We start from the raw sequence: 225,681 nt of genomic DNA, 5'->3' as shown, positions 1-225,681 counted from the left end.
CCGACGTATCCCAGGGCGAGATACAACCCTTCGCCGAAGTCCCATTAACAATTAGTTCGATGAGCCGTTCTGCGCCTTGCGATCATTTGTTAAAAATAAACTTGCCCCTCCGGTCGCTGTAGCCTCGACCGTGAGCGCGGGCGCGGCCTGAACCCCGCGTCCTCTCTCCGGGCCGGGCGACACCGCTCCCACGCTGCTGACGAGGATCGGGCGCGCACCACCGGGCCGCCCGGTCCGTCGGGACATCCGTCCGACGACGGATGTTCACGCGCCGAAGGTTCACGAACCCCGCTGCGGGCAGAGAGGCCGGCATCGCCGGCCCCGAGGATCGCCAGATGTCGAAGATCCCTGCGCCGGACGCTCAGGCCGCCGAGGCCACCGCCGGCGAGATCATCTTCCGGGCCTTCTTGTCCTCGGTCGTGCCGAGGAAGGCCTGGGCCTCCTCCTTGCGCTCGAAGACGTGGGGGGCGACGCCGCGCTTGGTCAGGGCCTCCTCCATCTTCAGGCGCAGGAAGGCGCTGGTCGCGTAGCGCGTCGTCGTCGCGTAGTAGTTCGCCTGGAGATATTGGATCATCCCGGCATAATCGTCGTAGAGATTCTCGTTGAGCCGGAATCCGTCGTGGTTGATCACGGCGTTGACCCGCTGGCCGGCCTTGCGGCAGGCCTCGACGATGGTCATGCGCAGTTCGTCCATGTCGCTCTTCACCCGGCAGTACCAGCCCTCCAGGTTGATGAAGAGGATGTTGCGCTCGGTATCCAGGCTGACCCGCGACTTCAGATCGAGGTTGAGCAGGTCCGAGATCAGGTCCATCGGCTCGTCGCGGAAGATGCGCGCGTCCATCGGCACCGGATTGCGCACGATCGGCGCGAAATCCATGTGGGCGAGGATGTCGCGCTCGATGTCGATGCCGGGCGCCACCTCGATCAGTTCGAGCCCGTCCTTGGTGAGCTGGAACACGCAGCGCTCGGTCACGTAGATGACGGGCTGCGAGCGCTCGACCGCGTAGGGGCCGGAGAAGGTGTTCTGCTGGACTTCCGTGACGAACTTCCGGGCCCTGCCCTCCTGGACGATCTTCACCTGACCGTCCTGCACGGCGATTTCCAGGCCGCCCGCGGTGAAGGTGCCGGCGAAGACCACCGAGCGGGCGTTCTGCGAGATGTTGATGAAGCCGCCGCAGCCGTTGAGCTTGCCCCCGAACTTCGAGGTGTTGACGTTGCCGGCCCCGTCGCACTCGGCCATGCCGAGGCAGGTCATGTCGAGGCCGCCGCCGTCGTAGAAGTCGAACATCTGGTTCTGGTCGATGATGCAGTCGGCATTCGTCGCCGCGCCGAAGCTCGACCCCGAGGCCAGCACCCCGCCGACCGCGCCGGCTTCCGTGGTGAGCGTGATGTAGGGTGTGATCTTCTCCTCGTTCGCCACGGAGGAGATCCCCTCGGGGGCGCCGACGCCGAGATTGACCACGCCGTTGGGCGGCAGTTCGAAGGCGGCGCGCCGGGCGATGATCTTGCGCTCGTTGAGCGCCATCCGCTTGATGCCGGTGACCGGAACGCGGATCTCGCCGGCCAGAGCGGCGTCGTACATCACGCCGTAATTCATGCGGTGCATTTCGGGCTCGGCCACGACGACGCCGTCGACGAGGATGCCGGGTACGCGCACGTCCTTGGGCAGCAGGTAGCCGTCATCGACGATGCGCTCGACCTGGGCGATGACGATGCCGCCGTTGTTGCGCGCGGCCATGGCCTGCGCGAGGCAATCGAGGGTCAGCGCCTCCTTCTCGAAGGAGAGGTTGCCCGACGGGTCGGCGGAGGTGGCGCGGATGAAGGCCACGTCGATCTTGGTGGCGGTGTAGAACAGCCACTCCTCGCCATCGACCTCGACGAGTTTGACGATGTCCTCGGTGGTCAGTTCGTTGACCTTGGCGCCGCCGTGGCGCGGATCGACATAGGTCTTGAGCCCGACCTTCGAGAACAGCCCCGGCTGGCCGGCGGCGCAGGCGCGGTAGAGCTGCGAGATCACGCCCTGGGGCAGGTTGTAGCCGCGGATGAGGTTGGCCTGCGCGGCCTGCGCCACCTTCGGCATGCGTCCGAAATTGGCGGCGATGACCCGCGAGAGCAGCCCGTCATGGTGCAGACGGCCGGTACCGAGCCCCTTCGAGTCGCCCGCGCCCGCGGTCATGATCAGGGTGAGGCCGCGCGGGCTCCCGGTCTCGACGAAGCGCTTCTCCAGCGCCGCGTGCAGCGCCTCCGGGATGCAGCTCTGGACGAAACCCGTCGTGGTCAGGACATCGTTCTCGCGGATGAGGGCGATCGCCTCCTCGGCCGTGATGACCTTGTTCTTCTTCATGGAGCCTGCCGTCCTCCGCTTGCCTGGCCCGGCCGGGCGGTACCGTCCGCCTCTTGCCGCTTCCGCCCGGAATAGTGTCGCCCGGCCCCGCAGGATCGGATAGTTTCCGTCCGCATCGAGCCGCGTGAATTCTGCATGCATTTATCATTGCAGTGCATCGATATGCTGTCGCACTGCAATAAACTGCACATCTTGCTTGCGACAATACCCGAAAACCTTGTCAGCTTACGCCTGAAAAACTCTTCGTTCCAGCTTGAGAAAAATTGCAGACGTCCGTTGACGGACCGCGCTCCCGGCGAGGGCGGCTCGGGCCGCCTCGGCCGGACGGCAGCCTCCCACCGGCCGCGCTTGCTCGTGCCGCGGCGCATGATTACGAGAGCCCGCGATGCCCGGAACATCCTTCGGGCCGCTTTGAACACTCGAAGATCTTTCGGAGAATTCCCATGGGCTTTCTCGCCGACGCCCTCTCGCGGGTGAAGCCGTCCGCGACCATTGCGATGACCCAGAAGGCCCGTGAGCTGAAAGCCTCCGGCGTCGACGTCATCAGCCTCTCGGTGGGCGAGCCGGATTTCGACACGCCCGACCACATCAAGGAGGCGGCGATCGACGCGATCCGCCGCGGCGAGACCAAGTATCCGCCGGTCTCGGGCATCAACCCGCTGCGCGAGGCGATCGTCAAGAAGTTCAAGCGCGAGAACGGGCTCGACTACAAGGTCTCGCAGACCATCGTCGGCACCGGCGGCAAGCATGTCATCTACAATGCGCTGCTGGCCACGCTGAACCCCGGCGACGAGGTGGTGATCCCGCGCCCCTACTGGGTCTCCTACCCGGAGATGGTGATCCTGTGCGGCGGCACGCCGGTCTTCGCCGACACCGACATGGCGCACGACTTCAAGCTCCAGCCGGAGGATCTCGAGCGCGTCATCACGGCGAAGACCAAGTGGATTATCCTCAACTCGCCGTCGAACCCCTCGGGCGCCGCCTATACCCGCGACGAGATGAAGAAGATCACCGACGTGCTGATGCGCCATCCGCAGGTCTGGGTGCTCACCGACGACATGTACGAGCACCTGACCTACGGTGACTTCGAATTCGTCACCCCGGCCCAGGTCGAGCCCGGCCTCTACGACCGCACGCTCACCATGAACGGCGTCTCGAAGGCCTATGCCATGACCGGCTGGCGCATCGGCTACGCCGCGGGCCCTGAACAGCTCATCAAGGCGATGGACTTCGTCCAGGGCCAGCAGACGTCGGGGGCCTCCTCGATCTCGCAATGGGCGGCGGTGGCGGCGCTCGACGGCACGCAGGAGCACCTCGCCCGCTTCAAGGCGGCGTTCCAGGAGCGGCGCGACCTCGTGGTCTCGATGCTGAACCAGTCGAAGGGCCTGAAGTGCCCGGTGCCCGAGGGTGCGTTCTACGTCTACCCGTCCTGCGCCGAGCTGATCGGCCGGACCACCGAGACCGGCAAGACCATTGCCACGGACGAGGATTTCGTCACCGAGCTGCTTCAGGCGGAGGGCGTCGCGGCGGTCCACGGCTCAGCCTTCGGCCTCGGCCCGAACCTGCGCATCTCCTACGCCACTTCCAACAAGACCCTGGAAGAGGCCTGCCGCCGCATCCAGCGCTTCTGCGGCTCGCTGCGGTAAGCGGCGCCTGGAGCATCATCCCGAAGCCGGCCCTCGACTTTCGGGATGATGCAAAAACAAGAGGCCGGAGCATTGTCTCGGATACGATATCCGGGAAGTGCCCCGGGCTGCCGCGGAAGCCCCACTCGACAGACTTCCGAGACATCATCCGGCGATGGTGGCGCCAGTCCAGGGATTAACCGGGGCAGCGCCGGTCTTCCGATCATCTTCGATGTCGCCGGTCGCGAGCATCAGCCCATGCTCGAGCGCCGTCGCGGCGATGATGAGGTCGGGCTGCGAGAAGGTGTGGCGGATCTTCCGTTCCTCTTCGACGATCATCCGCCAGCGCAGCATGACATCTTCGGTGACCGAAAGGATGCGGTCGCGAAACATCGGGCGGACCTCCGAGGCCAGCCACGCCTCAGGGCCGCCCGCTTCGCCTCATCATCCCGTCGCTCGATGCCGAACCGGATCTCGGCCAAGCTCACCGTGCTGACGTGCAAACTGGCCAGCGGTTGAGCACTCAAAGGCGACGACGTTCGGATCCGGTCGAGCCCTGCGCAACTCCGAGAGAACGTTCGTACCGAGCAGCCAACCTGTCACAGCACTGGGTCGCGGACGGGCATGGGGAGACCTTCCGGCTCGATCTCGACATCTCGGCAGGGCGAAGCCGGAGAGGCTGCGACCAGAGCCGCCCCCGTCGCCTCCCCCTTGAGGCGGCGGAGCTCCTCGGCGGAGATGACGACGACCTCCTCCTGCCCAGGGACTGTTACGTGCTGCGGTCCCTCGTTCCGGACGCACCGGACAAGTTCACCGAAGCGGGCGCCCGCATCGGCCGGCGGCCACGAAGGGGCCGGCGTGCCTCCCGGGTCGGTCGGATCAGCCCTGTCGGTCATGCCATCCAGACTAGCAGGTTCGATCCCGGCTTTAACGCCGCGGGGCACGGCCGGCCGATCCCGCGATGCGCAGAGCGCATCGCGGCGTCACGGCGCGGTTGCCCGCGGCGGCGCGGGCCTCTACATCGGCCCTCCCCGCGGCCGATGCGCCTGACGGTTTCGCGAGCCCTCTCGGGCCTGCGTGGCGGCGGGGCCGGCAGTGACGGGGCGGTGCGGACCAGTTCTCTGCGCCGTTCCTGTGACGCTCAGTGGGCCGAGCGGCTGCCGGTGCGTCGGGAGCGCGGGGAACAGGAACCGCGATCCCGGCGCAAGGCCCACCTCTCTGCCTCCCCATCACAGGCCGAACAGCACCGGTCCTCGCACGCCGAACCGGAGCGCCGTTAACGGTCTTTCTCAAGGGAAAACAAACCGCTCGCAGGCAATCTTTCGCACGTTGTCCGAGAAAGGTCGCTCCATGTCTCATGCCGGCAGAGCCCGCGTTTCCGCCCGCCAATACCTGCCGGAATCGAAACTCGAAGACCTCGCCAGCAGCCTGCGGCGGCTCGCCAACCACCGCGGCCTGGTGCGCAGCGAAATCGCCAGCCCGATGCTGCTGCGTCTGTTGCCGCCCCCGCGGCGCGCCGAGCAGAAGAGCTACGAGGCCGAGCTGCGCCAGCGCCTGACCGACGCCAATCTCGACGGGTCCCGCATCGCCTACCTGATGGCCGATGCCGAGCGGGAAATCGCGATCGCGCATACCCGCCTGTCGGGCTGACTGCCGGACTGAGCCGGCCGCGCCGGTCGAGGGCTCACCCCGACATTAGCAAAGGATTGAAAGACGCTTCGCGCGCGCCGTCCTGTCGGGCCGCATGTCGGCGCCTACTTGCTCCGCCGATGCGTTTGCCTTGGCCGCCCCGTGACGAAGCACGGATGCCGCCGATCAAGCTTCGCCGAAAGTCGGGGAGCGACGGGACGGGCCATGTCGGATTCCAGATCGAAGACGCGACCGGTGCCGCAGGGCGGTCTCCGGATTCGCGGCGAGAGGCCTGATCCGTGACGGCACACTGGATCGGGCGCCTCGAAGAGGGCCTCGCGGCGGCGGTCGCGGACGACGATCTCCCCCGCCTCGTGCGAACAGGGCGGATGACGGCCGACACGCCGCTCTGGCGCAGCGGCGGCTGCGAGGAGGGCACGGCCGGATCGGCGGTGCCGCAGCTTTTCGCGCAACCGCCGCCCTATCCCGACGCTCTGTCCGCAGGAGAGTACTGGTCCGAGACGCCGCCGCGGCCGTGGCGCCGCTTCTTCGCCCGGCTGGTGGACGTCTCGGTCGTCGGTGACGGTCTGTGCGCGGCTCTGATCCTGGGCCTGCCGGAGCTGGTTCCGGAAACGAAGGACGTGCTCGAACGCTACGTGGTGGCGTGGCAGCCCTTGCCGGAGGCCGTCCTGGCGACGCTCTTCGTCGTGCCCCTCGACGCCATCGCCATGGCCCTCTTCGGCACGACCCTCGGCAAGTACCTGTTCGGCCTCAGGGTCGCTGCGCCCGGTGCCCCGGAAGCGCGCCTTCCGCTGCGCACGGCGCTGCGGCGCGAGGGGCAGATCTGGTGGAAGGGACAGGCGGTGGGCCTGCTGGTCCTCGCGCTGATCGCCAACGTCATCGCCTACCGCCGGCTGAAGGCGACCGGGACGACGGCCTGGGACAGCGCGCTCGACCTGCGCGTCTACAGCCGGCGCCCGCCGCGCGGCGTCATCGCCGGCCTGGTTCTGTTGCTTCTTCTGTTCGGCCTTCTTGCCTTGCTGGGCGCAGCGATATGACGGACTCTCGCGCAACAGCGCCCGACGAGCCCGGCACGGCGAGGCCGGTCGGGAGGCCGGACGCGTCGCCCTGGTGGCGGCTCGACCGCTTCGGGCGGGTGCGAGGCCCCTTCGGCGAAGCGGAGATGCGGGCCGATCTCGCGAAGGGCCGCGTGCGCCTCTCCGATCCCATCTGGTCTCCGGGCGTCCCCGGCTGGGGTTCCTTCGACGATCGCTTCCCCGACGGGCCCGCAGGCGGGCCGCGCCCCCCGCTCGGGGCCTTCCTCTTCACGCTGGTGGCCTTCGTCGCAGCGGCAGCAGCGGTGATCCTGCCCGTCTGCGGCGTGCTTCTGTGGGACGTGGCGGATCTGCCCTCGCTGCCGGTGCTGCGCGCCGCCTATGCCGGGCTCGCCGTGGCCATGGGCGCGCTCACCATCGCCGCCGCTTGGAGTGCTCGACGCTGCGCGATGCGTCTGAGGCGGCGGCCCGGCCGGCGGCGCGCCCTGCGCATGGCATCGGTCGGCCTCGTCGGGATCGGCTGTCTGCTCACGGTGCTGCAGGGCATTTTCACCGCCGTCGTCCCGGACGATCTCGTCGATGTCGCCGGTTGGTCGTTCACGGTCACACGCGCGACCGCGCCCGACCGCATCGTCATCGACGGCGATGTCGGGTTCGGCTTCGAAAAGGCCGTGCTCGGGGCTCTCGCGTCGTTTCCTGATCCCGTTCGAATTGAGATCAACAGCGGTGGCGGCCTAGTCACCGAGGCGCTCGGCGTCGCGGCGGTGCTCGAGAAGCGGCCCGGTGCCACCGTGATCGCGCGCCAGACCTGCGAGAGTGCCTGCACCCTCGTGCTGATGGCGGGAACCCACCGCCTCGCCGACCGGGACATGCGTATCGGCTTCCACGCCCTCTCGATCGTCGATGCGGAGGAGAAGCGCGGAAGCCTGTTCGGCTTCAATCTCGCTCTCGCGGTCGCGGACAGGCTCGGCGACGACTTCCTCAAGCGCCGCGGCGTGCCGCCGGAGATCATCGCGGAAGCCAACCGGCGCGGCCACGAAGGGATGTACGAGGTCGACAGCGAGACCTTGCTCGAACGCGGGGCGCTGACCGGCCTCGTCGATCCACTCCCCCAAAGCCCCGCCGAAGATCCCGTCGAAGACACCCCCGGAGGCATCCGCGAGGATGACGGGCCGAAAGCCGGGAAACCGGATTGAGGCGGTTCCCCGGCTCGAAGGTCAGACGACCTCGACCCGTCCGTCGAGGCCGACCACGCGGCCCAGTCCGCGCACGCGGCTCAGCAGACGCTCGCCGTTGAGGTCGGCCCATTCTGCGGGCAGGCGCAGCACCACCTTCCCATCCTCCACCGTGACCGGCATCCGCTTGAGCGGCCCGGCCATGCCGGCCGAGATCGGGAAGGCGACGCGCATCAGCGCGCCGACGAGGCGGGCACGGTCGAACAGACGCGGGCCGGCGAGCGCGCGCAGGGTCGGACTCGCCTTTTCCGGCGCGACGCCCTCGTGGCGGAAATAGCCCGACAGCGCGAGGTAGGCGCGGCCGGGATGGTCGATGCCGGCGAAGGCGGCGTTGGCGAGCACGTTGAGGCTCTGCTCGCCGCGGTAATCGGGATGCGCCCGCCAGCCGATGTCGGAGAGCAGGCAGGCCGCGTGGCGCAAGCGGCGCTCGCCCGCGGTCTCGGGGCCGTCGAGGGTGGTGACGAAATGGTCGGTCCAGTCGCGCAGCTCCGCGCCGTGATCGGGCGAGCGGGCGCGCTGCAGGTTCAGCTCCTGGGCCGAGACGATCAGCGGGTCGGTGAGGCGGGTCTCGCGGTCGAGTTGCTCGAACAGCAGCCCCTCGCGCACGCCGAAGGCGGAAATCGCGATCTCGCGGGGGCGGCCCAGCCGGATGATCTCTTCGAGCACCACCGCACCGAAGGCCAGAAGCGGCCGGCGCGCCTCGGAGATGCTCTCGACCTCCTGCAGGGTCGCGGCATCGGTCTGCTCGACCATTTCGAGGAAGCTCAGTTCGTCGGAGGGCTCGACCGTGTAGCCGTGCATGACGTGGAGCGGGTATTGCCGGGCGGCCTGATGCAGGCGGGCGAGCGCCCGCCACGTGCCGCCGACGGCGTAGAAGCTGCGCCCGCGCAGGGTGTCGAGCTGCGGCTCGGCCTTCTTCAGATGCTCCCGGGCGACCTTGCGCGCCTTCTTGAGGGAGCCTTCGGAGAGATCCTGGAGCGCCAGCCCGCCGAGGGGCATGGTCACGCCCTGCCCGACCGTGGTGCCCTTGACGTCGACGAGTTCGAGCGAGCCGCCGCCGAGGTCGCCCACCACGCCGTCCGGGGCGTAGAAGCCGGAGACGACGCCGAGCGCCGACAGCTCCGCCTCGCGCCGGCCGGAGAGGAGCTGGATCTCCTGGCCCAGCGCCGCGCCCGCCGCCTCCAGGAAGGCCGGGCCGTTGGCGGCATCCCGCGCGGCGGCGGTGGCCAGGACGAAGATGCGCGAGATCCGCATCGTGTCGCACAGGACGCGGAAGCGGCGGAGCGCGGTCAGCGCCCGCTGCACCGAATCCTCGTTGAGGCGGCCGGTGGAGAAGACGCTGCGGCCGAGACCGCACAGAACCTTCTCGTTGTAGAGCGGCGTCGGGGCGCGCTGAAGCCCGTCATAGGCGACGAGCCGCACGGAATTCGAGCCGATATCGATGATCGCGACGGGTTCGAACGTCATGCCAGTGATCATCGGAGCCGGGCGTTCGGCGGAGTGGGCGAGCGTCAGGTGAGGACGTGTCGGACCCATGCAGCCCCCGTGTCAGGGAGGCGCCCCGCGGACGGGGCGCTCACGATGAAGCGGGGCCGAAACACCGGCCCCGCGATCAGGACCGCTGGGCGCGGCGGCTGAGCGCCCGCGGGCTCGACTTCTTCGACGACTTGCCGCGCCCGGACAGGCTCGGATTCGTCATGAAATACTTGTGCGCATTGAACGGCTCCTCCCCTTCCGCGGGGGTGATCCGCTCGCTGGCACCCGATGCCAGTACACGCCAGCTCTGCCGGTTGTCGAGGAGATTGGCCAGCATGATCTGGTCGAGCACCTGCTGATGCACAGTCGGGTTCGTGATCGGCAGGAGCGCCTCGACGCGCCGGTCGAGGTTGCGCTGCATCAGGTCGGCCGAGGAGATGTAGACGGTGGCCTTGGGATGCGGCAGCCCGGCGCCGTTGCCGAAGGCGTAGACGCGCTCGTGCTCGAGGAAGCGCCCGACGATCGACTTGACCCGGATCGTATCGGACAGGCCCGGAATGCCCGGCCGCAGGCAGCAGATGCCGCGCACGATGCAGTCGATCTGCACGCCCTCCTGGCTCGCGTCGTAGAGCGCGTCGATGATCTGCGGGTCGACCAGCGAGTTGCACTTGATCCAGATCGCCGCCGGGCGTCCGGCCTTGGCGTGAGCGATCTCCTCCTCGATGTGCTGGAGCAGGCGCGGCTTCAGGGTCAGAGGCGAGACCGCCATGCGCTCCAGCTCCGCCGGCTCGGCGTAGCCGGTCACGAAGTTGAAGATGCGCGAGACGTCCCGGGCGATGGCCGGGTCGGCGGTGAAGAAGGAGAGGTCGGTGTAGATCCGCGCGGTGATCGGGTGATAGTTGCCGGTGCCGAGATGGCAGTAGGTCACGAGGCGGTCGCCCTCCCGGCGGACCACCATCGACAGCTTGGCGTGGGTCTTCAGCTCGACGAAGCCGAACACCACCTGCGCGCCCGCCTTCTCGAGGTTGCGCGCCCAACGGATATTGGCCTCCTCGTCGAAGCGGGCCTTCAACTCGACCAGCGCGGTGACCGACTTGCCGGCCTCGGCGGCTTCCGCCAGGGCGGCGACGATCGGCGAGTTCGAGGAGGTGCGGTAGAGCGTCTGCTTGATTGCCACCACGTTCGGGTCGCGGGCAGCCTGGCCTAAGAACTGCACCACCGAATCGAACGACTCGTAGGGGTGGTGGACGATGAAGTCCTTCTGTCGGATCGCAGCGAAGACGTCGCCGCCCGACTCGCGGATCCGCTCGGGGAAGCGCGGATTGTAGGGCTTGAACTTGAGGTCCGGCCGGTCGATCCCGACGATCTGCGACAGCTCGTTGAGCGCGAGCATCCCTTCGACCACGAAGACCGAATCGGGGGCAATCTCCAGCTCGTCGGCGACGAAGGCGCGCAGCTCCTCCGTCATGCCCGCCTCGATCTCGAGGCGGATGACGACGCCGCGGCGGCGGCGCTTGATCGCCGATTCGAAGTGCAGGACGAGGTCCTCCGCCTCCTCCTCGATCTCCAGATCGGAATCGCGCACCACGCGGAAGGCGCCCTGCCCCTTCAGCGAGTAGCCGGGGAAGAGCCGGCTCGCGTATTTCGCGATCACCTGCTCGATGGCGATGAAACGGGCGGTGCCGTCGCCGGCCACGTCGGGCAGGCGGACGAAGCGGTCGAGCAGGGACGGCAGGCGGATCAGGGCACGCAGGGTGCGCCCGTCGCGCGGCCGAACCATCATCAGCGCGACGGTGAAGCCGAGATTGGGGATGAACGGGAAAGGGTGCGCCGGGTCGATGGCGAGCGGCGTCAGCACCGGGAAGATGTAGGACAGGAAGTAGTCGTCGAGCCAGGCGAGGTGCTCGTCCGACAGCTCGGACGGATCGGCCAGATGGATGCCACTGGCGTTCAGCTCCTCCCGCAGCGCCCGCCAGCGCTCCTGCTGGTCAAGGGCCAGCCGCGAGACCTCGTTGCCGATGCGCGCGAGCTGCTCGGAGGGAGTCAAGCCGTCCTGCGAGGGAACGACGAGGCCGGCGCGGACCTGATCGTGCAGGCCGGCGACGCGGACCATGAAGAACTCGTCGAGATTGTTCGCCGAGATCGAGAGGAAGCGGAGCTGCTCAAGCAGCGGGTGGTTCGGGTTGGCGGATTCCTCCAGAACCCGGCGGTTGAACTGGAGCCAGGACAGCTCGCGGTTCACGAAGCGCTCGGGGGAGTGACGCAGGGAGCGCCCGGCCTCCAGCACCGGCTCGCGAGCGGCCTCGGCCGCGGCGCCCTCGGTCCGGACATCGGGCTCGGCCGGCTTCTCGGCGGCCTTCTCCGCGGCGAGGATGCGGGCGGCGCGGGCGGTGCGGGCGCGGGCCGACTCGCTGCGCACGCCCCGCTCGGTGGCGAGACTCGTCTCCTCGGCCTCGACGGTCTCCGCGTCCCGGGCGACGGCATCCGACTCCACTTCCGACAACGCCCTGACTCCCTTCCGCCTCGCAGGCCTTCCCGATCACAATGCGGTCGGGAACGGCTCCGATCCATGCAGTGTGGCGCGCCCGCCCGACGAAGCGACACCCGCCTCGGCCCGGGAACGCGTCGTTCCGGCGCGGCTCCCTAACATAGGGTCATCGAACCTGTTTGACGGTTTCGTGACAATCGCCCGGGCCTCACACGGCGCCTCCGTCCAACGGGTCCGCGCCTCGGTCTTCCCCATCCGGGCCCTCCTCGTCCCGGTCGTCCTCACCGGTCCCCGCCCGTCCGTCATCCGCCTCCATCCGTTCGAGGACGGCGAGCGCCAGCGGCCGGGTGATGCGGCGGCGGCGGCCGAGCGCGTCGCGATCGAGTTCGGCCACGACCTCGCGGACGCGGGCGAGCGAGCGGTCGATCCGCAGGGCCAGAGCGTCGACCACCGAGGTGTCGATCCCGAGCTGCCGGTCGGCGAACAGCTTGACGATGACCGCCTTCAGCAGCGCATCGTCGGGCGGGCCGATCTCGGCACCGGGGGCGAGCCGCAGCCGCGAGCGCAGGTCGGCGACCCGCAGGCCGAAGCCGTCCACCGGCCCGCAGGCCGTGAGCAGCACAGGAAAGCGCCGTTCGCGCGCGAGATTGAGCAGGTGGAACAGGGCCGCCTCGTCGCGGGCCGCCTCACGGTCGACGTCCTCGACCACGAGGGCACCGTTGGAGATCAGGTGGGAGACCTGCTCCATCGAGACGTCCGCGGCCGGGACCGTCCAGGCTTGCGCCCGCGTCGCCCAGATCGAGGCGAGATGGCTCTTGCCGCTGCCGGGCGGGCCGCGCAGCAGGAACACGGTGTCCGGCCAGTCGGGCCAAGCCTCGATCAGGGCATAGGCCTCCTCGTTGGAGGGGCTGACCAGGAAATCCTCGGCGCCGTAGCGGGGATCGAGCGGCAGGTCGAAGGCGAGCTGCTTGGGGGGAGCGGTGTCGCGCATGGGGCTCAGCATACACGGGGAGGCACGGCCGCGTCCTTGCGGATCGACGGGAAGCGGCGCCTCAGCCGCGCGGGGGCGGGAGAGCGATGACGGCTGCCCCCGAATCCCGGATCGCCCGGGCGACGATCTCGTCCGCGCCGGCCGATTCGCCTGCCCGAGAGAAGATGAGCGCGGAGATGTCGGGATTGCCGCTGCTGCGGGCGACGCAAGCGAGCCAGTATTCCAGCTCGAACTCCCCGCCCTCCGCGGCCATGATCCGCTCGACCAGTTCCACCATCTCGTCCCGGTCGAGATCGCCGTGGACGCGGTCGGGCGAGAGCAGGTGCCGCTTGGCGAAGGTGTCCGGATCGACCGATCCGAAGGCCCCGTCGAGATCGGCGGCGCCGACCGTCACGCCCACGAGCCGGGAAAAGGCCTCCAGCGCCTCGCGGGTCGGCTGCCCCGCCTCGTGCCGGGTGTAGAGCTCCCTCGCGGCACGGATCGCGCGCCTCAGGCGCAGCGCATCGGGAAAGGGGTCTGCCAATTCGGGACGCATCGTTCGCTCTCGCCTTGGGAACGGTTCGGCTCGGCTCGGAGCGGAGGCGGCCTCACTTGTCCCGGTCCATGATCAGCACGGGCTCCTCGCCCCGATAGAGCCGGCTCTCGAGATAGCGCTCGATGCCGAAGCGCACGACGACGCCGATGGAGGCGGCGACCGGCACGGCGAGCAGCAGCCCGAGGAAGCCGAACAGCGAGCCGAAGGCCAGCAGCGCGAACATCAGCCAGACCGGATGGAGGCCGACCGAGTCGCCCACGAGCTTGGGCGAGATCACGTTGCCCTCCAGGAACTGCCCGACGAGAAAGACGCCGACGGTGAGCCCGATATGCAGCCAGTCGCCGGACGGCCACCACTGCACCAGGGCGACGCCAACCGAGAGCATGAAGCCGGTGAGCGTGCCGACGTAGGGGATGAAGGTGAGAAAGCCCGAAATCATCCCGATCAGGACGCCGAAGTTCAGACCGACGAGGAACAGGCCGACCGCGTAGAACGAGCCGAGGATCAGGCAGACGAGGCTCTGTCCGCGAACGAAGCCGGTCACCGCCCCGTCGATCTCACCCGCGAGCCGCCGCGCCGTCGGGCGGTGGCGCGGGGGCACCCAGCCGTCGAGGGCCGCGATCATACGGTCCCAGTCGTGCAGCAGGTAGAAGGCGACGACCGGCGTGACCACGAGGAGCGAGGCGATCGAGACCAGCGCCTGGCTCCCCGTCCAGAGCGACTTGAGGAAGGCCAGGAACCACGTGCCGCCCTGCCCGACCAGCGTGCCGACGGAGGATTGCAACTCGTTGACGACCTCCGAGCCGCCGATCCGCTGCAGAAGCGGCCCCGCCCGCTCGACGAGGATCGCCTGCAGGCGCGAGACCATGGTCGGCAGCGCGTTGACGAGGGAAGCGATCTGCCCGGCCACCAGCGGCACCACGATGATGAGCAGCACCACGAAGCCGACCACGAAGCCCGCCAGGATGATGAGCGTGGCGGCGAGCCGCCCGAGGCCGAGCCGCTCCAGCCGGTCGGCGAGCGGATCGAGCAGGTAGGCGAGCGCCAGCCCCGCCACGAAGGGCAGCATCACCTCCCGCAACTCGTAGAGCAGGAAGACGACGACCGCGAGGATCGAGAGCCCGATGATTGCCCGCCCACGCATCGCGCGTCCGTCCTTTGTGAATCCGTCCGGCGCGGAGAGTGGGAAGCGTGGCATCTCCGGTCAAGGCGAGCCGTGCCGTGAGCGGCACGAAGGCATTCGAGCGCACCGACGAACCGAGGCGGAGACGCGACGCCATCGAAGCCGAGGAGGCCGACCGGATCGAGGCCGCGGCTCCGACCCTCCGAATGCTTTTCGCCCTCCGCGATAGAACGATGCTGTGCCCGAACGCGCGGCCCCACGCCGGTGACAGTGGTCAATCGCGCCGCGATGTGGCAGCGGGTTTGCGCATGATCAGCGAATACCGGACGACGGGGCGGCGATGACGGCGCAGGACGGGAACGGGCTCACCTACGCGCAGGCCGGCGTCGACATCGACGCGGGCAACGCGCTCGTCGAGACGATCAAGCCGCTGGTGCGGTCCACGCGCCGGCCGGGGGCGGATGCCGAGATCGGCGGCTTCGGCGGGTTGTTCGACCTCAAGGCCGCGGGCTTCAAGGACGCGATCCTGGTCGCCGCCAATGACGGCGTCGGCACCAAGGTGAAGATCGCGATCGAGACCGGACGTCACGACACGATCGGCATCGACCTCGTGGCGATGTGCGTCAACGACATCATCGTGCAGGGCGCCGAGCCCCTGTTCTTCCTCGACTACTACGCGACCGGCAAGCTCGTGCCGGGCGTCGGTGCCGACATCGTCCGCGGCATCGCCGAGGGCTGCCGACAGGCGGGCTGCGCGCTGATCGGCGGCGAGACCGCCGAGATGCCGGGCCTCTACGACGGCTCCGACTACGATCTCGCCGGCTTCTCGGTCGGCGCGGCCGAGCGCGGCACGCTGCTGCCGCGCCCCGGCATCCTGCCCGGCGACATCGTGCTCGGCCTGCCCTCCTCGGGGGTCCACTCGAACGGCTTCTCGCTGGTGCGACGCATCGTGGCCAAGACCGGCCTGCCGTGGGACGCCGACGCGCCCTTCGCGCCGGGCCGCAGCCTCGGCGAGGCACTGCTGGAGCCGACCCGGATCTACGTGAAGCCGCTGCTCGCCGCCCTGAAGCGGGCCGGCGGCGTCAAGGCGCTCGCCCACATCACCGGCGGCGGCTTCCCCGACAACCTCCCGCGCGTTCTTCCCGACGGTGTCGGCATCGACATCGACCTTTCCGCGTTCGCCGTGCCGCCGGTCTTCGGCTGGCTGGCGCGCGAGGGCGGGGTCGCGGAATCCGAGATGCTGCGCACCTTCAATTGCGGCATCGGCATGGTGGTGGTCGCCGCCGCCGATGCGGCCGATGCCGTGGCGGACGCGCTGACCGAGGCCGGCGAGGCGCCGGTCCGGCTCGGGCAGATCACCGAGCGGGGGGCGGAGCCGGTGACGTTCACGGGGCAGCTCGCCCTGTGAGCGCCCCGGCTCGAAAAAAACGCGTCGCGATCCTGATTTCGGGTCGCGGCTCGAACATGGTCTCGCTGATCGAGGCGGCGCGCGCGCCGGACTATCCGGCCGAGATCGTGCTCGTGCTCTCGAACCGCCCGGACGCCGCCGGCCTCGACCGCGCGCAGGCGGCCGGCATCCCGGCCCGCGCCATCGACCACAAGGCGTTTCCCGACCGAACCCGCTTCGACGCCGCGCTTCAGGCGGAACTGGAGGGTGCGGGCATCGAGCTGATCGTGCTCGCCGGCTTCATGCGCATCCTCACCGACGCCTTCGTCGAGGCGTGGGCGGGCCGGATGATCAACATCCACCCCTCGCTGCTGCCGCTGTTCAAGGGCACGCACACCCACGAGCGGGCACTGGAAGCCGGGGTGCGCCTGCACGGCTGCACCGTGCATTACGTCGTGCCGGAACTCGATGCCGGGCCGATCGTGGCCCAGGCCGCGGTACCGGTGCTGCCGGGCGACGACGCCGACACCCTGGCCGCCCGAGTGATTGTGCAGGAGCACCGGCTCTACCCGGCGGCGCTCGCCGTGATCGCGGGCGGCGGTGCCGTGCTGGAGGGAAGTCGCGTGCGCTTCACCGAACGGGAGCGCGACGCGGGGGCTGCGATCCTCTCGCTCTGACCGGTTTCAGCTAACCGTTCTCAATTTCAAATCTATCTTCGTCATCGCGAGCGTCAGCGAAGCGATCCAGCGGCGCGATCTTTCCGGACGAGGCAGCGCACTGGATTGCTTCGGCTTCGCCTCGCAAAGACGGGAGCGGGCACGTCGCCTTCGGCCCAGAACAGCAAAAAGGATCAGAAAAAGATCGGCCGCGCGCTGGCGGTGTGCTCGACCAGTACCGCGCCGGTCGCCGGATCGACCTCCTTGAGCACCGCGTCGTAGCCCCACAGGTCGGCAAGGTGCTGGAGCACGCGCCGGGCATCCTCCCGCTGCAGGGTGATGCGGTTGAGCGCCTTGTGGTGGAGGATCAGCCGGCGGTCGCCCTCCAGATCGACGTCCACCACCTCGATATCGGGATCGAGCCACGCCACGTCGTACTGGCGCGCGAAGGAGCGGCGCATCTTGCGATAGCCGCGCTCGTCGTGGATCGCCTCGACCCGCATCTCCGGCTCGTCGGGATCGTCGACGACGTGGAACAGGCGCATGTCGCGCATCAGCTTCGGCGATAGGAACTGGGCGATGAAACTCTCGTCGCGGTAGTTTTCCCAGCAATCGCGCAGCACGCTCATGGCGTCGCCGGTGCCGGCGATGTCGGGGAACCACTCCCGATCCTCTTGGCTCGGCTGCTCGACGATGCGGGCGATGTCCTGCATCATGGCAAAGCCGAGCGCGTAGGGGTTGTGCCCCCCGAAGGAACGGTCGTCGAAGTTCGGCTGGCGGATGACGTTGGTGTGCGAGGTCAGGAACTCGAGATAGGCCGCCTCGCTGAGTTGCCCCTTCTGCGAGAGCGCGTTCATGATCCGGTAGTGGCAGTAGGTGGCGCAGCCCTCGTTCATCACCTTGGTCTGACGCTGCGGGTAGAAGTACTGCGCCACCAGCCGGACGATCCGCAGGATCTCGCGCTGCCAGGGCCGCAGCCGCGGGGCCACCTTCTCCAGGAAGTAGAGGATGTTCTCCTGCGGCAGTTCGAGCAGCGCCCGGCGCCGCTCCAGTGCCGGATCGCCCTTCTGCCCACCGGCCTTGGCCGGCAGGGTGCGCCAGAGATCGTTGTAGATCTGCTCGCCGTGCTCCTCGCGCTCGCGTTCGCGCCGCTGCTCGCTCGCCAGATCCGGCCGCTTCTTGCGGGGATAGCGGTGGACGCCCTGGCTCATCAGGGCATGGGCGGCGTCGAGGACGTGCTCCACCGCCTGATGTCCGTAGCGCTCCTCGCAGCGGGCGATGTAGCTCTTGGCGAAGTCGAGATAGTCGAGGATGCCCTCGGCATCGGTCCACTGGCGGAACAGATAGTTGTTCTTGAAGAAGTGGTTATGGCCGAAGGCGGCGTGGGCGATCACCAGCGTCTGCATCGTCGCCGTGTTCTCCTCCATGACGTAGGAGATGCACGGATCGGAGTTGATGACGATCTCGTAGGCGAGCCCCATCAGGCCGCGGCGATAGCTCGCCTCCTGCTGGGCGAAGTGCTTGCCGAAGGACCAGTGCTTGTAGAACAGCGGCATGCCGATCGAGGCATAGGCGTCGAGCATCTGCTCGGCGGTGATGATCTCGATCTGGTTCGGGTACCACGACAGGCCAAGCTCCGGCCCGGCCACCGCCTCGCAGGCGTCGTGGATGCGCCGAATCGTCTCGAAATCCCAGTCGTTGCCGGAAAACAGCAACTCGCCCGGCTTCGGAGCGGTGGACTTCGTGCGGCTCAGGCTCGCGACCATGTCGGCCCTTCTCTTCGACGCTGTCTGCCCTCCCCTCGCGGAGAGGTCTGTCGCTACGCCTCCGCCCGCGCGTCCTTGCGGCCGAACAGCTCGCGGAACACGGGGTAGATGTCGCGGCGGTGGTTCACCTTGCGCATGGCGAGCGGCTCGCCGGCCTTGGCCAGGGCCTCGTAGGTCCGCCACAGGGTGGTGCGGTGCTCGACGAAGCCGGCGCGCGGACCGTTCTCGTCGCCGACCTCCAGATAGGCGAAGTGCTGGCAGGCGGGCAGGATGTGCGCGCGCAGCAATTCCGTCGAGGTCGGTCCGTCGGAGGAGACGTTGTCGCCGTCCGACGCCTGCGCCGCGTAGATGTTCCAGTCGTCGGGCGAGTAGCGCTCGGTGACGATGCGCTTCATCTCGACCAGCGCCGACGACACCAGCGTGCCGCCGGTCTCGCGGGAGCCGAAGAAGGTCTCCTCGTCCACCTCCGTCGCCTTGTCGGTGTGGCGGATGAAGACGATCTCGACGTGCTTGTAGCGGCGCGTCAGGAAGATGTGCAGCAGGATGTAGAAGCGCTTGGCCAGATCCTTCATGTGCTCGGTCATCGAGCCCGACACGTCCATCAGGCAGAACATCACGGCCTGGGCGATCGGCTTCGGATAGGGCTCGAAGCGGCGGAAGCGCAGGTCGATCGGATCGACGTAGGGGATGCGCTTGGAGCGCTCGCGCAGGCCCAGCAGCTTGAGCTGCAGGTCGGGCAGGCGCGGATCGTTCGCGGCCTCGGCCGCGGCGATCTCCGCCTCCAGCGCCGCCACCTCCTCCAGCTTCGGCCGTTTGAGGGCGATGCGCCGGGACATGGAATTGCGCAGGGTGCGCGACAGGGCGAGGTTGGCCGGCGAGCCCGAGACGGTGTAGCCGGCCCGGCGCAGCCCTTCCGTCTCCACCACCGCGAGGCGGCGCTTGGCGAGATCGGGCAGTTCGAGGTCTTCGAGGAAGAGGTCGAGGAACTCCTCGCGGGTCAGGACGAAGTGGAAGGCGTCCTCGCTGTTCTCGCCGCCCTCGCCGCCTTCCCCGGAGCCGCCACCGCCCCCGCCGCCCGGCGGGCGCTCGATGCGGTCGCCCTCCACGTAGGTCTTGTTGCCGGGCAGGATATAGTCCTGATGGCCCGTGCCCGGCTGGCGGGAGAAGCGCGGCTCGCGCACCCCGTCACCGGGCACGGAGATGCGCCCGTCCTTGCCGAGGTTCTTGATGTCCTTCTCGCGGGCGGATTCCCGAACCGCGCGCTGCGCGACGTCCTTGACCCGGCGCAGGAAGCGCTGGCGGTTCGGGAGGCTCTTCCCACCTGGATTGAGCCGTCGGTCGACGATGTGCATCCGGGGTCGCTCAACGCCTAGTCTCACGTCCCTGGTCGAGGGACAAAGGTGCGGGAGTTGCGGCGGATGCCGGAGGGCCGAAAGCCCGCCTCACCCCGCCTGCTTCACACGCATGTACCATTCCACGAGCCGCCGGACCTGCCGCTCGGTGTAGCCCCGGTCGGTCATCCGGTCGACGAACTCGCCGTGCTTCTTCTCGGTCTCGCTGTCCTTCTTTGAGCCAAACGAGATCACGGGCAGCAGTTCCTCGACCTGGGAGAACATCCGCCGTTCGATCACCTCGCGCAACTTCTCGTAGGATGTCCAGGAGGGGTTGCGCCCGCCGTGCTGCGCCCGCGAGCGCAGGGCGAACTTGACGACCTCGTTGCGGAAATCCTTCGGATTGGCGATGCCGGCCGGCTTCTCGATCTTGGTGAGCTCCTGGTTCAGCAACTCGCGGTTGAGGAGCTGGCCGGTCTCGGCGTCCTTGAAGTCCTGATCCTCGATCCAGGCATCGGCGTAATCGATGTAGCGATCGAACAGGTTCTGCCCGTAATCGTGGTAGGATTCGAGATAGGCCTTCTGGATCTCGTGGCCGATGAACTCGGCGTAGCGGGGGGCGAGCTCGGTCTTGATGAACTCGATGTAGCGCTTCTCCGTCTCAGGCGGCAGCTGCTCGCGACGGATCGCCTGCTCCAGAACGTACATCAGGTGGACCGGATCGGCCGAGACCTCGGTGGTGTCGTGGTTGAAGGTTGCGGCCAGCACCTTGAAGGCGAAGCGGGTCGAGATCCCGTCCATGCCCTCGTCGACGCCCGCCGTGTCCTTATATTCCTGCATCGAGCGGGCGCGGGGATCGACCTCGCGGAGGCTCTCGCCGTCATAGACCCGCATCTTCGAGAACAGGTTCGAGTTGGCGTGCTCGCGAAGCCGCGAGAGCACCGAGAAGCGGGCCAGCATCTCCAGCGTGCCGGGGGCGCAGGCGGCCTGCGACAGTTCGGAGCCCGAGATCAGCTTGTCGTAGATGCGCTGCTCCTCCGTCACCCGGAGGCAGTAGGGCACCTTGATGACGTAGATCCGGTCGATGAAGGCTTCGTTGTTCTTGTTGGTCTTGAACGACTGCCACTCGGCCTCGTTCGAGTGGGCCAGAATCACGCCGGTGAAGGGGATCGCGCCGATATTCTCGGTGCCGACATAATTGCCCTCCTGCGTCGCCGTGAGCAGGGGGTGCAGCATCTTGATCGGCGCCTTGAACATCTCGACGAATTCGAGAACGCCCTGGTTCGCCCGGTTGAGGCCGCCCGAGTAGGAGTAGGCGTCGGGATCGGCCTGGGACAGCGTCTCGAGGCGACGGATATCGACCTTGCCGACGAGCGAGGAGATGTCCTGGTTGTTCTCGTCGCCGGGCTCGGTCTTGGCGATGGCGATCTGGCGCAGGCGCGAGGGCCGCACCTTGATCACCTTGAAGCGGGAGATGTCGCCGTCGAACTCGTCGAGGCGCTTCAGCGCCCAGGGGCTCATCAGGCCGGTGAGGCGGCGGCGCGGGATACCGAAGCGCTCCTCGATCTCCCGGCCCATCGCCTCGGGATCGAACAGGCCGAGCGGGCTCTCGAAGACCGGGGAGACCTCGTCGCCGGCCTTGAGCACGTAGACGGGATGGACCTCCATCAGCGCCTTGAGGCGCTCGGCGAGCGACGACTTGCCGCCGCCGACGGGGCCGAGCAGGTAGAGGATCTGCTTGCGCTCCTCCAACCCCTGCGCGGCGTGGCGGAAGAACGAGACGATCCGCTCGATCGTCTCCTCCATGCCGTAGAACTCGGCGAAGGCCGGGTAGACCCGGATCGTCCGGTTCATGAACACGCGGCCGAGGCGGGAATCGCGGGCGGTGTCCACCATCTCCGGCTGGCCGATCGCATCGAGGATGCGCTCGGCGGCGGAGGCGTACATCAGCGGATTGTCGCGGCACGCCTCAAGATACTCGGAGAGGGTCATCTCCGTGTCGCGGCGCGCTTCATAGCCGCGAGCGAAGCTCTGGAACAGGTCGTTCGTCGAGTGCAGCGGCATTCGAACACCCCCTTCAGGCTGATGACAGCTTCATCCTGTCTCGGGCGGAACGCAACTGACATTGCGGGTTTTGTCGCACCGCCCACAGGAGGGCCATCCTGCGTGTGAAACGGGACACACTCAAAGCTGGCCGGGCTTTAGCGCGAGCTTAACCGGCTTCGGATAAGGAGCTTCCGCCTCCGGCCAGGGGCCGGAAGCGTCGGGAACCGCCCGAGATTGCTGCGGCGCAATATGCCCGCGCCGCCACGATCTCCCGGATCAGAGATCGGTGCCGCTCTTCTTCTCGTCCTTGGCCTTGTCGCCCTTGTCGACGGTGATGCGGATGTCGCGCTTCTCAACCTCGCCGTCGGCATTCTTGATCTCGACCACGACGCCGTCGGAGCCGGTATAGCCGCTGTTGGGCTGATAGAAGATCGCCTGGACCTCGGCGTCCTTGTTCGGGCAACGGTACTTGGCCGGGGTCTTCAGCTTTCCGGCCTTGGTGATGAGCGAGCCGGATGTCGGCGGCGTCACCACCTTGATTTCGGGCATCGGGCCGAGCGAGCAATCCTTCTTCAGGTTCGGCACGATGACGAGGCGGGCCTGTTTGCCGGCCGGCACCGTTTCGCTGCGGGTGACGGTGGTCTGCGCGAGGGCCGGTCCGGCGAGGCAGAGCCAGGAAACCGCGACGGCGGTGGCGAGGGCGGCGGGCAGCGTCGCGGTCGGCTTCGCGGCAGAGGTCGGCAGGTCCATCGGCGTTTCCTTGAGCGTCGTCTCGCGACCCGCCGGCGCGGCCGGACGATCCGGCCTCCGCGCCGCAGGGCGCAAGCGGGGATGTGGGGACGTCGCGGGTCCGCGTCGAGGCTTGCCTTTTCGAAACTTGCCGAACCCGAGCCCAGTGGGGCCGCGTCGACGCTGCGTCAGTGCTGCAGCGCAGCGGCCACCGTGCCGGCCACGCGGGCGATCTGCGCCTCGTCGAGCTGGCCCGCCAGCGCCTGGGTCAGCGCCTCCTCGACACGCTCACGCTCGCCGAGATCGGCGAACGGCGCGGAGGGAATATCCCCGTCGGCAAGGTCGCAGACCCGGCGGATGGTGTCGGCGGCCTTGAGCAGGGTCTCGCGATCGGCGGGCCCCATATCCCAGAGCGGTGCCCGGAGCCGACTGATGACCCGGCGCGCGTCGCGGTATTCCCGGTCTACCGTGGTCGAGGCCTCGATCTGGCTGACGAGGAACATCAACTCCAGAACCTCGTTGGCGGCTTCCGGGCAAGCGCGCACGATCCGCATGACGCGGGCGATGAGTTCCTGGGTCGGAGACATCCGGGAGCGTGGGGAAGCCATGGCGCCTCAACGCCGATCGGTCGGTAAAGTTCAGCTCCTACACGCGCGGCGGGCTGAAATCCGCGAGGCCGGTCAATGCGTTGCGCGCAAGAGAGTTGCGATCGGCCTCAGGCGGCCTCGTGATCCGTCTCGTCGAGGTTTGCAAGCAGGGCCCGGCAGGCGCGCAGTTCGGCGAGCGCCCCTTCCAGGGAGCGGCGATCGGCGGCGGCGGCCTCGACGCTCTCCTCGTCCCGGTCGGCGCCGGTCGGTGCACCAACCTCGGCTTCACCCCGGCCGAGCGCCTGGACGAAGCGCACGCCGCTCTCCTTGAGGACGCGCTGGGCCCCGCGGATCGTGTAGCCCTTTCCGCGCAACAGGCAGCTCACGCCCTTGACGAGGTCGACATCCTCCGGGCGGTAGTAGCGCCGGCCGCCGGCCCGCTTCGTCGGCTTGATCTGGCTGAACCGGCTCTCCCAGAAGCGCAGGACGTGCTGGGGCACGCCGAGATCCTCGGAGACCTCGGTGATGGTGCGGAAGGCGCCGGGGCTCTTCTCGCCGCGCTCCTCGTCGGCGGATGATTCGAGAGCGGGGGATTCCATCGGCAGTCCCATGATCGGCAGTCCTATGGCAGCGCCTCAAACCGATATGCGCGGGAGCGGGCCGGGATGGCCCGGCCGGATCACTCGTCCTCGTCCGTGTCGAGCCCGTTGACGTGGCCGCCGTTGATGCGCGCCTTGAGCACGTTCGACGGCTTGAACACCATGACCTGCCGCGGCTCGATCTCGACCTCGACGCCGGTCTTCGGGTTGCGGCCGATGCGCTTGCCCTTGGAGCGGACGACGAAGGAGCCGAACGAGGACAGCTTCACCGTCTCGCCCGAGGACAGGCAGTTGCAGATCTCGCCGAGCACCGTCTCGACCAGGGCGGCCGATTCGGCCCGCGACAGGCCGACCTGCTGGTAAACGGCCTCGCTCAAATCGGCGCGTGTGACCGTCTTGCCCGCCATGCGCTCCCCCTTCCGGCCGAGTTTTTTGCCTCCGGGCCGTCCTTTTCGGGACGCTCGGACGCTCTCTCCGCTCAAATGCCGCGCGAGGCCCCCGGAAACAGGATCTCGCCGTGTATCTCTATGATCGAACACGCTAATCGGCAGAGGGACGACGGTCAACAGAACCTTGCGGTTGACATAAAACCCAGTCCCGATCCGGCGCGCGTCGCCTACCAGCGGATGAGGGCGGCGCCCCAGGTGAAGCCGCCGCCGATCGCCTCGATCATCACGAGGTCGCCCTCGCGGATGCGCCCGTCGCGGCGGGCGGCATCGAGCGCGAGCGGGATCGAGGCCGCCGAGGTGTTGCCGTGGCGATCGACGGTCAGCACCACCTTCTCGCGGGCGATGCCGAGCTTGTCGGCCGAGGCCTCGATGATCCGCCGGTTGGCCTGATGCGGCACGAACCACGCCAGATCCTCGGCGGTGGTGCCGGAGGCGTGGAAGGCCTCCGCGATCACGTCGGTCACCGAGCCGACGGCGAAACGGAACACCTCGCGGCCCTCCATCCGCAGCTTGCCGGTGGTGCCGGTCGAGCCGGGGCCGCCATCGACGTAGAGCTTCGCCCGGTGACGCCCGTCGGAGCGCAGGCAGCTCGACAGGACGCCGCGGTCATCCTTCGTGCCCTCGCCGTCGCGGGCCTCCAGCACAATGGCCCCCGCGCCGTCGCCGAACAGGACGCAGGTGGTGCGGTCCTCCCAGTCGAGCAGTCGCGAAAAGGTCTCGGCGCCGATCACCAGGGCGCGCTTGGCGCTGCCCGTGGTCAGGAAGCGGTCGGCGGTGGCCACCGCGTAGACGAAGCCGGCGCAGACCGCCTGGAGGTCGAAGGCAAAGCCGCCCTCGATCCCGAGCGCCGCCTGGATCTGGGTCGCCGTCGAGGGGAAGGTGTGGTCGGGCGTCGAGGTCGCGCAGATCACGAGGTCGATGTCGGCGGGCGAGAGCCCGGCCTCGTCGAGCGCCGCGCGCGCCGCGCGGGTGCCGAGCACCGACGTCGTCTCGTCGGGCCGCGCGATGTGGCGCTGGCGGATGCCGGTGCGCTGGATGATCCACTCGTCGGAGGTGTCGATCCCGCGCTCGGCGAGGTCTGTGTTCGTGACGACGGTCTCGGGCAGGTACGCCCCGCAGCCGACCACGACGGAGCGCCGATGCGCCATCAGATCCGTCCCTTTCTCAACTTCTCTGCCGGGCTCACTTGCGGGGTCATTTCTGGGCCAAGCTGGCATCGAGCCCGGCGCCCATACCGGCGGCGACCGACGGCGTCTGTTCCAGCATGTCGCGAATCGTGCGCATCAGGTCGTGGCGGGCCATGTCGTGGGCAAGATCGACGGCGGCCGCGAAGCCCTGCGCGTTCTCCGAGCCGTGGCTCTTGATGACGATGCCCTCGAGCCCGAGAAACACGCCGCCATTGGCGCGGCTCGGGTTCATCTTCTCGCGCAGCGCCGCGAAGGCTTGACGCGCGAACAGGTAGCCGATCTTGGCCGACAGCGTCCGCCCCATCGCCGCCTTCAGGTAGGAGGCGATCTGCTTGGCGGTGCCTTCCGCCGTCTTGAGGGCGATGTTGCCGGTGAAGCCCTCGGTCACCACCACGTCGGTGGTGCCGCGGCCGAGATCGGTGCCCTCGACGAAGCCGTGATAGGTGAAGTTCGCCGGCTCCGACTCGCGCAGGAGGCGGGCGGCCTCCTTCACGGCCTCGTTGCCCTTCATCTCCTCGGTGCCGACATTGAGCAGGCCGACCGTCGGCCGCTCGACGTCGAGGACGATGCGGGCCATGGCCGAGCCCATCACCGCCATCTCGACCAGATGTTCGGCATCCGTGCCGATGGTGGCGCCGACATCGAGCACCACGCTCTCGCCGCGCACCGTCGGCCAGAGGCAGGCGATGGCCGGGCGCTCGATGCCGGCCATGGTCTTCAGGCAGATTTTCGACATCGCCATCAGCGCGCCGGTATTGCCGGCCGAGACCGCGGCCTGCGCCTCGCCGTCGCGCACCGCCTGGATCGCCCGCCACATCGAGGACTTGCCCCGGCCCTGGCGCACCGCCTGGCTCGGCTTGTCGTCCATGGCCACCGCGACGGTGGTGTGGCGGATCTCGACGGCGCCGTTGAGGCGCGGCTCGGCCTCGACGAGGGGGCGCACCACCGCCTCGTCGCCGAACAGGATGAAATGAAGCTCAGGGTGCCGCTCGCGGGCGATGGCCGCGCCGGGCACGACGGTCGTGGGGCCGTGATCGCCGCCCATGGCGTCGAGCGAGATGCAAACGCGGTTCGACATGGTTCCTTCGGGACGCCGCGGGGAAAGCCGGCGGGCAGCGAGCGTGAAGGGGCGTCGGAGGCCCCGGAATCGGCGGCGCAAAATAGCGGCAGCGCCCCGCCGGGCAAACGAAAACTCAACTTTTTGTCGCGCGGATGTCGGCCAGAGGGCCGGCTGGCCCGCTGTTTACCCCTTATCGGTCACGTTTTGTCGGTCACGTCTTGTCTTGACCGAGCTTGGCCCGCAGCGCGGCGAGGTCGGAGAAGGGCAGCGGCTCCTCGCCGATTGTCACCGGCTCGAAAGCGACGCCGGGCTTGCGCGGATAGGGGTCGATGCCCAGCGCCAGGAACTCGGCGGTCAGAACGCCGAAATCAACGCGCCCGTTCACGATCGGGTCGGGCAGGTCGACATCCTCGGCCTCGGTGCCCTCCAGGATGTCGGCATTGGTGAACTCGACCTCGACCGGCTCGGACACCTTCGCCTCGAACGGCTCCAGGGTCACGGTGCAGACCTGCGTCACGGTCGCCTCGACCCGGCCTTCCGCCCGCAGCCGCGTCAGCGAGCCGCTCAAGGAGAAGCGGCCGACGAGGTCGCGGATCGCCGGGATCTTGAAGTCGCGGGCCAGCGCCTCGCACTCCGCCGGGGTTGCCTCGACGACGATCTCGGCACGGTCTTTCGGCAGGCGCTCGACATTGACGGAGCGCGAGAGCGGCCCCTCGGGCTTCGGCGTCATCGATGGTCTCCTGACATATCGGCCGCGGGCTCGGGCGCAGGCTCGGGGAAGCGCGGCCCCTGCTCCAGCAGGCCATCGAGATCCTGCGCCGCCAGCGCCGCGGCGGCGGCCTCCACATAGGAGGCGAGCGGAGCCGCGGCCTCGGGCGTGGCGCCGTCGAGCGCATTGCGGGCGAGCGCATCGGCCAGGGCCGCCCGGTCGCCGGCGTCGAGCGCGGCGCCGTAGGCTCCGGCCCGCGCGTAGAAGGAGGCGCCGAGCTTCTTGATGCGCTTCGGCACCCCCATATCGCCGATGCCGAGCTCGCGCAGCGAGGCGTCGAGCTGCATGAAGACGGAATCGACCAGATCCTGCGCCACGTCCGCGGCCGGCGGCGGCAATTGGCCGAGGCGGCGCAGCACGAGGATGACGTGCAGGCTCAAGCCCTCGAACCGGCCCTCCACGGTGTCGGGCACGCCGAGCGCCGTGTAGAGGCCGGGCCGGCGCGCGGCCTCGCCGATCCTCTGGTGCAGCGTCCGGATGGTGCGGCGGCGCCGTTCGGCGCGGCGGAACAGCCCCGCTAACATGCGATCCACCGGATGGGCCGGCGCTGTGGCCGAGCTTGCCTTGTCAAAGCCATATCCCCGCGGTACGGCAACCGCGGACCAGGGTGCAAGTCCGAAGACGCGCGAGTTCAAACGCGCCGCGGATGCAGGCCCTATTGGCAGGAAATCAGGGGGGCCGATGTCGCGCCGTCTCGTCTCGTCGCTTGCCCGCGCGGCCGTTCTCGGCTCCGTCGCGATCGGCGTATCAGGCTGCATCGGCGAGGAGATCCGCCACGGCTATCAGATTGATCAGGCGGCCCTTGCCACGGTGAAGCCGGGCATGGGCGCCGAGCAGGTGCTGCAGATCCTCGGCACGCCGTCCACCGTTTCCACGGTCGGCAACAAGTCCTGGTACTACATCACCCAGAACACCCGCCGCACGGTGATGTTCCTCGGCGAGCAGCTCGAAGACCAGAAGGTCACGGCGATCTACTTCAACCAAGGCATGAAGGTGGAGCGCGTGGCGCTCTACGGTCTGCAGGACGGGCGCGTGTTCGACTTCATCGAGCGCAAGACCCCCGCCAGCGGCGCCGACCGTGCCTTCATCAGCCAGCTCTTCCGCGGCCTGACCCGCTACGAGCCGTTCGGCAGCGGTGCCGGCGCCTCGGTCGTCCCCGGCGCCCGCGCGGGGCAGTAAGAGCGTCCGGCCGGGCCCGCGAGGGCCCGGGCGACCTCGCCCGGTTCGGCGAACAGGTGGGCCGGCCTCACATCGGCCAGAGCCTCGGGACTGTTGTAGCCCCAGGCCACCGCGGCGAAGGCGCAGCCAGCCCGCGCCGCCGCCTCGGCATCCCGGATCTCGTCGCCGACCGCCAGCATCGCAGCGGGGTCGATGCCTTCCGCCCGCGCCACCGCGCGGAGATGTCGCGCCTTGCCGAAGAGCGCGGCGCCGCAATCGAAGCGGCGGATCAGCCCGGCCGATGCGCCGAGCGCCCGGCGGACATTCGCCTCGCTGTTCGAGCTGACGACGGCCAGCGAAAATCCCGCCGCATCGAGATCCGTCAGCATCTCCGGCACGCCGGGAAACAGCCGCACCTGCGCGGCCGCGCGGGTCGCGAGCGCGCGCATGTGACGGGCGATCAGGGGCACCTTCCAGGCCGGAATGCCGAGATCCTTGAGGATCGCTCGCGCGCTCAAGGCCCGCAGCCGCTCGGTCTCGCCGGCCTCGACCCGGCGGAAGCCGTAGCGCGCGGCCACGTCGTTGAGATGGGCGCAGAACCAGGGGAAGGTGTCGGCGAGCGTCCCGTCGAAGTCGAAGGCGACGAGACGATAGGGAACGGCCTCCGGCGTCGTGCCACTCACGGGCTCGGGTCTCCGCAGAAACGAAGGCGGCCCCGCTCCCGCGAGACCGCCTCCTCAGTTCGACGATGCGGGCCGGCCCGCAGGCCGGCTCCCGCGCCTCACGCCGCCTTCTGCGACGCGGTCGGGTAATCGACGTAGCCTTCCGGCCCCTGGCTGTACCAGGTCTTCATGTCGTCCTTGGCGAACGGCAGGCCCTGGGCGATGCGCTCGACCAGATCGGGATTGGCGATGTAGGGCCGGCCGAAGGCGATGGCGTCGGCCTCGCCGGAGGCGACCGCCTGCTTGGCGCGCTCGGCGTCGTAGTCGCAGTTGAGGATGACCGGACCGCCGAAGCGCTCCTTGATCACCGGCGCCACCGGCGGCACCGTCGCCTTGCCGAAGGTGCCGTCCGGGCCGGGCTCGCGCATCTCGATGAAGGCGAGGCCGACGCGCTCCATCATCTCGGCGGCCAGACCGAAGACCTCGTGCGGGTTGGAATCGTCCACGCCCTGGATCGGGCCGTTGGGCGAGAAGCGGATGCCGGTGCGGTCCGCGCCGACGACGCCGGCCACCGCCTGCGCCACCTTGGTCACCAGCCGCACCCGGTTCTCGGGCGAGCCGCCGTAGCGGTCGCTGCGCTTGTTGCTGCCGTCGCGGATGAACTCGTCGAGCAGGTAGCCGTTCGCCGCGTGGATCTGCACGCCGTCGAAGCCCGCCGCCACGGCGTTCCGCGCGGCCCGCTCGTAATCGGCGATGAGGCGCGGGATCTCGTCCTCGCGCAGCGCGCGGGCCTGGCTGTAGGGCTTCTTGCCGTCATAGGTATGCGCCTCGTCCGGCGCCGTGGCGACCGAAGGGGCGACCGGCGGCTCGCCGCCGAGAAAGTCGGAATGGACGAGGTAGCCCATGTGCCAGAGCTGGCAGACGATGCGCCCGCCCGCGTCGTGGACCGCCTTCACCACCGGCTTCCAGGCCTCGGTCTGCTCGTCGGACCAGATGCCCGGTGCATAGGGCCAGCCGAGCCCTTCCTGGCTGATGCCGGTGGCCTCGGAGATGATGAGGCCGGCACCGGCGCGCTGGGCGTAATACTCGGCCATCACCGGCGTCGGGACGTGGGTCCGGGTGCCGCGGGCACGGGTCAGCGGGGCCATGAGGATGCGGTTCGGCAGCTTCAGCGCGCCGAGCGTGATCGGGTCGAACAGAGTAGGCATTCAACACTCTATGATAGGGGAAGGCAGGTCTCCGGGCGCTCGGTCGCAGCCGCGCGAGCCGCCCTCGGGTGAGCCAAACCTTGTATCCGCCCTACCGGTTCGCCAGTGCGCTGGCGCACCTGCGCTGCGGCGCACAAGGGGACATGACACTGGCATGTCGGCTCTCAATCAGCCCTCGGTCAGCGCTTTCTCGTAGCACCACGCCTCCATTCCGTCCTCGTAGTAGTCCGGCTTGGTTCCGGTGCGCGCATAGCCGCCCCGCTCGTAGAGCCGGATGCCGCTGCCGTTATCGGCCCGCACCTCCAGGCGCAGCCGCGCGCAGCCGTGGCTGCGGGCATCGGCCTCCGCCGCCTCCAGCAGCCGGCGCCCGAGCCCGAGCCCGGCGCGGGCGGGTGCGACCGCAAGCGAGGAGAGCCGGGCGACGCGGCTGGTGCGACGCCGCTCGATGGTGGCGGCGCCGACGAGGATATCGGCCTCGCCCGCTTCCGCCGGCTCCCGCACGACCGCGACGAGGAGGGTCATGCTGGCCGAGCGGATCGCGTGGCGGATCGCCCGCCGCTCGGCCCGGTCGGTGGCGAAGGCGGCGTGTTCGAGGGCCACCAGCGCGTCGAGGTCGGCGAATCCGGCCGGCCGGATCGCCACGGGCAGGCGGGCGGCGACGCGCTCGCTGCGGGTGCTCACGCCGCGCTCCAGGGAAACGACCACGTCTCGGTCAGCGCCTGGTCGCCCTTGCGCAGATAGGCCCTCAGCTCGGTCGCGCCCGGCCCGTCGAGCCGGACGTCGAGAGCCGCGCGAAAACCGCCGACATGCGGGTTGGCGACGATCGAGGTCGCGACGATCCGGCCCGCACTCGCGCTGGCGACGATCTCGGGCGGCGACGGGTCGTCGAGCAGCGTCTTCAGCGCGCCGCCGCCGAAATCGATCAGGAAGCGCCGGCTGCGCAGGGCGGTGGCGTCGGCGGTCCGCCGCGCGGCGCCGCTCGCGGCGGGCTCGGCGATGAAGGTGTTCACCACCTTGCCGTTCGGATGGAGTTCCTCGCCCGTATGCGCGCGGATGCGGTAGGCGAGCCGCACCGGCGCGCCCACGCGATAGGGCTGCCGCGGGCGCCAGAAGGCGACGATGTTGTCGGCCGTCTCGTTGTCGGTCGGCAGTTCCATCAGAACGACGCTGCCCTCGCCCCAGGCGCCCTCGGGCTCGACGAAGTAGCCCGGGCGGCGCTCGTAGCCGGCTTCGAGATCCTGGTAGCTGGCAAAGTCGCGGTCGCGCTGCATCAGCCCGAACCCTTTCGGGTCGCGGTCGAGGAAGGTCGAGATCCGCCGGTTCTGCGGGTTGTCGAGCGGCCGCCACAGCCACTCGCCGGAGCCGGTGGCGATCTGGAGCCCGTCGGAATCATGCAGTTCCGGCCGGTAATCGTCGCTGTGGCCGCGGTCGGTCTCGCCGATGAAGTACATCGAGGTCAGCGGCGCGAGGCCGACGGTCGACAGGTCCTGCCGCGGATAGAGCGACGCACTCACCCGCACCGTCGTGTTTCGGCCCGGCTCGATGATGAAGCGGTAGGCGCCCGCGACCGAGGGGCTGTCGAGCAGGGCGTGGATCGTCAGTGCCTTCGCCTCCGCGGGCGGAACCTCGATGAAGAAGGCGCGGAAGAACGGGAACTCCTCCTTCTCGGCATCCGTGCCGATCGCGAGCGCGCGGGCGGAGAGACCGTAGAGCTGATCCTGCCCGAGGAAGCGGAAGTAGCTGGCGCCGACGAAGACGACGAGTTCGTCGAGCCGGTCGGGCCGGTTGAGAGGCGCGTGGATGCGGATGCCGGCGAAGTTCAGGTCGCTCGGCAGCGCGCCCTCGATCCGCGTCCGGCCGAAATCGAACAGGGCCGGATCGTACGGGATCGGCGTGCTGATCCCGTCGCGCACGAGGCTCACCGCCACGGGGCGCTCATAGAGAAAGCCGCGGTGGAACAGTTGAAGTCGGAACGGCCCGCCGGCCTCGGCGAGGAACGCCCGGTCCTTCCGGAAGCGGATGTCGCGGTAGGCGTCGTAATCGAGGCTCGCGAGCGGCGGCGGCAGGGGCGGAAAGCGCCCGTCGAAGGGCTGCGCGGCGAGCGCCTGCGCCTGCCGTTCGAGGACGGAGGGATCGAAGGGAACGCCCCCGGCCTCGCCTTGCGCGAGGGCGGCGGTCGGAATCGCCGCGGCGAAGCCGGTGGCCGCCAGGCCTGCCATCACGGCCCGGCGCGAGGGCGCATCGGGCGGTGCCGTCTCGGGCGCCGACTCATCGGCACGGCCTTCGGTATCGTTCTGGCCCCTGGCGCGGATCATGACCCTATCCCGAAATGCCACGGTTCAATGGCCGCTTCGGTCGGGCTTGGGAAGGGGTGAGCCGGGGCGGGGCGCCGCGCGGGTGCGTCTTTCGCGCCACAATTCCGCTTGTCCCCCGATCCGGTCCGAAATCCGGTGCCGGAAACGCCTTTTTCCCTTGTGGTCGGGGACACTCGGCCGTATATCGCGCCTGCCCAATTTCGCACGTGCCTGTGGCCGCGTGTCGGTTGGTGGGCATCCGGTCAACTGCCGGACAGCCGCCAGGGGTCTTAAAGGATCGATGGTCGCAAGGGTGGATCCCTACGGCCGGCATCCGGGTGGCGACACCAGACCCTAACAACAACCGGCAGCCGGAGGCGAAACCGGCGAACCCCGCTCTCCACGGGGGACGCAGCTTAAAGCAACGACGAACGGGCTTTTTTGGTCTCGCCGGCTCCTCCAAAGGCCGGCACCGAAGAGGCTTGTTTATCCTTGCCCGGCGTGCGGTTGGGGTTCCCCCATCCAATCCACGGCAGCTTCCGGGGTGCTACCTGCGCCCGCTGACCGTTTCGCGTCTCCAAAGCGCGAAGCGGAAGCGACGCATCGCCCCCAGACGCCGACGGCTCGCTTCCGGGCCGTCTCGATTCGATCTCGCGCCCGAGAGACGGCGCCTCGAACCTGTGGTGGGGACGACCAATGACCGATCGCATCCGCGATTACCTGCGCGCGCGCCGTGACCTCGGCCGGGACGAAGGTCCGGTGATGGTGCTCGACCTCGATGTCGTGCGCGACAACTACACGGCGTTCGCCCGTGCGCTCCCCGATACCCGCGTGTTCTACGCCGTGAAGGCGAACCCGGCGCCGGAAGTGCTGCGCCTGCTCGCCGAGATGGGCTCCTGCTTCGACACCGCCTCGGTCGCCGAGATCGAGATGGCGCTCGCCGCCGGCGCCACGGCGGAGCGCGTCTCCTTCGGCAACACCATCAAGAAGGAGCGCGACGTCGTCCGCGCGCTCAAGCTCGGCATCCGCCTCTTCGCCGTCGATTGCCAGGCCGAGGTCGAGAAGATCTTCCGCGCCGTCGGCGAGGCGGGCGTGGAGACCGGTGACGTGCAGGTGTTCTGCCGCATCCTTTGCGACGGCGCCGGCGCCGACTGGCCGCTCTCGCGCAAGTTCGGCTGCGAGCCGGAGATGGCGGTGAACGTGCTCGAGCACGCCCACCGGCACGGCCTCAATGCCTACGGCGTCTCCTTCCATGTCGGCTCGCAGCAGGCGAACACGGAAGCCTGGGACGGGGCGCTCGCCTCGGCCTCCGAGATCTTCCGGGAATGCGCGCTTCGCGGCATCGGCCTGTCGATGGTGAACCTCGGCGGCGGTTTCCCGACCAAGTACCTCAAGCAGGTCCCGGGCGTGGAGAGCTACGGCGACGCGATCTTCCGCGCGCTCACCAAGCACTTCGGCAACCGCATCCCCGAGACGATCATCGAGCCGGGCCGCGGCATGGTCGGCAATGCCGGCATGATCGAGGCCGAGGTCGTGCTCGTCTCCAAGAAGTCGGAGGCCGAGGACGAGGTGCGCTGGGTCTATCTCGACATCGGCAAGTTCGGCGGGCTGGCCGAGACCATGGACGAGTCGATCCGCTACGCGATCAAGACCGCCCATGACGAGGACCGCATGGCCCCCTGCGTCGTCGCCGGCCCGACCTGCGACTCGGTCGACGTGCTCTACGAGAAGAACCACTACCCGCTGCCAGTCTCCCTCTCGATCGGCGACAAGGTGTGGATCGAGGGCGCGGGCGCCTACACCACGACCTACGCGGCGGTCGCCTTCAACGGCTTCCCGCCCCTCGAGCAGATCGTGATCTGATCGGCCGACCGTGATCGGCGGTCCCGCCGCTTCCGCGGGGCCGCCTCGGTCAGGCTTTGTTCACGCCCATCGCGCCAGAAGAGCCCGCGCGTCTCACGAGACGTGCCTGTCGACGTGTCCCGGACGGCCCGCTTCCGCGCGGGTGCGAGGGCTGTTTCTTCCCGCTTGTCAGCGACCTGGGAGGGTACGGCCGTGATCCAGATCCGCGATGAAATCGCCGCCGACGTCGCAGCCCGCGAGCACCTGCTCGACGCCTGCTTCGGTCCGAGCCGTTTCCTGAAGACCTCGCAGCGCCTGCGCGAGGGCCGCCTGCCCGCGCGCGGCCTTGCCCTCTCGGCCGTGCGGGCCGAAAAGCTCGTCGGCACCGTGCGGCTGTGGGATGTCGAGACCGGCTGCGGCCGTCCGGCCCTGCTGCTCGGGCCGCTTGCCGTCGATCCGGCGCTCCAGGGCGCCGGGCTCGGCGGGACGCTGATGCGCACGGCCCTCGCCGCGGCCACGGAGCGCGGCCACGGTGCGGTGCTGCTGGTGGGCGATGCCCCCTACTACGCCCGGTTCGGCTTCGAGCGGGCGAAGGCGGATGGCCTCTACATGCCCGGCCCGTTCGAGCGCGAGCGCTTCCTCGGCCTGGAACTCAGGGCCGGGGCGCTGGCGGACGCGGAGGGTGTGTTGCGGGCGACCGGCGCGCTCGAAGCGCTGCCGGAGGTCGCGGTCGAGGTCGCCGCCGTGGCTGCGCGACGACACGCCGCCTGAGCCGGCAGTGGGGCTGAACGCCCCTGTCACATCATTAAAAGAGGGACGAACCGGGATGCCTGCCGGCGCACGCGCTCAGGCCCCCGGTTCGGTTCGCTGCATTGCGTCGGTACGGCAGCCGGACGGCGCCACGACGGACCCGCCTCAGCGATGACCGGGCCACGCGGTCGCGGAGAAGGACAGGCGGCTGACGCCCTCATGGAAGGTGCGGGCCTGATGGGCCGCCGAACGGCCGGCGCGAACGAGCGCGGAAAGGAGTGTGATGATGCCCGGATCGCGGTCGATCGCTTCGACTTCCGGATGGATGGACGGTGCGGTGAGGACGGTCAGCATGGCTCAGATCCCTTGTGCGTGCTCTCTGCCCCTGGGCGCCTCTCCCTTGTTGCACCGCAATATAAGCGTCTCCGCTGCCGCTGGCCTCCGACGCATCTTGGCCCCGGCTCTGCACCAATTGCATGGCTGAAGCCCGAGACCTTCACGATTTCGCAACATTCCCTTGATCGGGCCGGTTGACCCCAGGGCGCCGAACCGTCATCCGCTCGTCATTTCCAAGCATCAAAGCACGCCGCTCGCGTTTCGAGCGCAGCCCTGAGAAGGAGTGTCCGCGCCATGTCCGATGGTCCGCAGAAGGATTGGCCCGTCCACGGTCGCATCACCGGCCCGATCGTGATGATCGGCTTCGGTTCGATCGGCCGGGGCACCCTGCCCCTGATCGAGCGGCATTTCGAGTACGACAAGAGCCGCTTCACGGTCATCGATCCCGTCGACACCCATAAGGATCTGGCCGACAAGCACGGCCTGCGCTTCGAGAAGGTCGCGCTGACCAAGGAGAACTACCGCGACGTCCTCACCCCGCTCCTCACCGAGGGCGGCGGCCAGGGCTTCTGCGTGAATTTGTCGGTCGACACCTCCTCGCGCGACATTCTCGAACTCTGCCGCGAACTCGGTGCGCTCTACATCGACACGGTCGCCGAGCCCTGGACCGGCTTCTACTTCGACAAGGACCTGAGCCAGGCCGACCGCACCAACTACGCGCTGCGCGAGAACATCCTCGCCGCCCGCCGCGCCGCGCCCGGCGGCACGACCGCCGTCTCCTGCTGCGGTGCAAACCCTGGCATGGTCTCGTGGTTCGTCAAGCAGGCGCTGCTCAACGTCGCCAAGGACACCGGCTCCTCGACCCCTGAGCCGAAGACCCGCGAGGAATGGGCCGCGCTGATGCGCGAACTCGGCGTCAAGGGCATTCACATCGCCGAGCGCGACACCCAGCGCGCCAAGACCCCCAAGCCCCAGGGCGTGTTCGTCAACACCTGGTCGGTCGAGGGCTTCGTCTCCGAGGGCAACCAGCCGGCCGAGCTCGGATGGGGCACGCACGAGACCTGGAAGCCGGCCAATGCCGAGGAGCAGACCAAGGGCTCGCGCTGCGCGATCTTCCTGCTTCAGCCCGGCGCCGACACCCGCGTGCGCTCCTGGACGCCGACCGCGCAGGCGCAGTTCGGCTTCCTCGTGACCCACAACGAGGCGATCTCGATCGCGGACTACTACACGGTGCGCGAGAACGGCGAAGCGGTCTATCGCCCGACCTGCCACTACGCCTACCACCCCGCCAACGACGCCGTGCTGTCGCTGCACGAGATGTGGGGCAATGCCGGCAAGGTGCAGGAGCACCAGCACATCCTCGACGAGAACGAGATCGTCGACGGCATCGACGAACTCGGCGTCCTCCTCTACGGCCACAAGAAGAACGCCTACTGGTACGGCTCGCAGCTCTCCATCGAGGAGACCCGGCGGATCGCCCCCTACCAGAACGCGACCGGCCTTCAGGTGACGAGCGCCGTGCTCGCCGGCATGGTCTGGGCCTTGGAGAACCCGGAGGCCGGCATCGTCGAGGCCGACGAGATCGACTTCCGCCGCTGCCTGGAAGTGCAGACGCCGTATCTCGGCCCGGTCGTAGGCGTGTACACTGACTGGACCCCGCTCACCGACCGTCCCGGCCTGTTCCCGGAGGACATCGACCCGAGCGACCCCTGGCAGTTCCGCAACGTGCTCGTGCACGGCTAAGAGTGCCTCACAAAACTCCCGATCACCCGTCGCCCCCTCTTCTGGGCACGGCGGCGCAGCGGGAGTTTTGTGAGAGACACTCAGGCCGTTTCGACGCGAAGCTCTTCGAGGGCCGCCCTGTCCGGGGCGGCCCTTTTTCGTTATGGTTCAGGCCTTCGCACAGGAGGCTGAGCGATGGCTGTCGCCGCGCGTCGCGACACCCGCATGCGGGTCGCCGAGTATCAGGAATGGGTTGCAACCCGGCCGGACGACGAGCGCTGGGAACTGCTCGGCGGTGTGCCGGTGATGATGTCGCCTGCCAAAGGCCGACATCAGCGCATCGTCATGAACATCGCGAAACGTCTCGACGATCTCGCCGAGCGCCGGGGCTGCGGCGCCTATCCAGGCCTCGCGATCCTGAGCGAGGCCATGGACGACTACGCGCCGATTCCCGACGTGGTGGTGCAAGGCGGTGAACCGCCGGAAGACGGCTATACCAGCGATCCTCTGCTGGTCGTGGAGGTTCTCTCGCCGTCGACCCTCGTGCTCGACCGTGGTCGCAAGACAGAGTTCTATCAGAGCGTCCTATCTCTCGCGGTGCTTCTGCTCGTGCATCAGGACGAGGCGCGGGTGGAGGTCTGGCGCCGCGCGCCAGATTGGACGGTTCAGTTCGCTGGGCCTAGCGCGGTCATCGACCTGCCGGAACTCGGCGGCACGCTGAGTGTCGCGGACATCTATGCGCGCCTCACGCTCTGATCCTGCACCGCGTGCCGCTTGCTTGCCACTTGGGCGATGCTAGCATCACCTCCGTTTTCGGAGGCCCCTTGATGGCGCTCGCCCTTCGGCGCGACCCCGGCACGCGGGTGGCGGAATATCAGGTCTGGGCCGCCGACCGCCCCGACGAGGAGCGCTGGGAGCTGATCGACGGCGAACCGGCGCCGACGCCCCTCCCGAGCGAGCGGCACCAGCAGATCGTCGCGAACCTGGCAGTGAGCCTCTCCGACATCGCCCACGACCGCGGTTGCCGCGCCATTCCCGGCATCGCCGTACTGAGCCATGCCATGGACACCTTCGCGCCGATCCCCGACATGGTGGTGCGTTGCGGCCCGATGCTGCGGGACGGCTATGCCCGCCATCCCATCCTCGTCGCGGAAGTCCTCTCTCCCTCGACCATGCGCCGGGACCGCGGCCGCAAGACCGAATTCTACCGCAGCATCGCCTCGCTCAAACTCTTCCTGATCGTCTATCAGGACGAGCCGCGGGTCGAGGTGTGGCGGCGTGGTGCCGATGGCTGGACCTTCGAGGCCCACGGCCTCGACGGCGCGATCGGCCGGCCCGAACTCGGCGGCGACTTGGCCGTTGCCGAGATCTACGACGACATCGCCTTCTGACGACGAACCCGCGCGGAACCGGCCTTGCCCCATTTCGAAGACTACTACGCCAACAAGCTGCGCGGCTCGCTCGGAGTCACCGACGCGGAATCGGTGCTCGACCTGCGCGGGGCCAACCGCCCGACCGCGGAAGCCTCGCTGACCGACATGCTGGAGCGCAGCCGCTTCGCCAAGGGCAAGACCGTGGCGATCCGCCTCGACCCGCCGCCGGAGGGCGGGGGCGAGACCCTGTTCCAGCCGATCGGGCGCCAGCTCCTCGACGCCAAGCGCCGCGGCTGGATCGAGCGGCTCCAGACCCTGCCCGCCGGCGACGGGCTCGGCTTCTACGTGGCTTTGGCCGGCAAGCCCGACCGCGAGCGCGACTGACCCGGGATGGCTTGGAGCCGGGACGACAACGCCCTCGAACACCTCGCCCGCTTCGGCTACGGCGCCCGCGGCTTCGTCTACTGCGTCGTCGGGGCGCTGGCCGTGCTCGCCGCCTTGGGGCAGGGCGGCTCGGCCGGCGACAGCAAGTCGGCGATCCGCGCGGTGCTCGGCGGCCCCTTCGGCGCGGTCATCGTCGGGCTGATCGCCCTCGGCCTCGCGGGCTTCGCCCTGTGGCGCCTCGTCGAGGGGGCGACCGATGCCGACCGGCGCGGGCGCTCGGCGAAGGCGCTCGCCGTGCGCGGCGCCCACCTGATCAGCGCCGTGATCTATGCCGGCCTCAGCCTCACCGCGGCCCGCCTCGCCTTCGGCATCGGCCGTGCCTCCGCCGGCGGGGACGGGGTGCGGGACTGGACCAAGTGGCTGCTCGACCAGCCTCTCGGCCCCTGGCTCGTCGGGATCGTCGGGCTCGGCATCGTCGCCGCCGGCATCGGCTACGCCGCCAAGGCCTGGAAGGGCAATGTCAGCGAACGGCTCTCCCTGCCCGCCGGCTCCGAGACCTGGATCGAGCGGCTCGGCCGGTTCGGCTACGCCGCGCGCGGCCTCGTCTTCCTGATGATCGGCGGCTTCGTGCTCACCGCGGCCTGGACGCAGGCCTCCTCGGAGGCCACGGGCCTTTCGGGGGCCTTCTCGGCGCTGAGGGCGCAGCCCTACGGCTGGCTGCTTCTCGCCATCGTCGCCGCCGGCCATTTCGCGTTCGGCGCGTTCGGCCTGATCCAGGCGCGCTACCGCCACATCGATGCCCCGGATCTCGGCGATGCCAACGGGGCGGTCGCCAAAGCGGTCCGCGCCGCGCGTTGACATCCCTCTGGCCGGCGCCGATACCGCGCTCCGCCTGGAGCATCGGCCTTTGACTGGTAACCGGTATCCATCGTTCCGGCCGATGCTCTGACACAAAGCACCATGCAGAAGCGCACCTTCAAGACGGCGGTGATGGTCGTCCACGACCTCGCCGCGACCGCGGCGGCCGTGGTGCTGACCTTCGTCTTCCGCTTTCAGGACGGCGCCTTGGCCGAGCGCCTGCACGCGCTGCCGATCCTGCTGCCGCCGTTCCTGGCCTATGCCGGGCTGGTCTACGCGTGGTTCCGGCTCTACCGCACCAAGTGGCGGTTCGCCTCGCTGCCCGATCTCGCCGGCATCGTGCGCGCGGCCAGCGTCACCGCGCTGACGCTGCTCGTGCTCGACTACGTTCTGGTCTCCTCGAACCTCTACGGGTTCTACTTCTTCGGCAAGGTCGCCATCGCGCTCTACTGGGTGCTGCAGATCTTCCTGCTCGGGGGGCCGCGGCTGGCCTTCCGCTACATGAAATACGCCCGCTCCCGGCAGAGCCAAGCCCGGAGCGCCACCACGCCGACGCTGCTGCTCGGACGCGGCGCCGATATCGAGATCGTGCTGCGGGCGATCGAATCCGGCTCGGTCAAGCGCCTGTCGCCGAAGGGCATCCTCTCGCCCCGGGCGGACGAGGCGGGCCAAATGATGCGCGGCGTGCCCGTCCTCGGCGGGTTTCGCGACCTCGAACAGGTGGTGGCGGATCTTGCCAATCGCGGCCTGCCGGTGCGTCGGCTCGTGGCGACGCCGAGCGCGCTGGCGCCCGAATCCGAGCCCGACGACCTGATCGCCCGCGCCCGGCGGCTCGGCCTTCCGCTCGCCCGCGTCACCAGCCTCGGCGAGGGGATGCGCGACGCCGAACTCGCGCCGCTGGAGATCGAGGATCTGCTCTTGCGCCCCACGGTCGCCATCGACCGGCCGCGGCTCGAACGCTTCCTGACCGGCGCCCGCGTGGTGGTGACCGGCGGCGGCGGCTCGATCGGCTCGGAGATCTGCGCCCGCGCCGTCGCCTTCGGCGCCGCGGCGCTGCTCGTCATCGAGAATTCGGAGCCGGCGCTCCACGCTGTCCTCAACGGTCCGGCCCTGCTCCATGCCGAGGCCGAGGTGCAGGGCGCGCTCGCCGACATCCGCGACCGCGAGCGGCTGCACGCGATCATCCGCGACTTCCGGCCCACCTACGTCTTCCATGCCGCGGCGCTGAAGCAGGTACCCTATCTCGAGCGCGACTGGGCGGAAGGCATCAAGACCAACGTGTTCGGCTCGATCAACGTCGCCGAGGCCACCGTCGCCGCGGGCGCCCGCGCCCTGGTGATGATCTCCACCGACAAGGCGATCGAGCCGGTCTCGCAGCTCGGCGTCACCAAGCGCTTCGCGGAGATGGTGGCCCAATCGCTCGACGCGGAGCGCTCCGGCCCGCAGGCGACCCGGCTCATCGCCGTGCGCTTCGGCAACGTGCTGGGCTCGGCGGGCTCGGTGGTGCCGGTGTTCAAGGCGCAGATCGCCCGCGGCGGACCGGTCACGGTCACCCATGCCGAGATGGTGCGCTACTTCATGACCGTGCGCGAGGCCTCCGATCTCGTGCTCACCGCCGCCTCCCACGCCGACGCGGAGGGGCGCGGCGACACCGGCGACCAGCGCGCGGCGGTCTACGTGCTGAAAATGGGCCAGCCCGTGCGCATCCGCGACCTGGCCGAGCGGATGATCCGGCTGGCGGGCTTCGAGCCCGGTGCGGAGATCGAGATCCAGGTCACCGGCGCGCGGCCGGGCGAGCGGCTCAACGAGATCCTGTTCGCGAAGGAGGAACCGCGTGTCACGCTCGCCGGCATCGAGGGCGTGATGGCGGCCAAGCCCGTCTTCGCCGACCGCGCGGTGCTGGAGGGTTGGATTTTTCGCCTGCGCGAGGCGGTGGCGGCCGGCGACCGTGCGGCGGCCGACGCCGTGTTTGAGGAAGCGATCCCCGACTTCCGCAACCGGGCCGCGGCCATTCCGAACACGAAACCCGAGAGCATCGCGCCGCCGGCCGCAGCCACCGAGGCGGCGCCCGCCTGACGCTTGGCTCCGAGCCTCACGCCTCCTCGCCGTCGCGGCGGTCGAAGCGGGCGCGGGCCTCCTGAATCTCCGGCAGATGGGCGAAGGCCCAGGCGCCGAGCGCCTGAATCGGCTCCCGCAGCGAGCGCCCGAGATCGGTCAGCTCGTAATCGACCCGCGGCGGGATCGTCGGGAAGATCGTGCGCGTCACGAGGCCGTCGCGCTCCAGCCCGCGCAGGGTGAAGGTGAGCATCCGCTGCGAGATGCCGCCGATCATCCGCTTCAGCTCGTTGAAGCGCCGCGGCCCATCCCCCAGCATCATCACGACGAGCACGCTCCACTTGTCGCCGATCCGCGCGAGCACCGTGCCGACGAGGCGGCAATCCTGCCCGGAATGGTCGGGCGGCGGCGTACCGGTTCCCTCGATGTGCCCGGGTTCCAAGAATGTGCCTCCTTGCGCGCGGCTGATGGTGGTTATCTATAGCGCCTCGGTTCATTTCTGATACCGAGGATCAAACATGAAGCTCCTTCACGTCGACGGCAGCATCCTGGGGCCGCATTCCGTCAGCCGGACCGTCTCCGCCGCCATCGTGGACCGCCTGCGGGCACAGCATCCCGGTCTCGACGTCACCTACCGCGATCTCGCCGGGACGCCGCTGCCGCACCTCTCGGGCGCGGTTCTCGCCGGGGCGCAGCCCAACGCCACGAACACGCCGGACGTGCAGCACGACGTCGATCTCGGCCGGCAGGTGCTGGAGGAGTTTCTGGCAGCCGACATCGTGGTGATCGGTGCGCCGCTCTACAACTTCACCCTGTCGAGCCAGCTCAAGGCCTGGATCGACCGCATCCTCGTGGCGGGCGTGACCTTCCGCTACGGGCCGTCCGGGGCCGAGGGTCTGGCGGGCGGCAAGCGGGTCATCGCCGTCGTCTCGCGCGGCGGACTGTACGGGCCGGGCACCCCCGCCGCCGCGGCCGAGCACGCGGAGACCTATCTGCGCACGGTGCTCGCCTTCATCGGCATCACGGCGCCGGAAATCATCGTCGCCGAGGGCATCGCCCTCGGGGCCGAGGCCCGCGAGCGGGCGCTGGCCGGCGCCCTCGACGCCGCGGCAGCTCTCGAGGCCGCCTGAGGCCTCAACCGCCTGACCGCGCCAAAGCCGCGAGCCCGTCCCGCGACGCCTGCGCCGGCCGCCAGCCCAGGGCCTCCAAACCCTCGGCGCGGGCGACGAGCGAGCCCGACAGCCGGTCGAAGGCCGCCTCGCGACCGGCGGCGCGGCAGGCCAGCCCAATCAAGGGGACGGGACAGGGCAGCAGACCGGGTCCGCGGCCGAGGCCGGCGCGGAGTGCGGCCAGCATCTCGGGCAGCGTCAGCGGATCGGGATCGGCCGCGACTAGCGGGCGCTTCAGCGGGCCGGGGGCCTCCAGCACGGTAGCGACCGCGCCCGCGAGGCTCTCGACCGAGACCAGGGAGCGGCGCCCGGTCAGGCTCGCCAGCGGCAGCGGATAGGGCGTGCGGGCGAGCTTGAGCAAGGCCGCCATGTTGCCCTTCACCCCCGCGCCGTAGACGAGGACCGGGCGCAGAGCGACCCAGTCGAGCCCGGTCCCAGCCAGCGCCTCCTCGGCGGCGAGCTTCGAGCGCCCGTAGGCATCGGTCGGAGCCGCGGCATCCGCCTCCGACAAGGGCGCCGGGGCGCTCGAACCGGCCTGCGCCCGGATCGAGGAGAGGAACACGAAGCGGCCCACCCTCGCCCGCTGCGCGGCCTCCGCGAGCGTGCGGGTCGCCTCTGTATTGGAGTTACGAAAGTCGTCCTCCGGCGCGCCGGACATGGCGTGGGCGAGCCCAGCGGAATGCACCACCGCATCGACCCCGGCGAGGGCTGCGGCCATGTTCATCGGCCGCGCCAGATCGCCCACCACCGCGCCGCTCGCGCCTTCCGGAACCTCGACCGGCCGGCGCAGCAGCACCCGCACCCGGTAGCCCCGCGCCGAGAGCGACCGCAGCAGGTGGCGTCCGATGAAGCCGGTGGCTCCCGTCAGCGCGATCAGCTTTCCGCTCACCGGTCTTCCCCTTACGCCCTGCCGGTTACGCCCGATCGGCCCGCGGCGCCGCGAACCGGCGCAGCCGCCACCCGACGAGCCCCGCCGCGAGGACGAGGCAAACGAGCGTGACGGGCGGAGAGGTCCAAAGCAAGGTCACGCCCGCCAGCCCGGCCAGCGCCACCTGTACGGCGAAGACCGAACCGACCACCTCCGGCACGGAGAGGCCGTTGACCGTGGCGACCTGGTAGTAGTGGCTGCGATGGGCCTGCCACACCCGCTCGCCGCGCCGCAGGCGCCACAAGAGGGTGAGCGTCGCGTCGGCCAGCGGATAGAGCGGCAGGATCAGCGCGGCGGCCAAGCCGCCTTCTCCCGCGAGGCGGAACAGCAGCCACGCCACGATCAGCCCCACCGGCAGCGAGCCGACATCGCCCATGAACAGCCGCGCCACCGGCCGGTTGAACGGCGCGAAGCCGAGGAGCCCGCCGAGCAGGGCGCCTGCGACCAGGGTCGGCTCCGGCGCGTAGCGGCCGGTGAGGCCGAGGGCGAACAGGAAGGCTAACGGCGGCACGAATTCGGCCACCGTCATCCAGTCGAGCCCGTCCATGAAGTTGACGAGGTTCACGAACCAGAGGCCGGCGAGGATCGCGAAAACCCGCTCCAGCCAGAGCGGCGCATCGGGCAGAAGACGGCCCTCGGCGGTGAGCACCACGGCGGCGACCGCGCCGGCCTGGATCACGAGCCGGAGCGAGGCCGGCAGCGGCCGGATGTCGTCGACGGCACCGACCGCCGCGAGCACCAGCACGGCGAGCGCCAGCACCGGCAGTTCGGCCCCGCTGATTGCGATCCCGGCCGGCACGGCCAGGAGGGCGGCCGTGACCAGCGCGGCGGCGATGATCGCGATGCCGCCCCCTTGCGGGGTCGGCACCCGGTGGCTGGAGCGGGCGTTCGGCCGCGCCAGGGCGTAGCGCTGCAGCAGCGGCTTCAGCAGCACGATCAGGCCGGCGGAGAGAAGTGCCGCCAGGGGAACGATGAGGAGCGGAACGAGGGTCATCGGGATGCAAGACGGGGCGCAGCAGCCCTCCCCCCTCTGCGGGGGAGGGTGCCTGCGGAGCAGGCGGGAGAGGGGCAGCGCGACGCTGCCACTCTCGGTTGGCATCGCTCCAGCGGAGGCGGCCCTCCCCTCACCCGGCCCCCTTCGGGGGCCACCCTCCCCCGCAGTGGGGGGAGGGCTTTCACGCGGCGTCTTCCGATCCTTCGCATGGTCCCCGCTCTACTCGTCTCCATCCGCCCAAGCGAGACGGTTGCAGCCGATCCCAACTTGTTTTGGCCGCAAAGCCACGCGATCCGCGTGGCGCGGTCCTCCGAAAGAGCGGTGGGCGGGCCGCGCGTCCCCCGCCGGCTCGCCTTGCGGGGGCGGGGAGCCGCCGATACGACTTGGCCGCTCGCCTCCACCGCTCAAGCCGGCTGTCAAGAATCGCCCGTTGCGCACGCTTTCCCTGGCCCTCGCCCTGGCCCTCGCGATCCTGACGGCCGTGGCGGGCACCCTCGCCGGCCTCCTCGGGACCACCAGCCCCGCTCTCGCGGTTGAAGCCGTGCGCGTCACCCTCGACGCGCCCGCGATCGACCTGACGCCGATGATCGAGCGCTACCGCTCGGACGGTGACCTGATCCAGATCTCGACCGCGCCGGGCAAGGACGGCATCGTGCGGCGCATCGCGGTGAAGGCCCGTGAGGCCGGCGCGCGACCCGACTGGATGGTGTTCGCCCTCACCAACGACACCGACGAGCAGATCGACCGGCTGCTGGTCGCCCCGCATTTCCGCCTCGTCGGCTCCGGCGTGATCTGGCCCGATCTCGGCGGCTCGCGCATCGCCGCCATCACCGCGAGCGAGGGCATCCGCCCCGAGCGCGACGAGAGCCTCGACGCCGACCAGTTCCTGATCACCGTCGATCCCGGCACCACGGTCACCTACGTCGCCGAGCTCAAAGGTCCGAACATCCCGCAGGTCTACCTCTGGGACCAGGACGCCTACCGCAAGAAGACCTCGGGGCTGACCCTCTACAAGGGCATCATCATCGGCATCGCCGGGCTCTTGGCGCTGTTCCTCACCATCATCTTCGTGGTGAAGGGCGCGATCATCTTTCCCGCCGCCGCCGCGCTGTCCTGGGCGGTGCTCGCCTATGCCTGCATCGATTTCGGCTTCCTGCAGCGGGTGTTTCCCGTCACCGAACTCGCCGAGCGGATCTACCGCGCCTCGGCCGAGGCCGTGCTCGGCGCCACCCTGCTCGTGTTCCTGTTCGCCTATCTCAACCTGTCGCGCTGGCACGTGCGCTACAGCCACGTCGCCTTCTTCTGGCTGACCTTCCTCGCCGGCCTCGTGGCGCTCGCGGTGTTCGATCCGCCGGTGGCGGCGGGCGTGGCGCGCATCTCGATCGCGGCGGTGGCCGGCGTCGGCCTCCTGCTGATCCTGTATCTCGCCGTTCATAACGGCTACGACCGCGCCATCCTGCTGGTGCCGACCTGGCTGCTGCTGCTGGTCTGGGTGGTGGCGGCGGGCTTCGCCATCACGGGTCAGATCGGCTCCGACCTCGTGCAGCCGGCCCTCATCGGCGGCCTCGTGCTCATCGTCATGCTGATCGGCTTCACCGTGATGCAGCACGCCTTCGCCGGCGGCGGCCTGAGCCACAGCCTCGTCTCGGACACCGAGCGCCGGGCGCTGGCGCTGACGGGCGCGGGCGACATCGTGTTCGACTGGGACGTGCCCGGCGACCGCGTCTTCGCCGGCCCGGAGATCGAGGCGCAGCTCGGGCTCAAGCGCGGCACCCTCGAAGGGCCGGCGGCGAACTGGCTCGGCCTGCTCCATCCCTTCGACGTGGAGCGCTACTCGGCGGCCCTCGACACGGTGATCGAGGAGCGGCGCGGGCGCATCGTCCACGATTTCCGCCTGCGCTCGGCCGACGGCCCCTACGCGTGGTACCGGCTGAAGGCGCGCCCGGTGATCGGCACCGACGGCGAGGTGATCCGCATCGTCGGCACCATCAGCGACGTGACCGAGGCCAAGACCGCCGAGGAGCGGTTGCTGCACGACGCCGTGCACGACAGCCTCACCGGCCTGCCGAACCGCGAGCTGTTCCAGGACCGGCTGGAGGCCGCGCTGGCGCTGGCGAGCCAGGACCCGCGCCTCAAGCCGGCGGTGATCGCGCTGGACATCGACCGGTTCAAGGCGATCAACGACGCCATCGGCCTCTCGGCGGGCGACTCGATCCTGCTCACCCTCTCGCGCCGGCTCGGGCGGCTGCTGCGGCCGCAGGACACCCTGGCCCGTGTCGCGGGCGACGAGTTCGCGGTGATCCTGCTCTCCGAACGCGAGCCCGACCGCATCCTCTCGTTCGCCGAGATGATCCGGCGCGCCATCGCCACCCCGATCACCTACGCCGACCGCGAGGTCTTCCTCACCGTCTCCATCGGCATCGCCCTGCACGAGGCGGCGCAGGGCGCCAGCGGCCAGAGCACGGGACAGACGCGGCGCGAAGAAGTGTTCAAGAACGCCGAGATGGCGATGATCCAGGCCAAGCGCGGCGGCGGCGACCGGATCGAGGTGTTCCGCGCCAATATGCGGCTGGAGCGCTCCGACCGGCTGATGCTGGAGGCCGACCTGCGCAAGGCGCTGGAGCGCAACGAGATCAAGGTGCTGTTCCAGCCGATCGTCCGGCTCGAGGACCGCACTGTCGCCGGCTTCGAGACGCTGCTGCGCTGGGACCACCCGAAGCTCGGCCGCATTCCGCCCTCGACCTTCATGCCGGTGGCCGAGGAAACCGGCGTCATCGTCGGGCTCGGCAATTTCGCCATCGAGCGCACGGCACTGGAACTCGCCGCCTGGCAGCGCTCGCTCGACGTCGAGCCGCCGATCTTCGCCTCGGTCAACGTCTCCTCGCGCCAGCTGCTGCGCCACGACCTCCTCCACGACGTGAAGACGGTGATCGCCCGCACCGGCGTGCTCCCCGGCTCGCTCAAGCTGGAGATGGCCGAGGGGCTGGTGATGGAGAACCCGGAATACGCCGCCCAGATGCTCACCCGCATCCACGATCTCGGCGCCGGCCTCGTCCTCGACGATTTCGGCACCGGCTACTCGGCGCTCTCCTACCTCCAGCGCTTCCCCTTCGACACGATCAAGATCGACCAGAGCTTCGTGCGCCAGTTGGGCCAGGGGCGCACCGCCATGCTGCGCTCCGTCCTGCGGATGGGTCAGGAACTGGGGCTCGCCACCATCGCCGAGGGCGCCGAGTCGGAGGAGGATGCCCAGGGGCTGCAGGAACTCGGCTGCGACTACGCGCAAGGGGCGGCCTTCGGCGAGCCGATGACCGTGCTCCAGGCCCGCCAGCTCGTCGGCGCCGCGCCCGAGGCGGCGTGATCCCGCCGCCCGGCCAGGCCCAGATCTCACGATGAGGCGGACTCTCTAGCATCCGTTTAAAACTCCCTTAACCATGTTGAAGGAAGGTCCATCGGAAGTATTCGGGACGCCTCGTCGGCGCTCCCGCCGGCCTGAGGATGGACGATGATCGAGGCGACGAGACGCAGGAGCCCGGCCCTCTCCGGCAGCGCGATGCGGCGTCTCATGACACGCCCGATCCACGCGCACCTGGCCGGGACCGTGCCGCCGCGGGCGCTCGTCGCGGAGGTGCCCTCGGATATCGCGACGGACGCCCACGCGGACGCGCCGATGGCGGCTCCTGCCCTTCCGAATTCCGAGACAGGATCCGCGGACGCGGATCTCGCCCGTCTGCGCCTCGAAGTGGCGGTGATGAAGGCGGCGCTCGCCGCCGAGCGCCGGGAGAGCGAGGCCCTCCGCAGCAGCCTCGGCCTCGTGGACGCGGAGACGCTGGGCGAGGAGGCGCGGGCCGTGCGCGCGCGCTGGGCCGCCCTGGTCGAGCGCCTGATCCACGACGCGCCCTGATCCCCTTCTGACACTCTCATCCGATCGGAGCGGGTTGCCGCCATGCGTGCTCCCTCGAGCGCCCGTTGCTCGCTTGTCGTCAACGGCCAGCCCCTGCGGGTCTCCCCCGGCGACACCTCCCTGGAAACCGCCCTCGCCGACGGGGTGATCGCCCCGATGACCGGTTTGGTCGGCCAGGGCGCCGGGCCCGCCTCGCGGCGGCTGCCCGTCCGCGCCCGGCGGGCCGAAGCGGTGACGCTGTCCGTCCCCGATCCGGACGCGACGATCCGGCCCGTCAAGACGCCCGCCCGGAGCGCCGCCCGGACGCTCGCGCGCCGCACCGGCAGCATCGACGCGATCACGGCCCTGGCGCCGCGGGTCGTGCAGGTGGTCGCGACCCTGGAGCGGCGGCTTCCCTTCGAACCGGGTGATCAGGTCGTCGTCACGCTCGAGGGCGGACAGCCGGTCACGCTGACGCCGACGCTCGGCGTCGAGGGCGGGGCGGAGCTGAACGAACTCGTCTTCCACCTGCGCGGCGAGTGCGCGGAGGATCTCACCGCCCTGTTCGGCTGCGCGGTCGAGCCCGGCCGCGCGGTGAAGGTGAAGGGACCCGTCGGCAACGGCACCTATCGCCCCGGCGGCGGCCGCCTCGTGCTGGTCGCGGCGGAGACGGGCTTTGCCGGCATCTGGGCCATCGCCCGCGCCGCGCGCTACGTCGAGCCGGCCCGCGAGATCTGCCTGGTGATCGGCGCCCGCGATCCCCTCGACCTCTACATGCGCCCGTCGCTCGAATGGCTGCGCGCCACCGGCGTCTCCCGCATCACGCTGGCCGCCGACCGCCATCGCCAGCGGGCGCCCGACGTGCGCCCCGGCCCGCTCACCGCCCATATCCCCACCTTACGGGCGACCGACGTGGTGCACGCCTCCGGCTGCCCCTCGACGCTGGGCGCGGTGGAGGTTCTGGCCGCTGCGGCGGGTGCGCGGTACTATCCGATCCCGCTCGAACCGGGGGCTTGAGGGTCACACCCTCGCCGCGTGGTCCCTCTCTCGTCATCGGGATGGCTGATCGCGCGCCGTTTGGTGGGCAAGGCTCATGGATACGGACAGTTCGAGGGCGGACCATAGCTGTCCCTGCTGCCGCTGCCTCACACTCGACGAACGGGGTAGGTTCGAAATCGGCCCCGTCTGCTTCTGGGAAGACGACGGCCAGGACGACCGCGATGCCGACATCGTCCGCGGCGGGCCCAATCGAGGGCTGTCGTTGACCGAGGCTCGCCGGAACTACGCGACCTGTGGGGCCGCCGATCCCATCGACCTTCCTCACGTCCGCCCTCCGACCGCGTCGGAAAGGTAGCCTGCCGCAGCTGACGCGACTTGAAGACCGGCGGCGATGCGAGAGCGCGGTTCGGCCCCTGATCCGAGAACGAAAAAGGGAGCGGCCGATCCGGCCGCTCCCTTCTTTCATGACACGATCCTGCCGGCCCTCAGGCCACCTTCACCCGCCAGATCTCCTCGGCGTATTCCCGCATCGAGCGGTCGGAGGAGAACCACGCCATCCGCGCGGTGTTGAGGATCGCCGCGCGCCACCACGTCTCCGGACGCTTCCAGGCCGCATCGATCTCGCGCTGGACCCGCCAGTAATCCTCGAAATCGACGGTGGTCAGGTAGCGGTCGCCGTGGCGCAGCTCGTCCACGAGCGGCGCGAAGCGGCCCGGATCGTCCGGCGAGAAGGTGCCGTTGCCGATGGCGTCGAGCGCCGCGGCCAGCCGGGCCGAGGCCGCGATCGCCTTGGCGGCGTAGTCCGGCTCACCCACGCGGGCGAGCACGCCCTCGGCGTCGAGGCCGAAGATGAAGATGTTCTCCGCGCCGACATGGTCCTTGATCTCGATGTTGGCGCCATCGAGCGTGCCGACGGTGAGCGCACCGTTCAGCGCCAGCTTCATGTTGCCCGTGCCGGACGCTTCCATGCCGGCGGTCGAGATCTGCTCGGAGAGGTCGGCCGCCGGGATGATCACCTCGGCCAGGCTCACCGAGTAGTTCGGCAGGAACACCACCTTCAGCCGGTCGCCGATCTCGGGATCGTTGTTGACGACGTTGGCGATATCGCCCGCCAGCTTGATGATGAGCTTGGCCTGGACGTAGCTCGGCGCCGCCTTGCCGGCGAAGATCTTGACCCGCGGGGTCCAGTCCTTGTGCGGGGCCTGCTTGATCGCCTGGTAGAGCGCCACCGTCTCGATGAGGTTGAGGAGCTGGCGCTTGTACTCGTGGATGCGCTTGATCTGCACGTCGAACAGGGCCGACGGATCGACGGTGACGCCGGTGCGCTCGGCGATGACCTGGGCGAGGCGCTGCTTGCGGGTTTTCCGCATCGCCGCGTAGCGCTTGCGGAAGTCCGGATCCTCGGCGAACGGCACCAGCCGCTCGAGCAGGGTCGGATCGTCGAGCACACCCTCGCCCGCCGCCTGGACGGCGAGCGCCGTCAGCTCAGGATTGGCGTTGTGCAGCCAGCGGCGGAAGGTGATGCCGTTGGTCTTGTTGATGATCTTCTCCGGCTCGATCGCGTGGAGATCCTTGAACACGGTCGATTTAAGGAGCTCGCTGTGGAGCGCCGAGACGCCGTTGACCCGGCGCGAGCCGTGGAAGGCGAGCGGTCCCATGCGCACGCGCCGGCCGTGCGACTCGTCGATCAGCGAGACGGTGGACACGTCGAACGCCCCGCCTCTCGCATTCTTGCTCTGCTCCTCAAGGTGCAGCCAGTTGATCAGGTAGATGATCTGCATGTGGCGCGGCAGCAGCCGCTCCATCAGCTCAACCGGCCAGGTCTCCAGCGCCTCGGGCAGCAGGGTGTGGTTGGTGTAGTGCAGCGTGTTCGAGGTGATCTGCCACGCATCCTCCCAGGAGAGGTCGTGATCCTCCATCAGGATGCGCATGAGCTCCGGCACGGCGATGGCCGGATGGGTATCGTTGAGCTGGATCGCGGCGTGGTCGGGCAGCGAGCGCAGGGAGCCGCGCTCGGCCACGTGCCGGCGCACGAGGTCCTGAAGCGAGGCGGAGGTGAAGAAGAACTCCTGGCGCAGGCGCAGTTCCTGGCCCTCGGCGGACGAGTCGCTCGGGTAGAGCACCCGCGAGATCGCCTCGGCCCGGGCCCGCCCCGCCACCGCGCCGACATGGTCGCCGGCATTGAAGCGGGCGAGTTCGACCGGCGCGTCGGCCTCCGCCTTCCACAGGCGCAGGACGTTGACGTGTTTACCGCGCCAGCCGACGATCGGCACGTCGTAGGCCACGGCGTTCACGGTCTCGGCCGGGTGCCAGTGGCGGCGGATGTGGTGATCGCCCTGGCTCGTCATGGTGACGTGGCCGCCGAAGCCGATCGTGTAGGTCGCCTCCGGCCGGGCGAACTCCCAGGGGTTGCCCTCCGCGAGCCAGGTCTCCGGCGCCTCGCGCTGCCAGCCGTCTTCGAGCGACTGACGGAAGATGCCGTGGTCGTAGCGGATGCCGTAGCCGATCGCCGGGATCGACAGGCTCGCCATGCTCTCCATGAAGCAGGCGGCGAGCCGCCCGAGGCCGCCATTGCCGAGCGCCGCGTCGGGCTCGGCGCCCTCGACATCGGCGAGATCGACACCGAGGTCGCGAAGCGCCGCCCTGGTCGCCTCGACGAGGCCGAGATTGTTCATCGCATCCGACAGGAGCCGGCCGATCAGAAATTCGAGCGAGAGGTAATAGACCCGCTTGTCCGGCACGGTGCCGGCCTGCGCTCGGCCGCAGGCGTCGACGATCCGGTCGCGCAGGGCCAGCGCGGTGGCGGCGAACCAGTCGCGCTCGCGGGCGGCCTCCGGCGTCTTGCCGAGCGCGTAGACGAGCTTGGCGCGGATGTCCTCGCGCAGGGCCACGACGACGTTGCCGTCCACGTCTTGGCGCGGCTTAACATAGGTGGCGGCGGCCTTGACCGTCTTCGCCGATGAAGCGGATGTGTCCGAATCGCCATTTCTGACGAGAGCGGACGGAGCTTCGTTCAGCACCTCAGATTCCCCCTTCGTTGCAGCCGAAGCAGCTGATGCATGTCGGTTCAACGCAGATCCTGCCCTCTTCTTGCGGCGGCACGATGATCTGCGACGTGGCCTGTCGCCCTGCCACACCATGGTGTTGCCGGTGATCGGCCTTGTCGAGACACATCGCGACACATGCGTGCGAACATGTCGTTCGCAAGTCGTATGCCCACATGCCTGTGTCACCTTGGACACAACGCTCGCGCTTCGGCGCCGACCGGCAGGAGAAATGGCACCGAGCGCTTGAAGGCTTGCTGAACGGCCCTACGCCACCCTGATACGGCGCGTAGCCGCCGTCATCATCGCGGGAGGTCCGATGGGCGGTCCGGATTCTGGGACGAGCGGCTCCGATGCGACTTGGTGGCAGAGCGGGACAGTCTATCAGGTCTATCCGCGCTCGTTCCAGGACACGGACGGCGACGGCGTCGGCGATCTTCGGGGGATCGCGGCGCGGCTGGACTACCTCGCGTGGCTCGGGGTCGACGCGGTCTGGATCTCTCCGTTCTACCGCTCGCCGATGGCCGATTTCGGCTACGACGTGTCCGACTACTGCGCCATCGATCCGCTATTCGGCACGCTGGAGGATTTCGACGCTCTGATCGGCGAGGCGCATCGGCGCCGGTTGAAGGTGATCCTCGACTTCGTGCCCAACCACAGCTCGATCGAGCATCCCTGGTTCACCGAGAGCCGGGCGAGCCGCGCGGCACGCAAGCGCGACTGGTATATCTGGCGCGATCCGGCCCCCGACGGCGGCCCGCCCAACAACTGGCTCTCGAATTTCGGCGGCCCGGCCTGGACCCGCGATCCGGCCACCGGCCAGTACTACTATCATGCCTTCCTGCCCGAGCAGCCGGACCTGAACTGGCGCAATCCCGAAGTGCGGGCGGCGATGCACGACGCCCTGCGCTTCTGGCTGGAGCGCGGCGTGGACGGCTTCCGCGTCGACGTGATCTGGCACCTGATCAAGGACGAGGGATTTCGCGACAACCCGCACAATCCCGACTTCCAATCGCATCAGGCCGGGATCAACCGCTTCCATCAGGTCCATTCCTGCGACCAGCCCGAGGTGCTCGACGTCATCGCCGGGATGCGCGCGGTGCTGCGCGCCTACGGCGAGCGGGTGCTGATCGGCGAGATCTATCTGCCGATCGAGCGGCTGGTGACCTATTACGGGCCCGGGCTGACGGGGGCGGACCTCCCCTTCAACTTCCAGCTCATTCAGACGCCGTGGCGCGCCGACGCGGTGTCGGCCCTGGTGGCGGAATACGAGGCCGCCCTGCCCGAGGGCGGCTGGCCGAACTGGGTGCTCGGCAACCACGATCAGCCGCGCATCGCCGCCCGCGTCGGCGAGGCGCAGGCGCGCATCGCGGCAATGCTGCTGCTGACGCTGCGGGGCACGCCGACGCTCTATTACGGCGACGAGATCGGCCTCGGCCACGTCCCGGTGCCGCCCGAACGGGCACAGGACCCCTGGGGCCGCAACGAGCCCGGCCACGGCCGCGACCCGGAGCGCACGCCGATGCAGTGGGAGGACGCGCCGAATGCGGGCTTCACCACCGGCACGCCCTGGCTCCCGCTCAGCGGGGATGCGAACCGACGCAACGTCGACGAGATGCGCGACGATTCCCGCTCGATCCTGACGCTCTACCGCCGGCTCCTGTCCCTGCGCCGGGACCACGCCGCCCTGTCGATCGGGGATTGGCGCGGCCTCGCGCCGGCGTCCGATCTCGCCGTCGAGGTTTTCGGCTTCGAACGCTTCGCCGGTGATGAAACCCTGCGCATCCTGCTGAATTTCGGCAGCCGGGAATGGGCGGTGCCGCTGGCCGAGAGCGATGCCTGGACGATCCTGCTCTCGACCCGCTCCGGCCGGGCGGGCGACAGGGCGGAGGGCAGCCTCCGCCTCGGCCCGGACGAGGGGGTCATCCTGCGGGCGGCCGGGCGATGAGGTCCATCCGCCGCGGCGTCGTCGCGACTTCGCTGCGCTGCATCCGTCGCAACCGGCCGCAGCGGGCAAAAGTCCGGCTGCGCCGAGACATTCGCGCGACGCAGACAACCCATGATGGCAGCGCAGGCGGTCGCTCAAAAATATTGGTCTGAACGTGGCCTGAATTGTGCGATGCAACGGAACGGATTGCCTTCCGGAGCATTTCAATGCCGAGCGCAGCAGCGGCGGTACCCGCTTTTCACCAGCGGCGCGGGTGGTGTGGGGGCGAGTCGATGGCTTACGTGGATCTCGGTGCGCGTCCGGTCGCCGAGCCGCCATCCTCGATAGCCACCTTCGACCCCGATCCGAAGCTCGGCAACGCACTCCTTCCCCGGATTCTCTACGCCACCCCCGAGATGGCGGATTTCGTGAAGACCGGCGGCCTCGGCGAGGTGGCGGGCGCCCTGCCCCGGGCCCTGCGCCGTCACTACGATGTTCGCGTCCTCATCCCCGGCTACGCCCGGGTGCTCGCCGGCCTCGAGACCCTGACGACGATCGCCCGGCTCGGCGCCTTCGCCGGCGTGCCGGCCTGCGAACTCGGCTTCGGCACCACGCCGGACGGCCTCGGCGTCTACGTCCTCATCGCGCCCGACCTGTACGAGCGCGACGGCACGCCGTACGGCGACGCGGGCGGGGATTTCGGTGACAACGACCTGCGGTTCGCCCGCCTCAGCCGGGCGGCGGCCGAGCTCGCCGCCGGGATCGACCCGTTCTGGTCGGCCGACCTGCTTCACCTCAACGATTGGCAGACGGCGCTGGCGCCGGCCTACATGTCCTGGCTCGGCATCCGCCGGCCGAGCGTGCTGACGATCCACAATCTCGCCTATCAGGGCCTGTTCCACCGCGACAATCTCGGGCGGATCGGCGTGCCGGATTACGCCTTCCAGATGGACGGCGTGGAGTTCTATGGGCAGCTCTCCTTCCTCAAGGCCGGCATCTACCACGCCTCGCACGTCACCACGGTGAGCGAGACCTATGCCCGCGAGATCACCACGCCCGAGGGCGGCTGCGGCCTCGACGGCCTGCTGCGCACCCGCGCCGCGCAGGGGCGCCTGACCGGCATCCTCAACGGCATCGACGAGAGCTGGGATCCGCGCACCGACCCGCACCTCGCCACCCGGTTCGAGCCCGACGACTGGAAGGGAAAGCGGGCGAATGCCGACGAGGTGCGCAAACAGTTCGGCATGGCGGTCTCCCGCGGGCCGCTTTTCGCCATCGTCTCGCGCCTCGTGCATCAGAAGGGCATCGATCTCAGCATCAGTGCCGCGGAATCGATCGTCGCCGAGGGTGGGCAGCTCGTGGTGATCGGCCAGGGCGAGGGCCGGTTCGAGGAAGCCCTGCGCGACCTCGCCGGGCGCCATCCCGAGAATGTCGGCGTCCATGTCGGTTTCCGCGAGACGGAAGCGCGCCGCATCTTCGCCGGCAGCGACTTCCTGCTCATGCCCTCGCGCTTCGAGCCCTGCGGGCTGGCGCAGATGTACGCGCAGCGCTTCGGCTCCCTGCCGATCGTGCGCCGCACCGGCGGCCTCAACGATACGGTCGAGGACGGTGTGACGGGCTTCACCTTCGGCGAGGCCTCTCCCAGGGGTCTGGCCTCGGCGATCCGTCGTGCCTTCGAGACCTTCGGACAGAAGAAGCGCCTCAACACCATGCGGCGCAGCGCGATGTCCCGCTCCTTCGACTGGGACGGGGCGGCCCTGAACTACTGCAACCTCTACGCCCGCGCCTTCGGCAACCACACGGCCCGGCGGTGGAAGGCGGCCTGAGCGCCGGAGAAAGCCGGGTCTCGTGGGAACACCGCCTCACCGGAGGCGGTTGCCCGCAAAAGGTTGTCGCGTTTCCATGGCACGGAACCGAGCGTTCCGCGTTGAGCGTCCATGGACGCGACGGTGGCGCTCTCGCGCAGCAATCCTCTGATCCTCCGGCTCCGCCACGGCCCGGACCTCGACGCCGGGGATCGGGCCCTGCTCGCCGACCTCTCCAGGTGCCATCGCAGCCTTGAGCCGCAGCAGGACATCGTGCGCGCCGGCGACGTGGCCGCCGGCGTCCACCTCATCCTCGAAGGCTTTGCCTTCCGCTACAAGCTCATCGATGACGGGCAGCGCCAGATCATCGGCCTGCTTCTGCCGGGCGATTTCTGCGATCTGCAATCGGTTGTGCTCGGCCCGTCCGACCACTACATCGCCGCCCTGACCGCCTGCACCATCGCCGACCTCCCGCAGGAACGGGTCGATTCCCTGGTGTTCCGCGATTCCCGCCTCGCCCGGGCGCTGTGGTGGGCCACCCTCGTCGATGAGAGCATCCTGCGAGAGTGGCTCGCCAGCATGGGCCAGCGCTCCGCCGACAAGCGCATCGCCCACTTGTTCTGCGAACTCCTGCTGCGCCAGCAACTGGTCGGCGCCGCCGGGGAACGGGACTGTCCGCTGCCCATGACCCAGCCGATGCTCGCCGATATCCTCGGCATCACGACGATCCATGTGAGCCGCATCCTGCGCGACCTGCGCGTGGCCGGGCTGATCCGGCTCAAGGACCGCCGGCTGCATATCCCGGACGTCGCCCGCCTGCGGACATTCTGCGATTTCGATCCGACCTATCTGCACCTCGTCCGAGAGCCCGAGCTCGGAGTGGGCGGGGACGGGATAAGGCACGGGTCGTAACGCGACCCCCGGCTCGGACGTTAAGGCGGGCCCTGACGCGCGCGCAGGCCTGCCCCTCGGAAGAGCGCCTGTACGACAGGCAAGATCATGCTGATTCTCCGTGCCCCGCCCCCGGCTCGTCGCTCGGGCAGCGCATGAGAACAAAGACGCCATGACAGCCCCCGATCCCGTCCCGCTGATCGCCCTCAATGACGGACGGTCCATCCCTCAGCTCGGCTTCGGCGTCTGGCGTCTGCAGGAGGCGCAGACACCCGCCCTCGTCGGCACCGCGCTCGGCAGCGGCTACCGCTCGATCGACACCGCCGCGGCCTACGGCAACGAGGCCGGGGTCGGGCGCGGCCTGCGGGAGACCGTGGTGCCCCGGCCCGATGTGTTCGTGACGACGAAGCTGTGGAACGACAGCCAGGGTTACGACGCGACCCTGCGCGCCTTCGACGAAAGCCTCGCCCGGCTCGGCCTGGAGCAGGTCGACCTCTACCTGATTCACTGGCCCTGCCCCGACCGCGGCCTCTATCTCGACAGCTGGCGCGCCCTGATCCGCCTGCGCGAGGAGGGGCGCGCGGCCTCGATCGGCGTCTCGAACTTCACCGAGGATCAGCTCGACCGGCTCGTGAGCGAGACCGGCATCACCCCGGCCCTCAACCAGATCGAGCTGCATCCGCGTTTCCAGCAGCACGCCCTGCGGGCGGTCCATGCCCGGCTCGGCATCGTCACGGAAGCCTGGAGCCCGCTGGGACAGGCCCAGGTGCTGGACGAGCCCGCCGTCACCCGGATCGCCGATCGCCTCGGGCGCAGCCCGGCTCAGGTGGTGCTGCGCTGGCACATCGAGAACGGCGTGGTGACGATCCCCAAATCCGCGACGCCCGCGCGGATGCACGAGAATATCGACGTGTTCGGTTTCACCCTCACGGAGGACGACCATGCGGCCCTCGCCCGGCTCGACCGGGCCGATGGGCGGATCGGGCCCGACCCGATGACGTTCCAGTAGCGACCGCTCCGGCCGGAGCCCGCGACGGGCGGCGGCGTCGCCCTCACCCCGCGAGCGGCAAGGGCTTCGTGGCGGCCAGCTGCGTGCCCCCCTTCCGCTCGAGCAGGCCCGGCGGCGGCACCGGCGCCTCGATCGTACAGACCACGCCGTCGGGCTCGTAGAGCAGTTCGACCTTGCCGGCGAGTTCGCGGGCGAGGCTGCGCTCGATCAGGCGCGAGCCGAAGCCGCGCCGTGTCGGCGGCGTGACCGGCGGGCCGCCGCTCTCGCTCCAGCGCAGGGAGAGGGAGAGTTCCGGCCGGCGCTGTACGGTCCAGGTGATCGTGACACGCCCGCCCTCCCTGGACAGCGCTCCGTACTTCACGGCATTGGTGCCGAGTTCGTGCAGGGCCATGGCGATGGACAGGGCCAGCCGCGGCGCGAGCCGCAGGCGCGGGCCCGAGACCGCGAAGCGCGAAGCCTCGCCGTCGCCGACATCCAGCGGACGGATCGCGTCGGCCACCACGGTCTTCAGCTCGGCGCCCTCCCAACTCTCGCGGGTCAGCACGTCGTGGGCACGGGCAAGCGCCAGCAGCCGCGCCTCGAATGCGGCTTTGGCCACCTGCGCCTCCTCCCCGTCGAGCCCCCGCAGGGACTGCATGGCGATCGACTGGACGGTGGCCAGGGTGTTCTTCACCCGATGGTTCAACTCGTTGATGAGCAGACGCAGATGTTCCTCGGCGCGCTTGGCATCGGTGACATCGACGTTGCACCCGGTAAAGCCGAGGAAGGTGCCGTGATCGTCGAGCCGCGGCACGCCCTCGCAGCGCAGCCATCGGATCTCGCCGTTGCGGTCGATCACCCGCATCTCCGCCCGGAACGGGTGGCGGTGTTCGAACGCCTCCTGGAACGTCGCGCGGAAGGCCGGCAGGTCCGGCGGATGCACGATCGATTCCCAGCCGCCGCCGGCCATGTCCGTGGCGGGGCGGCCGAACAGGTGATCGAAATGCATGTTGGCGAAGACCACGTCCCCGGTCTCGTCGGTCATCCAGATCAGCGCCGGCGCCGAATCGGCCATGTGGCGGAAGCGCGCCTCGCTCTCGCGCAGGGCCGCGAGGCCGCGCTGGGTCTCGGCGAGCGCCCGGTCGCGCTCCTCGGAGCGGGTGCGCAGCCGCAGGGAGGCTTCCGAGAGCACGTCGGCGAGGCGGCGGATCTCGTGGATCGGCGAGGCGACCCGCGGGATCGCCTGTCCGCGGGCGAGCGCCGGCCCCGAAGCCGCGAGTTGGCGCAACGGCTTCGAGACCCGCGACCAGAGATGCACGGCGAGCACCGAGGAGGTGGCGAGCACGAGAAGCCCGAAGCCGCCGAAGGCCCAGATCCAGCGCTGCAGCCGCGCGTCGACCAGTTCGCGCGGGATGCTCGCCCCCACGGTCCAGCCGTTGAGCCGCGAGCGCGCCTCGACCACGGTGACGGGCTTGAAATTGCGGTCGCGTCCCTCCCAGACGCCGGGCGTGCCCGTCGTCGTCTGGCGCAGCGTGGCGAGCCGGGGCTGACCCACCACGCCCGGCATCTCGGGCAGGCGCGCGAGCACGATAGCGTCGCGGTCCGAGACGCCCGTGACCCAGCCCCGGACCTGCTCGCGGGCGAGGATGCCCGCGATGCGATTCAAGGGCACGGCGAAGCTGAGGATGAACGCGATGCCGTCGTCGATCCGCACCGGCACGGCGACGGCGTAATGCGCCTGATCCGGCGTCGCCCCCGCGAGGTAGCCCGTGATCATCGAGCGTTGCCCGCTGTCGATGAGTTCGCGGTCGATCGGCAGGGTGCTCACCGGCAGGGGCGCCCCCGGCTTCAGGGCCGTGTTGACGATCTGCTGCCCGTCCGGCCGGCGCAGCACGAGATCGAGGCCGATCGCTTCGCGCACCAGCCGTGCCTGATTCTCGAAATTGGCGAATTCGCCGTCCTTGAGCCGCGGCGAGGTGGCGAGCGTCTGCAGCACCGAGACGAGCCCAGCGGTGTCGCGGTCGATCGACAGGGCGATGCCGCGCACGTTCTCCCGGGCATCCTGCTCGAAGCGGGCGCGCTCGGTGGCGGCGTAGCGGGTCAGCAGGATCGCGGTGAAGATCAGGCCCGGGCCGATCAGCGCGATCACGAGCATGATCAGGTAGAACTGCGTGGAGAAGCCACGCTGGCCAAGCCGGGAGAGCATGCGTCGGATCAAGGCGTCCCGCGGCTTCGCACGAAGGGATTTTCAGAGTGGCGCCCGCCCATCATGCCCCAGCGCGGGCCCGCGTGCCAACTGCCCCGCCTCAGCCCTCCCGTCCGGCCCGATCGACGTGGCCGAGATCCCGCCCCGGGTCGAGCCGGTCCCGCACCCGCTGCTTGAGCACCTTCACATCGGGAAAGCCGCCGTCGCGCACGCGCTCCCAGATGACCTCGGACTCGACCTCGATCACGAACACTCCGCCCGTCCCGGGGCGGAGGGCGACCTCGCCGAGATCGTCGCGGAAGGTCGAGAGGAGCTCCTGCGCCATCCACGCCGCACGCAGGAGCCACTGGCACTGCGTGCAGTAGGTGATGGTGATGCGGGGGCGAGCGGGAGCAGGAGCGGGCGCATCGTTCATGACGGGTACGCCGCCGCAATCGGAGGCGGATTGTCAAGCGAGGGACGGAAGAGGAGCGCTCACGCCGAATCCGACCCTTCCCGCCGCGGTCCGCGCCCCCTATCTCCCGCAGCAGCCCCTGCCGCCAAGCTCGCTCCGGAGATCGCCCGCCATGTCCCTCGCCTTCAGCCCCGCGGCGCCCGCCCGCACCAGCGTGCTTGGACGGATCATGTCCGCGCTCGCCGCGCTCTGGCTGGCGACCTGTCTCTCGGGCTGCGGCGCGATCAACCGGGTGCCGAGCCTGGAGGAGCAGGCGAAATCGGCCTGGAGCGAGGTGCAGAACCAGTACCAGCGCCGGGCCGACCTGATCCCGAACCTCGTCGAGACCGTGAAGGGCTACGCCAAGCAGGAGCAGGAGACCCTGACCCGGGTAACCGAAGCCCGGGCCAAGGCGACCAGCGTGCAGGTCGATGCCTCGACGGTCAGTGACCCGGAGAAGTTCAAGCAGTTCCAGGACGCCCAGAATCAACTCTCGGGGGCGCTCGGGCGGCTCCTCGCCTCGGTCGAGGCCTATCCGGATCTCAAGTCCAACCAAAACTTCCTGGCGCTACAGTCGCAGCTCGAGGGCACGGAGAACCGGATCGCCGTGGCGCGGCGCGACTACATCCAGGCGGTCCAGGCCTACAACACCGAGATCCGCACCATTCCCGGCCGCTGGATCGCCTCGTGGTTCTATCCCGAAGCCAAGCCGATGGAGACCTTCACCTCGACGCCGGGCGCAGAGCGCGCACCGAACGTGAAGTTCTAGCACGCGGCGCGAGCCTCCCTGGTGATGATACATCCCGGCCCGCGCGCTCGGCCTCCCGCAACCGGCTTGCTGGCCACTCTGTCGTTCGCTTGGCTGATCTGGGCCGCTCTCGCCGGGTTTGCCGCCGCGGCCGAGCCCGATTTCCCCAAGCTCACGGGGCGGGTGGTGGACGCGGCCGGCATCCTCGCGCCGGAGGCGCGGACGCGGATCGACGGCAAGATCAAGGCGCACGAGGACAGGACCGGCGACCAGCTCGTCGTGGCCACCGTGCCGAGCCTTCACGATCTCACGATCGAGGATTACGCCAACCGCCTCGCCCGGGCCTGGGGCATCGGCCAGAAGAAGACCAACAACGGCGTGCTTCTGCTGGTGGCGCCGAAGGAGCGCAAGGTCCGGATCGAGGTCGGCTACGGCCTCGAAGGGGCGCTCACCGACGCGCTGTCGAAGACCATCATCACCAGCGCGATCACGCCCCGCTTCCGCCAAGGGGACTTTTCCGGCGGGATCGAGGCCGGGGTGGATGCGATCCTGCCGATCCTCGCGGGCGATGCCGACGAGTGGCAGCGCCGGGCGCCGGTGCGGGCGGACGCGGTCGATCCCGTCACGGTGATCTTCTGGATCATCGTCATCATCGCCCTCGTCGTCGTGCTGACGCGAATGAGCGGGGGCGGACGCGGAGGCCGCGGCGGCGGCTTCGTGGTCATACCGGGACCGTCGGGCGGATGGAGCGGCGGCTTCTCGGACGGCGGCGGCGGCTTTTCCGGCGGCGGCGGTTCGTTCGGCGGCGGGGGGGCCTCCGGTGACTGGTAGCGCGCGAATCCTCGATATGGCCGAGCGGGAGCGGATCGCCGCGGCGATCGGCCGGGCGGAGGCCGGCACCGCGGGCGAGATCATCGTGCTCGTGGCCGCCCGCGCCGGGCTCTACCGCTCCCCCGGCCTCGCCCTCGCGCTGGTGGTCGCTCTCGCCCTGCCCTGGCCGTTAATCCTGCTCACCGATCTCGACGCCGGGCAGATCGCGCTGGCCCAGGCGGCCAGCGTGCTCGCGACCCTGCTGCTGACCCTGAACGAGAGCCTGCGCATCGCGCTGACGCCACGGCGCTGGCGCCGCGAGCGGGCGCATGCCGCCGCCCGCCGGGAATTCTTCGCTCACGGTCTCACCGGAACGCGGGGGCGCACCGGCGTGCTGGTCTACGTCGCGCTGGCCGAGCGCTACGCCGAAGTCGTGGCCGACAAGGGGGTGCGGTCCCGCGTCGAGGAGGCGCAGTGGCACGCCATCGTCTCCGATCTGCTCAGCGCCGCTGGGCGCGACGCGCTCGGCGAAGGCCTCGTCGCAGCGGTAGAACGGGTCGGGGCGGTGCTGAAGGCCGAGCTGCCCGGCTCCCATAGCGACAACCAGCTGCCCAACCGGGTGATCGTCCTCGATTGAGGCGCCAAGCCTACCCGTGACCCGCAAAGGAGCGCAGAGCCCAGGCGGCGCTCCGAACGACCGGCTCCGTTCGCCAGTCGATCACCCACTTGAGACGCTCGCCAGCGCCGCTGCCAAGGCACCAATCTCATCCAACGGGAGGGGTGACGCATCATCATAGATGTTACTGCGGACGCCGATGGAACGCGGGCCTGTGTGTTCCCCGCAACTGGCATCGCAGGAAAAATTGCGCCAAACAGAACCGCGTAAGGCCGCCTGCATCAAGAATGCGGCCAATGACGGAGTGAGGCGTCGCATGGGCGCGATACAGAAACACGGGCCTTGGGCCCTCGTCGGGGCATTGGGTGCCGCGGCACTGGCGGTGGTCGCCACACAGCGGGGTGAATCGATCAACGCCCTGTGGGTCGTCGTAGCCGCGGTCTGCGTCTACCTCATCGCCTACCGCTACTACTCTCTCTACATCGCCAACAACGTCATGCGCCTGGACCCCAAGCGCGAGACGCCGGCCCATCGCCACAACGACGGCCTCGACTACGTTCCCACCAACAAGTCGGTCCTGTTCGGCCACCACTTCGCGGCCATCGCCGGAGCCGGCCCCCTCGTCGGTCCGGTGCTCGCGGCCCAGATGGGCTACCTGCCCGGCATGATGTGGATCCTCGCGGGCGTCGTGCTCGCGGGCGCGGTGCAGGATTTCATGATCCTGTTCATCTCGATGCGCCGCGACGGACGCTCGCTCGGCGAGCTGATCCGGGCCGAGCTCGGGGTGATACCCGGCGTGATCGCCCTGTTCGGCACCTTCATGATCATGGTCATCCTGCTCGCCGTGCTGGCGATGGTGGTGGTCAAGGCGCTGGCCGAGAGCCCCTGGGGCACCTTCACCGTCGGCGCCACGATCCCGATCGCCCTGCTGATGGGCCTCTACGCCCGCTACATCCGGCCGGGTAAGGTCGGCGAGGTCTCGATCATCGGCTTCGTCCTGCTCATGGCCGCGATTGTCTACGGCGGCCAGATCGCCGCCGACCCGTACTGGGGCCCGGCCTTCACCTTCACCGGCGTGCAGCTCACCTGGATGCTGATCGGCTACGGCTTCGTCGCCGCCATCCTCCCGGTCTGGCTGCTGCTCGCCCCGCGCGACTACCTCTCGACCTTCCTCAAGATTGGCACCATCGTCGGCCTCGCCATCGGCATCGTGTTCGTGGCGCCGCACATGCAGATGCCGGCGATGACGAAGTTCGTCGACGGCACCGGTCCGGTCTGGGCCGGCTCCCTGTTCCCGTTCCTGTTCATCACCATCGCCTGCGGCGCGGTCTCGGGCTTCCACGCCCTGATCTCCTCGGGCACGACGCCGAAGCTCGTCGACAACGAGCTCGACACCCGCTTCATCGGCTACGGCGGCATGCTGATGGAGAGCTTCGTGGCGATCATGGCGCTGGTCGCCGCCTGTGTCATCGAGCCGGGCATCTACTTCACCATGAACTCGCCGGGCGGCCTCGTCGGCACCACCCCCGAGAGCGCGGCGGCGGCGGTGACGGCGCTCGGCTTCCCCGTCGGCGCCGATGTGATCGCCCAGACCGCCAAGGACGTCGGCGAGCACTCGATCATCTCCCGCACCGGCGGTGCCCCGACGCTGGCGGTCGGCATGGCCCACATCATCTCCTCCGCCATCGGCGGCAAGACGATGATGGCCTTCTGGTACCACTTCGCGATCCTGTTCGAGGCACTGTTCATCCTGACCGCGGTGGATGCCGGCACCCGCGCCGGGCGCTTCATGCTGCAGGATCTGCTCGGCCTGATCTCGCCGACCTTCAAGGACACCGCGTCCTGGGGGCCGAGCGTGGTCGCGACCGCCCTCTGCGTCGGCGCCTGGGGCTTCTTCCTCCACCAGGGCGTCACCGATCCCCTCGGCGGCATCTACACCCTGTGGCCCCTGTTCGGCATCTCGAACCAGATGCTGGCGGCGGTGGCGCTGACGCTCGCAACCGTGGTGATCTTCAAGATGAAGCGCGAGCGCTACGCCTTCGTCACGATCATCCCGACCGTGTGGCTGTGCATCTGCACCCTCACCGCCGGCTGGCAGAAGATCTTCTCGCCCGACCCGAAGATCGGCTTCCTCAGCCATGCGGACCGGTTCGCGAAGGCGATCGCCGAGGGCAAGGTGCTGGCACCGGCCAAGAGCATGGACGACATGCACAAGATCGTCTTCAACGACCGGATCGACGCGGCGCTCGCCGTGATGTTCGTCGGCCTCGTCGTGGCGATCGTCGTCTTCGGGGTGATGGCCTGCGTCAAGGCCTACCGCGCCGACCGCTGGACGGCGCTGGAAGCCGACCCGAAGCTCGCGCCCGCGGAGTGAGGCCGACATGACCGGCACCGTCGCACCGTCGCAGAGCTTTCGCGATCGCCTCCGGGCCTTCAACAAGTGCGTCTGTGACGGCGCGCGGTTGATGGTGGGTCAGGGCGATTACGGGACCTATGTCGCGCATATCAGCAAGACCCACCCCGACCAGACGCCGATGACGGAGCGTGAGTTCTTCCGCAACCGTGAGAGCGCCCGCTTCGGCGTCGGCAACACGTCGGGCTTCCGCTGCTGCTGAGGCTCGGTAACCACCCTCACGAGCGGCGGCCCTCGCCTCTCGTGAGATGATGAATCGGAACGCCGGGTCTCACGATGAGGCCCGGCGTTCTCGTTTCGGGCCAGGCGCCGCGCCTTCGGCCGCTCACGGAGGTGGTGGGCCGTGCGGCGAGGGGCGCGGGGCGGCGAAGCCGGGAACGGCGCCGATCCGCGCGACGAGAAACTCGATGAAGAGCCGGACTCGGCCGATCGCCGCCCGCTCGGGAACCAGAAGCAGGCTCAGCGGCACGGACGGCAGCGCGTAGTCCGTCAGGATGGCTTCGAGCCGCCCGTCAGCCAGACAATCGTCGATCAGCCAATGGTGGGCCGCGCCGATCCCACGCCCCGCGATCAGGGCTTCGCGCGCCGCGAGCCCGTGGTCGAGGCGCAGGCGGCCTCCGACCCGCACCGTGTGGCGCTGGCCATCCGGTCCTTCGAGAGGCAGGCTGTCGCTGCCGGCCACGTTCGACATCCGGACCGCCGCGTGCGTTGCCAGATGCTCCGGCACGAGCGGCCGGCCATGGGCGGCAAGATAGGCCGGCGCCGCCACGAGAAGCCGTCGGCTCCACCCCAGCGTCCGGACCTTCAGCGTACTGTCCGTCAGAGGGCCGAGGCGGAGGGCGAGATCGATGCCCTCGCGCACGAGATCGACGCGCTCATCCGTTAGGCCGAGATCGATCTCGATCCCCGGATAGGCATCCAGGAACGCGAAGACGATGCCGCTGACGGCCCGAACACCGAGGGCGGCCGTGCAGGAGATCCGGATCGTACCGGACGGGGCCGCCCCGGTGCCGCGGGCCTCCTCCCGCGCCTGCTCGACCCGCCGCAGGATTTCGAGGCTGTGCCGGTAGTAGCGTCGGCCCTCCTCCGTCACCGTCACGCGCCGGGTCGTTCGGCTGAGCAGCGCGACTCCGACCGCGCCCTCAAGGTCCCGTAGGTGCCGAGTCACCGTCGATTGCCCGAGGCCGAGCTCCCGGGCGGCAGCGGAGAAGCTTCCGCGTTCGGCGACGCGCACGAAGCTGCGCATCCATTCAAGCGTAACGGGCGATTGATCCACGGGGCGGCACAATCCTATCCGCGACCGCCACGTAGTGGGTAGAGGGCAGCTCGGCTAGCTCTGGAGCAGTCTTCGCACCGGATCGACGCCATGAACGTGCTGCTCGTCTTTGCCCATCCCGAAGCGCGCTCGCTCAACGGAAGCCTGCGCGACGTCGCCGTGCAGGAACTCGGGGCGCGGGGCCATGCCGTACGAATGACGGACCTCTATGCCGAGGGATGGAAACCCGTCGTCGATCACGACGATTTTCCCGCCCAGGATCGGTCGAAACGCCTGAAGATCGCTGCGGCCTCGGGCGAAACCTTCGCGGCGTCGGCGCTGACCGTGGATGTGAAAGCCGAGCAGGACAAGCTGCTCTGGACCGATGTCCTGATCCTTCAGTTTCCCCTGTGGTGGTTCACCATGCCGGCGATCCTCAAGGGTTGGATCGACCGCGTCTATTCCCACGGCTTCGCCTACGGTGTCGGCGAGCACAGCGATCGCCGCTGGGGCGACCGGTATGGCGAGGGAACGCTCGCTGGAAAGAGAGCCATGCTGGTCGTGACCGCCGGCGGCTGGGAGGAGCATTATGGACCGCGCGGCATCAACGGGCCGATCGAGGACCTTCTCTTCCCGATCCAGCACGGCGTGCTGTTCTATCCCGGCTTCGACGTTCTGCCGCCCTTCGTCGTCTACCGCGCAGACCGCCTGGACGACGTCGGGTTCAGCGCGGTCGCGGAACAACTCCGCGACCGGATTCGGTCGCTTGCCACGACCTCGCCGATTCCGTTCCGACGCCAGAACGGCGGCGATTACCTCATCCCGACGATGCAGCTTCGTGCGGATCTCGGCGCCCCGGGAAAGGACGGCTTCGCGCTGCATCGGCGGGAGGACGACGAGCCGATTTCGGAGAAGCCGTACCTGTGAACCACGATCGCAGTCGTTCCGGAACGGTCGATCGTGGCGTGATTTTCACGTGAAATTAACGCTGAGTCTACCGACGTCACGGTCACCGCATCTCAAGCGTTGTGTTGATCGCAGCTTCATAACGCGAAGATTGTGCCTGCCATCCTGTTGCAATGCACTCGAACGGGACTCTAGTCTCACCCCGGACTAGGGGGGACTGCACCGATGAACCAAGTTGAGGGCGTGCCGAGCCCGGCTCCGGCGCGGACAGGCGAGATCGCATTCGATCGGCGGACAACGGGCCTCACCGGCATCGTCGTCAAGGGCTTCCTGCTCTCGCTCATCACCTTCTCGATCTACCGGTTCTGGTACATCACCAACCTGCGGCGCTTCTTCTGGAGCCGCACGGTCGTGGCCGGTAGCCCGGCCGAGTATCTCGGCACCGGCAAGGAGCTGTTCCTCGGCTTCCTCGTGGCGCTCGCCGTCCTCGTGCCGATCTACATTCTCCTGTTCGTCATCGGCCTGCTGAGTCCGGTGCTGGCCGCGCTCGCCGCACCGCTCTCCTTCATCGCCCTGTTCGTCCTGGGGCAATATGCGCTGTTCCGCGGCCGGCGTTACCGCGCGTCGCGGACGCGCTGGCGCGGCATCCGCCTCGGCCAGGACGGGTCGGGATTCGCCTATGCCGGTCTCGCCAGCCTCTGGTGGCTCGGGACCATCGTCAGCCTCGGCCTCGCCTTCCCCTTCATGCGCGCGGCACTGGAGCGCTACCGCATCGACCATACCCTGGTCGGCCAGAGCCGGATGCGCTCGACAGCGACCGGCCGCTCGATCCTGCTGCCGTGGATGATGTTCTACATCGTCGCTTTGCTGCCGATCCTGGTGAGCGTCCTGGCGCTGCTGGCGGCGAGCGGCTTCGACCTCCCGAGCGATCTGCTGATCCGGGATCCGGCGAGCGAGAAGAGCAAGCTCATCTTCAACCCGGCCTATGAGAACAGCCCGCTCGCCTCCTACGGAGCCGCCGTCGTGATCGCCGCCTCCGTCTCGATCCCGCTGGCGCTGCTGCTGATCCCCTACTACCGCGCCCGCGAGACCCACGCCTTCCTCAACGCGGCGCATCTCGGCGCGGCGCGGCTGGCCTCGTCACTCAAGGCGCGCCAGTTCTACTTCCCCTATCTCGTCTACCTGCTGGCGTTGATCGGCTTCGTCCTCGTGCTGGGCATCATCCTGGCCCTGCTCGTCCCGCTGATCGCCACGGGCGGGGACAATGCGGGCATCCACGCCTTCGTCATCGTCTCGACCTTGCTGCTCTATCTCGGCGCAATTCTCGGCACGAACGTGCTCTACGTTCGCATCGTCAGCGTGCGCCTGTGGCACGCCGTGGCGACCACCACGCAGATCGAGAATCTGCCGGCCCTGGAAGCGGTGCTCGCCTCGACCCGCGCGCCGGCAAGCGGCCTGAACGAGGGATTGGCCGACGCGCTCGATGTCGGCGGTGCCCTGGAAATCGGGTTCTAGCGCGTCGATGGAGGCGATCACCACGACGGGTACGTTCTTCGACGGCATCAGCGCCCGGCCCCGGCCGGTGACGTTGCGGCTGACGTTCCGGCTCGAGATCATCGGCGAGGACGTCGCCCGCGACTGGAGCCTGCTCGATCTGCGCGCGTCCGACGCCGCCCCGCCCCTGATGCGGATCAACCACGCTCAGGGGCCGGAAAGCGTGGAGTTCGCCGACGCGCCGTTCGCGGAAGCCTTGACGGCGCGCTGCCCCGACCTGAACCGGACCGAGAGCGGGGGCGGCATCGCCCGCCTCGTGCTCTGGTCGATCGCGGCGGGCGTGTCCGTGCTGCTCACGGCGATCTACGGTGTGCCGGCGGCATCGGGCCTGCTCGCGCCGCTGGTGCCGCAGGCGATCGAGGCGCAGCTCGGGCGCAGCGTCGACGGGCAGATCGCCACCCTGCTCGACGACCCGCCGCTCTGCAACGAGGCGGCGGCGCGAGCGGTGCTCGATCGGATGACGGCGCGCCTCTCCGAAGGCATGGCGTTGCCGATGACGCCTCAGGTGAGCGTGCGCCGCCATAAGGTCGCCAACGCGCTCGCCCTGCCGGGCGGCCGCGTCATCCTGCTCTCCGACATCATCGACAAGGCCAGGAACGGTGACGAACTGGCCGGCATCCTGGCCCACGAATTCGGCCACGTCGCCGCGCGCGACCCGATGCGCTCGGTGATCACCGCCGGCGGCACCTCGTTCCTCCTGAGCCTCGTACTCGGCGACCTCACCGGCTCGACGGTCCTGGTGACGGTGGGTCAAGCGGCGATCTCGGCCGGCTACTCGCGGGACGCGGAACGGGCGGCGGATGCCTACGCGGTGGCGGCCGTGAAGCGGGCCGGCGGCGACGGTGCCGCGCTGGCCGCGATCCTGGAACGCATCACCAAGGCGGACGACGAGAAGCCGGACGCGACCTCGTTCCTGCGTTCCCACCCCTTCACGGCGGAGCGGGCGGGGCGGATCCGAGCACTGGCGGGGGAGAAGCCCGCCGGGCCGGGCCTGCTATCGGAGGCCGAGTGGAGGACCCTTCAAGGCATCTGTCCGAAGCCGGTCAAGATCGACGGCGGCAAGGCCAAGCCGGGCGGCGGGAAGGACAAGACGGCGCCCACCGAGGAGCTGTAGGTCCGAATCTCGGACGATCGAGACGTTGCTGGCAGCGCGGGGTTGAAGACGCCGGCCGACACCCTGGGAGCGCCTCATCGGGACGGCGCGAGGCGCCGCCCCTCTCACGGGCTTCAGACGACCGGGCGCGGCAGCTTGCAGCTGTCGAGGGCGTTCAGCGCCTTCGCGCGGGCCGTGTCGTTGAAGTAGCCGGTGGTGCGGTAGGAGGCGATCTCGTCCTTGTCGAGGGCGGACAGGGTGCGATCGGCATAGCAGCCGCAGGGGGCGGCGAGCGCGGCTTCCTCGACCTTCTGGAGCTTGGCCTGAGTGACGGTGCAGGCGTGGCGAACGCGGCCGGTGAGATTGCTCTTCGTGGCCGTCTTCAGCGCCGGATCGGGCACATAGCCTTCGAGCGAGGTGTACTGCGTCGAGCGGCCGGCCGAGTTGCAGGCGGCGAGCAGGGACACGAGGCCGGCCGCGACGAGCAGGCGGCCGGTGCGCGAAAACGTGGAGCGCATGGAGCGGAAATCCGAACAGAGACGGGAAATCGTCGATCGTTTCCGTTCTTCGGTCCGCCCGCCCCGCGCCGCTAGGGCAGGAGAGTCACACTCGGCCGGATTGCGCCCTCCGCGTTCCCGCGGGGTCAGCCTCGCGCAAGCTTGAGCGTGTCTCTCGCCGGCCCCGTGGTCCGAGGCCGGCGAGGTCGCGTCTTAGGCGGCGATGTCGGCGTCGGTGAAGAACTGCGCGATCTCGATCTTGGCGTTCTCGGCGCTGTCGGAGCCGTGGACGGTGTTTTCGCCGACCGACTCGGCGAACTGCTTGCGGATGGTGCCGTCGGCGGCCTGGGCCGGGTTGGTGGCGCCCATGACTTCACGGTACTTGGCGACGGCATTCTCGCCCTCGAGCACCTGCACGACCACCGGGCCGGAGGTCATGAACTCGACGAGCTCACCGAAGAACGGGCGCTCCTTGTGCACCTCGTAGAACTTCTCCGCCTGCTCGCGGGTCATGCGGATGCGGCGTTGGCCGACGATGCGCAGGCCGGCGGCCTCGATCACGGCGTTGACCGCGCCGGTGATGTTGCGGCGGGTCGCGTCGGGCTTGAGGATGGAGAAGGTGCGCTCGTTGGCCATGGTCCGGTCCGGTTCGTTGGAGAAAGGGGTCGCGCGACGCGCTGGATGAGGGCGGGCTCGGGAGCCGCCCGAGAGGCTGCCGGCGCGCCGGGCTTATAGCGGCGGAGTGGTGGCGCCTCAACCAATCGGCGAGCGGGCATCGCCACGACGGACCGGTCGGCGGCAAGCGCGGCCTTTTTCGGCCCTGCCATGGCTTCAGCGCAACACTGCCGAAAAATCGCCGGATTGCGGGGGCTGAGTCGGCCGACGGTTCGCCTGCCCCGGCTCGCCGCCGGGGCGATCCCTTCTCCGCAAGACTCAAGGCCCGTGTCCGGGTCCAGCCTCAGGAGCCACTCCATGCGCATCGCCCTCGGTCTCGCCGCTCTCCTGGCCTCCAGCGCGGCCTTCGCCGCTCCCAAGGATCTCTCCGGCACGTGGCTGACGGGGGATGGGCGCGCCAAGATCCGCATCGATCGCTGCGGCCCGAGCGGCGGCAATGCCTGCGGCAAGGTCGTCTGGCTGAAGTCTCCGACCGATGAGGCCGGCGCGGCGCGCACCGACATCAAGAACCCCGATCCGAAGAAGCGCGTGCGTCCGATCATCGGCCTCACGCTCCTCGACAACCTCAAGCCCGAGGATGCGGGATTCGCGGGCGAGATCTACAACGCCGACGAGGGCAAGATCTATCAGGTCAGCCTGGAGCGCGAGAGCGATGCCGAGCTGAACGTGCAGGGCTGCATGCTCAAGGTGCTGTGCGGCTCGCAGACCTGGACCCGGGTGCCGGACGTGAACCAGCAGGCCGCCGCGGCTCCGGTCGATGTGCCGGCCAAGCCCGCGAAGGCCGCCAAGCCGGCTCAAGCCAAGGTCCCCGCCGCACCGGCGGAGTGAGGCGCGTCGCACGCGCCGACCGCGACACGGAAAAAGGGCGCGGCCTTGCGGACGCGCCCTGAAGTTTGCCTAAACCTGATGGGGGTCACGGCCCCTCCGAGCTAGGGCCAAGCTTCAGCGCGGCAAGGGCATGGGTGACCGAAATTACGGCGCCCGCCCCTGCTGCGCTCTCATCCCCCGTTCTTCGACCCCGCCGATGCGTCCGTCATCATCCTGTCGGATGTTTCGGTTTCTCCCTGCCAACGTGGCGCCGGGGCCACCATTCCGAAGCCTCTGCTTCGGCGTGTCTCGGGCAGATTGCGGCGGCAGTCACATCTGCTAGGCCGCGTGAGGGGTACGGCGGGGGCTGGCGCAGGTGTTCAAGGTGCGCGCGGGGAAGATCCGGACACGTGCGGCGACTTCGCTCGGCCTCGTGGCTGTCTTCGGCCTCCATTCCGGCGCCGCCTCGGCCGCCGACCTCGCGGAGCGCGCCGGTCCCCGCTTCCTCGACTGGTCCGGCTTCTATGCCGGGCTGCAGGGCAGCGCCGGCGCCTCTTTCGGGACTTACGATTTCGGCCCGACCACGATCGGCCCGCGCCGGGTTCGATCGTTCGCGACGGGGGATGCCACCGGCAGCCGCGATCTCGGCAGCGACGCCACCACGGTCGCGGCCGGCGCCTTCGCCGGCTGGACCTGGCAGGACGGCCCCTTCGTCTACGGCATCGAGGCCGATCTCGCCGGCACCAACCTCAAGCGCGGCGCGCGTTCCGACGCACCCGGCTTCGGTTACGAGGCGATCGATCCGCTCTTCCCGCTGATTCGCGAGAAGACGGACGTGTTCGGGGCTGCCCGCGCCCGATTCGGCTACGCCTTCGGCAACAACCTGGTCTACGCGACTGCAGGGCTCACGGGTGCCAATGGGCGGGTGCTCGCCACCTATCCCGATCTCGCCGGGGGCCCGACGGCGACGGCCAGCCGCGACCTTTCCTATCTCGGCTTCACCCTCGGCGCGGGTGTGCAGTTCGCGATCGATCCGCATCTCTCGCTCGGGATCGACTACCGCTACAGCGACCTCGGCGAGAGCCGCCGCTTCGGCCTCGGCACGCTGCCGGGCCTCGATGGCGGGCCAGTCACGACCCGCACCGGTTTTGTGTCCAACAAGATGATGGCCCGGCTGATCTGGCACCCGCAGGCGTTGAGCCTGGTACCGGAGGAAGAGGAGGAGGCCCCGAAGGACGCCCGCTTCTCGCTGCACGGCCAGACCACCTTCGTGAACCAGGCCGTGACGGGCTTTCGCGCGCCCTATCGCGGGCCGCAGAGCCTCGTGCCGGACCAGGCACAGGCCACGACGACCGCGACGCTGTTCCTCGGCCTCAAGCTCTTCGAGGGCACCGAACTCTACTACAATCCGGAATTCAGCCAGGGCTTCGGCCTGTCGCGGACGCTCGGCATCGCGGGCTTCGTCAACGGCGAGGCACAGAAGGCGGGCGCGCCCTTCCCCAAGCTGCGCTCGAACCGCTACTTCGTCCGCCAGACCTTCGGCCTCGGCGGCGAGACCGAGGCGGTGCCCGACGGGCCGAACTCCATCGCCGGAGCGCGCGACGTCGAGCGCATCACGGTGATCGCCGGCAAGTTCGCGCTGGGCGACTACTTCGACGGCAACATCTACGCCCACGACCCGCGGGTCGACTTCATGAACTGGGGTCTGTGGGCCTCCGCCGCCTGGGATTTTCCGGCCAACCTCCCCGGCTTCACGCAGGGCGTGATGGTCGAGTACAACCGGGCCGAATTCGCGATCCGCGCCGCCTACACGCAGGTGCCGAAGGAGCCCTCCTCCGATGTGCTCGATCCGCGGGTGTTCGAGCGGGCCGGTGCCGTCGTCGAGGTCGAGGAGCGTCATGTCCTGCCGGGGCTCGACCAGCCGGGCCGCCTACGCCTCGGCCTGTTCTCGAATGTCGGCAACACCGCGAACTTCCGGCAGGTCGTGGCGCTGACCCAGGCCGGCGCGTTCCCCGATATCGCCACGGCGGTCCAGGCGACCCGGGAGCCCCGGCGCAAGAGCGGCGCCTACATCAACCTCGAACAGGCCCTCACCCCCGATCTCGGCCTGTTCGCGCGCGCCAGCGTCAATGACGGGCGCAACGAGAACCTGTCCTTCACCGACATCGACGGCTCGGTCTCGGGCGGCCTGTCGCTCAAGGGTACGGCCTGGGGCCGACCGCAGGACACGATCGGCTTCGGCGCCGCGGCGAACCGGATCTCGCCGTCGCACCGCGCCTATTTCGCCAACGGCGGACTCGGCCTCCTGATCGGCGACGGGCGCCTCGACCGCTACGCGCCGGAACGGGCGGTCGAGGTCTACTACGCGCTGAACCTGACGAAGGCGGTGACGATGTCCTTCGACTACCAGCATGTCGAGAGCCCGGCCTATAACCGCGACCGCGGCCCTGCCGACTTCTTCGGGACGCGCCTGCACACGGATTTCTGAGAGCCGTCCCGTCACCCCCGACGCCCGAGCGGACATCGCCGGCTCGCGGCCTGCGACCGCCTTCGGGACTTGCGGAAGGATACCGAGCCTGGAGCGTCCCGCGCCGCTCTCGCACCACCCTCGCGCCGCGGCACGCTGCTCCCCATATGAGGGCCTGTCGAGGACGTGCCCCTGCCCTTGCGCTTCCGCCGGTTTGGCGTGATGCCGCCGGACCGGCCGTTCTCCCGCCCCTTTCTCCCAGCCCGACACGGAGAGCCCATGAGCTCCGGACACGCCTCTTCCTCCATGCCGCCCATGCCCTCGCTCGAGGGCGGCGACGACGCCGTGCTGCCCTTCGCCGTCGAGGCGCTGGATCTGCGCGGTCGCGCGGTGCGGCTCGGGCCCTCGATCGACACGGTCCTGCGCCGCCACGGCTATCCCGACGCCGTCGCCCGGTTGATCGGCGAGGCGGCGGCGCTCACCGTGCTGCTCGGCGCCTCGCTCAAGCTCGAAGGCCGCTTCCAGCTCCAGACCAAGACGGACGGGCCGGTGAACATGCTGGTGGTCGATTTCGAGGCGCCCGACCGCGTGCGCGCCACCGCCCGCTTCGACGCGGAGCCGGTGGCGGCCCTCGGTCCGAAGGCGCGCGCCGCCGACCTGATGGGCCGGGGCCACCTTGCCATGACCATCGACCAGGGCCCGACCCAGAGCCGCTATCAGGGCGTCGTCGCGCTCGAAGGCCAGAGCCTGGAGGAGGCGGCGCACCAGTATTTCCGCCAGTCCGAGCAGATCCCGACGCTGGTGCGCCTCGCCGTGGCCGAGCAGATGGAGGGAGGAGAGAGCCGCTGGCGGGCCGGCGGCCTGCTGGTGCAGTTCCTGCCGACATCGCCCGACCGGATGCGCCAGGCCGACCTTCCCCCCGGCGACGCACCGGAGGGTCATGAGATCCTCACCGGCGCGCCCGCCGAGGACGATGCCTGGACCGAGGCGCGCAGCCTCGTCGGAACGGTGGAGGATCACGAACTGATTGATCCGGCGGTCTCGAGCGAACGGCTGCTCTACCGGCTGTTCCACGAGCGCGGCGTGCGGGTCTTCGACGCGCAGACGGTAGTCGAGCGCTGCCGCTGCTCGCAGGAGCGGGTGATGGGCATGATCCGCTCGTTCTCGGCCGAGGAGCGTCGGGACATGGTGGCGGATGACGGCACCATCGCCATCACCTGCGAGTTCTGCTCACGCCGCTACGTGCTCGATCCGGCCGAGGTGGAGCGGGAGATCGCCGCCGCGCCGGGGGCGTGAGAGGACCGACACGGACGCCCTCGGCGGAGCGGGACGCGATCGTATTCGATCGGACGAGCGCACGGCCGCGTCCACAACACCCTTGGAAACGACGAGAGCGAAAACGAGCCTCCGGCAATCCGGTCGCGTTGTGCGTCCTCTCCGATCGAGCGATTCAGCCCTGCGGCGGAGCGGTCCGCCGCGGCGATGCGCCGCTGCAGCCGGAGGGTGATGCGCACGCGGCATTCGGATCGCTCCGCGCCGCGGGCGGCCGCTGAAAATGGCCCCTGTCGACGTCGGGGGCCGGACAATGAAAACGTTCTCACAAGCGTGATGCTGTTTGGACTCTCTCCATGTTAAGGGGAGCGCGGGCCCCGATCTTGCGGGCCTGCCGTGCCGTCGAAATCCGAACGAGGCGAACGAGCCATGCCGGAGCTTCACCCCGAGGTCGCCGCGGTCACCGAACGCGTCATCGCGCGCTCCCGCGACAGTCGCCGCGCCTATCTCGACCTGATCGAGCGCGAGAGGGAGGCGGGCGTGCACCGCCCGACGCTCGCCTGCGGCAACCTCGCCCACGGCTTCGCGGCCTCCGGCGAGGACAAGCCGGCGATCATCGCGGGCCGCGCCATGAACATCGGCATCGTCACCGCCTACAACGACATGCTCTCGGCGCATCAGCCCTACGGGCGCTATCCGGAGCAGATCAAGATTTTCGCCCGCGAGGTCGGCGCCACCGCGCAGGTGGCCGGCGGCACGCCTGCCATGTGCGACGGCGTCACCCAAGGCCAGCGCGGCATGGAGTTGTCGCTGTTCTCACGCGACACCATCGCCCTCTCCACCGCGGTGGGCCTGAGCCACGGCATGTTCGAGGGCGCGGCCCTGCTCGGCATCTGCGACAAGATCGTGCCGGGCCTGATCATCGGGGCGCTGCGCTTCGGCCACCTGCCGGTGATCCTGATCCCGGCCGGGCCGATGCCTTCGGGGCTCGCCAACAAGGAGAAGCAGCGCATCCGCCAGCTCTACGCCGAGGGCAAGGTCGGCCGTAAAGAGCTGCTGGAGAGCGAATCGGCCTCCTATCACGGGGCCGGCACCTGCACCTTCTACGGCACGGCCAATTCCAATCAGATGATGATGGACGTGATGGGCCTGCACATGCCCGGCGCCTCCTTCATCAATCCGGGCACGCGGCTGCGGCAGGCGGTCACGCGCGCGGCGATCCACCGGCTGACCGAGATCGGCTGGAACGGCAACGACTACCGCCCGCTCGGGCGCTGCATCGACGAGCGGGCGATCGTCAACGCCATCGTGGGGCTTCTCGCCACCGGCGGCTCGACCAACCACGCGATTCACCTCCCGGCCATGGCGCGGGCCGCCGGCATCGTCATCGACTGGGAGGATTTCGACCGGCTCTCCGGCGTGGTGCCGCTGATCGCGCGGGTCTATCCCAACGGCGCGGGCGACGTAAACCACTTCCACGCGGCCGGCGGCATGTCCTACGTCATCGCCTCGCTGATCGATGCAGGTCTCCTGCACGACGACATCCTCACGGTCGCGGGCCGCAGCCTGCGCGACCACGCCCGCGACCCGAAATTCATCGGCGACGGAGACGAACTGACGTTCGAGGACGCGCCGGCCGCGCCGCTGGACGAGACGATGCTGCGCCCGCCCTCCAACCCGTTCCAGCCCGATGGCGGGATGCGGCTGGTCAAGGGCAATCTCGGCCGGGCCACCTTCAAGACCAGCGCGGTCGATCCCGAGCGCCGCACCATCGAGGCCCCGGCCCGCGTCTTCTCCGATCAGGACGAGGTCATCGCCGCCTTCAAGGCGGGCGAACTGGAGCGCGACGTCGTCGTGGTGGTCCGCTTCCAGGGCCCGCGCGCCAACGGGATGCCGGAGCTGCACAAGCTCACGCCGCCGCTGGGCGTTCTGCAGGACCGCGGCCACAAGGTCGCGCTCGTCACCGACGGGCGGATGTCGGGCGCCTCCGGCAAGGTTCCGGCGGCGATCCATCTCAGCCCCGAGGCCGTCGGCGGCGGCCCGATCGGCCGCATCCGCGACGGCGACATCATCCGCCTCTCGGCGGAGCAGGGACTGTTGGAAGTGCTCGTCGATCCGGCCGAGTGGGACCGGCGCGAGGATGCGGTGCGGCCGCCGGACGGTCTCGGCACCGGCCGCGAATTGTTCGCCTTCATGCGCCACGGCGCCGACGACGCCGAGCGCGGCGGCTCGGCGATGCTGGCGGCGGCAGGACTCTGAGGCGTCCGCGACAAGCCGAACCGATACCGGAGGAGATCCCATGAGCACCATCGACGCGCTGATGCGCTCCGTTCCCGTCATCCCCGTGCTGGTGGTGGAGGATGCCGCCGACGCGGTGCCCATCGCCGAGGCCCTGGTCGGCGGCGGGCTCACCGCCCTCGAAGTCACCCTCCGCACCCCCGCGGCGCTCGACGTGATCCGGGCGATGTCGAGCGTCGAGGGCGCGGTGGTCGGCGCCGGCACGGTGCTGAATGCGCGCGATCTCGAGGCGGCCATCGGTGCGGGTGCCCGGTTCATCGTCAGCCCCGGCCTGACGGCGCCGCTGACGGAGGCCGCGATCGCGTCCGGCGTGCCCTACCTGCCGGGGGTCGCGACCTCCGCCGACATCATGCGCGGCCTCGATCATGGGCTCGACCGCTTCAAGTTCTTTCCGGCCGAGGCTGCGGGCGGCCTCAAGGCGCTGAAGGCGCTGGCCGCCCCCTTCGGCCAGGTGCGCTTCTGCCCCACGGGCGGCATCACCGAAGCGACAGCGGGCGAGTGGCTTGCCCATCCCGCCGTGCTCTGCGTCGGCGGAAGTTGGGTCGTCCCTCCGGGCAAGCCCGATCCGTCGGCGATCCGGCGGCTCGCCGAGGCGGCCGCGACGCTGCGCGCCGGCCGGTAGGGAAGTCAGCCGCGAAGGCGCGCGACGGCTCGGGCCCGGCAGGCTGCGTCCGAGCCCGTGCATCCGAGAGCCCCTCTCGGCCCCCGGCTCAACCTCGCATCGCGTCGACCCGCACCACCGCCCCGGAACACATTCGTGATGATTGGCTTCGCGCGCTTCCAACCGCGAAAACATTCCGCCGTGATCAGGGCGAATCACACCGCCTCGGACGGGGCTTTCGCCGCCGCGGCCCTCTTCGATGCGCGCGTGAGCGAGCAATTTACAACAATTCTGATCAACACCGTTGCGATTCAGCAACAAAGTTTCTGCGTTGCACAGATTGAAGCAGTTCTATTCTAGGAAAGTTGCGCGACTACGCAGTACCTTGGCACGAATTCACGAATTATTCCAAACAAAAACATTGCTTTTGTTGTCTATCATCGCATCCGGCCCGCTTGATCCCCGTCGAGTGATGCAGCCATGAGCGCCAAGGTCATAGGACGACATCATCAAATGTCGCCAAGAAGACGGGGAACTGATCTTGAGACGTCGCGCAGCGAACGAAGTCGCGTTTGCACTTCTGGCAGGTACGGCTGCCGCAATCACCAGCCCTGTCCAGGCTCAGCCCGTCCTCCAGGCCGCGGTGCCGACGGCGGTCGCGCTGGATGAGCTGGCCGTCGAAGGCCTCGGACGCGGCGTCCCCCGCCTCGAACCGCAGGGCGGCGTCACGGTTGGCTATCTCGGCAAGGCGACGCGCTCCGCGACCAAGACGCCGACGCCCCTGCTCGATACGCCGCAATCCGTCTCGGTCATCACGCGGGAGCAGATCCTCGACCAGGGCTTCCAGTCGATCGGCGAGGCGACGCGCTACGTGCCGGGCGTGATCCAGGCCCAGGGCGAGGGCAACCGCGACGAGCTGATCATCCGTGGCCAGCGCTCGAATGCCGATTTCTTCGTCAACGGCATCCGCGACGACGTGCAGTACTATCGCGACCTGTACAACATCCAGCGCATCGAGGTCCTGAAGGGGCCCAACGCGATGATCTTCGGCCGCGGCGGCGGCGGCGGCGTCATCAACCGGGTGCTCAAGGAAGCCGACGGCGTGCCGGTCCGCGAAATCGTGGCCCAGGGCGGCCAGTTCGCGAACAAGCGCGTGGCGCTCGATGTCGGCGACCGCCTCTCGGACAACGTGTTCTTCCGTATGAACGGCGTGTTCGAGGACACCGCGACCTACCGCGACTTCGTCGACATCCGCCGTTACGGGGTGAACCCGACGATGACGTTCCTCATCGGGCCGCAGACGACGCTCAAGCTGTCCTACGAGTATTTCCACGACGACCGCACCACCGATCGCGGGATTCCCTCGCAGTTCGGCCGGCCCTACCGCTACCGCGACAATACTTCGACCTTCTTCGGCAATCCGTTCCTGTCGCAGACCTACGTCAACGCGCATATCGCGACGGCGCAGCTCGACCACGTGTTCGAGAACGGCGTCGTGATGCGCAGCCAGTCGCGCTTCGCCGACTACAACAAGTTCTACCAGAACGTCTTTCCGGGCGGCGCCGTGAACGCGGCCGGCACGGCCGTCTCGCTCTCGGCCTATAACAGCCAGACCGACCGGACGAACTATTTCAACCAGACCGACTTCACCTATCAGTTCCTCACCGGCCCGGTTAAGCACACCCTGCTCGGCGGGTTCGAGCTCGGCTACCAAGAGGGCCTGAGCCTGCGCGAGACCGGCTTCTTCGCGACGCCCGGTGCACCGCAGAGCCTCGTGGTCAACCCGCTCGCGCCGGTCTCGCGCGTCGGCGTCACCTTCCGCAACATCGCCAGCGATGCCAACAGCCGGTACGACCTCGGCCTCGCCGCGGCCTATGTGCAGGACCAGATCGAGCTGAACGAGTACGTCCAGCTCATCGGCGGCCTGCGCTTCGACCATTTCGACTTCGCCGCAACGGACCGGCGCACCAACGTCACCAATGCCCGCATCGACGATCTGGTCTCGCCGCGGGCCGGCATCGTCGTGAAGCCGCTGCCGAACCTCGCGCTCTACACGAGCTACAGCGTCTCCTACCTGCCCTCCTCGGGCGACCAGTTCAGCGCGCTGACACCGGGTCTCGTCATCGCCGAGCCGGAGAAGTTCGAGAACACGGAAGTGGGCGTGAAGTACGACGTCTCACCCGTGCTTCAGATCACCGGCGCGCTGTTCAACCTCGACCGCAGCAACCAGCGCCTCGCCGACCCGAACCGGCCCGGCTTCTTCCTGACCTCGGGACAGACCAACACGCAAGGCGCGGAGATCGGCGCCAACGGCTACGTGACGGATTGGTGGTCGATCGCGGGCGGCTACGCCTTTACCGACGCACGCATCACCAACCGGCTTTCCGATACGATCCTTCCCGGCAACTATGTCGGTCTCGTCCCTCTCAATTCCTTTACGTTGTGGAACAAGTTCGACATCGACCCGCGCTTCTCGGTCGGCGTCGGCTTCATCAATCAGTCGCACTCCTTCGCGACCTCGGACAACACCGTGCGGCTTCCGAGCTACTCGCGCTTCGATCTCGGGCTGTTCTACAACATCAGCGAGAACGCGCGCGCGCAGGTCAACATCGAGAACCTGTTCGATCGCCGCTACATCGTCTCGGCGCACAACAACAACAACATCCTTCCCGGCGCCCCCCGCACGGTCAGGGCCCAGATCGTCGTGCGCTGGTAACCGCCCGGCGGTGATGTCATCGATCCCGTCGCCGGGCCCGCCCGGAGGCGGGATCACACCGCCCGCAACGGCCCCTCCAGCACCCCGATGACGCGGGCGAGGTCGTTGCCGCGCTTCATCACGAGCCCGCTCGCCGCAATCACCGCGTAGGCGCCCTGGCGGCGGGCGAGCTTGGGATCCTTCTCGATCCGGTAGAGCGGCATCTCGGAGGTCCGGCGATAGATCGAGAACACCGCCTTGTCCCGGCGGAAATCGAGGGCGTAGTCGCGCCACTCGCCCTCGGCGACGCGCCGCCCGTAGAGATTGAAGATGGTTCGCAGCTCGTCGCGCTGGAAGGCGACTTGCGGGCTCGTCGAGGACGGAAACGGGATGACCTGACTGTCTCGGTCGTTCGAGCGGTGATCGACGCTCTGCCCCTCACTCATCGTCGCTCCCGTAGCGGTGCCGGCCTGTCTGCGGCGAGGGGAGATGATGGGACTCGTCGGAGGCGCCCGCAAGGTGCTTCGCCGGCCATCGTTCACCGCGAACGCCCGTCGGGCGATTTCGCACCGAGGCGCGAGACTCATGTGCGTCGCCGCACGGTGAGGTGGCAAACATCACGGTCTTGCCGCGATCCCGCCTTGCCATCGCCACCGCGAAACGCTTTCACTGTGACCTGAAACCTCGTCGGTCTGTCCACCGCGGCGGCGCCTGAACCCGAGCTCCCCAGCCCTCGGGCAATGCCGCGGATCCCGGCCAGCCGACACCCGGAGGTTTCGAGACCCAAGGACTTCAGGCGGCCTCCTCGGAGCGCCGCCCTTTTTTCGTGCCGATGCCGGGCATCGCGAACCCGCAACCACGAAGATCGAGAAGACCATCTTGGCAGCCGCGCCCGCCGGCGCGAGAAAGCGGCGGCGATGTCTCAGCTTCCCCCCTCCCTGTCGATCGGTCCGCCCGTCTTCGACGCGGCCTTCCGGGCACGCCTCGCGGATCTCTTCGCGTGGCGGCGGGACGTCCGGCGCTTTCGCGGCGACCCGGTCGACGAGGCCGTGCTGCGGACCTGCCTGGATCTCGCGACGCTGGCGCCCTCCGTCGGAAACAGCCAGCCCTGGCGGTTCGTGCGGGTCGCCGATGCCGGCCGGCGCGCGGCGGTCGCCGCGAGCTTCGAGCGCTGCAACGCCGCCGCCCGCGCGACCTACGCCGACGAGCGGAGCGCGCTCTATGCCCGCCTGAAGCTCGCGGGCCTGCGCGAGGCGCCGGTCCACCTCGCGGTGTTCTGCGATGGCGCGACGGAGGCCGGCCACGGCCTCGGCCGGGCGACCATGCCGGAGATGCTGCGCTACTCGGTGGCGGCCAGCATCCACGCCTTCTGGCTCGCCGCCCGCGCCCACGGACTCGGCGTCGGCTGGGTGTCGATCCTCGAGCCCGCCGCCGTGACGAAAGCCCTTGCCGTTCCGGGCGCGTGGGAGCTGATCGCCTATCTCTGCGTCGGCCATCCGGTCGAGGAGCATGCCGATCCGGAACTCGTCCGCCACGGCTGGCAGGACCGATGCCCGGAGGCGGGCCGGCTTCATGAGCGCTGAGGGCGTTGCCGGCAGGCAAACCCGTTACTTAAAATTTGCCGGAATCCCTGAGCCGGGGATTCGCCCTTCCCCCAAGAGCCCGTGCATGAGGCCCGCATTTCGCCGCGCGTAAAGCAGAACGGCAAGCTGGAACGTTGGATCGTCTTCGCCAGTTACGCTCCAGCTTGGAAAGGCGATCTTCGATGTTCGGAACAGACAAGTACAGGGCGCGTCTCGCGGGCGCGTTCGTGGCGGTGCTGTGCGCGGCGGGCGCCGCGCAGGCGCGGGAGATCGTCCCCTTCGCCGACGGGCTCGGAGCGGGCACGATCGTCGTGCGCACGAACGAGCGCCGGCTCTACCTCGTCAACGGCGACGGCACGGCGATCCGCTACCCCGTCGCGGTCGGCAAGCCGGGCAAGCAGTGGAGCGGCGCCACCCAGATCGACGGCAAGTATTACCAGCCCGATTGGTCGCCCCCGGCCGAAGTGAAGCGCGACCACCCGCGCCTGCCCAGCCTCATCCGCGGCGGCTCGCCGAGCAACCCGATGGGCGTGGCGGCGATGACCCTGCGCGGCGGCGAATACGCGATCCACGGCACCAACCGGCCGAATTCGATCGGCACCTTCGCCTCCTACGGTTGCATTCGCATGTACAATCAGGACATCGCCGACCTGTTCGAGCGTGTCTCCGTCGGCACGCAGGTGTATGTGATGCGCTGAAGCCGGGCATATCGCGCCGCAGGCTGCCGGCGGGCCTCCGCGCCCGCCGACTACGGGGACCGTCGGTGACCGCATCGCCCACCATCCTGATCGCCGATCCGGACGAGGAGATCCGCCTCGCCCTCGCGGAGGCGGTGACGCGGATCGATCCGGGGGCGAAGGTCATCGAGGCGGCCGACGGGAGCGCGCTGAACCGCGCGCTTGCCGGCAGCCGCATCGACCTGCTGTTCGTCGACGTGCTTCTACCGCAGACCAACGGTGCCGACATCCGCCGCTGGCGCGAGACCGGCAACCCGCAGGGGCTCGTCGTCCTCGTCACCGACATGCTCGCCCCCCGCTGGTCGGCCACGGCGCGGCGTGTCGGCGCCTACGACGTGATCCTCAAGCCGCTGGGCGACCTCCATATCGGCCGCCTGATGGCGGCCCACCGGATCCTGTCGCGCTCCCTCGACTGCCTCGTCGTCGATCCGGGTCAGGCGACGCGCATGCTGGTGCGCAAGCTTCTCGGGCAGAGCCACTTCTCGTTTCGCGTCCTGGAGGCGGCGGGCGGGCGGGACGCCGTCCGGCTGGTCGAGCGGGAGCCGGTCGATCTCGCCATCATCGAGATGAGCCTGCCCGACTATCCCGCCCTCGAGGTCGCCTGCCGCATCAACGACCGCCATCCCGCCGCCCGCATCCTGATGACGGGGCCGCGGATCGAGGAGGGCGTCCAGCGCCAGCTCGCGACCTTCGGCGCCTCGGGCTTCCTGGCCAAACCGTTCCAGTTCTTCGACATCGACAAGGCGGTGCACGAGAGCTTCGGGCTCTGGCATCCCTACCTCATCAACGCGCTCCGGCGCGAAAGCCTGCTCGACGCAGGGCCCGCCGTAGGGCAGACTGTCTAGCCCATCGTCTCGGGCGGGGCCTCCGGCTCTCGGGGGCCGACGGTGCAAAAACGAGAGACGAGCGCCCTCCGAGCCGGCACGGGCCGGCTCCGGAGCGCCGAACCGCCGCCATGGACAGAGCTTTCCGGCCGAGACCGATGCAGGACCAGACGCCGGACCGCCGCCCCGGCACGCAGCATCCCTACGCGCGGGCGCCTCAACGACCTCGTCCGGCGCATCGAGGACGCCCTGCGCAGCGGTGACGCGGTGCTCCAATCCAAGCTCGTGCTGCAATCGGCGGAACTGCTGACCAAGCGCTGGTCGCGCCTTCCTCCGCCGGACAAGCCCGCCTTCGATGCGCTGCTCGTGACCCTGTGCGGCCAGATCGATGCGGCGGCGCGCCGGGCCTTCGCCGAGCGGCTCGCCCCGTTGCGTCTCGGGCCGCCGCGCACCTCGCAGGTGCTCGCCCGGGATGCCTCGGCCGAGGTCGCGGCGCCGCTCCTCACGGGCGGCTCCAGTCTCGGCGACGACATCCTGGCCGAGGTCGCAACCTCAGGGAGCGACGGGCACCGCCGCGCCCTTGCGGCGCGGCCGAAGGTGCCCCCGGCGCTGACGAACCTGCTTTTGCGCCACGGCGATGGGCACATCGCCGCGCGGCTGCTCGACAATCCCGGCGCCGACTTCTCCGAGACCGGGTTTGCCGATCTGATGGCGCATTCCGAGCGGACGGAGGCGGTGACGCTGCGTCTTGCCCGCCGGCCGGACCTGCCGCCCGGGCTCACCCCGGTGCTTCTCACGCAAATGCGCCGACGGGCCGCCGAGGCGCTGGAGACCGATCTCGCCGAAGACCGCGCCGGGGCGGACCGCCTGCTGGACCGGGCGGCGGACACCCTGGTCCAGCCGGTGGCGGACGTCCGCGTCGCGCGGTTTTACGCCTCGCTCGACGTCATCGGCCGCCGGTTCGCCGGCGCGCGCCGCGGTCCGACATCGTCCGAACTCGAACGCTGGCTGACCCTGAACCGCATCGAGGACGGGCTCGCCGCCGTCGCCCACGCTGCCGGCCTCCCGTTGACCGCAGCCGTCGCCGCCTTCGATGCCCCCGCGCCGCTGGCACTCGCCGCGATCCTGCGCGGACTCGATCATCCCTGGCCGGTGCTGAAGGCGCTGCTCTCCCAGCGCTTCGGCGAGACGCTTCCTCCCGAAACGGCGGACGAGAGCTGGTGGCTTCACCGGCGTCTTCGGCCCGCCACGGCGCGCCGCCTGATCCGCTTCGCGGCGATGCCCCTGGGCTGCGCGGCCTTCCTCGACGCGGCCGAAGTGGATGACGGTCTGTCGACCGAAGAGCCCCTATAGGCTTACGCAACAGGACCTCGGCGCTGTTGCGTGCAACTCGATATTGGTCGGTTCGCCCTTGGCGAGGCAAGCGGATCGCCGGACGCAGGCCGGGCCACACGATCCCATATCGGAGCGTTTTCCCCGGCGCGGCTCGGGGGCGGCCCTTGCTTCGGCCGAAGCTCGAGCCTTCATGACCCGATCAACTCCGGACGTTGTGAGGTGCACACTCGTGGGTCCGGGTGCGGTCGCAAGGCAGCCCATCGCTGGGTCAGGCAAACACATTCCGAGCTGAGGCGGCGCGGGGGGCACCAAGAGGCGACATGCCAGGCAGCCTATGAAACGGCGGGGCAGCATCACGGTGCGAAAGAACGAGGATGAGGCACGAAATGAGGCAAGATCGCTGCGCCCCGCCCGAGCGGAGGGCTCCGGAGGCGTGAGCGGCCCCGATCCCGCGCGGGAGAGGCTCGGCTGGGCGGCGCAGCTCGCGCCGTTCTTCTGCCTCTACGTCACCTTCGGCACGACGCTCGGCTTCCTCATCAGCGGCGCGCCGCTGATCCTGCGGGCCCGTGGCATCGATCTCGCCGAGGTCGGGTTTCTCCAGCTCATCAACCTGCCGGTCGGGCTCACCTTCCTCTGGGCCGTGCCCGTGGACCGCATCCGCCTGCCGCGCCTGCCGCATCGGCTCGGCTGGATCGTGCTGATGCAGGGTTCGGCCATCGCCCTGCTTCTGATCCTGAGCCGGGGCGAGGCGTGGCCGCTGCCGCTGCTGTTCGGGCTCGCGCTGGCCACCTGCTTCTGCGTCGCCACCATGGACATCGCGCTGGAAGCCCTGGTGGTCGAGACGGTCGGTCCGGAGCGGCGGCCCTACGTCGCCTCGGCGAAGCTCTGCGGCGCCTCGCTTGGCGGCATCTTCGGCGCAGGCCTGCTGATCGCCGAGTATGACCGGATCGGCTGGGCCGGCGCCGTGCTCGCGGTGGCGGTCTTGAACGGGCTCTGCCTGCTGCCGATGCTGCGCTATCCCGAGCGGGCCCTGCGCCGGCCCTCCGCGGAGGGGCCGCGCGGCGCCCTGGCGCTCGGGCGCCTGCGTCGTCTCGGCGGGCGCGTGCTGGTGCTCGGCCTCTACTTCGCGGCGATGTTCGCGCTGACCGGCTCGAACAACCTCGCCCTGCTCGATCTCGGCGTGCCCCTCGGCGAGGTCGGACTCGTCACCGGCGGGCTGTCCTCGGGCATCAATCTCGTCATGGCGCTGGTCTCGGGTGTCCTCGTGCGGCGGATCGGCACGCTGCCGCTCATCACCGTCTCCGCCGCCGGCGTCGCGGCCTCCGGGCTGCTCATGCTGTGGGCGAGCGCCGCCGCCGCGCCCAATCTCGGCCTCGCCGCTTCGATCCTCGGCATCCTCTGCGGCGGCGGCCTCGGCGTCCCGGTCTTCAACATGATCTATCGCTGGGCCCAGGGGCCGCAGCCGGCGACCGATTACGCGCTCCTGTTCGGCGCCGCCTTCTTCGCCGCCATGCCGCTGCGGGTCGGGGCGCCGGCCTTCGCCGGGGCGGTCGGCTGGCCGGTCTACTTCGCCCTCGCGGTGCCGCTCTACGGCCTCGCCGTACTGCTCCTGCGCGGCGCCATCGCGCGCACGCTGAACGCCGACCGCGCGGCCGGCCGCGCGGTGTCGTGAGAGGCGCCCCGCGCGGCCGCGTCTGGCGCATCGAGGCCGGCTCGCCTATGCGCTGGACCATCGAATCCGCCCTCTTCCGGACAGAGACAGCCGTCACAGCCGCGCCATGCTGAAGGCCTTCCTCGCCTATTACCGGCCGCACAGGACCCTGTTCCTGGTGGATTTCGGCTGCGCCGTGCTCTCCGGCCTGCTCGAACTCGGCTTTCCGCTCGCGGTCAAAGCCTTCGTCGACCGCCTGCTGCCGCAGCAGGATTGGGGCCTGATCGGGCTCGCCGCCGCGGGGCTGACGCTGCTCTACGTCACCAATGCCGGCCTGATGGTGGTCGTCACCTATTGGGGCCACGTGCTCGGCATCAACATCGAGACGGAGATGCGCGCCCGCGCCTTCGATCACCTGCAGAAGCTCTCGTTCCGCTTCTTCGACGGGCAGAAGACCGGCCATCTCGTGGCCCGCGTCACCAAGGATCTGGAGGAGATCGGCGAGGTCGCCCATCACGGCCCCGAGGACGTGTTCATCGCCGTGATGACGCTGGTCGGCGCCTTCGTGCTGATGTTCCTCGTCCACCCGCCGCTGGCGCTGATGACGCTCGCCATCCTGCCGCTGATCGCCTTCGTCACCATCCGCTACGGCGGGCGCATGACCCGCAACTGGCAGGCGCAGTACGGGCGCGTCGGCGCCTTCAACGCCCGCATCGAGGAGAATGTCGGCGGCATCCGCGTGGTGAAGGCCTTCGCCAACGAGGCGCATGAGCGGGCGCTGTTCGCCTCCGACAACCTGAAATACCGCACGACCAAGCTCGAAGCCTACCGCCTCATGGCGGGCGCCCTGTCGATCAATTATCTGGGCCTGCGCCTCGTGCAGATCGTGGTGCTCCTCGGCGGCGCCGCCTTCGTGGTGCGCGGCGACCTGACGGCCGGCGGTTTCGTCGGCTTCCTGCTGCTGGTGGGCGTGTTCTACCGGCCGCTGGAAAAGATCGGCGCGGTGATCGAGACCTATCCGAAGGGCATCGCGGGCTTTCGCCGCTACCAGCAACTGCTTGCCACCGAGCCCGACATCGCCGACCGACCGGGCGCCGTCCCCGCCCCGCCGCTCAAGGGCGAGATCCGCTTCGAGGGCGTGCGCTTCGGCTACAGCCCGGACCGGCCGGTGCTCGACGGCGTCGATCTCACGATCCGCGCGGGCGAGACGGTGGCCTTCGTCGGCCCCTCGGGAGCCGGCAAGACGACGCTCCTCTCGCTGATCCCGCGCTTCTACGAGGCGGAAGGAGGGCGCATCACCATCGACGGCCACGACATCCGCGACCTGACGCTGGCCTCGCTGCGCGGCCAGATCGGCATCGTGCAGCAGGACGTGTTCCTGTTCGCCGGCACGATCCGCGAGAACATCGCCTATGGCCGGCTCGATGCGAGCGAGGCCGAGATCCTGGACGCCGCCGCCCGGGCCCGGCTCGACGGCCTGATCGCCGCCCTGCCCGAGGGGCTCGACACGGTGATCGGCGAGCGCGGGGTGAAGCTCTCGGGCGGCCAGAAGCAGCGGCTCGCCATCGCCCGCGCCTTCCTCAAGAACCCGCCGATCCTGATCCTCGACGAGGCGACCTCGGCGCTGGACACCCAGACCGAGCGGGAGATCCAGGCCTCGCTGTTCGAGCTGGCGGAGGGGCGCACGACCCTCGTCATCGCCCACCGCCTCGCGACGATCCGGCACGCCGACCGCATCGTGGTGGTGGCCGAGAACGGCATCGCCGAGCAGGGCCGCCACGACGCGCTCCTGGCCGCTGACGGCTATTACCGGCGCCTGCACGCGGCGCAGGTAGAAGAATCCCTTTCGACCGCGCCGCGCACCGCGGCGGAGTGAAGGTTTCCCCTCTCCCCCTGCGGGGAGGAGGCTTTCTCTCAGGCGCCCCGCTCGGCCTCGGCCAGCAGGCCGTCGACGAAACCCGGCAGGCCGGTGCGGCGGGTGCGCTTGAGGCGTTCGGCCGTCAGGATCGCCTGGAGCGCGCGGAAGGACTCGTCGAGGTCGTCGTTGACGATGACGTAGTCGTACTCGCTCCAGCGCTGCATCTCGTTGCGGGCATTGGCCAGCCGCCGCTCGATGGTCTCGGGCGAATCCTCCGCCCGCCGCTCCAGGCGGTTGCGCAATTCCGAAAAGCTCGGCGGCAGGATGAACACCGTCACCACGTCGTCCTGCAGCCGCTGCCGCACCTGGCGGGTGCCCTGGTAGTCGATGTCGAAGATCATGTCCCGGCCCTGGCTCAGGGTCTTCTCCACCGGGCGGCGGGGCGTGCCGTAGAAATTGCCGTGGACCTCGGCCCATTCGAGCAGGTCGTCGCGGGTGCGCAGATCCTCGAACGCCTCGCGGTCGATGAAGCGGTAGTGCCGCCCGTCGATCTCCGAGGGGCGGCGCGCCCGGGTCGTCACCGAGATCGACAGGTCGAGACCCCAGCCGCCGTCCTGGGCGATGGCGCGGGTCAGCGTGGTCTTGCCCGCGCCCGAGGGCGAGGACAGGATCAGGATCAGCCCGCGCCGGGCGATGTCCGGCCTGCCATGCGTGGCGTCCTGCGTCATCGGCCGTTCACTCCGCTGCCCACTGCTGGCGTCCTCACTCGACGTTCTGCACCTGCTCGCGGAATTGCTCCACCACGGCCTTCAAGTCGAGTCCGATCCGCGACAGGCTGATGTCGCCGGCCTTGGCGCAGAGCGTGTTGGCCTCGCGGCCGAGCTCCTGGGCCAGAAAATCGAGACGCCGTCCGATCGCGCCCCCTTTCGCCAGCAACTCGCCGGCGGCGGAGAGATGGGCGCGCAGGCGGTCGAGCTCCTCGCGCACGTCGGCCTTGGCGGCGAGCATCACCGCCTCCTGATGCAGGCGGTCGGGGTCGAGCCCCCCGGTGCCGACGAGCGCGGCCACCGACTCCGCGAGCCGGGCGCGCACCGCCTCGGGGCGGCGGGCGGGGCAATCCTCCGCAGCCTGTGTCAGGCGGGCGATGTCCGCGATTTGGTCGCTCACGATCGCGTGCAGCCGCGCGCCCTCCGCCCGGCGGGCGGCGACGAGATCGGCGACGAGGCCGTCGATCCCGGCGACGAGATCCCGGTTCAGCGCCTCCGGGTCGGCCCCGGCCTCGTTCTCCGTCTCGACGACACCGCGCACGGCGAGCAGCCCGTCGAAGGTCGCCGGACCGACGCCGGCGGGGCGCGGCACGCGGGCGACCGCCGCGGCGAGGCTCGCCAGCAGGCTCTCGTCGATGCGAACCTTGGCGGCGGCCTCGGGCCGGGTCAGCGTCAGGTTGAGCTGGCACTGCCCGCGGGCGAGCGCCTTGGACAGGGCAGCGCGGGCCGCCTCGCCCGCCGCGTCGAAGCCGTTCGGCACGCGCACGCGGATGTCGAGCCCGCGTCCGTTGACGGTGCGGATCTCCCACAGCCACTGCACCGCACCGGTCGTGCCGGCGCAGCGGGCAAAGCCCGTCATGCTCGCGATCGTCTCGCTGGCGAAAGTGTCTCTGCCGAAACTCTTGGCCAAGACGTGTCACTCCCCCGCAGATCCGCCCGGAATGACAATCCTTCCGCCCGCGCCCGCTCGCCGCGGGAACGATGGGGACCGGTCCGGCTTGTCCGGATACGCGCATTCCGTGAACGAGCGCAATGCGACGGCCCGCGAGAGGCAGGTCGCATCAGGAAGCCTGGGTTGGCTTTTGCGACGCAGCAACGACCGCAACGCCCTGTTCTGCACAAAAACTATGCAAGCCATATAACGATGCAATAGCCCAACGTCGAAGCAGGCACGAATACTGTGCATCAGCTTGACGCTTACTAGTCGTCTTTCTAACTTGAGGACGATCAAGAGGGCACCGAACAATCGAGCGGGGACCCATCCATGACGAACCCCTTCGACATCAAGAATCGCTTCCGCGCCCGCCTGCGCGCGGCCGACGCGCAGAAGCATCGCATCCGCGCCAAGCTTCTGCAGGAGGGCACGCGAGCCCTGGCTCCGATCATCGAAGCCTTGAACCTCATGGCCGAAGTGCTGGAGGAGGACGGCATCGAGCACGGCCGGATCACCTGCCCGGCCCCGGAGGTGGATCGCGACGACTTCGTCGGCTTCACCGCCACGCTGTACAATGGCGCCGATCAGGAACACCGGATCACCGTGAAATACGGCCCCGTACTGGGCGGTCGCAACTTCATCGCCGTGACGGGCCTCGGAGCGGAGTACAACGAGCGGCTCCTCACCCTGGCCAGCAACGCCGCGCCGAGCCTGGGCCGTTCGGTCGGCAACGACGTGCATGTCGAAGCGGATCGCGGCGCCGACCTCGCGGAGATCATGCGGGAGATGATCGAGGACTTCTTCGCCGGCCACAGCGAGCCGCCGATCCGCACCGGAGCCTCCGAGGCGCGCGGCCGGCTGGCGCTCGTTCAGTAGGATTTCGCGGGACGCCGCGCCGCCGGGAACGGGCGGCGGCCTTGCCGGCAGCTGGAGGTTGCGCAATCATCGGCGGGATCGCCGTTGAAGTGGCAATGATTCGAGCACGGCTGGGAGCGATGGACTCCATCGACAGCGAGGGGTGCGACGAGGACTGGGATCAGGACCTCGCCGATGATCTGATCGGATCAAGTCTCCTCGTCGGCCTGACCTATGTCGACCCCGAGGGCGCCCTGCTCGGTCGGCGCCAGGTCTTCGGAATTGTCGAGACGGTCGATGCCGAGGCGGGCATCGTCATTCGGACCGGCGACGGGCACGCGCCCTTCACCGTCGCCCCCCTGCTCGACGCGATCGAGGTGGGCGAGCCGGGCCTCTATCAACTCGCGGATCAGGACCGGGTCGTCGAGAACCCGGATTTCACCGCCCTCTTCACCGTCACCAGACCGCGCCGGAACTGACGCCCCTCCTCACGGATCGAGACGGCGGGCGCGGGCCGCGCGGGCCATGGCGATGAGTTCGTTCGCGGTGAGGCTGCGCGGCGGCAGGCGCGTCTCGGGCTCGATCGGGTGCAGCTCGACCGTTCGCCGGTCCAGCGGCGACGGCACGGCGGAAGGCGCGCCCGGCTTCCAGCTCGGCCAGAGACTGCGAATCCGAGAACGCTTCCTGGTCGCCGATACCGCCATGCCGCCTCCGAAGCCGATCGCTTAAGAGGATGATAACCAAGCCTGGCGGCGAGAAACATTCTTGACGCGCGCCGATGTGGTGCTTCGCCGATTCTTTTGTCGGCTCTGCGTCGCGACGGCGGGGACTGCGCGGCAGAAGAATGCGCACCAACGAGAAGGGCGGGCGCGATCCTGCACGATCGCGCCCGCCCCGCCCGACTCCCAATCGATCGGATCCGCGGCTACTCCGCCGCGTCGAGGCGCGGGCGCTCGATCTCGGCGCGCTCGCGCTTGACCAGCTCGGCGGTGAGGAAGGCCACCTCCAGCGCCTGCTCCGCGTTGAGGCGCGGGTCGCAGTAGGTGTGGTAGCGGTCCTGCAGGTCGTCGGCCGTCAGCGCCCGGGCGCCGCCGGTGCATTCGGTGACGTCCTTGCCGGTCATCTCGAGATGGATGCCGCCGGCGATCGTGCCCTCCGCGCGGTGCACGCCGAAGAAGCCCTCGATCTCCTGCATCACCCGCTCGAACGGCCGGGTCTTGTAGCGGCCCGCGGCGATGGTGTTGCCGTGCATCGGGTCGCAGACCCACACCACGTTGCGGCCCTCGCGCTGCACCGTGCGGATCAGGTTCGGCAGGTGGTCGCCGACCTTCTCCGCGCCGAAGCGGCAGATCAGGCTGAGGCGGCCGGCCTCGTTCTCCGGGTTGAGGAGGTCGATCAGCCGGATCAGCCCCTCGGCCGTGGTCGAGGGCCCGCATTTGAGGCCGATCGGGTTCTTGATGCCGCGGGCATATTCCACGTGGGCGTGGTCCGGCTGGCGGGTGCGGTCGCCGATCCAGAGCATGTGGCCCGAGGTGGCGTACCAGTCGCCGCTCGTCGAATCGACGCGGGTCAGCGACTCCTCGTAGCCGAGCAGCAGCGCCTCGTGGCTGGTGTAGAAGTCCGTGGTGCGGACCTCCTGGTGCGTCTCCGGATTGATGCCGATGGCGCGCATGAAGTCGAGCGCGTCCGACATCCGCTCGGCGACATCCCGGTAGCGCGAGGATTGCGGGCTGTCCTTCACGAAGCCGAGCATCCAGCGGTGCGCGTTCTCGAGGTTGGCGTAGCCGCCGGTGGCGAAGGCGCGCAGCAGGTTCAGCGTCGCCGCCGATTGCCGGTAGGCTTCGAGCTGGCGCTTCGGATCGGGGATCCGGGCCTCTTCCGTGAAGGTCAGGCCGTTGATGATGTCGCCGCGGTAGCTCGGCAGCGACACGCCCTCCAGCGTCTCCGTCGGCGAGGAGCGCGGCTTGGCGAACTGCCCGGCGATGCGGCCGACCTTCACCACGGGCGAGCCGCCCGCGAAGGTGAGCACCATCGCCATCTGCAGGAAGACGCGGAAGAAATCGCGGATGTTGTCGGCCGAGTGCTCGTCGAAGCTCTCGGCGCAGTCGCCGCCTTGCAGCAGGAAGGCTTCGCCCGCACCGACGCGCGCCAAGGCGGACTTCAGCTTGCGCGCCTCACCGGCAAAGACGAGCGGCGGAAAGCTCGCGAGCTGCGCCTCGACGGCCTGAAGAGCGCCCGCGTCCGGATAGGACGGGACCTGCTGGATCGGCAGGTTGCGCCAGGTTTTCGGGGTCCACCGCTCGGCCATGATACTCTCTCCGCTCACCCCACCGGGTGATGCGCGCGGGCCCTCCCGCCTCGCGCGAAGCCGGGCTTATAGAGCGGTTTTTTGCCAGTGGCGAGTTGGCTGTTCCCGGGGCCGGCGGGTTCGCGGGGCCGATCCGGGCGATGGCGCGGCCGTCACCAGATCCAGTCCGGCCCCGGCGCAGGTTCCGTGCAGGTATCGTCGAAGGGCCAACGGTCGTGATGAGACTTTCCGGTGCGGACGAAGCAGCGATAGGTCAGCAATTCGATTCGCTCGGCCTCCGTGAGATCCATGCAGTCCGGTGATAGAGATCGCGGCAGGGATTCAGGATCGGGCGGCGTGACAGCCCCCAGAACCGCCCGGCCGTCCACGTTGTAGCGCAGCACCGCGCCGTCGGCGTAGTCGCGGCGGAACGCGGTCGCCCATTGCGAGTTGCTGCCCCAGCCGTGCGAGAGGTCCCGCGCCGGACGGCGGGCGCGATTCCACGCGAAGTACAGGGTCGAACCCGTGGCGAGGCCCGGATCGAGCCGGGCGCGGGGCCCGCATCGTATCCCGACGCCGGCACGGGCGAAGACGAGATCCCCGAACCACAGGCCAGGCCAGATCTCTTCCTCGACGAGGATCGCCTCGCCCAGCGCCGGATCGCGCTCGGCACGGACCACCTCGTGGAAGAAGGGGTGATAGCAGGATTGGACCTGCATCGGTGCCATGCCGAAGGCGCCGAAGAAGTCGATCAGCGCATCGCGCGCAAGGGCGGCCGATGCGAGCGCATGCAGCCTGGGCGGACAGGTGTCCGAGAGGCCGATGCGAGCCTGGACGCCGAGGATCAGCCGCTCGAACACGCGACTGAGGGCATAGAGGGTGAACAGATCGTTCCACGCGCCGCACCCGCAGGGGACCGGGGGTGCGGATGCGAAGCGGCGATAGCGGGCATAGGCCGTCGCGAAGCCGGGCCCGTTGGACATCGCCGGCACCAGTGCCCTCTCGACGAAGCCGCAACGCCGTGAGTCATGCTGCGTGATACTCTCGAAGAGCGCCGGGCCTCCCGCGGTCCGAACCCCGACCGGCTGCCTATGTCCGGCTCGGCCGCATACCGGCTCTCCCGCCCGCCGCGCGCCATGATGACTCCCCCTCCCGGCCGCGCTGTTCCCTCAGGCCGAACCTTGGGTGACGGCATCCAATTGGCTGCTCCCGCACGGTCCTGCGGCATGAGAGCGGCATGAGAGCAGCCGCCGCCACGGGCCGCAAGGCGGCGCGCGCTGGGCGGCGTGATGGGCGGCATCCTCCCCTCCCCGGCGCGCCGGCACGGCTTCCTGCCGGGCCGCGACCTATCGCGGCAGCGCCGTACCGGCGAGCAGGCCGACGAGTTCGGCTTGGCGCGAGACGCCGGTCTTCTGGAAGACGCGCTTGAGCACGGTGCGGGCGGTGCTGGGGGTGATGCCAAGCTTGGCCGCAGCCGGAACCGGCGCGTCGCCCGCGGCGATCAGAGCCGCGAGCCGGGCCTCCGCCGGCGTCAGGTCGAACAGACCCTGGACAACCTCCGCGCCGGGCACGTCGCGGGCGACGACCGGGGTAGCGACGAGCACGAAGCGGGCGCGGGCGAACACGTCGTGGGCCGCACCCCGGATCGGCACGAGATGCAGGATCACCGGGGGCCGATCCTCCCGCGCCGCGATCGGAATCGAGCGCACCGGCTGTTCCTCGGCCGAGCGCTCCAGGGCCTCGCGCAGCAGCCGGTCGGCGGCCGGGTCGACGGCGGCGAGCCGCGAGGGTTGGTCACTCAGGGTATGGGGCATCATCGCCACGAGGGAGGGATTGGCGCCGATGAGGCGCCCGCCGCTCCCGAGCACTGCGGCGGGCAGGCCGAGCGCTTCGAGCGTCCGGGTGGTGGTGGCGACCCGCTCCATCTCCAGCCGTGCGGAGAGCAGGGCGGCCCGGGCGAGATGGGGGCGCAGACCGTTGAGCGCGGCCAGCGTCTGCGGGCCGAAATCCCCCTCTGCCCGGGCGCGCTCGCAATGGACGATCACGCTGTCGCCGCTCGGGACCAGGACGGTCGTCGCGGTTCCGGCGCCGTAACCCCGCGGGATCAGGAAGTCCTGATAGAGCGGCAGCGTCGCGATCTCCTCCTCCGTCACGACATCGAGGTCGTTGAGAAAGCCCGGATGGCGCAAATCCAGCAGCCGCCCGGTGCGGACATTGCCGGGAAAGCGCAGGTGCTCGGCAACGAGGAGATCGAATTCCGGCGAGGTCGTCACGACGTCGCGAAAATGCGTTCCGGTCGTGACGATCATCACCGCCTCCCGTGCTCGGGCGAAGCGGGCAAGTCCGCTCAGCACGTCGCGCCACAGCTCGGGCACGGCCGCCGCCTCGTAGATCCGGTCGATCAGGGCCGCGCCCTCCGGCGACAGGGCGGCCGGCTCGATCGAGACCGGGCGGGGGAGGGGAATGGAGCGGGGATGGATCGTCATGGACCGGAAAAGAAACGTGGGACAATCGCGGTCATACAGCGGGACTTTGGCGCCTTCGCAAGCATTTGGATACCGTATGCAGCCCGAAGAGGCGGGATTTTCTTCGCATCTCTCCACGGCAAAATCGGATTGCCTTCACTCACATCCAGTCTCCGGCACCTCGCTCATCACGCGACCTCCGAAAACGCGCTTCGAGTTCCCGTCTTTACAGCGGTTTCTCGATGGAAATGAGGTACCGCCGCCGAAGCGCTCCCCTTGCCGATTGCGGAAACAGGAGAGCGACCGCGGCACGGCTCGCAGACGGGCGGAAACTTGCCGGCCGGATCCGGTGTCGGACGATTGCCGCAGCCGCCCAGCGACCGAGATCACCGGGAAGGCGAACGGCCGAGCGTAACGGGTAAGAGACAGGGGAGAGATCCATGCGGCTCCAGGTTCTCGGCTGCGGCGACGCCTTCGGCTCGGGCGGGCGCTTCAACACCTGCTTCCACGTCGATCCGTCGGCCGCTGCCGACGGGGATGCCTTCCTCATCGATTGCGGCGCCTCCTCGCTCATCGCCATCCGCCGCTTCGGCGTCGATCCGAACCGGATCCGCACGGTGTTCCTGACCCATCTCCACGGCGACCATTTCGGCGGCCTGCCCTGGCTGATCCTCGACGGGCAGCTCGTCAGCGGGCGCACGCAGCCGCTGACCGTCGTCGGGCCGCCGGGCACGGCCGAGCGGCTTCAGGCGGCGATGGAGGTGCTGTTTCCCGGCTCAAGCACCGCCGAGCGCCGCTTCGCGGTCGAGGTCGTAGAGATGGAGGCCGGGCGGCCGGTCGAGACCGGGGGCGTGCGCACCACCGCCTTCACCATGCGCCACCCCTCCGGCGCCCCCGCGCACGCCCTGCGGATCGAGGCCGCGGGCAAGGTCGTGAGCTATACCGGCGACACCGAATGGGTGGAGGACATCGTCGCGGCGGGGCGCAGGGCGGATCTGATGATCGCCGAGAGCTACACCGTGGAGCGGCCGGTCAAGTTCCACCTCGACTGGGCGACGCTGAAGCGGCGCCTGCCCGAGATCGCCCCACAGCGGGTGATGCTCACCCATATGAGCCCGGAGATGATCGCCCACCCGCCGGACGGCTACATCGCCGCGGAGGACGGGCTCGTCCTCACGCTTTGACCCCGCCCCCCGTGGTGGTCGCGATCAGCGCTTACGCACGAATTCCGTGCGCAGGACGAGGCCCTTGATGCTGTCGTGTCGGCAATCGATCTCCTCCGGATCGTCGGTGAGGCGGATCGACCGGATGACGGTGCCCTGTTTCAGGGTCTGGTTCGCACCCTTGACCTTGAGATCCTTGATCAGGGTGACCGCATCGCCGTCGGCCAGGATGTTGCCGGCAGCGTCGCGGACAGGTGCCCTCGCAGCCGGTGTCTCGGCCACCGCGCCAGCGGGGCGCCATTCGCCGAGCGCTTCGTCGTAGATGTAGGCGTCGTCCGTATCCGGCATCGTCGGGCTCCTGGCGGTCACGCCGCCGTGAGCGCGGCCATAGCGGCGCCTTGGGCGGGCCGACAAGCGCGTTGCGGGCATAGCTCCGAACCGACTACCGTTCCGCGAGCCGGTACCGGGTGTTGCGAGGATCACCGTTGCCTGCGTGTCATCCCGCCCGGGTAGACAGCCCAACCCCATGCTTACGACCGGAGAAACACCGACCATGCGCCAGGAACTGCTCTCCGGACTGCTCGGCCTCGGCCTGCTCTGCGCGCCGGCCCTCGTCGCGGGCACCGCTCCCGCCTCGGCGCAGGCGCCCGCCAAGCCGGCCGCCCCGGCCGTCACCGCCGATCCCGAGCGTCTGGCCGCCGCCCGTGAGGTCGTCGCCGCCGCGCAGGGAGACCGGGCCGCCGTGCTCGCCGCGATGAAGGCGCCGATGGCCGGCGTGATGCAGCAGATGGGCATCACCGACCCGAAGAAGGCCCAGGTGATGGTGGACGAGGTCGTCCTGCCCACGCTCTCCGAACATTACGACGACCTGCTGGCGGTCCAGGCCCTCAGCTTCGCCTCCGTCCTCTCGAAGGAGGATCTGAAGGCGGTCGCCAGCTTCTACGCCACGCCGGCGGGCAAGAACCTCGTCAAGGCGCAGCCGCAACTGAGCCAGGCGATGCTGACGGGCATGCAGCAATGGATGGGCACGCTGATGCCGGAGCTGAAGGACAAGGTCGAGAAGGCCGCCGCGGCGCATGGCTGGGCGAACGAGGGCAAGCGGCGCTGAGGTTGCTCACCGCCGCGCTTCGAACAGGGCCGCGGCCTCGGGCCCCTGCGGGAAGGTCAGGGGCATCCGGATCACACCGCGGTGGTAGGGGAAGCGGGCGCGCTGAAGCGGGTCCGGACCCGTGAAGATCAGGCGCGGGCGGAATGAGACCGGGCTGACGCAGAGCAGGTAATTGCGCAGGGCGCGCTCGTCGGGCACGAACATCGCCTTGTCGAGATAGCGCGCCTCATGGCGCACCCAGGCCGGGATGGAGGGCAGACGCCAGCGCCGGGCGAGATGCTCGCCGACCCCGCCGAGGAAGGCATCGGGCCGGGCCGCTCCGAGGAACCCGGGATCCTCGGCGATCATCGCGCTTTGCACCGCGATGTCGCCGTCGTGCCGATAAAAGGCGTCGAGGAAGTTCTGGAGGTGATGATCCCAGTCGCCGTCCCCGCGCGCCCGCTCAACGACCTCGCGCAAGGAAGCGGGTCTCATCGCGGCGGATCCTGAAGAACCGACCGGAAGCGCAGGCTCGTCTCGTCCGCAGGCGCCTCGTCGTAGACGGACACGTACAGATCATGCAGTGCCTGCGCGTCGCGGATGCCGAGATGAGCCGCAAGCTGCCGCGCGTCCCGCAGATCCCGGTCGCCGCGATCGACATTCCGCAACGCGTGCAGCTTCATGGCGAGGAGGTAGCGCGGCGTGGCGACGAAGGTCCGCAGGCCCGGCGTCCCCTCGGCCGGATAGAGGCCGGCCGCCGCGAACAGGGATTCGTCCTCGTCCAGTGGCGTGAACATGCCGACGGCGTTGTTGAGCCAGTCCGGCGGCAAGCCCATCTGCTCCGCGACGCGGCCGACGGAGGGCGCGAGCGCCGCCTCGTCGAAGCCTTCCCGGACAACGGCGTCCACGTCGTCGGTGCCGCGCCGCCACGCGAATTGCAGCATCAACGCCCCGCCGCCGTAGACGGCCAGTTCGACGAACAGGCCCCGCGCGGACAGGTCCGCGCCGAGCCGTTCGAGAGCCTGGAGGAGACGGGTGCGATCGAAGGCCGGGGCCATATCGGCAGTGTAGCGGCTTCGGCCCCCGCGAAAAGCCTACTCCGCGGCCGCTGCGAACACCGTTCCGGCCCGCGGCAGGTCGAGCGTGTCCCAGGTCTCGACCAGCGCCGCGGTCAGCGCGCCGATGCGCTCGTCGTCGTGGAACGGCGAGGGCGTGATCCGCAGACGCTCGGTGCCGCGCGGAACGGTGGGGTAGTTGATCGGCTGGATGTAGATGCCGTGGCGCTCCAGCAGGTGGTCGGCCGCTGCCTTGCACAGCTCGGCATCGCCCACCATCAGCGGAACGATGTGGGTCTCGGTGCGCAGCACCGGCAGGCCGGCCGTCTCCAGCGCCGCCTTGGTGCGGGCGGCCTGGCGCTGGTGCGCCTCGCGCTCGGCCTTCGAGCGCTTGAGGTAGCGCACCGAGGCTCGCGCCGCCGCGGCAACCGCCGGCGGCAGGGCGGTGGTGAAGATGAAGCCGGCCGCGTGCGAGCGAACCGCGTCGCACAGCACGCCCGAGCCGGTGATGTAGCCGCCGACGCAGCCGAACCCCTTGGCGAGCGTGCCCTCGATCACGTCGACCCGGTGCATCACCCCGTCGCGCTCGGCGATGCCGGCGCCGCGCTCGCCGTAGAGGCCGACGGCGTGGACCTCGTCGAGATAGGTCATGGCGCCGTAGGCGTCGGCGAGGTCGCAGATCGCCGCGATCGGCGCCACATCGCCGTCCATGGAGTAGACCGACTCGAAGGCGATGAGCTTGGGCCGGTCGCCCGCCTCGGCGAGCAGCTGCTCGAGATGCTCGAGGTCGTTGTGGCGGAAGACGCGCTTCTCGCAGCCGGAATGGCGCACGCCCTCGATCATCGAATTGTGGTTGAAGGCGTCCGACAGGATCAGGCAGTTCGGGATGAGCTTGGCGATCGTCGAGATACCGGCCTGGTTCGAGACGTAGCCCGAGGTGAAGACGAGACCCGCCTCCTTGCCGTGGAGGTCGGCGAGTTCACGCTCCAGATCGACCAGCGGCGAGTTGTTGCCGGCGATGTTGCGGGTGCCGCCGGCTCCGACGCCGCAGCGGGCGGCCGTCTGCGTCAGGGCGCCGACGACTTCCGGATGCTGGCCCATGCCGAGATAGTCGTTCGAGCACCATACGGTGATCTCGCGGTTGCCGCCCTCCGGCCGCCGCCACGTCGCCTGCGGAAAGCGGCCCGAGATACGCTCGATATCGGCGAAGACGCGATAACGGCGCTCGCTGTGCAGCCGGTCGAGAGCCGCGCGGAAATGGCCTTCGTAATCCGTGCGCGGGCCGGCGGGGCGGACCGGAGGCCGCTCGAATCTGGCCCGGCCGTTGCTTGCACCGGTCTCGTCCACGCCGCCATCACCGCCCACGATCGACTCGTCGGACAGGGTGGCGCTGTCGGCAGCGTTCACGGGCATCAGGTTCACGGGCATCCGTCCTCGACGCTTTCGGCTGGCCGGGCGTTCTTCTTGGGACGCCTCGGGTAAAGAATTCGGGCTCGCGCACCGTCCCGAAGGGCGGTGTCGAACCGTTCGCAGCCGGGCGGTGATCTCCCAAGGTTCAGCCCCCGGGGAGCGGCGCGGCCTGGCCGCGCGTCATCGTCCAACCGGCGGCTCCCGCTTGCTTCCGGGACGAGTCCCGTGCCGGCGCCGCTGTGGCCGCAAGATAGGAGGTATTTTCGAACTGGTTCAAGGTGAGTTCGAGACATTCCTGCTTTGCGCCGGCTTTGCACCGGCTCGAACACCCTCGCGATCTTGTCCGTATGCGTGCCTGAACCCTCGGATGGTCCCTCGCGCAGCGGCGCCGCGGGCGCCCTCGGGCACGGCCGAGGATGAGCAGAGCCCCCGGTTCCCGCTCCCGACCGTGCCGCCGCTGATCCGGACCATGTCGGCGGTGACGATGGGTCGCGGCGCGAATCACGACGCGGACCCTGCCGCCATCGAGGGGGAGAGGGTGGCGGCCGGAGGCACGATCCCGGGCGCTGGCGAAGGGCGCGAAACCGCGATACGGCCATTTCCGTGACAGCCGCGCCCGCAGGGATGGGTCGGCGGTCCAGAGGCGGGATCGGCTCGGAACGCGTGCGATGGCGACCAAGGACGACGAGCGCGCGGCGCGGCTGAAGGCGGCCCTGCGCGACAACCTGCGCCGCCGGAAGGCGCAGGCCCGGAGCCGGGCCGACGAGGCGCCTGGCTCCGCCGCCGATACCGGCCCCGATGCCAGCCTCGTTGCCGGCTCTGAGCCCGCGCCGAAGCGGCAGCCGGCCGGCAAGGGCTAGCGCCCGCCGCCTCGATGCCTCGCCTGGCCTCACCTCACCTCGCGGGAGCGATGCGCCGGGTGCAGGAGGGAACCGAACGGCCACGCTTCTTCTTTTTGCCGGATACCGCCTATACCTCCACCCTGAACGAGGGGCGCCCGCGCGCCCGGCACGCAAGGCGACCTCCGTCACCGGCACGGAGGTACTCCGAGGATCCCGATGGACCGCATCCACATCACCGGCGGCACGCCGCTCAACGGCACGATCCCGATTTCGGGCGCCAAGAACGCGGCGCTGCCGCTGATGATCGCGAGCCTTCTGACCGGGGAAACGCTGGAGCTCATCAACGTGCCGCGGCTCGCCGACATCGCGGCGCTGACGCGCATCCTCGGCAATCACGGCGTCGATCACATGATCGTCGGCAAGCGGCCCGGCCAGACGGCGGAGACCGGCCAGACCATCCGGCTCACCGCCTCGAACGTCATCGACACCACCGCGCCCTACGAACTCGTCTCGACCATGCGGGCGAGCTTCTGGGTCATCGCGCCCCTGCTGGCCCGCTTCGGCGAGGCCAAGGTATCGCTGCCCGGCGGCTGCGCCATCGGCACCCGACCGGTCGACCTGCTGATCATGGCGCTGGAAAAGCTCGGCGCCGAGATCGAGATCGACGGCGGCTACGTCGTGGCCAAGACCAAGAACGGCCTGCGCGGCGCCGAGATCACCTTCCCCACCGTCACCGTCGGCGGCACCCACGTCGCCCTGATGGCGGCCGCGCTGGCCTACGGCACGACGGTGATCGACAACGCCGCCCGCGAGCCGGAAGTCGTCGATCTCGCCGAGTGCCTGATCAAGATGGGCGCGCGGATCGAGGGCGCGGGCACCTCCCGCATCGTCGTGGAAGGCGTCGCGCGCCTGGGCGGCGCCCGCCACGAGGTGCTGCCGGACCGGATCGAGACCGGCACCTACGCCATGGCGGTGGCGATGACCGGGGGCGACGTCTCCCTCGTCAACACCCGCACCGACCTGCTGGCCTCCGCCCTCGACGTGCTGGCCTCCACCGGCACCGAGATCACCGCCCTGCCCGACGGCATCCGCGTGCGCCGCAACGGCGGCGGCATCAGCCCGGCGGACGTGACCACCGACCCCTTCCCCGGCTTCCCGACCGATCTCCAGGCGCAGTTCATGGCGCTGATGACGCTCGCCAAGGGCCAGTCGCGCATCCGAGAGACGATCTTCGAGAACCGCTTCATGCACGTGCAGGAACTGGCGCGGCTGGGCGCCAGGATCCGCCTCGACGGCGATCTCGCCGTGGTCGAGGGGGTGGAGCGCCTGAAGGGCGCGCCGGTGATGGCCACCGACCTGCGCGCCTCGGTCTCGCTGGTGATCGGCGCGCTCGCCGCGGAGGGCGAGACGCAGATCAACCGCGTCTACCACCTCGACCGCGGCTTCGAGGCCCTGGAGGCCAAACTCGGCCGCTGCGGGGCACGGATCGAGCGCGTGCGCGCCTGATTTCCGAACCCGGCGAGCCCTTCGGGCCGCGCGAACGCCGGGCGGCCTGGCCGATGCACTTCCTGTCACGGCGAGGGCGGCCTGCACCGGATCGTGCAGGCCGGGAGGCCGGGTCCGTTCCGCAGCCTCAGCGGCCGACGGCGCCGCGCTTGACGCCGAAGCCGGGAATGTCGCAGGCGCAGGGCGAGTTCACCGGTGCGAACCCGGTGGGGCAATTGCCGCGGGCGGTCACGCAGATGCTGCCGCCGCCGCGGCCGTAGCGTGGGGGCGGGGGACCACGGAAGCGCGAACGGTCGTCCTCGTCCTCGTAGCGGCGGCGGCGATAGCCGTCATCGTCGTCGCGGTAGCGGCGGCCATAGCCGTCGTCGTAGCGGCGCGGGCCGTCGTAGCCGTCGCGGTAATACTGAGCGCTTGCCGGGCTCGCCACGAACCCGAGGGCCAGGACGACCCCCACGGTGCGCCCGATGGCCAGAACTCCGCTTCTCATCGTCCTCATCCCCTCCGGATATCTCGCGAACGTCACGCTCAGCCTTAGCCGCGCGCTCATGAACGCGCGATGAGCCCAAAAGAGCCTTCGCCTCGCGCAGCCGTGCCCGGCTACGGTGAAACCGGTCACGCCGGGCGATCCTCACAGCATTTTTCGCCGCCGAACCCGCCGCCGCGGCCGAAAAGCACGGGTGAAGAGCCGACAACGGCGCTCTCGCCGCCCAGGCTGCCGGTTGCCGCAGGCGGGTCGCCTCGCTACCTACGCTCCCAAATCCGCTTCCCGCGCGTTCGGTCGGGGAGCCCGGAGCGTAAGCATGGAGCTTCTCAAGCTCGCCGCCCTCGACGCCGAGGATCTCGCCGTCATCTCCGCCCACCTGCAGGATGCGATCCTGCGGGCGGAGGATCTCGCATGGCTGCCGGGCGAGCACCGCTTCGCCCTGGCGGCGCGCCGCTTCGACTGGTCGGTGCCCCCGGGACAGCCGCCCCGGCGCCGGCTCTCGGGTCTGCATTTCGAGCGGGTGCTGTCCGTGAAGGCCAAGGGCATCACGCCGGGGGCGACCTCGGGCGATCCCCTGAGCCTTCTGGCCATCACCTTCGAGGAGACCGAGGCACCCTCCGGCATCGCCACCCTGGTCTTCTCCGGCGGCGCCGCGATCCGTCTCGAACTCGAATGCATCGAGGTGCGCCTGAAGGACCTCGGCCCCGTGTGGCAGGCCGACGGCCGCCCCGATCACGAGGCCGCGCGCAGTCTCGTCGAGAGCCGCCCGTGACCCCCCTCCCCCGAACCGCCGATATCAGCCGATGATCCGCCTCGACAGCCGCTCCCCCGATTTCGGGGAGGCCTTCAAGCGCCTGCTCGGGCTCAAGCGCGAGATCTCGGAGGACGTGGACGAGACCGTGCGCGGCATCATCGCCGGCGTCGTCTCCGGCGGCGATGCGGCTCTGGTGGACTACACCCGCCGCTTCGACCGGCTCGGCCAGGATTTCTCGGCCGCATCCCTGCGCATCACCGCCGAAGAGGTGGAGGCGGCGGTGGCCGCCTGCCCGGCCGAGGCGCGCGCCGCCCTGGCGCTCGCCGCCGAGCGGATCGAAGCCTATCACCGCCGCCAGATCCCCGAGGATCACCTCTCCACCGACGACCTCGGCGTCACCGCCGGCTGGCGCTGGACCGCGCTCGAATCGGTCGGGCTCTACGTGCCCGGCGGCACCGCGAGCTATCCTTCTTCGGTACTGATGAACGCGGTGCCGGCCCGCGTGGCGGGCGTGCCGCGCATCGTCATGGTGGTGCCGACCCCGGAGGGCCAGCTCAACCCGCTGGTGCTCGCCGCCGCGCAGCTCTCGGGCATCACCGAGATCTACCGTGTCGGCGGGGCGCAGGCGGTGGCCGCACTCGCCTACGGCACGGAGAGCATCGCGCCGGTGGCCAAGATCGTCGGCCCCGGCAATGCCTGGGTGGCGGCGGCCAAGCGCCGGGTGTTCGGGCAGGTCGGCATCGACATGATCGCCGGCCCCTCCGAGGTGCTGATCCTGGCGGATGCTCACGCCAATCCCGACTGGATCGCCGCCGACCTCCTGGCCCAGGCCGAGCACGACGAGGCGGCGCAGTCCGTGCTCATCACTGATTCGGAGGAACTGGCCGAGGCGGCGGAAGCGGCGGTGGAACGCGCCCTGGCGACCCTGCCGCGCGAGCGGATCGCCCGCGCCAGCTGGCGCGATTACGGCGCGATCATCCGCGTCCGGGATTTCGACGAGGCGGTGCCGCTGGTCGACGCCATCGCCCCCGAGCATCTCGAGATCGAAACGCAGGACGCCGACGCCCTCTCGCGGAAAATCCGGAACGCGGGGGCGATCTTCCTCGGCTCGCACACCCCCGAGGCGATCGGCGACTATGTCGGCGGCCCGAACCACGTGCTGCCGACCGCCCGCTCGGCGCGGTTCTCCTCGGGCCTCGGCGTGCTCGACTTCATGAAGCGCACCTCGATCCTGCGCTGCGATCCGGCCGCCCTGCGGGCCCTCGGCCCGGCGGCGATCGCGCTCGGTGAATCGGAGGGCCTCGACGGACACGCCCGTTCGGTGGCGATCCGGCTCAACCTCTGACGTCGGCCCCGTTCGGGGCGGACGATCACTTTTCGGGCCGCCCGCACGCCACAGCTTGCCTGTGGGACGGGCTTGCGGCTCATGTGACGGCAAGAGGCGCCCGGATTCGGGCACCGGTGCGAGAAGGCGGCGGCGATGAAGGCCGAACCGAAGCAGGGGGCGGACGGGACGCCGGAGAAGCCGAGGAACCGGCTCGCGGCGGTGCGCCTCGACGAGGCCTCGATCGGCCGGGGCAATCCCGATCAGGAGCACGAGCGCGCCATCGCGATCTACGACATCCTGGAGGAGAACTGCTTCACCCTGCCCGACCGCGACGAGGGGCCCTACGGGCTGGTCCTCGGCCTCGTCGAGAACAAGCTGTCCTTCGCGATCGCGACGGAGTCCGGCGAGCCGGTGATGACCCACCTGCTCTCGCTCACCCCCTTCCGCCGCGTCATCCGCGATTACGAGATGATCTGCGAGAGCTATTACAGCGCGATCCGCACCGCCTCGCCGACGCAGATCGAGGCGATCGACATGGGCCGGCGCGGCCTGCACAACGAGGCCTCCGAACTCCTGCGGCAGCGCCTCGAGGGCAAGGTCGATCTCGACCACGACACCGCCCGGCGCCTGTTCACCCTGATCTTCGCCCTGCACTGGAAGGGCTGAGCGAACCGGCAGCATCCTGCCGCGAGAGGGGCACGCGTCGGCAAAACGATACGCTTCCGGGAAGCGCGGGCCGGTCCTATATCAGCGTGTGCACGAGCACGTCACGAAACGCCCGATCCGTGGTGCATCGGCGCGAGGGGGCGGGGGCGTTTCGCGAGAGGGCACGGTGTCTGCATCGACTTTTCCGACCGGCCGGCGCCCTACTCTCGGGACCATGCTCTCAGGCAGGGCATGACGGACGACGCGATCCCGGGGACCGGGCCGCAGAAGCGGCGGGTTCAATCCGTCCTGTTCATGTGCAATTTCAACGCGGTGCGCTCGCTGGCGGCGGAGGCGATCGCGCGCCACTATTTCGGCAAGTCCACCTACGTGCAGTCGGCCGGCGTGCGCTCGGGCGAGCCGAGCGACCCCTTCATGATCGCGGCCCTGGACGAGATCGGCATCGACGCCTCCCGCCACAAGCCGCGCACCGTCGAGCAGCTCGAGGATTGGGAGGGGCTGAACTTCGACCTGATCATCACGCTGTCGCCGGAGGCGCACCACCGCGCCCTCGAACTGACCCACACCCTGGCGGCGGATGTCGAGTACTGGCCGACGCCGGACCCGACCCTGGTGCAGGACGGCACCCGCGAGCAGCGCCTCGACGGCTACCGCGACGTGCGCGACGGACTGACCTACCGGATCAAGTCCCGGCTGAAGACCTGAGAGGGCGCGCCACGAGGATCCGTTACGTCGAGGGCGACATCTTCGCTGGTCCGGAACGCGTCCTCGTCCACGGCTGCAACGCCTTCGGCGGGATGGGCGCGGGCCTCGCGGGCGGATCGTGGACGGCCCCTTCGCGGATGATCGAGGAGGAGGCACGGGCCTTCGAGCCCGTGGTCCACCTGTTCGACGGGAAGCGGCCGGAATCCTGAGCGGGGACACCGCGCCCTGCCCGGCCGTCCCGGTCCGCCCGCTCGATGAGCGGCGCCCGCTTCGGAGCGGGCGCCGGCTTGTGGATCAGGAGGCGGCGGAGACCGGCCGGCCCTCGCGGGGCTCCTTGGCGCCCTTGCGCGTGAGGCTGACGAGGGCGGCGACCACGGCCACGGCCAGGATCACGAGCTGGGTGCCGAGCGCCTCCCAGCTGCCGTTGCTGAGGCCCCAATCGGAGACGAAGGCGGGCACGCCCTCGGTGGTGAAGGGGATCAGCGCCTGCTCCTGCAACTCCTGGAACGCCTCGCCGACCATCCGCAGGCCCATGAAGAACAGGAAGGCCGAGGTGACGATGAACATCGGGCGCAGCGGCAGGCGCAGGGCCAGCCACTGCATCGCCACGAACATCGCCACCAGGGCCAGCGCCGCCGCGGCCAGACCGCTCAGGAGCGAGGCGTCGAAGCCGTTGCCGGACTTGGCGAGCGCGTGGACGAACAGGATCGTCTCGGCGCCCTCGCGGAACACCGCGAGGAAGGCGATGCCGGCCAGCGACAGCACGGTGCCCGCCCCGAGAGCCCGCTCGGCGAGCCGGTTGAGATCGGCCTGCCACGCCTTCGGGTCCTGGCGGACGAACATCCAGCCGCTCATGTAGAACAGCAGAACCGCGGCCGCGAGCATCACGCCGGCCTCGAACAGGTCGCTGTGGTTGCCGTCGTAGAAGGTCGCGAACACCCACGCCATGACCACGCTGGCGACGACGGCGGCGAGCGCCCCCGCATAGACCGGCGCGATCCGTTCCGCCGCATTCGCGCGGCGAAGGAAGGCGGCGAGCGCCGCGATCACCAGCAGAGCTTCCAGTCCCTCGCGGAACAGGATGATGAAAGCCTGCACGAACGTCGATCCGTCCGCCATCCGATTGCTCCCGTTTCGATCCGCGGGACGCGCATCCCGGCGGGTTGTCTGTCTCAATGGCGGCACAGCTCCTCGCGGCACCGCGAATACTGGTCACGCCGTCCTAATATTCTGATGCAAATCGCAGCTTAGAAACGTTCCTAACAAGAAGATCGGATCAGTTCCCAGCGACGAAGCGGCGTTTTTTCGCTCGCTGTGCCAGTACAACTCTTTGCACCATCCTCGCAAGCATCGGACTGAGCCGGCGAGATCGCGCCGTAGCGCCGCAGGCAAGACCGCGGTCGACCGACAAATTTTCGCCGTTTTCCGGAAGGTCGCGCGAAACCCAACGGCCACGTTGGGGATTGTTGATGCAAATGCGGCGGCGCCTGCACGGCGGGCCACCGGCCGCTCCAGCTGAACCGTTGAAGCGCGCCCGCCACGGCGCGCGGGCAGGATACCATGATCGCGCAACCCACCGCCGCGGCCGCCTTCGCCGGCCTCGTCCTGATCGGCTTGACGGCAGCGCCGGCCCTCGCCGCCCCGCCCGCCGGCCGCAGCGCCACCCAGTTGGCGGAGGCGACCCAGGTCTCCCAGACGGCCACGGCCTCGGACAGCGAGGAGGACAGCGCCAACTGCAACAAGCAGCGCCGTCGCCTGTGGATCGAAGGGGAAGGCTGGATCGTCCGTCGCGTCACGATCTGCCGCTGACCCGGCACCCGTCTCAGCACTCTGCATCGGCTGGCGGGACCAGGGCGGGTGGAACGAGCATGGGCGCGGCCGCTTTCACCCCCCTGAATCGCGTCCCTCGGAATGCGCCACCGGAGAAGCCTCGATCCATGCGCCACACCCTGCGTCCCACCCCGCGTCCCGTCCTCGCCCGCGCCGCCGGTCTCGCCGCCCTGATGGTCCTCGGCGCCCCGGCGGCCACCGCCGAGCCGTACGGGTCCCCATACGCCTACACGTACGGATACGGCGATGGCGGGTACCGCTTCGCCGGTCCGCTGGTCGAGGGCACCTATGTCGGCGCTCCGTTCACGCGGCTTCCCAGCACGAGCCGGCTCGTGCCGCCGGCCTGGGGCTACGGCACCTACGGCGTTCCCACCGTTGCCGGCATCCGCGAGGCCCCGACCGCGCGCCCGACGTTGACCGTGATCGAGCAGCAGGGCCCCGTCCGCGGCCGCGCCGCGCTCCGGCGGCCCGGCGCCCGCGTCCTGTCGAAGGATTCCAAGGGAATCTGGTCCGATCCGGCCCCCCGCTCCGAGGGTGAGGTCGGCGCGCAGGTGGTCTCGGTCCGGGTGCCTGCCCGCGCCCGGTAGTCCGAGCGGGCGGCGATCCAACGGCGTTCGCGACCTCCGGCTGAACCGCCGCTCTAGCGCATCGTGCTGGATATCGGATCCAGCACGATGCGCTAGGGATCTGTTTTTGCATCATCTTTTTCCGAAAGCCGCAAACCACCTTTCGGGATGATGCTCTAGACGGCCCCTTAACTTGTCTTGCGCACAATCTCCCTCGTTCAGGGGGAGCCAGGGCCGTGCACATCGTCATCGTGGATTCGAGTCGCGTCGTTCTGCGGATCGTGGCCGGCATGCTCGAACCGCGCGGCCATGTGGTGACGCAGTTCACCGACTCCGCCGAGGCCCTCGCCTACGTCACCGACACGCCGAAGGTCCGCGCCCTGATCACCAGCCTGGAGGTCCGGCCGCTGAGCGGGCTGGAGCTGTGCTGGTCGGCCCGACTGCTCGCCGAGTCGAGCCGCCCGCTCTCGATCATCGCCATGTCCTCGGCCCGCAACGCCCGCAACCTCGCCGAGGCGCTGGACAGCGGTGCCGACGACTTCATCGACAAGCCGCCGGGCGCCGAGGAACTGCAGGCACGCCTGCGGGCCGCCGAGCGGCTCACCACGCTCCAGGGCGAGCTGATCCGGCTCGCCGAGACCGATCCGCTCACCGGCCTGCTCAACCGCCGCGCCTTCCTGCACCGCACGCGCGAGGCCGCCCAGAAGACCGGCTCTTTCGGGCATCTCTGCGCCGTCCTCCTCGACATCGACCATTTCAAGCGCATCAACGACGAGCACGGGCACGATGTCGGCGACGCGGCGATCAAGGCGGTGGCCGGGCTGCTCGAGGCCGAGGGCATTGCCGGGCGCCTGGGCGGCGAGGAATTCGCGGTGGTGCTCGCCGGCCAGCGTCTCGCCGATGCCGAGACGATCGCCTCCCGCCTGCGCCTCAAGGCCTCCGACCTGCTCATCCGCTCGCCCAAGGGTCCGGTGCGGCTCACCTGCAGCTTCGGCGTCAGCGAGTGGTCCGAGGGGGAGACCGTCGAGGGCCTCCTGAAACGGGCGGACATCGCCCTGTACGAGGCCAAGACGACCGGGCGCAACCGCGTGGTCTCGGCGATGACCGACCTCGTCCTCGCCCGGGCAGGCTGAGACGCGGGCGCGCGCGACGGGTCCCTGCAACCGCGCCGCAACGGGAAAGATTGGGCCCCGCGCGTCCCGCAGCGGGACGCCGGCGGCCCCGAGGCTCCGCGCGGGGACGATTCAGCATTTGAATCGCCCCTAAGCCGCTGGAACGACTCTTGTTCTTCTCCATCCGCACAAGCCGCACCGTTCTGCGGCGGGACGAGAGGGGAGCGGCATGAGTCAAGCCGTCAATCACACCGTCGGCCACACCGCCAGCCGGGCCGTCGAGCTGTTGATCGTCGATGAGGCGACCGGGCTGGACGACCGGTTGCGGGCGGGGCTCGAGCACGCGCCGTCCCTGCGCACGATCGGAGAGGAAGACCTTCTTCGGGGCGGCCCGAGGCCGGCGGTGGCGCTGGTTCCGGTGGACGGCGCGCGCGCGGAGGCCGGCTGCGCCCGGATCGTGACCCTGCGCGAGGGACGGCCCTGGCTGCGGGTGCTGGCCGTGTTCCGGACCCTCGACGCGTCGGCGATGAACCGGCTGATCACGGCCGGCACCGATGCCTTCATCGGGGCGGGCACCCCGGCGGAGGAGGTCTGTGCCAGCGTGATCGCCCTGGCGAAAGGGGCAGCCCCCGCCCCGTCGGCCTCCACTCGGTCCACGGCCGAGGATCCCGCCATCGGCCTCACCCCGCGCGAGGCGGAAGTTCTGCGCTTCCTCAGCGCCGGCTTCAGCAACAAGGAAGTCGCCCGCCGGCTCTCGCTGAGCGTGCGGACGGTCGAGACCCACCGGCTGAACCTGCGCCGCAAGACGCAGACCGGCCGCCTGAAGGATCTCGTCACGCTCGCCCGGCAGCTCGGCCTCGCCCCGGTGCTCGATACCGAGACGCCGCGCGGCCCGGCCCGCCACGCTCCCCTCGCCGCCCGGGCCTGAGACGGTCTCCACTCGATCGAAGCGGAGACCGTCCCGGTACGTCCGCGCGGCACCGGAGCGAGACTCGAATCGGCCCGCGGCAGGGACCGGATCGCCGATCAGACCGTCCGCGCCTCCAGCCGCTCGTCCACGGCCGAGAGCGGCCGCTTGGGCTTGCGGCCGACATCCTCGCCCGGCACCGAGGGCTCGAACGGCTCCGGGCCTTTGCGCAGGAGCTTGGCCAGGTAGTAGCTGCCGAAGCCGAAGATGATCGCGTAGGCGACGATGAAGGCGATCAGCGAGGTCGTCACCGCCTGGGCGGTGAGCGGGGAGTGGGCGTCCGCCGTCTTGAGCTGGCCGTAGACGATGTAGGGCTGGCGCCCGATCTCGGCGGTGAACCAGCCGAAGATCACCGCGCCGAAGCCGGATGGCGTCATCAGCATGGCGCAGGTGAGGAAGATGCGGTTCGTGAACAGCGTCCCCTTCCAGCGCAGGTACAGGCTCCACAGGCTCAACAGCAGCATGGCCATGCCGATCGCGACCATGGCGCGGAACGAGTAGAAGACCGGCCAGACCGGCGGGCGCTTGTCCGGCGTCACGTCCTTCAGGCCCGGCACCACGCCGGAGAAGTCGTGGGTCAGGATGAACGAGCCGAGCTTCGGGATGCCGATCTCGAAGTCGTTGCGCTCGGCCTCCATGTTCGGGATCGCGAACAGCAGCAGCGGCATGTTGGCCTGGGTGTCCCAGTTCGCCTCGATCGCCGCGAGCTTGGTCGGCTGGTGCTTGAGGACGCCGAGTCCGTGGGTGTCGCCGACGAAGATCTGGATCGGCGTGAAGATCAGCGCGAACCACAGGGCCATGGAGAGCGAGACCCGCGCGCCCTGCACCTTCTCCGGCGGCTCCTTGCGGGCGCGCAGGATCATCCAGGCGGCCATGCCCGACACCGCGAAGGCGGTGGTGAGGAAGCAGCCGAGCACCATGTGCGCGTAGCGGATCGGGAAGCTCGGATTGAAGATGACCTGCCACCAGTCGGTGGCGACCGCCCGGCCGTTCTCGATCGTGAAGCCGGCCGGCGTCTGCATCCAGGAATTGGCGGACAGGATCCAGAAGGCCGAGATCAGCGTGCCGAGCGAGACCATGCAGGTCGCCAGGAAGTGCAGCCGGTCGCCGACCCGGTCCCAGCCGAACAGCATGATCCCGAGGAAGCCCGCCTCGAGGAAGAAGGCGGTGATGACCTCGTACTGGATCAGCGGACCGAGCACGTTGCCGGTGAAGTCGGAGTAGCGCGACCAGTTCGTGCCGAGCTGGTAGCTCATCACGATTCCGGAAACGACGCCGAGGCCGAAAGAGACCGCGAAGGCCTTCACCCAGAAGCGGTAGAGCACCCGGTACATCGGGTTTCGCGTCCACAGCCACTGCGCTTCGAGCCGCACGAGGAAGGCGGCGAGGCCGATGGTGAAGGCCGGGAAGATGATGTGGAAGGCCATCGTGAAGCCGAACTGGATGCGCGAGAGCATCAGGGCGTCGAGTTCCATCGCGTCACCTTCCTGACCAAAAAGGGGGCCGCGATCGCAGCGCAGCAGCGGGCCTCGTACGGCAGCCTCGGCTACCGCGATCTCTTACCTTCAACCGGATTGCCGTGCCGCGGTTCGCGGCGCCGGGCGATTGCGGCGAGCCATCGCGTCGCGGCACGCTTTCGGCGGGCCTTGCCGCCGGATCGACCGCCGGCCGCGGCGGGTGATCGGCCGATTGGCGGGGTATTTCCAGCTGTCAGGCCTTCGCAGGTGAAGGCGGACGCCTCTTACATCTATGTTAATCTTGAAATCGGAACAATGGCCCACACGCAGACCGGGTCATTGCCATGACGGCACCAGCATCAGTTCACTCCCTGTTCCACGGTGCGGTCGCGCAGCAACCGGACGGCGGGCCGACCACCATCGCGGACCTGACCCGGGAGGTCGGGCGCATCGCCCAGGACCGGGTCGGACGCATCCGGCAGATCACCGCCCAGGCGAAGATGCTCGCCCTCAACGCCCCGATCGAGGCGGCCCGCGCCGGGGAGCACGGGCGCGGCTTCTCGGTGGTGGCGCAGGAGGTGCGCGGCATCGGCGCCGAGATCGAGGCGCTGGCGCAGGAACTGGAGACCGGGCTGACGACGCGGATCGCCGAACTGCAGCACGGTGTCGATGCGATGACGGCGAAGGCGGAAGGAGAGCGCCTGGTCGATCTCTCCCTCAACGCCATCGAGCTGATCGACCGCAACCTCTACGAGCGGACTTGCGACGTGCGTTGGTGGGCCACCGATGCCGCCGTGGTGGCCTGCGCCGCCCGGACGGACGGAGACCGCGCGGCCGCGACCGCCGACCACGCGTCGCAGCGGCTCGGGGTGATCCTCTCGGCCTACACCGTCTATCTCGATCTCTGGCTGTGCGGCCGCGACGGGACCGTGCTCGCCAATGGCCGGCCCGATCGCTTCCCGGGCGTGCGCGGGCGCAGCGTCGCGGGCGAGACGTGGTTCCGGGACGCGATCCGGCTTCGCGGCGGCGGCGACTACGTTCCCGGCGATGTCCGCCGCGAGACGCAGCTCGGCGGCGCGCAGGTGTCGACCTATGCCGCCGGGATCTACGAGACGGAGGGTGGACCGGCCTGCGGCGTCCTCGCCATCCATTTCGACTGGGAGGCCCAGGCCAAGGCCATCGTCGAGGGCGTGCGGATCGCGCAGGAGGACCGGGCGCGCACCCGGGTGCTCCTGGTGGATGCGCAGAACCGCGTCCTCGCCGCCTCCGACGGCCGGGGCGCCCTCACCGAGACGCTCGCCGCCGATCTGCACGGACGGGAGAGCGGCCTCGTGCGCGATCCGCGGACGGGCGCCGTGACCGCCTTCCACCGGACACCGGGTTACGAGACCTATCGCGGGCTCGGCTGGTACGGCGTCATCGTCCGGGGCGGGGCCTGATCGGGGCCTTGAGCCTCATTCAGGCCGCCCGACGGCCTCCGGAGCTGCCCTTCCTGCGGGATGCTCCGGCAGCCGATCCCTTCGCCCGGCGGCCTCCGGTCTGACGCGGCGGCTCGATCCGCGCCGTGCCCTCCGGACTGTCGGGATCGGCCCCGGCGGCCTTGGCTGCCCGGTCCAGCCGCCCCCGCAGCAGGCTCAGCACCGCCGCCTCCTCCGGGCGCAGCGCATCGAGGCCGTTCTTGAGCTCGCCCTCGACCGCCTCCTTCACCTGCAGGAGCATGCCGCCTTCGAGATAGCAGTCGAGGATCTGCGGGTGGATGTAGCACTTGCGGCAGATGGTCGGCGTGTTGCCGAGCCGCCCGGCCACCGACTCGATCGCCGCGCGAAGGTTCTTCTTGGCCTTAGCCTCGCTGTCGAACGTCTCGAACTCCCGCAGCGCCAGGGCGGCGAGGACCGTGCCGGCCCAGGTGCGGAAATCCTTGGCCGTGAAATCCTCGCCCGTGATCTCGCGAAGATACGCGTTCACGTCCGAGGAGGTGACGTCGCGCCGCTCGCCGTCCTCGTCGAGATACTGGAACAGCTCCTGACCGGGCAGGTCCTGGCAGGCCTTGACGATCTTGGCGACGCGCCGGTCGCGCACCGAGACCGACCATTCCTTGCCGCTCTTGCCCTTGAAGCGGAAGCGCATCTCGGAGCCGGCGATCTTCACGTGCGGGTCGCGCAGGGTGGTGAGGCCGTAGCTCTTGTTGGCGCGGGCGTAATCGTCGTTGCCGACGCGGATCAGCGTGGTCTCCAGGAGGTGGACCACAGTGGCGAGCACCTTCTCGCGCGGCAGCCCGCGCTTGCCCATATCGGCGTCGATGCGCTGACGGATGCCCGGCAGCGCCTCCGCGAAGGCCATGATGCGGTGGAACTTCGAGGCCTCCCGCGCCTCGCGGAAGCGGGGATGGTAGCGGTACTGCTTGCGCCCCTTCTCGTCGCGCCCGGTCGCCTGGATGTGGCCGTTGGGATGCGGGCAGATCCACACATCGGTGTAGGCCGGGGGGATGGCGAGGCTCTTGAGCCGGGCAATCTCCTCCGGGTCGCGGATCGCGGCGCCTTTCGGGTCGATGTAGCGGAAGCCCTTGCCGTTGCGCTTGCGCCGCAGGCCGGGCTTGGAATCGTCCACGTAGCGCAGCCCCGCATCCCGCGCGGCCTCGCGGGGATCGACCACGCCGGCTCCGACCTCGTCCGACAGCATGACGCCCTCCCTGATCCGTGGGGCGACAACCGGGCGGAGGGCGACGCTGTTCCGGATCGCCCCCCGTGCTATGGCCACGCAGGATGACCGCCTCAGCTCATTCCCGTTCCGACCGGAGTTTCGCCGGCAAGACCCTCGTCTTCGTCGTGACCGAGGACTGGTTCTTCGCCTCGCACTTCCTGCCGATGGCCCGCGCCGCCCGCGAGATCGGGCTGTCGGTCGCGGTGGTGACGCGGGTGCGCGCGCACCGCGCCGTGATCGAGGCGGCCGGCATCCGCGTCGTGCCGCTGGAGGCGGAGCGCTCCAGCCTCAACCCGATGGCAGCGGGCTACGCCGCGGGCCAGCTCTCGGGTATCCTCAAGGCCTTGAGCGCCGACATCGTCCACTGCGTCGCGCTGCGCGGCATCCTCGTCGGCGGCACGGCGGCGGCGATGGCCGGCATTCCCCGCCGCGTCTTCGCGCTGACCGGCCTCGGCCTGCTCGGCGCCCGCGCGGACGCGACCGGACGGCTCTCGCGGCTGGCGCTGAAAGGTCTGATCCGCGGCCCGCTGGCAAGCCGGCAGACCCGTTTCCTGTTCGAGAACCCGGACGATGCCCGCGCCCTCGGTCTCGACCCGTCCGACACCGCCGTCACCCTGGTCGGCGGCGCGGGCGTCAATCCCGAGGCCTTCGCCCCCCGTCCGCTGCCGCCGCCGACGCCGCTCAGGGTCGCGATCGTCGCGCGGATGCTGTGGTCGAAGGGGATCGACGTGGCCGTCGAGGCCGTGCGGCAGGCCCGCGCCGGGGGCGCCGCGATCGAGCTGTCGCTCTACGGCGCGCCCGACCCTTCCAACCGCCGGGCGATTCCCGAGGCGACCCTGCGGGACTGGTCGCGCGACGGCGTGACGTGGCACGGCCCGACCACGGACGTCGCGGACGTCTTCGCCGCCCACCATGTCGGCGCCCTGCCCTCGCGCGGGGGCGAGGGGCTGCCGCGCACGCTGCTGGAAGCGGCCGCCTGCGGCCGGGCGATCCTCACCAGCGACGTGCCGGGCTGCCGCGACCTCGTGCGCGACGGCGTCGAGGGGCTGCTCGTGCCGCCGGGCGACGCCGCCGCGCTCGCCGCCGCGCTGACCCGGCTCGCCGCCGATCCGGCGCTCGTCGCGGGGATGGGCACGGCGGCGCGGGCGCGGATCCTTGAGGGGGGCTACACGGAAGCGGCCGTCGCCGAGACGGTGGCGGGGCTCTACGCGGAGCTACTGGCCTGACGCGTCCGATCAATGCGGGCCGCGCAATAGTCGACGATCCGATCGCGCTCGCCGGCCGGTATCGCGGCTTCGGGAAGAGCGATCAGGATCGCACCATTGCTCTCGAAAAGGAGCAATCCGCCCTCGGAGTGCACACCCGTCAGAACCGGCCAAGCCTGGAAGACGGTGGCATGGGAGCCCTCGACGGTAATGCCGCGGTGATCGATTCGTGCGCCCGTCCACGCCATCCTCATTTGAGCGGCCCACTCGGTCCGGGCGGCTTGGGAGGCTAAAATGCGCAGATTCTCCCATTGCGACGACGCCCCGGACACGAACAGGAACAAGGTCGTCGCGATCACCCATGCCCCGCTGACAGCCACGCTCCCATCAAAACCGATGAGCTCGAGAGGTCTGACGAGAAAGAACTCGCTCATTCCCACCGTTAAGCAGATCAAGATGACGAAACCGGTTCCGATCGCTCCGGTTCTCGAATGCAAAATGCGTCGAGCTCCCACCGCATCCCGATATCCTTTCCAGGACAATTCCTAGAAAATCTTATATTCTTCGAGGTCTAATGGCCAGGCGGAAAATATGATTAAATTATTTTCGTCCATGTCAATCATCTTCGGCGAATGACGAAGTATCAATGCCAAATGAGGCCTGACTTGGCAAATCCCGGCGCGCCGACGCGCGACCCCGTCCGCTTCATTCGCGAGCACACGGCGCTGCGCCCCGTCCCGCACGCCCCCGAGATCGTCCTGCACGTCGCGGACGAGGCCACCGCCCTGTGGCAGAAGACGGAGGACGAGCTGGAGGCGATCGGACTGCCGCCGCCGTTCTGGGCCTTCGCCTGGGCCGGCGGGCAGGCGCTCGCCCGCTACATTCTCGACAACCCTGCGACGGTGGCGGGGCGGCGGGTGGTCGATTTCGCCTCGGGCTCGGGGCTCGTGGCCATCGCCGCGGTGAAGGCCGGGGCGGCCCATGTCACCGCGAGCGACCTCGATCCCTTCGCTCTGCACGCGATTCCGCTCAACGCCGCCGCCAACGGCGTGGCTGAGCGCATCACCGCGACCGGCACCGACCTGATCGGCACCGATGCGGATTGCGTGCTCGCCGCCGACATCTTCTACGAGCGCGACCTCGGCGCGGCGGTCGGCGCCTGGCTCGGCGACCTGCACGGGCGCGGCCGCCGGGTGCTGATCGGCGATCCGGGCCGCTCCTACCTGCCCCGCGAGCGGCTGGCCCCGCTCGCGACCTACGAAGTGCCCGTCACCCGGGCTCTGGAGGATGCCGAGATCAAGCGCTCCTCGGTCTGGCGCTTCGCCTGATCCGGGCGCCCCGGGCCGAACCGGTTGCGGCACTGGCCCGGATCGCGCATCCGCCTTCGAACGGTGCAGCTTCGCCCGCGATTCGGACGAAAAGAATGCTCGACAGGTTGTTCCATGCCGGCGCGAGCCTCGCCCTGCTGCTCGCGGTGGCGTGGCTGTTCTCGGTGAACCGGCGGGCGATCCGGCCGCGGGTGGTGTTCGCCGCCCTGGCGCTTCAGCTCGGGATCGGGGCGCTGATGCTGTTCGTGCCCGCCGGGCAGGCGGCCCTCGGCGCGGTGGCGGATGGCGTCACCACCGTGCTCTCCTTCGGCGACCGGGGCACCGCCTTCCTGTTCGGCGGCCTCGTCGAGCCGCGCATGTTCGAGCTGTTCGGCGGCTCGGGCTTCATCCTCGCCCTGCGGGTCCTGCCGCAGATCCTCTACGTCTCGGCGCTGATCGGCGTGCTCTACCATCTCGGGGTGATGCAGACTCTGGCACGCTTCCTCGGTGCCGGCCTGCGAAAGGTGCTCGGCACCTCGGCGATCGAGTCGTTCTCGGCGGTCATCACCATCTTCATCGGGCAGAGCGAGATCGCGGTGGCGCTGCGCCCCTTCCTCGCGACGCTCACCGCGGCCGAGCTGTTCGCGGTGATGACGAGCGGGGCGGCCTCCACCGCCGGCTCGATCCTCGCCGGCTACGCCGCGCTCGGCGTGCCGATGCCCTACCTCCTCGCCGCCTCGTTCATGGCGATCCCCGGCGGGCTGCTCTACGCCAAGATCCTCGTGCCCTCGACCGAACCGACGCGGATCGTCACCACCCGGGTCGAGTTCGGCGAGGCGCGCGCGGCCAACCTGATCGAGGCCGCCGCCGACGGCACGCAGAAGGGCCTCGGCGTCGCGGTCGCCGTCGGCGCGATGCTGATCGCCTTCGTCGGCCTGATTGCGCTGGTCAACGCCGCGATCGGCTGGGCCGGCGGCGTGTTCGGCTTCGCCGGCCTCTCGATCGAGGGCATCCTCGGCGTCGTGCTGGCGCCGCTGGCCTGGCTCCTCGGCGTGCCGTGGGAGCAGGCGACCCTCGTGGGCGGGGCCATCGGCCAGAAGATCGCCTTCAACGAGTTCCTGGCCTATGCCGGCCTCTCGCCGACCCTGAAGGCCGGCACCCTCGACCCGCGCACGGGCGCGATCCTGTGCTTCGCGCTGTGCGGCTTCGCCAATCTCACCTCGGTGGCGATCCAGCTCGCGAGCTTCACCAGCCTCGCCCCCGAGCGCCGGCCCGAAATCGCCCGGTTCGGCCTGCGGGCGATCCTGGCGGGCACGCTGTCGAATCTCACCAGCGCGGCCATCGCCGGATTGTTCATCGCCGCGTGACCGGCACGACGAGCGGGTGCCGGCGAACCTTTCGGCCCCCATCCTCATTCTGAGAGGATGGAGAGCGCGCGCACGATGGAACGGGTCCGAGCCACACAGACACGAGGCACACAGGCTGAGAGCCGAGCCGAAAGCCGGGCCGATCCCCAGGGCCCGGCGCCGGTCACGGCGCGCGATTGGGACGAGCGGGTCGATCGCGCCAGTCAGAAGCTTCCGGAGCGCGTGCAGCGGATGATCCGGTGGCTGCGCGAGCCGGCGCGCTTCCCCGTGCGGCTGCTGGCCGCGATCCTGCTGATCCTCGGCGGCATCTTCTCGATCCTGCCGGTGCTGGGCCTGTGGATGCTGCCCCTCGGCCTCGCCCTGCTGGCCCAGGACGTGCCCGGCCTCAAGGTGCCGATGGAGCGGGCTGCCCGCTGGATCGAGCGGCAATGGCGGCGCTGGCGCGGGCGCTGATGCCGGCGCGGCCCCCGGCGCTCGGCCGCGCTTGACAGGATATCCGCGGCGGACGACCCATCGCGAATGAGCCCCAGCCGAGAAAGGCTCTTCGGAGACAACCTGTGATGCCGTTGCGTCTGTTCTCCCGCGGGCTCGCCGCCCTCCTCGCGGCGGCGGTGCTGGCGGGGGCCGTGTTCCTTCCTCCGCCGGCGCGCGCCGAGGAGGCGGTCTTTCCCCCGAGTTCCCGCTTCGGCTTCAAGCCTCCCTCGGACATGGTGCCCTCGAAGCGCTTCACCGGCTTCGAGCGGATCGGCGGCGGCGCAATGCTCTCCGTGGTCGAACTGCCGGCCGGCGCCTATCCGGAACTCAAGCAGAGCTTCACCGACGAGAACCTCAGGACGCAAGGGCTCGTGGTCCAGAGCCGCGAGCCGGTGACGCTCGATGGCGGCGCCGAGGGCGTGCTGTTCACCGGCGAGCGGACGCCCGCCGACGGCAAGGGCATGCCCGAGGCGCGCAAGTGGCTGCTGATCGTCGGCGCCAAGGAGGTGACCGGTATCATCATCGCTCAGGCGGCGGTCGATGCCGAGACCGACGAGACCATGCGCGGCCTGCTCACCGGCGTGCGGATCCGCGGGGCGCTGAGCCTCGACGACCAGATCGCCGCCCTGCCCTTCCGCATCGGCGACCTCGCGGGCTTCCGCCCGGTGCGGGCGCTCGCCGGCAATTCCGTGCTGCTGACGCTGGGCCCGCGCGACCAGGTGTCGAACCTCGAACAGCCGATCCTCGTCGTCGCCCAGGCGGTGCAGCAGCCCACCCCGCAGGAGCAGCGCGACGGCTTCGCCCGCGCCTCGCTCTACGCGAATCAGACGATGAAGGAGTTCGTCATCGAGCGTTCGCAGAGCTACCGCCAGAACGGCGTCGACTGGCACGAGATCGTGGCTCGCGCCATCGACATCCCCTCGGGCCAGCCGGTGGTGGTCTCGCAGACGATCCGCTTCAACCCGGACGGCTACATCCGCGCCGTCGGCGTCACCCGCGCCGACCAGCGGGAGCAGATGCTGCCGCTGTTCCGCCAGGTGGTGGACAGCCTGCAGCCGCGCTGAGCAATCGCGGTCCGTGCGCCCTCCCCGCAGGCGGGGAGGGGCATCGCTATCGCCCGGCGACGCGTCACTCGCAGACGCGGACGCGCCGGACGTAGATGTCGCCGTAGGGATCGATGGTCTCGCGGCGCTCGAAATGGCAGACCGGGCCCTCGACATAGACCGGCGGCGGCGGCGCCCGGTAGACCGGCTTGCCCGGATAGTACGGGTCGTTGGCGGCCGCGATCGCGCCGCCGACGGCGAGACCGCCGAGCACACCGAGCGCGGCCGCGCCGCCCGGACCGATGCCGTCCCGCGCCTGGGCGGCGGGCACGGCGCCGAGCGTCAGAGTGCAGGCCAGCGCGCCCGCCATCACGCCACCGAGAAGGAAGCCCCTCATCGTCGAAACTCCTCAAGATGCGCGCCTCGCGGGCGCCGTCGTGTCGTCACCGCCGCCGAGGCTGCGGCTCAAGCGCAGCGGTGTCAGGCGGAGAGAAGAGCGCGCGATTTGAGGCCAATCTTCGGCAAGCCGTGTCACCCGCTCCGAGCCGTTTCCTTGCCTACCGGCCCCAAATCGTTGCAGAAGTGCGCGCCGTTCCGGACGTGTCCGCTCGCCAGACCGCTGCACAGGCGGGCTTTCGCGCGGCGGCGACCGTCGGGCGGCGATCCGGAACAGGTCCGGTGCCCACGTCCATTACGGTGCGAACTTCCATGACGCAGACCCTTCGCCTCGGCATTGCGGGGCTCGGCACGGTCGGTGCCTCCGTCCTGGCCATGATCGCCCGCCGCGCCGAGGCGCTCACCGCCGCGACCGGACGCACGATCACCGTCACCGCCGTCTCCGCCCGCGACCGGAGCCGCGACCGCGGCGTCGACCTCTCCGGCCTGCACTGGTTCGACGACCCGGTCGAGCTGGCGCGCTCGGGCGAGATCGACGTGTTCGTCGAGCTCGTCGGCGGTTCGGAGGGCGCGGCCAAGGCGGCGGTCGAGGCGGCGCTTGGCGCCGGCAAGCATGTCGTGACCGCCAACAAGGCGCTGCTCGCCCATCACGGCGCGGCGCTGGCCCGCATGGCCGAGGAGCGCGGCGTCGCGCTCGCCTACGAGGCGTCGGTGGCGGGCGGCATCCCGGTCATCAAGGCGATCCGCGAGGGACTGTCCGGCAATGCGATCAGCCGCGTCTACGGAATCCTCAACGGCACCTGCAACTACATCCTCAGCCGCATGGAGGCGGAGGGGCTGACCTTCGAGGCCTGCCTCAAGGACGCGCAGGCGCTGGGCTATGCCGAGGCCGACCCGACCTTCGACGTCGAGGGCTTCGACACCGCTCACAAGCTCGCCATCCTCACGAGCCTCGCCTTCGGCGTGGAGATCGATGCCGAGGGCGTATCCGTCGAGGGCATCTCGGCGATCCAGCCCCTCGACCTCACCATGGCCGACGAACTCGGCTACCGCATCAAGCTCCTCGGCGTCGCCCAGGCGACCGCGGAGGGCATCGAGCAGCGCGTCCACCCGACCATGGTGCCGAAGGCCTCGGCCATCGCCCAGGTGATGGGTGTCACCAACGCGGTCAGCGTCGATGCGGACGCGGTCGGCGAGCTGACCCTGATCGGCCCCGGAGCCGGCGGGGCGGCCACGGCCTCGGCCGTCGTCGCCGACATCACCGATGTCGCGCTCGGCCTCGTGCGCCCGACCTTCGGCCAGCCGGTCGCGCGCCTCGCAGCCCCGCGGCGGGTCGAGATGCAGCGCCACGAGGGCGGCTACTACATCCGCCTCACCGTGCACGACCGCACCGGCGTCGCCGCCGGCGTCGCCACCCGGATGGCGGAAGCCAACATCTCGATCGAAAGCATCGTCCAGCGCCGCTCGGCCAAGGCCGCCTCCAGCGATCCGCAGGGGCTGTCAGGCCAGCCGGTGCCGCTGGTGCTGATCACCTACGCCGCCACCGAGGGCAACGTCCGCGAGGCGCTGGCCGCGATCGACCGGGACGGCCTGCTCGCCGAGGCGCCGCAGCTGATCCGCATCGAGCGCGAATAGGCGAGACGCCCACCGCCATTTCCGGCAAGATCCTGCCGGACATCATGTCCCGCCCGCGAATGCGATGTCATGACATCGCACCGCGTCCCGGGCGGCCCCGATCACCGCCGGGGCGAAGGGCGATCATCGGCACCGGCCGCAAACAGGCCGGGCCCCGGGGATAAGGAACGGAGCGCGATGTCGGCGGTCAATACCGGGATCTTCAGCGATCCCACGGCGCGGGGCCTGACGCTCGAACTCGTGCGGGTGACCGAGGCGGCGGCCATCGCCGCGGCCCGCCTGCGGGGGCATGGCCGCGAGAAGGAGGCCGATCAGGCCGCCGTCGACGCCATGCGCACCGAGCTGATGGCACTCCCGATCGAGGGCAGCGTGGTAATCGGCGAGGGCGAGCGCGACGAGGCGCCGATGCTGTTCATCGGCGAGCGGGTCGGCACCGGCCACGGACCGTCCGTGGACATCGCGGTCGATCCGCTGGAGGGCACCACGCTCTGCGCCAAGGACATGCCGGGCGCCATTGCGGTAATGGCGCTCGCCGAGCGCGGCTCGCTGCTCGCCGCGCCCGACGTGTACATGCAGAAGATCGCCATCGGCCCCGGCTACCCGCCCGGCACGGTCGATCTCGACTGGAGCCCGGCCAAGAACATCGCCTCGCTTGCCCGCGCCAAGGGCGTCGAGCCCTCGGGCATCACCGCGATCATCCTCGACCGGCCGCGCCACATGGACCTGATCGCCGCCGTGCGCGACACCGGCGCCGGCATCCGCCTGATCTCCGACGGCGACATCGCCGCGATCATCCACTGCACCAAGCCCGACGAGACCGGCGTCGACATCTATATGGGCACCGGCGCCGCCCCCGAGGGCGTGATCGCCGCCAGCGCCCTGCGCTGCATCGGCGGCCAGATGCAGGGCCGGCTCATCCTCGATTCCGCCGACAAGCGGGCGCGGGCAGCGAAGATGGGCATCACCGACCCGAACCGGAAATACGACATGCACGACATGGCCCGCGGCGACGTCATCGTCGCGGCCACCGGCGTGACCACCGGGGCGCTGCTCTCGGGCGTGCGGTTCAGCCCCGGCCTGATCGAGACCGAGACGGTGGTCTACCGCTCGAACACCGGCACGGTCCGCCGCATCGCCTGCGAACACCGCCGGCTGGAGAGCGCGCCGGGCTCGGGCTGACCGGCACGGGGCGCGGGCCCAGCCCCACCCGCGCCGGCCTCAGCGTCAGACGGCGGCCCTCTCGCCGAACAGCGCCCTGGCCAGCCGAACCGGCTCGATCGGCTTCTCGCAGTGGATCGTGTCCCGCAGACGCTTCGGAACGGCGTTCTCCTCGTAGCCGGTGGCGAAGACGAACGGTACGCCGCGCGCCCTGAGCGCGTCGGCGACGGGGAAGACCATGACCTCGCGCAGGTTGATGTCGAGCACGGCGCCGCCGATGCGCGGGGTCTCGTCGATGATCGCCAGGGCGTCATCGATGCTGCCCACGGGGCCGATCACCTGCGCCCCGTTTTCCTCGAACACGCGCCGCATGTCGTCGGCTATAAAGTACTCGTCCTCAACGACGAGGACGCGCCTTCCATTGAGCAGTTCGGATCCATCCGGCATCGGCCTACCCTCCCTTCGCCCTGACCCGTTCGTGATCGCGTCGGGATTGGAAGTATAGAGCGGGAAACGTCGTTCGGATAAGTCTCTTCACAGATTTCAAGTTGCCCGCAACCGGAACGAGGTTGCACCCTCGCCGGAACCCGAGCGCCTCCGCCCGCCGAGATCGAAGGGAACATCTCGATCGGTGCGGGCGAAGCCAGCCGACCTCGTCGCCCGGGACGGGAAGTAACTCATGGGTTAGCCCGCCACGCGCAGCGGGGCCGGATGCTGGCTCCAGGAATTCCCTACGAAGAGGATGCCCTAGAACAGGCCGCCCTGCATGCGGCCGATGCCCTGCTTGGCCACGGCGTTGTTGGGATCGAGACGGGCCGCCTGCTGGTAGCTCTCGCTCGCCTCCTTGCGGCGGTTCGCCTTCTCGTAGGCGAGGCCGCGATAGGCCCAGGCCGAGGCGTCCTTCGCGTTCACGTTCAGCGCCGCGTTGAAGTCCTCGATCGCCTTGTCGTACTGGCTCAGCGAAATCAGGCTCTGACCACGGGCGGCGTAGGGCGCGGCGACGAAGGGATTGCGGTCGATGGCCGCCGCGAAGTCGCCGATCGCCTCGGGATTGTGACCCTGCTTCTGCCGCACGAGGCCGCGGGCATGGTACGCCTCGGCCGATTCGGGCGCGAGACGGATCGCGACGTTGAGGTCGTTGAGCGCTCCGTCGAGATCGCCCTGGGCGCGCTCCAGGTTCGCCCGGCCGATGTAGGCGGCGGAGAAGTTCGGATCGTTGGCGATGGCCTTGGAGAAGTCCTGCAGCGCGGCGTCGTTGCGGCCGGTCTGGCGGTAGGCCAGCGCCCGGTTGTTGTAGGCCGAGGCCGAGCTCGGATCGAGCTGGATCGCCTTGGAGAAGTCGGAGATCGCCTCGCCGAACTGGCCCGAGCGGGCATAGGCCGCGCCGCGGGTGACGTAGGCGCCCGCATCCGACGGGTTGCGCGAAATCACGTCGCTGAGCGAGGCGATGTTGACGTTGGTGGCGCCCGTGGTGTCGGTCTCCAGCACCGCGAACTGACGCGGAGCGGTCGCGCTGCCGTAGGTCTCGCAGCCAGCCAGCGCCGCGGCGGTCAGCACGAGGGCACCGATCCGCCTCGCCTTGCGTCCGTCCAGCGTCATCCCGATCATCTTCACGTTCTCCCCCGCGCCCGCTCGTCCGGATCTCCGCGGCGGCCCCTGAAGGGCCCGGATCATCCCGTCGCGCGCACGCTGCCGCAACACGGTGAATGGGCGCTTAAACGGTCTCGCAAAACGTCCGATCGCCGGCGCGGGCAGCGCCTTGAGGCGGAGATTTCCCGAGACGCATCCGGAAAGAGCGGGCGGGCTCGTCCGGCCCGAGACCGGAGAACGCGCATGCGGCTTCCGCGGATGCCCCGTTACCTCCGCTGAAACCTCGGGATGTGGCGAAGGTGTGGCCCCTGGCTTCACGCTTTCGCCGAGGGCTTCGAACCGGGTTCGACTGTGGTTTGCTGTTGCGCGGAGGCGACAGATCGAATGGTTAAGCTTTCGAATTCCTCGATGCCGTCTCTCGGCCCCGTCGACGCTCCATGGCGCGTCCTTGCGCCGGGATCGGCCCCATCCTGGCGGAAGACGCCTCAGCCCAGCGGCCTGAGGCGGGTGACATGGCCCATCTTTCGGCCGGGGCGAGCCTCGGCCTTGCCGTAGAGGTGGAGATGGGCACCCGGTTCGGCGAGCAGGCCGGCCCATTCATCGGCTTGAGCGCCGATGAGGTTTTCCATCTCCGCCGCCATGCCGCCGGTGCGGGCGGTGTCCCCCAGCGGCCAGCCGCAGACGGCGCGCACGGTCTGCGCGAATTGCGAGGTCAGCGCGCCCTCGATGGTCCAGTGCCCGGAATTGTGAACCCGGGGGGCGATCTCGTTGACGACGAGGCGGGCGGCGCCCTCGGGCCCGGCGACCTCGAACATCTCGACGGCGAGCACGCCGACATAGCCCAGAGCCTCGGCGATGGCGCGGGCGATGGCGACCGCCGCGTCGCCGGTGGCGCGCGTCAGCCCCGGGGCGGGCACGCGGGTGAAGGCGAGGATGTGATCGCGGTGCTCGTTGGCGCAGGGGTCGTAGGCCGCAAACGCCCCGTCGGGGCCGCGGGCGGCGATCACGGAGATCTCGCGCTCGAACGGCACGAACCCTTCGAGGATGCAGGGAACGCCCTTGAACTCGGCGAGCAGAGCGGCCGCGTCGTCGCCCTCGCGGATCATGCGCTGGCCCTTGCCGTCGTAGCCGAAGCGCCGCGTCTTCAGCACGGCAGGACGGCCGAGCGCCTCCAGGGCCCGCGCGAGGTCTTCGGCCGAATCGACTGCCCGATAGGGCGCGGTCGGGATGCCGAGCGCGGTCACGAAGTCCTTCTCCGAGAGGCGGTCCTGCGTGGTGAGCAGCGCCGTCGCGCTCGGATGCAGGGTCGCGTGCTCGGCCAGCACCGCGGCGGTGGCGTGGGGGATGTTCTCGAACTCGTAGGTGACCACGTCGCAGGCATCGGCGAAGGCCGCCAGCGCCGCCGCGTCGTCGTAGGGCGCGAGCGTGTGGGCGTGGGCCACGTCGAAGGCCGGGCTGTCGGCATCGGGGGCGTAGATGTGGACCTTGAGGCCGTAATTGGCGGCCGCGAGCGCGATCATGCGCCCGAGCTGGCCCCCGCCGACGATGCCGAGGGTGCCGCCGGGCCGGACTTTCGGCGTGGAGGTGGAAGAGGCCATGTCGATTCGTGTCGTTGTCAGGCTTGCGAGGGGTCCGGACGCTCGGCGACGGACTTGGTCTGGCGGGCGCGCCACGCATCGAGCCGCCCGGCGAGGCCGGCATCGGTGAGGGCCAGGACGGCGGCGGCGAGCAGGGCGGCGTTGACGGCACCGGCCCGGCCGATCGCCAGCGTGCCGACGGGGATGCCGGCGGGCATCTGCACGATGGAGAGCAGGCTGTCCTGCCCGGAGAGCGCCTTCGACTCGACCGGCACGCCGAAGACCGGCAGCGGCGTCATCGCCGCCGTCATGCCGGGCAGGTGCGCCGCTCCGCCCGCGCCCGCGATCACCACCTTGAAGCCGGCCTCGCGCGCGCCCTTGGCGAAGGCGACGAGCCGGTCCGGGGTGCGGTGGGCCGACACGATGCGGGCGTCATAGGCGATGCCGAGCGCGTCGAGCGTCTCGGCGGCATTGCGCATGGTCGCCCAGTCCGACTGGCTTCCCATGATGATCGCGACCGGGGGCGATCCCAGCATCGTCGTCTGGCCCATTACGAGGGAGCGGGCCTGTCAGCCCGCGAGAGGGCCGAATAACAGGGGGTGCCGCACCCCGGCAAGGCGGGGGGCGGGGCAAGGTGTCGAGACGGCAGGAACCCGGTCGGCCGATGCCCGCAAAAATCTCGTCGATTCCCCGCCCATCGCCCGGAGCCGAAATCGACGAACCGCGTTGTGAGGGAAACGGCCGTCGGCGGCCGGGCCCCTTACATCAGCGAGCCTTCAAATGTCCTCCGCGGACCAGACCACGCGCGCCCGCAACGCAACCCATATCGACATCCACGACAGCACCACCCGCAAGCACTGGGCCGACCTGCTCCAGGTCTCCGACGAACGCCTGCGCAAGGCGGTCCGGATGGTCGGAACCCGCGTGTCCAGCGTCTCGGCCTACCTCGCCAAGTAAGCTTCCCCTCGCCGAGTAAACGTCTCCGCTGCGGCAGAAGCGGAGGGGAATTGTCGGCAGGAGAGGCCTGCAACGGCGCTCGCGAACGGCAGCGACAGGCCGGGAGGGTCCGATCCTCTCCCGGCCTTTTCTACGCGATGATGTCCGGCGTGATCTGATCTTCGAGGTGGGTGATCCGGTCGCGCAGGACCAGCTTGCGCTTCTTGAGCCGCTGCAGCTGGAGCTGATCGACGGCGACGCTGAGCTTCAGCGCCTCGATGGCTTCGTCGAGATCCCGGTGCTCTTCCCGCAACCGACTGAGTTCCCCGGCCGGATCTGCGACCGCATCGTTGGCAACCTCGTCCGCCATCATTGCTCGAAACACATCACCGGCCTTGACCGGGGGCGACCATGCGCCAAGCCCGACCCCGGGGCAAGGCGCGAGAGCCGGTTCTCCCGCCCCGTCGGAGCTGGCAACGGTCAAGATTAGCCCCGGCCGTCACTTCGCCCTCACGCCGGAAGATTTGAAATCACCTTGTTACGGACTCATCCATTTTGCCGCCGAATGGCTTCGACACGCCGGCCATCCTGTGCCAGTCTACCCCGCGTCCGAAACAGTGACAGGAGCGACACCTCATGTCCTTGCAGACGCATTTGAGCCAGCTCGCCGCCAAGCACGAAGCCTTGGAGCGCGAGCTTCACGACGCGATGCAATCCCTCGCCAGTGACGATCTCCGCATCGCGGAACTCAAGCGTAAGAAACTGCACCTCAAGGACGAAATCGAGCGCCTGCGCGAAGACACCCTCCACTAGCGGCGCCCCGGCCGGCCTCGCCCCGGGAGACGTCGCCGGCTCCTCTTCCTCTCCCGACTCGGACCAAGACGTCACCGCCGCCTGGGAGACCAGCGCGGCGGTTCTGCTGTCAGAGCGGGGCGCGGCGAGAAATTCCGCGCTATCATCGTCCTCGAACGGGCCGGACCAACCGGCCGCACGAGGAAACGCCGATGTCCGTCACCCCGCCCACTGACGGTGCCTACGCCGCCCTTCACGCCGCCTCGCTCGCGGACAGGGAAGGCTTCTGGCTGAAAGCCGCGGCGGCGATCGACTGGGACGCTGCCCCGACCCGCGCCTTCGACCCCGAACAGGGCGTCTACGGCCGCTGGTTTCCGGACGCCCGGCTCAACGTCTGCCGCAACGCCGTCGACCGGCACGCGGAGGGAGGGCGCGCCGACCAAGCCGCGATCATCCACGATTCCCCGGTCACCGGCACCAAGCGCACGATCACCTACGGCGCATTGCGCGACGAGGTGGCCGTGCTCGCCGCCATCCTCGCCGATCTCGGCGTGGGCAAGGGCGACCGGGTGGTGATCTACATGCCGATGGTGCCCGAGGCCCTGTTCGGCATGCTCGCCTGCGCCCGGATCGGCGCGATCCACTCCGTGGTGTTCGGAGGCTTCGCTGCCAACGAACTCGCCGCGCGCATCGAGGACGCCGCGCCCAAGGTGATCCTGGCCGCCTCCTGCGGCATCGAGCCGACCCGCACCGTCGCCTACAAGCCGCTGCTCGACGCGGCGATCGCCCGCTCCAGCCACAAGCCGGACGCCTGCTTGATCCTCCAGCGGCCGCAGGCCGAGGCGAGCCTGATCGAGGGCCGCGACCGGGACTGGGCGGAGAGCGTGGCGCGGGCGCGCCGCGCCGGGCGCCGGGCTGAGCCGGTGCCGGTGGCGGCGACCGACCCGCTCTACATCCTCTACACCTCGGGCACGACCGGCCGGCCCAAGGGCGTGGTGCGCGACAGCGGCGGCTACTGCGTCGCGCTCGCTTGGTCGATGACCAATCTCTACGGCGCGGCGCCCGGCGAGGTCTATTTCTGCGCCTCCGACATCGGCTGGGTGGTCGGCCACTCCTACATCGTCTACGCGCCGCTCCTGCACGGCTGCACGACGGTTCTCTACGAGGGCAAGCCGGTCGGCACGCCGGATGCCGGCGCCTTCTGGCGGGTCGCCGCCGAGCACGGCGTCCGCACCCTGTTCACCGCGCCGACGGCTTTGCGCGCGATCAAGAAGGAGGATCCGCGGGCCGAGCGGATCGGCAGCTACGATCTGTCGAAGCTGCGCGCCCTGTTCCTGGCCGGCGAGCGCGCCGACCCGGATTCGGTCGCCTGGGCCGAGCGGGCGCTGGACCGGCCGGTGATCGACCATTGGTGGCAGACGGAGACCGGCTGGGCGATCGCCGGCAACCCGCTCGGCATCGAGCGGCTTCCGGTGAAGTACGGCTCCACCGCCAAGCCGATGCCGGGCTACGACCTCCACGTGCTCGATGAATCCGGCAAGCCGGTTCCTCCCGGCACGATGGGCACCATCGCCCTCAAGCTGCCGCTGCCGCCGGGCTGCCTGCCGACCCTGTGGGGCTCGGACGCGCGCTTCCGCCAGAGCTATCTCTCCACCTTTCCCGGCTACTACGACACCTCGGATGCGGGCGTGGTGGACGCGGACGGCTACGTCACGGTGCTGGGCCGGACCGACGACATCATCAACGTCGCCGGCCACCGCCTCTCCACCGGCGGGATGGAGGCGGTGCTGGCCTCCCACCCGGACGTCGCCGAATGCGCGGTGATCGGCATCCGCGATTCGCTCAAGGGCGAGGCCCCCTGCGGTTTCGTGGTGCTCAAGGCGGGCGTCGCCAGGGATGCGGAGACGATCGAGCGCGAGCTGGTCGCCCGGGTACGCGACGAGATCGGCCCCGTGGCCGCCTTCAAGCTGGCGGTCACCGTCGGGCGCCTGCCGAAGACGCGCTCGGGCAAGATCCTGCGCGGCACGATGAAGCGCATCGCCGACGGCGAGGCGTTCTCCATGCCCCCGACCATCGAGGATCCGGCCACGCTGGAGGAGATCGGCGACAGCCTGAAGGCGCGCGGGATCGGCGGCTGAAATCGAGGTTTCGAAAGGGCGAGCCCTTTCGCGGGTCTAAAGCATCATCCCGAAAGGTGGTTTGCGGCTTTCGGAAAAAGATGATGCAAAAACAGATCCCTAGCGCAGGGAGATCGGGGCGCTGCCCCGATACCCCGGCAAAGGGATGATTCCTTTGCAATCCCCGGATCGAGGCCTCAGGCCCTGAAGCGTGCGGCCGCGATCAGCAGGCGGTAGAGCACCACCGCGTTGAGCACGTGCCAGAGGAAATGCGTGCCGAGCGGCAGGCGCGGGCAGAGGCCCAGATCGGCCGTGCGGAAGGTGAGCGAGACGAGGAAGAGGCCGGCGGTCACGAGCACGGAACGGGCGGTGCCGGGCGCCCGCTTCAGCAGCGCGAGGCCAACGCCGAGGAGTGCCAGCACCGCCGGCACGTAGTCGATCGAGCCGTTGGTGAGAGCCGAGACCGAGCGCCCCGTCAGCGCGTCGAGGGCCGGGCTCAGGCCGAAACTGAGGGCGGCGAAGGCCATGGTGATCGCGGTGGCCGCCAGCGGACGGAGGTCGAAGAAGCGGGCCATGGCGAGGGCGAAGTAGCCGTAGATGAAGACGGCGATGGGGATCACGTCGGCCAGCATCGACCAGCGGTTCGCCAGGGTGTGGAACAGGAACGAGCCGATCCCGACCACGAAGGTCACGGCAGCGAGCGCCAGGACCGGCCCGTCGCCGCGGGCGCGCCGCGCCGCGAGGCCGGCCGCGACCAGGAAGGCGGCGTTGGTCAGCGCGTTGACCGGCTCGGCCCAGAAGCCGGCATCGCCGCGCTCGCAATAGGCCCGCACCGGCTCGAACCACGACGGGACTGTCAGGATTTCCGTGTGTGGCCGGGCGGTTGATCATCAGGCCGCCATGGCTCTGATGAAACGTTCGCCGAAGATCACGGCAAATTGCGCCTTCGCCATGGTCCACTCACGTGGTGGCATCTTCCACTCTTTCTCCGACCGATTCAAGATCAGGTAGAGCAGCTTGGTGGCGGCCTCGTCGCTGGGGAAGTGTCCCCTGGCCCTGACAGCCCGCCTGAGCTTCGAGTTCAAAGCTTCGATGGCGTTCGTAGTGTAGATGATCCGGCGGACCTCGTCGGGGAACGCAAAAAACGGGATCACCTCGCCCCAGGCGCGCCGCCAGCTCTGGCCGATGGCGGGATAGCGCTGCCCCCAAGGGCCAGCCTCAAATGCTGTCAGCGCCTTTTCGGCGGCATCTGCGTCGGTGGCACGGTAAATCTCCTTGAGCGCGCTGGCGAGGTTCTTTCGGTCCTTCCAGGAGACGAAGTCCATCGAGTTGCGCAGCAGGTGAACGATGCAGGTCTGGACGATCGCATCGGGGAACACTGCGGTGATCGCATCGGGAAAGCCCTTCAGGCCGTCAACGACGGCCAGCAGGATGTCTTCAACGCCACGGTTGCGAAGCTCGTTCATCACCCGAAGCCAGAACTTGGCACCCTCATTCTGCTCGAGCCACAAGCCGAGCACCTCCTTTGCGCCGTCGGCGCGGACGCCCAGCGCAATGTGGATCGCCTTGTTGCGCACCATGCCCTCGTCGCGGATCTTGACCCGGATCGCGTCGAAGAAGACCAGCGGGTAAACCGGATCGAGCGGCCGCTGCTGCCAAGTGGCGACCTCATCGAGCACGGCGTCGGTCACCGTGCTAATCAAATCGGGTGAGACGTCGATGCCGTATAGATCGTGCAGGTGCCTGGTGATCTCGCGGGTGCTCATGCCGCGCGCGTACATCGACACGATCTTGTCGTCGAAGCCGGGAAAGCGGCGTTGATACTTGGCGATCAACTGCGGGTCGAAGCTCGACTGGCGATCGCGCGGCACGTCGATCGCCAACTTGCCGGTGTCGGTCATTACCGTCTTCCGACCGTAGCCGTTGCGCATGTTGCCGGCGCCGTCTTCGCCAGCGAGGTGGTGATCCATCTCCGCATTCAGGGCACGCTCTGTCAGCGCCTTCTTCAGCGAATCGAGCAGACCGCCCTGCTCGAAGGCGGCACTGGCAGTGCCGCCCGCCAAAAGCTGATCGAGAAGCTCATTCGGTATGGCAGGTTCTTTGCGTCGTGACATAGTGGGACTCCTTGTTGCCCATTATGCCCGGCCACACACGGAAATCCTGACAGTCCCACCACGACGCGTCCAAGGGTTTCTCCTCTGGCCTCACGCGCCGGCAATCGCCTTCGCGGCCCCAAGCTTTTCGCTTCGTCGGGCGCTGTTCACGCCCGCCGCGCCGTGCCCGCCTTGCCAGGACCGCGCGAAGGCCCGATGACGGGAGCCCCTCCGGCCGAGCCTCCTCCGAGCCCCATGCGGATCACCACTTGGAACGTCAACTCGATCAAGCAGCGGGTCGGCCACCTGCTGGGCTTCCTCGACGAGGCGAGGCCCGACGTGGTCTGCCTTCAGGAGCTGAAATGCCAGGATGCGGCCTTCCCGCGGGAGGAGATCGAGGCGGCGGGCTACGCGGTCGAGACGCTGGGGCAGAAGGCCTATAACGGCGTCGCCCTGCTGGTGCGCGCGCCGCTTCGATACACCCAATTGCTGCGCGGCCTGCCGGGCGACGCGGAGGACGAGCAGGCGCGCTACATCGAGGCGCTGGTGCATGGCGAGGACGTGGCGCCGGTGCGGGTCGCCTCGATCTACCTGCCGAACGGCAACCCGGCGCCGGGGCCGAAATACAGCTACAAGCTCGCCTTCATGGCTCGCCTGCGGAGCCATGCCCGCGCCCTGATGGCCTCCGAGGACGCCCTCGTGCTGGCGGGCGACTTCAACGTGATCCCCGAGCCCGAGGACGCCGCCGATCCGGCCGCCTGGACCCAGGACGCGCTGTTCCTGCCCGAGACCCGCCGCGCCTTCCGCGCGCTGCTCGCCGAGGGCTTTACGGACGGCCTGCGGGCCTGCGAGCCGAGCGCGGGGCTCTACACCTTCTGGGACTATCAGGCCGGGTGCTGGCCGCGGAATCAGGGCATCCGCATCGACCACCTGCTGCTCTCGCCCCAGGCCGCCGACCGCCTCGTCTCGGCCTCGGTGCAGAAGCACCTGCGCGGGCTGGAGAAGCCGTCCGACCACGTGCCGGTGACGGTGGAGCTGAGCGACGGGTGAATCGTCGCCTGCCCCCTCGCCTTCGCGGCAGCGGGCAGGCTCCCGTGGATTACGGGTGAGGGAAGCGCCATCGTCAACGCTGGCCCCTCGCCCCTCGGGCCCGCGAGGCGCTCCCCGCCCTTAGTCAGGCTCGCCCGACTCGGGCGAGCGTTTGCGGATCTCGGACGGGCCCGGGATCCATGGGTCAGCGCTGACGGAAGTTACCGCCGCCGCCGGGTCGAGCCCGTGGGCAACGATTGCGCCTGCGCCAGCGCGTCGGCCCGGTCGGCCTCGCTCGCCGAGGCCCAGGCCTTGTCGTAGAGGTTGACGATCCAGCTGTCCGCCGTCCCCTGCACGCCGGTACGGGCGATGGCGAGCCAGGTCAGACCCTTGACGGTCTGGCGCTGGACGCCGGTGCCGTTGACGAGCATGTCGCCGAGCAGCGCCTGGGCCGGGCGGTGGCCCTTCTCGGCGGCGAGGTTGAACCAGCGCGCGGCCTTGCGCGGATCCTGCTCGACGCCGGTGCCGTCGAGGTAGAGCCGGGCGAGGTTGTACTGCGCGTTGGGGTCGCCGAAATATGACGCCGCGTAGTTGAACATGTCGTAGGCGCGCTCGGCGTTCGGGCGCACGTAGGTGCCCTTGATCCCCTCGAGGAAGTAGGTTCCGAGCGCGTTGAAGGCGCTCGCCACCACGCCCGAATTCGGGGTGTCGGGGGAGTCGTCGGTGTTGTCGTCGGCGATGCGCGAGAAATACTCGAACGCCTTGAGATCGTCGTGGGGCACGCCGTCGCCGTCCGCATACATGCGGCCGAGCTTCCACAGCGCCAGGGTCTGGCCCTGGTCGGCGGCGTATTCGAGCGCGCGCACGGCGCCCTGCTTGTCGCCCGCGTTGTAGTCGCGCACGCCCGAGCGCAGGGCGTCGCGGCCCGAGCGATACCCCTTCTCGGGGACCGGGGTGCGCGCGGTCGCGTCGAGCGCCGTGCCGGGATCGACGGCGGCCACCGCCAGGCAAAATCCCAGAAATCCAGCGAGCAGACCCGCGCGGAGCCGACCTAGATCGACCCCGGCCGGCCGCGCGGGCCGGAAAGGGACGGTCCTAGATATCGGCATAGCTCTGCGTCTCCCTGGCGCCGCCCGGATGGGTCACGGCGCCGTTCACCGCAGGCCCGACGGTCTGCGCATATTTCCAGAGGTAACCGGAGGTCGCGGAATTGCCCCGCGGCGTCCACGCGGCCCGGCGCTGGGCGAGCTCCTCGTCGGAGAGCGCCACGTCCAGCGTGCCCTTGATCGCGTCGAGCGTGATGACGTCGCCGTCGCGCAGGAGACCGATCGGCCCGCCGATGGCGGCTTCCGGGCCGACATGGCCGACGCAGAAGCCGCGGGTCGCGCCGGAGAAGCGCCCGTCGGTGATGAGCGCCACCTTGTCGCCCATGCCCTGGCCGTAGAGGGCGGCGGTGGTCGAGAGCATCTCGCGCATGCCGGGGCCTCCCTTCGGGCCCTCGTAGCGGATGACCAGAACTTCACCGGGCTTGTAGGTGCGGTTCTGCACCGCCTCGAAACAGGCCTCCTCGCCGTCGAAGACGCGGGCCGGTCCGGTGAAGACCTGTTTCTCGGCCGACATGCCGGCGACCTTCACGATCGCCCCCTCGGGGGCGAGGTTGCCCTTGAGGCCGACCACGCCGCCGGTGACGGTGATCGGCTGGTCGGCCGGGCGCACCACGTCCTGATCCGGGTTCCAGGCGACCTTGGCGAGGTTTTCCGCGATCGTGCGGCCGGTCACCGTCAGGCAATCGCCGTGCAGAAAACCGTGGTCGAGCAGCGTCTTCATCAGCAGCGGGATGCCGCCGACCTCGAACATGTCCTTGGCCACATACCGCCCGCCGGGCTTCAGGTCGGCGATGTAGGGCGTCTTGCGGAAGATCTCGGCGACGTCGAACAGGGTGAACTCGATGCCGCACTCGTGCGCGATCGCCGGCAGGTGCAGGGCCGCGTTGGTCGAGCCACCGGAGGCCGCCACCGTCGCGGCGGCATTCTCGAGCGCCTTGCGGGTGACGATGTCGCGCGGGCGGATGTTCTTGGCGATCAGCTCCATCACCTTCTCGCCGGCGGCGGCGCAGAATTGGTCGCGGATCTCGTAAGGGGCGGGCGCGCCGGCCGAGTAGGGCAGCGCGAGGCCGATCGCCTCGGAGACCGTGGCCATGGTGTTGGCGGTGAATTGCGCACCGCAAGCGCCGGCCGAGGGGCAGGCGACCCGCTCCAGTTCGTCGAGATCGTCGAGGCTCATGTCGCCGACGGCGACCTTGCCGACCGCCTCGAACAGGTCCTGCACGGTGACCGGCCGGCCGCGGAAGGATCCGGGCAGGATCGAGCCGCCGTAGATGAAGATCGAGGGCACGTTGAGGCGCACCATCGCCATCATCATGCCGGGCAGGGACTTGTCGCAGCCGGCCAGGCCGACCAGGGCGTCGTAGGAATGGCCGCGGATGGTCAGCTCGACCGAGTCGGCGATGACCTCGCGCGACGGCAGCGAGGCGCGCATGCCGCCGTGCCCCATGGCGATGCCGTCGGTGACGGTGATGGTGCAGAACTCGCGCGGGGTGCCGTGGGCGGCGGCGACGCCCTTCTTCACGGCCTGGGCCTGGCGCATCAGCGAGATGTTGCAGGGCGCGGCCTCGTTCCAGCACGAGGCGACACCCACTAGCGGCTGGTGGATCTGCTCGGTGGTCAGGCCCATGGCGTAGAGGTACGAGCGGTGCGGCGCGCGCTCGGGCCCTTCCGTCACGTGCCGGCTCGGCAGCTTCGACTTGTCGGTCTGACGCGCGTCCATCGCTGATCTCGTGCCCCGGTCCCGTTACGCCCCCGAGGCCGCGCTGCCTGTTACGGTCCAGCGCGGAAAAACGTCCTTCGACGCCCTCGAAACTCCGCGGTAAGGCGTTGGAGCGACAGCGTTTACCGCGACCCCGGAAGTCGTCCCGGTTTATGGTGGGATTGCGGCGCTCAAAGGCACAGCTCAAGGCAAAGTCAGGTTGCTTTCGCGGTGTGTCGGGGCCGCAACAGCCGAGCTTACGCCGGTCTCCGGAAGACTTTGCACGGTCAACGTGCATCCACCCTCCCGCGGTCCCGCGAGAGGGTGATTTTCCCGGTCAGAATTCTGGACGTTCTCGTCCTCGGACCGCGAGGCCTGCGGCGGCGCAACCGGCCATGACGACTGCGCCGGATCAGTATCCGCGGCGATCCCCGGCATCGACACCTGGATCCTGCCCGCGGCAATATTGCGAGGGCAGGCATCTCACTTCGGGGCGAGGCTGTCGCGCTGCGTCGAGCGGGCTCAGCGCGCGGGGATCGCAGGATCAGGAACGCTCGCCTCGATCAGGCGGTCGCTCTCGTCCTTCAGGTTGACGCCCGTCAGCCCGCGGGAAAAGGCCTGGGTCAGCAGCCAGTCCAGCTTGAACGCGGCGAGCTCGAAGCTGAGGCCCGCCGGGCGGACGTTCGAGATGCAGTTTCGCTCCGCATCCGAGCGCCCGGGCCTGGGATCGAAGGTGACGTAGAGGCCGAGGCTGTCGGGCGAGGACAGGCCGGGGCGCTCGCCGATCACCACCACGACCGCGCGGGCCTTCAGCGCCGCCCCGGCCATGTCCCCCAGCGCGACACGGGCCTGCGTGGCGATGGTCACCGGGGCGAGGCGCCAGCCGGCCCGCTCCGCATAGGGCTTGAAGGCGGCGAGCAGCGCGGCGGCACCCTCGTGGACCGCGCGGGCCGAGAGGCCGTCGGCGACGACCAGGGCGAGATCGACGGGCTCGCCCGCAGAATCGGACAGGACCTTCAGGCTCTCCGGCGAGAGCCGGCGCCCGTAATCGGGGCGGCGCAGATAGGTCGCCCGATCCTCTGCGCCGGAGGTCACGGTCACGGTCGGCAGACCCAGAGCCTCGACGGCCTCCGCGATCGCGGCGGCATCCATCGGGGTGTGGACGGCGTCGCGCGCCTGGGCGTGGGCGAGGCCGAACTTGAGCACCTCGCGGGTCGGCAGGCCGGCGCCGGCGCGGCCGAGGCCGATCCGGGCGGGGGTGAGGCGGGCGAGCCGCTGCCAGAGGGGATCGGTCTGCGTGCTCATGCGGCCAGCTCCGGGGCGGCGGTGAGCAGGCGGGCCTCGGCCCCGCCGGGCAGAAGCGCGCCGTTCGCGTCGGTGAGACCGATCCGGGCGAGCCATTCCTCGAATTCGGGCGCTCGCCTCAGGCCCAGCACCTCACGGATGTAGAGCTGATCATGGAACGAGGTGGACTGGTAGTTCAGCATCACGTCGTCGGCGCCGGGAATGCCCATCACGTAGGTGCAGCCCGCCGCCCCGAGCAGGGTCAGCAGCGTGTCCATATCGTCCTGATCGGCCTCGGCATGGTTGGTGTAACAGACGTCGACGCCCAGCGGCACGCCCATCAGCTTACCGCAGAAATGGTCCTCCAGGCCGGCGCGGATGATCTCCTTGCCATCGTAGAGGTATTCCGGGCCGATGAAGCCGACGACGGTGTTGACGAGGAGCGGCCGGTAGCGCCGGGCGACGGCGTAGGCGCGGGCCTCCAGGGTCTGCTGGTCGATGCCGTGATGGGCATCCGCCGAGAGCGCCGAACCCTGGCCGGTCTCGAAATACATCACGTTGTCGCCGAGCGTGCCGCGCTTGAGCGCGAGCGCCGCCTCATGCGCCTCCTGCAGGATCGGCAGCGTGACGCCGAAGCTCGCATTGGCCCTTTGCGTCCCCGCGATCGACTGGAACACCAGATCGACCGGCAGGCCGCGGTTCATCGCGTCGAGGGTGGTGGTGACGTGGGTGAGCACGCAGGCCTGCGTCGGAATTTCCAGCCGGCCGATGATGCTGTCGAACAGGCTGAGCAGGCTGCCCATGGTCTGGATCGAGTCGGAGACCGGGTTGATGCCGATCACCGCATCGCCGCAGCCATAGGCGAGACCGTCGAGGATCGAGGCGGTGACGCCCGCCGGATCGTCGGTCGGATGGTTGGGCTGGAGCCGCACCGCGAGCGTCCCGGGCAGGCCGATCGTGTTGCGGAACCGCGTGATCACCCGGCACTTCCGGGCGACCAAGATCAGATCCTGGTTGCGCATGATCTTGCTCACCGCCGCGGCGATCTCCGGCGTCACGCCGGGAGCGATTCGCGCCAGCGTCTCGGAGGAGGCGGTGAGCAGGAACTCGCGGAAATCCCCGACCGTCAGACCGGCGATCTCGGCGAAGGCCGTCTCGTCGTGGTCGTCGAGAATCAGGCGGGTGACATCGTCCTCCTCGTAGGGAATCAGCGGACGCGACAGGATCTCCCTGAGCGGAACCTCGGCGAGGCACCAGCGCGCGGCCATGTTCTCCTCGGCCGATTCGGCGGCGATGCCCGCGAGGCAGTCGCCGGAGCGCACCGGGGTCGCCTTCGCCATCAGCGTCGCCAGATCGGCGAAGACGTGGGCTCTGGGACCGACGGTGTGGCGATAGGGCATCGACTGGCTCCTTGGCCTCGCCCGACAGGATGCAAGGATCGGCCGCCCTGTCGAGGTGATTTGCTGCGGGATGATCTGCTGCGGCGCCGGGGCATCCGCTCCCGCCGCGCGACCAAGCAAGATCGGCGCCTGACCGGGCGCGCGATCGAACCCGCCGAAGCCATCGCCCGAAAGACGAAGCGCCCGGAATCCGGCTATTTCGTTGCGATGCCAGCGTAACGGTACCGAGGTCTCCGCACCCCACGAGGCTGTTTGCAAGACGACCCAGAGATGAGGCCGTGGTCGGGATGCCCAATCCAGCGGCGCGGCTTCACGGCCCGGATCGCATCAAATGCATCATTCCCCAGCCTCAGCCCGCCACATTCCGCCGGCCGACGAGGCAGTTTTCCGTGGGGTTCCATCGTTTCATCCTTCCGTTCCCTCACTTTCGTGTCAGGTTGGGCATTATTTCGCTTGCCTGCATGCCTGGCATACCAAATAATGCATACCACTGCCTGGGAGGAGACCGGCCCTCGGATCCGACCGGCAGAGGAAGGAATCGCAACAACCCTGCACCGACGCTTCTCAAGAGAAACACGCCAAACCTACACAACAAGCCTTCACGTCTGTGCAGGCACGAGGGAGCACGCTCATGGCACTATCGTCCACTGCCCCGGATCAACCGGTCGTATCGTCGAACCGATGGCTTCAAATCGTCCTTGGTGTCGTCTGCATGGTGGCTGCGGCCAACATCCAGTACGCCTGGACCCTGTTCGTCCCTGAAATTCAGAAAACCTTCGGCTGGGATCGCGCCGCGATCCAGGTCGCCTTCACGATCTTCGTCGTCGTCCAGACCTGGCTGACCCCGATCGAGGGCTACTTCATCGACAAGTACGGCCCGAGCCGTGTCGTGATGTTCGGCGGCCTGATGACCGGCGCGGCCTGGGTCGTGAACTCCTACGCGACGTCGCTGAGCGGGTTCTATCTCGGCTCCGTCCTCGGCGGCATCGGCGTCGGCTGCGTCTACGCCACCTGCATCAACAACGCCCTGAAGTGGTTCCCGGACAAGCGCGGCCTGGCCGTCGGTCTGACCGCGGGCGGCTACGGCGCGGGCTCGGCGCTGACGATCATCCCGATCGCCAAGATGATCGATGCCGGCAGCTACGCCCAGGCCTTCTTCACCTTCGGCCTGATCCAGGGCTCGGTCATCATCCTGGCCTCGCTGTTCATGCGCTCGCCGGCCAAGGACGAGGTCAAGTTCTCGACCAAGGTGCTGCAGACCCGCCGCGACTACACCCTCGGTGAGGCCCTGCGCACGCCGGTCTTCTACGTCATGCTGCTGATGTTCACCTGCACGGTGACCGGTGGCCTGATGGCCGTGGCGCAGCTCGGCGTCATCGCGACCGACCTCGGCGTGAAGAACTTCCAGGTGAACCTGTACTTCTTCGCCATGGCGGCGCTGCCCTTCGCCCTGATGCTCGACCGCGTCATGAACGGCATCTCGCGCCCGCTGTTCGGCTGGATCTCCGACCGGATCGGCCGCGAGAAGACGATGTTCATCGCCTTCGCGATGGAAGGCATCGGCATCGTGGCGCTGGGCTACTTCGGCTCGAACCCCTGGGCCTTCGTGATCCTGTCCGGCATCGTGTTCCTGGCCTGGGGCGAAGTGTACTCGCTGTTCAGCGCCACCGCCGCGGACACCTTCGGCTCGAAGCACATCGGCAAGATCTACGGCGTCCTCTACTGCGCCAAGGGCTTCGCCGCGCTGTTCGTGCCGGTCGGCAACCTGATCATGCAGGCGACGGGTACCTGGTCGACGGTGCTCTACACCGTGGCGACGATGGACCTGATCGCGGCAGCGCTGGCGGTGGCCGTCCTGCGGCCGATGCTGAAGCAGCACCACCTCAACAACAACGCGGCGGTGCCGAACGCGGCCCTCGCCCACGCCTGATCACGCCCCTCCGGTCCCCCGGGACCGGAGACCGAGGATCGGAGAGCCCCGCCGGAAACGGTGGGGCTTTCCTTTTTGGAAGCGGGCTGCCGGAGGGCCCGGGCCCGTCGTCCGACGCGGGGCGCTCGGCCGCGTCGGCGCGGCAACCACGCACGAACCGGCGAGTCGTTCAGCAAAGAATTTGGACAAAGAAAAAGGCCCCGTCTCCGGAGCCTTGGTCTCATCGTCCATCCCGTCTGGCGGAGATGGTGGGCGCGACAGGGATCGAACCTGTGACCCCTACCATGTCAACGTACTCACGTCGACCCGGCGCTGAGCTCTGAACCCGCCGGTTTCCCGAGGCGGATCAGTCGCTTGCGGTGCGTTCCCGTGCAACGCCGTCCGATCCCATCGCGCCCCGTGAAACCGGGGTTTCCGACCCGGGGTCGGAAACATCCCGCTACGCCGCCGCGGCCCGCTTCTGGTACTCCGCGTGGGTGTGGCCGTACACCTCCAGCACCATCTTCACGGTCATTCCGAGGTACTCGCCGACCTCGTGCGGCGGCACCCCGGCGCGGAGCATCAGCGTCGCTCGGGTGTGCCGCAGGATGTGCGGCGTGGGCATGCCGAGGTCGTCGTTCGGATCCTCGTTCCCGACCCGCCACGAGCCGTCGATCTCCCGGCGGTCCAGCCCAGCGAGCCAAGCCGCCCGGCCGAAGGCGCCGTCGATCCGGCCGAGCGGGACGCCGCGCTCGTGGATCACGTGGGTCACCGGCATCGGCTTGCCCTCCGCGTCGCGCAGGTCCAGGGCCATGTCCGCCTTCCGCCATTCCAGGAGCCGGGGCAGCAGCCGGTCGTGGATCCGGCACGGGGGCTGGCGCTTGCGGCTCGGCGGTGCCTCCGGGCCGGCCCTGAAAAGCGTCACTCCGTTGAAGTCGATCCAGCCGTCGATCCGGTCCCGCTTCCACCGCAGGCCCAGCATCGCGCCGGACCGCGTGCCCGAGTAGAAGCCCACCTCGCAGGCACGTTCCAGGTGATCGTCGTGGACGTAGGCATCCCCTGCCCGCTCCTTCCAGGCGGCGACGAACGGCGTGTCCGGCGCCCGCTCCCAGACCGGCTCGCGCGTCGCCAGGTCGGACGAGACCCAGCGCCACCCCTGCGTCACCTTGAGGAGCCGCGCGTACTCGACCTCGGTCAGCCAGTCGACGTGCGGCTTGGCCTTCGTCGGCAGGGTGATGACGGGCTTGGCGTGGAGCGTGAACTCGCGATGCCAGTGACCGACCGCGGCCGAGAGCGTCTGTAGCTCGCGCCCGGCCGTCGCCGGCTTGATAAGCTTCCCCTCCCCCTTCGATCCGGGCGGCCGCCACCGCTCCTTGCAGCGCGCCTCGACGTAGGCCCGGCAGGATGCGGCCTTGATCTGCGAGAGGTTCTTCCCGCCCCAATGCCGGAGGAGGTTCGCGATGTGGTGCCCGACAAGGCTCGCGTTCGATCCGCCCTCCATGGCCTGCCCGTAAAATGCGAGCGACGTGGCGATGCTGACGAGGCGCGGATCTTGGTTCGTCGGGTCGTCGTCCTCGGGGACGACGCGGGCCTCCTCCTCTAGCCGGCGGTCCCGCTCGATGACGTAGAGCGCGAGCTCCGCTTCAGCCGCTGCGCGATCGCCAGGGCCGTGCGCTGTGCGTCGCTTGAACTCCCCGTCGTGGATGGCCCAGACCCCACGGTCGAGGTCGAGCTTGAGGCGGGCGGGCTTCCGAGGTCTAGGCATCTCTCTCTCCACTCCTTGAGTTCGCGTCGTGTCACGAGCAGGCCGTGACCGGGCCTCATCGAGCGGAGACGTTTCGGGCCCCGCGCCTTCGTGGCGGCGCGGAGCTGCGCGACGGAGAAGATCGCGAAGCCATGGGTGTCGGTGACCTCGGGTGCCCACGCCGCGTCTTCGAGCGTGATCAGGGTGTCGAGGTCGGCGCTCTTCAGGCGGGCCCACGCCCCGTTCGAGGGGTCCCACTTGGCGACGATGAGCTGGAACTTTGACATGACGCGATGATCCCGCACCGCTCTCCCGGCCGCAAGGGCAGAAGAGAACGGAGGGTAAACAGGACGTCGCCCGCCGCGCCTGGGCTCGGGCCCGCCGGCCAGGGTTCGGGCAACCTTGCAGGTGGGTCGGCCTTGCGCCGGGGCGGCCGATCGGCGAGGCTCGCCCCCATGACGCACGCCCCCTCGAAACTCGACCGCTTGCCGGCCTGAGGCCAGCCACCCCGTCCGGAAATCCGGACGGTCGCCGCGTTCCGTTCGAGGGTCCTGCCCGTGACGACCTACCTGGTTTCAGACACCCACTTCGGGCATCTCGGGATGATGTCCGACCGCATGGCCCGGCCCCGGCCGTTCGCCTCCCGGGAGGAGCATGACGAGACGCTGATCGGCCTCTGGAACAACCGGGTTCGCCGGGACGACACGGTGATCCATCTCGGCGATTTTGCCTACGGGTGCAGTCTATCCCATGCTCAAGCCGTGTTCTCGCGCCTGAACGGCAAGAAGTTCCTGATCCGCGGAAATCATGAGCAACGAGGCGAGCGGCTGGACTGGGCCGGACCGATCCGGGACGTGGCCCGGGTGTCCGTTCAGGACAGCGGCATGCGGCGTCCGGTCGACCTATGGCTCAGCCATTTCGCGCACGTGACCTGGCCGGACGCGCACCGCGGCCGGCTCCACCTCTACGGCCACTCGCACGGCAGCCTCGCGCCGACCGCCCGATCCTGCGACGTCGGCGTCGACGCCTGGCGCTTCCGACCGGTGACGGCCCCCGAGATCCAGGAGCTCCTCGCCGACGTCGCCCGGCGCGAGGGCGGCCCGGCCGCGGCGGCCGCCCTGGCGGAGGCCGCTTAGAGCCGGAGAGGGATCCACTCCCCGGTGTCCGCGGCCCAGCAGTACCTAGTCCGCGGCAGCTGCCCCATCACCCGCCACTCGTAGGCCGGGTCGACGGCACGCCACCGCACGGTCACCCGCGCCTCCTCCCCGGTCGCGAGGAGCAGGACCACGTTAGCCTCGGCCTCGCCGGACCGGAGCGAGAGCATCCGCGTTGCCGTGGGGAAGCCGGGCGGGCGCCGCGCGTCGAGGGCGTCGAGGGCGGCGTCGGCCTCGGGACACCGAGGCTCGCGCAGACCCTGCAGCATGGAGAGCCCGAGCCCGGCGAGGTAGGGATCCGGCTCGGTCGCGGGCGGCGCAAGCTCGGGGGCAGGCGGCGGAGGAGCCTCCACCTCGTCCGCCTCGGCATCCTCGTCCTCTTCCTCGGGGGCCTGCGCGGCGGCCCTGGCGGCGATCGCAGCCTCGGACCGCTCGCGCTTCAGCCTGGCCCGCTTCTGGGCGAGCTCCGACGGCGGGGAGATCAGCCCGCCGAAGTGCGCCCGCATCATCTCGTCGAACGGCATCCTCTGCCGCACGTACCACGGCCTTTCGTCGGCCGGGGCCGCGGGCGCTTCCATCATGTCGACGAGGTCGCGCGGCCGCTCCGGCGCGGGGGCCTTCTTGGGTTTCGGGTGCACGAGCAGGGGCGGCTCCACCGGCCGGTGGAAGGGGGCCTCCGCGGCGGAGGCGACCCATGCGCGGTGGGCGGCGAGGTCGTGGGCGGGCAGCGGGGGACGGGCCATGGCTACTCCTTCATCCCGATCAGGCGCCCCGGATCCAATTCGCGCGCTTCTGCGCACGGGGCAGCTCGCGGTATGCTTCCTCGGCGACGGCGAGCAGGCGCGCCCGCAGGTCCAGGGCCTCCGCTTGGAGGGGGTGGCGCGCAAAGTGGTCATGCTTCGCGATGATCAAGCGCGACCCGACCGCGGCTCCCGCGGTCGCGCGCCGGTACCACGCGTCGAGCACCTCGCCGCGGTGCGCCGGCTCGCGGCCCCGGTAGTGAAAGCCGGCGTCGAATTCGGCGACCGCCTTCCTCGCCTCGATGACGGCCGGGGTCAGGTGGTCCAGCTCGATGCGCGCCGGAGCTCCGTCCAGCTCAGGTTGATCCAGTGCCCCGGGCACAACCTCGGCCGGGGGCCGCCCGGCCACCGGGGCTCCCCCGGAAAAGGGCGCGGCGCGGCGGCCTCCTCAACCGCCGGGGCAGGCTGCTCGGGAGCGGGGGCGGGCTCGGCCGCGGGCAGGGCCGGCCTGGACGGGAGCGCCTTCAGGAGGGCGACCGCCTCAGCGCCGGCCTCGGCCACTCCGCCATGGGCCTTGGCGTAGGCGCGCACGATTTCCACGGGCATGCCCGTGTGCTCGGCGCTCCCGTCGCCGGGTTCGTGGAACGTCTGGAACCGGCCGAGGCCGGTCGCGTCGACCGCCGGGTCGCGGAAGTCGGCGAAAACCGTGATCCCTCCGCCCATGCGCTCGACGGAAAAGACCCGGCCGTCCTTGCAGCGGATCTCGGTGGGGCTGACAGGGCGGGTCATCTCACGGCCTCCAGGGCGGTCATGTCGGCGTCGGGGATCTCGACGGTCTCGGGCAGGGCGACCTGCTCGGCCTGCCGACGGCCGGGCCGCACGATCGCGACGGCGGCCTCCATCGCGAGGTCGGAGACCCAGGACTTCAGCGTCGGCCTGTCCATTCCGGCGGCGTGATGGGCCTCGCGCACGACGGCGGCTGCCGCGTCGAGGCGCGTGCCCGGCAGCGACGCCGGCACGTAACCTCGGCGCGCCCAGGCCTCAGGCACGACGGTGGCCGGGTCGTACCGGAGGACGTCGCGGACGTGGCGAGCGACGTGCTCGTCGGCCGCCACGCGCGCCTTGCGGTCGAGCGTGGTGTTCCGGCGCCGCGCAGCCTGCTCGCGCTTGTCCTGCGCGGCTTGCTGCTCGGGCGGCAGCCCGCGGACTTGCCGGCACTCGCGCTGCGCGCCGGTGCCGACGATTAGCCACGCGGGCTCGCGGGAGGTGAGCCGCCAGCCGCGCTCGCCGCCGGGTCCGGTCTCCTCAGCCACGAGGCCGAGCGCGAGCGCGTGGTGGATCACGTTGCCGGCGTCGGCCCACGTGCGGGGCTGCTCGGGCGTCCCCGTGTAGCGCCGGAACCTAGCCTGCATCGTGAAGGCGTAGCGCTCGACCATCTCGCCGCGGCCGAGCCAGGCGTCCTCGGCGTAGACGATCAAGATGTCCCTGTTGACGTAGCCGTTCCAGCACCCGTCGCAGGAGCGGTAGCCGCCGTCGAGGACCGCCGCGTCGAAGCTGGCCGGGAAGGCCACGGGGGTCGGGTTGGTGAGGGCCAAGCCTGCAGCCATCGTCGTCTCCTCAGAAGGGAATGTGATCGCCGGTATTCGGGAAGATCTCCGGCGGGCTCGCCGGCGGCTCCGGGAAGGGCAGCTCGGGCTCGACGTCGAGCCGCGGGTCCGGCTCGTCGGATCCAGGCTGCGCTCTATCGCGCTCGTAGAGCTCGCGCTCCTGCTCGGGCGAAAGGCGGGCGAAATATTCGTCGCGGACACGGCCCACAGCAGGCTCCTTCAGAAGGGGATGTTGTCGGGATCGAAGGGGACCGCCGGTCCCCGCGGGGCGGCCGGGGCCGGGAGCGGCGGCAGGGCGGCGCGGCAGGCGTCCGACATGGCGATGCAGGAGCGCTCGCAGAAGAAGTCGCCCCACCCGTCGAGGCCGACGAACACCGCGTACCGCTCGCCCGGCATGATGCCGCGGTCGATCGGACAGCCCTCGCACCAGAGCGCCTTCCTGGCGGTGTGTCGGCGGACGACCCCGCCGTTGGCGAACGTGGGCTCAGGCGGGTCCGGCTCGACATCGACATCCGGCCCGTAGTGGTATCCGGTGAGGTCGATCACGGGCGAGCCTCCCCGACCGGCACGTAGCTGACGACACGCTGCAGACGGAGGGCGCGCAGGACCGCCGCCCCCGGCGCGCGGCGGCCGAGGCGCACGTCCGACACGTAGGCCGGCGAGATCCCCGCCGCAGCCGCCCACGCCGCCGCGCTGCCGGCGGCGTGGATCACCTCCTCCAACTGCGCGAGCGCGTCGACCGCCCCTCCGTCCTCCACCGGTCGCGCCGGCGCCTCCTCGCTCAACCCGTCCGCCACGATGCCCTCCATGCGCTCGCCGTACGCTCGGTCGCGTATCCGCGTCGCAGCCAAGATCGGCGCGGCGGCCGGGTCCGTCAAGCATTAAATCGAAGATTTCCAGGTTTTGTGCACTACAGCCTCGGCATGATCGCAGGGTTCGCAGCTTTCGGATCGCGTTTCCAAGTTCAAGAAAAGCGTTACAGTCCTTGAGAAATTCGTTACTCCCATTTTGTGCTTGCGCAATTATATCAGGAGGCGGATGCTTCGCTTGTCCGCGTATCAGCGAACCGGGCGAATTCGCCTGTCACCAAGGTTTCCCGAGAGGCCCCATGACCCGCCCGCCGATCGACTTCGGCACCGAGTGGTCGAACGCCGGCACGCACCGGCGCTATGGCCACGACCTGATCCTGTGGGTCGCCGCCCAGCCGACCCAGGCTTTCCGCGACGCCTACTCCCGGGCCCGCGGCCTGATGGTCGGCGCCGGCTACTCGTGGACCGACAAGGGCCACGCCGAGCCGCAGATGCTCCCGTGCTGGTGGAACACCGGCATCACGTTCGATGCGGACGCCCTCCGCGCCGAGGTCGACCGCGTCGTCGCCGAGGCGGCTGCCGAGCGCGAGGCGAAGGCCGCCGCGGAGCAGGAGCGCCACGAGCGCGACGTCGCCTCTACCAAAAACGCGGCCGCCCCGATTCGCGCGGCCCTGCGCGCCCTCCTCGTCGAGAGGCCGTGGGCCCTCGGGCGCGCCCTGTCCGAGGCCCGCGATCTCGCCAGCGCGGAGACCTGGACTTCGTGGGGCCTGCGCAGCGCCGAGCGCTACCTCGACAACGCGGCGGCGAACGTCCGCCGCGCCGAGGAGCGCCTCGGCCGGACGCCCCCCGCGACGTGGTTCGCCCGCGCCGAGGACGAGGCTGTCCGGGTGGCCGCGCTGGAGGCGTGCCGGGTCCTCTCCTCGCGCGACATGGACTGGGCCGCCGTCCAGAACGGCGAGGGCTGGTCGCAGGCGACGACGTGGACCGGGCACACCCTCAGCGAGCGCGCCGTCCTCGACCAAGGCGAAGCCGCCCACGCGCTGGGCCTGCTGCACGGGCACCGGCGCCAACTCTCCGACGAGGTCTGCATCGCGTGCTTCGGCGAGGCCCCGGCGCGGCGCCGGCGGCCGGAGCCCGAGGAGCAGCCGGCCCTCGGCTTCTGACTTTCCGAGACAACCCCTTCAATCGGCACTGACACGCACACGGGAGAACGGACATGAAGACCTGGACCCAGAAGCTCGCCGAGCTCGTCGAGGCGGCGATCCGCATGGTGATGGCGCTGTTCGCGGCTGTCTTCGGCGACGAGTGGGATGGCGTGAAGCCGGCCGCCCGCCGCCTCGGCGCGGCCGCGCGGGGGGTGGTCCCCGGCGTCGTCGCCGACGGCCTGACCGCCGCGGGGCGCGGGCTCGGGCACGCGCTGACGCTCCCGCTGCACGCGGTCGACGTGACCGCCTCGGCGATCGGGGCGACGCTCGGGGCGATGCTGCCCACGCCGCCAGTGACCGCCCGGCAGGTCGCGGACGGCGCGGTCGCGCGGGACGACGCCCGTACGCACCGGGAGGACCCGGAGATGGCGGAGGCGCACGACGCCCTCGTCGCCGCCAATCTCGTCGGGATCCGCGTGCAGGGCGCGGCCTCCTCGCTCTTGGAGCGCGGCGGCAAGCTGCACGCCGTCTACCGCGACGAGCTCCACCCGCCGGTCACGGCATGGCTGGAGAGCCTGTCGCCGGCCCAGCTGAAGGCCATCGTTGACGCCCCCAGCTACGCGCTCGACCGGCACCTCAAGGCCGAGGCGAAGGCCGACATGCTCCCGGCCCTGCCGCCGGTTCTCTCTACGGTCGCCCGTATGGCCAAGGCCGCCAACGGGGGCGAGCTCGACATGAAGGCGATGCTGGCCCAGGCGAAGAAGAACCTGCGCAACAGCCAGGGCGAGGCCGAGGCGATGATGGCGCGCGGCACGTTCCGCCGCCCGCCGGAGGAGCCGGAGGGCGGACAGGTCATCCCGATCCGCGGCCCGCGCCCCACGCCGCGGCCGTCATTCGGCTGAGCCCGCCCCCCCCTGAACGACGAAGGCCCGCCGGGATGACCGGCGGGCCTTTCCTTTTCGGGGACGCCTCCGGCGCGTCAGACGCCGCAGATCTCCCTGAACCCCTCGACGAGGCGGGTCTGCCGGTCGAGCAGGATCTCCAGATCGCGGATCTGCTGCCGGGCGTGAGCGAGCTCCGCCTCGGCGCGGGCGGCCCGGTTGAGCGCGGCGGCTTGGTCGGCGCGGGCCTCGTCGAGGCGGTCGGCGAGCGCGACGACGCTGTTCCGCGACGCCCGCTGCTGCCGGCGGATCTCCCTCATGCCGTCCTGCAGAGCCACGTGCCCGAGGGCCAGACCCAGGCCAACGGTCCCGGCAGCCTCAATGCCAAAGTTGCGGGCGTGGTGGGTCATGGGGCGGCTCTCCAGGGCGGGGCGATCTCGTGCTCTCAAGGTGGGCCTGGCCGGAGTCCCGGGTCAAGAATCTGGGGAAGATGTCCACAATCGACGGTAAACGGATCCCTGGCCTCTTGTGCCTTGCCCTGTGCGCCCGAATCGGACGCACGTCGGGCCGACGTCGGGCCGGATGCGCCCGCCGCCCCTGGAGGCCTCCGGGGACCGGCTTCCGGAGCCGCCCGGAACCGCGCCCCGCACGGGCTCAGAGGGGCCATCGTCCGGACGGCGTCCAGATCGGAAATTCGTTTCTAAAAACCGTAGCCTCGTTTCGTTGTGTAGGAGTAACGGGGGAGTATCGGTGGTGCTGAAAACCACTCCCGGGGGGTGACTGTTTTCGGACGCTCGGTGTGTTGGCCGTCTCACGGGCCGGGGCGAACTTCCCGCTTATGGCCTCCACCCGCCTCAAGATTGACGTCTCCGCCCTACGCCGGGCCGGCATCACCCGGGCGAAGGAACTCCGCAGCGCCCTCGACGAGGCCGTGCTCTACCTCGCCGCCTCTGCCCGGAAACGGCTGCGCGAGGTCGCGGTCCAGGTCCTCGACCGGCCCATGGAGTTCACGGTCGACGCCTTCAAGTACAGGCCCGTCCCCGGCGACGCCCCGGCCGCCCTCGTCTACGTCCTGCCCACCGCGGCGCGCTACCTCGCCCGGCAGGTGTTCGGCGGCGAGCGCGAGCCCGGCGATTACGGGACGGTGTCCCGAGGGATCCTGGTGCCGGGCCGCGACGCCGTCCTCGACGAATTCGGCAACATGCCCCGGTCGCAGGTCTCCGAGGCGGAGGCCGAGGGCGCGCGCTGGACCCCGACGCGGGGGAGCGCGCAGGTGCTGATCCTGCCGGGACGGGACCGGCCGAGGATCATCGCGGCCGCCGAGGACGTCGCGGTCTACGAACCCCGGCTCCCCTTCTACGACGTCGTCGAGGAGGTCGTGCGCGAGCGAGGGCCCGGGGCCCTGCAGCACGTCCTCAGACGATGAAGAGCGGCGTGGCCGCGCGCAGGTCGGCCCAGTCCGGCACGCCGAGGACCGGCGCCGTATTGTCGGACGCGCTGCGGAAGGTGGTGACCGCCCGCCAGGTCGCGCCCGCGTCGAACGAGATCATCGCCGCCGTCGAGTTCGCGGTGTAGGCGAGGAGCGCGCCGAGGTGCGGGATGCCGATCAGGCCGCCGCCCCCGCCCGACGGCGGGGGCCCGTCCACGAGCGTCGTGCCGTCGAGCGAGACGCTCCGGAAGCGCGCGGCCAGCGTCGCACCGGTGGCCGGATCGGCGACGCCCGGTCCCCGGAACAGCCCGACGGCGCCGGGCAGGAGCGCGCTCGCCAGGAGGCTGTACTGGCCGACGAAGACGTCCCTGCCCGACCCCCATTGCTGCGCCCGGGAAGTGTAGAGCCCGTTCGCGACCGAGCAGGGCACGGCGTCGCGCCGCGAGTAGAAGACGGAGAGCGGCACGAAGCTGGCGCCGGTGAGGTCGGCCCGGACGATCCCGTACCAGGACGCCCTCACCATCGAGACAAGGGCGGAGCCGTCCTCCAACATCTCGACGTCGATCTCGTCCACGTCGACCGTCGCGGACGTCGCGACGAAGCTCTGCCGGCCGAAGGCGCGGGTCACGTCCCCGAGGACGACCCGCACCCAGAACACCGTGTTGGCCCGGTCGAGCACGCGCGGGACCCCGGTGAACGGCAGGGCCTGGAGCCCGCCGGGCGCGACGCGGGCGAGCGCGGTCGCGCCGGCCGAGTTGACCGCGTAGGCGATGCGGAGGCGGGTCACGTTGGCGCTGGTCTCGTAGCTCCAGGGCGTGGTGCCGGGCTGCGTGCCGTTGGCCTGCTGGATCTGCGCGACCCAGCCGTCGCCGGTGCCGTAGGTGAAGCTCGCCGTGCTGAAGCCTGACTGCCCGGGGATCGCGCCCGAGGATGCCCCGGTCGCGAGGTTGCGGATGAGGAAGCTGCCGCCCGACCCCGTGTACAGGGCGTCCGCGGCCGCGTTGACGGAGTGGAGCTGGTAGCCCGTCACGAACGGCGGATAGGCGTAGTCGGCCACCGGCGCCGCGGCGAGCCCGGTCGAGCCGACGTTCCAGATCCCGACCCGGCCGGCGGCGGTGAGCGCCGCGACCTGGGCGCCGGACGAGACCGAGGTCACGAGGTCGTTGAAGGCCGACGCGCGCACCCGGAAGAAGTTCAGCCGGTCGAGGGCGGCGTCGTAGGTCATCCGGTAGAAGCGTCCGGCCGGGGTCACGTACTGACCGGCCGTGCGCGCGGGCGCCTGCAACGCCGGCGGGTTCAGCATGAGCGGCCGGGTCAGCATCAGGCGTAGCCCCGGCCGGCGAGGTAGCCGAACGTCCCGACCCCGGGGATGACGACGAGGACGTAGCTGTCCCAGCCGTCGGCGGCCGCCGCGGCGAGGAGCGACGGCTTGCTCCCGTCCCCGGCCGGGTCGAGCACGTCCTTGCTCCACTTCACCCCAGACCACGACGCGACCGCGCCCTTCGGCCGGTAGAGCCAGAGCTTCAGCCCGAGGAGGAACTGCGGGCTCGGCGCGAGGGCGTCGAGGTCGGGCGGGGCGTCCGGCGCGCCGACGGCGACCGTGACGTTGCCGGAGGCTTTCACGACGAAGTTGGTCGCCTCATTGGGATCGAGGGTCACCGTGTCGCCGACGGCGGCCGTGCCGAGGTGGCTGTAGCTCTCCCGGTAGGCCAACATCTCGGCCCGGGTCTGGGGGCGCCAGGCGAAGTCGTTCGGCCGCCCGCGCATCGCCGGCCCCTCCGCCCCGAGCTCGACGGCCGAGGACGAGGAGCCGCTCTCCAGGCGCGAGGACGAGGCGCCGTCGCCGGTCGAGACGATCGGCGGCGCCGACCCCTCCTTCAGGTCCGGCACGAGTGGGGCGCGGCCGGCGTCCCGCTCCGATCCCTCCAGGACGTTGCGGACCAGCGTGGCGAAGGCGGCGTCGAGGTCAGACATCGTCGGGGCTCGGCGGGTTGCACTGGCGGGGGCCGTGCCAGGCCGAGACCGCGAGCGGGATGAAGTCCTGGAGACCGGCCTGGCCGCCGATCTGGTTCATGGCGAGGATGATCCTGGTCGGGACCTTGCGCAGGACCTGCTTCGGGTCGTTGGCGCTGGCGTCGTCGCGGCCGGGGACGTTCCCCCGGAAGTCGTGGGCCTGCACGTAGGCGAGCTGGTCGGCGACGCCGTTCTCCAGGTAGGCCTCGCCCCCCGGCACCGGGCCGGGCGTGGGCGGGAACCCGGCGAACGCCGCGATCGCCACCCGATCCCAGGCCTCGCCGGTGTAGCCGACGGTCAGGTCCCCCGGCTCGCCCGGCTCGCCGGTGCCGTCGCAGCTCGCGATCCGGATCGTGGCCTTGGGGTAGCTCCCCGCCGCGGCGCTGTCCTTGATCGTGAGCGAGACGACCTTGCCCTCGGCCCAGCCGCCCGGCAGGTCGACGTCGTCCGCCTCGATGCGGGCCCGCCATGCCGTCGAGAACCCCGAGGCGACGATGTCCTCGAAGGGGACCGACCACTCGTAAGTGTTGCGCCGCTGCGCGAGGGCGATCGGCTTCGCCGCCTTCAGGACGAGCGTGTAGAGCGCGTTGATCCCGGCCGGCGTGCGCCAGAACGTGGCGCCCCCCGGGCCGCCGACGTAGCTCTGGTCGGCGAGCGCCAGGCTCCAGCGCCCGGCCTGCACGTCGGCCGCGAACGAGCCCGACGAGACGTGGTCCTTCGCCGCCTGCCAGCAGTTCCAGCCGAACCGGCGCACGTCCCCCGGCGCGTAGTGCGTCACCGGCAGCCACGGCGTCGAGACCTGGTCGATCGAGGGGTCCTCGGTCCGGACGTCCAGGCTCTTGATCGGCGCGTCGGGATCCGTGCACGCGGCGTTGAGCAGGAGGAAGGAGACGATCTCCTCGCGCTTGATCCGGGCGACGTAGGCGAGGACGAGCTCGACGTCGAAGTAGGTGACGTCGAGGTTGATCGCGAAGGGCGCCTTGGGGTCGGGCTTCGGCTCGCCCTCCTTGCGGACGTAGACGAACTTGCCCTTCGAGCCGTAGACCGGCCCGACCGAGGCCGGCTGCGGCCCTTCCGCGAACCGCTTCGGGTCGACCTTGGTCACCACCCGCTTCACGACCGTGTAGCCGGAGCCGCCGGCGATCGTGCTCCCGACCTGCGGGATCCCGCGCTCCAGCTCGTCCGGGGTCAGGGTCGCGATCCGGCCGGAGGCGATCACCACGCTCGGGTTGAAGCCCCCGAACAGGGAGTTCGGATCCGAGGCCGGGCCGACGTTGAGCTCGGGGAAGAGGTTGCGGATCGCGGCCGAGAGGTCGAGCAGGCCCTGGAGGAGCTGCAGCCAGGAGGCGGTCGCGGTGACCTGCATGCCGCGCAGGGGCTGCCCGGTCTCGCCGATGGCGATGCCGCCGCCGTCCTCCCAGCCGATCCAATCGTCGGGCCGGAAGGTGCGCGAGGGCAGCCCCTCGCCGAGGAGCTCGGGCGTCGAGTAGGCCCCGGTGACCCGGTCGAAATGCCCGATGCGCCGGTGCCCGTCGAGGATCTCGGTCGGGTCGCTCTGCCGCCGGGGCGAGACGAAGATCGGGTGGAAGCCGATGAACTGGCGCAGGACCGAGAGGCCCTGGTCGCGCAGATCCTTCCAGTTCGAGAGGAGCCCGGCGTCGAAGTTGAGGGTGCTCCTCGCCGACGAGGATCTCGCGCACCTCCTCCTTCTCCGGCTCGGGGGCGAGGAGCTCGCCGAGCTCCTTCAGCTCCGCCTCGCTGAAGCCGAGGCCGGTGAGGTCGAGGTCGAGGTCGCCGGCGTCGATCGAGGCCTGCAGCGACTGCAGCTCCTCGGCCAGCACCTTCTCGTCCCAGCCGGCGTTCAGCGCGATCCGGTTGTCGGCCAGCACCAGCGCGGCGCGCTCCTGCTCGGACAGGCCGGTGACCCGGATGCACGGGACGCGGTCGAGGCCGAGCCGGCGCGCCGCGGCCATGCGCCCGTGGCCGGCGATGATGACGCCGTCGTCGTCCGCGAGGATCGGGTTGGTGAAGCCGAAGCGTTGGATCGCGGCCGCGAGCTGCGCGACCTGCTCGTCGGAATGGGTGCGCGCGTTGCGGTCGTAGCCGCGCAGGGTGCGCACCTCGACGATCTCGATCGCTGCGTACCTCAACGGATCGTCGGTGCGCACCTGTAAGTCCCTGAAACTGCACGAGGTACGCGGGGTGCGTACCCAAACCGAACTTGTGTGAGCCGCCGGAGCCTTGACCGCATGACCTGAAGGCCTTGACCCCCCCGGGGAGGGACCCGCCCCCGGGCCTCCCCGGCCCGGATCACGCCTCGACGCGCGCCGGCCGGGACGTCGCCGACGTCTCGCGGCGGGCGCGCAGCATGGCGCGGGGATCCTCGCCCGGATCGAAGCCGACCAAGCGCGCCGTGCCGTGCCTGACGGCCTGCGCGACCGCCTGCGGGACGTGCTCGCCCCTCAGGTCGGAGGGCCGCACGATGACGGGAGTGTTTCGGTAGCCCACGGGGTCGCTCCATCGCCTGCCGGAAGGGGCGCCCGGGCGGATGGTCCATCCCGGGCGCCAAGTCGGTTCCAGCGAGGGGCAGGCTCGGAGGCGGCCGTGCGACGGACAACACACCGCCGGGCCGGGAGCGGACGCGGTCCCTCCCCGGGGACCGGCGGGCTAGCCGACGGTGTCGCGCGAGATGCGGGCGACGAGAGCCGGGACGGTGGCGGCGGGCACATAGCCCCGGCGCTGCAAGGCATGGGCGGCCCGGCGGACGATGCCCTCGACGTGGACGGCGTTGGGATGCGTCCGGCCCCCGGGCCCGCGGGCCCCGGTCAGGGGCGCGTCACGGATCGCGTCGACCAGCGCCCGGTCGAGCTCCCTCGGATCCGGAAGGCCGCTAGCCTTGCGCTCGGCCCGTTCCTTCCGCTTCCGCTCGGCGTCCTCGCGCTTGCGCGCGTCGGCCTCCATCCGCTGCAGGATAGCGAGCTGGCCGGGCGTGCGCTTGCGGGTCAAGGCGGGGGCGAAGGCGGTCTCGGTCATGCCAGGAGTGTCGCTCCCCAGGACGCAAGGATCGAGGTCGGGGCGCTCAGACCTTCACCACCCCTGCCGACGACGTGAAGATCCTCACCACGGGATCGACCCTCGGGGCATGAAGATTTGCACCACCTTCACCCGCCATTCCCAGCGCCATTCCCCTCTACGGAAGGGTCCGGGGCAGGTGTGATTTCGCGCTACAATACTAATCGATGAGACCATCCTCACCCGCACCGGCCGGGCTCCCCGCCCTCTCCGCCCCCCGCCAGGTTCTATAGATTAGTATTAGAGGACCGTCTGAGCCTCCGTCCCGAGCCCGTCCGGAGCCGCCTTCGCAGAGGGGAAGGGGCTTGTTCCTGCCACGCCGGGTGGTACCCTCGGGTGGTGAAAATCTGCAAGCGATAGCCATGGCCGCCTCGACCAAGCCCTCCGCGACCTCCGCCCCGTCCGCCCGCGCCCGGCGAGCGCCCTTCGTCCCGGGCGTGCGCGGCGACCTTGGGCAGGCGACCGCCTCGCCCCAAGCCTTCGCCGCCGTTGCCCCCTCCGTGCCGCGTCCGGTCGCCTACCTCCTCGACCGCCGCCTCTGTGCCATCCCGAGGCTCGGAGCGCGGGACGTGGCGCTGTGGGAGTGGATCGTCTCCTACGCGATCGCGGTGCACCCCGACGGCCTGCCGGCGCAGGTCCACGAGCCGGCGATCCCGGTCCGCCCCGCCCTGGTGGCGATGAGCGGGCGCGGCCGTCCCGTGCAGCCGCGCGAGCTCTCCGACAGCCTCGTGAGGCTCTTCGGGGGCGAGCGGCAGGACCTGGCGATAGGCGACGCGTTCCGCTGCTCGCTGCCTGAGTGGGTGCCGCCGCTGCTGCGGCAGGGGCTCTACGGCTACCTCGACCTCGCCGTCCTCGCCGGCCTCGCGACGAAGAGCGGCGCGCTGCTCTACCGTCATCTCGTCGGCCGCCTCGCCGCCGAGCGGGTCCGCTTCATGCCAGACGCGCGGCCCCACGTGGTGACGATCCCGGTCGCCGAGCTCGGCGAGATCCTCGGCATGCCCGCCCCGATCCGGATGGGGCCGCTCCGGATCCGCTACCTGAAGCCCGCCCTCGCCGACCTCGCCAACCACGTGACGGCCTTCAAGGTAGAGGCCGAGGAGGCCAAGGATGAGCGCGGGCACAACGTCGCCGTGGCGTTCTCGGTGCGCCTGCGCCCGCCGGAAATGCGGACGGCGGCCGCGCGGCTCCTGGACAGGGGTGACCTGTCGTTCCTGCAGGCCCACCCGGATGAGCCCTCCTTCCAGCTGAAGGTGGCGACGCTGGTGAAGCTCGGGTCGGCGATCCCATCCCGGCGGGTGACCCAGCCGAAGGCGGGATCGCGCCGTCGGCCCGAGGCCGCCTTGGCGTCCGAGATGCATGCCTGGCGACGGCTCTGGCTCGCCGCCTTGGACGAGGCGCTCACGGGCACCGCCCTGACGCCGAGCTACGAGACGGGCACCTACCGGGGGCAGAGGCTGCTCGACGCGATCGCACGGGACGGAGCCGACCGGGCGTTCTGGGCCTTCGTCATGGCCGAGGTCGAGACCCCCGACCTGCAGGTCCGGCTCGACGCCTCTGCCAGCCACGAGCCCATCCGGATCCTCGCGGCGGCCGAGAGGGCCAGGATCCTGCGCTTCCGAGCCGCGCGCGCCGAGCGGCGCCGGGCGTTGAGGCATGCGCGGGCCGAGGGCACGCTGCCGCCCGCGACCCCGAAAAACACGATGACCGATTCGCGACCGATGACCGCTCCCACCCCCGTCGTTCCCCCTGTCGCCCCGGCGCCCGCGCCCGCCGCGCCGACGCCTGACGCCGCGCTCGTCGCCCTGCTCGCGACCGACGAGGCGAAGGCCGAGGCCAGGAAGTTGTGGTGGTACTGGCAGCCCGCCTCCGAGTTCCCGCGCCTTCACGCGGCCGCGAAGGCCAAGCTGCTCCTCGACGAGGACCTCGATCGCCAGTTCCCGATCTTCGCCCGAGCGGACGAGGCCATGGGGGGCGAGTACCGCAAGAACCTGCGCTGGCTAGCGGAGAAGTTCGACATGCCCCGGCAACCGCACGAGGACCCCGTCGCCACGAAGGTCCCGCCCTTCGTCGACGCGGACCTGGCCGAGGGCATGGTCACGTTCCTCGGCCTAACCCTGACGGTGCCGGTGCAGAACGGGCTCGCTGCCGACCCGAAGGCCGCCCTCCTGCGCGACCGGGATTTCATCATGCGTCGAGTGCAGAAGATCCGGTCGGAGTGGGAGGAGCGGGCCGCACGGATCGGCGACCGCTTCCAGCGCGGGGTGCCGCGCACGTTCGAGCAGAAGCAGCGCGAGATGTACGGTACGCCGCTGTTCGTGGCCACGGTCAAGGATCGAGACGGGATCTACCGCGCGGCACCCGAGCCGAAGGATGACTAGACGCTGCGGAACCTTGGCCGTGGTCGCGCGTTTGCCTCCTTCGGCCTAGTCCGTCTGGACACTGTCGCTTTTGATGGCACCTTCTCTATCGCGTGGCGCGAAAACAACGATTCGGTCCTTTGCGCCCCGGGGGTCTGCCAGATGTACAGCGTCTCCTCCATCGCGGAGGACATCCTCTACGGCTCGGATAAGCCGGGTATCGGCGTCCGCAAGCGTGCCGTCCGCACCGATTGTGCGGCCAGCTACCTCTCCGAAAAGCAGGTCCTCCTCGACATGTCTCGGGCCCGGATCTGCCGGATGGGCGTCCGATCCGAAGACGTCCATCGATCCCTGGCGACCTGGCGCGCCGGGGGAGCACCGGCGCTTCCTCGAAGGCGACCACGATTGCGATACCAGCCCGAGGCGGGCCTACCAGCTCGCCGAGGCGATCGGGCTGCGCAAGGCTGCCTTCGGGGACGATGATACCGACCTCGTGAAAACGGCGGCCCCTTCGCCCAACCTGCGCACCGCGGCCGTGCCGGCCCGCTGACCCCGGTGTGTTGTCCGTTGCATGGTAGGGCTGCCCGCTTGCCCAACGCTACCCCCCGATGCCGGCGTCGCCTCACCCGTCTCCCGTCGAGCGAGGATGTGCCCGCCAGAGACCGCGTGGGCCACGGCAGCCTCACGCGAGTTGCAGACGCCTTAGCCTTAAAACTGCCCGGGGGCCTGCGCCTGGCTCACCATGGAGCCTGGCCCCCGCATCCTCCTGCAAGGCCGCGGCCGCTACGGCACCCGCGAGACATCGGGTACGGCGAGCAACCTCATCATCCTCCAATGGGCCCGCGGGGTTAGCATTGACTACGACTAGACGGGGCGGGGTCACACGGTCGTTCCGTACAGGCAGACCGCTAGGGGCTTAGGCCGCCCTCTTCTCGGGGCCGGGATGCCGATACCTGGCGCTTGTCACCTCAGGCGAGAAGTTCAGACTCAATGTTGTCGTGGCACCAAATTTTTCCATAAGGGGTGTCAACCTCAAAGTGAAAGAGATCAACTTGGCCGGACCTGTGAAAGTACATCAAATTTTTGTCTTTGAGACGGCCGTTGACTTCGCAAACGATGTAGTCGCGTTTGTCGTAGCCATCCTTAGAGGACCACGGCTTGATGCCGACATACTTTAGTAGCCTACCCTGGTAGTCTTCCTCATGACCGATTAGATCGTCGGATGTCAGGCAAGCTTTTTCGGTCTCTTGCGCGACAGCCGCCTTAGCATCAGCCCAGGCGCGGCGCATCGCACCAGCAAGATGAGCCCGCGCCCCATCGCCGATTGTTGTCGCCGCCTCTCTCGCCAAAGACCACGACCGGCGCATGATCGCGCCCAAGTCATACCGGCTCCGCTTCGACATCACGCAAATCCCAAGTGATCTACAAGTGATGGCGAGCCTGTTGCCAGTTAGTTGAAATGTCCAGGCGGCGAACCATGGTTGTGTTCAAGCAAGCTGGCCTGGTGAAAGCAGAGGATGTGGCATTTGCTAGGGGATGGCTTTTTCATGCGCTCGGGACGGGCGAGGAGCCGCCCGCCAGCCTCAAAGTCGGAGCCGTTGGCGCAACGGGCCAAATAACCTTAAATCCAGTCAGCGAGGCAATATCGCGCTCCTAATGGCCCTCGGTCCAGGTTCGGGCGTGACACAAGGAAGATCGGTTATCCACAAGATCCTCGTGCCTGTAGGCTTGGGCGACCATCCCCCGCCGGAAGGGCTGATGGCCAGGGCAACCGCGGCGATCGAGGTTCTCGCCGTCGACGGTGCCAAAGGCAATGCCGGCAGTGCAGAGTTCGCATGGCTCTACGTCGTCGTGGCGGCGTATGCCGGCATCTCCTACGGCTTCTCCCTGTCGACGAATCGCAAGTTCCTCGGCGTCATCGGAAAATCGCGATTGGCTTGACGGCCAAGCTCTACGGCTTCCTGGATGATGCGGATTACAAGGCGCTCGCCGATGAGCCTCTCGCGAAGGCCGTGACCGCCTACTGGCGCGCGGAGAGCCACACCACCGCGATCGTCGTCGTCATGCTGGTGGTATCTGCCATGGAGGATGGCTGGATCGACCGGAACGCGCTGCGCGACCGGTTGCGATAGCTAAGCCAGAGTACCGGCCAAGCCCTGAGGGTGCGCGTGACGGGCGCAGTTCCGCGTCCTTCGGATCCTATCCGGGCGGGGAAACCCAGCCGAATGCCGGGCGCTCGGGATGACGATGTACTGCGGGCGACTTCGCGGGTGGGGCCCCGGCGAGCCCGCCGGCCGCACGGGCCTGTCGGCTCGCTCGGTTCGTTGCGCTCGCAAGGCGCCTCGTGATCGCGTCGCATCCGAACTATTCCGGGGCCCCCTAGCGTTCCTGGTGGCTGAATGCCGCGAGCTGCGCGCCCGGCTGCAGGGGTCCTTCGACGGCCAACTCGCAACCGCGTGCCGGCAGAACAAGGCTTGGCTGCGCGGCAGCTAGGGCGCGAGGTCACCCAGGGCCTCGACGTCGTCATCGGGAATGGGTCGCTGTCGCGGCCGGCGAGGCGGGACGCCGTTCTCGTCGAGGCCGGCCAGTTGGTTTACGTATAGCGAAAGGGCCCGAACGTCCTCCAGCTCGGGTGGATCGTGGAGCTTGCTGGTGACCCAGGTTCTGTCCCGCGACATGCCGAACCAGTCGCTGGAGTAGGTCGGCACGTGACATCTTCGAGTGAACGAGTGTTCGCCTCGGCTCGGGATTTGCAGCCCCTGCCATGCATTTACGAAGCGCTGCGGCAGCTTGATAATAATTGCCTCCGGGTCACGGTCGCGTTCCAGTCGGACTTCCTTGATCAGGAGGTCGCGTTCCTTCGCGATGATCTCCCGGAAGTGTTGGGCCAGCGGAGCGACCTGGAACAGGGGGAGCCAGGGGAGCGTGTGCCCCTCCAGCATCTCGACAAATAGCTGCCGACCTGGAGGCTTCTCCGGCCTGAGGCGCTGCCTCCTGCGTTCGAGATTCCTCTCATCGAGCTTCCTTTTCAAATCATAGCTGAGGTTGGCGTAGATGACGCGGCGGATGATCGGCATGGCATGTCCTACCGCACCGCGGTTGACGCCTCGTCTATGCCGCGTCGCCCAGCGAGGCCGCCATCTCGTCAAGACTGGGAGCGAACTCCTGACCCATTGCAGACGGTCGGAATGTCCGCTTCCAGGCAGTTCAATGGACCCGGTTCGGCAACTTCTGGCCAGTAGTGGCCTGTCTGCTCTGGGGAGGGCTTGCCAAAAAGAGCAGACAAGGCCCTACCGAACCAACCCAGTCGTAAAGCTCGATTGGCGTCGGCCTCAAAAATGGACACCAGCACGCCGCCAGTCACCGCCGCCCGGCGGCCTCCAAGCGGGTCCGGTCAACAATCTCGACCGCGCCTCGACGAAGTTCGATCAGGCCCGCCTCGGCCCATTGTGCCAGAATGCGGCTCACCACCTCGCGCACGCTTCCGACATCGTCCGCGAGCTTTTGATGGGTCACCGCGGCGACGCCCCGCGGATCGGCTTCAGCGAGGAGGCGTTGCGCGAGGCGCTGCTTTAGCGGTGCGAACGCGACCTCGTCGATCAGCGTGAACAGGCCGGACATCAATCGCGTGTAGTCATCCATGACGAATCTGCGGAACGCCGCGCTGTCGCCGATCAGGTGCTGGAACGTGCCGACCGGCAGGGCCGCGAGTTCGGTCCGCTCCTCGGCCACGCTCTGCGCCGGAAAGGTGCCGCCGGACAGGAGACACTGAGTGGTGAGGGGGCAGGTGCCGCCCGGGCCAACCTTGTAGATCAGCACCTCGCGTCCGCCCTCCGACATCCGGAAGATCCGCGTGCGTCCCTCCAGGCACATCAGGTAGTTGGCACACTCGCCATTTAGTTCGTAGGCGATGGCGCCTGCATCCAGCACCGGGAAATGCACGGTTCCCCGAGCGATCTGAAGATGCGCCGGGCTGAGAGCTTGAAGAAGCGGAAACCGGTCGATCCACCCCTCGACCTTTTGGGCATCCGTCATGGCTGGCGTGGTCCCCCGGCCATGACGACGGGTTGATCGTCCGGCGCGCGTTGCGTTTTCCTCCCGCCGCGCCGGATTTGTGTGACCTGGGTCACCGACCGGGTGCAGCGGCCCGGCATAGCATCGCGACACAACGAACACGATAAGGGTGCCCGCCATGCGTGGCGCCCGCCGGGAGTAAACCGATGCGCCGCTTAGCCCTCAGCTTCATGCTCGCCGTCTTCGCTGCCGGCCCCGCCGCGGCCGAACAAGATCTGCTGCTCGGAGCCGACATGTCCTCGCCTGCCATGACGAAGGCCGAGATGAGCCGCGCCGACGTAGAGGCGATGATCCAGGCCGCGGACGGTAAGCCCATCGACCTGCACGACAAGGCGCTGTCGGGCCTCGATCTCTCCGGGTTGAATCTCCGGGGCGTCAACTTACGAACTGCGCGCCTGAACAAGGCCAATCTACGCGGCGCCGACCTCAGCGGCGCAAACCTCGAACAGGCATGGCTCCTGAAGGCAGACCTTTCCGGGGCCAAGCTCGCGGACGCGAAAATGTTCGGCATCACTGCGCGGGAGGCCAACCTCAGCGGGGCCGACCTCAGCCGGTCCATGCCCATCGGCGATTTCAAGGGCGCCAACATGAGCAGCGCCACGCTGGTCGATCTCAAGGGCGGAGCCAACATCAAGAATCAGTCCATGGGTCTGATGCGGGCGGTGTTCACCTCGGTGAACCTGTCGGGCGCGAACCTCAAGGGAGCCAACCTCGGCCGGTCACGCCTGGAGTATGCGAATCTTAAGGATGCCGATCTCACTGGCGTGGTGCTGATGGGCTCAGACTTGTCCGGGGCCAATTTGACCGGTGCTACGGTCACGGGCGCGGACTTCAAGAACGTCGATGTCAGCGGCGCTCGTCTCATCGACCTCCAAGGTCAGTCCGAGGCCAAGGACTGGGCGGAGAGGGTGAACATCGACCGTGCCGTCACTCAGGCATCCGATTGATCCGCCCGTTCACCAACCTGACGGCCCGCCTCTGACCTCAACGGTTTCTGTCTCAAGAAACCTAGTCAGCGGTAATCTACAACGTTCCCTGATATCAGCGAAGCCGCAAACTCGGGTTGCCCAATCGACAAGACTGGCTTCAAGCCAAAGCACGACGTTCGTCGTCCCCAGCCAAATCATCGCATCGCGTGATCAAAATGATCGATACGTTCCGTTGGATCGAACGAATGGACGCGGTCATGGTCGTGGCAGATCCAGTCCGCGAGGTGCACGCACCATGCCCGCAGCAGCCTTTCTCCGATCACGCGCGCTTGCTCTGTCTTCCATCCTGCCCGGCCTGAGCCTTTGCCTCGCGGTGACGGGCGCCGCCCTCGGGCTGGAGATGGTCGAGAAGCATATCTTCGGCCGTGCGTGGCTGGAGGCTCTGGTCCTCTCCATCGTGCTGGGCACGGCCGTCCGCACGGCCTGGAACCCTGGTCGGCGCTTCGCTCGCGGTATCGCGTTCGGCGCCAAGACCGTCCTGGAAATCGCCGTCGTCCTGCTCGGCGCCTCGCTCAGCCTCGGGACGCTGCTCGCGGCCGGGCCGGGGCTCCTCGTCGGCATCGCGGTGGTGGTGGCCCTCGCCATTGCGGCGAGCTACGGCATCGGCCGAGTTCTCGGGTTGACCCCGCGCCTGGCCATCCTCGTCGCCTGCGGCAACTCGATCTGTGGAAACTCGGCGATCGCGGCGGCGGCCCCGGTGATCGACGCGGACGGCGAGGACGTCGCCTCTTCCATCGCCTTCACCGCCGTGCTCGGCGTTCTCGTCGTTCTCGGGTTGCCGCTGCTCGTGCCGCTGCTCGGACTCTCACCGATGCAGTACGGTGTGCTCGCGGGGCTCACGGTCTACGCCGTGCCGCAGGTTCTCGCCGCAACCGCCCCGGTGGCCGCCCTCAGCGTCCAAGTCGGCACCCTGGTCAAGCTGGTCCGCGTGCTGATGCTTGGGCCAGTGGTCCTGGCTCTCTCGCTCGGGATTAGCTGGCTGCGCGCGGGGACGGGCGTGACCGTACCGCACCGCACGGCCGGCGAGCGCCCCGCCTCGGGCCGGATGCCGCTGCACCGGCTGGTGCCGTGGTTCATCCTCGCCTTCCTGGCCTTGACGGGTCTTCGCTCCGCGGAGCTCGTTCCCGAAGCGGCTTTGCACCCCATGGCCGCGGCGGCGAACGCGCTGACCATCGTGTCGATGGCGGCCCTCGGCCTCGGCGTCGACGTGCGCAGCGTCGCCAAGGCGGGACCACGCGTCACCCTGGCGGTAGTCGCTTCGCTCGCCGCCCTGACGGCCGTGAGCCTCGGGCTGATCCGCCTGCTCGGCATCGCCTGAAATAGGCCTGCCACCCGGCGCGTATGAGCGCGTTGGAGTCCGACCTTCTGCGATAGAGACACCCATGTCGAGCTTGACCGAGCGTATGGCGCGCCTGATCGTTCATGGGGAGCGCCCCTACAATGCCGAGCCACCGCTGACCCGCCTGCGGGCCCGTTACCGGACCCCTGCGGAAGACTTCTACGTCCGCTCCCACGGCGACCTGCCGGAGATCGACGCCGCCGCATGGCGCCTGTCCGTCGATGGCGCGCATGTCGGTCCCCTCGATCTGTCGCTGGCGGATCTGCGCGCGCGTTTTCCCGAGGCGACCGTCACGGCCACGATGCAGTGCGCCGGCAACCGCCGCGCCGATATGCGGGCGGTCGCCCCAGTCTCGGGCGATCCTTGGGACGGCGGCGCCATCGGGACGGCGGACTGGACCGGCGTCCGCCTCGGCGACGTCCTGCGTGCGGCGGGCGTAGCGCCAGGAGCGAACCTCCACTCGGACCTCCATGTGGCCTTCGAGAGCCAAGATGTGGTGGAGGGACGGCCCTACGGCGTCTCGATCCCGCTCGCCAAGGCGGTCGCCGGCGAGACACTGCTGGCCTTCGCGATGAACGGGGCATCGCTGTTGCCCGAGCACGGCTTCCCCGTGCGGGCCGTCGTGCCGGGCTTCGCGGGCGTGCGCAGCCCGAAATGGCTGAAGCGCATCACGGTGCAGGACCATCCCTCGACCAACCCGATGCAAGCCGACGACTACAAGCTGTTCCCGCCGGACGTGACGGCCGAGACCGCCAATCCCGCGAAAGGCCACACCATCGAAACGATGCCGCTCAACGCCGCGATCTGCGAGCCCGCGCGCGGAGCCCGGCTCAAGGCGGGCGAGACCACCATTCGCGGGTACGCCATCGCGGGAGATCGGGCGATCGTGCGCGTCGATGTCTCGGGCGATGGCGGTCGGTCCTGGCATCAAGCTACGCTGGAACACGAGGCCGGCGCTCCCTTCGCCTGGACGTTCTGGGAGATCGTGCTGGACCTTCCGTCCGGCGAGCGCGACCTCGTGGTGCGCGCCTGGGACAGCGCCGGGCAGACCCAGCCGGCGCGGCCGGACGAGACGTGGAACTTCAAGGGCTACCTCAGCGCCTCCTGGCACCGTGTGTGGGTCGAGGTCGCTTGAAGGGCCGCCCCCCGTCAGGGGGCGGCACGGATCAGGTCGAGCAAGGCGTCGGCGGCGCGACTGCGGTAGCGCTCCTTGTGGCGCAGGACCCGGAAGGTTCGCGTCGGCAGAGCGAAGGGCACGGCGACGAGCGCTCCGGTTCGCAGAGAGGGTCCGACCACCGCTTCGGATAGAACGCTCGCCCCGGCCCCCGCCACGACGGCGGCGAGGACAGCCTCGTTCGACGGCAGTTCGAGGGCAACCGTGAGTGCGTCCGGTGCGATGCCCAGCGCGACGATCGCCGCCTCGAAGGCGGAGCGCGTGCCCGATCCGGGTTCGCGCAGCACCCAGGAGACTGAAGCGAGGTCGGATCGTCCCGACCGCGCGCGTGCGGCCAACGGGTGATCAGGCGCGATGACGAGGATCAGCCGGTCCTCGGCGACCGGAGTGCTCGCGAGGCTGCCGTCCTCGATCGGGCCCTCCACGAAGGCGAGTTCCGCCGTCCCGGCTCGGACCGCCTCGGCGGCTTCGGCGGTGTTGCCGATGCCGAGCCGCAGGACGATGTCGGGATAGGCCGCCCGAAAGGCGACGAGGTGCCGGGGGAGCCAGTGGCTGGCGATGGTCTGGCTCGCCTGGATGGACAGCGTGCCGCGCCGCAAGCCGCTGAGGTCCGCGAGCACCTGTTCGGCCGCCTGGGCGCGGGCGAGCACCGCGCGAGCCTCGCTGAGAAAGACGCCGCCCGCTTCGGTCAGTTCGATGCCCCGGCCGACCCGGTGGAACAACTTGACGGCGTGCCGAGTCTCCAGTGCGCTGATGGCGGCGCTGACCGCCGACTGGACGAGGTTCAGCGCCTCGGCCGCCCGCGTGACGTGCTGGCGCTCGGCAACCGCCACGAAGATGCGCAACTGGTCGAGGGTCATGGCGTCTCGTGCTCGGCGGGGGCCTTGGCCGGCGTGGTCCGGCAGGGTTCGGATACGAGCATCACCGCGCGACTTCGCGCTTGCCCGAGACCTGCGCATCGACCGCCTCGGCGACCCGGAGCAGCCGCGCCTCGTCCGTGCGGGCCGTCACCACGTAGGACATCCCGGCATCGATCCACGAGAAGGCGGCCACGTCGTCGGCGCGGGCGTAGCGGAACACGCCGCGCCCGCCGGTCGGCCCGGCCCGGCTGTACAGGGTCAGGCGGGTGCCCCGGTCGTCGTCGTACATCAGCATCGCCGCCGGCTCGTCTCCGGCGGGGAGCAGGCGCCCGCCCATGAGCCGGAATCCCTGCGCCCGCAGGTCCGGCACGGTGACGGGCCGGCCCAGGCGCGCGCTGAGCCATCGCACGAGGTCGGTCGAGCCGTCGGCGCGGACCTCGACCGGATGGGCGGCCTCGACCACGTAGGTGCGGAAGGCGGAGACGGCCGCCTGCGTCATCGGTTCGGCGTGGGCGCCCGGGCCCGGCACGGCGCCGCGCCCGGCCCACCCGGCCGCGCCGCCGAGGGCGAGCAGGAGCGCCGCCGCCGCCGCGCTCGGCCACCGACGCGGGAGGCGCATCCGGCGCGAGCCTGCGAGGTTCGCGATGCGCAGGCGGGCGGGGATCGGCTCGTCCGCCACGGGCGCGAGGCGCGCCCGCAGGCGTTCCCGCACCTCCCGGTCGGCGGCGACCCGGGCGGCTGCCTCCGGATGCGCGGCGAGCCACGCCTCGACGCGGGCGCGGCGGCCCGGATCGAGCCGTCCGTCCACAAAGGCGTGCAGGTCGTCCTCGCCGACGGGACGCGGGTCGGACGCGGTCATTTCACCCTCCGCAGATGCCCGGTGACGATCGTGGGAGCCCGGTCGAGGAAGGCGCGCAACCGGCCGCGCGCCCGGCTGAGGCGCGACATCACCGTGCCGACGGGGATCGCGAGCACGGCGGCGACCTCGGCATAGGACATGTCCTCGACCGCGACGAGGAGCAGGACGGACCGCTGCTCCTCGGGAAGCGCGGCGATCCCGTCGAGCACGTCCCGCGCGCCCACGGCCGCCTCGGGATCGACCCCGACCTCCGCGATCTCCATCAGCGCCTCCGGGCCGACCTCGATGCCCCGGCGGCGGCGCACGCCTTCGAGGTAGCGGTTGCGCAGGATCGCGAACAGCCACGCCCGCAGATCGCCCTCGCGGCGCTGCGGCCAGGCGCGGATCGCCCGTTCCAGCGTGTCCTGGACGAGGTCGTCGGCTGCTTCGCGCTGCCGCAGCAGCGCGGTCGCGTAGCGCCGCAGGGCCGGAATCTGCGGTTCGATCAGGACGGCGAGGTCGTCCAAGGGTGGTCTCCGGATCGCGGCTACGGCGATGCCCGTGCCGCCGTTCGGAACAGAGATGCCGGAATTGCCCGAACTATTCCAAGCTTGGCCCCGGCGAGCCGATCACGCATCCGTGACCGCTTGACCGGGAGCGCCGGGGAATATCCCGGCCCGGCCGGCATCTCTCCCCGCGTGACCTCGACACTGCGGGAGAGACCATGCGCGGAGCACCGACGGCGATCCTCATCACCTTGTTCATGGCCGGGGGTGTCCTGGGCGGCGGCATGATGATGCGCGCCGGGCATGCGGAGACCGCCCCCGGCGGCTTCGATGCGATGATGGCCCAATCGATGGCGCGGATGCACGCGGACATGGCGGTGTCGCCGTCCGGCGACCCCGACCGGGATTTCGCCGCCATGATGATCCCGCACCATCAGGGCGCGATCGAGATGGCGAAGGCCGAACTCGCATACGGCCGCGACCCGGTCCTGCGTCGGCTCGCGCAGGGCATCGTCGTCGAGCAGGCGCAGGAGATCGAGGTCATGCGCCGCGCCCTCGCCGAGCGACCGGTCGCGCAGACCCCACCGACGCAGCCGCCGGCCCGCCACCACCACTGAGCGGATCGCCGTCCCCCGTCCCGACCATCAGCGCGAAGAGACCTTCATGATGCGACACCTCATTCCGGCGACCCTGCTGCTCGCCCTCCTCGGCGGGACCGCGCTTGCGGGCCAGGCGCCGGGGCCCGCCTCGGCGCCGGACGTGCCGGTCGGCCCCCGCGACCGGTTCTACACCTCGGACCAGTTCTCCAACACGGTCTCGGTGATCGACCCAGCCGCCAATACGCTCCTAGGCGTGATCCGTCTCGGCGACACGACGCCCGCGAACCTGAGCCCGCTCTATCGCGGCCAGCTCCTGGTCCACGGCATGGGCTTCTCGCCCGACCGCAAGACCCTGCTCGCCGTCTCGATCGGCTCGAACTCGGTCAGCTTCATCGACACCGCCACCAACACTGTGCGCCGCACAACCTATGTCGGCCGCTCGCCGCACGAGGCGTTCTTCACGCCGGATGGGCGCGAGGTCTGGGTCAGCGTGCGCGGCGAGGACTACGTCGCGATCCTCGACGCGGGGACCGGCAAGGAGACGGGCCGGATCACGGTGCCAAACGGGCCCGGCATGACGATCTTCTCGCCCGACGGGCGTTACGGCTACGTCTGCTCCAGCTTCAGCCCCGAGACGGTCGCCATCGACGTGAAGAGCCGCGAGATCGTCGGGCGGATCAAGCAGGAGAGCCCGTTCTGCCCCGACATCGCGGCGACGCCCGACGGCAAGCAGGTGTGGTTCACCCTCAAGGACGTCGGCCGCGTCCAGGTGTTCGAGGCCACGCCGCCGTTCAAGGCGCTCAAGACCATCGAGACCGGACCGATCACCAACCACGTCAACATCGCGCGCACGAAGGCCGGGCAGTTCGCCTACGTGACGATCGGCGGCCTGAACCAAGTGAAGGTGTTCCGCACCGACGACTTCTCGCAGGTCGCGACGATTCCCACCGGCGCGCTCCCGCACGGCCTCTGGCCCTCGGGCGATGGTTCGCGGATCTATGTCGGCCTGGAGAATGCCGACGCGGTCGCGGTGATCGACACCGGCAGCAACGCGGTGATCGCCACCATCCCGATCGGCCAGGGGCCGCAGGGGGTGGCCTACGTCCCGGACGCGGTGTCGGAGGGAGCGGGTGCGCCGAACCTCCAGCCGCTGGGCGCGGCGGGCCAGTCGAGCACGCTGACGCTGGCCGGGCCGGATGGCAAGGCGGCCACGCAGGTCACGCTGTTCGACCAGGGCGTGTTGCAGACCCTGCAGGCGGCGGTGACGGGCCTCACGCCGAAGAAGCCCTACGTGCTGGCCCTCTCGGCCGATCCGAAGGGCGCCGGGCCGCTGGAGCCGCTGGCCGCCTTCATGACGAACCCGGCGGGCGCGGCCATCGTCAACGCCGTGGGCCCGATCCGGCAGGTGACGCAGAACGCGAACGAGGCCGCGCGGCGAAGCCTCGTCATCGTCGAGGGCAAGCCCGGCGAGACCGGCGCGACGGTCCAGACGCAGGCACCGCGCTGACGGGACGAGGGGGGCGGTCGCCGGACCGCCCCCTGTTTCCAGCCGCGCCTCAGTAGGTGTCGGCGAGGTAGGCGGCGATGGCCTTGGCCTGCGCCGCGTCGATCGGCGCGTGGTAGACCTTGACCATCTTGGTCACCTCGGACTCCCAGAAGGCCGCGCCTTTGCCGGGCGGCTGCATCGCGATGTAGTCCACCGAATGGCAGACGAGGCAGTTCGCCTGGGCCGCCTCGAAGCCCTCCGCGTGCGTGCCGGCCTTCGGCGCCCGCAGCTCCGCGGTCGGCTCCGGCACCGCGTAGGATTTCGGGGCGGCGAGGGCCGCGCCGGTGGCGAAGGCAAGCGCCGCCGTCAGGGCGAGGGTGGTGCGGGTCATCGTCGTCACTCCCTCAGGCCGCGCGCACGCGGGTGGTCTCGACCACGTTGCGCAGGTACCCGGCCGGGTTCCAGCGCGGCTCCATCGGCTGGCTCGCCCCGTCGTTGGCGGTTGCCCGCACCCGGATCGCGTGCGCCCCCTGCGACAGCTCCGCGTCGAGGGTCCAGGGCCGGAAGGCGTAGGGGCCGAGATCCTGCCCGAGCCGCGCTTCCGCCCAGGTCTTGCCGTTGTCGGTCGAGACCGCCACCGACTTGATTCCCGAGCCACCATCGAAGGCGATGCCGCGCAAGGGCGTGCGCCCGGCCTTCACGTCCGCCCCGTCGGTCAGGTTGGTGAGAAAGGAGCGCACGGTGAAGCGGTTGATCGGCACGGTCTTGTCCGCCGCCTTGCCGGGTTGCGTGCAGGCGCAGTCGTTGTCGGGGATGCGATAGGCCTTCTGCATCCAGAAGCCGTCGAAGGATTTGTCGAGCACGCTGATGCTCTCCAGGTGCTTGACCCAGTAGGTGCCGTAGAATCCTGGCACGACGAGGCGCAGGGGATAGCCGTTGAGCCAGGGCAGATCCTGCCCGTTCATGCCCCAGGCGAGCATCACCTGCCCGTCGCGGGCGTGGTCGAGCTTGAGCGACTTGGCGAAGTCCGGCGTCTCCGGGATCACCGGGCCGTCAAGGCCGGTGAAGGCGACCTCGACGGCGCCCGCCTTCACCCCGGCCTTGTCGAGCACCGCCTTCAGCGGCACGCCGGTCCATCGGGCGCAGCCCATCGCCCCGTTGGCGAGCTGCCCGCCGGCCATGCGCGGTTCGAAGAAGCCGCGAGAGTTGCCCGAGCACTGATTGACCGCGACGATCTCGGTCGTCGGCATCGCCTTCAGGTCGGCGAGCGAGAGCGAGACCTCCTTCTCGACATGGCCCTTGATCGCGACCCGGTAGGTCTCGGGGTCGATCTCGGTCGGGATGTCGGCGAGGTGGTAGCGCACGAAGAACGCGTCGTTGGGCGTGATGGCGCCCTCGTCGAACACCGAGAACGGGGTCTCCAGTTGCGGCGGGCGCGCGGTCATCTGGAGCAGCGGGCGCTTGCCCGGATAGGCCACCAGGGGCCGCTCGCCGTTGCCGAAGGGCAGCGTGGTGGTGTCGCCCGCGAGTGCCCGCAACGACGCGAAGCTGCCGCCGCCGAGGCCCGCCAGGGCGGTGAGACCCGCCCGCCTGATGAGATCGCGTCTGTCGAGCATCCGATTCCTCCCCGGTTTCGCGCGTGACTCCGGCGACCGGGCCCGCGACGTGCGGAGGAGGAGACGCACGTCGCCCCCGGTCTATTCGCGGCGGGTCGAAATAAATTCCGCGGCCCGCGCCGGTCAGCCGGTGCAGGGGCGTTCAGAGAGGCCGGTGGCCCGGTCCAGGGCGAGCCGCAGGCGGTCCGTCTTGGTCGGTTCGGTGAGGAGCACGGCCGCCTCGGCCAGCAGGGCGAAGCGCTCGGCCGGCACCGTCTCGGACAGGAGGACGTAGCGGCGCCCCTTGCTGTCCCAGCGCGCCACACGCAGGTCGCGGTCCCCTTGCGCGATCTCGAGTCCGGCCTGCCCGCGCGACGGCCTGCTCCAGACGGCGAGCCGGCAGCCGTGACGCCCCTCGTAACCGGCAAGCCGGCCAGCCGAACCGTCACCCTCGGACAGGTAGACCAAGCGGAAGCCCGCCGCCCCGAGATCGAGGGGGAAGCCGTTCAGGCCGCCCGCGGGCTGCATGGCGTTCGCGGGTGCGCCCGCCGCACTCCAGGCCATGAAGGCCGCGCGCGCGGCGTCGGCCGGCGGGCGAGACGACGGGGCCAGCCAGCCGGTGCCGACGAGGACGACCAGGGCCGCGGCGCACGCCCATCCGAGGGAGGCGCGGGCCATCGGCGCGCGCGGGGGCGGCACGACCGCAGCCTTCACCTCCCGTTTCACCCCCTGCTTCAGCCGGGTCAGGGTCGCGACCCGCGCGGCCAGGACCGGATCGCGGGCCAGCGTCTCCGCGACCGCGCGCCGGTCCTTCGCATCAAGTTCCCCATCGACGTAGGCATTGAGGGTCTCCCAGCGCATCACGGCCCCTCGCTCCCATCGGACGGCTCGGCGATCCGGTGCAGCATGATCCGCCTCGCCCTGTGCAGACGGCTCATGACCGTGCCGACGGGAATGCCGAGCCGTTTGGCGGTCTCCCGGTAGCTCAGGCCTTCGACGTCCACGCAGGTCACGACCTTTCGGCAGGGTGCATCGAGGGTGGCGAAAGCCTGGCGCACGGCGATGGCCTCAATCAGGCGGTCGTCGAACCCTTCGTCGGGCCAATCCACGAGATCGTCCTCGCGGCGGGTCCGGTTCCGGCGGAGCCGATCGATCCAGGCGTGGCGCACGATCCGGAACAGGTAGGCGCGGGCCGCCCGCGGTTCGCTCGGCGTCGTCCCCGTCGAGAGCGCCTTGAGGGCGCTCTGCTGCATCAGGTCGCGCGCGGCGTCGGGCTCCCGCGTCAGCGTCAGCGCGTAGCGGAACAGGCGCGGCCACGCTTCGACGAGGTGCTCACCGATGGACCGCATCCTGATGTGTCATCCTCCCCGCACTCCATAGCACATCGATGCATGTCCACACAGAGTCGCAACGGTCGTCGATGGTTGTGGATGTCGGGAGGCCTTACACCTCTGCAGCGCTACTCGGAGCGTTGCTGTTGCTGAACAATCGATTGCAAGCTCGTATGTCTGCTTTCAGGCATTGTGAGGATGCGGTTTTAAGACCGGGGTGGGCGCGAAGCTGAATGTCCGGTTCCGGGTATCGAGTTGATGTCCGCTCATGGCGCACAGCCGAACAATCGGCGGGCGAACTCCTGACCGAGGCCGTGTGGAAACGCAGATCCCTCGGGATTGGGGCGAGCGCACCGCGTTGCGCCGGAGATCGAGCTGCTGGCCTCAGGTTCGGATGGCCGCCAGCAGCGGGCGGACCCCGAAGATCTGGATCATCCGCTTCATGTTGTAGGCCAGAACTTGCAGGCTCATCTCGGTCCTGACCTTCGCCAAGGTCCGGGTCAGGAAGTGAGTGGCGCCCATCCAGGCCTTCAGCGTACCGAACGGGTGCTCCACGGTCTGGCGACGGATCTTCATCGCGTCCGGCATCCGGTCGAGCCGCTCCTGCATCGCATCAAGCACGCCCTCGTGCACCCAGCGTTTGACACGCCGCGTCTCCGCTGGCGTGCAGCGGGGCTTGAGAGCGCAATCGAGACAGGCCGTCAGGTTGCGGTAGTGATCTATCTCGTCGCCATCGGCCCGACGATCGGACCGGGTAACGCCCTTGGTCAGGTGCTGGCCGGCGGGACAGGTGTAACGGTCATGGCTGGCGTCGTAGACGAAGTCCTGTCCCGTGAAGAGGCCGCGCTTGGCGTGGCCCGAGGTCAGGGTCTTGGGCACGCATGGCAGCACGCCGGTGCCCTCGCAGGCCAGAACCTGTTCCCCGCTGAGGTAGCCCCGGTCGGCCAGCACCGTGAGCGTGGCACACCCCGTCGCCTCCTGAGCCAGGAGCCCCATCGGCGCGAGTTGCGCCCGGTCGCTGCCGACGTTGGTCACGGCGTGGGCCACGATCAGATGGTGCTCGGCATCCACCGCGGCCTGGACGTTGTAGCCGACCATGCCCGTACCCTTGCCGCTGGTCGCCATGGAGCGCGCGTCGGGGTCGGTCAGCGAGACTTGGCCGTCGGGTGCAGCCTCGACCTGCTGCCCTCTCGCCTGGAGGACCTGCATCTGCGCGCGCAGGCCCGCAATCTTCTCCTTGAGCCGTGTCGTGCGCGCCTCGGCGATGTCGCTCGGCTCGCGGTCGGCCCGATCCAGCGCAGCAAGATAACGGCCGATGCTCGTCTCGACCTGCGCCAAGCGCGCCTCGACCTTCGCGGCGGTGAAGTTCTTGTCGCGGTTGTTGACCGCCTTGAACTTGCTGCCGTCGATGGCGACGACGGCCTTGCTGAACAGGTTCAGCCGGCGGCACAACACCACGAACTGCGCGCAGGCGGCCTGGATGGCAGGGCCGTTGTCCTTGCGGAAGTCGGCCAGCGTCTTGAAGTCGGGCATCAGCCGGCCGGTGAGCCAGATCAGTTCGACGTTGCGTTGGCTCTCGCGTTCGAGACGCCGGCTCGACGGGACGCGGTTGAGATAGCCGTAGAGGTAGATCTTGAGCAGCGTCGCTGGATGGTAGGCCGGACGACCCGTGGCCTCCGGTACCGCGCCCGCGAAGCCGAGCCGGCCCAGATCGAGCTCATCGACGAACACTTCGACGAGGCGAACCGGGTTGTCGGCGGTGATGTAGTCGTCCAGACAGTCGGGAAGGAGTGTGATCTGCTGACGATCCTCGCCTGCAATGAAGCGCTTCATCCCGACCTCCCAAGATCGGAAATTACTCTACCAGATCAGCGCGTTTTCACACAGCCTGGACCGAGGCCGTGTGGAAACGCAGATCCCTCGGGATTGGGGCGAGCGCACCGCGTTGCGCCGGAGATCGAGCTGCTGGCCTCAGGTTCGGATGGCCGCCAGCAGCGGGCGGACCCCGAAGATCTGGATCATCCGCTTCATGTTGTAGGCCAGAACTTGCAGGCTCATCTCGGTCCTGACCTTCGCCAAGGTCCGGGTCAGGAAGTGAGTGGCGCCCATCCAGGCCTTCAGCGTACCGAACGGGTGCTCCACGGTCTGGCGACGGATCTTCATCGCGTCCGGCATCCGGTCGAGCCGCTCCTGCATCGCATCAAGCACGCCCTCGTGCACCCAGCGTTTGACACGCCGCGTCTCCGCTGGCGTGCAGCGGGGCTTGAGAGCGCAATCGAGACAGGCCGTCAGGTTGCGGTAGTGATCTATCTCGTCGCCATCGGCCCGACGATCGGACCGGGTAACGCCCTTGGTCAGGTGCTGGCCGGCGGGACAGGTGTAACGGTCATGGCTGGCGTCGTAGACGAAGTCCTGTCCCGTGAAGAGGCCGCGCTTGGCGTGGCCCGAGGTCAGGGTCTTGGGCACGCATGGCAGCACGCCGGTGCCCTCGCAGGCCAGAACCTGTTCCCCGCTGAGGTAGCCCCGGTCGGCCAGCACCGTGAGCGTGGCACACCCCGTCGCCTCCTGAGCCAGGAGCCCCATCGGCGCGAGTTGCGCCCGGTCGCTGCCGACGTTGGTCACGGCGTGGGCCACGATCAGATGGTGCTCGGCATCCACCGCGGCCTGGACGTTGTAGCCGACCATGCCCGTACCCTTGCCGCTGGTCGCCATGGAGCGCGCGTCGGGGTCGGTCAGCGAGACTTGGCCGTCGGGTGCAGCCTCGACCTGCTGCCCTCTCGCCTGGAGGACCTGCATCTGCGCGCGCAGGCCCGCAATCTTCTCCTTGAGCCGTGTCGTGCGCGCCTCGGCGATGTCGCTCGGCTCGCGGTCGGCCCGATCCAGCGCAGCAAGATAACGGCCGATGCTCGTCTCGACCTGCGCCAAGCGCGCCTCGACCTTCGCGGCGGTGAAGTTCTTGTCGCGGTTGTTGACCGCCTTGAACTTGCTGCCGTCGATGGCGACGACGGCCTTGCTGAACAGGTTCAGCCGGCGGCACAACACCACGAACTGCGCGCAGGCGGCCTGGATGGCAGGGCCGTTGTCCTTGCGGAAGTCGGCCAGCGTCTTGAAGTCGGGCATCAGCCGGCCGGTGAGCCAGATCAGTTCGACGTTGCGTTGGCTCTCGCGTTCGAGACGCCGGCTCGACGGGACGCGGTTGAGATAGCCGTAGAGGTAGATCTTGAGCAGCGTCGCTGGATGGTAGGCCGGACGACCCGTGGCCTCCGGTACCGCGCCCGCGAAGCCGAGCCGGCCCAGATCGAGCTCATCGACGAACACTTCGACGAGGCGAACCGGGTTGTCGGCGGTGATGTAGTCGTCCAGACAGTCGGGAAGGAGTGTGATCTGCTGACGATCCTCGCCTGCAATGAAGCGCTTCATCCCGACCTCCCAAGATCGGAAATTACTCTACCAGATCAGCGCGTTTTCACACAGCCTGCACCCATTGCGGACATTCGAGGCGCTGCCGCTGAAGGTCCGGATCGGATGGGGAGCCGACCCTGGCCCGTCACCCTGAAGCGGACGTTCCGCCTCCGGCCCAACCCAGACCCGAGCAGTCGTCTGCGGATCCCGAAAGCGGCCATTCGCCCGACAACCGGCGACTTTAACTCAGGTGAAAAAACGGCTTTAAGACGCGGATCCGGCACCCGGCATGGCGGTGTGAGGGCACGTGGCTCTTCGCAACGTCCGTGAACGACGTCGGCCACCGAGGGCCAGGCTTACCTCTCGATGAATAGCGATGTGCACCGCCTCTCGCGCGAGGAGCTTGAGGCAGAAGTCCTGCGCCTGCGGGAGAGGCTTGCCGAGCAGCCTGAACCCGGTCTGGATCCATCCGATCAACGACGCCGCTCGGCAGCGGCCAACGCCGACGTGCTGTTCTCCGCCGTCGACAGGACCAGCCTGCCGATCATCCTCACGGATCCCAATCAGGACGATGACCCGATCGTCTACACCAACCGCGCCTTCCTCGACCTCACGGGCTACGACCTGGACCAGGTCGTCGGGCGCAACTGTCGCTTCCTCCAGGGGCCGAATACCGAACCGGGCTGCGTCGACGAAATCCGCGCAGCGCTACGCGACGACCGCGACCTCACCGTCGAGATCACCAACCATCGCCGCGACGGCACGACGTTCGTGAATGCCCTGTTCGTCGGACCCGTTTTCGACGGGGAGGGACGGCTGCGCTACCGCTTTGGCAGCCAGATCGATGTCACGGAGGCGCACCGCAACCGGCAACGCTTGGCCGACAGCGAGAAGCGCCACCGCGCGATCTTCGACAGCGCCAGCGAAATGGCGATCATCGTTACCGACACCGAGGGCAAGGTGACCGACTGGAACGTCGGGGCCGAACGCATCCTGGGCTGGTCGGCCGATGAGATGGGCGGGCAGACCGTCGAGCGGATCTTCACGCCCGAAGACCAGGCCTCCGATCGCGCGCGGGAGGAGATGGCCATTGTCCTCCGCGACGGGCATGCCAGGGACGTGCGCTGGCATTTGCGCAAGGACGGCGACCGTTTCTACGCGGTCGGCGACATGACCTCGCTGCGCGGGGTGGACGGGACGCACCAGGGTTTCGTCAAGGCGATGAGCGACCGCACGGATGAGCGCAACATTGCCGCCAAGCAGAAGGCCGACTCCGAGTTCATGCAGGGCGTCCTGGCGTCCTCGGCCGACTGCATCAAGGTGCTCGACCTCGACGGAGGCCTGACCTTCATGAGCGAGGGCGGCATGAAGGTGATGGAGGTCGGCGACTTCAATCAGATCAAGGGCTGCCCGTGGCCGAGCTTCTGGCGGGGCCGGGGACACGTCGATGCCTTGGAGGCCCTGGCCACGGCCAAGCGTGGCGGCGTCGGCCATTTCCAAGGTCCGGCCGATACCTTGCTCGGCAAGCCCCGGTGGTGGGACGTGCAGGTCACGCCGATCTTTGGTGCTGACGGGCGGCCGGAGAGGATCCTTTCCGTCTCGCGTGACATCACCCAGCAGAAGTTGTTTGAGGGGCGCCTCGCGGACAGCGAGGCCCACTGGCGCAGCCTGTTCGAGCGCCTGAGCGAGGGCTTCATCGTCGGCGAGGTTGTGCGCGACACAACCGGACGCATCACGGACTGGCGCTACGTCGACGTCAACTCGGCCTGGGGCCGGCTCGTCGGCATCGCCTCAGACAGCGTTGTCGGCCGCACGATCCGCGAGGTATTCCCTGGCATCGAGGACGCCTGGGTCGACGAGTTTGCCGACGTGGTCGAGACCGGCGAACCGGTAACGTTCGTCCGTCAGGTCGGGACCCTCGCGCGGTGGTACGAGGGCCGTGCCTTCTCGCTCGGTGGCGAACGCTTCGGCGTCATCTTCCTGGAGGTGACGGAGCGGGTGCAGGCCGATGCCCGCCGCAACGGCCTCCTGGAGTTCGGGGACCGGTTGCGAGCCGGCATTGACGCCAACGCGATAGCGATGGCGGGCTCGACGATCCTCGGGCGCGTCTTGGGCGTCGGTCGGGTTGGCTACGGCACGGTCGGCCCGGACGGTGAGAGCTTCGTGGTCGAGGAGGACTGGACCGCGGCGGGTTTCCCGACGCTGGCCGGCCACTATCGCATGGACGATTACGGCCTCTACGCTGAAGACCTCCGGCAGGGGCGGACGGTCGTCATTGCGGACGTGCGCGACGACCCGCGCACCGCCGCCTCCGCCACGACACTAGAGGCGGTCTCCGCGCGCACCCTGGTGAACGTGCCCATAGTCGAGAAGGGCCGGACGGTGGCGGTGCTTTACGTGAATGACGGGCAGCCGCGGTCTTGGACCGAATCGGAGGTCTCGTTCATTCGGCAGATCGCTGAGCTGACCCGCCAAGCCGTCGAGCGTCGGCGTGCCGAGGAGCGGCAGGACCTGCTGAACCACGAACTCTCCCACCGCCTTAAGAACACGATGGCGATGGTCGTGAGCATCGCGCACCAGACGCTGCGGTCTGTTCCGGAGCGCGAGCCGGTCGAGGCGTTCCATAAGCGCATCCAGGCGTTGGCCTCGGCCCACGACCTTTTGCTGCGCAAGGACTGGACGTCTGCCGACCTGCGGACCGTATGCCGAGAGGTTCTGGGCAACGCGGCCGAGGCGCGGCGCTTCACGCTGGACGGCCCCAACGTGGCGCTCGGACCAAGTGCTGCGCTGTCAGCGTCGTTGCTCCTCCATGAACTAGCGACCAACGCGGCCAAGTACGGCAGCCTGTCCGGCGAAGAGGGCGAGGTCGAGGTGCAATGGTGGATCGATACCGCGACTGGGGAGCCCGGGCTGGTGCTGCGGTGGCGCGAGCACGGAGGTCCTCCCGTGGTAGCGCCGACCCGGCGAGGCTTCGGTTCGCGCCTAATCCGCACGGGTCTCGTCGGAACGGGCGAGGTCGACGTTACATACGACACGGACGGGGTGATCGCGGTGATGCGTGCACCGCTGATCGAGGTGCAACGCTCATGACGATGACCGGGACGGACGGCGACGAAGCGCGGCCGGTCGTGCTCGTGCTCCAAGATGAGCCGATCCTGGCCGGCATCATGAGGGACTTCGTCGAGGAGGCGGGATGCGTCGCAGTCGTGGTGCGCACTGCTCAGGCGGCGGTGCGCACTCTGGAGGAGCGCACGGACATCCGAGTGGTGTTCGCCGACCTCGACGTACGCGGCTCAACCACCGGGCTGAAGCTGGTGGCGATGATCCGGGACCGCTGGCCTCCCATCGAGCTGGTCCTGACGGGGGCTCTGGCGCCGGACCTCGACGCTATTCCGGCGCGAGGCGTATTTTGCAACAAGCCCTTCCGCGAGAGCAAGGTAATCTCGGCAATCCGTAGTTTTGCCGCATGAGCCAGAAGCTCCTGTCCGCTTCAGAGCGTCGAATCGAGGGGAGCGAGCAGGCATAAATCCGCCCAACCTGGACATAAGTCATCCTCCGCCAAGCTGCCTCGGAGCGGACCTCCCGAGGGTCTGCGAAGGGTGGGAAGTGGCGCCTCGCGCAAGGCTGTCGCTTGCCCGTTAGCGCGCCATACTGGCCCAGATACAGGAGGCAAGGCACCCAATCGGGGAAGCGCGCCGTCGCCAGCTACCGTGCTAGGTGGAGGTAGCCTGGGTCGAAGCCGCTGGCATAGACGAGCGCATCCCAGGCATGGATGGTGAGGACGTTGCGGCGCAGGGTAAGAAGCTCCTGCTTACGCATTGCCTTGAAGGTGCGGTTGATATGCACGCTGGTGACGCCGAGCGTGTCGGCCAGGCAAGTCTGCGTCAGGGGAAATTGGCAGCGGTGGTCGGCCGCCAAGCCGATTGCCGCGAGCCTCAGGTATAGTTCGCAGATAAGGTGGCCGACCCGCTCGTGGGCGGAGCGCCGGCCCAGGCCGACCAGCCAGGCCCGCTGGATCCCGGCATCGACCAGCGTGGAGCACCAGAGTGCGGTAGCGAGGTTGGGGAAGGCGGCGGTGAGCGCGCGCAGCTTGTCGTGCGGGATCAGGATAACCGTGGCCTTGGTCAGAGCCGCAAGACCGTCCTCGCGGACGGGCAGGTGTAGGTTCTGCAGATCGGGGACATCCCCCGGGAGGTAGAGGCCGAGGATCTGCCGCCGGCCCCCACTGAGCAGCCGGTAGCGGCAGAGCCAGCCGTCGACGACGAGGCAGCACTGCGCAGGCGCATCGCCTGCCCGTACGAGATCGGCTCCGGCCGCGACGACACGCGGTCGCACCGACAGATCCTGGATGGCCCGCTGCTCGGCCTCGGTGAGGGCGGTAAAGCGCGTGAGCGTGCGCACGAGCCCGGCCATCGCATGGAGCGGTTCTGGGTTCACGAAAGCTGGCCTAGGGGATGAACATGGGAGCGCGAACGGCACATGGTCGCCGGCAGCTACGAGAGCCACGCCACGGCGGGCTCAACTTACACGCGAAGAGCCTGGTAGGAAACTACGCTGTTCCTGGGTTAGGAGAGCTTGACGTGGTCGTGACCGACTGTAGGCGCGGGGATGCGCGGCTTCTGACACCCGATCCCAAGCTCGTTGAAAAGCGGTGTATGCAGGCTCAGCCAGGCGAGACAGAGGCAAGGATGGACGCGACAGCTGAGGACCATGACGTCCGTCCGCGCCCCGGACTACCGGAGCGTCGGGGACTCGCCCGGCTGCAAGTGGCGGTCGCCTCCGTCGGGACTGCTCGGCGAAACGTGGTCGTTCAATCGGCCAAGATGTTCGAAGACGTGCTCGAAGGCGGCGGTGACGGCCTTCTCGAAGCTACCGTCGCCCTTGCCCTGGGCATCCTTCAACGCGCCGAGCAACTGGCGGTGCATTTCGGTATCTGTGGACATGACCTACCCTTTTGCCCGGGCATGCCCCGGGGTCGGTAAAAAGCCCCCGCTACCGACGACGGTTCCTGGGACCGTGGCCGCGGGGCCGACGGCGGCGCGCTTACGACGTGGACCTTCGATAGCAACCCGTCGAAGACCGCACGGCGAAGTGAGGCCGCCGGCTATCAGGAGGGCTAAGCTCCCATGGTCATGACCGAACCGCCGTCGACCCTGAGGAACTCGCCCGTGATAAAGCTGGCATGTTCCGAGCAGAGGAACGTGACCGCGGCGGCGACTTCCTCCGCGCGGCCGCGCCGCTTGGCGACGATGCCGGGGCGCTCCTCGTCCAGAGTGACCTGGACCGCTTCGTCGAACGAGATGCCTTTCTCCTTGGCCTTCTTCTCCATCTGCGCGTCAGTCATCGGCGTTGCGATGAAGGCCGGCCCGACCGCGTTCACAAGCACGCCGTCCGGCCCGTAGGCCTTGGACAATCCTTTCGCGAGGTTCAGGACGCCCGCCTTGGCCGCCGCGTAGGGCAGTTCCTCGACGTAGGGCTGCACGGCGTCCTCGGACGAGAACAGCACAACGCGGCCCCAGCCCGCCTTGCGCATGTGCGGAATGAAGGCCCTGGTCGCGCGCACCCCGGCCATGAGGTCGGTCTGCAACGCCTCAAGCCAGTCGTCGTCGGTGAGGTCCAGGAAGTCCCCCGACGCCCCGGTGATCCCAGCGGCGCAGACGAGGATGGTCGGCTTGTCGTCGAAGGCCATGTTGGCGAAGGCGGCGAGCACCTCGATCCCCTTGGCCGTGCTCAGGTCCGCTTCGATGGCACGGACCGGGCCCAGCGCCGCCAGTTCCTCGGCGGTGGCCTGCAACTCAGGGCCTTCCTTGTCGGTCAGGACGACGTGGACGCCTTCGCGCAAGAGATGTTCGGCGGTCGAGCGGCCCATGCCAGACTTGGCTCCCGTCACGACCGCGATCCGTCCGCTGATGCCAAGATCCATCTGTCTCGTTCCGTCACCGTTCGAGAGGGCCGCCCCGTGTCACACCATGAGCGGTGAATGGGAAGTCCGCCTTGCGGGAGAGGTTCCGTGGGAGTTCCGTGCTCCGGCCTTCTCGCCGAGGTGATGCAGGCTTGAAGTTCCCGTTCCACCTCTTCGTGACAGATACCTGAACTCGTCGCGACGACCCCATGACGGGCCGGTGCGACCCTTGGCGGCCAGGGGCTGGGGTGCCCAAAGGTCGGACCCGACCAGGGAACCTCCTCCGCTCTACACAATTGCCGCCTCGGCATCACGGAGCAGAAGCATGGCGACGAGCAGCACCCCGCGTACTCATCGGACCCGCAACAATACCGATTCCAACGCCAAGAAGGTGTCCATCGAGGCTTTGAACGCCCGGCTGGCGGACGGCATCGACCTCGCGCTGGCGATCAAGCAGGCGCACTGGAATCTCAAAGGGCCGCAGTTCATCGGGATCCACCTGATGCTGGACGGCTTCCGTGCCGAGATCAGCGGCTTCAACGACAAGGTGGCCGAGCGGGCGGTGCAGCTCGGTGGCACGGCCCTGGGAACGGCGCAAATCGTGGCCGACAAGACCAAGTTGCCCGCCTACCCGACCGGCATCTACGCCATCGCCGACCACGTCGCCGCGCTGATCGACAGCTACGCCGCCTACGCCAACGCCGTGCGTGAGAACATCGACGAGACGGACGAGGCGGGTGACGCCGACACGGCGGACCTGTTCACGGAGGTGTCCCGCGCCGTCGACAAGCACCTCTGGTTCCTCGAAGCCCACGTGCAAGAGCCGACGGGTCAGATGCGCGACGGCGACGCTCGCAATTGAGCCGTGGCCGCCCCTTCGTACCTGACCGTACTGAGGGGCGGTCGCAAGAAACGTGGTGTCAGGCCGGGATGCTTTCGGGCGAGGCTGTGTTCTCTGCGGTCACGCCATTCTCGCGATGCCGGAAATCGCTCAGCGCCCGATAGACCTGCAGCCGTGCGCGCATCACCGAGCCAAGCGGCCGGTGCTCCGCGAGGCTGTGCGCCGGCCGGAAGGTCATCACCTCGTCGAAGTAGTGCACCCGCTCGGGTGAGTAGGCATCTTGGCGCGGCAGCCGAAGCGTCGCCACCGTCCGGTACGGGCTGACCGCGACCGGCCAGTCGACCGAGGCGTCCTCGATGGGCTGGCGCTCAGCATCCGCCCAGAGCTGCGCCTTAAGCTCGTACACCACCTCGTTGTCGCGGAAGAACGCCGCGGCCGCGTGGCGGAAACCGTCCTCGTCATCGTGTGAGTCGAGCCGCCATTCGGCCAGGTCCAGCTGCGCCTTCGAAGCCGGGACCGCGCCGAGCTTGGCGACGTAGTCCCCGAACCGCATCGGAGCTTGGCTGAAGTAGCTGTCGGCGAGCGGATGGCTGTAGGGGTGGCCGAGGAAGTCGGCCATGGCGCTCTCCGTGCCGAAGGCATGCAACACCCGGTTGAGGTTGCGTGCGGTTGCGGCGACCGCACTCTTCACGCCTTCGGGCAGGCCGGTCGCCTTGCCGATCACGGTTCCGTCGCGCAGGAACCCGGCAGCCGTCCCGGACGGGAAGGTCGTGCCGGTGGCGAGCACGAAGTCCTGGGTCTCGACGTCGTGGCCGGGCAGCTTCTCGCCGGGCACCCCGAAGACCTTGATCGACATGCCGCGGTGGGTCGACACGCGGTCGCCCAGGGTTTCGCCCGGCCCCTGGGCGAAGCGCACGGCTACCTTGTGCATCCCGGGCTTGGCGAACAGACCCTGTGCGAGTTCGGGCGGCAGGCCTTCGGGGACGACCAACTCCCCGGTGACGCAGGCAGAGCTTTTCGCGTGGCTCGCGCGCACCGCGTGACGCTCGCGCTTCTCCACGACCTGCGACTGCTGGGTCATCCCCTGGATGATGCCGTCGATGGACTTCTGCTCGTCCGGGGCAGGCGTCTCGATGTCGGGCGCGTAACGGAGGTAGGTCATGGGCATCTCCTGATCGTGTCGTGCGCCAACGGGATTGCTTGACGTTGGCCGGGGTCAGGGCGCGGGATCGACCTGCTGCTTTGGAGCAAAGGGCGGGCGCAAGACGACGAACCCGTGGCGGCTGGGCGGGCCGTACCGCCGACAAGCCGCCCGCCGGGGCGTACGTTCCCGGGTTCGTTCATGGGCGATTGAATGTCGCGCAATCCGGAACGTCACCCACCCGCTGTCGTTCTGTCTCGGCCGCTGCCAGGAGACTGACCGTGCAACCACCCGTTCGATACAGTCCCGATGTCGAGGTGGTGAGGCCCGACGAAGGGCAGACCATCGAACAACTGAACGAGGCCTTCGACACGATCCTGACCAGGGTCGCGGAGCATTCGGGCCATGCCGTGCGCTCGGTCCACGCGAAGTCGCACGGCATCCTCGTAGGGACGCTGACGGTCGATGCGGGGCTGCCCCCCGAACTGGCCCAGGGCCTGTTCGCGAAGGCGGGGGAGCATAAGGTGTACATGCGGATGTCGACCAACGCGGGCGACATCCTACCCGACTCCGTCTCCCTGCCCCGGGGCATCGCCTTGAAGGTCCTAGACGTCGAGGGCGAGCGTCTCCCGGATGCGGAAGGAACGACGCAGAACTTCATCATGGTCAACGGCAAGGTGTTCCAGGCGCCGAACGCCGAGAAGTTCCTCGGCAGCCTCAAGCTGCTCGCCGGCACGACCGACCGGGTGGAGGGACTGAAGGTCGCCGCCTCGACCGTGTTGCGCGGGGTGAACAAGGCGCTGCACGCATTTGGCGTCGACAGCCCCACCATCGGCTCGCTGGGCGGCGCGCCCAACGTCGACCCCCTCGGCGAGACGTACAACAGCCTGACGCCGTTTCGGTACGGTGACTACATCGCCAAGTTCTCGCTGGTCCCGGTCGCCCCCGCCCTGACCGCCCTGACCGGCGCCGAGATCGACGCCTCCGGTCGGCCGTACGCGATCCGCGAGACGGTGCGGTCCGAGATGGCTGGCATCGCCGGTGAATGGGAGTTCCGCGTGCAGCTCTGCCGCGACCTCGAACGCCAGCCGGTCGAGGATCCTACGGTGGAGTGGAAGGAGGACGAGGCACCGTTCCAGCGGGTCGGCGTCCTCCGCGTCCAGCCCCAGGACAGTTGGGATCCGGCCCGGGTCCAGGTGGTGGATGAGGAGATGCGCTTCAGTGTCTGGACCGGGCTCGCCGCGCATCGGCCGCTCGGCAACATCAACCGCGCCCGCAACGCTCCCTACCGGCATTCGGCCGAGTTCCGCGAGCGCTTCAACCGCTGCCCGATCCACGAGCCGGGCGCGGTGCGCCGATGAGGGAGGACAACAAGCGGCTCGTCCGCGCCTACTTCGATGCGTTCCGCGACTGCGACGATGCTTGGTGGGACGCCAACATCGCGCCGGACTTCGTCCGGCACGACCCGGGCCTCGACTTCGAGGTGCGCGGACCGGCGGGCGTGCGCAAGCTCGCCGCGGTCCTGCATGGCGGCCTGTCGGACATTGCTATGCCAGTCGACGAACTCATCGCCGAGGGCGACCGCATACTCGCACGGCTACGTTTCCAGGGGCGGCATACCGGCGAGTTCCAGGGGCTGCCGGCCACCGGGCAACACATCGACATCGTGGTCATGGACCTCTTCCAGGTCGCGGACGGTCGCCTCGTCGAACACTGGGCGTTGATGGACAACCTGACGATGCTCAAGCAACTCGGCGCCGTCGACACGTGACGGCCGGCGACGACGCCGTGACGTGATATAACCCGCGTCCCGGCGGCCACCCCACGGAGGCTGCGTCCGCCGGGATGAGCGATCAGGCGGTGCCGTTGCCGCCGGTGGCGCCATAGACCTCGCCGGTGACGTAGCTCGCCTCCTGGCTCGCGAGGAACACGTAGACCGGAGCGAGTTCAACCGGCTGGCCGGGACGGCCCAGCGGCACCTCGGAACCGAACTTCTCGACGTTCTCCTGCGGCTGGCCGCCCGAGGGCTGCAGGGCCGTCCAGAACGGACCGGGCGCCACCGCGTTCACCCGGATGCCCTTCGCGATCTGCTGCTTGGCCAGCGCCTTCGAGAAGGCGACGATGCCGGCCTTCGTGGTCGCGTAGTCGACCAGGATCTGCGGCGGGTTGTAGGCTACGACCGAGGCGGTGTTGATCACAGAGGCGCCGGCCGGCATGTGCGGTAGGGCGGCCTTGGTGATCCAGAACATGGCGTAGAGGTTGGTCTTCAGCGTCCGGTCGAACTGCTCGTCCGTGATATCGGTGATGTCTTTCTGGTTCGTCTGCTTGCCGGCGTTATTGACGAGGATGTCAAGGCCGCCGAGGTCGGTGACCGCCTTCTTCACGAGTGCCTCGCAGAACCCCTTGTCGGTGATGTCGCCCGGCAGCAGCACCGCCTTGCGGCCCTCCGCCTCGATCAGCTTGGCGACCTCCTGCGCGTCGGGCATCTCGTCCGCGACGAAGCTGAGCGCCACATCGGCGCCCTCGCGGGCGAACGCGATGGCGGCTGCCCGACCGATACCGGAATCGGCACCGGTGACGAGGGCCTTGCGTCCCTCTAGGCGACCGTGGCCGCGATAGCTGGTTTCGCCATGGTCGGGCTTGGGCTTCATCGCCTGCGCCAGCCCCGGGGCTTCCTGCGGCTGCTTCTCGAAGGGCGGTTGCGGGTATTGTGTGCGGGGGTCCTGCATCTTCAGGCGCAGGTCCGGGGCATCCGTCATCTGGTGTTCCATGGCGCCGGCTTGGCCAGGGCAGCACACGCGGCGCGGTTCAGGGAAGGCGCTGCCCGGATAGCGGGCCAATCACCGACCCGCGCGTCTGTTCCAGTGGCCGTTAGGGTATCATCGCCACACCCGACCCTGGGGTCTTACCTGCGTCATCGTCCGCAGGGACCGGGCCTCCGCTTAGGCGTTGTCGGATGGGACCGACCCACCGGAGACGTCATGCTGAACCCGTTCTATGCCGCGTTCCTGCTCGCCGTGGAGGCGCAGAAGGTCATCGAGTTGCGGCTGGTGCGGATCGCCTGGGGCGGAGCCGAGGCTCAGGCCGAGATGGTGTCGATGGTCGGCGAGAAGGTCGTGGCCGCAATGGAAGCTGCCAACACCCTGATGGCGGGCGGAAGCCCTGGCGAGGTCGTCGCACGCTACCGGGAACTGGTTGCAGACAATACGCGGCGCCTCTCAGAAATGGTCTGAGCGCTGGCGCCTGCAGCCAAGTTCCTGGCATTCCGGGGTAAACGGAGCCGACATGGGTGAGCTACCCACGTAGCACGATTTGGTCGTGGGGGTCTGCTAATGCTTGATGACCGGACTTTCGGACGGTTGGCGGCAATGGTCAGCTGATGGCGCGTTGCAGTCTTCCAGTGAGCGGTTCCGGCTAGCGGATAGGATCCGATAGCTGCCGTTCACGGATTTAGGAGATCCGAACGCGTATCGAAACCGCCGGCGGGGGGGCTGACCTCAAGAATCTGATATTAATGAAGAATTTCCAATTTCACACTGAAAATGCTCGCAAAGGGGGCCCGGCTTAATATGCTGTAGACCGCGCAACAGCGTGGAACTGCCAAGCCTTGATGGTGTCAGGTAAGGCGTTGAGGCTGGCTCGAAGCCGAACACGGACTCCTGAACCCACGCGGACCGATGCTCTGCTGAATCGCATGTCCGTCACTATCCTGCTTCGGGATCTGGATGTCTGGCTGCATGCTACCACCCCCCGCTTCAGCAAGTGGCTCGTCCTATGCAGCCTGCCTTAGGCGCTCCGGAATGAAGCCTGATCGGATCTGCTCAGGCGTGGCCGGCCAGTATGCATTCCAGGCACCATACGCACACTCTCTGCCGCCGTAGGCGCGGCGGCACAGTGTGGCAATCTGCTCCCCGGTCAGGCGCCCACGCTCCATCAATGCATCGGCGATGGCCTTGATGGCAGCGGCGCCTGCCTTTGACCGAACGAGGGCGGCAGCCCTCGCATCGGCCAGTGCGAGAAGTTCGTGCTGCTCTGCGTCCGAGAGATCCCAGGCTCCAACCACCAGCTTGGCACGCTCCATGTCCTGCTCTCCCCCTAAGAACATGCAGGCGGCCGCCGACATACGCCGGTAGTGCGCTTCGGCCATGAACCCGGCGAAGCAGTTGATGAGCTCCATGTCTCGGGTGATAGCGCGGAGGTACTTGAAGCGTTCCTGTTCCTCCGGAGAGCCTTCAATCCGCGGCAGCCCATACGGGTAGCTATGGAGGTCGTACCCTTCGACGATGCCCTCACAGCCGACAATCCGCACACCCTTGCGGTTCTTCACGACTTTGCGCGCGCGGACTTCCTCAACGGTGAGGACAAGGGCACGATCCGTTCGGTGACCGAAATACCATCGCGTTAGCGCGTGTCCGGCTTCGTGATGGCAAGCCAGCCGACGTCGACCCTTCGTCCTGACCATTTGCCTCATTGCTCCTCGTTGGCGCTGTCTTGGCGCAAGTGGAACCAGATCATCGTCAGCCTTCCTTCCGGCTGTAGGGGCTTAGGTCTGCAAGGGTCATCATATCCTTGTCGATCTCGCGCTTTTCCTCGGCAGCCATCTCCAAGGCGTGAGGGTCCGAGTCCCAGATAGCTTTAAGCCGATCCGCTCGCAGCCGAAGGCTGGCGGTGAGTTCCAGACCAGCAGCGCGGAGGGGTTCAATCATCGCATTGGGAAATCTCCGCTGAGCGATGATCAAGTTGTGTACCTGTTGCGGGCTGACACGCCTGCCGGCTGCCTTCGACAGCGCCTCAGCCATCGGGGCCTGCCACCGCGGTCCGAAGGACAACTCTCCGGTTTCGATGAGCATCTGACGCAGCAGCTGCCGGGATGGGTCCAGACGGTCCACGGCCGCCTGGATCTGCTCTGGCGTGAGAGGTACGCGGGGAGGCTGCGACATCAGTCAGCCCTCAAGATATCGGAGGGCGCTTTCCCAAGTCTTGCGGGCGAAGTGGCGGCTGAACGCATCCTCATCGGACGTCGGTCCGCCCGCAGCTTCCTCAGCGTCTAGGTCGGCGAGGCGCTGCCGGAGGTCCTCCTTCGTCACCGGAGCCGGCACTTCGTTCTTGTGCGGGTAACCGTAACGCTCGCGGATCCACGCGATCGCAGCGTTGCGGTCCGCATTCGCCGGCTCGGGGATCCTGGACACCGCATCGAAGGCGCCGCCCGAGACAATCCACTCACTCCAGCAGTCGGTGCTGTCCTGGCAGATTGTGCGCATGCCAGTCTGCCAGACGTCGCGCTCGAACAGGTCACACATGATGTCATGCGCGCACGACAGGACAGACTGCGCGCCGAGCGCGAGGTCGATGATGATGAGCACGTCTCCGTCAACTTCAGCGGTGTAGTCAGCAGGCCGGAAGTGCATCGGAATGCTGAAGGCTTCGGTCATCTGCAGGGCACCTTCTGTTTGACTGTATCGACGGGAACAAGCGGGCGACCGTTATGGCAGTCGCGCAAGGGGAGCCCCAGAAGCGGGCAGCCTGCGTCTTCTTTGGGTTTAGGATCATACACCAAATCTGGCGCCCTTCAACTGCGAGGATGCCGCAGCTCATGATCTTCCCGACCGGCATGGCTTCGCCATCTGCTCCGAGCGCTTTCGCCGAGCCGCACAGGCTACACTTCAAGGTGTGGTCCCCAGTTTCTAATCTCACCACAGCACCGTGGGTCCGCTCATTGAATAAAAACCCCGGTTGGATCAGTGACTTAGCGTATTCCTGGGAAGCCACACGAAGTTTAGTTCGATTTCCTTGCAGGGTGAGAGCGAGCGGCGGGTCGCCCGCGCGGGCCGAGGCCACCCGGCCGACGGCACAGACGTTCGTCTCCCAGGCCGCCCGGACGGGGAACGGCGGCCCCCCGATCCTCTCGGCCGTCGCCGAGGTCCGGCCGATCGGTGAGCTGCTCTACGGCCGGCGCTTCACCCGGGAGCTCGCGGAGGACCTCGGCAAGGATCCGCGCCAGCTGCGGCGCTGGCTCTCCGGCGAGGCGGCCGTGCCGGAGCGCGCCGTCCGGTGGGCCCGCGAGGCCGCCCGGCGCCGGGCCCGCGAGATCCTCGCCCTCGTCGGCGCCGAGGCCTAGCGGCAAGGGCGGAAGGTCACGTCGTCGTGCTCCAGGGCGCCATCCTCCCGCACGACGAGGTCGGTGTCGTAGCTGACCTCCGCGCCGCCCATCCCGAAACAGCGCGGGGCCCGGACCCGCCCGCCGGAGATCGTGGCGACGGGGCAATCCATCAGGTCGATGCCGACCTCGGGGCCCGGGCCGATCGTGATGCCGGGCAGGTCCACGCCCGCGGCGCAGTAGCGGCCCGGCGCGGGCTGGCGATCCGCCGCCGCCGCCGGCGCAGCCGCGAGCAGGGCGACAAGGAACAGGGCGCGCATCTTCAGAGCTCCAGGACGAAGGCGGGATCGAACGAGGGATTTTCGAGCTCGACGCGCCATTCGCCGTTGCGGCGCCGATGCGAGGTGTCGTGGCCTCGCGCGTTGGCGAGCACCCTCGTGCACCCGATCCGGTAATCGACCGTCCGGTGAACGTGCCCATGGATCCAGATGTCCGGGGCCCCGGGCCCCTCCATCATCGGCGTCAGGTCGCTCGCGTAGGCGGCGTCGATCACCTCGCGCACCTCGCCGTGCAGCAGGCTCCGGGGATGGGGCGCATGATGCGTCACCACGATCCGCGGCCCAGCCCACGTCTCCGCGAGCCGCCGCTCGATCCGGGCTCGGTGCTCCGCGTGGAGCGCGGCCGCCGCCGGGGGCCGGAACGGGGCCGGCGTCCCCAGTCGGTCTCGGGTCTGGATGAGCCGATGATCGCGCATGCCGACCTGCCGGTCCCCCGCGACCCGCATCGCGAGCTCGCGGTGCCCTGGACCCGCGACGGCGTAGTCGGTCCAGAGGGTCGCCCCGATCACCTCGATGCCGTCGACGTGCCGCGCCTGGCCGCAATCAAGCAGCGTCACATCCGCTGCGATCGCGGCGTCCCGGCCCCGGGAGATCTCGTCGGGCAGCCTCGCTCGCCACAGGTCATGGTTGCCCGGCACATAGATGACGTGCCGCGCCCGTGGTCGGATGTGCTCAGCCAGCCACGGGATCGAGCGCCGGGTCAGGCCGTCGGCGACGTCTCCGGCGACGATCGCGATGTCGACCCGCGGCCCCGGCGGTAGCTCGAACGGAGAGGCATCGACGTGAAGGTCGCTCATGATCAGCACGCTCGTCATCACTCTCCTCCTACCGCCCAGGCGCTTCCGTCCACCTCGAACCAGACCGCCCGCGCCCTCGTGACGACCTGCCGCTCCACCCGAAACCCGGCCTCCTTGACGCGGTAGCGCAACCGGGCCACTCCCTCCGGCCGGGGCAGGTCCGCGACCGTGCCGGCCGCCCGAGCGTGAACGTCCCTCGCGCCGGTTCGCAGGCACCGGAGACGGGCCGCCTCGCTCGCCCGGAACGTGACGCCGACGAGGACGACGCCGAGCCGGCGTCCGACGACCCGTCCGGAAATGCGGACGCTCCACCGACACCGCGTGCGGTTGCGGTAGACCTCAGGCACCGCCCGCGATCCTCCGTCCGTTGGCGTGCTCCGGGCAGAGACAGCGGAGCCAACCGCCCTGGCGGACCCGGCCCGCGCGCCCGCACTCCTCGCAGATGTAAGCCGATAGATGTTCGACACCGTCGACGATGTCCTTCATGTATTCGCAGTTCTCGTTGGCATCGTAATACCATCGAATACATCCGAACTTCTCCTTGAGCTGGGTCGAGTGGAAGCCGTCCGGGATGCCGCGCTCGCGGAGGAGCTCGGCCGCCGCTTCCCACAGCCAGCGCCAGCCGGGACCGCACTCGAAGCACCCCTGGCCGAAGACGCGCCGGTGCCGCCGGGCGAGGCGCTCGGCCCAGTCCGGCGGGCACCGTGGCGCGCCGTCTCGCCACCGGCACGCGAGCGTGCGGGCGAGCAGGTCGAGCAGGAACGGGCCGGGCACGGGGCCGACGAACGTCGCGGACCCGTCCGCGGTCCGCTCGCGCTCGACGGCGAGGAGCGGCCCGTTCCAGCGGACGAGCGGCCCGTGCGGCGAGGGCTCGACGGCGGTGACGGTGACGCTGTCCGCGCCGCCGTGATGGCGCAGGGCGGGGCCAGCGATGCTCAGGAACTCGTCGGCGATCATGGCGTGGGCGGCTCCGGCGGCAGGGGGGCGAGGCAGAAGGCCAGGGCCTCGGTCTCGATCGCGAGGCGCAGGCCGGCGGCAGGATCGAGGCGGCCGGCCGTGACGAGCCGGCCGATGCGCACGATCCGGGCGCGGCAGCCGCGGCCGACCAGGCTGCAGATCCGGCCGCTCTCCCAGGCGGCCTGGATCCGGGCGGCGATGGCGTCGAGGTTGTCGGTGGTGTCCATGGGGCGTCTCCGTTCGGGGGGCCTCGGATCCGTTTCACGACCTCTCCTCCCGGGGCGCGCGGCGGTCGTCGGGGTTGGCCGGAAGGGCCTCGGCGAGGCGGACGACGGTCTGTCCGAGCAGCCGGGCGCCCGACGGTGCGAAGAGCCCGAGGGCGTACGCGCGGGGCCCCAGCTGCCGGATCGCCACCGCGCAGTCGGCGAGCTCGGGCCGGACGAGGCCGTCCTCGTCACGGCCGCGCACTTGCGAGAGGGCGGCGTCGAGTACGGGAAGGCGGGCGCGCTTCGGGTGCTGGCTGGTCATGACGGCCTCCGGGCGTTCGGGGTGGTGAAGGGGAAGGTCAGTGCCGAGGGGCCAAGCTCTCGCGCCCGGCCAGCACGGTCTCGACGAGCCGGCGCAGGGGGCGCAGGGAGCCCCCGCGGAAATGCCGAGCGACGAGCGCCGTCTCCTCGGGCGACAGGTCGGGCAGCCAGTCGGCCGAGAGCCCGCGCTCCTCGCGGACTTCGGCTACGATGGCGGCCGCGATCACCGGCAGGTCGACGGCGCGCGGGAGCGGCACGCGCAGGGTCCGCAGCCGGTCGAGCAGGGGGCCGGGAACGCCGGAGCGCTCGTTGGCCGTGGCGAGGAAGGTGACCGCGCTGAGGTTAACCGGGCATTCCAGGTAGCTGTCGAACAGCGCGCTCGCCGACGAACGCTCTAGGTAACCCAGCGCGGCGTCCGCAAAGGCCCCATTTCGGCGGTCGTGCGAGGCCTTCTCGATCTCGTCGAGGCAGATGACGACGGTCGCGCACCCGGCGCGCCGGATCGCCTGCAGCGGCACCGAGGCGCGCCCGGTCGACCACTGACGCGAGGTCGAGGTGAAGGACGCGTCGCTGGATCCTCCGACGCCGTAGAGCGTGAAGTCGAGCCCGAGGTAGGCGGCGATCCACCGTGCAAGCGCCGTCTTGCCCGAGCCCGGCGCGCCGAGCAGGAGCGTCGGCCGCAGCCAGGCGAACCGGGCGCCGACGAGGTCCTGCGCGATCGCCTCCAGGATCTCGCGCGCCCAGGGAAAGCGGGCAGCCCCGGCCTCGACGAAGGCCTGCGGATCCGGGGCCGGGCGCAGCGGCAGCGCCTTCGCCGCGATCGCATCGTACTCGGCGCGCGGCGTGTCGCGGCGGTCCTGTGCGACCTTCGAGGGGGCCGGCAGGTGATCGAGCGACGGCACGACGACGAGCGACGGCGGCGCCGCGGCCGCCCTCCGCGCCGCGCCCTCGTCGAGGATCCGGCGCGCCCGTCCAACGGCCATGATCTCCTCCGCGGAGAGCTCGCCCGCCGGCACGTCCGGCAGGTCGAGGAGGAGGTCGCCGTCCTGAAGGAGCGGCTCGGCCAGGGGCGCGGCTTGCTGGCCTGCGCCCCCGCGCAGGATTGCGTCTTCGTCTTCGACCATCCGGATCGCCGAGCCGATCGTCGTCCACGCCTGGACCCACGCGGCGGCCTCGACGTCGAAGGTCTCCAGGCGCGGATAGCTCGGGCCGGGCACGTAGGGCACATCCCGGAAGGTGGCCTGGGCGTCCTCCGCGCGGAGGAGCGCGTGCCGGATGGCCAGGAACGCCCGGTCGAGCATGGCGGCCCGGACCTGCATGACCGCCATGCTGAGGAGCTCGGCCGCGAGCCGGGCCGAGGCGAGCTCACAGCCGAGCTCCGCGAGGTGGAAGACGAGCACCCCGCCAACGTCCCGGACGAGGGCGAGCGTCGGCGTCGGCAGGCCGACGCGGAGCGCCTCGCTCGCGAGCATGCGCTCGACGGTGGAGATCCTGCCGACCGTGGCCTCCTCGATCGCGGCGGCGATCGCGGTGTACGTGCGGTCGCGCAGGCCCGACGCCCCGAGAAGGGGCTGCAGCCGGGCGCGCAGGTCGGCCACCGCGTCGTGGCCGTACATCCCTCCGCCGTAGAGCAGCTGCACGCGGGTGCGGGTGTCCTGCCCGTCGCGAGGGCCGGCGAACGGGCGCGGGTCGAGGATAGCGGCGCGCACGGCGGCGGCCGACGAGGCGTCGTGCTTGGGCATTGGGGAGAGCTCGCAGGGTACGGGATCAGGATGCGCGAAGGGCGCCGAGCAGGTGGCTCAGGCGGCGGCGTTCCGTTTCCGTATCAAGCGAGCGGTCATCACGGCGGGGCGATCCCTGCGGGTGAAGGGTCACGATGCCCTGGACCCGGCCCCCTGTCGAGCCGTTCCGTGCCGGCGCCTGTGGACGCCTGCCGGCTTGGTCAACGCCCCCTCAACGACGCTGCTCGAATCCCGGGGATCGGTCGACCTGACAATATCAGGACACGCTCCGCCTGCGACGAGGGGTACGACAGCGCTCCGATCCTGACCGATTTCAGCATCGCCAGGTCCATCACGTTGTAGAGCCTATTCAGGTCAACCAGGCGAAGTCCCCCCGTGGTTGGCCGAAGACCAGCATTGTGCTGCCGACCAGCTACCCAGGTGGCGGCGAAGCCGGCCGGTAAGCCGGAATCCCCACCACCTTGGCACTGCGGCAACGGTGTCGATCAGCTCGGACCTCAGGCAGCGGATGCGGTTACGCCTCGTTGAAGCCTGGAGCAGGCTCCTTTACCTTTGCGAGTTCGAGAGCCTTCAACGGACGGCGTTCGAGTTCGAAGGTGTTCACGCACCGGTCCGTCGGGCGGGCCTCGGTCCCGAGCAGCCTCCCGACCGCCCCCGGGTCCGTCCGCCACAAGGGATGGACGACGACGAGCCTCGCCGCTTCCGCCCCGGCGCCCTCGACGATGCACGGAAGCCCGATGCGGCCGGAGGTCTCGACGCGGAGGGAGCCCGGCCGCATCGCGGCGACCGACGCGGCTAGGTTCCGGGCACGCGCGAGCCAGTCCGAGAGCTCCGGCTCGGCGAAGCTCCCGTCGGCGCCGCCGGCATAGCCCGGCGTCACCATGGCCCGAAGGTACGCGATGCCCATGCGCCAATCGAGAAGGCTGTGGGACCGCCGGTTCCCGTACTGCTGGACGCAGCGGTAGCAGGACGTGTGGCAGTTCGACCTATGCGTCGGCTCCAGGAGGACGTTCATCGGCCACGCCTCCGCATCCCCCAGGATCTCGCCGATCATGTGGAGGATCTCGGGCCTGCCGTCCGTCCGCGGCTCGCCGAGCCGGCGGCACAGGCCCGAGCCGTTGATCAGCGCGTCGGCGACTTGGATGAGGGGCTGCGTGCCCCGCAGGCGCGGCTCCAGGGGCTCGAACTCGTCGGGCGAGACGTCAAGCGCGAGCGCGGCCTTCTGGACGAGGATGTGCGTGGCGCTCACGGCGGCGGCGCGTGCCGCCGTGCTCGACATGCGCCCCTGCTTGGCGACCATGTCGAGGTTGAGCCGCCTGTCGAAGGAGAGGAGCTCCAGGTAGAGCGCGTCGGTCTCCTTGCGCGCGACCAGGCCGAAGGCTTCCTCGACCGGGACCCCGTCGCGCCACCGCCCCCGCTCCTCCTCGCTCGCGAGTTCGGTGTCGACCGCTTGGCACACGAGGTTCGTGGCGCGCAGCGCGGGCTGCCCCTTGAGGACCCAGGTGTCGCTCATCTCCTGCACCGCGAACCGGGTCGGCTCGCCGTCCTCGCCCGTCGCGCCGTCGTTCAGGTGCATGACCGTGACGCCGGCCCCGCTCCAGACCTTCACGTTGCCGCAGTCGTGACCTTCGCCGTGGCGCAGGACCGTCGCCACGGTGCGGGTCGACATGATGCCGACGTCGTCCGGCTTGTTCGCCTCCGGCCTGAAGTCGGTCCGGAAGGCTGCCGGCGTCACGTACCAGGCGAACTCGTCCGGGTGGACATCCGCACGGCAATCGTCGCAAGCGACGTGTTCGTCCGGGCGCTGCGGCCTGTAGGCCGCGGAGCCGCAGGCGGCACAGCGGGCGACGTAGGCGCGGTCGCTGACCCAAGGGCTCAACGGCGCCTTGACGTCGATGCGGTTGGCGTTCTCGCGCTCGGCCTCCGGGAGGGTGCCCGTAAAGCCGATGACCCTGTGCTTGAGCTTGTCCTTCGTCAGCAGGGCGCCGGGGGCGTACTCGAACACCGCGAGCTCCACGTCGCGGTCCATCGTCGACCAGTCCCAATCGTCCTGCCCGTTGGTCTTTGTGCCGGTCTCGACCAAGCCGGTGTAGAGCTGCCTCACCCGGGTGGGCATGCCGTACATCGGCAGTAGCCCGCGCTCGGCGAGGAACTGGGCGAGCCCGGAGCGCCCGGCGGGCCGCGCCTCGCGAAGGTCCAGGATCTCGCCGACCAGGGTGTCCGGAACCGCCCACAGCAGGAGTTCGGTGCGGTGCTCGTCGGACAGGACGGACGCCTCGACGAACCGCCTCATGGCCGGTTCGGTCGCGGCGAGCGCATCGCGCAGCCGTTGGGGCCAGGGCGAAACCTCCGCGTAGAACGCGTCGGTCGGCACGAATTCGCCGTGAATATCCGGCGGCACCAGGCCGTCGCCGGGATAAGGTTGGCCGGCACTCCCGCACGCATCGCGCAGGCGCGCGAACGCCGCCCTGAGCCAGACCTTCCGGAGCAGCCGCCTCGGGATCGGGAGATGGTCGGCGGCCAGGAAGGGCGGTGGCGGCGCGTCGCCCGTGATCGCGCGCGGGTGGCGGAAGTAATACTCGTCGTGGCTCCGGCCCCGGCAGAACGTCGTCACGAATGAGAACGCCTGCCCGCGGCGCCCGGCGCGCCCGACCCGCTGCTGGTAGTTGAACCTCTGTGGCGGCATGTTGGCTTGCAGCACAGTTTGCAGCGAGCCGATGTCGATGCCGACCTCCATGGTCGTGGTGACAGAGAGGAGGTCGATCTCCTTGTCCGCCTTCAGCAGCGCGTCCGGCTCCTCGCCCTCGGCCCCTACGAAAATTCCCTTGAACCGGCGCAGACGCTCCGAGAAGTCGTCGGTCTGGCCGGTCAGCTCCTCGCACTTGATCCCGAAGCGGCGGACGTTCTCCTCCCTGCCGCGGACGATGCGGCGCCCGAGGAAGTTCGCGTTCCACAACTCCTCCACGGTGCCAGACGCCTCGCGCGGCAATTCTTTCCTGCAGCGGGTGCAGACGCCGTAGCCCGGCCTGAGGTGGACCCGCTCGCAGGAGCCGCAGCGCCAGTAACGGTCGCCGGCTTCCGACATGCGCAGGAAGAGCTTGCCGACCCGGATCACCCCGCCCCCGTGTCCCTCGCGGTCGAGGTCCGACAGCACCTGCGCGAACCGCGCGGAGGCGTCCTCCCCGAATACGACCCGCGCGTAGCGGCTGACCTTGTTCCGCTGAGGGACGTTCTCCAGCCGGCGCCACTCCCTGTTCCGCTCCCAGGAGAAGTATTGGTTTTCCTCGACCCGGTACGCCCCGGCGAAGACCCGGAGCCAGGCGTCCAGGCGGTCGACCTCCTCCCCGGCCTCGGCCGAGACCGACGGGTAGCCCAGGCCGGTCTCCTCCAAGGCGAAGAAGGTGTTCGAGAAGATCACATCGTCGACGAGTTCGGATTGTGCCCTGAGGATGGCTGTCCCGAGGTCCCGCTTCTCGACGGTCGTCAGGTTCGAGGCGAAGTCCGCCTTACCACCGCGGAGGCTGAACGCCTTGTACCAGGGCTGCCCCTTGAAGGTCTTGCGACCGACCTCGTCGAAGGGGTGGATGCCGAGGCGCACCAGCTCGGACATCACGTAGGAGATGTTGCCGCCGCTGCCGTCCTCGTCGTCCCGGTACTGCAGCAGGCGGTCGACGCGCACCTTCCTCGCGGCGAGGTTCACGCCGCTATCGCTCTCGGCCTTATCCCACTCGGCATAGAGCTTGCGGAGCTCCTTCCGCCGGCCGGAGGCGATCATCTCATCCTCGATCCTCTCTTTCTCCTCCTCGCTCACGTAGGACTTACCGGCGGCCTCGATCATGCGAAGGGCTGAGTCGACGAAGACCTCGCGGCGCAGGTCGCGCAGGTGCAGGCGCTCGATCTCAAGCGCTTGGTTCGCCGCGTCCTGCCGGCTGTCCGAGAAGATGATGCTCTTGGGCTCTGCGCCGTCCTCGGTCCTGATGGCGTGCAGGAACTCGAAGAGTTCGGTCGAGACGAGCTGCGAAGCCTGCACGAAGCCGGTCCGGAACGCGCGGACCGGCGAGCGGGTGCGGATGGTCGAGGGCCTGTTGGAGTAGTCGGTGCCGCAGCGGGGGCAGGAGAACGGCTGCGCCGTCTTGCGCCCGCCCGGCCCAGCCGCCGCATCGGCCTGGAAGTAGACGTGGCCGCGGACCAGGCCCGGGCGCTCCTCGGCTTCGTAGGCCGACAGGACCCCGGTCACGGCGTCGAGCGTTGCGGTTTGCCACTCATCCCATCCGCCCTCCGGCAGCACCGGTCGGGCCGTCGAGGGCCAGAACACCGCGAACTGGTCGAAGGTCATGCGGTCGTACAGCTCGGGGGCGCCGCGGTCGGGCGCGCTTTCCAAGTCGGTCGAGGTCGGCAGCAGCTCGAACTGCCGCTCGTCCGCCGTGGCCTGCCCGCGCTGCCCCCCGAGGAAGAGGTCGCCGCAAGCCTCGCAGTAGAGCATCTCGAAGAGGCGCCGACCCTGTGCGCCATCGGCCCCCGGGGGACCGTGCGTGACGCCCCGCACGATGGTCAGGTCGGTGAACCGCGTCTTGCTGTCGTCCGAGGCCACAGGCGCCCCGAACAGCCCTTCGACGTTGCGGATGAAGGTGTGCACCCGGAAAGACGGCGTGCCGGTCGGCGCCTTCGCGCCCCAGGCACCGCCGTCCGGCAGGGCGCGCGCCAACATCAGGCCGCGCACCGCCTCGCGGTCCGCCGCGCCAAATACCTCCTTGCCGATGTCCGAGAGCGGCGTCGCTCGGGCTTGCCCCATCCCCGAGCAACCCCTCACGAGCAGCGCGGCGGCCCGGGCGGACACGGCGCCAGCGGCTTCCGCCGTCGCCGCCGACGCCAGGCCGAGGCTCTCGGCGAGCGCCCGCACCGCGGACGCGTTCGCGTCGGTCTCGCCGTAGGAGGCGACCAGACGGCTGCCTTCTGCTGCGGCCGCGAGGAGGGCCCTGAAAGGGGCGGGATCGACCTTCCCGGCCGGGGCGTCGACCTTCTCGGGGTCGCCGGGCACGACGCACGTGCTCCAGAACGCCGCGTCCGTGCGGCCCTCGGCCCCCGGCCCCGCATAGGTGCCGAACGGGGCGAACAGGTCCCGCAGGTACCGGCGGCTCTGCTCGCCGGCGTGGTCCTCCATCGGCAGCGAGGCGCTCGACGCCAGGATGCGGAGCTTGTGCCGGTGCTTGGGGTCGTCCAGCCCGAGCCGGGTGAGGAGCGATTTGACGAGGAATGCGACCTCGGTGCCCGCCGAGCCCCGCACCAGGTGGAGCTCGTCGAAGACAAGGTAGAAGTACGCGTCCTCGTCGGCCTCGATCCAGGCCCTCGTCTTGTCGAAGACTGCGTCCTCGACCTCCCGGGACAGCATCGCGCCGAGCATGGAGGCGTTCGTGACGAGGATGTCGGGCGGGCATGCCTGCATGTCCCAGCGCGACACCATCTCGCCGCCGTCCAGCGACGGGAAGATGTACTTGGTCTCCTCGAAGGACTTGCCCCCTGACCTGGACCGCGTCCGCGCGTCGTGGGCCCGGGCGTCCCTTTGGTCCTCCTCCATCCGCGACATGGCCAGCCGCAGCTTCGCGCCGCGCCGCGTGCGCCTGTTCCTCTCCACCTCGTCGTCGGCCAGGCGGGGATGGGTCTCGTGCCCGGTCACGGGGGTATCGCCCGTGTAGTTGCCGAAGAAGATCCTGTTCCCGTCGAAACGCTCGTCCATGACGGCGCGCGCGGCGTCGGAATCGAGCGCTTTCCTCAGCCGGACCATCTGGTCGGCGACGAGGGCGTTCATCGGGTAGAGGATCAGGGCGCGGACGGCCGCCGGCCGGTCGGCGGCCTCGCCGGTCCGCTGCGACCTGCGCCTGTTGAACCTCTGGCCCTTCCGCCACCACGTGTTCCCGAGGTAGCCGTCGTCCGGCCTCGACCACCTCACGGCTTCCGATGCCAGGCTCGCGAGGATCGGGAGCATGAAGCTTTCGGTCTTTCCGGACCCGGTTCCCGACGTGACGATGCTGGGATGGCCGGGGCGGATGCCGCGCTCCAGCATCCGCACCTGGTGTGTGTAGGGCGGGTACGACGATTTCCGCCTGAGCGCGCCATCGGCCTCGGCTCCGTCGAACAGCCCGCTCAGGGCGAGCTCGACGAATGCGCGCTGCGCTTCCTGGCTCAGGGGCGCGAGGATCTCGGTCCCGAGCAGTTGCTCAAGCGTGCGGTCGTTGGCCGCGTAGCGGAGGACCGGCTCGACGAGCGGTTCCGTGGCGAGCACGTCCGGGGTCAGCAGCAGCTCGCGCCTTTCCCGCGCCACTGCCGGGTCGGCGATGCGGAAGGAGGTGTCCACGTAGGACACGAAGAAGTCGTGCATGCGGGCGAAGCCGCCGACGGGATCCAACATGGCTGGCTCAGGCTCGGGCGGCGAGGTAGGGCATCTGCGTGGCGGCCTGCGGGACGGCTTCCTCCGACCCGAACAGGATGGCCTTGAGCGCGGCGGCCATGCGCGGTCCGTCCTCCGCGCCCAGGGCGGAGGACGCGGCGGCGTGGATGCGCGACAGCCTGATGGCCGCCGGAAGGTCCAGTCCGGCCGCGTGCTTGCGGAGGAACTTGGCAGCTTCCCCCGGATCGGGCTCGCAGCTCCCCTTGGCAAAGGCGGCGGGCGCCGCCGCCAGCTCCGCGAAGACCAGCGGGGCGACCGCCGCCGCGCCGTCGGCGAAGATGCCCTCGACGGCCACCATGGGGCCTTCCGCCGCCACCGCGGCGGCCTCCTCGGACTTCGGGTCCGCCACCGTGACGAGCGGGATGAGGGCGGCGGGAAGCCGGCCCTGCCGCGCCGCATCGGCCAGTTGCGGGTACCAGAAGCGCGCGCCCGAGCGCTCGGCGCGCTCCACGACGCCGAGGGCCGCGCATCCCTCGGCGGCGCTCGCCAGGGCGGCCGCCAGCGGCGTCGGGATGCCGGACCCGGCCCGGGCCCACAGGTCGTCGAACGTGATCAGCGTCGGGTCTGCGTAGAGCCTCGCCACCCGGCCGGCGGCCATTAGGCGCCCGGCCGCCTCCACGAAGCCGCCGGTATCCGGTCCGTGCAGGACCGGCACCTCGCCGGCCTCGACGAGGACCGCGACGCGCAGGAAGGTTTCCATGCCCGCCTGCGACAGCAGGCCCGCTTCCTCCGCGAGGCCGGCAAGGTCCCGCAGCCCGAGCCGGCGCTCGTTTCCGCTCCCGGGGGGCCACGGCGCCAGGACCGCGGGCACCGCCGCCGGCTTGCGCAGCGCGGCGGCATCCTCGCCGGCCTTGACCAGGCGCTCCACGATTTCGAGCTTGCTCCGCTCCTCGTCGGCGAGCGCCGCGACAGAGGCGGCGAGGCCCTGCCTGCGCCCTTCGAGCTCCTCCACCTCGCCAGCCAGCGAGGCGCGACGGGCGTCCATCCCGGCGGCGGCATCCTCCGCTTCCCGCAGCCGCTCAGCGGTCGCGGCTTCGACCGCCTTCATGCCCCTGCGGCGCGCTTCCGCGAGATCCTCGTCCCGCTTGGCGGCCTCGGCGGCGCAGCGCGCTTCCAGCGCCGCTATCTCCTCGGCCTCCAAGCCCGCGATGAGCGCCCGGACCTGCTCGTGCGCCGCGGCGCGCTCGGCGGCCATCTCGCGCTCGACCTCGGTCCGAACCGCGCTCTCCAGGGCTGGGCGGGTGGCCTCGGCGGCGTCCGCAGCGGCTTGGTCGATCAGTTCCCTGACGCTCGGGTCTGACATCAGCCCGGCCTTGAACAGGGTCAGCAGCTCGCGCTCCCCCGCGAGCCGGCGGGACAACGTGCCGGCCCGCTCGATCTCGGCCAACGTGCCGGCGTCGGCGCCGGCAAGGGTAGAGACGCGGCCGGTAAGGGCGTCGGTATGCTGGCCCAGCGCCCAGGCGAGCAGCGCGGCGATGTCCGGCCCGCGCCGTTCCGGGCCGAGCGCCGCCGCGGCCATGCGGATGTACTCGTCGTCCCGGGACCAGTTCAGCGTGCCCGGCAGCTGCTCCGCCCTGTGATGGTCGCAGAGCCTGGGCGCCGCGTGCTCGGCGCCGAGGTCGATCACGAGATCCGGGGTAAGGCGCCAGAGCGTCAAGGAGGCGAGGTCGGAACCGGAGGCCCGGTAGCGCCCGTCCTCGCCTTGCTGCAACTTCACCCGCACGAACGCCTCGGGCGAGACCTGCACCGACCATTCGCCTGCCGGGCCGGCCTCAAGCCCGGCCTCCACGACGAGCCGGCGGCGCCCTTCCGGCGAGACCTCGCCTCCTGCCGCCAGGAAGGGGGTGAGCCGGCGGGGGGAGGCGGCGCGGAAGCTCGCGGACGACCCGTGCCTGTCGTTCGGGACCGAGCCGAACGCGACCCAGTCGCCCTCCCTGAGCGAGTTGGCGACGATGCCGCGCACCTCGATCTGGCCGTGCTTCGGGAACAGCGCCCTGACGTCGGCCAGGGCCGACCAGACCCCGTCCTCGGACCGCTCCGCCACGGGGGTGACCAATGCGCTCGCGTCGCGGCCCCGCCCGCTGCGACCGACGTACTCCCGGTCACGAACCTTCATCGAGACACCTTCCCCCACCCCGGCCCGCCGGTCGACAAGGTCGTCAGCGCGCCGCCCGTCCAGGCAGCGCGAATCCGGCCGGACGAATGCCTCACCGAGGCTACCCGATCGGCGTCATGCCCAACAGCTGCGCAGGCCGCGCCCGCCACTGCCCCGGGCAGCAGGCGGGCGGCGCGCGCCGCTTCCTCAGGCGTCACGCGGTACCTGGACCGCCCGTCGGTCAAGCCCGCGTTCGCCAGCGTCGACAGCCGCAGCCTGGCCGCGATGGCGTCGGGAAGGAACGCGCCGCGGACGCGGGCCTCCAGGTACCCGCCCGAGACCGTGAACAGCGGGCGCCGCGCCAGGCAGTGGGCGAGGACAAGGGCGGCATCACGGGAGTGGAGGCGGTGCTCCCGTCCGTCGGCGAGAACCTGGTAGACGTCGTGGTCGCGGTTCGCGGCCTGCGTCCAACGGGTCAGGCTGACGGCCCCGTCGCCGCGGCGCCCGTCGGCCACGAATTTCCCCGCGTCCCAGTCCCAGCGCGAGGCCGGTTCCTTCCCGAGCAGCGTGTGGTCGGTTTCCCAAAAGGCGAGCGGTCGCTCGGCCGGGCATCGGGGCGCGGGCTCGATCCGCCAATCCATGCGGGCCACGAGCGACTGCAGGTCGCCACCCACGCATCCGGCCAGGGGAGGCGCGAGACCGGACGGTTCCTGCAGCCGGAAGGGGACGGCCCCGACCGAGGCAGCGGCCTTGCGGAAGACGTCGGCCTCGGCCTCGCAGACGGCGCCCTGCACGACCGCCCCGTTTCCCCACGGCAGGAGGGCCGGGGGCTGAAGCGTCCAGGTCCGTCCGCGCCAACGGTGCCTGAGGCGGGGTTGGACGACCGTCGCATCCCTGAGCACTCGCAGCATCGCCCAGGGATCCGCGGCGTCACCGAAAGCCTCGCCCACGATGGCGACCACGTCCCCTTCGTCCCATCCGCGCCGCCCGCCGGCATAAACCGCCTCAACGAGGTCCGACATGGCGCCTTGCGCGCGGCTCCAGCCCGCTTCGGCCGGGAGTTGCCCGGGGAAGCGTGCTTGCGCCGAGCCCCCGGCCCAGTCCAGGAGGATCTCGCCGGCTTCGTCGCCGGCCAAGGCATCCCGGTGCGGCTGCGCGTTCGGCGCGAAAGCGATTTGGCGGCAGGACCGCTGCCGGCCGCCCGGCGGCTCCAGGAACCAGGTGCCGCTGACCGGACCGCCGGCCTGCAGGCGTTCGGGACCGCGGCCCTGGCAATCCAGGCTCACGATGCCGGCGGCGCCCGGACCCGCCCGCACCTGCAGTTCCGACCCACCCGCATCGACGTACGGCATGAAGGCCGGCCGGCCGAGCCAGAGGCCGCCGGTGCGGACCCCGCCCGTGACGGAAATGGAAGCCAGCCTCTCCGAGGACGGGGCTGCCGCGGAGGAAGCCACCATCTCCTCGGCCAAGGCTACCGGGACCGGCTCGGCGGTGAACAGCCAGCCGCCGCTCTCAACGAACCGCGGACCACCCCTCTGAAGCCGCCGGTGCGCCGCGCGCGGCAGTCCCAACCGGACGCGCGGCCCGGCGCGCTCGAAACCGTCCGTCGACCTCCACCGCCCGAAGCCGGTCTGCCGGAAGACGAGGTATGCCGGCGTGGACGCCGCCGGGCCGCCGGCCGCCGTTAGGTCGGAGACGGCCTCGGAAAGCGTCCGGGGCCCGGGCGAGAGCTTCGTTCCGTCCTCCCGGGCGGCCGAGAAGACGGGCTGGCCCTCCTCGTCGAACCCGAAGGAGAGATAGGCGGGCGAGGATGCCTCGGGCCGATCCCCGAAGGAACATGCTTGGACCAGGCGCCAGAAGCGGTGGTCCTCCAGGAGCCGTTCGCCCGCGGCGAAGGCATCCCTGAAATCCTCGAACGCATCCACCATGCCGGCCGAGCGTCGCCCGCGGTCGATCACGGGCGCGAACTCCGCGAGGAGCCTGAGGGGGTTGCCGGCGGCGGCTGGCTTGTCCTGGAGGAACGACGCCATGAGCGTCGCGTCCGTCTTCGTGGGAAAGGCGAATTTCAGGCTGATGCCGATGTGCGACCACTTCACGGGCACCTCGGGGAACACGAGTTCCCGGAAGCGGGCGTCGGTTTTCCGACGCCGCGCCAGCCACCGCTGGAGGCCCGCCCACATCCCGGCCACGCCCGGCATGTCCATGAACGAGCGTTCGCTGCCCAGGAACCGGCGCAGCTTGTGCCGGAAGTCGCCGTTCCGCTCCTCGCCGTTGCCGCGCAGGCTTGCCACGTAGAGGGTCAGGACGAGGTAGGCGAAGCACCCCGGCAACCCTTGAGCGTCCATGTTCGGGTGTAGGCCCTGCCGCAGGGCGTTCGGCAGCCCGCCGGCCTGGACCACGTGGCGCGTGAACGATGCCATCGCCCCCTCGCGGGCGTCGGGTCCGCTGAGGCCACCCGCTTGGGCGATGGTCTCGTCGGAGACCTCGAAGGAGCGGATCGGCGAGGCGTCGCCGTCGGGCCCAACCATGAGGAAATGATGGGTGAGAGCGCGCTCCCACTCCATGAATCCTGTGGGTGGGCCGCTTTCTGGCCTCACGCTTGTTCCCCCGCTCACACGGCCAGGATAGCACCTTCGGGTTGCGCCGCTAGACCTCAGCGATGCGTTTTCGACGTTAAGCAACTAGGCGGTGCCATGCTTGGCCGTTCGCTAAAATCCATGCACTTCTGGACGGGTTTCCCGGATTCGGCGGGCGAGGCAGGGTGGGATGCCTAAGGCGGTTTCTTTGTTCACCGGCTGCGGGGGCAGCGACAGGGGTCTGATCGACGCGGGCTTCGACGTGGTCATGGCCAACGACACGATGGGCTATGCCCGTGACGTCTACCTCGCGAACTTGCCCGAGACGGATTACGTGCTCGGCAATGTCGCGGACGTCCGCAGCTTCCCCGAGGTGGACCTGCTCGCGGGCTGCTATCCGTGCCAAGGCTTCAGCGTCGGCGGGGTTAGGGAGGCGGGCCGCAAGATCAACTACCTCTACCGCGAGTTCGACCGCGCGCTCCGGCAGATCAAGCCTAAGGCGTTCATCGTCGAGAACGTCTCTGGTATGCGGAACGCCAATAACCAGCACTTGGCCGTGAACCAGCTCACGCGCTTCCGGATGGCGGGCTACAAGGTCGACTGGTCCATCCTTGATGCGCGCGCCTATGGCGTCGCGCAGGAGCGGACGCGTATGTTCTTCGTCGGCATCCGTTCGGACCTGGGCGTGCGGTACGAATTCCCCCAACCCACGCACAGCCTTCCGGGGGAGGACGTTCACGGGCTGCCGTCCTGCCCAACGATACGCGACCGGATCGAGGACCTGCCCTTGTGGCCAGAGGGCGAGTACGACAACCAACCATTCCACTGGTACTACCTGTCCAGGGACCGCTGGCGAGACTGGGGACAGGTGAGCCGGACCATCGTGGCCAACAGCAGGCACACGCCCCTCCATCCCGTGAGCCCCCGCCTCAAGCGCATCGGCACCGACGAGTGGCGCTTCGTCGAGGATGCCCCGGCGCGGCGCCTCTCCTACCGCGAGGCCGCGCGCCTGCAGGGATTCGGGGACATGACGTTCCCGGAAACCGGCGGCACGCGCCTCCGCTACCGCGTCATCGGCAACGCGGTGCCGCCGCCGCTCTTCAAGGCCGTGGCATCGGCAATCCCGGACATCTGGTGACCCCATCGAGCAGGCGTTGGGAAGGGGTCTCTGATGCCGTCCGCGCCTCGATGCGGGGCAACAAGTCCACGGACACCAAGCCCGAGATATTCGTCCGACAACTCCTGCGCCTCGCGGGATACGGGTACCGGCTGCACAGGAAAGACCTACCCGGGAAGCCCGACATCGCGTTCATCGGCCGTCGGAAGGCGGTGTTCGTGCACGGCTGCTTCTGGCATCAGCACAAGGGCTGCAAGAGGGCGAGCAAGCCAAAGAGCCGGATGGATTATTGGCGTCCGAAGCTTGAGCGCAATCAAGCTCGGGATGCTGCTAACAAGAAAGCACTGGAGGCTCGGGGTTGGTCCGTGCTGACAGTCTGGGAATGTGAGATCAAGCAGCCCGCTACACTTGCCGCGAAGCTGCAGGCATTTATGGATGGGAAGCATGGCGGCGGGTGCCACTCCGCAGTTGACCCTAATGGAGGTGATCCACCCCAACCGTAGGGTGCGGTCCTGGACTAGTGCCGCGCCGCCTGACCGCCTCCCAGGCTCACTCAACTAGGGAGTTTGCCCGATTGCATGCTTCGCTTCAGCCGGTCCCGCGGGTCTTCGGAAGCAGCATCGAAAGCTTTGAGTGTATCCAGCATCGCTTGGGTAGTCGGCCTGTCAGCCCGAGCAACGATCTCGCGACAGGCCGCAACTAAGTCCGCTTCAGAGATGTCGGCAGCTTTGGCCAATTCACGAATGACCTTAATATTCTCTTCCGTTCGTGCCATCGAATCCTCCCGCAGTTGATATCAAATTAGGCCTTCTTGAGCTTTTTCAGGTCGAGCGAGACGGTCGCCTGCGACACTCCAATGAGATCTGCGACCTCAGACTGAGTGAGGCCGGACTTGACCATCTCGGCTTCGAGCTTGCGCCGCTCAGCTATCGTGATTTGAGCAGGTTCGAACTTCGTGAGCTGCTGGAAGCTACCCTTCGCGCGAACACGCATTTGCTCGACTTCACCGGTAGACTTGCGGCGGTTGATCGTAAGGACCCCCTTCGAGGACACGATCTTGAACGTGTCGGTTGGCTTGAGCCGGAAGGTAGAGAGGACATCCAGCATCGGGTCTGGACGGGAGGGAACGAGCTTAGGCATGAGCGATCCTTTCATGATTTTTCACGAAATCGATTAAAGCGCCCAGCGGTTCCTCATGGAATTATGTGCCGCGAGTAAAGAGCCTATGCCGCACCGGGCTTGGTCGGGCAGCCGAGCGGCCATCCTGAAAGAAGCCGGCCCGTCGCTTCGGCGGTGTCATGCCCCGCAGGACCCGCAGGGCAGTCTCGGCGTCGTAGCTCGTCTCGTCCGCGAGCGCATCGGCCGGGGGGCGCTCCCATACCTCGGGATCACTGAGGGCATGCCAGCGCTCCCGCATGGCGCGGACTCGGGGTGGTCCGGATCGTTGGGCGTTCCCGCATCCTCGCGCCGGCCAGGGCCCGGGGCAAGCCCGCGTGCGGAAGGCCTAAAACGAGAAAAGCCCCGGCATCGCCCCGGGGCCCTCTGAACATCCTCGCGCACTAGGGCGGGTAAGTCTTGATCACTTTAAGGCTGTAAAAGACACGGTGTCATCCCTGCGCACGAGGGCAGGGGGTAGGTCATCTCACCGGCGGTATCGCTCACGATGTGTCATCCCTGAGCACTAGGTCAGGGGTCGTTTTGTGCACACCCTTAAGATAGGCCCAGGCACCGGCCGAGGGAAGGCCCGCTTGGAGGCATGGTAAACGGTCGGGGTTTGCCGCTGGCAGCGTCGGTTGAGACGCTGGTGATGATAGCCCCAGCGAGTGTATTGCTCCCACGCATCGAAGTTCCGCACTGGAGCAACCTAGAGCGATGAGGGGCCGCCATATCGGTTTGCGCTACCCAATACCTCATGCACGAGCGGCTACTCGTCGCTCGCTTGGTTGGCCCCTGATGGTGTTAGGGCGGCTTCCGGGACATCCGACGGGGTATGCCGCTTCCCTTGAACCCGGAAAAGGACGACTGCGGTCTCCACCGAGCTGTCCGCAACGGTTCGAGGCCGTGTGAAAACGTGAGAGGTATCGGTTGCGGCAGAAGGTTATTCCCCAAGGCGCTGTGTGAAGCGTCGAAAAGGACGCATTGCCGCCATCAGCATGACTGCCTTGCGAGTTGGACTCCTCGTCAAGCAGAAGATTGTTCTACGGTCTCGCAGCGTGTCTTCGTTTTCACACAGCCTCGTTCGATGATGGACGCCAATCTGGTCGCGTATGTCGGGCTGGGCTCCGGCTCGGTCATGCAGGTCGAGGACCATCAGCATGGAAAGCGCGATGTTCGTGCCCTGATACGAGATGGCTTGCGGGCCGTATCGGTCGACCAAGTCGCTAAGCGTCAGCTTCGGGAAGGAGCGCTTCAGTTCGGACGTCGTCTTCATCCATCTGTAGGTGAACAGGACATCAACGCGCCCGCCGCCGAGGTCCCGGGCCTCGGGTCGGCAGATCTCCGCGAGCCGCGAACCCATGAGGAAGTTGACGAAGTCATGCTGGAGATCGGCTTCCAGCGGCGGGTTGTCCGCGTCACGATTGAAGAGATAGGCGACGCCGGGATACGTTGCCTTGCTGAGGTTGTACCGCGAGACGACGAAGCGTGTGACCTCTAGGAGCAGTACATCGACGAAGCTCCGGACATCCTCTCGCCCCCCGTAGTCGACATTCCCGGCGAGGGCGGCAAGGGCTGTCCCAAGCACCTCGTCGACGGTCCTGGATACGGTCTCGTCGTACAGGATGACGGCATCGGCCTCGATGCGGGCCGAGACGGTCTCGCGTACCTGCGCCGGGAGGTGCTCAATGATGGCGGCGGTCGGTGAGCTCCCGTCCGCCGCCCCGGAAGGGCGGTGGGTGACGAGGTCTACCCGGGCTTGGCCCACGAGGTCCCCGAGGGACATCGCCTCCGGCAGGTAAGCGGACCCGGCGTTCTCCTCTATCCAGTGCTCCAGGATGTCCAGGGAACGAAGCTCGCGCTGCATCGCGCCCACGATCATCGGGCGCACGACCTGCTCTAGCCCGCCGTCGGACCCTCGCCGGAACATGGTACGGCTCGCGGCATAGACGGACAGAAGCTCCTCCTCCATGACCGCGGCGACTTTGAGCCACGCCGAGCGGGAGATCTTGTCCGTGACCGCCCCGAGGCGGAGCGCGAGCGAAGTCCAGTGGACGCGTTCGAGGTCCTTCGCCGTGAGCCAGGACGACGTCTCGGGCTCGCGGTCATTCACGGTGAGGTAGGCGGTGTACTCGAAGGCCGATCGCGTGACGGTGTCGATCCGCTCTGGGAGATCCTCGCCGGTACGGCCTTCCTGGAAGGCCACCAGCATGTCGAGGCAGTTCCGGTAAAGCCGGGCATCGAGGCGCGTCTCGGTCGCGTCCTCGGCACGCGCAAACCAGCCCCGGGCCCGCCCGAAGGCGTCGAGCGCCGTTTTCGGCGTGGTGGCGCCGAGCCCCGTTCTCAGCGCATCGAGGCCGAGCTCGACCGCGGCTTCGTCCTCCGCGTCCTCGACATCCGCGAGTTCCGTCAGCTTGTGGCGCAAGTCGTCGGCGGGCTCGTGGGCCAGCACGGCCCCGGCAACCCTGGCCGCATGGCGGAGATAGATGCCGTCGTCCGACGGGTCGAGATCGAGGAGGTCGGCTTGGAGGCGCCGGAGCAGCGACCGCTCCGACTGGGCCATGATCATCGCCGCCTTCAGCGCCTGGGAGCGGGTGCCATAGTGGGCCGACCTGTCGGCGGCCCGTTCCAGGAAAACCCGGCCGAGCCCTTGGCGGTGCGTCGGCGGAACCTGCCCGCCGCGCCCAAGCCAAGACGCAATCTCCATCATGGCGAGCACGTCGGCGTTCTCCGCCACCGCGACCAGGGCCTTCGTGGTTGCCTCGGCTCGCGGATGTTCGGCGAGGATGACGAAGAGGCGCGCGCCCTCGACTTCCGCCGCATGATCGGCGGCCGCCGCGGCGAGCTCGTCGACCGGGATGTCGCCGAGGTCTTGCGCGTCGCCGTCGTCGAGAAGGCGTCTGATCAGGTCGGACGGCGCCACGGAGCCAGGCTCAGAAAAGGAATCGCTCGCCATGAGCGTGGGTCACGTGATCGCATGGGACAACGTCGAGGAGCGTCGGGTCCGCACGGGCGCCGACGATGATCTGGATGTCCCCCGCGCTCTGGATAGCCTCGTGCACGCGCGACAGCAACGCGGCGAAGTCGGCGGGCGCCATCTCCTGCGCGCCCGGGCTATCCAGGACCAGCAGGCCCGGGTGCCGGCCGTACATGCGTTGCCGGGCCACCTCGATCACGGCGAGCGCCGCCGCGATGCGCACGCGCAGGTTCTCTCCCGGGGACAGCCTCCCGAAGCTGGTCGGAGCCTTGCCCTGCACGATCCGCATCGCCCCCCCGGTGCCCCAGTCCATGCTCTCGATGTTCTGGACGCCGAACGAACGGGACAGCGTGGTGATCTCCCTCGACACGTCGGCGAGGATCTCGCGCGCGAGCCCGTCGTAGAGATCCTTGGTCACCTCCTCGGCGGCCTGGAGCACTGCCTCGTCATGAGCGCCGGTGGCAGCCTCTTCCTTCTCCTCCTCTTCCTCCTCGGCCGCGATCAGCGCGAGGAGTTGCTCGCGCTGGGCCTCAAGGCCCCGGATCTCCATCTCTAGGTCGGCGGAGCCCTCGGCCCGCAAGGCGGCTTCGGTGGCGCGCGACGCCTCGATGGCCTTGGAAAGCTCCGCCTCGGCCCCCCGCTGCGACGCCTGCGCCTTGGTCGCCTGGGCGCTCAGCTCCGCGACATTGACCTCAACGTCGTCGACGTCCCGCTGCAACTCCTCCAGCCGCAACGCGTCCTCGTCCTCGTCCGGTGCCTGGCGCGTGCCGCATAAGGCGCAGGTAGAACCCTCGTCCGCCCGCGAATGCCGGTTGTGGTCGATGCCGGCATCGCACGAGGGGCAGCAGACGGGGCGCAAGGTCCGGAGCACCACGCCGGCTGCCCGCTCGTCCCTGAGTTGCTGCAAGGCCCTCCGCGTTTCGAGGAGCAGGGTCGTCGCGCCCTGCAACTGGCGGTCCACCCTGACCGCCTCCTGCCGCGTCTCCTCGATCCCCTCGCGCAGGGCCAGCAGCCGACGGTCCTGCTCAAGCATCGTGGCCCGCAGGACGGCACGGTCGGGCCCGGGGCGGACCCGGCCGCGCGCGGACGAAAGAGAGGCGTCGACCGCGTCGAGGCTAGTCCGGAGCCTGTTCCCGAGGCCGCGAGAGGCGGTGGGACGCTCGGCCTTCGTCGCCCTCAACCGCCTCAGCGCCGTCGCGGCAGCCGTGTAGGTGCTGACCCACGGCAGGCCCATGAACATCTGCAGCAGCCTCAGCGGGATGGCATCGACCAGCAGCTCGCCGAACACGGCCTTGCCTGGACCGTCGACGAATAGCGCCGACGCGATGACCGGCCAGCCATGGGTGTGGCTGCCGTCCTTCTCGTTGTGGGCGTGGAACCTGGCGAACCCGAACTCCGCCAGCATGGCGTCCTCGACGGCGCGTTCTAAGGGCTTCCCGACCGTGCCCTCGTACAGGGTGAACCACCCGCCGTCCTGTTCGCGGCTGAAGCTGCCGGCCGCGCCCTTGTCGGGGTCGCCCGCATCCTTCGTGACGAGGAGCCGATGGCCGATGCCGTTGGCCTCGAAGACGACCTCCGCCTTGCTCAGCCATCGCCACACGTCCGGCTTCACGCGTTCGTGGATGTCGCCGCGGATGCCCCCTTGGATCACGCCCAGCAGGGTCGACTTGCCCCTGAAGTTCTGGTCCGAAACGATGGCCCAGAGCCCGGGACCGAAGGTGAAGGTCCGGCCGAACGGGCCGTCGGCGACGGTGCCCTCCTTGACACCCTCCAGCGTGACGGAGCGGATGCGGAGGCTCTTTCTTCGGGGCAAGGTGGATTGCGGCTCGACGGCGTGCCGGTCGAGCACCTCCTGCACGACCGGCACCGGCAGAAATGCCTTTCCGGCGATGGCTTCGATCCACTCCGCTGCCGTGGCTTGCGTGCTCATTATCGTCCTCTGAGGCTCCGGAGCCGGGCCAGGACGCGCTCCTTGATGGACGGGATCTCGGTCCCATGGCGGGCGTCGCGGTACTCGGGATGGAGGTACTGGTCGCCCTTCAGGTCGGAGCCGCTCCGGAAGCCGGTCAGCGTCATTACAAGCTCGACCCGCGACCTGTACCAGCCAAGGCTCGGCTGCTCGCGCTCGATCCGCTCGATGAACGCGAACGCGGCCGGAAGGACGATGAAGTCGTGCCGGCGCTGCCCGGCGGTCTGCTTCAGCGGACGCACCAAGCCATGCGCCGCGAGGATCGAGAGCGGCATCTCGATGTTCTGGAAGGCCCCGCGGCGCCAGCGAACCATCGCAACCGTGCGAAGGTCCGGCTCGTCGGCGTCGAAGATGTCGGACGCGGCATCCAGGCCGGCAGGATCGCCCTCGGTCTCGAAGCGGGTCAGGAGCTCGTCGGCCAGGTAATCCGGGTAGCGGACGAGGAAGTCGATGGCCATCGCCCGCTTCTCGCCGCGGAAGATGCGACTATCATGTGCGGCCTCCTCGCTCCCGAGTGCCAGGATGTACAGGAGGCGCACCGCGTCGCGATGGTGGAACCCGATCTGCGGCTTGGCCGGTCCGCCCCGCGCAGGACGGGTCGCGTCAGGGCTCGTGGTCGTCTCGGGCTGCCCGTCCATCGTGGTCGCTCAAGGTCGTGGAGGCCAAGTCACGTCGGTGATGAGGCGTGCGCCGGCCGGCGCCGAGTTCGTATCGTCGGAAGGCTAGCCCGCCGAAGCACCGGCTTCCAAGCCGCCTCGCGGCCATCGACGCCCGACGGGGCCAGACCGGACCGGTGACATAACAGCCTGGCAGTGGCCCGGTTCGTTCGCGCGCGAGGTATCGGGTTAGCGCTACCCGATACCCTGCCGACGGGTCGTGTTTTCCGGCCATCAGGGGTCACCCGGTCGGGACGGCGGCAAGCCCGGGCGGTTGCGCATACGGCTGGCCCGCCGAGCGTCGGGGGACGTCATATCCTGCACATAAGCGGGCGTAACGCGAGATATCTTGAACGTAAGGGCGGGGCCTCAGTCCGGGCGTCCGCCGGCGTCAGAGCGGCAGGGCCGGCTCATCGAGATCGACGACGCTGTCCTTGAACTCCTTCAAACCGAGAGCCGGTCCGAATGCCGGATTGATAAGGTAAAGCGTGTTGGCCCCCCCGCGCTTGGCCCGGATCTTCAGCGCCTTGAGGTCGTAGGCGACGTTGAATATGAAGAAGTCAGTGTCCCCGGTCCGGACGCCGAGAACCCCATAGTAGAGCAGGAAGTCGGTCACGCCCTCTGCGCCCGCCGCCTCGATGCCCGCCTCCTCTACAATGCGCCCCAGCGCGGCGGCGTCGAGCACGCTCGGAGCGTCGATGAAGTGGTAGAGCAGGTCCTTTGCCGCGGGCTGCACGTCGCTAAGTTCTCTGTCAAGCTCGATTAGCAGATCCTGCGAGTAGGCCCGCATCCCCTTCTGGATGTCCTCCTCGCTGATCCGGAGGCGGCTGAAGTTTGTGGCAAAGCCTCGGGCGTGGTTGAAAATTTTCAGGACGTTGCGTGGCCGCATGAGCGAGCGCTCGATAATGAAGGCCGAACTCTCCTCCCCCCGGAAGTGGGAGGCGCAGATAGTCGGCCAGATCTGCTCGAACGATACCTCTGCCGCTTTCCCGTCGAGGCCGGAGACCAGGCGCAAGCGCAGCATCTCGCGCAGCAGGTCCGGATCGGTCCAGTCGAGGGTTGCCCGCATCTCCTTGCCGTAATCGGCCGAGTTGGCCATGAGGTGCTCGTAGACGTCGTTACGCACGAACACGATGCAGCGGAACTGGTGGCCGGCGCGCTGCATCTCCCGTTCGACCTTACGGCCCGCGTCGATCAAACAGCGCAGCGCAATGGCATCGATCACGTCGACGCCCTGGGTGGACCAGCCCTTGTCCAAATTGTCAAATAGGACCCAGACAGTCCCCTTCTTTTCCAAGTAACGCGATACCCGGTCCCGCAGGGCACGAAGGTCGTGGGTGTAAAGCAGCTCGGTGACCTGCTGCGAGGTTAGCTTCCGCCCGTCTTCGTGGCCGTACCGGGCGGCGTACTGGTCGCCAATCCGTTGTGACAGCGTCAGCAGCCGCTCGGAGAAATCGCCCTCGGCCGAAAAGTTGTCCACGCGGTAGGCCGCATCGAGCTCAAGGTATAATGCGTTGATTTCGTGATTAAATTTGTAGGTCCCTCGGTCCTTTTCTAGGAGCTTATAGGTGACCTCCAACAGGATGAGGTACTCCCAGAACGCGGTAATCAAGTGTTGGCGCGCGCCCTCGGTCAGGTAGGAGAGGATGTCGTCCTTGAGCTTGAGCAGCTGGTAGCCCTCGGGCTTGAGGTCGACCACGATGTTGCGCTTGTCCGCCCGGATCTTGTCACGGACGCGGATGAAGAGTGCGGTCTTGCCCGATCCCTTGCGGCCAACCACGAGGTTCACGTCGCCCCGCAGGGCCCGGTCGTACTGACTGGTCTTGAGGAAGTACTGCGACAGTGTCGTCATCTCGTTCTCAGCGGTCGGGTCCCCGATTGACATGCTCTGCAACAGCCCGCCGGTCTCGATTGGGGACGTGTCCGCCTGTTGCAAGTGGTCGTTGATGCTCGGACAGAAATCCGCGACCCGGTCAGTGATGTCGTCCGGAAAGCGGTACGTGCGTACGGCGTCCCGGATGTCGAGGGGAGCGTCATAGCCCGCCGGGCACAGGATCAGGGTCGGCTTGCCCATCCCGTGAGCGAGGCCCGCGACGAACAATGCTCGCACATTGTGAACTTCAGCGCCCTCCAGCTCAGGCTGCTGCAGCAGGAGGACGATGCCGGCCGAGGCCGAGACCTGCCGGACCGCGTCCGCCGCGGCCAACCGGGTGTCCTCGGTCGGCATGAAGCTGCGGTAGCGGTAGCCAGCCTTCTTCACCCGAGAGACTACCATGATCGCCGCGGCCGTCCGGGTCGGTGGCTCGATGAGGTAGACCGGGGCCTTGCGGTCGAGCGTGAGGTTGAAGGGCAGCGCGGCCTCGTCGACGTGGCTCGTGAGCCGGTTCCTTAGGTCATCCGCCGAGCCGTACTCGTGATAGCCCAGGGTATCGAAGATGCCCGCCTCCTTCGCGACGCCGCGGTCTCCGACCGTCCCAGAATGCCGGATCAGGAACGCGCGCTTGCCGCGTCCGACCGTGAACCCCACTTCGTAGACCACGTTCAGGTTGAGATAGCTGATGTCAGCGACGACGAAGGGCGCCTCGTCGATCTTCGCGAGGATCGGGGAGATCAGTGGATTGCCCGCGATGTCGTTGAAAACCCATGGCTCGTAGCGGACAGGCTGAGCGGAGACCGCATTCGCATGCCTGACGCCTTCTAAGATTAGCCCTGCCACGGCCGGGTCACGGGACGAGTACGCGACAAAGGCAACCTTCTGGCCGGCCATAATCCCCCTCCCCTGGCGAAGGGGACGCCCCCTTTCGATCAAGGATGAAGCAACCTCGCCGATGAGACAACGGCGCGAAGCCCGCGGGACCCGATCGCACGAGCGCGGGGATCGATGCCGGTCCGGTTGAGGTCGCGAGATGCAGGGGCGGACTGTGCGGTCGCCACGGACCGCCGGTGCGCCACGAGCTATCTTACACCGCCATCCGATAGCGGCCGGATGTCGAAGGTGCCGGAACTTTTGTCATAGACCTGCAGCGGGACCCGCCGCTTGGCTGTGCAAAGCCCTACGGCGACAAGCCAGGTCAATGTGATCTTGTCGGCGAGGCTTGAGAGGATCTCGTCGCAAGGGTCGCGTGTCACCAACAACCCTGTCGCACCTGTGCGTCTCGCCTTACGCACTCGGGTTTCCGACCCGGTTTCCAACCCAACGAAAAAGGCCCCGTTCCCGGGGCCCCAAATTCGTCAATCATCCTAGATGTTTAGGATGGTGGGCGCGACAGGGATCGAACCTGTGACCCCTACCATGTCAAGGTAGTGCTCTCCCGCTGAGCTACGCGCCCCGGCAGGTCTTCCGGGTGGCCCCGGCGTCCTGCGAGGCCGCGGCTATAGCCGGTGCCGGCCGGCTCCGCAAGCGGGACCTTGGCGGAATCTGACACCATTCGTCGAAAGGCGTGGGGCGCCGCCCGCGCGACGGCATCCCCGTTGCACCCGAGCGGCAAAAATCGGCTAAGACAGCGCGGCGGAACGTAGGGTCGCCGCTCCGGCGCCGGCACGGCGGCCTCATGACGTCTCGACGAGGCGCGCGCGGCCGGCGCACCGGGTGGCACAGACCGAGCGTACGGACCGGCACGGGACCGAGGACGGCAAGCAAGGATGCGGTTTCTCCTATCGTCCGACGAGGGCGACGTGATCCGGGGCTGGGTGGTGCCGGACAACCCGCAGGCGATCAGCCGGGTCTCCGTCTGCATCGAGGGCCGCCGGGTGGCGGAGGTCTCCGCGATCCACTCCGACCCGAACTTCATCAAGTTCGGCTGGCACGCGACCGGCCAGTGCCATTTCGAGATCCGCGAGACCGACGTGCCGGGTCTGGCCGGAATCGAGCGGCTCGAGATCTACGACGTCGACACCAACGTGCTGATCTACCGGCGGCTGCCGCGCGAGGGCCTGACCGACAAGAAGGTCATCCTGCTCAACGGGCATATCCGCCCGGAGACGGTGATCCAGACCGCGCTCTACCCCTATTTCCGGCAATCGTATTTCGGGATCGGCCGGTTTCCGGACGAGATCCTGCGGGCGATGTTCGACACCGTGACGCTCGATTCCTGCCTGATGGCCGGTTCGATCATCTTCCCGCGCTACGAGGGGCACTTCGTCCAGAGCGGCGCGCTCACCATGCTGCTCGTCCACGATCCCTTCGTGGAGTTGGCCAGCCGCCTGTACTGGCTGCGCGAGCGGGCGAGCATCGCCGCCAACGCGGACCAGCAATGGCGCCTCGGCAACCTCGTCGAGGCGGCGGCCTTCACCCTCGATTACGATTTCACCGACGTGAAAAGCCTGAAGCGGCTGTTCCGGATGATGCCGGAGCCGGCCTATCACCTGCTCTACAACCCCCTGACCCGCCAGCTCAGCACCCACGTGCCGGAGGACCGGCTGATGCCGGGCAGTTCCATCATCGCCGTCGAGGTTCTGTCGCGCATCGACGTCGTCGGCCACCGCGACTACTTCGAGGCCTTCATGGCCTCGGTGTTCCACCATATCGGGATCGAGGCCCCGCTACCGCTGCCGCTGCCGATCCCGAACGAGACGCTGGCGCTCGCCGAGCTGCTGCGCGGGATGCGGTTCGCCCGCGACATGGTCGTCTACGATACGGTGCTGAGCGACGCGGTGCGGGCATCCGTCTCGAAGAACTGGGAGGCCTGAGCGGCGATGGCGGAGCGGGCCGGGCCCCAGGCGAGGCTCACGTCGCCGCTCGAGCCGACGCTCGCAGGCCGTCCGCTGCCGGCGACGGGCACGGACGGAGCCGACTTGCGCATCGATCTTGCCGGCGCCGGCCTCGGCGGTGCCTGGGTCAGCGTGACGTGGCGCGATGCCGGCAGCGGCGGCATTGCCCGCGCCCTCCTCAGCGCGGTCTCGGGCGACGGTGCGAGCGTGGCGCTGGTCGAGGAGCCGCTCGGCGGCGACGCCTTCGCCTGGACCGGCCGGCTGCCGCCGGACGTCGCGACCTTGCGCCTGACGGCCCTGTCGCGGAGCGACCCCTTCCGGCTGCGCGACCTCAGGATCATCCGCCGCGGACGCTTCGGGATCGTGGCGCGGGCCGGCCTCCGCCAACCCGGCCTGACCGCCCAGGCGGTCTACTGGCGCGTCCTCGGCCTCAAAGTCCGCGCCCGCGGGCTGATCGCGCGGGCGCTCGCGCACCGGGCCGAGACCGGCTACGCCGCCTGGATCGCGAGGTTCGACCGGCTCACGACGGCGGAGCGCGCGCGGATCCGCGCCGAGATCGCGGGCTGGGAGGCGCGCCCGCTCATCTCCATCCTGATGCCGGCGCACGATCCCGACCCGCGCGTGCTGGAGGCGGCGATCCGCTCGGTGCGCAGCCAGCTCTACCCGGCCTGGGAACTCTGCATCGCCGACGACGCCTCCACTGATCCGCGCATCCCGCGGCTGATCGCCCGCCACGCGCGGGAAGAGCCGCGCATCCGCTGCGTGCGTAGGCCGGAGAACGGCCACATCGCCCGCGCGACCAACGACGCCCTGGGCCTGGCGAGCGGCGCCTACGCCGCCTTCCTCGACCACGACGATCTCCTCGCCGAGAACGCCCTGTTCGAGGTGGCCGCCGCCGTCCGGGCCGATCCGGACCTCGAGCTGATCTACAGCGACGAGGACAAGGTCGATGGCCGCGGCCGCCGCTTCGAGCCGCATTTCAAGTCGGGCTACGACCGCGAGCTGCTGTGGGCCCAGAACTACGTGAACCATCTCAGCGTGGTCCGCACGGAGACGCTGCGCCGGCTCGGCGGCCTGCGGCCCGGCTTCGAGGGAAGCCAGGATCACGATCTGCTTCTGCGCCTGACCGAGGGGCTCGACCGCGCCCGCGTGCGCCACATCCCCAAGGTGCTCTATCACTGGCGGGCGGCGGCCGGCTCCGGCACCTTCTCCGACCGGGCGCTCGCGCGGGCCGAGGATGCCCGCCTGCGGGCGCTCGCCGAGGTGGCTTCGCGGCGGGGCGCCCGGGCCGAGCGCGGAGAGCAGGGCTTCAACCGGCTGCTGCGTCCCCTGCCGGACCCGTCCCCCCTCGTCTCCGTCGTCATCCCGACCCGCGACCGGGCGGAGCTGCTCGGCGTCGTCCTCGACGGGCTGTTCGCGCGCACCGACTATCCGGCCCTGGATGTCATCGTCGTCGACAACGGCAGCTCGGAGCCGGCGACGCGGGATCTGTTCGCGCGCTACGCTGCCGAGCCGCGCCTGCGCGTGCTGTCCGTGCCGGGTCCGTTCAACTTCTCCGATCTGTCGAATCGCGGCGCGGCGGCGGCGCGGGGATCGATCCTTCTGTTCCTCAACAACGACATCGAGGTGCTGGAGCCGGGCTGGCTCACCGAACTCGCCGCGATCGCGAGCGACCCGGAGATCGGCGCGGTCGGCGCGAAGCTCCTCTATCCCGACGGCACGATCCAGCACGGCGGGATCGTCCTCGGCATCGGCGGCATCGCCGGCCACAGCCATCTCGGCCTGCCGGGCGACGCGCCCGGCTACTTCGCGCGGATGCAGCTGTCGCAGGAGGTCTCCGCGGTGACCGGCGCCTGCCTCGCGATGCGGTCCGAGGTCTTCCGCGAGGTCGGCGGCTTCGATGCCGCGCATCTGGCGGTCGCCTTCAACGACGTGGACCTGTGCCTCAGGATCCGCTCGGCCGGCTACCGCATCGTCTGGACGCCGTATGCCCGCCTCGTCCACCACGAATCGAAGAGCCGAGGCGCCGAGGACACGCCGGAGAAGCGCGCCCGCTTCGAGGCCGAATCGCGGGTGATGCGCGAGCGGTGGGAGCCCGTGCTGCGGGCCGACCCGTACTACAATCCGAATTTCTCCCGGGCCGCGGCGCATTACCGGCTGTAGATCGCCCCCCAGCGACCGCCGCTCGGGGCGCCGGTTTGCGCAGGCCTCGAACCGGGATACACTGCACCGCAACAAACCGGACGTGATCCGGCAGGCCCAGCGGGGACATCGATGCGCATCGCGATGATTGGCTCGGGCTATGTCGGCCTGGTCTCGGGCGCCTGCCTGGCCGATTTCGGCCACGAGGTCGTCTGCATCGACAAGGATCCCGAAAAGATCGCCGCCCTCAACGAGGGCCGCATGCCGATCTACGAGCCCGGCCTCGACGCCCTGGTGGCCGACAACGTCCGCCAGAAGCGGCTCGCCTTCTCCACCGACCTCAAGCCCGCCGTCGCGCAGGCCCAGGCCGTCTTCATCGCCGTGGGCACGCCGTCGCGCCGCGGCGACGGCTTTGCCGACCTCTCCTACGTCTACGCCGCGGCACGTGAGATCGCCGAGGCGCTCACCGGCTACGCCGTCGTCGTCACCAAGTCGACCGTGCCGGTCGGCACCGGCGACGAGGTCGAGCGCATCCTGCGCGAGGCCCGCCCCGACCTCGATGTCGGCGTCGCCTCCAACCCCGAATTCCTGCGCGAGGGCGCCGCCATCGGCGACTTCAAGCGCCCCGACCGCATCGTCATCGGCGCCGAGGATGCCCGCGCCGCCGCCGTGATGCAGGAGGTCTACCGCCCGCTCTACCTCAACCAGGCGCCGATCCTGCTCACCGGGCGGCGCACGGCCGAGCTGACCAAGTACGCCGCCAACGCCTTCCTGGCCACCAAGATCACCTTCATCAACGAGATCGCCGACCTGTGCGAGCAGGTCGGCGCCAACGTGCAGGAGGTCGCCCGCGGCATCGGGCTGGACAACCGCATCGGCGCGAAGTTCCTGCATGCCGGGCCGGGCTACGGCGGCTCGTGCTTTCCCAAGGACACGCTGGCCCTGGTGAAGACGGCGCAGGATTACGGCACGCCGGTGCGGATCGTCGAGACGGTGGTGGCGGTCAACGACCAGCGCAAGCGCGCCATGGCGCGCAAGGTGATCGCGGCCTGCGGCGGTTCGGTGCGGGGCAAGCGGGTGGCGCTACTGGGCCTGACGTTCAAGCCGAACACCGACGACATGCGCGACGCGCCCTCGCTGTCGATCATCGCTGGCCTGCAGGATGCGGGCGCGCGGATCGTGGCCTACGATCCGGAAGGCATGGAGCAGGCGCGGCCGCTTCTGCAGGACGTGGCCTATGCCGAGGACGCCTATGCCTGCGCGGAGGGAGCGGACGCGCTGGTGATCGTGACGGAGTGGAACGCGTTCCGGGCGCTGGATCTGGCCCGGCTGAAGGCGCTGATGGCCGCGCCCGTCCTCGTCGACCTGCGCAACGTCTACGCGCCTGCGGAGGTCGAGCGCCACGGCTTCGCCTATTCCGGCATCGGAATTGCGTGATTGTGGCCTTCGATCCGCCATCTGTCCGATGCGTGTTTCGAAGCCGTCTCATCTGTCGAATGAGAGCGCTGCAACTTTCAAGCGCAACAACATGCCAGCTCCCGCCAAAATCGATCACCTGAGAAGAGCGAAAAAGACTCTCCGAAACCTAACGCAATATTCGCAAGAACTTTATCACTCCAATGGCCGAATGGCGGCAATTTTCGAACTCACCCAGACGATAACGACTGATATTTGTTGTTTTCGGCATTTTGCCGCTTTTCCGCCATCAACGTTTCACTGATGAATACGTGCCACACAATCTCCCAATCTCTCTGGATTAAGGGAGAGGTTGCAGCCAAGCGGGTTGGACGGTCCTGTCGGTCAGATTAAGAGTGCCTCTTAAAACCTTCGGTCGTCGGCCGCTCGTCCCCGAGCGCCGCAGGAAGGCCGAAGGTTGACGAGACATTCGCGGTGCGGGCGGAACATCCGCACCGAACGGACCCCCGGTCCCTGCTTCACGAGCGTAAACGGATCGACGTGACTCACCGCAAGAACATCGCGATCGTCGGCCGCGCCTGCCGCCTGCCCGGGGCTCCGAACGTCGAGGGGCTGTGGCAGCTCCTGACGGAGGCGCGCTGCGCCGTCTCGCGCATCCCCGAGGATCGCTGGTCGCTGCCGGCCTTCGGTCATCCGCGGGCGCAGGAGCGGGGCAAGAGCTACACCTGGGCGGCGGGCGTGCTCGACGACATCTGGTCGTTCGATCCGGGCGTGTTCGGCATCTCGCCCCGCGAGGCCGAGCAGATGGACCCGCAGCAGCGCATGCTGCTGGAACTGACCTGGGAGGCGTTCGAGGATGCGGGCCTGCGCCCGTCCTCCGTGGCCGGCAGCCATATCGGCGTGTTCGTCGGCGCGTCCGCCCTCGATTACGGCAACCTGCGCATCCTCGACCCGTCCTCGGGCGACGCCTACGCGGCCACCGGCAACACGCTCTCGATCATCTCGAACCGCATCTCCTACATCTACGACCTGAAGGGCCCGAGCTTCACCCTCGACACCGCCTGCTCGTCCTCGCTGGTCGCGCTCAACGCGGCGATCGCGGCGATCGAGGCGGGTCAGGTCGACACCGCCGTGGTCGCCGGCGCCAACATCCTGGCGAGCCCGTTCAACTTCATCTCCTTCTCCAACGCGCAGATGCTCTCGCGCACGGGCCTGTGCCAGGCCTTCTCGTCGAGCGCTGACGGCTATGTCCGCGCCGAGGGCGGCGTGGTGCTGATCCTGCAATCGGCCGAGGCCGCCGCCCGCAGCGGCCGGACGGTGCGCGGCGTCATCGCGGCGAGCGGCGTCAACTCGGACGGGCGCACCACCGGCATCTCGCTCCCCTCCGGCCACGCGCAGGGCGCGCTGCTGGAGCAGGTCTACCGCGAGGCCGAGATCGACCTCGACCGCATCGCCTTCGTCGAGGCGCACGGCACCGGCACGCCGGTCGGCGATCCGATCGAGGCCGGCGCCATCGGCTCCAAGCTCGGCAAGCCGCGGCAGGCTCCGCTGCCGATCGGCTCGATCAAGACCAATATCGGCCATACGGAACCGACCTCGGGCCTTGCCGGCCTGCTCAAGGCGAGCCTCGCCCTCGAGCACGACCTGCTGCCGCCCTCGCTGCACGCGGCCGAACTCAACCCCGAGATCCCGTTCGAGACGCTGAAGCTCGCCGTGAACCGCGCGCCGCTGGCGCTCGCCCGCACGAAGGCCGAGCGCTTCGCCGGCGTGAACTCCTTCGGCTTCGGCGGCACCAACGCCCACGTCGTGCTGACCGATCCGGCCCCCGTCGCCGCGAACGACGAGGCCGGCCGCGCCCCCGAGATCCTGCTGCTCTCCGCCCAGAGCCGCGCGGCGCTCAACGACCTCGCCCTCGACTACGCCACCCGCCTCGACGGCGCCGCGCCGGACGAGGCCGCCCGCGTCGCGGCCGCGGCCTTCCACCGCCGCGAGCGTCTCTCGACGCGGCTCGCCCTGCCGATCGCCCCCGGCACCGACGTCCCGGCCGCCCTGCGGGCCCTGGCCGAGGGTGAGGAGACCGAGGCGGCCGTCATCGGCACCGCGGTCGAGCGTCAGGCCGAGGTCGCTTTTGTCTATTCCGGCAACGGCAGCCAGTGGGTCGGCATGGGCCGCGAGGCCTACGAGGCGAGCGCGACCTTCCGCGCCCGCTT

209 protein-coding genes, 1 tRNA gene and 1 pseudogene (1 of these 211 running past the window's edge) are annotated in these 225,681 nt (G+C 69.3%); 98 read left to right on the top strand and 113 right to left on the bottom strand.

The window, feature by feature from the left end; genetic code table 11:
• Positions 1-361: 361 nt before the first annotated feature.
• Positions 362-2,344, bottom strand: a complete 1,983-nt coding sequence (locus MPPM_RS10805) for an acyl CoA:acetate/3-ketoacid CoA transferase (RefSeq protein WP_096485075.1) — start codon at positions 2,342-2,344, stop codon at positions 362-364.
• 443 nt (positions 2,345-2,787) lie between these two features.
• Here MPPM_RS10805 and MPPM_RS10800 point away from each other — a divergent pair, with 443 nt between their 5' ends.
• A complete protein-coding gene (locus MPPM_RS10800) occupies positions 2,788-3,990 on the top strand; it encodes a pyridoxal phosphate-dependent aminotransferase (RefSeq protein ID WP_096485074.1) in 1,203 nt (400 codons plus the stop codon).
• Positions 3,991-4,134: 144 nt separating this feature from the next.
• On the opposite strand, the gene MPPM_RS28880 is transcribed toward MPPM_RS10800, so the two are convergent.
• Both MPPM_RS28880 and MPPM_RS10790 read right to left on the bottom strand, forming a co-directional pair.
• Positions 4,135-4,362: a PIN domain-containing protein gene (locus MPPM_RS28880; RefSeq protein WP_244573535.1), complete on the bottom strand. Its 228-nt coding sequence runs from the start codon at positions 4,360-4,362 to the stop codon at positions 4,135-4,137.
• Positions 4,363-4,568: 206 nt separating this feature from the next.
• Positions 4,569-4,865, bottom strand: coding sequence for a type II toxin-antitoxin system prevent-host-death family antitoxin (locus tag MPPM_RS10790; RefSeq protein WP_096485073.1), 297 nt, complete (start codon positions 4,863-4,865; stop codon positions 4,569-4,571).
• A 454-nt stretch (positions 4,866-5,319) separates the two neighbouring features.
• On the opposite strand from MPPM_RS10790, the gene MPPM_RS10785 reads away from it, so the two are divergent.
• The 3 genes from MPPM_RS10785 (at position 5,320) to MPPM_RS10775 (ending at position 7,849) form a co-directional block, all read left to right on the top strand.
• Positions 5,320-5,619, top strand: a complete 300-nt coding sequence (locus tag MPPM_RS10785; protein ID WP_096485072.1) for a hypothetical protein — start codon at positions 5,320-5,322, stop codon at positions 5,617-5,619.
• 278 nt (positions 5,620-5,897) lie between these two features.
• Positions 5,898-6,656, top strand: a complete 759-nt coding sequence (locus MPPM_RS10780) for an RDD family protein (RefSeq protein ID WP_096485071.1) — start codon at positions 5,898-5,900, stop codon at positions 6,654-6,656.
• Complete coding sequence (locus MPPM_RS10775) at positions 6,653-7,849, top strand: hypothetical protein (protein WP_157914166.1); 1,197 nt, start codon at positions 6,653-6,655, stop codon at positions 7,847-7,849. Before MPPM_RS10780 ends, MPPM_RS10775 begins: the two co-directional genes overlap by 4 nt.
• Positions 7,850-7,870: 21 nt before the next feature.
• Here MPPM_RS10775 and ppx read toward each other — a convergent pair whose 3' ends face one another.
• The 5 genes from ppx to MPPM_RS10750 all read right to left on the bottom strand — a co-directional run bounded on the left by ppx (position 7,871) and on the right by MPPM_RS10750 (position 14,522).
• On the bottom strand, positions 7,871-9,424 hold the full coding sequence (ppx, locus tag MPPM_RS10770) for an exopolyphosphatase (RefSeq protein ID WP_096485069.1): 1,554 nt from the start codon (positions 9,422-9,424) through the stop codon (positions 7,871-7,873).
• Between the two features lie 76 nt (positions 9,425-9,500).
• Positions 9,501-11,867, bottom strand: a complete 2,367-nt coding sequence (locus MPPM_RS10765) for an RNA degradosome polyphosphate kinase (RefSeq protein WP_096485068.1) — start codon at positions 11,865-11,867, stop codon at positions 9,501-9,503.
• Between the two features lie 193 nt (positions 11,868-12,060).
• Positions 12,061-12,843 (bottom strand): P-loop NTPase family protein, encoded by a 783-nt coding sequence (locus tag MPPM_RS10760; protein WP_096487806.1) that lies wholly within the window; start codon positions 12,841-12,843, stop codon positions 12,061-12,063.
• Between the two features lie 61 nt (positions 12,844-12,904).
• Positions 12,905-13,378 (bottom strand): hypothetical protein, encoded by a 474-nt coding sequence (locus MPPM_RS10755; RefSeq protein WP_096485067.1) that lies wholly within the window; start codon positions 13,376-13,378, stop codon positions 12,905-12,907.
• Between the two features lie 52 nt (positions 13,379-13,430).
• Entirely contained in the window at positions 13,431-14,522 is a 1,092-nt protein-coding gene (locus tag MPPM_RS10750; RefSeq protein ID WP_096485066.1) for an AI-2E family transporter, read from the bottom strand.
• A gap of 77 nt (positions 14,523-14,599) precedes the next feature.
• On the opposite strand from MPPM_RS10750, the gene MPPM_RS10745 reads away from it, so the two are divergent.
• Genes MPPM_RS10745 through purN form a run of 3 tightly spaced genes read left to right on the top strand, consistent with a single transcriptional unit; the run spans position 14,600 to position 16,565 of the window.
• Complete coding sequence (locus tag MPPM_RS10745) at positions 14,600-14,845, top strand: hypothetical protein (protein WP_157914165.1); 246 nt, start codon at positions 14,600-14,602, stop codon at positions 14,843-14,845.
• Positions 14,842-15,909, top strand: a complete 1,068-nt coding sequence (purM, locus tag MPPM_RS10740; RefSeq protein ID WP_096485064.1) for a phosphoribosylformylglycinamidine cyclo-ligase — start codon at positions 14,842-14,844, stop codon at positions 15,907-15,909. The genes MPPM_RS10745 and purM overlap by 4 nt, the downstream gene beginning before the upstream one ends.
• Positions 15,906-16,565 carry a phosphoribosylglycinamide formyltransferase gene (gene purN / locus MPPM_RS10735; protein WP_096485063.1) on the top strand — a complete coding sequence of 220 codons (660 nt, stop codon included), beginning with the start codon at positions 15,906-15,908 and terminating at the stop codon, positions 16,563-16,565. Before purM ends, purN begins: the two co-directional genes overlap by 4 nt.
• A 173-nt stretch (positions 16,566-16,738) precedes the next feature.
• Here the strand turns inward: purN and MPPM_RS10730 are convergent, their stop codons facing one another.
• The 11 genes from MPPM_RS10730 to MPPM_RS10680 all read right to left on the bottom strand — a co-directional run bounded on the left by MPPM_RS10730 (position 16,739) and on the right by MPPM_RS10680 (position 27,591).
• Positions 16,739-18,310, bottom strand: a complete 1,572-nt coding sequence (locus MPPM_RS10730) for a SpoVR family protein (RefSeq protein WP_096485062.1) — start codon at positions 18,308-18,310, stop codon at positions 16,739-16,741.
• Between the two features lie 53 nt (positions 18,311-18,363).
• Complete coding sequence (locus tag MPPM_RS10725; protein WP_096485061.1) at positions 18,364-19,662, bottom strand: YeaH/YhbH family protein; 1,299 nt, start codon at positions 19,660-19,662, stop codon at positions 18,364-18,366.
• Positions 19,663-19,752: 90 nt separating this feature from the next.
• Positions 19,753-21,705 (bottom strand): PrkA family serine protein kinase, encoded by a 1,953-nt coding sequence (locus MPPM_RS10720; RefSeq protein ID WP_096485060.1) that lies wholly within the window; start codon positions 21,703-21,705, stop codon positions 19,753-19,755.
• Between the two features lie 258 nt (positions 21,706-21,963).
• Entirely contained in the window at positions 21,964-22,437 is a 474-nt protein-coding gene (locus MPPM_RS10715) for a 4-aminobutyrate aminotransferase (protein ID WP_096485059.1), read from the bottom strand.
• Between the two features lie 167 nt (positions 22,438-22,604).
• Positions 22,605-23,024 carry a hypothetical protein gene (locus MPPM_RS10710; RefSeq protein ID WP_173807903.1) on the bottom strand — a complete coding sequence of 140 codons (420 nt, stop codon included), beginning with the start codon at positions 23,022-23,024 and terminating at the stop codon, positions 22,605-22,607.
• A 107-nt stretch (positions 23,025-23,131) separates the two neighbouring features.
• Positions 23,132-23,614, bottom strand: coding sequence for a MerR family transcriptional regulator (locus tag MPPM_RS10705; protein WP_096485057.1), 483 nt, complete (start codon positions 23,612-23,614; stop codon positions 23,132-23,134).
• Between the two features lie 68 nt (positions 23,615-23,682).
• The gene (locus MPPM_RS10700; RefSeq protein WP_096485056.1) at positions 23,683-24,009 is read right to left on the bottom strand and encodes an integration host factor subunit alpha; all 327 of its coding nucleotides are present in this window, start codon (positions 24,007-24,009) and stop codon (positions 23,683-23,685) included.
• 209 nt (positions 24,010-24,218) lie between these two features.
• On the bottom strand, positions 24,219-25,199 hold the full coding sequence (locus tag MPPM_RS10695) for a beta-ketoacyl-ACP synthase III (protein WP_096485055.1): 981 nt from the start codon (positions 25,197-25,199) through the stop codon (positions 24,219-24,221).
• A gap of 46 nt (positions 25,200-25,245) precedes the next feature.
• Complete coding sequence (plsX, locus tag MPPM_RS10690; RefSeq protein ID WP_096485054.1) at positions 25,246-26,316, bottom strand: phosphate acyltransferase PlsX; 1,071 nt, start codon at positions 26,314-26,316, stop codon at positions 25,246-25,248.
• Between the two features lie 193 nt (positions 26,317-26,509).
• Complete coding sequence (locus tag MPPM_RS10685; RefSeq protein WP_096485053.1) at positions 26,510-27,028, bottom strand: YceD family protein; 519 nt, start codon at positions 27,026-27,028, stop codon at positions 26,510-26,512.
• Entirely contained in the window at positions 27,025-27,591 is a 567-nt protein-coding gene (locus tag MPPM_RS10680; protein WP_096485052.1) for a ubiquinol-cytochrome C chaperone family protein, read from the bottom strand. Before MPPM_RS10680 ends, MPPM_RS10685 begins: the two co-directional genes overlap by 4 nt.
• A 157-nt stretch (positions 27,592-27,748) precedes the next feature.
• Here MPPM_RS10680 and MPPM_RS10675 point away from each other — a divergent pair, with 157 nt between their 5' ends.
• A complete protein-coding gene (locus tag MPPM_RS10675; RefSeq protein ID WP_096485051.1) occupies positions 27,749-28,246 on the top strand; it encodes an outer membrane protein assembly factor BamE in 498 nt (165 codons plus the stop codon).
• Here the strand turns inward: MPPM_RS10675 and MPPM_RS10670 are convergent.
• The 4 genes from MPPM_RS10670 to MPPM_RS10655 all read right to left on the bottom strand — a co-directional run bounded on the left by MPPM_RS10670 (position 28,183) and on the right by MPPM_RS10655 (position 32,410).
• Positions 28,183-28,926: an HAD hydrolase-like protein gene (locus MPPM_RS10670; protein ID WP_096485050.1), complete on the bottom strand. Its 744-nt coding sequence runs from the start codon at positions 28,924-28,926 to the stop codon at positions 28,183-28,185. The genes MPPM_RS10675 and MPPM_RS10670 overlap by 64 nt on opposite strands.
• A gap of 80 nt (positions 28,927-29,006) precedes the next feature.
• Entirely contained in the window at positions 29,007-30,095 is a 1,089-nt protein-coding gene (locus MPPM_RS10665; RefSeq protein WP_096485049.1) for an alkene reductase, read from the bottom strand.
• A 168-nt stretch (positions 30,096-30,263) separates the two neighbouring features.
• Positions 30,264-30,776, bottom strand: a complete 513-nt coding sequence (locus MPPM_RS10660; protein WP_173807902.1) for a GNAT family N-acetyltransferase — start codon at positions 30,774-30,776, stop codon at positions 30,264-30,266.
• A complete protein-coding gene (locus MPPM_RS10655; RefSeq protein WP_096485047.1) occupies positions 30,773-32,410 on the bottom strand; it encodes a glucan biosynthesis protein G in 1,638 nt (545 codons plus the stop codon). Before MPPM_RS10655 ends, MPPM_RS10660 begins: the two co-directional genes overlap by 4 nt.
• 675 nt (positions 32,411-33,085) lie before the next feature.
• Between MPPM_RS10655 and MPPM_RS10650 the strand changes: the two genes are divergently transcribed.
• Both MPPM_RS10650 and MPPM_RS10645 read left to right on the top strand, forming a co-directional pair.
• Positions 33,086-34,252 (top strand): type III PLP-dependent enzyme, encoded by a 1,167-nt coding sequence (locus MPPM_RS10650; protein WP_096485046.1) that lies wholly within the window; start codon positions 33,086-33,088, stop codon positions 34,250-34,252.
• 192 nt (positions 34,253-34,444) lie between these two features.
• Positions 34,445-35,002 (top strand): GNAT family N-acetyltransferase, encoded by a 558-nt coding sequence (locus MPPM_RS10645; protein ID WP_096485045.1) that lies wholly within the window; start codon positions 34,445-34,447, stop codon positions 35,000-35,002.
• Positions 35,003-35,146: 144 nt separating this feature from the next.
• Here MPPM_RS10645 and MPPM_RS10640 read toward each other — a convergent pair whose 3' ends face one another.
• Positions 35,147-35,335, bottom strand: coding sequence for a hypothetical protein (locus MPPM_RS10640; protein ID WP_096485044.1), 189 nt, complete (start codon positions 35,333-35,335; stop codon positions 35,147-35,149).
• 276 nt (positions 35,336-35,611) lie between these two features.
• Here MPPM_RS10640 and MPPM_RS10635 point away from each other — a divergent pair, with 276 nt between their 5' ends.
• The 6 genes from MPPM_RS10635 (at position 35,612) to MPPM_RS10610 (ending at position 41,730) form a co-directional block, all read left to right on the top strand.
• Positions 35,612-37,060: a homospermidine synthase gene (locus tag MPPM_RS10635; RefSeq protein WP_096485043.1), complete on the top strand. Its 1,449-nt coding sequence runs from the start codon at positions 35,612-35,614 to the stop codon at positions 37,058-37,060.
• A gap of 174 nt (positions 37,061-37,234) precedes the next feature.
• Complete coding sequence (locus MPPM_RS10630; RefSeq protein WP_096485042.1) at positions 37,235-37,795, top strand: Uma2 family endonuclease; 561 nt, start codon at positions 37,235-37,237, stop codon at positions 37,793-37,795.
• Positions 37,796-37,866: 71 nt separating this feature from the next.
• Positions 37,867-38,430 (top strand): Uma2 family endonuclease, encoded by a 564-nt coding sequence (locus MPPM_RS10625; RefSeq protein WP_096485041.1) that lies wholly within the window; start codon positions 37,867-37,869, stop codon positions 38,428-38,430.
• A gap of 24 nt (positions 38,431-38,454) precedes the next feature.
• On the top strand, positions 38,455-38,796 hold the full coding sequence (locus MPPM_RS10620) for a hypothetical protein (protein WP_017485396.1): 342 nt from the start codon (positions 38,455-38,457) through the stop codon (positions 38,794-38,796).
• Between the two features lie 6 nt (positions 38,797-38,802).
• Positions 38,803-39,654, top strand: coding sequence for a DUF1206 domain-containing protein (locus tag MPPM_RS10615; protein WP_096485040.1), 852 nt, complete (start codon positions 38,803-38,805; stop codon positions 39,652-39,654).
• 102 nt (positions 39,655-39,756) lie between these two features.
• Complete coding sequence (locus tag MPPM_RS10610; protein WP_096485039.1) at positions 39,757-41,730, top strand: polysaccharide biosynthesis protein; 1,974 nt, start codon at positions 39,757-39,759, stop codon at positions 41,728-41,730.
• Positions 41,731-41,746: 16 nt separating this feature from the next.
• Here MPPM_RS10610 and MPPM_RS10605 read toward each other — a convergent pair whose 3' ends face one another.
• Positions 41,747-42,151 carry a winged helix-turn-helix transcriptional regulator gene (locus MPPM_RS10605; RefSeq protein WP_096485038.1) on the bottom strand — a complete coding sequence of 135 codons (405 nt, stop codon included), beginning with the start codon at positions 42,149-42,151 and terminating at the stop codon, positions 41,747-41,749.
• 76 nt (positions 42,152-42,227) lie between these two features.
• Here MPPM_RS10605 and MPPM_RS10600 point away from each other — a divergent pair, with 76 nt between their 5' ends.
• Complete coding sequence (locus tag MPPM_RS10600; RefSeq protein ID WP_096485037.1) at positions 42,228-42,839, top strand: FMN-dependent NADH-azoreductase; 612 nt, start codon at positions 42,228-42,230, stop codon at positions 42,837-42,839.
• A 4-nt stretch (positions 42,840-42,843) separates the two neighbouring features.
• Here the strand turns inward: MPPM_RS10600 and MPPM_RS10595 are convergent, their stop codons facing one another.
• Both MPPM_RS10595 and MPPM_RS10590 read right to left on the bottom strand, forming a co-directional pair.
• Positions 42,844-43,767 carry an NAD-dependent epimerase/dehydratase family protein gene (locus MPPM_RS10595; RefSeq protein ID WP_096485036.1) on the bottom strand — a complete coding sequence of 308 codons (924 nt, stop codon included), beginning with the start codon at positions 43,765-43,767 and terminating at the stop codon, positions 42,844-42,846.
• Positions 43,768-43,792: 25 nt separating this feature from the next.
• Positions 43,793-44,800, bottom strand: coding sequence for an MraY family glycosyltransferase (locus tag MPPM_RS10590; RefSeq protein ID WP_096485035.1), 1,008 nt, complete (start codon positions 44,798-44,800; stop codon positions 43,793-43,795).
• A 430-nt stretch (positions 44,801-45,230) separates the two neighbouring features.
• On the opposite strand from MPPM_RS10590, the gene MPPM_RS10585 reads away from it, so the two are divergent.
• From MPPM_RS10585 to MPPM_RS29340, 4 genes are all read left to right on the top strand, one after another.
• Positions 45,231-48,161 carry an EAL domain-containing protein gene (locus MPPM_RS10585; protein WP_096485034.1) on the top strand — a complete coding sequence of 977 codons (2,931 nt, stop codon included), beginning with the start codon at positions 45,231-45,233 and terminating at the stop codon, positions 48,159-48,161.
• 144 nt (positions 48,162-48,305) lie between these two features.
• Entirely contained in the window at positions 48,306-48,704 is a 399-nt protein-coding gene (locus tag MPPM_RS10580; protein ID WP_096485033.1) for a hypothetical protein, read from the top strand.
• 42 nt (positions 48,705-48,746) lie between these two features.
• A complete protein-coding gene (locus MPPM_RS10575) occupies positions 48,747-49,700 on the top strand; it encodes a ferredoxin reductase domain-containing protein (protein WP_096485032.1) in 954 nt (317 codons plus the stop codon).
• 76 nt (positions 49,701-49,776) lie between these two features.
• The gene (locus tag MPPM_RS29340; protein WP_096485031.1) at positions 49,777-50,037 is read left to right on the top strand and encodes a CPCC family cysteine-rich protein; all 261 of its coding nucleotides are present in this window, start codon (positions 49,777-49,779) and stop codon (positions 50,035-50,037) included.
• A gap of 130 nt (positions 50,038-50,167) precedes the next feature.
• On the opposite strand, the gene MPPM_RS10565 is transcribed toward MPPM_RS29340, so the two are convergent.
• On the bottom strand, positions 50,168-52,702 hold the full coding sequence (locus MPPM_RS10565; RefSeq protein ID WP_096485030.1) for a glycogen/starch/alpha-glucan phosphorylase: 2,535 nt from the start codon (positions 52,700-52,702) through the stop codon (positions 50,168-50,170).
• Positions 52,703-53,045: 343 nt separating this feature from the next.
• On the opposite strand from MPPM_RS10565, the gene MPPM_RS10560 reads away from it, so the two are divergent.
• The 4 genes from MPPM_RS10560 to MPPM_RS10545 all read left to right on the top strand — a co-directional run bounded on the left by MPPM_RS10560 (position 53,046) and on the right by MPPM_RS10545 (position 58,358).
• On the top strand, positions 53,046-54,674 hold the full coding sequence (locus MPPM_RS10560) for an alpha-amylase family glycosyl hydrolase (RefSeq protein ID WP_096485029.1): 1,629 nt from the start codon (positions 53,046-53,048) through the stop codon (positions 54,672-54,674).
• A gap of 272 nt (positions 54,675-54,946) precedes the next feature.
• The gene (gene glgA / locus MPPM_RS10555; RefSeq protein ID WP_096485028.1) at positions 54,947-56,479 is read left to right on the top strand and encodes a glycogen synthase GlgA; all 1,533 of its coding nucleotides are present in this window, start codon (positions 54,947-54,949) and stop codon (positions 56,477-56,479) included.
• A gap of 111 nt (positions 56,480-56,590) precedes the next feature.
• Complete coding sequence (locus tag MPPM_RS10550; protein ID WP_096485027.1) at positions 56,591-57,370, top strand: Crp/Fnr family transcriptional regulator; 780 nt, start codon at positions 56,591-56,593, stop codon at positions 57,368-57,370.
• Positions 57,371-57,521: 151 nt separating this feature from the next.
• Entirely contained in the window at positions 57,522-58,358 is an 837-nt protein-coding gene (locus MPPM_RS10545) for an aldo/keto reductase (protein ID WP_096485026.1), read from the top strand.
• Positions 58,359-58,401: 43 nt separating this feature from the next.
• Here MPPM_RS10545 and MPPM_RS10540 read toward each other — a convergent pair whose 3' ends face one another.
• Together MPPM_RS10540 and MPPM_RS10535 are read right to left on the bottom strand one after the other, a co-directional pair.
• Positions 58,402-60,543 carry a sensor histidine kinase gene (locus tag MPPM_RS10540; RefSeq protein WP_096485025.1) on the bottom strand — a complete coding sequence of 714 codons (2,142 nt, stop codon included), beginning with the start codon at positions 60,541-60,543 and terminating at the stop codon, positions 58,402-58,404.
• Positions 60,544-60,643: 100 nt separating this feature from the next.
• Positions 60,644-60,958 (bottom strand): Rdx family protein, encoded by a 315-nt coding sequence (locus MPPM_RS10535; protein ID WP_096485024.1) that lies wholly within the window; start codon positions 60,956-60,958, stop codon positions 60,644-60,646.
• A 151-nt stretch (positions 60,959-61,109) separates the two neighbouring features.
• Between MPPM_RS10535 and MPPM_RS10530 the strand changes: the two genes are divergently transcribed.
• The 5 genes from MPPM_RS10530 to MPPM_RS10510 all read left to right on the top strand — a co-directional run bounded on the left by MPPM_RS10530 (position 61,110) and on the right by MPPM_RS10510 (position 65,765).
• Positions 61,110-61,745, top strand: coding sequence for a LemA family protein (locus MPPM_RS10530; protein WP_096485023.1), 636 nt, complete (start codon positions 61,110-61,112; stop codon positions 61,743-61,745).
• 24 nt (positions 61,746-61,769) lie between these two features.
• A complete protein-coding gene (locus tag MPPM_RS10525) occupies positions 61,770-62,555 on the top strand; it encodes a TPM domain-containing protein (RefSeq protein ID WP_096485022.1) in 786 nt (261 codons plus the stop codon).
• Positions 62,545-63,171, top strand: coding sequence for a TPM domain-containing protein (locus MPPM_RS10520; RefSeq protein WP_096485021.1), 627 nt, complete (start codon positions 62,545-62,547; stop codon positions 63,169-63,171). Before MPPM_RS10525 ends, MPPM_RS10520 begins: the two co-directional genes overlap by 11 nt.
• Positions 63,172-63,466: 295 nt before the next feature.
• Entirely contained in the window at positions 63,467-65,524 is a 2,058-nt protein-coding gene (locus tag MPPM_RS10515; protein ID WP_096485020.1) for a carbon starvation CstA family protein, read from the top strand.
• Between the two features lie 7 nt (positions 65,525-65,531).
• Positions 65,532-65,765, top strand: a complete 234-nt coding sequence (locus MPPM_RS10510) for a YbdD/YjiX family protein (protein ID WP_096485019.1) — start codon at positions 65,532-65,534, stop codon at positions 65,763-65,765.
• Between the two features lie 123 nt (positions 65,766-65,888).
• Here the strand turns inward: MPPM_RS10510 and MPPM_RS10505 are convergent, their stop codons facing one another.
• A complete protein-coding gene (locus MPPM_RS10505; RefSeq protein WP_096485018.1) occupies positions 65,889-66,839 on the bottom strand; it encodes a LysR family transcriptional regulator in 951 nt (316 codons plus the stop codon).
• Between the two features lie 90 nt (positions 66,840-66,929).
• Here MPPM_RS10505 and MPPM_RS10500 point away from each other — a divergent pair, with 90 nt between their 5' ends.
• The 3 genes from MPPM_RS10500 (at position 66,930) to MPPM_RS10490 (ending at position 70,392) form a co-directional block, all read left to right on the top strand.
• Positions 66,930-67,745: an NAD(P)H-dependent oxidoreductase gene (locus MPPM_RS10500; RefSeq protein ID WP_096485017.1), complete on the top strand. Its 816-nt coding sequence runs from the start codon at positions 66,930-66,932 to the stop codon at positions 67,743-67,745.
• A 204-nt stretch (positions 67,746-67,949) separates the two neighbouring features.
• On the top strand, positions 67,950-69,239 hold the full coding sequence (locus MPPM_RS10495) for a YjgN family protein (RefSeq protein WP_096485016.1): 1,290 nt from the start codon (positions 67,950-67,952) through the stop codon (positions 69,237-69,239).
• Positions 69,240-69,246: 7 nt separating this feature from the next.
• Positions 69,247-70,392, top strand: a complete 1,146-nt coding sequence (locus MPPM_RS10490) for a M48 family metallopeptidase (protein WP_096485015.1) — start codon at positions 69,247-69,249, stop codon at positions 70,390-70,392.
• Positions 70,393-70,505: 113 nt separating this feature from the next.
• Here MPPM_RS10490 and MPPM_RS10485 read toward each other — a convergent pair whose 3' ends face one another.
• On the bottom strand, positions 70,506-70,889 hold the full coding sequence (locus MPPM_RS10485) for a hypothetical protein (RefSeq protein WP_096485014.1): 384 nt from the start codon (positions 70,887-70,889) through the stop codon (positions 70,506-70,508).
• Between the two features lie 192 nt (positions 70,890-71,081).
• The gene (ndk, locus tag MPPM_RS10480) at positions 71,082-71,504 is read right to left on the bottom strand and encodes a nucleoside-diphosphate kinase (protein WP_096485013.1); all 423 of its coding nucleotides are present in this window, start codon (positions 71,502-71,504) and stop codon (positions 71,082-71,084) included.
• Positions 71,505-71,840: 336 nt separating this feature from the next.
• Between ndk and MPPM_RS10475 the strand changes: the two genes are divergently transcribed.
• The 7 genes from MPPM_RS10475 to MPPM_RS10445 all read left to right on the top strand — a co-directional run bounded on the left by MPPM_RS10475 (position 71,841) and on the right by MPPM_RS10445 (position 81,704).
• The gene (locus MPPM_RS10475; RefSeq protein WP_096485012.1) at positions 71,841-72,371 is read left to right on the top strand and encodes a DUF2147 domain-containing protein; all 531 of its coding nucleotides are present in this window, start codon (positions 71,841-71,843) and stop codon (positions 72,369-72,371) included.
• 355 nt (positions 72,372-72,726) lie between these two features.
• On the top strand, positions 72,727-74,838 hold the full coding sequence (locus MPPM_RS10470) for a carbohydrate porin (protein WP_096485011.1): 2,112 nt from the start codon (positions 72,727-72,729) through the stop codon (positions 74,836-74,838).
• Positions 74,839-75,096: 258 nt separating this feature from the next.
• Positions 75,097-76,113, top strand: a complete 1,017-nt coding sequence (locus tag MPPM_RS10465) for an Hsp33 family molecular chaperone (RefSeq protein WP_096485010.1) — start codon at positions 75,097-75,099, stop codon at positions 76,111-76,113.
• 405 nt (positions 76,114-76,518) lie between these two features.
• Positions 76,519-78,348 (top strand): phosphogluconate dehydratase, encoded by a 1,830-nt coding sequence (gene edd / locus MPPM_RS10460; protein WP_096485009.1) that lies wholly within the window; start codon positions 76,519-76,521, stop codon positions 78,346-78,348.
• 40 nt (positions 78,349-78,388) lie between these two features.
• A complete protein-coding gene (gene eda / locus MPPM_RS10455) occupies positions 78,389-79,009 on the top strand; it encodes a bifunctional 4-hydroxy-2-oxoglutarate aldolase/2-dehydro-3-deoxy-phosphogluconate aldolase (protein WP_096485008.1) in 621 nt (206 codons plus the stop codon).
• A gap of 135 nt (positions 79,010-79,144) precedes the next feature.
• Positions 79,145-79,348, top strand: a complete 204-nt coding sequence (locus tag MPPM_RS10450; protein WP_162296264.1) for a hypothetical protein — start codon at positions 79,145-79,147, stop codon at positions 79,346-79,348.
• Positions 79,349-79,529: 181 nt separating this feature from the next.
• The gene (locus tag MPPM_RS10445; protein WP_096485006.1) at positions 79,530-81,704 is read left to right on the top strand and encodes a TonB-dependent receptor; all 2,175 of its coding nucleotides are present in this window, start codon (positions 79,530-79,532) and stop codon (positions 81,702-81,704) included.
• A 53-nt stretch (positions 81,705-81,757) separates the two neighbouring features.
• Here MPPM_RS10445 and MPPM_RS10440 read toward each other — a convergent pair whose 3' ends face one another.
• Complete coding sequence (locus MPPM_RS10440; protein ID WP_096485005.1) at positions 81,758-82,129, bottom strand: DUF2794 domain-containing protein; 372 nt, start codon at positions 82,127-82,129, stop codon at positions 81,758-81,760.
• Between the two features lie 471 nt (positions 82,130-82,600).
• On the opposite strand from MPPM_RS10440, the gene bluB reads away from it, so the two are divergent.
• From bluB to MPPM_RS10410, 6 genes are all read left to right on the top strand, one after another.
• Entirely contained in the window at positions 82,601-83,266 is a 666-nt protein-coding gene (gene bluB / locus MPPM_RS10435) for a 5,6-dimethylbenzimidazole synthase (RefSeq protein ID WP_096485004.1), read from the top strand.
• A gap of 182 nt (positions 83,267-83,448) precedes the next feature.
• Positions 83,449-83,964 (top strand): L,D-transpeptidase, encoded by a 516-nt coding sequence (locus tag MPPM_RS10430; RefSeq protein ID WP_096485003.1) that lies wholly within the window; start codon positions 83,449-83,451, stop codon positions 83,962-83,964.
• 65 nt (positions 83,965-84,029) lie between these two features.
• Positions 84,030-84,848, top strand: coding sequence for a response regulator (locus tag MPPM_RS10425; protein ID WP_096485002.1), 819 nt, complete (start codon positions 84,030-84,032; stop codon positions 84,846-84,848).
• A 246-nt stretch (positions 84,849-85,094) separates the two neighbouring features.
• Entirely contained in the window at positions 85,095-86,180 is a 1,086-nt protein-coding gene (locus MPPM_RS10420) for a DUF2336 domain-containing protein (protein WP_244573533.1), read from the top strand.
• 415 nt (positions 86,181-86,595) lie between these two features.
• Positions 86,596-87,834, top strand: a complete 1,239-nt coding sequence (locus MPPM_RS10415) for an MFS transporter (RefSeq protein ID WP_096485001.1) — start codon at positions 86,596-86,598, stop codon at positions 87,832-87,834.
• Positions 87,835-87,940: 106 nt separating this feature from the next.
• Complete coding sequence (locus MPPM_RS10410; RefSeq protein WP_096485000.1) at positions 87,941-89,689, top strand: ABC transporter ATP-binding protein; 1,749 nt, start codon at positions 87,941-87,943, stop codon at positions 89,687-89,689.
• 38 nt (positions 89,690-89,727) lie between these two features.
• Here MPPM_RS10410 and gmk read toward each other — a convergent pair whose 3' ends face one another.
• Together gmk and MPPM_RS10400 are read right to left on the bottom strand one after the other, a co-directional pair.
• Positions 89,728-90,399: a guanylate kinase gene (gene gmk / locus MPPM_RS10405; protein ID WP_096484999.1), complete on the bottom strand. Its 672-nt coding sequence runs from the start codon at positions 90,397-90,399 to the stop codon at positions 89,728-89,730.
• Positions 90,400-90,433: 34 nt separating this feature from the next.
• A complete protein-coding gene (locus MPPM_RS10400; protein ID WP_096487805.1) occupies positions 90,434-91,297 on the bottom strand; it encodes a YicC/YloC family endoribonuclease in 864 nt (287 codons plus the stop codon).
• Positions 91,298-91,702: 405 nt separating this feature from the next.
• Here MPPM_RS10400 and MPPM_RS10395 point away from each other — a divergent pair, with 405 nt between their 5' ends.
• Entirely contained in the window at positions 91,703-92,248 is a 546-nt protein-coding gene (locus MPPM_RS10395; RefSeq protein WP_096484998.1) for a hypothetical protein, read from the top strand.
• 119 nt (positions 92,249-92,367) lie between these two features.
• Complete coding sequence (locus MPPM_RS10390; RefSeq protein WP_096484997.1) at positions 92,368-92,706, top strand: hypothetical protein; 339 nt, start codon at positions 92,368-92,370, stop codon at positions 92,704-92,706.
• Positions 92,707-92,715: 9 nt separating this feature from the next.
• Here MPPM_RS10390 and MPPM_RS28875 read toward each other — a convergent pair whose 3' ends face one another.
• From MPPM_RS28875 to MPPM_RS10370, 4 genes are all read right to left on the bottom strand, one after another.
• A complete protein-coding gene (locus tag MPPM_RS28875) occupies positions 92,716-92,853 on the bottom strand; it encodes a hypothetical protein (protein WP_244573532.1) in 138 nt (45 codons plus the stop codon).
• A 299-nt stretch (positions 92,854-93,152) separates the two neighbouring features.
• A complete protein-coding gene (locus MPPM_RS10380) occupies positions 93,153-94,535 on the bottom strand; it encodes a class II 3-deoxy-7-phosphoheptulonate synthase (RefSeq protein WP_096484995.1) in 1,383 nt (460 codons plus the stop codon).
• Between the two features lie 152 nt (positions 94,536-94,687).
• Positions 94,688-95,506, bottom strand: a complete 819-nt coding sequence (locus MPPM_RS10375) for a hypothetical protein (protein WP_157914164.1) — start codon at positions 95,504-95,506, stop codon at positions 94,688-94,690.
• A gap of 354 nt (positions 95,507-95,860) precedes the next feature.
• Positions 95,861-97,000: a helix-turn-helix transcriptional regulator gene (locus MPPM_RS10370; RefSeq protein ID WP_096484993.1), complete on the bottom strand. Its 1,140-nt coding sequence runs from the start codon at positions 96,998-97,000 to the stop codon at positions 95,861-95,863.
• Between the two features lie 419 nt (positions 97,001-97,419).
• Between MPPM_RS10370 and MPPM_RS10365 the strand changes: the two genes are divergently transcribed.
• A complete protein-coding gene (locus tag MPPM_RS10365; protein WP_096484992.1) occupies positions 97,420-98,163 on the top strand; it encodes an MBL fold metallo-hydrolase in 744 nt (247 codons plus the stop codon).
• Between the two features lie 24 nt (positions 98,164-98,187).
• Here MPPM_RS10365 and MPPM_RS10360 read toward each other — a convergent pair whose 3' ends face one another.
• A complete protein-coding gene (locus MPPM_RS10360) occupies positions 98,188-98,490 on the bottom strand; it encodes an alkylphosphonate utilization protein (protein WP_096484991.1) in 303 nt (100 codons plus the stop codon).
• A gap of 205 nt (positions 98,491-98,695) precedes the next feature.
• Between MPPM_RS10360 and MPPM_RS10355 the strand changes: the two genes are divergently transcribed.
• On the top strand, positions 98,696-99,250 hold the full coding sequence (locus MPPM_RS10355) for a DUF2059 domain-containing protein (protein WP_096484990.1): 555 nt from the start codon (positions 98,696-98,698) through the stop codon (positions 99,248-99,250).
• 6 nt (positions 99,251-99,256) lie between these two features.
• On the opposite strand, the gene MPPM_RS10350 is transcribed toward MPPM_RS10355, so the two are convergent.
• The 3 genes from MPPM_RS10350 to hemA are packed head-to-tail and all read right to left on the bottom strand — an operon-like array spanning position 99,257 to position 101,712.
• Positions 99,257-99,724 (bottom strand): hypothetical protein, encoded by a 468-nt coding sequence (locus MPPM_RS10350; RefSeq protein WP_096484989.1) that lies wholly within the window; start codon positions 99,722-99,724, stop codon positions 99,257-99,259.
• Entirely contained in the window at positions 99,721-100,287 is a 567-nt protein-coding gene (locus MPPM_RS10345; RefSeq protein ID WP_096484988.1) for a hypothetical protein, read from the bottom strand. The genes MPPM_RS10350 and MPPM_RS10345 overlap by 4 nt, the downstream gene beginning before the upstream one ends.
• A gap of 36 nt (positions 100,288-100,323) precedes the next feature.
• The gene (hemA, locus tag MPPM_RS10340) at positions 100,324-101,712 is read right to left on the bottom strand and encodes a 5-aminolevulinate synthase (protein WP_096484987.1); all 1,389 of its coding nucleotides are present in this window, start codon (positions 101,710-101,712) and stop codon (positions 100,324-100,326) included.
• A 650-nt stretch (positions 101,713-102,362) separates the two neighbouring features.
• Between hemA and MPPM_RS10335 the strand changes: the two genes are divergently transcribed.
• The gene (locus tag MPPM_RS10335; protein ID WP_096484986.1) at positions 102,363-102,554 is read left to right on the top strand and encodes a hypothetical protein; all 192 of its coding nucleotides are present in this window, start codon (positions 102,363-102,365) and stop codon (positions 102,552-102,554) included.
• A gap of 198 nt (positions 102,555-102,752) precedes the next feature.
• Positions 102,753-104,042 carry a UDP-N-acetylglucosamine 1-carboxyvinyltransferase gene (murA, locus tag MPPM_RS10330; RefSeq protein ID WP_096484985.1) on the top strand — a complete coding sequence of 430 codons (1,290 nt, stop codon included), beginning with the start codon at positions 102,753-102,755 and terminating at the stop codon, positions 104,040-104,042.
• Positions 104,043-104,169: 127 nt separating this feature from the next.
• Here the strand turns inward: murA and MPPM_RS10325 are convergent, their stop codons facing one another.
• A complete protein-coding gene (locus tag MPPM_RS10325; RefSeq protein WP_096484984.1) occupies positions 104,170-104,529 on the bottom strand; it encodes a hypothetical protein in 360 nt (119 codons plus the stop codon).
• Positions 104,530-104,842: 313 nt separating this feature from the next.
• Here MPPM_RS10325 and MPPM_RS10320 point away from each other — a divergent pair, with 313 nt between their 5' ends.
• The 4 genes from MPPM_RS10320 (at position 104,843) to MPPM_RS10305 (ending at position 107,978) form a co-directional block, all read left to right on the top strand.
• Positions 104,843-105,298: a DUF2948 family protein gene (locus tag MPPM_RS10320; RefSeq protein ID WP_017485340.1), complete on the top strand. Its 456-nt coding sequence runs from the start codon at positions 104,843-104,845 to the stop codon at positions 105,296-105,298.
• A gap of 31 nt (positions 105,299-105,329) precedes the next feature.
• Positions 105,330-106,625, top strand: coding sequence for a histidinol dehydrogenase (gene hisD, locus MPPM_RS10315; RefSeq protein WP_096484983.1), 1,296 nt, complete (start codon positions 105,330-105,332; stop codon positions 106,623-106,625).
• Between the two features lie 135 nt (positions 106,626-106,760).
• The gene (locus tag MPPM_RS10310; RefSeq protein ID WP_096484982.1) at positions 106,761-107,273 is read left to right on the top strand and encodes a UPF0262 family protein; all 513 of its coding nucleotides are present in this window, start codon (positions 106,761-106,763) and stop codon (positions 107,271-107,273) included.
• 231 nt (positions 107,274-107,504) lie between these two features.
• Entirely contained in the window at positions 107,505-107,978 is a 474-nt protein-coding gene (locus MPPM_RS10305) for an arsenate-mycothiol transferase ArsC (protein ID WP_096484981.1), read from the top strand.
• A gap of 294 nt (positions 107,979-108,272) precedes the next feature.
• Here MPPM_RS10305 and MPPM_RS10300 read toward each other — a convergent pair whose 3' ends face one another.
• The gene (locus MPPM_RS10300) at positions 108,273-109,097 is read right to left on the bottom strand and encodes an FTR1 family protein (RefSeq protein ID WP_096484980.1); all 825 of its coding nucleotides are present in this window, start codon (positions 109,095-109,097) and stop codon (positions 108,273-108,275) included.
• Between the two features lie 441 nt (positions 109,098-109,538).
• Between MPPM_RS10300 and MPPM_RS10295 the strand changes: the two genes are divergently transcribed.
• From MPPM_RS10295 to MPPM_RS10280, 4 genes are all read left to right on the top strand, one after another.
• Positions 109,539-109,787 (top strand): hypothetical protein, encoded by a 249-nt coding sequence (locus tag MPPM_RS10295; protein WP_096484979.1) that lies wholly within the window; start codon positions 109,539-109,541, stop codon positions 109,785-109,787.
• Between the two features lie 128 nt (positions 109,788-109,915).
• Positions 109,916-110,395, top strand: coding sequence for a hypothetical protein (locus tag MPPM_RS10290; RefSeq protein ID WP_096484978.1), 480 nt, complete (start codon positions 109,916-109,918; stop codon positions 110,393-110,395).
• A gap of 215 nt (positions 110,396-110,610) precedes the next feature.
• The gene (locus tag MPPM_RS10285; RefSeq protein ID WP_096484977.1) at positions 110,611-111,507 is read left to right on the top strand and encodes a GGDEF domain-containing response regulator; all 897 of its coding nucleotides are present in this window, start codon (positions 110,611-110,613) and stop codon (positions 111,505-111,507) included.
• Positions 111,508-111,715: 208 nt separating this feature from the next.
• Positions 111,716-112,414 carry a response regulator transcription factor gene (locus MPPM_RS10280; protein WP_096484976.1) on the top strand — a complete coding sequence of 233 codons (699 nt, stop codon included), beginning with the start codon at positions 111,716-111,718 and terminating at the stop codon, positions 112,412-112,414.
• 98 nt (positions 112,415-112,512) lie between these two features.
• On the opposite strand, the gene MPPM_RS10275 is transcribed toward MPPM_RS10280, so the two are convergent.
• On the bottom strand, positions 112,513-113,928 hold the full coding sequence (locus tag MPPM_RS10275) for a cytochrome ubiquinol oxidase subunit I (protein ID WP_096484975.1): 1,416 nt from the start codon (positions 113,926-113,928) through the stop codon (positions 112,513-112,515).
• Between the two features lie 326 nt (positions 113,929-114,254).
• Here MPPM_RS10275 and MPPM_RS10270 point away from each other — a divergent pair, with 326 nt between their 5' ends.
• Entirely contained in the window at positions 114,255-115,349 is a 1,095-nt protein-coding gene (locus MPPM_RS10270; protein ID WP_096484974.1) for a methyl-accepting chemotaxis protein, read from the top strand.
• Between the two features lie 19 nt (positions 115,350-115,368).
• Here MPPM_RS10270 and MPPM_RS10265 read toward each other — a convergent pair whose 3' ends face one another.
• Entirely contained in the window at positions 115,369-116,589 is a 1,221-nt protein-coding gene (locus MPPM_RS10265; protein ID WP_096484973.1) for a DNA topoisomerase IB, read from the bottom strand.
• An 83-nt stretch (positions 116,590-116,672) separates the two neighbouring features.
• On the opposite strand from MPPM_RS10265, the gene MPPM_RS10260 reads away from it, so the two are divergent.
• Complete coding sequence (locus tag MPPM_RS10260; protein WP_096484972.1) at positions 116,673-117,836, top strand: glycosyltransferase family 4 protein; 1,164 nt, start codon at positions 116,673-116,675, stop codon at positions 117,834-117,836.
• Here the strand turns inward: MPPM_RS10260 and MPPM_RS10255 are convergent.
• Positions 117,815-118,249: a hypothetical protein gene (locus MPPM_RS10255; RefSeq protein ID WP_096484971.1), complete on the bottom strand. Its 435-nt coding sequence runs from the start codon at positions 118,247-118,249 to the stop codon at positions 117,815-117,817. The genes MPPM_RS10260 and MPPM_RS10255 overlap by 22 nt on opposite strands.
• A gap of 231 nt (positions 118,250-118,480) precedes the next feature.
• Between MPPM_RS10255 and MPPM_RS10250 the strand changes: the two genes are divergently transcribed.
• From MPPM_RS10250 to MPPM_RS10235, 4 genes are all read left to right on the top strand, one after another.
• Entirely contained in the window at positions 118,481-119,143 is a 663-nt protein-coding gene (locus tag MPPM_RS10250) for a class I SAM-dependent methyltransferase (RefSeq protein WP_244573531.1), read from the top strand.
• Between the two features lie 95 nt (positions 119,144-119,238).
• A complete protein-coding gene (locus tag MPPM_RS10245; RefSeq protein WP_096484969.1) occupies positions 119,239-120,489 on the top strand; it encodes a NupC/NupG family nucleoside CNT transporter in 1,251 nt (416 codons plus the stop codon).
• A 57-nt stretch (positions 120,490-120,546) separates the two neighbouring features.
• Positions 120,547-120,942 (top strand): hypothetical protein, encoded by a 396-nt coding sequence (locus tag MPPM_RS10240; RefSeq protein ID WP_096484968.1) that lies wholly within the window; start codon positions 120,547-120,549, stop codon positions 120,940-120,942.
• A gap of 107 nt (positions 120,943-121,049) precedes the next feature.
• Positions 121,050-122,027 carry a hypothetical protein gene (locus tag MPPM_RS10235; protein WP_096484967.1) on the top strand — a complete coding sequence of 326 codons (978 nt, stop codon included), beginning with the start codon at positions 121,050-121,052 and terminating at the stop codon, positions 122,025-122,027.
• Between the two features lie 64 nt (positions 122,028-122,091).
• On the opposite strand, the gene MPPM_RS10230 is transcribed toward MPPM_RS10235, so the two are convergent.
• Positions 122,092-122,403 carry a hypothetical protein gene (locus MPPM_RS10230; protein WP_096484966.1) on the bottom strand — a complete coding sequence of 104 codons (312 nt, stop codon included), beginning with the start codon at positions 122,401-122,403 and terminating at the stop codon, positions 122,092-122,094.
• A gap of 311 nt (positions 122,404-122,714) precedes the next feature.
• Between MPPM_RS10230 and MPPM_RS10225 the strand changes: the two genes are divergently transcribed.
• The gene (locus MPPM_RS10225) at positions 122,715-124,037 is read left to right on the top strand and encodes a homoserine dehydrogenase (protein ID WP_096484965.1); all 1,323 of its coding nucleotides are present in this window, start codon (positions 122,715-122,717) and stop codon (positions 124,035-124,037) included.
• A 177-nt stretch (positions 124,038-124,214) separates the two neighbouring features.
• A complete protein-coding gene (gene glpX / locus MPPM_RS10220; protein WP_096484964.1) occupies positions 124,215-125,216 on the top strand; it encodes a class II fructose-bisphosphatase in 1,002 nt (333 codons plus the stop codon).
• Positions 125,217-125,261: 45 nt separating this feature from the next.
• Here the strand turns inward: glpX and MPPM_RS10215 are convergent, their stop codons facing one another.
• The 4 genes from MPPM_RS10215 to purE all read right to left on the bottom strand — a co-directional run bounded on the left by MPPM_RS10215 (position 125,262) and on the right by purE (position 128,898).
• Positions 125,262-125,642 carry a response regulator gene (locus MPPM_RS10215; protein WP_096484963.1) on the bottom strand — a complete coding sequence of 127 codons (381 nt, stop codon included), beginning with the start codon at positions 125,640-125,642 and terminating at the stop codon, positions 125,262-125,264.
• A gap of 300 nt (positions 125,643-125,942) precedes the next feature.
• Complete coding sequence (locus MPPM_RS10210) at positions 125,943-126,803, bottom strand: tetratricopeptide repeat protein (RefSeq protein ID WP_096484962.1); 861 nt, start codon at positions 126,801-126,803, stop codon at positions 125,943-125,945.
• 467 nt (positions 126,804-127,270) lie between these two features.
• Positions 127,271-128,383 (bottom strand): 5-(carboxyamino)imidazole ribonucleotide synthase, encoded by a 1,113-nt coding sequence (locus MPPM_RS10205; protein WP_096484961.1) that lies wholly within the window; start codon positions 128,381-128,383, stop codon positions 127,271-127,273.
• A gap of 17 nt (positions 128,384-128,400) precedes the next feature.
• Complete coding sequence (gene purE / locus MPPM_RS10200; protein WP_096487804.1) at positions 128,401-128,898, bottom strand: 5-(carboxyamino)imidazole ribonucleotide mutase; 498 nt, start codon at positions 128,896-128,898, stop codon at positions 128,401-128,403.
• Between the two features lie 244 nt (positions 128,899-129,142).
• Between purE and MPPM_RS10195 the strand changes: the two genes are divergently transcribed.
• Positions 129,143-129,319, top strand: a complete 177-nt coding sequence (locus tag MPPM_RS10195; protein WP_096484960.1) for a DUF3606 domain-containing protein — start codon at positions 129,143-129,145, stop codon at positions 129,317-129,319.
• Positions 129,320-129,449: 130 nt separating this feature from the next.
• Here the strand turns inward: MPPM_RS10195 and MPPM_RS10190 are convergent, their stop codons facing one another.
• Positions 129,450-129,671, bottom strand: a complete 222-nt coding sequence (locus MPPM_RS10190; RefSeq protein WP_017485313.1) for a YdcH family protein — start codon at positions 129,669-129,671, stop codon at positions 129,450-129,452.
• A gap of 263 nt (positions 129,672-129,934) precedes the next feature.
• On the opposite strand from MPPM_RS10190, the gene MPPM_RS10185 reads away from it, so the two are divergent.
• Both MPPM_RS10185 and MPPM_RS10180 read left to right on the top strand, forming a co-directional pair.
• The gene (locus MPPM_RS10185; RefSeq protein ID WP_096484959.1) at positions 129,935-130,111 is read left to right on the top strand and encodes a YdcH family protein; all 177 of its coding nucleotides are present in this window, start codon (positions 129,935-129,937) and stop codon (positions 130,109-130,111) included.
• A gap of 191 nt (positions 130,112-130,302) precedes the next feature.
• A complete protein-coding gene (locus MPPM_RS10180; protein ID WP_096484958.1) occupies positions 130,303-132,228 on the top strand; it encodes a propionyl-CoA synthetase in 1,926 nt (641 codons plus the stop codon).
• A 176-nt stretch (positions 132,229-132,404) separates the two neighbouring features.
• Here MPPM_RS10180 and MPPM_RS10175 read toward each other — a convergent pair whose 3' ends face one another.
• Positions 132,405-133,040 (bottom strand): ceramidase domain-containing protein, encoded by a 636-nt coding sequence (locus MPPM_RS10175; protein ID WP_244573530.1) that lies wholly within the window; start codon positions 133,038-133,040, stop codon positions 132,405-132,407.
• Between the two features lie 57 nt (positions 133,041-133,097).
• On the bottom strand, positions 133,098-134,321 hold the full coding sequence (locus tag MPPM_RS10170; protein WP_044663225.1) for an IS256-like element ISSpwi2 family transposase: 1,224 nt from the start codon (positions 134,319-134,321) through the stop codon (positions 133,098-133,100).
• Positions 134,322-134,555: 234 nt separating this feature from the next.
• On the opposite strand from MPPM_RS10170, the gene xth reads away from it, so the two are divergent.
• Positions 134,556-135,350: an exodeoxyribonuclease III gene (xth, locus tag MPPM_RS10165; protein ID WP_096484956.1), complete on the top strand. Its 795-nt coding sequence runs from the start codon at positions 134,556-134,558 to the stop codon at positions 135,348-135,350.
• Between the two features lie 200 nt (positions 135,351-135,550).
• Here xth and MPPM_RS10160 read toward each other — a convergent pair whose 3' ends face one another.
• The 4 genes from MPPM_RS10160 to MPPM_RS10145 form a co-directional block, all read right to left on the bottom strand.
• Complete coding sequence (locus MPPM_RS10160) at positions 135,551-136,438, bottom strand: tetratricopeptide repeat protein (protein WP_096484955.1); 888 nt, start codon at positions 136,436-136,438, stop codon at positions 135,551-135,553.
• The gene (gene ilvD / locus MPPM_RS10155; protein ID WP_096484954.1) at positions 136,425-138,155 is read right to left on the bottom strand and encodes a dihydroxy-acid dehydratase; all 1,731 of its coding nucleotides are present in this window, start codon (positions 138,153-138,155) and stop codon (positions 136,425-136,427) included. The genes MPPM_RS10160 and ilvD overlap by 14 nt, the downstream gene beginning before the upstream one ends.
• Positions 138,156-138,656: 501 nt before the next feature.
• On the bottom strand, positions 138,657-139,439 hold the full coding sequence (gene eutC / locus MPPM_RS10150; protein ID WP_096484953.1) for an ethanolamine ammonia-lyase subunit EutC: 783 nt from the start codon (positions 139,437-139,439) through the stop codon (positions 138,657-138,659).
• Entirely contained in the window at positions 139,436-140,818 is a 1,383-nt protein-coding gene (locus tag MPPM_RS10145; protein WP_096484952.1) for an ethanolamine ammonia-lyase subunit EutB, read from the bottom strand. Before MPPM_RS10145 ends, eutC begins: the two co-directional genes overlap by 4 nt.
• A 631-nt stretch (positions 140,819-141,449) precedes the next feature.
• Between MPPM_RS10145 and oxlT the strand changes: the two genes are divergently transcribed.
• The gene (gene oxlT / locus MPPM_RS10140) at positions 141,450-142,748 is read left to right on the top strand and encodes an oxalate/formate MFS antiporter (protein WP_026105645.1); all 1,299 of its coding nucleotides are present in this window, start codon (positions 141,450-141,452) and stop codon (positions 142,746-142,748) included.
• Between the two features lie 439 nt (positions 142,749-143,187).
• Here the strand turns inward: oxlT and MPPM_RS10135 are convergent, their stop codons facing one another.
• On the bottom strand, positions 143,188-144,492 hold the full coding sequence (locus MPPM_RS10135; RefSeq protein WP_096484951.1) for a tyrosine-type recombinase/integrase: 1,305 nt from the start codon (positions 144,490-144,492) through the stop codon (positions 143,188-143,190).
• Between the two features lie 536 nt (positions 144,493-145,028).
• On the opposite strand from MPPM_RS10135, the gene MPPM_RS10125 reads away from it, so the two are divergent.
• A complete protein-coding gene (locus MPPM_RS10125) occupies positions 145,029-145,607 on the top strand; it encodes a metallophosphoesterase (RefSeq protein ID WP_096484949.1) in 579 nt (192 codons plus the stop codon).
• Here the strand turns inward: MPPM_RS10125 and MPPM_RS28685 are convergent.
• The 7 genes from MPPM_RS28685 to MPPM_RS10090 are packed head-to-tail and all read right to left on the bottom strand — an operon-like array spanning position 145,604 to position 148,850.
• The gene (locus MPPM_RS28685; protein ID WP_197705071.1) at positions 145,604-146,368 is read right to left on the bottom strand and encodes a hypothetical protein; all 765 of its coding nucleotides are present in this window, start codon (positions 146,366-146,368) and stop codon (positions 145,604-145,606) included. The genes MPPM_RS10125 and MPPM_RS28685 overlap by 4 nt on opposite strands.
• Before the next feature lie 19 nt (positions 146,369-146,387).
• Positions 146,388-146,747: a hypothetical protein gene (locus MPPM_RS27960; RefSeq protein WP_157914163.1), complete on the bottom strand. Its 360-nt coding sequence runs from the start codon at positions 146,745-146,747 to the stop codon at positions 146,388-146,390.
• Positions 146,681-147,154, bottom strand: coding sequence for a hypothetical protein (locus MPPM_RS10110; RefSeq protein ID WP_096484947.1), 474 nt, complete (start codon positions 147,152-147,154; stop codon positions 146,681-146,683). The genes MPPM_RS27960 and MPPM_RS10110 overlap by 67 nt, the downstream gene beginning before the upstream one ends.
• Positions 147,151-147,972 carry a hypothetical protein gene (locus MPPM_RS10105; RefSeq protein ID WP_157914162.1) on the bottom strand — a complete coding sequence of 274 codons (822 nt, stop codon included), beginning with the start codon at positions 147,970-147,972 and terminating at the stop codon, positions 147,151-147,153. The genes MPPM_RS10110 and MPPM_RS10105 overlap by 4 nt, the downstream gene beginning before the upstream one ends.
• Positions 147,973-147,982: 10 nt before the next feature.
• Positions 147,983-148,180, bottom strand: coding sequence for a hypothetical protein (locus MPPM_RS10100; RefSeq protein ID WP_096484945.1), 198 nt, complete (start codon positions 148,178-148,180; stop codon positions 147,983-147,985).
• An 11-nt stretch (positions 148,181-148,191) separates the two neighbouring features.
• Positions 148,192-148,518: a hypothetical protein gene (locus tag MPPM_RS10095; RefSeq protein WP_238303104.1), complete on the bottom strand. Its 327-nt coding sequence runs from the start codon at positions 148,516-148,518 to the stop codon at positions 148,192-148,194.
• Positions 148,515-148,850, bottom strand: a complete 336-nt coding sequence (locus MPPM_RS10090; protein ID WP_238303102.1) for a hypothetical protein — start codon at positions 148,848-148,850, stop codon at positions 148,515-148,517. The genes MPPM_RS10095 and MPPM_RS10090 overlap by 4 nt, the downstream gene beginning before the upstream one ends.
• A 230-nt stretch (positions 148,851-149,080) precedes the next feature.
• On the opposite strand from MPPM_RS10090, the gene MPPM_RS10085 reads away from it, so the two are divergent.
• Together MPPM_RS10085 and MPPM_RS10080 are read left to right on the top strand one after the other, a co-directional pair.
• A complete protein-coding gene (locus MPPM_RS10085; protein WP_096484944.1) occupies positions 149,081-149,944 on the top strand; it encodes a hypothetical protein in 864 nt (287 codons plus the stop codon).
• Positions 149,945-149,997: 53 nt separating this feature from the next.
• Positions 149,998-150,828, top strand: a complete 831-nt coding sequence (locus MPPM_RS10080) for a hypothetical protein (RefSeq protein WP_096484943.1) — start codon at positions 149,998-150,000, stop codon at positions 150,826-150,828.
• A gap of 77 nt (positions 150,829-150,905) precedes the next feature.
• On the opposite strand, the gene MPPM_RS10075 is transcribed toward MPPM_RS10080, so the two are convergent.
• The gene (locus MPPM_RS10075) at positions 150,906-151,217 is read right to left on the bottom strand and encodes a hypothetical protein (RefSeq protein ID WP_096484942.1); all 312 of its coding nucleotides are present in this window, start codon (positions 151,215-151,217) and stop codon (positions 150,906-150,908) included.
• A 428-nt stretch (positions 151,218-151,645) separates the two neighbouring features.
• On the opposite strand from MPPM_RS10075, the gene MPPM_RS10070 reads away from it, so the two are divergent.
• The gene (locus MPPM_RS10070; RefSeq protein WP_096484941.1) at positions 151,646-152,233 is read left to right on the top strand and encodes a hypothetical protein; all 588 of its coding nucleotides are present in this window, start codon (positions 151,646-151,648) and stop codon (positions 152,231-152,233) included.
• On the opposite strand, the gene MPPM_RS10065 is transcribed toward MPPM_RS10070, so the two are convergent.
• The 6 genes and pseudogenes from MPPM_RS10065 to MPPM_RS10040 all read right to left on the bottom strand — a co-directional run bounded on the left by MPPM_RS10065 (position 152,223) and on the right by MPPM_RS10040 (position 157,282).
• Complete coding sequence (locus tag MPPM_RS10065; protein ID WP_096484940.1) at positions 152,223-153,557, bottom strand: hypothetical protein; 1,335 nt, start codon at positions 153,555-153,557, stop codon at positions 152,223-152,225. The two genes, MPPM_RS10070 and MPPM_RS10065, sit on opposite strands and share 11 nt — an antisense overlap.
• A complete protein-coding gene (locus MPPM_RS10060; protein WP_096484939.1) occupies positions 153,557-154,210 on the bottom strand; it encodes a hypothetical protein in 654 nt (217 codons plus the stop codon). The genes MPPM_RS10065 and MPPM_RS10060 overlap by 1 nt, the downstream gene beginning before the upstream one ends.
• Positions 154,203-155,615: a hypothetical protein gene (locus MPPM_RS28870; RefSeq protein ID WP_096484938.1), complete on the bottom strand. Its 1,413-nt coding sequence runs from the start codon at positions 155,613-155,615 to the stop codon at positions 154,203-154,205. Before MPPM_RS28870 ends, MPPM_RS10060 begins: the two co-directional genes overlap by 8 nt.
• A gap of 568 nt (positions 155,616-156,183) precedes the next feature.
• Positions 156,184-156,369: pseudogene (locus MPPM_RS28865) on the bottom strand (ParB/Srx family N-terminal domain-containing protein); the annotation flags it as partial.
• Between the two features lie 190 nt (positions 156,370-156,559).
• The gene (locus MPPM_RS10045) at positions 156,560-156,757 is read right to left on the bottom strand and encodes a hypothetical protein (RefSeq protein ID WP_096484937.1); all 198 of its coding nucleotides are present in this window, start codon (positions 156,755-156,757) and stop codon (positions 156,560-156,562) included.
• A 159-nt stretch (positions 156,758-156,916) separates the two neighbouring features.
• Positions 156,917-157,282 (bottom strand): hypothetical protein, encoded by a 366-nt coding sequence (locus tag MPPM_RS10040; RefSeq protein ID WP_096484936.1) that lies wholly within the window; start codon positions 157,280-157,282, stop codon positions 156,917-156,919.
• Between the two features lie 401 nt (positions 157,283-157,683).
• On the opposite strand from MPPM_RS10040, the gene MPPM_RS10035 reads away from it, so the two are divergent.
• Positions 157,684-159,699, top strand: a complete 2,016-nt coding sequence (locus tag MPPM_RS10035) for a hypothetical protein (protein WP_096484935.1) — start codon at positions 157,684-157,686, stop codon at positions 159,697-159,699.
• Positions 159,700-160,646: 947 nt separating this feature from the next.
• On the opposite strand, the gene MPPM_RS27955 is transcribed toward MPPM_RS10035, so the two are convergent.
• On the bottom strand, positions 160,647-161,057 hold the full coding sequence (locus MPPM_RS27955) for a hypothetical protein (RefSeq protein ID WP_157914161.1): 411 nt from the start codon (positions 161,055-161,057) through the stop codon (positions 160,647-160,649).
• Positions 161,058-161,436: 379 nt separating this feature from the next.
• Here MPPM_RS27955 and MPPM_RS10030 point away from each other — a divergent pair, with 379 nt between their 5' ends.
• Both MPPM_RS10030 and MPPM_RS10025 read left to right on the top strand, forming a co-directional pair.
• Positions 161,437-161,619 (top strand): hypothetical protein, encoded by a 183-nt coding sequence (locus tag MPPM_RS10030; protein WP_096484934.1) that lies wholly within the window; start codon positions 161,437-161,439, stop codon positions 161,617-161,619.
• Positions 161,616-161,810, top strand: a complete 195-nt coding sequence (locus MPPM_RS10025) for a hypothetical protein (protein WP_096484933.1) — start codon at positions 161,616-161,618, stop codon at positions 161,808-161,810. The genes MPPM_RS10030 and MPPM_RS10025 overlap by 4 nt, the downstream gene beginning before the upstream one ends.
• 357 nt (positions 161,811-162,167) lie before the next feature.
• Here the strand turns inward: MPPM_RS10025 and MPPM_RS10020 are convergent, their stop codons facing one another.
• A complete protein-coding gene (locus tag MPPM_RS10020; RefSeq protein WP_096484932.1) occupies positions 162,168-162,755 on the bottom strand; it encodes a hypothetical protein in 588 nt (195 codons plus the stop codon).
• 283 nt (positions 162,756-163,038) lie between these two features.
• Positions 163,039-163,713, bottom strand: a complete 675-nt coding sequence (locus MPPM_RS10015) for a Crp/Fnr family transcriptional regulator (RefSeq protein WP_096484931.1) — start codon at positions 163,711-163,713, stop codon at positions 163,039-163,041.
• A 185-nt stretch (positions 163,714-163,898) separates the two neighbouring features.
• On the opposite strand from MPPM_RS10015, the gene MPPM_RS10010 reads away from it, so the two are divergent.
• From MPPM_RS10010 to MPPM_RS10000, 3 genes are all read left to right on the top strand, one after another.
• Entirely contained in the window at positions 163,899-164,699 is an 801-nt protein-coding gene (locus MPPM_RS10010; protein WP_091950948.1) for a pentapeptide repeat-containing protein, read from the top strand.
• A 277-nt stretch (positions 164,700-164,976) separates the two neighbouring features.
• Positions 164,977-166,059: a YeiH family protein gene (locus MPPM_RS10005; RefSeq protein WP_091950946.1), complete on the top strand. Its 1,083-nt coding sequence runs from the start codon at positions 164,977-164,979 to the stop codon at positions 166,057-166,059.
• Between the two features lie 64 nt (positions 166,060-166,123).
• The gene (locus MPPM_RS10000; RefSeq protein ID WP_091950944.1) at positions 166,124-167,215 is read left to right on the top strand and encodes a molybdopterin-dependent oxidoreductase; all 1,092 of its coding nucleotides are present in this window, start codon (positions 166,124-166,126) and stop codon (positions 167,213-167,215) included.
• A 14-nt stretch (positions 167,216-167,229) separates the two neighbouring features.
• Here MPPM_RS10000 and MPPM_RS09995 read toward each other — a convergent pair whose 3' ends face one another.
• From MPPM_RS09995 to MPPM_RS09985, 3 genes are all read right to left on the bottom strand, one after another.
• Positions 167,230-168,114: a LysR substrate-binding domain-containing protein gene (locus MPPM_RS09995; protein ID WP_091950942.1), complete on the bottom strand. Its 885-nt coding sequence runs from the start codon at positions 168,112-168,114 to the stop codon at positions 167,230-167,232.
• A 61-nt stretch (positions 168,115-168,175) separates the two neighbouring features.
• A complete protein-coding gene (locus MPPM_RS09990; protein WP_091950940.1) occupies positions 168,176-168,973 on the bottom strand; it encodes an anti-sigma factor family protein in 798 nt (265 codons plus the stop codon).
• Positions 168,970-169,479: a sigma-70 family RNA polymerase sigma factor gene (locus MPPM_RS09985; protein WP_091950938.1), complete on the bottom strand. Its 510-nt coding sequence runs from the start codon at positions 169,477-169,479 to the stop codon at positions 168,970-168,972. Before MPPM_RS09985 ends, MPPM_RS09990 begins: the two co-directional genes overlap by 4 nt.
• A 197-nt stretch (positions 169,480-169,676) precedes the next feature.
• On the opposite strand from MPPM_RS09985, the gene copM reads away from it, so the two are divergent.
• On the top strand, positions 169,677-170,075 hold the full coding sequence (gene copM, locus MPPM_RS09980; protein WP_091950935.1) for a CopM family metallochaperone: 399 nt from the start codon (positions 169,677-169,679) through the stop codon (positions 170,073-170,075).
• A gap of 49 nt (positions 170,076-170,124) precedes the next feature.
• Positions 170,125-171,564 carry a YncE family protein gene (locus MPPM_RS09975; RefSeq protein WP_091950973.1) on the top strand — a complete coding sequence of 480 codons (1,440 nt, stop codon included), beginning with the start codon at positions 170,125-170,127 and terminating at the stop codon, positions 171,562-171,564.
• 49 nt (positions 171,565-171,613) lie between these two features.
• Here MPPM_RS09975 and sorB read toward each other — a convergent pair whose 3' ends face one another.
• The 6 genes from sorB to MPPM_RS09945 form a co-directional block, all read right to left on the bottom strand.
• Positions 171,614-171,934: a SorB family sulfite dehydrogenase c-type cytochrome subunit gene (gene sorB, locus MPPM_RS09970; protein ID WP_173807901.1), complete on the bottom strand. Its 321-nt coding sequence runs from the start codon at positions 171,932-171,934 to the stop codon at positions 171,614-171,616.
• A gap of 13 nt (positions 171,935-171,947) precedes the next feature.
• Positions 171,948-173,159 (bottom strand): SorA family sulfite dehydrogenase catalytic subunit, encoded by a 1,212-nt coding sequence (gene sorA, locus MPPM_RS09965; RefSeq protein WP_096484929.1) that lies wholly within the window; start codon positions 173,157-173,159, stop codon positions 171,948-171,950.
• A 123-nt stretch (positions 173,160-173,282) separates the two neighbouring features.
• A complete protein-coding gene (locus MPPM_RS09960; protein ID WP_091950929.1) occupies positions 173,283-173,999 on the bottom strand; it encodes an anti-sigma factor family protein in 717 nt (238 codons plus the stop codon).
• Complete coding sequence (locus tag MPPM_RS09955; RefSeq protein WP_091950927.1) at positions 173,999-174,487, bottom strand: RNA polymerase sigma factor; 489 nt, start codon at positions 174,485-174,487, stop codon at positions 173,999-174,001. Before MPPM_RS09955 ends, MPPM_RS09960 begins: the two co-directional genes overlap by 1 nt.
• Positions 174,488-174,853: 366 nt before the next feature.
• Positions 174,854-176,302: an IS1182 family transposase gene (locus tag MPPM_RS09950; protein ID WP_096483481.1), complete on the bottom strand. Its 1,449-nt coding sequence runs from the start codon at positions 176,300-176,302 to the stop codon at positions 174,854-174,856.
• A gap of 138 nt (positions 176,303-176,440) precedes the next feature.
• Positions 176,441-177,889: an IS1182 family transposase gene (locus MPPM_RS09945; protein WP_096483481.1), complete on the bottom strand. Its 1,449-nt coding sequence runs from the start codon at positions 177,887-177,889 to the stop codon at positions 176,441-176,443.
• A gap of 348 nt (positions 177,890-178,237) precedes the next feature.
• Here MPPM_RS09945 and MPPM_RS09940 point away from each other — a divergent pair, with 348 nt between their 5' ends.
• Positions 178,238-180,961 (top strand): PAS domain S-box protein, encoded by a 2,724-nt coding sequence (locus MPPM_RS09940; protein ID WP_096484928.1) that lies wholly within the window; start codon positions 178,238-178,240, stop codon positions 180,959-180,961.
• Entirely contained in the window at positions 180,958-181,341 is a 384-nt protein-coding gene (locus MPPM_RS09935; RefSeq protein ID WP_096484927.1) for a response regulator, read from the top strand. Before MPPM_RS09940 ends, MPPM_RS09935 begins: the two co-directional genes overlap by 4 nt.
• A gap of 235 nt (positions 181,342-181,576) precedes the next feature.
• Here the strand turns inward: MPPM_RS09935 and MPPM_RS09930 are convergent, their stop codons facing one another.
• From MPPM_RS09930 to MPPM_RS09920, 3 genes are all read right to left on the bottom strand, one after another.
• A complete protein-coding gene (locus MPPM_RS09930; RefSeq protein WP_096484926.1) occupies positions 181,577-182,284 on the bottom strand; it encodes a Crp/Fnr family transcriptional regulator in 708 nt (235 codons plus the stop codon).
• 320 nt (positions 182,285-182,604) lie between these two features.
• Positions 182,605-182,814, bottom strand: a complete 210-nt coding sequence (locus MPPM_RS09925) for a hypothetical protein (RefSeq protein WP_096484925.1) — start codon at positions 182,812-182,814, stop codon at positions 182,605-182,607.
• Positions 182,815-182,987: 173 nt separating this feature from the next.
• Positions 182,988-183,794, bottom strand: coding sequence for an SDR family NAD(P)-dependent oxidoreductase (locus MPPM_RS09920; protein WP_096484924.1), 807 nt, complete (start codon positions 183,792-183,794; stop codon positions 182,988-182,990).
• 304 nt (positions 183,795-184,098) lie between these two features.
• Here MPPM_RS09920 and dps point away from each other — a divergent pair, with 304 nt between their 5' ends.
• Positions 184,099-184,635, top strand: coding sequence for a DNA starvation/stationary phase protection protein Dps (dps, locus tag MPPM_RS09915; protein WP_096484923.1), 537 nt, complete (start codon positions 184,099-184,101; stop codon positions 184,633-184,635).
• Between the two features lie 58 nt (positions 184,636-184,693).
• On the opposite strand, the gene MPPM_RS09910 is transcribed toward dps, so the two are convergent.
• Positions 184,694-185,776 (bottom strand): catalase family protein, encoded by a 1,083-nt coding sequence (locus MPPM_RS09910; protein WP_096487801.1) that lies wholly within the window; start codon positions 185,774-185,776, stop codon positions 184,694-184,696.
• A gap of 260 nt (positions 185,777-186,036) precedes the next feature.
• On the opposite strand from MPPM_RS09910, the gene MPPM_RS09905 reads away from it, so the two are divergent.
• Together MPPM_RS09905 and MPPM_RS09900 are read left to right on the top strand one after the other, a co-directional pair.
• Entirely contained in the window at positions 186,037-187,116 is a 1,080-nt protein-coding gene (locus MPPM_RS09905; protein ID WP_096484922.1) for a catalase family protein, read from the top strand.
• Positions 187,113-187,526, top strand: coding sequence for an ester cyclase (locus MPPM_RS09900; protein ID WP_096484921.1), 414 nt, complete (start codon positions 187,113-187,115; stop codon positions 187,524-187,526). Before MPPM_RS09905 ends, MPPM_RS09900 begins: the two co-directional genes overlap by 4 nt.
• An 82-nt stretch (positions 187,527-187,608) precedes the next feature.
• Here MPPM_RS09900 and MPPM_RS09895 read toward each other — a convergent pair whose 3' ends face one another.
• A complete protein-coding gene (locus tag MPPM_RS09895) occupies positions 187,609-188,514 on the bottom strand; it encodes an SDR family oxidoreductase (protein WP_096484920.1) in 906 nt (301 codons plus the stop codon).
• A gap of 222 nt (positions 188,515-188,736) precedes the next feature.
• Between MPPM_RS09895 and MPPM_RS09890 the strand changes: the two genes are divergently transcribed.
• Positions 188,737-188,988, top strand: coding sequence for a hypothetical protein (locus MPPM_RS09890; protein ID WP_096484919.1), 252 nt, complete (start codon positions 188,737-188,739; stop codon positions 188,986-188,988).
• A 539-nt stretch (positions 188,989-189,527) separates the two neighbouring features.
• On the opposite strand, the gene MPPM_RS09885 is transcribed toward MPPM_RS09890, so the two are convergent.
• The 3 genes from MPPM_RS09885 to MPPM_RS09875 are packed head-to-tail and all read right to left on the bottom strand — an operon-like array spanning position 189,528 to position 191,187.
• Entirely contained in the window at positions 189,528-190,217 is a 690-nt protein-coding gene (locus tag MPPM_RS09885; protein ID WP_157914160.1) for a hypothetical protein, read from the bottom strand.
• A 55-nt stretch (positions 190,218-190,272) separates the two neighbouring features.
• Positions 190,273-190,695 (bottom strand): hypothetical protein, encoded by a 423-nt coding sequence (locus MPPM_RS09880; RefSeq protein WP_096484917.1) that lies wholly within the window; start codon positions 190,693-190,695, stop codon positions 190,273-190,275.
• 3 nt (positions 190,696-190,698) lie between these two features.
• Entirely contained in the window at positions 190,699-191,187 is a 489-nt protein-coding gene (locus MPPM_RS09875; RefSeq protein ID WP_096484916.1) for a hypothetical protein, read from the bottom strand.
• A gap of 365 nt (positions 191,188-191,552) precedes the next feature.
• On the opposite strand from MPPM_RS09875, the gene MPPM_RS09870 reads away from it, so the two are divergent.
• On the top strand, positions 191,553-191,873 hold the full coding sequence (locus MPPM_RS09870; protein WP_096484915.1) for a hypothetical protein: 321 nt from the start codon (positions 191,553-191,555) through the stop codon (positions 191,871-191,873).
• Here MPPM_RS09870 and MPPM_RS09865 read toward each other — a convergent pair.
• The 10 genes from MPPM_RS09865 to MPPM_RS09820 all read right to left on the bottom strand — a co-directional run bounded on the left by MPPM_RS09865 (position 191,870) and on the right by MPPM_RS09820 (position 207,317).
• Positions 191,870-192,172, bottom strand: a complete 303-nt coding sequence (locus MPPM_RS09865) for a hypothetical protein (protein ID WP_096484914.1) — start codon at positions 192,170-192,172, stop codon at positions 191,870-191,872. The two genes, MPPM_RS09870 and MPPM_RS09865, sit on opposite strands and share 4 nt — an antisense overlap.
• Before the next feature lie 2 nt (positions 192,173-192,174).
• The gene (locus MPPM_RS09860) at positions 192,175-193,005 is read right to left on the bottom strand and encodes a metallophosphoesterase (protein WP_096484913.1); all 831 of its coding nucleotides are present in this window, start codon (positions 193,003-193,005) and stop codon (positions 192,175-192,177) included.
• Positions 193,005-193,334 (bottom strand): L5-gp82 domain-containing phage-derived protein, encoded by a 330-nt coding sequence (locus MPPM_RS09855; RefSeq protein ID WP_096484912.1) that lies wholly within the window; start codon positions 193,332-193,334, stop codon positions 193,005-193,007. Before MPPM_RS09855 ends, MPPM_RS09860 begins: the two co-directional genes overlap by 1 nt.
• Positions 193,327-193,944, bottom strand: a complete 618-nt coding sequence (locus tag MPPM_RS09850; RefSeq protein ID WP_096484911.1) for a hypothetical protein — start codon at positions 193,942-193,944, stop codon at positions 193,327-193,329. The genes MPPM_RS09855 and MPPM_RS09850 overlap by 8 nt, the downstream gene beginning before the upstream one ends.
• Positions 193,941-194,171, bottom strand: a complete 231-nt coding sequence (locus tag MPPM_RS09845; protein WP_096484910.1) for a hypothetical protein — start codon at positions 194,169-194,171, stop codon at positions 193,941-193,943. The genes MPPM_RS09850 and MPPM_RS09845 overlap by 4 nt, the downstream gene beginning before the upstream one ends.
• A 34-nt stretch (positions 194,172-194,205) precedes the next feature.
• Positions 194,206-194,472 (bottom strand): hypothetical protein, encoded by a 267-nt coding sequence (locus tag MPPM_RS09840; protein WP_096484909.1) that lies wholly within the window; start codon positions 194,470-194,472, stop codon positions 194,206-194,208.
• A 37-nt stretch (positions 194,473-194,509) separates the two neighbouring features.
• Entirely contained in the window at positions 194,510-196,213 is a 1,704-nt protein-coding gene (locus MPPM_RS09835; protein WP_096484908.1) for an AAA family ATPase, read from the bottom strand.
• Positions 196,214-196,727: 514 nt separating this feature from the next.
• Positions 196,728-202,619, bottom strand: coding sequence for a DEAD/DEAH box helicase (locus tag MPPM_RS09830; RefSeq protein ID WP_096484907.1), 5,892 nt, complete (start codon positions 202,617-202,619; stop codon positions 196,728-196,730).
• A gap of 7 nt (positions 202,620-202,626) precedes the next feature.
• A complete protein-coding gene (locus MPPM_RS09825; protein ID WP_157914159.1) occupies positions 202,627-204,774 on the bottom strand; it encodes a hypothetical protein in 2,148 nt (715 codons plus the stop codon).
• Complete coding sequence (locus MPPM_RS09820) at positions 204,771-207,317, bottom strand: hypothetical protein (protein ID WP_096484905.1); 2,547 nt, start codon at positions 207,315-207,317, stop codon at positions 204,771-204,773. The genes MPPM_RS09825 and MPPM_RS09820 overlap by 4 nt, the downstream gene beginning before the upstream one ends.
• A gap of 202 nt (positions 207,318-207,519) precedes the next feature.
• Here MPPM_RS09820 and MPPM_RS09815 point away from each other — a divergent pair, with 202 nt between their 5' ends.
• On the top strand, positions 207,520-208,467 hold the full coding sequence (locus MPPM_RS09815; protein WP_096484904.1) for a DNA cytosine methyltransferase: 948 nt from the start codon (positions 207,520-207,522) through the stop codon (positions 208,465-208,467).
• A 50-nt stretch (positions 208,468-208,517) separates the two neighbouring features.
• On the top strand, positions 208,518-208,949 hold the full coding sequence (locus MPPM_RS09810; protein WP_096484903.1) for a very short patch repair endonuclease: 432 nt from the start codon (positions 208,518-208,520) through the stop codon (positions 208,947-208,949).
• Between the two features lie 50 nt (positions 208,950-208,999).
• Here the strand turns inward: MPPM_RS09810 and MPPM_RS27950 are convergent, their stop codons facing one another.
• From MPPM_RS27950 to MPPM_RS09780, 7 genes are all read right to left on the bottom strand, one after another.
• Positions 209,000-209,221 carry a ribbon-helix-helix domain-containing protein gene (locus tag MPPM_RS27950; protein WP_157914158.1) on the bottom strand — a complete coding sequence of 74 codons (222 nt, stop codon included), beginning with the start codon at positions 209,219-209,221 and terminating at the stop codon, positions 209,000-209,002.
• A gap of 26 nt (positions 209,222-209,247) precedes the next feature.
• Positions 209,248-209,586: a hypothetical protein gene (locus tag MPPM_RS09805; protein ID WP_096484902.1), complete on the bottom strand. Its 339-nt coding sequence runs from the start codon at positions 209,584-209,586 to the stop codon at positions 209,248-209,250.
• Positions 209,587-210,544: 958 nt separating this feature from the next.
• Positions 210,545-212,557, bottom strand: coding sequence for a hypothetical protein (locus MPPM_RS09800; protein ID WP_096484901.1), 2,013 nt, complete (start codon positions 212,555-212,557; stop codon positions 210,545-210,547).
• On the bottom strand, positions 212,535-214,508 hold the full coding sequence (locus MPPM_RS09795; protein WP_096484900.1) for a hypothetical protein: 1,974 nt from the start codon (positions 214,506-214,508) through the stop codon (positions 212,535-212,537). Before MPPM_RS09795 ends, MPPM_RS09800 begins: the two co-directional genes overlap by 23 nt.
• Complete coding sequence (locus MPPM_RS09790; protein WP_096484899.1) at positions 214,508-215,185, bottom strand: hypothetical protein; 678 nt, start codon at positions 215,183-215,185, stop codon at positions 214,508-214,510. Before MPPM_RS09790 ends, MPPM_RS09795 begins: the two co-directional genes overlap by 1 nt.
• Before the next feature lie 409 nt (positions 215,186-215,594).
• Positions 215,595-217,970 carry a P-loop ATPase, Sll1717 family gene (locus MPPM_RS09785; RefSeq protein ID WP_096484898.1) on the bottom strand — a complete coding sequence of 792 codons (2,376 nt, stop codon included), beginning with the start codon at positions 217,968-217,970 and terminating at the stop codon, positions 215,595-215,597.
• Positions 217,971-218,457: 487 nt separating this feature from the next.
• Positions 218,458-218,532 (bottom strand) — tRNA-Val (locus MPPM_RS09780).
• 313 nt (positions 218,533-218,845) lie between these two features.
• On the opposite strand from MPPM_RS09780, the gene MPPM_RS09775 reads away from it, so the two are divergent.
• From MPPM_RS09775 to MPPM_RS09760, 4 genes are all read left to right on the top strand, one after another.
• Positions 218,846-219,892: a hypothetical protein gene (locus MPPM_RS09775; RefSeq protein WP_096484897.1), complete on the top strand. Its 1,047-nt coding sequence runs from the start codon at positions 218,846-218,848 to the stop codon at positions 219,890-219,892.
• 6 nt (positions 219,893-219,898) lie between these two features.
• Complete coding sequence (locus MPPM_RS09770) at positions 219,899-222,076, top strand: glycosyltransferase family 2 protein (RefSeq protein WP_096484896.1); 2,178 nt, start codon at positions 219,899-219,901, stop codon at positions 222,074-222,076.
• A gap of 111 nt (positions 222,077-222,187) precedes the next feature.
• Positions 222,188-223,492 carry a UDP-glucose dehydrogenase family protein gene (locus tag MPPM_RS09765; RefSeq protein WP_096484895.1) on the top strand — a complete coding sequence of 435 codons (1,305 nt, stop codon included), beginning with the start codon at positions 222,188-222,190 and terminating at the stop codon, positions 223,490-223,492.
• Between the two features lie 519 nt (positions 223,493-224,011).
• Positions 224,012-225,681: the 5' end (the start) of a type I polyketide synthase gene (locus MPPM_RS09760; RefSeq protein WP_096484894.1), read on the top strand. 5,737 nt of this gene lie beyond the right edge of the window; 1,670 of the gene's 7,407 nt are visible here — the first part of the coding sequence; the start codon lies at positions 224,012-224,014; the stop codon falls past the right edge of the window.

The sequence above is a fragment of the Methylorubrum populi genome (assembly GCF_002355515.1).
Lineage (GTDB): Bacteria > Pseudomonadota > Alphaproteobacteria > Rhizobiales > Beijerinckiaceae > Methylobacterium > Methylobacterium populi_A.
This window is presented reverse-complemented; position numbering and strand designations above follow the sequence as displayed.

Bases quoted from the DNA above. Each gene is read 5' to 3' on its own strand.
- MPPM_RS10650 (WP_096485046.1), top strand. From the start codon at position 33,086: ATGACCGATCGCATCCGCGATTACCTGCGCGCGCGCCGTGACCTCGGC.
- gmk (WP_096484999.1), bottom strand. From the start codon at position 90,399: ATGACGCAGGACGCCACGCATGGCAGGCCGGACATCGCCCGGCGCGGG.
- eutC (WP_096484953.1), bottom strand. From the start codon at position 139,439: ATGAGCACGCAGACCGATCCCCTCTGGCAGCGGCTCGCCCGCCTCACC.
- bluB (WP_096485004.1), top strand. From the start codon at position 82,601: ATGTCTCAGCTTCCCCCCTCCCTGTCGATCGGTCCGCCCGTCTTCGAC.
- MPPM_RS10040 (WP_096484936.1), bottom strand. From the start codon at position 157,282: ATGACCGAGACCGCCTTCGCCCCCGCCTTGACCCGCAAGCGCACGCCC.
- MPPM_RS10300 (WP_096484980.1), bottom strand. From the start codon at position 109,097: ATGGCGGACGGATCGACGTTCGTGCAGGCTTTCATCATCCTGTTCCGC.
- MPPM_RS10370 (WP_096484993.1), bottom strand. From the start codon at position 97,000: ATGACGATCCATCCCCGCTCCATTCCCCTCCCCCGCCCGGTCTCGATC.
- MPPM_RS09810 (WP_096484903.1), top strand. From the start codon at position 208,518: ATGCGGGGCAACAAGTCCACGGACACCAAGCCCGAGATATTCGTCCGA.
- MPPM_RS10015 (WP_096484931.1), bottom strand. From the start codon at position 163,713: ATGACGGATGCCCAAAAGGTCGAGGGGTGGATCGACCGGTTTCCGCTT.
- MPPM_RS10475 (WP_096485012.1), top strand. From the start codon at position 71,841: ATGCGCATCGCCCTCGGTCTCGCCGCTCTCCTGGCCTCCAGCGCGGCC.
- MPPM_RS10240 (WP_096484968.1), top strand. From the start codon at position 120,547: ATGGAGAGCGCGCGCACGATGGAACGGGTCCGAGCCACACAGACACGA.
- MPPM_RS10035 (WP_096484935.1), top strand. From the start codon at position 157,684: ATGGCCGCCTCGACCAAGCCCTCCGCGACCTCCGCCCCGTCCGCCCGC.
- MPPM_RS10355 (WP_096484990.1), top strand. From the start codon at position 98,696: ATGCGCCAGGAACTGCTCTCCGGACTGCTCGGCCTCGGCCTGCTCTGC.
- MPPM_RS10310 (WP_096484982.1), top strand. From the start codon at position 106,761: ATGAAGGCCGAACCGAAGCAGGGGGCGGACGGGACGCCGGAGAAGCCG.
- MPPM_RS10350 (WP_096484989.1), bottom strand. From the start codon at position 99,724: ATGAGACCCGCTTCCTTGCGCGAGGTCGTTGAGCGGGCGCGCGGGGAC.
- MPPM_RS10010 (WP_091950948.1), top strand. From the start codon at position 163,899: ATGCGCCGCTTAGCCCTCAGCTTCATGCTCGCCGTCTTCGCTGCCGGC.
- MPPM_RS10260 (WP_096484972.1), top strand. From the start codon at position 116,673: ATGACCGCCTCAGCTCATTCCCGTTCCGACCGGAGTTTCGCCGGCAAG.
- MPPM_RS10635 (WP_096485043.1), top strand. From the start codon at position 35,612: ATGTCCGATGGTCCGCAGAAGGATTGGCCCGTCCACGGTCGCATCACC.
- MPPM_RS10110 (WP_096484947.1), bottom strand. From the start codon at position 147,154: ATGACCCGCCCTGTCAGCCCCACCGAGATCCGCTGCAAGGACGGCCGG.
- MPPM_RS10060 (WP_096484939.1), bottom strand. From the start codon at position 154,210: ATGTCTGACCTCGACGCCGCCTTCGCCACGCTGGTCCGCAACGTCCTG.
- MPPM_RS10600 (WP_096485037.1), top strand. From the start codon at position 42,228: ATGAAGCTCCTTCACGTCGACGGCAGCATCCTGGGGCCGCATTCCGTC.
- MPPM_RS10680 (WP_096485052.1), bottom strand. From the start codon at position 27,591: ATGTTAGCGGGGCTGTTCCGCCGCGCCGAACGGCGCCGCCGCACCATC.
- MPPM_RS09920 (WP_096484924.1), bottom strand. From the start codon at position 183,794: ATGGATCTTGGCATCAGCGGACGGATCGCGGTCGTGACGGGAGCCAAG.
- hisD (WP_096484983.1), top strand. From the start codon at position 105,330: ATGATCCGCCTCGACAGCCGCTCCCCCGATTTCGGGGAGGCCTTCAAG.
- MPPM_RS09770 (WP_096484896.1), top strand. From the start codon at position 219,899: ATGGCGGAGCGGGCCGGGCCCCAGGCGAGGCTCACGTCGCCGCTCGAG.
- MPPM_RS09945 (WP_096483481.1), bottom strand. From the start codon at position 177,889: ATGAAGCGCTTCATTGCAGGCGAGGATCGTCAGCAGATCACACTCCTT.
- MPPM_RS10275 (WP_096484975.1), bottom strand. From the start codon at position 113,928: ATGGAACTCGACGCCCTGATGCTCTCGCGCATCCAGTTCGGCTTCACG.
- MPPM_RS28685 (WP_197705071.1), bottom strand. From the start codon at position 146,368: ATGGCCCGTCCCCCGCTGCCCGCCCACGACCTCGCCGCCCACCGCGCA.
- MPPM_RS10655 (WP_096485047.1), bottom strand. From the start codon at position 32,410: ATGATCCGCGCCAGGGGCCAGAACGATACCGAAGGCCGTGCCGATGAG.
- MPPM_RS09845 (WP_096484910.1), bottom strand. From the start codon at position 194,171: ATGGACACCACCGACAACCTCGACGCCATCGCCGCCCGGATCCAGGCC.
- MPPM_RS09785 (WP_096484898.1), bottom strand. From the start codon at position 217,970: ATGGCCGGCCAGAAGGTTGCCTTTGTCGCGTACTCGTCCCGTGACCCG.
- MPPM_RS10615 (WP_096485040.1), top strand. From the start codon at position 38,803: ATGGCTTGGAGCCGGGACGACAACGCCCTCGAACACCTCGCCCGCTTC.
- MPPM_RS10630 (WP_096485042.1), top strand. From the start codon at position 37,235: ATGGCTGTCGCCGCGCGTCGCGACACCCGCATGCGGGTCGCCGAGTAT.
- MPPM_RS10235 (WP_096484967.1), top strand. From the start codon at position 121,050: ATGCCGTTGCGTCTGTTCTCCCGCGGGCTCGCCGCCCTCCTCGCGGCG.
- eda (WP_096485008.1), top strand. From the start codon at position 78,389: ATGAGCACCATCGACGCGCTGATGCGCTCCGTTCCCGTCATCCCCGTG.
- MPPM_RS10365 (WP_096484992.1), top strand. From the start codon at position 97,420: ATGCGGCTCCAGGTTCTCGGCTGCGGCGACGCCTTCGGCTCGGGCGGG.
- MPPM_RS10065 (WP_096484940.1), bottom strand. From the start codon at position 153,557: ATGCTGACCCGGCCGCTCATGCTGAACCCGCCGGCGTTGCAGGCGCCC.
- MPPM_RS10005 (WP_091950946.1), top strand. From the start codon at position 164,977: ATGCCCGCAGCAGCCTTTCTCCGATCACGCGCGCTTGCTCTGTCTTCC.
- MPPM_RS09850 (WP_096484911.1), bottom strand. From the start codon at position 193,944: ATGATCGCCGACGAGTTCCTGAGCATCGCTGGCCCCGCCCTGCGCCAT.
- MPPM_RS10500 (WP_096485017.1), top strand. From the start codon at position 66,930: ATGAACGTGCTGCTCGTCTTTGCCCATCCCGAAGCGCGCTCGCTCAAC.
- MPPM_RS09840 (WP_096484909.1), bottom strand. From the start codon at position 194,472: ATGACCAGCCAGCACCCGAAGCGCGCCCGCCTTCCCGTACTCGACGCC.
- MPPM_RS10590 (WP_096485035.1), bottom strand. From the start codon at position 44,800: ATGACCCTCGTTCCGCTCCTCATCGTTCCCCTGGCGGCACTTCTCTCC.
- MPPM_RS09820 (WP_096484905.1), bottom strand. From the start codon at position 207,317: ATGGAGTGGGAGCGCGCTCTCACCCATCATTTCCTCATGGTTGGGCCC.
- MPPM_RS10535 (WP_096485024.1), bottom strand. From the start codon at position 60,958: ATGAACGATGCGCCCGCTCCTGCTCCCGCTCGCCCCCGCATCACCATC.
- MPPM_RS10440 (WP_096485005.1), bottom strand. From the start codon at position 82,129: ATGAGTGAGGGGCAGAGCGTCGATCACCGCTCGAACGACCGAGACAGT.
- MPPM_RS09775 (WP_096484897.1), top strand. From the start codon at position 218,846: ATGCGGTTTCTCCTATCGTCCGACGAGGGCGACGTGATCCGGGGCTGG.
- MPPM_RS10225 (WP_096484965.1), top strand. From the start codon at position 122,715: ATGACGCAGACCCTTCGCCTCGGCATTGCGGGGCTCGGCACGGTCGGT.
- MPPM_RS10270 (WP_096484974.1), top strand. From the start codon at position 114,255: ATGACGGCACCAGCATCAGTTCACTCCCTGTTCCACGGTGCGGTCGCG.
- MPPM_RS10170 (WP_044663225.1), bottom strand. From the start codon at position 134,321: ATGTCACGACGCAAAGAACCTGCCATACCGAATGAGCTTCTCGATCAG.
- MPPM_RS10785 (WP_096485072.1), top strand. From the start codon at position 5,320: ATGTCTCATGCCGGCAGAGCCCGCGTTTCCGCCCGCCAATACCTGCCG.
- MPPM_RS10080 (WP_096484943.1), top strand. From the start codon at position 149,998: ATGAAGACCTGGACCCAGAAGCTCGCCGAGCTCGTCGAGGCGGCGATC.
- MPPM_RS28870 (WP_096484938.1), bottom strand. From the start codon at position 155,615: ATGCAGGTCACCGCGACCGCCTCCTGGCTGCAGCTCCTCCAGGGCCTG.
- MPPM_RS10280 (WP_096484976.1), top strand. From the start codon at position 111,716: ATGAGTCAAGCCGTCAATCACACCGTCGGCCACACCGCCAGCCGGGCC.
- glpX (WP_096484964.1), top strand. From the start codon at position 124,215: ATGTCGGCGGTCAATACCGGGATCTTCAGCGATCCCACGGCGCGGGGC.
- MPPM_RS10185 (WP_096484959.1), top strand. From the start codon at position 129,935: ATGTCCTTGCAGACGCATTTGAGCCAGCTCGCCGCCAAGCACGAAGCC.
- MPPM_RS09805 (WP_096484902.1), bottom strand. From the start codon at position 209,586: ATGCCTAAGCTCGTTCCCTCCCGTCCAGACCCGATGCTGGATGTCCTC.
- MPPM_RS10195 (WP_096484960.1), top strand. From the start codon at position 129,143: ATGTCCTCCGCGGACCAGACCACGCGCGCCCGCAACGCAACCCATATC.
- MPPM_RS09795 (WP_096484900.1), bottom strand. From the start codon at position 214,508: ATGAGCACGCAAGCCACGGCAGCGGAGTGGATCGAAGCCATCGCCGGA.
- MPPM_RS10180 (WP_096484958.1), top strand. From the start codon at position 130,303: ATGTCCGTCACCCCGCCCACTGACGGTGCCTACGCCGCCCTTCACGCC.
- hemA (WP_096484987.1), bottom strand. From the start codon at position 101,712: ATGCCCGTGAACCTGATGCCCGTGAACGCTGCCGACAGCGCCACCCTG.
- MPPM_RS10295 (WP_096484979.1), top strand. From the start codon at position 109,539: ATGATCGCGCAACCCACCGCCGCGGCCGCCTTCGCCGGCCTCGTCCTG.
- MPPM_RS10720 (WP_096485060.1), bottom strand. From the start codon at position 21,705: ATGCCGCTGCACTCGACGAACGACCTGTTCCAGAGCTTCGCTCGCGGC.
- MPPM_RS10205 (WP_096484961.1), bottom strand. From the start codon at position 128,383: ATGGCCTCTTCCACCTCCACGCCGAAAGTCCGGCCCGGCGGCACCCTC.
- MPPM_RS10265 (WP_096484973.1), bottom strand. From the start codon at position 116,589: ATGCTGTCGGACGAGGTCGGAGCCGGCGTGGTCGATCCCCGCGAGGCC.
- MPPM_RS09935 (WP_096484927.1), top strand. From the start codon at position 180,958: ATGACGATGACCGGGACGGACGGCGACGAAGCGCGGCCGGTCGTGCTC.
- MPPM_RS09800 (WP_096484901.1), bottom strand. From the start codon at position 212,557: ATGGCGAGCGATTCCTTTTCTGAGCCTGGCTCCGTGGCGCCGTCCGAC.
- MPPM_RS09925 (WP_096484925.1), bottom strand. From the start codon at position 182,814: ATGTCCACAGATACCGAAATGCACCGCCAGTTGCTCGGCGCGTTGAAG.
- MPPM_RS10510 (WP_096485019.1), top strand. From the start codon at position 65,532: ATGACCGGCACCGTCGCACCGTCGCAGAGCTTTCGCGATCGCCTCCGG.
- MPPM_RS10515 (WP_096485020.1), top strand. From the start codon at position 63,467: ATGGGCGCGATACAGAAACACGGGCCTTGGGCCCTCGTCGGGGCATTG.
- MPPM_RS09875 (WP_096484916.1), bottom strand. From the start codon at position 191,187: ATGACCGAAGCCTTCAGCATTCCGATGCACTTCCGGCCTGCTGACTAC.
- MPPM_RS10255 (WP_096484971.1), bottom strand. From the start codon at position 118,249: ATGAGCGAGTTCTTTCTCGTCAGACCTCTCGAGCTCATCGGTTTTGAT.
- MPPM_RS10685 (WP_096485053.1), bottom strand. From the start codon at position 27,028: ATGACGCCGAAGCCCGAGGGGCCGCTCTCGCGCTCCGTCAATGTCGAG.
- MPPM_RS10800 (WP_096485074.1), top strand. From the start codon at position 2,788: ATGGGCTTTCTCGCCGACGCCCTCTCGCGGGTGAAGCCGTCCGCGACC.
- sorA (WP_096484929.1), bottom strand. From the start codon at position 173,159: ATGCTCGACAGACGCGATCTCATCAGGCGGGCGGGTCTCACCGCCCTG.
- MPPM_RS09895 (WP_096484920.1), bottom strand. From the start codon at position 188,514: ATGACGGATGCCCCGGACCTGCGCCTGAAGATGCAGGACCCCCGCACA.
- MPPM_RS10320 (WP_017485340.1), top strand. From the start codon at position 104,843: ATGGAGCTTCTCAAGCTCGCCGCCCTCGACGCCGAGGATCTCGCCGTC.
- MPPM_RS10725 (WP_096485061.1), bottom strand. From the start codon at position 19,662: ATGCACATCGTCGACCGACGGCTCAATCCAGGTGGGAAGAGCCTCCCG.
- MPPM_RS10000 (WP_091950944.1), top strand. From the start codon at position 166,124: ATGTCGAGCTTGACCGAGCGTATGGCGCGCCTGATCGTTCATGGGGAG.
- MPPM_RS09880 (WP_096484917.1), bottom strand. From the start codon at position 190,695: ATGTCGCAGCCTCCCCGCGTACCTCTCACGCCAGAGCAGATCCAGGCG.
- MPPM_RS10575 (WP_096485032.1), top strand. From the start codon at position 48,747: ATGCGTGCTCCCTCGAGCGCCCGTTGCTCGCTTGTCGTCAACGGCCAG.
- MPPM_RS10755 (WP_096485067.1), bottom strand. From the start codon at position 13,378: ATGCGTCCCGAATTGGCAGACCCCTTTCCCGATGCGCTGCGCCTGAGG.
- MPPM_RS09995 (WP_091950942.1), bottom strand. From the start codon at position 168,114: ATGACCCTCGACCAGTTGCGCATCTTCGTGGCGGTTGCCGAGCGCCAG.
- MPPM_RS09815 (WP_096484904.1), top strand. From the start codon at position 207,520: ATGCCTAAGGCGGTTTCTTTGTTCACCGGCTGCGGGGGCAGCGACAGG.
- purE (WP_096487804.1), bottom strand. From the start codon at position 128,898: ATGCTGGGATCGCCCCCGGTCGCGATCATCATGGGAAGCCAGTCGGAC.
- MPPM_RS10215 (WP_096484963.1), bottom strand. From the start codon at position 125,642: ATGCCGGATGGATCCGAACTGCTCAATGGAAGGCGCGTCCTCGTCGTT.
- MPPM_RS10430 (WP_096485003.1), top strand. From the start codon at position 83,449: ATGTTCGGAACAGACAAGTACAGGGCGCGTCTCGCGGGCGCGTTCGTG.
- purM (WP_096485064.1), top strand. From the start codon at position 14,842: ATGACGGCGCAGGACGGGAACGGGCTCACCTACGCGCAGGCCGGCGTC.
- MPPM_RS10290 (WP_096484978.1), top strand. From the start codon at position 109,916: ATGCGCCACACCCTGCGTCCCACCCCGCGTCCCGTCCTCGCCCGCGCC.
- MPPM_RS10030 (WP_096484934.1), top strand. From the start codon at position 161,437: ATGGCCAGGGCAACCGCGGCGATCGAGGTTCTCGCCGTCGACGGTGCC.
- MPPM_RS09990 (WP_091950940.1), bottom strand. From the start codon at position 168,973: ATGACCGCGTCCGACCCGCGTCCCGTCGGCGAGGACGACCTGCACGCC.
- MPPM_RS09950 (WP_096483481.1), bottom strand. From the start codon at position 176,302: ATGAAGCGCTTCATTGCAGGCGAGGATCGTCAGCAGATCACACTCCTT.
- MPPM_RS10525 (WP_096485022.1), top strand. From the start codon at position 61,770: ATGATACATCCCGGCCCGCGCGCTCGGCCTCCCGCAACCGGCTTGCTG.
- MPPM_RS10580 (WP_096485033.1), top strand. From the start codon at position 48,306: ATGATCGAGGCGACGAGACGCAGGAGCCCGGCCCTCTCCGGCAGCGCG.
- dps (WP_096484923.1), top strand. From the start codon at position 184,099: ATGGCGACGAGCAGCACCCCGCGTACTCATCGGACCCGCAACAATACC.
- MPPM_RS10550 (WP_096485027.1), top strand. From the start codon at position 56,591: ATGGACGCGACGGTGGCGCTCTCGCGCAGCAATCCTCTGATCCTCCGG.
- MPPM_RS10335 (WP_096484986.1), top strand. From the start codon at position 102,363: ATGGCGACCAAGGACGACGAGCGCGCGGCGCGGCTGAAGGCGGCCCTG.
- MPPM_RS09890 (WP_096484919.1), top strand. From the start codon at position 188,737: ATGCTGAACCCGTTCTATGCCGCGTTCCTGCTCGCCGTGGAGGCGCAG.
- MPPM_RS10210 (WP_096484962.1), bottom strand. From the start codon at position 126,803: ATGATCGGGATGACGCTGGACGGACGCAAGGCGAGGCGGATCGGTGCC.
- MPPM_RS09940 (WP_096484928.1), top strand. From the start codon at position 178,238: ATGAATAGCGATGTGCACCGCCTCTCGCGCGAGGAGCTTGAGGCAGAA.
- ilvD (WP_096484954.1), bottom strand. From the start codon at position 138,155: ATGGACGCGCGTCAGACCGACAAGTCGAAGCTGCCGAGCCGGCACGTG.
- MPPM_RS10230 (WP_096484966.1), bottom strand. From the start codon at position 122,403: ATGAGGGGCTTCCTTCTCGGTGGCGTGATGGCGGGCGCGCTGGCCTGC.
- MPPM_RS09790 (WP_096484899.1), bottom strand. From the start codon at position 215,185: ATGGACGGGCAGCCCGAGACGACCACGAGCCCTGACGCGACCCGTCCT.
- sorB (WP_173807901.1), bottom strand. From the start codon at position 171,934: ATGACCCGCACCACCCTCGCCCTGACGGCGGCGCTTGCCTTCGCCACC.
- MPPM_RS10750 (WP_096485066.1), bottom strand. From the start codon at position 14,522: ATGCGTGGGCGGGCAATCATCGGGCTCTCGATCCTCGCGGTCGTCGTC.
- MPPM_RS10610 (WP_096485039.1), top strand. From the start codon at position 39,757: ATGCAGAAGCGCACCTTCAAGACGGCGGTGATGGTCGTCCACGACCTC.
- MPPM_RS10105 (WP_157914162.1), bottom strand. From the start codon at position 147,972: ATGGCTGCAGGCTTGGCCCTCACCAACCCGACCCCCGTGGCCTTCCCG.
- MPPM_RS10695 (WP_096485055.1), bottom strand. From the start codon at position 25,199: ATGGCGCATCGGCGCTCCGTCGTGGTCGGCTGCGGGGCGTACCTGCCC.
- MPPM_RS27950 (WP_157914158.1), bottom strand. From the start codon at position 209,221: ATGGCACGAACGGAAGAGAATATTAAGGTCATTCGTGAATTGGCCAAA.
- MPPM_RS09960 (WP_091950929.1), bottom strand. From the start codon at position 173,999: ATGCGCTGGGAGACCCTCAATGCCTACGTCGATGGGGAACTTGATGCG.
- MPPM_RS10715 (WP_096485059.1), bottom strand. From the start codon at position 22,437: ATGGACCTGCCGACCTCTGCCGCGAAGCCGACCGCGACGCTGCCCGCC.
- MPPM_RS10545 (WP_096485026.1), top strand. From the start codon at position 57,522: ATGACAGCCCCCGATCCCGTCCCGCTGATCGCCCTCAATGACGGACGG.
- MPPM_RS09975 (WP_091950973.1), top strand. From the start codon at position 170,125: ATGCGACACCTCATTCCGGCGACCCTGCTGCTCGCCCTCCTCGGCGGG.
- MPPM_RS10020 (WP_096484932.1), bottom strand. From the start codon at position 162,755: ATGCCGATCATCCGCCGCGTCATCTACGCCAACCTCAGCTATGATTTG.
- MPPM_RS10710 (WP_173807903.1), bottom strand. From the start codon at position 23,024: ATGGCTTCCCCACGCTCCCGGATGTCTCCGACCCAGGAACTCATCGCC.
- MPPM_RS10325 (WP_096484984.1), bottom strand. From the start codon at position 104,529: ATGAGAAGCGGAGTTCTGGCCATCGGGCGCACCGTGGGGGTCGTCCTG.
- MPPM_RS29340 (WP_096485031.1), top strand. From the start codon at position 49,777: ATGGATACGGACAGTTCGAGGGCGGACCATAGCTGTCCCTGCTGCCGC.
- MPPM_RS10790 (WP_096485073.1), bottom strand. From the start codon at position 4,865: ATGACCGACAGGGCTGATCCGACCGACCCGGGAGGCACGCCGGCCCCT.
- MPPM_RS10490 (WP_096485015.1), top strand. From the start codon at position 69,247: ATGGAGGCGATCACCACGACGGGTACGTTCTTCGACGGCATCAGCGCC.
- MPPM_RS09955 (WP_091950927.1), bottom strand. From the start codon at position 174,487: ATGCGGTCCATCGGTGAGCACCTCGTCGAAGCGTGGCCGCGCCTGTTC.
- MPPM_RS10135 (WP_096484951.1), bottom strand. From the start codon at position 144,492: ATGCCTAGACCTCGGAAGCCCGCCCGCCTCAAGCTCGACCTCGACCGT.
- plsX (WP_096485054.1), bottom strand. From the start codon at position 26,316: ATGTCGAACCGCGTTTGCATCTCGCTCGACGCCATGGGCGGCGATCAC.
- MPPM_RS10485 (WP_096485014.1), bottom strand. From the start codon at position 70,889: ATGCGCTCCACGTTTTCGCGCACCGGCCGCCTGCTCGTCGCGGCCGGC.
- MPPM_RS10190 (WP_017485313.1), bottom strand. From the start codon at position 129,671: ATGATGGCGGACGAGGTTGCCAACGATGCGGTCGCAGATCCGGCCGGG.
- oxlT (WP_026105645.1), top strand. From the start codon at position 141,450: ATGGCACTATCGTCCACTGCCCCGGATCAACCGGTCGTATCGTCGAAC.
- MPPM_RS10560 (WP_096485029.1), top strand. From the start codon at position 53,046: ATGGGCGGTCCGGATTCTGGGACGAGCGGCTCCGATGCGACTTGGTGG.
- glgA (WP_096485028.1), top strand. From the start codon at position 54,947: ATGGCTTACGTGGATCTCGGTGCGCGTCCGGTCGCCGAGCCGCCATCC.
- MPPM_RS10465 (WP_096485010.1), top strand. From the start codon at position 75,097: ATGAGCTCCGGACACGCCTCTTCCTCCATGCCGCCCATGCCCTCGCTC.
- MPPM_RS10540 (WP_096485025.1), bottom strand. From the start codon at position 60,543: ATGCTCTCCCGGCTTGGCCAGCGTGGCTTCTCCACGCAGTTCTACCTG.
- MPPM_RS09930 (WP_096484926.1), bottom strand. From the start codon at position 182,284: ATGGCCGGGCTCGTGCGCACGCTCACGCGCTTTACCGCCCTCACCGAG.
- ndk (WP_096485013.1), bottom strand. From the start codon at position 71,504: ATGGCCAACGAGCGCACCTTCTCCATCCTCAAGCCCGACGCGACCCGC.
- xth (WP_096484956.1), top strand. From the start codon at position 134,556: ATGCGGATCACCACTTGGAACGTCAACTCGATCAAGCAGCGGGTCGGC.
- MPPM_RS10390 (WP_096484997.1), top strand. From the start codon at position 92,368: ATGGACTCCATCGACAGCGAGGGGTGCGACGAGGACTGGGATCAGGAC.
- MPPM_RS10070 (WP_096484941.1), top strand. From the start codon at position 151,646: ATGGCCTCCACCCGCCTCAAGATTGACGTCTCCGCCCTACGCCGGGCC.
- MPPM_RS09860 (WP_096484913.1), bottom strand. From the start codon at position 193,005: ATGACGAGCGTGCTGATCATGAGCGACCTTCACGTCGATGCCTCTCCG.
- MPPM_RS09885 (WP_157914160.1), bottom strand. From the start codon at position 190,217: ATGGTCAGGACGAAGGGTCGACGTCGGCTGGCTTGCCATCACGAAGCC.
- MPPM_RS09830 (WP_096484907.1), bottom strand. From the start codon at position 202,619: ATGTTGGATCCCGTCGGCGGCTTCGCCCGCATGCACGACTTCTTCGTG.
- MPPM_RS10245 (WP_096484969.1), top strand. From the start codon at position 119,239: ATGCTCGACAGGTTGTTCCATGCCGGCGCGAGCCTCGCCCTGCTGCTC.
- MPPM_RS10160 (WP_096484955.1), bottom strand. From the start codon at position 136,438: ATGCCGATATCTAGGACCGTCCCTTTCCGGCCCGCGCGGCCGGCCGGG.
- MPPM_RS09835 (WP_096484908.1), bottom strand. From the start codon at position 196,213: ATGCCCAAGCACGACGCCTCGTCGGCCGCCGCCGTGCGCGCCGCTATC.
- MPPM_RS10640 (WP_096485044.1), bottom strand. From the start codon at position 35,335: ATGCTGACCGTCCTCACCGCACCGTCCATCCATCCGGAAGTCGAAGCG.
- MPPM_RS10380 (WP_096484995.1), bottom strand. From the start codon at position 94,535: ATGGCCGAGCGGTGGACCCCGAAAACCTGGCGCAACCTGCCGATCCAG.
- MPPM_RS10305 (WP_096484981.1), top strand. From the start codon at position 107,505: ATGACGGACGACGCGATCCCGGGGACCGGGCCGCAGAAGCGGCGGGTT.
- MPPM_RS10345 (WP_096484988.1), bottom strand. From the start codon at position 100,287: ATGGCCCCGGCCTTCGATCGCACCCGTCTCCTCCAGGCTCTCGAACGG.
- MPPM_RS10805 (WP_096485075.1), bottom strand. From the start codon at position 2,344: ATGAAGAAGAACAAGGTCATCACGGCCGAGGAGGCGATCGCCCTCATC.
- MPPM_RS09825 (WP_157914159.1), bottom strand. From the start codon at position 204,774: ATGAAGGTTCGTGACCGGGAGTACGTCGGTCGCAGCGGGCGGGGCCGC.
- MPPM_RS10395 (WP_096484998.1), top strand. From the start codon at position 91,703: ATGACGAACCCCTTCGACATCAAGAATCGCTTCCGCGCCCGCCTGCGC.
- MPPM_RS10675 (WP_096485051.1), top strand. From the start codon at position 27,749: ATGTCGCGCCGTCTCGTCTCGTCGCTTGCCCGCGCGGCCGTTCTCGGC.
- MPPM_RS10085 (WP_096484944.1), top strand. From the start codon at position 149,081: ATGACCCGCCCGCCGATCGACTTCGGCACCGAGTGGTCGAACGCCGGC.
- MPPM_RS09910 (WP_096487801.1), bottom strand. From the start codon at position 185,776: ATGACCTACCTCCGTTACGCGCCCGACATCGAGACGCCTGCCCCGGAC.
- MPPM_RS10360 (WP_096484991.1), bottom strand. From the start codon at position 98,490: ATGCCGGATACGGACGACGCCTACATCTACGACGAAGCGCTCGGCGAA.
- MPPM_RS10760 (WP_096487806.1), bottom strand. From the start codon at position 12,843: ATGCGCGACACCGCTCCCCCCAAGCAGCTCGCCTTCGACCTGCCGCTC.
- MPPM_RS10775 (WP_157914166.1), top strand. From the start codon at position 6,653: ATGACGGACTCTCGCGCAACAGCGCCCGACGAGCCCGGCACGGCGAGG.
- MPPM_RS10700 (WP_096485056.1), bottom strand. From the start codon at position 24,009: ATGGCGGGCAAGACGGTCACACGCGCCGATTTGAGCGAGGCCGTTTAC.
- MPPM_RS10530 (WP_096485023.1), top strand. From the start codon at position 61,110: ATGTCCCTCGCCTTCAGCCCCGCGGCGCCCGCCCGCACCAGCGTGCTT.
- MPPM_RS10495 (WP_096485016.1), top strand. From the start codon at position 67,950: ATGAACCAAGTTGAGGGCGTGCCGAGCCCGGCTCCGGCGCGGACAGGC.
- MPPM_RS10665 (WP_096485049.1), bottom strand. From the start codon at position 30,095: ATGCCTACTCTGTTCGACCCGATCACGCTCGGCGCGCTGAAGCTGCCG.
- MPPM_RS10705 (WP_096485057.1), bottom strand. From the start codon at position 23,614: ATGGGACTGCCGATGGAATCCCCCGCTCTCGAATCATCCGCCGACGAG.
- MPPM_RS10145 (WP_096484952.1), bottom strand. From the start codon at position 140,818: ATGCCCTATCGCCACACCGTCGGTCCCAGAGCCCACGTCTTCGCCGAT.
- MPPM_RS10625 (WP_096485041.1), top strand. From the start codon at position 37,867: ATGGCGCTCGCCCTTCGGCGCGACCCCGGCACGCGGGTGGCGGAATAT.
- MPPM_RS09865 (WP_096484914.1), bottom strand. From the start codon at position 192,172: ATGCGCGCCCTGTTCCTTGTCGCCCTGCTCGCGGCTGCGCCGGCGGCG.
- MPPM_RS09900 (WP_096484921.1), top strand. From the start codon at position 187,113: ATGAGGGAGGACAACAAGCGGCTCGTCCGCGCCTACTTCGATGCGTTC.
- murA (WP_096484985.1), top strand. From the start codon at position 102,753: ATGGACCGCATCCACATCACCGGCGGCACGCCGCTCAACGGCACGATC.
- MPPM_RS28880 (WP_244573535.1), bottom strand. From the start codon at position 4,362: ATGTTTCGCGACCGCATCCTTTCGGTCACCGAAGATGTCATGCTGCGC.
- MPPM_RS10730 (WP_096485062.1), bottom strand. From the start codon at position 18,310: ATGGTCGCGAGCCTGAGCCGCACGAAGTCCACCGCTCCGAAGCCGGGC.
- MPPM_RS10410 (WP_096485000.1), top strand. From the start codon at position 87,941: ATGCTGAAGGCCTTCCTCGCCTATTACCGGCCGCACAGGACCCTGTTC.
- ppx (WP_096485069.1), bottom strand. From the start codon at position 9,424: ATGGGTCCGACACGTCCTCACCTGACGCTCGCCCACTCCGCCGAACGC.
- MPPM_RS09765 (WP_096484895.1), top strand. From the start codon at position 222,188: ATGCGCATCGCGATGATTGGCTCGGGCTATGTCGGCCTGGTCTCGGGC.
- edd (WP_096485009.1), top strand. From the start codon at position 76,519: ATGCCGGAGCTTCACCCCGAGGTCGCCGCGGTCACCGAACGCGTCATC.
- copM (WP_091950935.1), top strand. From the start codon at position 169,677: ATGCGCGGAGCACCGACGGCGATCCTCATCACCTTGTTCATGGCCGGG.
- MPPM_RS10400 (WP_096487805.1), bottom strand. From the start codon at position 91,297: ATGACGGGCTTTGCCCGCTGCGCCGGCACGACCGGTGCGGTGCAGTGG.
- MPPM_RS10075 (WP_096484942.1), bottom strand. From the start codon at position 151,217: ATGACCCACCACGCCCGCAACTTTGGCATTGAGGCTGCCGGGACCGTT.